General features: G+C 69.0%; 228 protein-coding genes and 7 pseudogenes (2 of these 235 cut by a window edge). 125 read left to right on the plus strand and 110 right to left on the minus strand.

The annotated features are described in order from the left end of the window. Positions 1–1,713, plus strand: partial view of a sensor histidine kinase gene (locus ABD830_RS14170; protein WP_344987221.1) — the 3' portion only. It extends 72 nt beyond the left edge of the window; only the last 1,713 of its 1,785 coding nucleotides appear in the window; the start codon falls outside the window, past its left edge; it ends in the stop codon at positions 1,711–1,713. 55 nt (positions 1,714–1,768) lie between these two features. Here ABD830_RS14170 and ABD830_RS14175 read toward each other — a convergent pair whose 3' ends face one another. Both ABD830_RS14175 and ABD830_RS14180 read right to left on the minus strand, forming a co-directional pair. Then, a complete protein-coding gene (locus ABD830_RS14175; RefSeq protein WP_344987223.1) occupies positions 1,769–2,674 on the minus strand; it encodes a sensor histidine kinase in 906 nt (301 codons plus the stop codon). Between the two features lie 141 nt (positions 2,675–2,815). Next, entirely contained in the window at positions 2,816–6,859 is a 4,044-nt protein-coding gene (locus ABD830_RS14180) for a HAMP domain-containing protein (RefSeq protein ID WP_344987224.1), read from the minus strand. Positions 6,860–7,140: 281 nt separating this feature from the next. Here ABD830_RS14180 and ABD830_RS14185 point away from each other — a divergent pair, with 281 nt between their 5' ends. Further along, positions 7,141–10,029: a helix-turn-helix transcriptional regulator gene (locus tag ABD830_RS14185; protein WP_344987225.1), complete on the plus strand. Its 2,889-nt coding sequence runs from the start codon at positions 7,141–7,143 to the stop codon at positions 10,027–10,029. 50 nt (positions 10,030–10,079) lie between these two features. Here ABD830_RS14185 and ABD830_RS14190 read toward each other — a convergent pair whose 3' ends face one another. The 5 genes from ABD830_RS14190 to ABD830_RS14210 form a co-directional block, all read right to left on the minus strand. Then, a complete protein-coding gene (locus ABD830_RS14190; protein WP_344987226.1) occupies positions 10,080–10,997 on the minus strand; it encodes a phosphotransferase in 918 nt (305 codons plus the stop codon). 144 nt (positions 10,998–11,141) lie between these two features. Beyond that, a complete protein-coding gene (locus ABD830_RS14195; RefSeq protein ID WP_344987227.1) occupies positions 11,142–11,726 on the minus strand; it encodes a dihydrofolate reductase family protein in 585 nt (194 codons plus the stop codon). A 413-nt stretch (positions 11,727–12,139) separates the two neighbouring features. After that, complete coding sequence (locus ABD830_RS14200; RefSeq protein WP_344987228.1) at positions 12,140–12,532, minus strand: type II toxin-antitoxin system VapC family toxin; 393 nt, start codon at positions 12,530–12,532, stop codon at positions 12,140–12,142. Continuing rightward, the gene (locus ABD830_RS14205) at positions 12,532–12,765 is read right to left on the minus strand and encodes a hypothetical protein (protein ID WP_344987229.1); all 234 of its coding nucleotides are present in this window, start codon (positions 12,763–12,765) and stop codon (positions 12,532–12,534) included. Before ABD830_RS14205 ends, ABD830_RS14200 begins: the two co-directional genes overlap by 1 nt. Positions 12,766–12,858: 93 nt before the next feature. Then, positions 12,859–13,341: a hypothetical protein gene (locus ABD830_RS14210; RefSeq protein WP_344987230.1), complete on the minus strand. Its 483-nt coding sequence runs from the start codon at positions 13,339–13,341 to the stop codon at positions 12,859–12,861. A 931-nt stretch (positions 13,342–14,272) separates the two neighbouring features. Here ABD830_RS14210 and ABD830_RS14215 point away from each other — a divergent pair. Both ABD830_RS14215 and ABD830_RS14220 read left to right on the plus strand, forming a co-directional pair. Next, a complete protein-coding gene (locus ABD830_RS14215) occupies positions 14,273–14,593 on the plus strand; it encodes a hypothetical protein (protein ID WP_344987232.1) in 321 nt (106 codons plus the stop codon). Next, positions 14,593–15,234 carry a nucleotidyl transferase AbiEii/AbiGii toxin family protein gene (locus ABD830_RS14220; RefSeq protein WP_344987233.1) on the plus strand — a complete coding sequence of 214 codons (642 nt, stop codon included), beginning with the start codon at positions 14,593–14,595 and terminating at the stop codon, positions 15,232–15,234. Before ABD830_RS14215 ends, ABD830_RS14220 begins: the two co-directional genes overlap by 1 nt. A 344-nt stretch (positions 15,235–15,578) precedes the next feature. Here the strand turns inward: ABD830_RS14220 and ABD830_RS14225 are convergent, their stop codons facing one another. Continuing rightward, the gene (locus ABD830_RS14225) at positions 15,579–16,589 is read right to left on the minus strand and encodes a LacI family DNA-binding transcriptional regulator (RefSeq protein WP_344987235.1); all 1,011 of its coding nucleotides are present in this window, start codon (positions 16,587–16,589) and stop codon (positions 15,579–15,581) included. Between the two features lie 182 nt (positions 16,590–16,771). Here ABD830_RS14225 and ABD830_RS14230 point away from each other — a divergent pair, with 182 nt between their 5' ends. The 10 genes from ABD830_RS14230 (at position 16,772) to ABD830_RS14275 (ending at position 26,651) form a co-directional block, all read left to right on the plus strand. Continuing rightward, on the plus strand, positions 16,772–18,058 hold the full coding sequence (locus ABD830_RS14230) for an extracellular solute-binding protein (RefSeq protein ID WP_344987236.1): 1,287 nt from the start codon (positions 16,772–16,774) through the stop codon (positions 18,056–18,058). After that, complete coding sequence (locus tag ABD830_RS14235) at positions 18,055–19,014, plus strand: carbohydrate ABC transporter permease (protein ID WP_344987238.1); 960 nt, start codon at positions 18,055–18,057, stop codon at positions 19,012–19,014. Before ABD830_RS14230 ends, ABD830_RS14235 begins: the two co-directional genes overlap by 4 nt. After that, positions 19,011–19,853 (plus strand): carbohydrate ABC transporter permease, encoded by an 843-nt coding sequence (locus ABD830_RS14240; protein WP_344987239.1) that lies wholly within the window; start codon positions 19,011–19,013, stop codon positions 19,851–19,853. The genes ABD830_RS14235 and ABD830_RS14240 overlap by 4 nt, the downstream gene beginning before the upstream one ends. Positions 19,854–19,973: 120 nt before the next feature. After that, on the plus strand, positions 19,974–20,807 hold the full coding sequence (efeU, locus tag ABD830_RS14245; protein WP_344987240.1) for an iron uptake transporter permease EfeU: 834 nt from the start codon (positions 19,974–19,976) through the stop codon (positions 20,805–20,807). An 11-nt stretch (positions 20,808–20,818) separates the two neighbouring features. Continuing rightward, entirely contained in the window at positions 20,819–21,955 is a 1,137-nt protein-coding gene (gene efeO / locus ABD830_RS14250; protein WP_344987241.1) for an iron uptake system protein EfeO, read from the plus strand. Positions 21,956–21,967: 12 nt separating this feature from the next. Further along, positions 21,968–23,233, plus strand: coding sequence for an iron uptake transporter deferrochelatase/peroxidase subunit (gene efeB, locus ABD830_RS14255; protein ID WP_344987242.1), 1,266 nt, complete (start codon positions 21,968–21,970; stop codon positions 23,231–23,233). Between the two features lie 549 nt (positions 23,234–23,782). Continuing rightward, the gene (locus tag ABD830_RS14260) at positions 23,783–24,430 is read left to right on the plus strand and encodes a hypothetical protein (RefSeq protein WP_344987244.1); all 648 of its coding nucleotides are present in this window, start codon (positions 23,783–23,785) and stop codon (positions 24,428–24,430) included. 160 nt (positions 24,431–24,590) lie between these two features. Continuing rightward, complete coding sequence (locus ABD830_RS14265; RefSeq protein WP_344987246.1) at positions 24,591–25,256, plus strand: DUF4097 family beta strand repeat-containing protein; 666 nt, start codon at positions 24,591–24,593, stop codon at positions 25,254–25,256. Positions 25,257–25,563: 307 nt separating this feature from the next. After that, positions 25,564–26,034, plus strand: a complete 471-nt coding sequence (locus tag ABD830_RS14270; protein ID WP_344987248.1) for a signal peptidase II — start codon at positions 25,564–25,566, stop codon at positions 26,032–26,034. Positions 26,035–26,402: 368 nt separating this feature from the next. Further along, positions 26,403–26,651 (plus strand): hypothetical protein, encoded by a 249-nt coding sequence (locus tag ABD830_RS14275; protein WP_344987250.1) that lies wholly within the window; start codon positions 26,403–26,405, stop codon positions 26,649–26,651. A gap of 144 nt (positions 26,652–26,795) precedes the next feature. Here the strand turns inward: ABD830_RS14275 and ABD830_RS54175 are convergent. The 3 genes and pseudogenes from ABD830_RS54175 to ABD830_RS14285 form a co-directional block, all read right to left on the minus strand. Next, a pseudogene (locus tag ABD830_RS54175) lies at positions 26,796–26,861 on the minus strand (pentapeptide repeat-containing protein); the annotation flags it as partial. 98 nt (positions 26,862–26,959) lie between these two features. Next, positions 26,960–27,508, minus strand: coding sequence for a hypothetical protein (locus ABD830_RS14280; RefSeq protein ID WP_344987252.1), 549 nt, complete (start codon positions 27,506–27,508; stop codon positions 26,960–26,962). Between the two features lie 15 nt (positions 27,509–27,523). Then, positions 27,524–28,048, minus strand: a complete 525-nt coding sequence (locus ABD830_RS14285) for an SUKH-4 family immunity protein (protein ID WP_344987253.1) — start codon at positions 28,046–28,048, stop codon at positions 27,524–27,526. Between the two features lie 165 nt (positions 28,049–28,213). Here ABD830_RS14285 and ABD830_RS14290 point away from each other — a divergent pair, with 165 nt between their 5' ends. Further along, a complete protein-coding gene (locus ABD830_RS14290; protein ID WP_344987255.1) occupies positions 28,214–29,902 on the plus strand; it encodes an aminotransferase class V-fold PLP-dependent enzyme in 1,689 nt (562 codons plus the stop codon). 121 nt (positions 29,903–30,023) lie between these two features. Here the strand turns inward: ABD830_RS14290 and ABD830_RS14295 are convergent, their stop codons facing one another. From ABD830_RS14295 to ABD830_RS14305, 3 genes are all read right to left on the minus strand, one after another. Continuing rightward, positions 30,024–30,887: a hypothetical protein gene (locus tag ABD830_RS14295; protein ID WP_344987256.1), complete on the minus strand. Its 864-nt coding sequence runs from the start codon at positions 30,885–30,887 to the stop codon at positions 30,024–30,026. Next, positions 30,884–31,435 (minus strand): RNA polymerase sigma factor, encoded by a 552-nt coding sequence (locus ABD830_RS14300; protein ID WP_344987258.1) that lies wholly within the window; start codon positions 31,433–31,435, stop codon positions 30,884–30,886. Before ABD830_RS14300 ends, ABD830_RS14295 begins: the two co-directional genes overlap by 4 nt. A 204-nt stretch (positions 31,436–31,639) precedes the next feature. Next, a complete protein-coding gene (locus ABD830_RS14305) occupies positions 31,640–32,134 on the minus strand; it encodes a MarR family winged helix-turn-helix transcriptional regulator (protein ID WP_344987259.1) in 495 nt (164 codons plus the stop codon). Positions 32,135–32,219: 85 nt separating this feature from the next. Here ABD830_RS14305 and ABD830_RS14310 point away from each other — a divergent pair, with 85 nt between their 5' ends. Beyond that, on the plus strand, positions 32,220–32,810 hold the full coding sequence (locus ABD830_RS14310) for an NADPH-dependent FMN reductase (protein ID WP_344987260.1): 591 nt from the start codon (positions 32,220–32,222) through the stop codon (positions 32,808–32,810). A 390-nt stretch (positions 32,811–33,200) separates the two neighbouring features. Here the strand turns inward: ABD830_RS14310 and ABD830_RS14315 are convergent, their stop codons facing one another. From ABD830_RS14315 to ABD830_RS14325, 3 genes are read right to left on the minus strand one after another with little or no spacing between them, the layout of a single operon-like run. Then, complete coding sequence (locus ABD830_RS14315; protein WP_344987261.1) at positions 33,201–33,719, minus strand: DoxX family protein; 519 nt, start codon at positions 33,717–33,719, stop codon at positions 33,201–33,203. A 34-nt stretch (positions 33,720–33,753) separates the two neighbouring features. Beyond that, positions 33,754–34,989 (minus strand): FAD-dependent monooxygenase, encoded by a 1,236-nt coding sequence (locus ABD830_RS14320; RefSeq protein ID WP_344987262.1) that lies wholly within the window; start codon positions 34,987–34,989, stop codon positions 33,754–33,756. An 18-nt stretch (positions 34,990–35,007) separates the two neighbouring features. Continuing rightward, positions 35,008–35,145, minus strand: coding sequence for a hypothetical protein (locus ABD830_RS14325; protein WP_344987263.1), 138 nt, complete (start codon positions 35,143–35,145; stop codon positions 35,008–35,010). A gap of 65 nt (positions 35,146–35,210) precedes the next feature. On the opposite strand from ABD830_RS14325, the gene ABD830_RS14330 reads away from it, so the two are divergent. The 4 genes from ABD830_RS14330 to ABD830_RS14345 all read left to right on the plus strand — a co-directional run bounded on the left by ABD830_RS14330 (position 35,211) and on the right by ABD830_RS14345 (position 37,346). Then, entirely contained in the window at positions 35,211–35,828 is a 618-nt protein-coding gene (locus ABD830_RS14330; RefSeq protein ID WP_344987264.1) for a TetR/AcrR family transcriptional regulator, read from the plus strand. Between the two features lie 114 nt (positions 35,829–35,942). Beyond that, positions 35,943–36,116, plus strand: a complete 174-nt coding sequence (locus ABD830_RS14335) for a hypothetical protein (RefSeq protein ID WP_344987265.1) — start codon at positions 35,943–35,945, stop codon at positions 36,114–36,116. Between the two features lie 58 nt (positions 36,117–36,174). Further along, entirely contained in the window at positions 36,175–36,300 is a 126-nt protein-coding gene (locus ABD830_RS14340) for a hypothetical protein (protein WP_344987267.1), read from the plus strand. Between the two features lie 80 nt (positions 36,301–36,380). Further along, a complete protein-coding gene (locus ABD830_RS14345; protein WP_344987268.1) occupies positions 36,381–37,346 on the plus strand; it encodes a serine hydrolase domain-containing protein in 966 nt (321 codons plus the stop codon). Positions 37,347–37,435: 89 nt separating this feature from the next. Here ABD830_RS14345 and ABD830_RS14350 read toward each other — a convergent pair whose 3' ends face one another. After that, a complete protein-coding gene (locus ABD830_RS14350; protein ID WP_344987270.1) occupies positions 37,436–38,227 on the minus strand; it encodes an NAD-dependent epimerase/dehydratase family protein in 792 nt (263 codons plus the stop codon). A 270-nt stretch (positions 38,228–38,497) separates the two neighbouring features. Further along, on the minus strand, positions 38,498–39,157 hold the full coding sequence (locus ABD830_RS14355; RefSeq protein WP_344987271.1) for a TetR/AcrR family transcriptional regulator C-terminal domain-containing protein: 660 nt from the start codon (positions 39,155–39,157) through the stop codon (positions 38,498–38,500). 82 nt (positions 39,158–39,239) lie between these two features. Here ABD830_RS14355 and ABD830_RS14360 point away from each other — a divergent pair, with 82 nt between their 5' ends. The 7 genes from ABD830_RS14360 (at position 39,240) to ABD830_RS14390 (ending at position 46,021) form a co-directional block, all read left to right on the plus strand. Beyond that, positions 39,240–40,049, plus strand: coding sequence for an alpha/beta fold hydrolase (locus ABD830_RS14360; RefSeq protein ID WP_344987272.1), 810 nt, complete (start codon positions 39,240–39,242; stop codon positions 40,047–40,049). A gap of 81 nt (positions 40,050–40,130) precedes the next feature. Next, entirely contained in the window at positions 40,131–41,099 is a 969-nt protein-coding gene (locus ABD830_RS14365; protein ID WP_344987274.1) for an STM4015 family protein, read from the plus strand. Then, on the plus strand, positions 41,099–42,043 hold the full coding sequence (locus ABD830_RS14370; RefSeq protein WP_344987275.1) for an STM4015 family protein: 945 nt from the start codon (positions 41,099–41,101) through the stop codon (positions 42,041–42,043). The genes ABD830_RS14365 and ABD830_RS14370 overlap by 1 nt, the downstream gene beginning before the upstream one ends. Next, on the plus strand, positions 42,036–43,085 hold the full coding sequence (locus ABD830_RS14375; protein ID WP_344987276.1) for an STM4014 family protein: 1,050 nt from the start codon (positions 42,036–42,038) through the stop codon (positions 43,083–43,085). Before ABD830_RS14370 ends, ABD830_RS14375 begins: the two co-directional genes overlap by 8 nt. A gap of 11 nt (positions 43,086–43,096) precedes the next feature. After that, positions 43,097–43,888 carry an STM4013/SEN3800 family hydrolase gene (locus ABD830_RS14380; RefSeq protein WP_344987679.1) on the plus strand — a complete coding sequence of 264 codons (792 nt, stop codon included), beginning with the start codon at positions 43,097–43,099 and terminating at the stop codon, positions 43,886–43,888. Further along, positions 43,875–45,170, plus strand: a complete 1,296-nt coding sequence (locus tag ABD830_RS14385) for an STM4012 family radical SAM protein (RefSeq protein ID WP_344987278.1) — start codon at positions 43,875–43,877, stop codon at positions 45,168–45,170. The genes ABD830_RS14380 and ABD830_RS14385 overlap by 14 nt, the downstream gene beginning before the upstream one ends. Continuing rightward, entirely contained in the window at positions 45,164–46,021 is an 858-nt protein-coding gene (locus tag ABD830_RS14390) for an STM4011 family radical SAM protein (RefSeq protein ID WP_344987281.1), read from the plus strand. Before ABD830_RS14385 ends, ABD830_RS14390 begins: the two co-directional genes overlap by 7 nt. Here the strand turns inward: ABD830_RS14390 and ABD830_RS14395 are convergent. The 3 genes from ABD830_RS14395 to ABD830_RS14405 form a co-directional block, all read right to left on the minus strand. Beyond that, positions 45,997–47,121, minus strand: coding sequence for a DUF6745 domain-containing protein (locus ABD830_RS14395; RefSeq protein ID WP_344987283.1), 1,125 nt, complete (start codon positions 47,119–47,121; stop codon positions 45,997–45,999). The two genes, ABD830_RS14390 and ABD830_RS14395, sit on opposite strands and share 25 nt — an antisense overlap. Further along, positions 47,121–47,417, minus strand: a complete 297-nt coding sequence (locus ABD830_RS14400) for a hypothetical protein (protein ID WP_344987285.1) — start codon at positions 47,415–47,417, stop codon at positions 47,121–47,123. Before ABD830_RS14400 ends, ABD830_RS14395 begins: the two co-directional genes overlap by 1 nt. 110 nt (positions 47,418–47,527) lie before the next feature. Continuing rightward, positions 47,528–48,088 carry a CGNR zinc finger domain-containing protein gene (locus ABD830_RS14405; RefSeq protein WP_344987287.1) on the minus strand — a complete coding sequence of 187 codons (561 nt, stop codon included), beginning with the start codon at positions 48,086–48,088 and terminating at the stop codon, positions 47,528–47,530. Positions 48,089–48,116: 28 nt separating this feature from the next. Between ABD830_RS14405 and ABD830_RS14410 the strand changes: the two genes are divergently transcribed. Beyond that, complete coding sequence (locus tag ABD830_RS14410; RefSeq protein ID WP_344987288.1) at positions 48,117–48,998, plus strand: arginase family protein; 882 nt, start codon at positions 48,117–48,119, stop codon at positions 48,996–48,998. Here ABD830_RS14410 and ABD830_RS14415 read toward each other — a convergent pair. Beyond that, a complete protein-coding gene (locus ABD830_RS14415) occupies positions 48,995–50,548 on the minus strand; it encodes a DUF4434 domain-containing protein (RefSeq protein WP_344987290.1) in 1,554 nt (517 codons plus the stop codon). The two genes, ABD830_RS14410 and ABD830_RS14415, sit on opposite strands and share 4 nt — an antisense overlap. A gap of 145 nt (positions 50,549–50,693) precedes the next feature. Between ABD830_RS14415 and ABD830_RS14420 the strand changes: the two genes are divergently transcribed. After that, positions 50,694–51,476: an SDR family NAD(P)-dependent oxidoreductase gene (locus ABD830_RS14420; protein ID WP_344987292.1), complete on the plus strand. Its 783-nt coding sequence runs from the start codon at positions 50,694–50,696 to the stop codon at positions 51,474–51,476. Between the two features lie 66 nt (positions 51,477–51,542). Next, the gene (locus ABD830_RS14425) at positions 51,543–53,102 is read left to right on the plus strand and encodes an alpha/beta fold hydrolase (RefSeq protein WP_344987293.1); all 1,560 of its coding nucleotides are present in this window, start codon (positions 51,543–51,545) and stop codon (positions 53,100–53,102) included. Here the strand turns inward: ABD830_RS14425 and ABD830_RS14430 are convergent. Beyond that, positions 53,080–53,472 (minus strand): VOC family protein, encoded by a 393-nt coding sequence (locus ABD830_RS14430; protein WP_344987294.1) that lies wholly within the window; start codon positions 53,470–53,472, stop codon positions 53,080–53,082. The genes ABD830_RS14425 and ABD830_RS14430 overlap by 23 nt on opposite strands. Positions 53,473–53,537: 65 nt before the next feature. Between ABD830_RS14430 and ABD830_RS14435 the strand changes: the two genes are divergently transcribed. The 7 genes from ABD830_RS14435 (at position 53,538) to ABD830_RS14465 (ending at position 60,047) form a co-directional block, all read left to right on the plus strand. Then, complete coding sequence (locus ABD830_RS14435; RefSeq protein WP_344987296.1) at positions 53,538–53,966, plus strand: MarR family winged helix-turn-helix transcriptional regulator; 429 nt, start codon at positions 53,538–53,540, stop codon at positions 53,964–53,966. 111 nt (positions 53,967–54,077) lie between these two features. Continuing rightward, positions 54,078–55,169, plus strand: coding sequence for an ABC transporter ATP-binding protein (locus ABD830_RS14440; RefSeq protein WP_344987297.1), 1,092 nt, complete (start codon positions 54,078–54,080; stop codon positions 55,167–55,169). Further along, a complete protein-coding gene (locus ABD830_RS14445) occupies positions 55,162–56,256 on the plus strand; it encodes an ABC transporter ATP-binding protein (RefSeq protein WP_344987298.1) in 1,095 nt (364 codons plus the stop codon). Before ABD830_RS14440 ends, ABD830_RS14445 begins: the two co-directional genes overlap by 8 nt. Then, on the plus strand, positions 56,253–57,146 hold the full coding sequence (locus tag ABD830_RS14450) for a carbohydrate ABC transporter permease (protein ID WP_344987300.1): 894 nt from the start codon (positions 56,253–56,255) through the stop codon (positions 57,144–57,146). The genes ABD830_RS14445 and ABD830_RS14450 overlap by 4 nt, the downstream gene beginning before the upstream one ends. Before the next feature lie 4 nt (positions 57,147–57,150). Continuing rightward, positions 57,151–57,981, plus strand: coding sequence for a carbohydrate ABC transporter permease (locus ABD830_RS14455; protein ID WP_344987302.1), 831 nt, complete (start codon positions 57,151–57,153; stop codon positions 57,979–57,981). A gap of 2 nt (positions 57,982–57,983) precedes the next feature. Further along, a complete protein-coding gene (locus ABD830_RS14460; RefSeq protein WP_344987304.1) occupies positions 57,984–58,259 on the plus strand; it encodes a DUF2160 domain-containing protein in 276 nt (91 codons plus the stop codon). 18 nt (positions 58,260–58,277) lie between these two features. Beyond that, complete coding sequence (locus ABD830_RS14465; protein ID WP_344987306.1) at positions 58,278–60,047, plus strand: ABC transporter substrate-binding protein; 1,770 nt, start codon at positions 58,278–58,280, stop codon at positions 60,045–60,047. 51 nt (positions 60,048–60,098) lie between these two features. On the opposite strand, the gene ABD830_RS14470 is transcribed toward ABD830_RS14465, so the two are convergent. From ABD830_RS14470 to ABD830_RS14495, 6 genes are all read right to left on the minus strand, one after another. After that, entirely contained in the window at positions 60,099–61,124 is a 1,026-nt protein-coding gene (locus ABD830_RS14470; protein WP_344987308.1) for a dienelactone hydrolase family protein, read from the minus strand. Beyond that, entirely contained in the window at positions 61,114–62,394 is a 1,281-nt protein-coding gene (locus ABD830_RS14475) for a Gfo/Idh/MocA family protein (protein ID WP_344987309.1), read from the minus strand. Before ABD830_RS14475 ends, ABD830_RS14470 begins: the two co-directional genes overlap by 11 nt. Before the next feature lie 10 nt (positions 62,395–62,404). Beyond that, positions 62,405–63,688 (minus strand): ABC transporter substrate-binding protein, encoded by a 1,284-nt coding sequence (locus ABD830_RS14480; protein ID WP_344987310.1) that lies wholly within the window; start codon positions 63,686–63,688, stop codon positions 62,405–62,407. Between the two features lie 42 nt (positions 63,689–63,730). After that, the gene (locus ABD830_RS14485) at positions 63,731–64,597 is read right to left on the minus strand and encodes a carbohydrate ABC transporter permease (protein ID WP_344987312.1); all 867 of its coding nucleotides are present in this window, start codon (positions 64,595–64,597) and stop codon (positions 63,731–63,733) included. Further along, positions 64,581–65,540 (minus strand): carbohydrate ABC transporter permease, encoded by a 960-nt coding sequence (locus tag ABD830_RS14490; RefSeq protein ID WP_344987313.1) that lies wholly within the window; start codon positions 65,538–65,540, stop codon positions 64,581–64,583. Before ABD830_RS14490 ends, ABD830_RS14485 begins: the two co-directional genes overlap by 17 nt. Before the next feature lie 214 nt (positions 65,541–65,754). Beyond that, complete coding sequence (locus ABD830_RS14495) at positions 65,755–66,708, minus strand: LacI family DNA-binding transcriptional regulator (protein WP_344987314.1); 954 nt, start codon at positions 66,706–66,708, stop codon at positions 65,755–65,757. A gap of 180 nt (positions 66,709–66,888) precedes the next feature. Here ABD830_RS14495 and ABD830_RS14500 point away from each other — a divergent pair, with 180 nt between their 5' ends. Genes ABD830_RS14500 through ABD830_RS14515 form a run of 4 tightly spaced genes read left to right on the plus strand, consistent with a single transcriptional unit; the run spans position 66,889 to position 71,664 of the window. Then, positions 66,889–67,794 (plus strand): NAD-dependent epimerase/dehydratase family protein, encoded by a 906-nt coding sequence (locus ABD830_RS14500; RefSeq protein WP_344987315.1) that lies wholly within the window; start codon positions 66,889–66,891, stop codon positions 67,792–67,794. Further along, entirely contained in the window at positions 67,791–68,663 is an 873-nt protein-coding gene (locus ABD830_RS14505) for a 5-dehydro-4-deoxyglucarate dehydratase (protein ID WP_344987316.1), read from the plus strand. The genes ABD830_RS14500 and ABD830_RS14505 overlap by 4 nt, the downstream gene beginning before the upstream one ends. Continuing rightward, entirely contained in the window at positions 68,660–69,715 is a 1,056-nt protein-coding gene (locus ABD830_RS14510) for a mandelate racemase/muconate lactonizing enzyme family protein (RefSeq protein ID WP_344987317.1), read from the plus strand. Before ABD830_RS14505 ends, ABD830_RS14510 begins: the two co-directional genes overlap by 4 nt. Next, a complete protein-coding gene (locus ABD830_RS14515) occupies positions 69,712–71,664 on the plus strand; it encodes a DUF6807 family protein (protein ID WP_344987318.1) in 1,953 nt (650 codons plus the stop codon). Before ABD830_RS14510 ends, ABD830_RS14515 begins: the two co-directional genes overlap by 4 nt. 43 nt (positions 71,665–71,707) lie before the next feature. Here ABD830_RS14515 and ABD830_RS14520 read toward each other — a convergent pair whose 3' ends face one another. Next, positions 71,708–72,769, minus strand: a complete 1,062-nt coding sequence (locus ABD830_RS14520) for a 3-deoxy-7-phosphoheptulonate synthase (protein WP_344987319.1) — start codon at positions 72,767–72,769, stop codon at positions 71,708–71,710. Between the two features lie 321 nt (positions 72,770–73,090). On the opposite strand from ABD830_RS14520, the gene ABD830_RS14525 reads away from it, so the two are divergent. Continuing rightward, positions 73,091–74,086, plus strand: a complete 996-nt coding sequence (locus ABD830_RS14525) for an acyltransferase family protein (protein WP_344987321.1) — start codon at positions 73,091–73,093, stop codon at positions 74,084–74,086. Positions 74,087–74,099: 13 nt separating this feature from the next. Then, on the plus strand, positions 74,100–75,323 hold the full coding sequence (locus tag ABD830_RS14530) for an acyl-CoA dehydrogenase family protein (RefSeq protein WP_344987322.1): 1,224 nt from the start codon (positions 74,100–74,102) through the stop codon (positions 75,321–75,323). Here ABD830_RS14530 and ABD830_RS14535 read toward each other — a convergent pair. Then, a complete protein-coding gene (locus ABD830_RS14535) occupies positions 75,272–76,117 on the minus strand; it encodes a TetR/AcrR family transcriptional regulator (RefSeq protein WP_344987323.1) in 846 nt (281 codons plus the stop codon). The two genes, ABD830_RS14530 and ABD830_RS14535, sit on opposite strands and share 52 nt — an antisense overlap. An 87-nt stretch (positions 76,118–76,204) precedes the next feature. Here ABD830_RS14535 and ABD830_RS14540 point away from each other — a divergent pair, with 87 nt between their 5' ends. Next, positions 76,205–77,095 (plus strand): SDR family oxidoreductase, encoded by an 891-nt coding sequence (locus ABD830_RS14540; RefSeq protein ID WP_344987324.1) that lies wholly within the window; start codon positions 76,205–76,207, stop codon positions 77,093–77,095. Here ABD830_RS14540 and ABD830_RS14545 read toward each other — a convergent pair. Together ABD830_RS14545 and ABD830_RS14550 are read right to left on the minus strand one after the other, a co-directional pair. Then, positions 77,092–77,757 (minus strand): alpha/beta fold hydrolase, encoded by a 666-nt coding sequence (locus ABD830_RS14545; RefSeq protein ID WP_344987325.1) that lies wholly within the window; start codon positions 77,755–77,757, stop codon positions 77,092–77,094. The two genes, ABD830_RS14540 and ABD830_RS14545, sit on opposite strands and share 4 nt — an antisense overlap. A gap of 121 nt (positions 77,758–77,878) precedes the next feature. After that, positions 77,879–78,835 (minus strand): LysR family transcriptional regulator, encoded by a 957-nt coding sequence (locus tag ABD830_RS14550; protein WP_425567070.1) that lies wholly within the window; start codon positions 78,833–78,835, stop codon positions 77,879–77,881. Between the two features lie 108 nt (positions 78,836–78,943). Here ABD830_RS14550 and ABD830_RS14555 point away from each other — a divergent pair, with 108 nt between their 5' ends. Then, positions 78,944–79,864 carry a zinc-binding dehydrogenase gene (locus ABD830_RS14555; RefSeq protein WP_344987328.1) on the plus strand — a complete coding sequence of 307 codons (921 nt, stop codon included), beginning with the start codon at positions 78,944–78,946 and terminating at the stop codon, positions 79,862–79,864. A 46-nt stretch (positions 79,865–79,910) separates the two neighbouring features. Next, on the plus strand, positions 79,911–80,348 hold the full coding sequence (locus ABD830_RS14560; protein ID WP_344987329.1) for a nuclear transport factor 2 family protein: 438 nt from the start codon (positions 79,911–79,913) through the stop codon (positions 80,346–80,348). 53 nt (positions 80,349–80,401) lie between these two features. Here the strand turns inward: ABD830_RS14560 and ABD830_RS14565 are convergent, their stop codons facing one another. The 9 genes from ABD830_RS14565 to ABD830_RS14605 form a co-directional block, all read right to left on the minus strand. Then, positions 80,402–81,859: a sialidase family protein gene (locus ABD830_RS14565; RefSeq protein ID WP_344987330.1), complete on the minus strand. Its 1,458-nt coding sequence runs from the start codon at positions 81,857–81,859 to the stop codon at positions 80,402–80,404. Positions 81,860–82,048: 189 nt separating this feature from the next. Continuing rightward, positions 82,049–83,164, minus strand: a complete 1,116-nt coding sequence (egtE, locus tag ABD830_RS14570) for an ergothioneine biosynthesis PLP-dependent enzyme EgtE (protein WP_344987331.1) — start codon at positions 83,162–83,164, stop codon at positions 82,049–82,051. Further along, complete coding sequence (gene egtD, locus ABD830_RS14575; protein WP_344987332.1) at positions 83,161–84,141, minus strand: L-histidine N(alpha)-methyltransferase; 981 nt, start codon at positions 84,139–84,141, stop codon at positions 83,161–83,163. The genes egtE and egtD overlap by 4 nt, the downstream gene beginning before the upstream one ends. Positions 84,142–84,155: 14 nt before the next feature. Further along, positions 84,156–84,875: an ergothioneine biosynthesis protein EgtC gene (gene egtC, locus ABD830_RS14580; RefSeq protein ID WP_344987333.1), complete on the minus strand. Its 720-nt coding sequence runs from the start codon at positions 84,873–84,875 to the stop codon at positions 84,156–84,158. A gap of 1 nt (position 84,876) precedes the next feature. Further along, positions 84,877–86,169 carry an ergothioneine biosynthesis protein EgtB gene (gene egtB / locus ABD830_RS14585; protein WP_344987334.1) on the minus strand — a complete coding sequence of 431 codons (1,293 nt, stop codon included), beginning with the start codon at positions 86,167–86,169 and terminating at the stop codon, positions 84,877–84,879. After that, on the minus strand, positions 86,166–87,395 hold the full coding sequence (egtA, locus tag ABD830_RS14590) for an ergothioneine biosynthesis glutamate--cysteine ligase EgtA (protein WP_344987335.1): 1,230 nt from the start codon (positions 87,393–87,395) through the stop codon (positions 86,166–86,168). Before egtA ends, egtB begins: the two co-directional genes overlap by 4 nt. Before the next feature lie 104 nt (positions 87,396–87,499). Continuing rightward, on the minus strand, positions 87,500–87,739 hold the full coding sequence (locus tag ABD830_RS14595; RefSeq protein ID WP_344987336.1) for an anti-sigma factor family protein: 240 nt from the start codon (positions 87,737–87,739) through the stop codon (positions 87,500–87,502). Between the two features lie 79 nt (positions 87,740–87,818). Next, entirely contained in the window at positions 87,819–88,469 is a 651-nt protein-coding gene (locus ABD830_RS14600; protein ID WP_344987337.1) for an RNA polymerase sigma factor, read from the minus strand. A 118-nt stretch (positions 88,470–88,587) separates the two neighbouring features. Next, positions 88,588–89,430, minus strand: a complete 843-nt coding sequence (locus ABD830_RS14605) for an alpha/beta fold hydrolase (protein ID WP_344987338.1) — start codon at positions 89,428–89,430, stop codon at positions 88,588–88,590. Between the two features lie 95 nt (positions 89,431–89,525). On the opposite strand from ABD830_RS14605, the gene ABD830_RS14610 reads away from it, so the two are divergent. Next, positions 89,526–91,349 (plus strand): sensor histidine kinase, encoded by a 1,824-nt coding sequence (locus tag ABD830_RS14610; protein WP_344987339.1) that lies wholly within the window; start codon positions 89,526–89,528, stop codon positions 91,347–91,349. On the opposite strand, the gene ABD830_RS14615 is transcribed toward ABD830_RS14610, so the two are convergent. Beyond that, positions 91,275–91,880, minus strand: coding sequence for a response regulator transcription factor (locus ABD830_RS14615; protein ID WP_344987340.1), 606 nt, complete (start codon positions 91,878–91,880; stop codon positions 91,275–91,277). The two genes, ABD830_RS14610 and ABD830_RS14615, sit on opposite strands and share 75 nt — an antisense overlap. Positions 91,881–92,033: 153 nt before the next feature. Between ABD830_RS14615 and ABD830_RS14620 the strand changes: the two are divergent. Further along, positions 92,034–92,984, plus strand: a pseudogene (locus ABD830_RS14620) (MFS transporter); the annotation flags it as partial. Positions 92,985–93,007: 23 nt separating this feature from the next. After that, positions 93,008–93,370 carry a nuclear transport factor 2 family protein gene (locus ABD830_RS14625; protein ID WP_344987341.1) on the plus strand — a complete coding sequence of 121 codons (363 nt, stop codon included), beginning with the start codon at positions 93,008–93,010 and terminating at the stop codon, positions 93,368–93,370. 165 nt (positions 93,371–93,535) lie between these two features. On the opposite strand, the gene ABD830_RS14630 is transcribed toward ABD830_RS14625, so the two are convergent. Beyond that, entirely contained in the window at positions 93,536–94,921 is a 1,386-nt protein-coding gene (locus ABD830_RS14630) for an RNA-guided endonuclease InsQ/TnpB family protein (RefSeq protein WP_344987342.1), read from the minus strand. Positions 94,922–94,950: 29 nt separating this feature from the next. Here ABD830_RS14630 and ABD830_RS14635 point away from each other — a divergent pair, with 29 nt between their 5' ends. Beyond that, on the plus strand, positions 94,951–95,424 hold the full coding sequence (locus ABD830_RS14635; protein ID WP_344987343.1) for a MarR family transcriptional regulator: 474 nt from the start codon (positions 94,951–94,953) through the stop codon (positions 95,422–95,424). Positions 95,425–95,447: 23 nt separating this feature from the next. On the opposite strand, the gene ABD830_RS14640 is transcribed toward ABD830_RS14635, so the two are convergent. Then, entirely contained in the window at positions 95,448–96,509 is a 1,062-nt protein-coding gene (locus tag ABD830_RS14640; RefSeq protein ID WP_344987344.1) for a Glu/Leu/Phe/Val dehydrogenase dimerization domain-containing protein, read from the minus strand. A gap of 293 nt (positions 96,510–96,802) precedes the next feature. Further along, a complete protein-coding gene (locus tag ABD830_RS14645) occupies positions 96,803–97,552 on the minus strand; it encodes a hypothetical protein (protein ID WP_344987345.1) in 750 nt (249 codons plus the stop codon). A gap of 193 nt (positions 97,553–97,745) precedes the next feature. Here ABD830_RS14645 and ABD830_RS14650 point away from each other — a divergent pair, with 193 nt between their 5' ends. Then, the gene (locus ABD830_RS14650; protein ID WP_344987346.1) at positions 97,746–98,033 is read left to right on the plus strand and encodes an alpha/beta hydrolase; all 288 of its coding nucleotides are present in this window, start codon (positions 97,746–97,748) and stop codon (positions 98,031–98,033) included. A 14-nt stretch (positions 98,034–98,047) separates the two neighbouring features. Here the strand turns inward: ABD830_RS14650 and ABD830_RS14655 are convergent, their stop codons facing one another. Beyond that, complete coding sequence (locus ABD830_RS14655; RefSeq protein ID WP_344987347.1) at positions 98,048–98,371, minus strand: hypothetical protein; 324 nt, start codon at positions 98,369–98,371, stop codon at positions 98,048–98,050. A gap of 209 nt (positions 98,372–98,580) precedes the next feature. After that, positions 98,581–99,525, minus strand: a complete 945-nt coding sequence (locus ABD830_RS14660; protein WP_344987348.1) for a DMT family transporter — start codon at positions 99,523–99,525, stop codon at positions 98,581–98,583. A 150-nt stretch (positions 99,526–99,675) separates the two neighbouring features. Here ABD830_RS14660 and ABD830_RS14665 point away from each other — a divergent pair, with 150 nt between their 5' ends. After that, positions 99,676–100,176, plus strand: a complete 501-nt coding sequence (locus ABD830_RS14665) for a SigE family RNA polymerase sigma factor (RefSeq protein ID WP_344987349.1) — start codon at positions 99,676–99,678, stop codon at positions 100,174–100,176. Then, positions 100,173–101,288 carry a hypothetical protein gene (locus tag ABD830_RS14670; RefSeq protein ID WP_344987350.1) on the plus strand — a complete coding sequence of 372 codons (1,116 nt, stop codon included), beginning with the start codon at positions 100,173–100,175 and terminating at the stop codon, positions 101,286–101,288. The genes ABD830_RS14665 and ABD830_RS14670 overlap by 4 nt, the downstream gene beginning before the upstream one ends. A gap of 16 nt (positions 101,289–101,304) precedes the next feature. Here the strand turns inward: ABD830_RS14670 and ABD830_RS14675 are convergent, their stop codons facing one another. After that, positions 101,305–102,201: a LysR family transcriptional regulator gene (locus ABD830_RS14675; protein WP_344987351.1), complete on the minus strand. Its 897-nt coding sequence runs from the start codon at positions 102,199–102,201 to the stop codon at positions 101,305–101,307. A gap of 191 nt (positions 102,202–102,392) precedes the next feature. Between ABD830_RS14675 and ABD830_RS14680 the strand changes: the two genes are divergently transcribed. The 4 genes from ABD830_RS14680 (at position 102,393) to ABD830_RS14695 (ending at position 106,617) form a co-directional block, all read left to right on the plus strand. After that, entirely contained in the window at positions 102,393–103,757 is a 1,365-nt protein-coding gene (locus ABD830_RS14680; RefSeq protein WP_344987352.1) for an erythromycin esterase family protein, read from the plus strand. Between the two features lie 28 nt (positions 103,758–103,785). Then, positions 103,786–104,442, plus strand: a complete 657-nt coding sequence (locus tag ABD830_RS14685) for a TetR family transcriptional regulator (protein WP_344987353.1) — start codon at positions 103,786–103,788, stop codon at positions 104,440–104,442. A 100-nt stretch (positions 104,443–104,542) separates the two neighbouring features. After that, positions 104,543–105,844: an MFS transporter gene (locus ABD830_RS14690; RefSeq protein ID WP_344987354.1), complete on the plus strand. Its 1,302-nt coding sequence runs from the start codon at positions 104,543–104,545 to the stop codon at positions 105,842–105,844. Next, on the plus strand, positions 105,841–106,617 hold the full coding sequence (locus ABD830_RS14695; RefSeq protein WP_344987355.1) for an N-acyl homoserine lactonase family protein: 777 nt from the start codon (positions 105,841–105,843) through the stop codon (positions 106,615–106,617). Before ABD830_RS14690 ends, ABD830_RS14695 begins: the two co-directional genes overlap by 4 nt. Positions 106,618–106,644: 27 nt before the next feature. Here the strand turns inward: ABD830_RS14695 and ABD830_RS14700 are convergent, their stop codons facing one another. The 6 genes from ABD830_RS14700 to ABD830_RS14725 form a co-directional block, all read right to left on the minus strand. Further along, on the minus strand, positions 106,645–107,079 hold the full coding sequence (locus tag ABD830_RS14700) for a GNAT family N-acetyltransferase (protein WP_344987356.1): 435 nt from the start codon (positions 107,077–107,079) through the stop codon (positions 106,645–106,647). Continuing rightward, positions 107,076–107,729 (minus strand): DUF998 domain-containing protein, encoded by a 654-nt coding sequence (locus ABD830_RS14705; RefSeq protein WP_344987357.1) that lies wholly within the window; start codon positions 107,727–107,729, stop codon positions 107,076–107,078. The genes ABD830_RS14700 and ABD830_RS14705 overlap by 4 nt, the downstream gene beginning before the upstream one ends. 129 nt (positions 107,730–107,858) lie before the next feature. Further along, positions 107,859–108,920: a hypothetical protein gene (locus ABD830_RS14710; RefSeq protein WP_344987358.1), complete on the minus strand. Its 1,062-nt coding sequence runs from the start codon at positions 108,918–108,920 to the stop codon at positions 107,859–107,861. 52 nt (positions 108,921–108,972) lie between these two features. After that, positions 108,973–109,512 carry a DUF4262 domain-containing protein gene (locus ABD830_RS14715; RefSeq protein ID WP_344987359.1) on the minus strand — a complete coding sequence of 180 codons (540 nt, stop codon included), beginning with the start codon at positions 109,510–109,512 and terminating at the stop codon, positions 108,973–108,975. A 258-nt stretch (positions 109,513–109,770) separates the two neighbouring features. Then, positions 109,771–110,994, minus strand: a complete 1,224-nt coding sequence (locus ABD830_RS14720; protein ID WP_344987360.1) for an NAD(P)/FAD-dependent oxidoreductase — start codon at positions 110,992–110,994, stop codon at positions 109,771–109,773. A 94-nt stretch (positions 110,995–111,088) separates the two neighbouring features. Further along, positions 111,089–112,033 (minus strand): RNA polymerase sigma-70 factor, encoded by a 945-nt coding sequence (locus ABD830_RS14725; RefSeq protein WP_344987361.1) that lies wholly within the window; start codon positions 112,031–112,033, stop codon positions 111,089–111,091. 385 nt (positions 112,034–112,418) lie between these two features. On the opposite strand from ABD830_RS14725, the gene ABD830_RS14730 reads away from it, so the two are divergent. After that, the gene (locus ABD830_RS14730) at positions 112,419–116,084 is read left to right on the plus strand and encodes a BTAD domain-containing putative transcriptional regulator (RefSeq protein ID WP_344987680.1); all 3,666 of its coding nucleotides are present in this window, start codon (positions 112,419–112,421) and stop codon (positions 116,082–116,084) included. Here the strand turns inward: ABD830_RS14730 and ABD830_RS54180 are convergent. Next, positions 116,035–116,571, minus strand: a complete 537-nt coding sequence (locus ABD830_RS54180) for a helix-turn-helix domain-containing protein (RefSeq protein ID WP_378521064.1) — start codon at positions 116,569–116,571, stop codon at positions 116,035–116,037. The genes ABD830_RS14730 and ABD830_RS54180 overlap by 50 nt on opposite strands. On the opposite strand from ABD830_RS54180, the gene ABD830_RS14735 reads away from it, so the two are divergent. Then, a complete protein-coding gene (locus ABD830_RS14735) occupies positions 116,546–116,791 on the plus strand; it encodes a hypothetical protein (RefSeq protein ID WP_344987362.1) in 246 nt (81 codons plus the stop codon). The genes ABD830_RS54180 and ABD830_RS14735 overlap by 26 nt on opposite strands. A 57-nt stretch (positions 116,792–116,848) precedes the next feature. Continuing rightward, positions 116,849–117,217: a helix-hairpin-helix domain-containing protein gene (locus tag ABD830_RS14740; RefSeq protein WP_344987363.1), complete on the plus strand. Its 369-nt coding sequence runs from the start codon at positions 116,849–116,851 to the stop codon at positions 117,215–117,217. Here the strand turns inward: ABD830_RS14740 and ABD830_RS14745 are convergent. From ABD830_RS14745 to ABD830_RS14755, 3 genes are all read right to left on the minus strand, one after another. Continuing rightward, entirely contained in the window at positions 117,207–117,587 is a 381-nt protein-coding gene (locus ABD830_RS14745) for a hypothetical protein (protein WP_344987364.1), read from the minus strand. The genes ABD830_RS14740 and ABD830_RS14745 overlap by 11 nt on opposite strands. 164 nt (positions 117,588–117,751) lie before the next feature. Beyond that, positions 117,752–118,126 (minus strand): hypothetical protein, encoded by a 375-nt coding sequence (locus ABD830_RS14750; protein ID WP_344987365.1) that lies wholly within the window; start codon positions 118,124–118,126, stop codon positions 117,752–117,754. Next, positions 118,123–118,578, minus strand: coding sequence for a hypothetical protein (locus tag ABD830_RS14755; protein WP_344987688.1), 456 nt, complete (start codon positions 118,576–118,578; stop codon positions 118,123–118,125). Before ABD830_RS14755 ends, ABD830_RS14750 begins: the two co-directional genes overlap by 4 nt. Between ABD830_RS14755 and ABD830_RS14760 the strand changes: the two genes are divergently transcribed. Together ABD830_RS14760 and ABD830_RS14765 are read left to right on the plus strand one after the other, a co-directional pair. Further along, positions 118,525–118,770 carry a roadblock/LC7 domain-containing protein gene (locus tag ABD830_RS14760; RefSeq protein ID WP_344987366.1) on the plus strand — a complete coding sequence of 82 codons (246 nt, stop codon included), beginning with the start codon at positions 118,525–118,527 and terminating at the stop codon, positions 118,768–118,770. The genes ABD830_RS14755 and ABD830_RS14760 overlap by 54 nt on opposite strands. Before the next feature lie 14 nt (positions 118,771–118,784). Next, positions 118,785–119,156 (plus strand): hypothetical protein, encoded by a 372-nt coding sequence (locus ABD830_RS14765; protein WP_344987367.1) that lies wholly within the window; start codon positions 118,785–118,787, stop codon positions 119,154–119,156. A 37-nt stretch (positions 119,157–119,193) separates the two neighbouring features. On the opposite strand, the gene ABD830_RS14770 is transcribed toward ABD830_RS14765, so the two are convergent. The 3 genes from ABD830_RS14770 to ABD830_RS14780 all read right to left on the minus strand — a co-directional run bounded on the left by ABD830_RS14770 (position 119,194) and on the right by ABD830_RS14780 (position 123,005). Beyond that, on the minus strand, positions 119,194–120,738 hold the full coding sequence (locus ABD830_RS14770; RefSeq protein WP_344987368.1) for an alpha/beta fold hydrolase: 1,545 nt from the start codon (positions 120,736–120,738) through the stop codon (positions 119,194–119,196). Positions 120,739–120,836: 98 nt separating this feature from the next. Then, a complete protein-coding gene (locus ABD830_RS14775; RefSeq protein ID WP_344987369.1) occupies positions 120,837–121,709 on the minus strand; it encodes a LysR family transcriptional regulator in 873 nt (290 codons plus the stop codon). Between the two features lie 555 nt (positions 121,710–122,264). After that, positions 122,265–123,005 carry an RCC1 domain-containing protein gene (locus ABD830_RS14780; RefSeq protein ID WP_344987370.1) on the minus strand — a complete coding sequence of 247 codons (741 nt, stop codon included), beginning with the start codon at positions 123,003–123,005 and terminating at the stop codon, positions 122,265–122,267. Here ABD830_RS14780 and ABD830_RS14785 point away from each other — a divergent pair. Continuing rightward, entirely contained in the window at positions 123,004–123,165 is a 162-nt protein-coding gene (locus ABD830_RS14785; RefSeq protein ID WP_344987371.1) for a hypothetical protein, read from the plus strand. The two genes, ABD830_RS14780 and ABD830_RS14785, sit on opposite strands and share 2 nt — an antisense overlap. Before the next feature lie 252 nt (positions 123,166–123,417). Here ABD830_RS14785 and ABD830_RS14790 read toward each other — a convergent pair whose 3' ends face one another. Beyond that, on the minus strand, positions 123,418–124,353 hold the full coding sequence (locus ABD830_RS14790; protein ID WP_344987372.1) for a LysR family transcriptional regulator: 936 nt from the start codon (positions 124,351–124,353) through the stop codon (positions 123,418–123,420). A gap of 127 nt (positions 124,354–124,480) precedes the next feature. Here ABD830_RS14790 and ABD830_RS14795 point away from each other — a divergent pair, with 127 nt between their 5' ends. Further along, positions 124,481–125,782 (plus strand): MFS transporter, encoded by a 1,302-nt coding sequence (locus ABD830_RS14795; protein ID WP_344987373.1) that lies wholly within the window; start codon positions 124,481–124,483, stop codon positions 125,780–125,782. Positions 125,783–125,939: 157 nt separating this feature from the next. Then, on the plus strand, positions 125,940–126,878 hold the full coding sequence (locus tag ABD830_RS14800; RefSeq protein ID WP_344987374.1) for a pyridoxamine 5'-phosphate oxidase family protein: 939 nt from the start codon (positions 125,940–125,942) through the stop codon (positions 126,876–126,878). A 401-nt stretch (positions 126,879–127,279) separates the two neighbouring features. On the opposite strand, the gene pta is transcribed toward ABD830_RS14800, so the two are convergent. Then, positions 127,280–129,361: a phosphate acetyltransferase gene (gene pta, locus ABD830_RS14805; protein ID WP_344987375.1), complete on the minus strand. Its 2,082-nt coding sequence runs from the start codon at positions 129,359–129,361 to the stop codon at positions 127,280–127,282. Positions 129,362–129,540: 179 nt separating this feature from the next. Here pta and ABD830_RS14810 point away from each other — a divergent pair, with 179 nt between their 5' ends. Beyond that, complete coding sequence (locus ABD830_RS14810; protein ID WP_344987376.1) at positions 129,541–130,704, plus strand: acetate/propionate family kinase; 1,164 nt, start codon at positions 129,541–129,543, stop codon at positions 130,702–130,704. 372 nt (positions 130,705–131,076) lie between these two features. Here ABD830_RS14810 and ABD830_RS14815 read toward each other — a convergent pair whose 3' ends face one another. After that, positions 131,077–131,319, minus strand: a complete 243-nt coding sequence (locus tag ABD830_RS14815; RefSeq protein WP_344987377.1) for a hypothetical protein — start codon at positions 131,317–131,319, stop codon at positions 131,077–131,079. Positions 131,320–131,395: 76 nt separating this feature from the next. Here ABD830_RS14815 and ABD830_RS14820 point away from each other — a divergent pair, with 76 nt between their 5' ends. Both ABD830_RS14820 and ABD830_RS54185 read left to right on the plus strand, forming a co-directional pair. Continuing rightward, positions 131,396–132,622, plus strand: a complete 1,227-nt coding sequence (locus ABD830_RS14820) for a hypothetical protein (RefSeq protein WP_344987378.1) — start codon at positions 131,396–131,398, stop codon at positions 132,620–132,622. Between the two features lie 165 nt (positions 132,623–132,787). Continuing rightward, complete coding sequence (locus tag ABD830_RS54185) at positions 132,788–133,075, plus strand: hypothetical protein (RefSeq protein WP_378521022.1); 288 nt, start codon at positions 132,788–132,790, stop codon at positions 133,073–133,075. A gap of 13 nt (positions 133,076–133,088) precedes the next feature. Here the strand turns inward: ABD830_RS54185 and ABD830_RS14830 are convergent, their stop codons facing one another. The 3 genes from ABD830_RS14830 to ABD830_RS14840 all read right to left on the minus strand — a co-directional run bounded on the left by ABD830_RS14830 (position 133,089) and on the right by ABD830_RS14840 (position 135,519). Continuing rightward, complete coding sequence (locus ABD830_RS14830; protein WP_344987379.1) at positions 133,089–134,084, minus strand: sigma-70 family RNA polymerase sigma factor; 996 nt, start codon at positions 134,082–134,084, stop codon at positions 133,089–133,091. A gap of 31 nt (positions 134,085–134,115) precedes the next feature. After that, positions 134,116–134,457: an EthD family reductase gene (locus ABD830_RS14835; RefSeq protein ID WP_344987380.1), complete on the minus strand. Its 342-nt coding sequence runs from the start codon at positions 134,455–134,457 to the stop codon at positions 134,116–134,118. 69 nt (positions 134,458–134,526) lie between these two features. After that, a complete protein-coding gene (locus ABD830_RS14840; protein WP_344987381.1) occupies positions 134,527–135,519 on the minus strand; it encodes a zinc-binding dehydrogenase in 993 nt (330 codons plus the stop codon). A gap of 428 nt (positions 135,520–135,947) precedes the next feature. Here ABD830_RS14840 and ABD830_RS14845 point away from each other — a divergent pair, with 428 nt between their 5' ends. Together ABD830_RS14845 and ABD830_RS14850 are read left to right on the plus strand one after the other, a co-directional pair. Next, a complete protein-coding gene (locus ABD830_RS14845) occupies positions 135,948–136,382 on the plus strand; it encodes a hypothetical protein (protein WP_344987382.1) in 435 nt (144 codons plus the stop codon). After that, positions 136,382–136,741, plus strand: a complete 360-nt coding sequence (locus ABD830_RS14850) for a cupin domain-containing protein (RefSeq protein WP_344987383.1) — start codon at positions 136,382–136,384, stop codon at positions 136,739–136,741. The genes ABD830_RS14845 and ABD830_RS14850 overlap by 1 nt, the downstream gene beginning before the upstream one ends. A 431-nt stretch (positions 136,742–137,172) precedes the next feature. On the opposite strand, the gene ABD830_RS14855 is transcribed toward ABD830_RS14850, so the two are convergent. Genes ABD830_RS14855 through ABD830_RS14865 form a run of 3 tightly spaced genes read right to left on the minus strand, consistent with a single transcriptional unit; the run spans position 137,173 to position 140,900 of the window. Continuing rightward, complete coding sequence (locus ABD830_RS14855; RefSeq protein ID WP_344987384.1) at positions 137,173–139,635, minus strand: cation-translocating P-type ATPase; 2,463 nt, start codon at positions 139,633–139,635, stop codon at positions 137,173–137,175. A gap of 28 nt (positions 139,636–139,663) precedes the next feature. After that, entirely contained in the window at positions 139,664–140,266 is a 603-nt protein-coding gene (locus ABD830_RS14860) for a Chromate resistance protein ChrB (RefSeq protein ID WP_344987385.1), read from the minus strand. Between the two features lie 49 nt (positions 140,267–140,315). After that, complete coding sequence (locus tag ABD830_RS14865) at positions 140,316–140,900, minus strand: dihydrofolate reductase family protein (RefSeq protein WP_344987386.1); 585 nt, start codon at positions 140,898–140,900, stop codon at positions 140,316–140,318. Positions 140,901–141,050: 150 nt separating this feature from the next. On the opposite strand from ABD830_RS14865, the gene ABD830_RS14870 reads away from it, so the two are divergent. Next, the gene (locus tag ABD830_RS14870; RefSeq protein ID WP_344987387.1) at positions 141,051–142,091 is read left to right on the plus strand and encodes a sigma-70 family RNA polymerase sigma factor; all 1,041 of its coding nucleotides are present in this window, start codon (positions 141,051–141,053) and stop codon (positions 142,089–142,091) included. 159 nt (positions 142,092–142,250) lie between these two features. Here the strand turns inward: ABD830_RS14870 and ABD830_RS14875 are convergent, their stop codons facing one another. Beyond that, on the minus strand, positions 142,251–142,544 hold the full coding sequence (locus tag ABD830_RS14875) for an ASCH domain-containing protein (protein ID WP_344987388.1): 294 nt from the start codon (positions 142,542–142,544) through the stop codon (positions 142,251–142,253). A 556-nt stretch (positions 142,545–143,100) separates the two neighbouring features. Beyond that, a complete protein-coding gene (locus ABD830_RS14880) occupies positions 143,101–143,790 on the minus strand; it encodes a DUF899 domain-containing protein (protein WP_344987389.1) in 690 nt (229 codons plus the stop codon). Between the two features lie 379 nt (positions 143,791–144,169). Here ABD830_RS14880 and ABD830_RS14885 point away from each other — a divergent pair, with 379 nt between their 5' ends. From ABD830_RS14885 to ABD830_RS54190, 3 genes are all read left to right on the plus strand, one after another. After that, a complete protein-coding gene (locus ABD830_RS14885) occupies positions 144,170–144,322 on the plus strand; it encodes a hypothetical protein (protein ID WP_344987390.1) in 153 nt (50 codons plus the stop codon). A gap of 62 nt (positions 144,323–144,384) precedes the next feature. Then, positions 144,385–146,352, plus strand: a complete 1,968-nt coding sequence (locus ABD830_RS14890; RefSeq protein WP_344987391.1) for an ABC1 kinase family protein — start codon at positions 144,385–144,387, stop codon at positions 146,350–146,352. Between the two features lie 352 nt (positions 146,353–146,704). Further along, positions 146,705–147,247 carry a hypothetical protein gene (locus ABD830_RS54190; protein ID WP_378521023.1) on the plus strand — a complete coding sequence of 181 codons (543 nt, stop codon included), beginning with the start codon at positions 146,705–146,707 and terminating at the stop codon, positions 147,245–147,247. A gap of 7 nt (positions 147,248–147,254) precedes the next feature. Here ABD830_RS54190 and ABD830_RS14895 read toward each other — a convergent pair. The 5 genes and pseudogenes from ABD830_RS14895 to ABD830_RS14915 all read right to left on the minus strand — a co-directional run. Continuing rightward, a pseudogene (locus ABD830_RS14895) lies at positions 147,255–147,659 on the minus strand (Tn3 family transposase); the annotation flags it as partial. A gap of 63 nt (positions 147,660–147,722) precedes the next feature. Further along, the gene (locus ABD830_RS14900; protein WP_344987392.1) at positions 147,723–148,013 is read right to left on the minus strand and encodes a PNPOx family protein; all 291 of its coding nucleotides are present in this window, start codon (positions 148,011–148,013) and stop codon (positions 147,723–147,725) included. Further along, the gene (locus tag ABD830_RS14905; RefSeq protein ID WP_344987393.1) at positions 148,010–149,416 is read right to left on the minus strand and encodes a DHA2 family efflux MFS transporter permease subunit; all 1,407 of its coding nucleotides are present in this window, start codon (positions 149,414–149,416) and stop codon (positions 148,010–148,012) included. Before ABD830_RS14905 ends, ABD830_RS14900 begins: the two co-directional genes overlap by 4 nt. A 12-nt stretch (positions 149,417–149,428) precedes the next feature. Continuing rightward, on the minus strand, positions 149,429–151,441 hold the full coding sequence (mca, locus tag ABD830_RS14910; RefSeq protein WP_344987394.1) for a mycothiol conjugate amidase Mca: 2,013 nt from the start codon (positions 151,439–151,441) through the stop codon (positions 149,429–149,431). Continuing rightward, positions 151,438–152,292 (minus strand): alpha/beta hydrolase fold domain-containing protein, encoded by an 855-nt coding sequence (locus tag ABD830_RS14915; RefSeq protein WP_344987395.1) that lies wholly within the window; start codon positions 152,290–152,292, stop codon positions 151,438–151,440. Before ABD830_RS14915 ends, mca begins: the two co-directional genes overlap by 4 nt. A gap of 240 nt (positions 152,293–152,532) precedes the next feature. On the opposite strand from ABD830_RS14915, the gene ABD830_RS14920 reads away from it, so the two are divergent. Continuing rightward, positions 152,533–153,171 (plus strand): TetR/AcrR family transcriptional regulator, encoded by a 639-nt coding sequence (locus ABD830_RS14920; RefSeq protein WP_344987396.1) that lies wholly within the window; start codon positions 152,533–152,535, stop codon positions 153,169–153,171. A gap of 170 nt (positions 153,172–153,341) precedes the next feature. Here the strand turns inward: ABD830_RS14920 and ABD830_RS14925 are convergent, their stop codons facing one another. After that, positions 153,342–153,971: a Tn3 family transposase gene (locus tag ABD830_RS14925; protein WP_344987397.1), complete on the minus strand. Its 630-nt coding sequence runs from the start codon at positions 153,969–153,971 to the stop codon at positions 153,342–153,344. Between the two features lie 46 nt (positions 153,972–154,017). On the opposite strand from ABD830_RS14925, the gene ABD830_RS14930 reads away from it, so the two are divergent. Further along, a complete protein-coding gene (locus ABD830_RS14930; protein WP_344987398.1) occupies positions 154,018–154,647 on the plus strand; it encodes a hypothetical protein in 630 nt (209 codons plus the stop codon). A gap of 143 nt (positions 154,648–154,790) precedes the next feature. Further along, complete coding sequence (locus ABD830_RS14935) at positions 154,791–155,108, plus strand: hypothetical protein (RefSeq protein WP_344987399.1); 318 nt, start codon at positions 154,791–154,793, stop codon at positions 155,106–155,108. A 71-nt stretch (positions 155,109–155,179) separates the two neighbouring features. Here ABD830_RS14935 and ABD830_RS14940 read toward each other — a convergent pair whose 3' ends face one another. The 3 genes from ABD830_RS14940 to ABD830_RS14950 are packed head-to-tail and all read right to left on the minus strand — an operon-like array spanning position 155,180 to position 158,112. Further along, positions 155,180–155,770, minus strand: coding sequence for an NADPH-dependent FMN reductase (locus tag ABD830_RS14940; RefSeq protein ID WP_344987400.1), 591 nt, complete (start codon positions 155,768–155,770; stop codon positions 155,180–155,182). Between the two features lie 33 nt (positions 155,771–155,803). Continuing rightward, on the minus strand, positions 155,804–157,168 hold the full coding sequence (locus tag ABD830_RS14945) for a DHA2 family efflux MFS transporter permease subunit (protein ID WP_344987401.1): 1,365 nt from the start codon (positions 157,166–157,168) through the stop codon (positions 155,804–155,806). Then, the gene (locus ABD830_RS14950) at positions 157,165–158,112 is read right to left on the minus strand and encodes a zinc-binding dehydrogenase (RefSeq protein ID WP_344987402.1); all 948 of its coding nucleotides are present in this window, start codon (positions 158,110–158,112) and stop codon (positions 157,165–157,167) included. Before ABD830_RS14950 ends, ABD830_RS14945 begins: the two co-directional genes overlap by 4 nt. Before the next feature lie 89 nt (positions 158,113–158,201). On the opposite strand from ABD830_RS14950, the gene ABD830_RS14955 reads away from it, so the two are divergent. From ABD830_RS14955 to ABD830_RS14960, 3 genes and pseudogenes are all read left to right on the plus strand, one after another. Then, positions 158,202–158,900: a TetR/AcrR family transcriptional regulator gene (locus ABD830_RS14955; RefSeq protein ID WP_344987403.1), complete on the plus strand. Its 699-nt coding sequence runs from the start codon at positions 158,202–158,204 to the stop codon at positions 158,898–158,900. Between the two features lie 326 nt (positions 158,901–159,226). Continuing rightward, positions 159,227–159,316, plus strand: a pseudogene (locus ABD830_RS54195) (RICIN domain-containing protein); the annotation flags it as partial. A gap of 1,065 nt (positions 159,317–160,381) precedes the next feature. Beyond that, positions 160,382–163,027 carry an RICIN domain-containing protein gene (locus tag ABD830_RS14960; protein WP_344987404.1) on the plus strand — a complete coding sequence of 882 codons (2,646 nt, stop codon included), beginning with the start codon at positions 160,382–160,384 and terminating at the stop codon, positions 163,025–163,027. Between the two features lie 252 nt (positions 163,028–163,279). On the opposite strand, the gene ABD830_RS14965 is transcribed toward ABD830_RS14960, so the two are convergent. After that, positions 163,280–163,672 carry a hypothetical protein gene (locus tag ABD830_RS14965; protein WP_344987406.1) on the minus strand — a complete coding sequence of 131 codons (393 nt, stop codon included), beginning with the start codon at positions 163,670–163,672 and terminating at the stop codon, positions 163,280–163,282. A gap of 587 nt (positions 163,673–164,259) precedes the next feature. On the opposite strand from ABD830_RS14965, the gene ABD830_RS14970 reads away from it, so the two are divergent. Then, positions 164,260–164,691, plus strand: coding sequence for a hypothetical protein (locus tag ABD830_RS14970; protein WP_344987407.1), 432 nt, complete (start codon positions 164,260–164,262; stop codon positions 164,689–164,691). A 1,039-nt stretch (positions 164,692–165,730) separates the two neighbouring features. Here ABD830_RS14970 and ABD830_RS14975 read toward each other — a convergent pair. After that, positions 165,731–166,459, minus strand: coding sequence for a group II intron maturase-specific domain-containing protein (locus ABD830_RS14975; RefSeq protein ID WP_344987408.1), 729 nt, complete (start codon positions 166,457–166,459; stop codon positions 165,731–165,733). Between ABD830_RS14975 and ABD830_RS14980 the strand changes: the two genes are divergently transcribed. Continuing rightward, complete coding sequence (locus ABD830_RS14980; RefSeq protein WP_344987409.1) at positions 166,452–167,198, plus strand: hypothetical protein; 747 nt, start codon at positions 166,452–166,454, stop codon at positions 167,196–167,198. The two genes, ABD830_RS14975 and ABD830_RS14980, sit on opposite strands and share 8 nt — an antisense overlap. A gap of 272 nt (positions 167,199–167,470) precedes the next feature. On the opposite strand, the gene ABD830_RS14985 is transcribed toward ABD830_RS14980, so the two are convergent. After that, a complete protein-coding gene (locus tag ABD830_RS14985) occupies positions 167,471–167,848 on the minus strand; it encodes a hypothetical protein (RefSeq protein ID WP_344987410.1) in 378 nt (125 codons plus the stop codon). 198 nt (positions 167,849–168,046) lie between these two features. Here ABD830_RS14985 and ABD830_RS14990 point away from each other — a divergent pair, with 198 nt between their 5' ends. From ABD830_RS14990 to ABD830_RS15020, 8 genes are all read left to right on the plus strand, one after another. After that, positions 168,047–168,961 carry an ArsR/SmtB family transcription factor gene (locus ABD830_RS14990; protein WP_344987411.1) on the plus strand — a complete coding sequence of 305 codons (915 nt, stop codon included), beginning with the start codon at positions 168,047–168,049 and terminating at the stop codon, positions 168,959–168,961. A gap of 348 nt (positions 168,962–169,309) precedes the next feature. Further along, entirely contained in the window at positions 169,310–169,795 is a 486-nt protein-coding gene (locus ABD830_RS54200; RefSeq protein WP_378521025.1) for a TetR/AcrR family transcriptional regulator, read from the plus strand. Positions 169,796–170,230: 435 nt separating this feature from the next. Further along, positions 170,231–170,587, plus strand: coding sequence for a hypothetical protein (locus ABD830_RS14995; RefSeq protein ID WP_344987681.1), 357 nt, complete (start codon positions 170,231–170,233; stop codon positions 170,585–170,587). After that, complete coding sequence (locus ABD830_RS15000) at positions 170,580–171,494, plus strand: ABC transporter ATP-binding protein (protein WP_344987412.1); 915 nt, start codon at positions 170,580–170,582, stop codon at positions 171,492–171,494. Before ABD830_RS14995 ends, ABD830_RS15000 begins: the two co-directional genes overlap by 8 nt. Continuing rightward, positions 171,491–173,074, plus strand: coding sequence for an ABC transporter permease (locus ABD830_RS15005; RefSeq protein WP_344987413.1), 1,584 nt, complete (start codon positions 171,491–171,493; stop codon positions 173,072–173,074). The genes ABD830_RS15000 and ABD830_RS15005 overlap by 4 nt, the downstream gene beginning before the upstream one ends. 17 nt (positions 173,075–173,091) lie before the next feature. Beyond that, positions 173,092–173,442, plus strand: coding sequence for an LLM class flavin-dependent oxidoreductase (locus tag ABD830_RS15010; protein ID WP_344987414.1), 351 nt, complete (start codon positions 173,092–173,094; stop codon positions 173,440–173,442). Beyond that, positions 173,436–174,317: an RNA polymerase sigma-70 factor gene (locus ABD830_RS15015; protein WP_344987415.1), complete on the plus strand. Its 882-nt coding sequence runs from the start codon at positions 173,436–173,438 to the stop codon at positions 174,315–174,317. Before ABD830_RS15010 ends, ABD830_RS15015 begins: the two co-directional genes overlap by 7 nt. A 24-nt stretch (positions 174,318–174,341) precedes the next feature. Beyond that, entirely contained in the window at positions 174,342–174,557 is a 216-nt protein-coding gene (locus tag ABD830_RS15020) for a hypothetical protein (protein WP_344987416.1), read from the plus strand. On the opposite strand, the gene ABD830_RS15025 is transcribed toward ABD830_RS15020, so the two are convergent. Further along, positions 174,552–175,439, minus strand: a complete 888-nt coding sequence (locus tag ABD830_RS15025) for an IS5 family transposase (RefSeq protein WP_378521066.1) — start codon at positions 175,437–175,439, stop codon at positions 174,552–174,554. The genes ABD830_RS15020 and ABD830_RS15025 overlap by 6 nt on opposite strands. Before the next feature lie 155 nt (positions 175,440–175,594). Between ABD830_RS15025 and ABD830_RS15030 the strand changes: the two genes are divergently transcribed. Further along, positions 175,595–175,771: a hypothetical protein gene (locus tag ABD830_RS15030; protein WP_344987417.1), complete on the plus strand. Its 177-nt coding sequence runs from the start codon at positions 175,595–175,597 to the stop codon at positions 175,769–175,771. A 443-nt stretch (positions 175,772–176,214) separates the two neighbouring features. On the opposite strand, the gene ABD830_RS15035 is transcribed toward ABD830_RS15030, so the two are convergent. Beyond that, positions 176,215–176,589, minus strand: coding sequence for a hypothetical protein (locus ABD830_RS15035; RefSeq protein WP_344987418.1), 375 nt, complete (start codon positions 176,587–176,589; stop codon positions 176,215–176,217). 330 nt (positions 176,590–176,919) lie between these two features. On the opposite strand from ABD830_RS15035, the gene ABD830_RS15040 reads away from it, so the two are divergent. Next, positions 176,920–177,843 (plus strand): LysR family transcriptional regulator, encoded by a 924-nt coding sequence (locus tag ABD830_RS15040; protein WP_344987419.1) that lies wholly within the window; start codon positions 176,920–176,922, stop codon positions 177,841–177,843. Positions 177,844–177,922: 79 nt separating this feature from the next. Then, positions 177,923–178,969, plus strand: a complete 1,047-nt coding sequence (locus tag ABD830_RS15045; protein ID WP_344987420.1) for a threonine aldolase family protein — start codon at positions 177,923–177,925, stop codon at positions 178,967–178,969. Here ABD830_RS15045 and ABD830_RS15050 read toward each other — a convergent pair. After that, complete coding sequence (locus ABD830_RS15050) at positions 178,897–179,397, minus strand: GbsR/MarR family transcriptional regulator (protein WP_344987421.1); 501 nt, start codon at positions 179,395–179,397, stop codon at positions 178,897–178,899. The two genes, ABD830_RS15045 and ABD830_RS15050, sit on opposite strands and share 73 nt — an antisense overlap. A 45-nt stretch (positions 179,398–179,442) precedes the next feature. Between ABD830_RS15050 and ABD830_RS15055 the strand changes: the two genes are divergently transcribed. After that, on the plus strand, positions 179,443–180,621 hold the full coding sequence (locus tag ABD830_RS15055; protein WP_344987422.1) for a cytochrome P450: 1,179 nt from the start codon (positions 179,443–179,445) through the stop codon (positions 180,619–180,621). A 55-nt stretch (positions 180,622–180,676) separates the two neighbouring features. On the opposite strand, the gene ABD830_RS15060 is transcribed toward ABD830_RS15055, so the two are convergent. After that, a complete protein-coding gene (locus ABD830_RS15060) occupies positions 180,677–181,417 on the minus strand; it encodes a hypothetical protein (protein ID WP_344987423.1) in 741 nt (246 codons plus the stop codon). A gap of 136 nt (positions 181,418–181,553) precedes the next feature. Between ABD830_RS15060 and ABD830_RS15065 the strand changes: the two genes are divergently transcribed. Next, positions 181,554–181,955 (plus strand): MarR family transcriptional regulator, encoded by a 402-nt coding sequence (locus ABD830_RS15065; protein ID WP_344987424.1) that lies wholly within the window; start codon positions 181,554–181,556, stop codon positions 181,953–181,955. A 296-nt stretch (positions 181,956–182,251) separates the two neighbouring features. On the opposite strand, the gene ABD830_RS15070 is transcribed toward ABD830_RS15065, so the two are convergent. Further along, positions 182,252–182,578: a hypothetical protein gene (locus ABD830_RS15070; protein WP_344987425.1), complete on the minus strand. Its 327-nt coding sequence runs from the start codon at positions 182,576–182,578 to the stop codon at positions 182,252–182,254. A gap of 39 nt (positions 182,579–182,617) precedes the next feature. Here ABD830_RS15070 and ABD830_RS15075 point away from each other — a divergent pair, with 39 nt between their 5' ends. Beyond that, positions 182,618–182,986 carry a fumarylacetoacetate hydrolase family protein gene (locus tag ABD830_RS15075; RefSeq protein ID WP_344987426.1) on the plus strand — a complete coding sequence of 123 codons (369 nt, stop codon included), beginning with the start codon at positions 182,618–182,620 and terminating at the stop codon, positions 182,984–182,986. After that, complete coding sequence (locus ABD830_RS15080; protein ID WP_344987682.1) at positions 182,917–183,321, plus strand: fumarylacetoacetate hydrolase family protein; 405 nt, start codon at positions 182,917–182,919, stop codon at positions 183,319–183,321. Before ABD830_RS15075 ends, ABD830_RS15080 begins: the two co-directional genes overlap by 70 nt. 331 nt (positions 183,322–183,652) lie before the next feature. Here the strand turns inward: ABD830_RS15080 and ABD830_RS15085 are convergent, their stop codons facing one another. Together ABD830_RS15085 and ABD830_RS15090 are read right to left on the minus strand one after the other, a co-directional pair. Further along, entirely contained in the window at positions 183,653–184,036 is a 384-nt protein-coding gene (locus ABD830_RS15085) for a DoxX family protein (RefSeq protein WP_344987427.1), read from the minus strand. A gap of 54 nt (positions 184,037–184,090) precedes the next feature. Continuing rightward, a complete protein-coding gene (locus ABD830_RS15090) occupies positions 184,091–184,222 on the minus strand; it encodes a hypothetical protein (RefSeq protein ID WP_344987428.1) in 132 nt (43 codons plus the stop codon). Positions 184,223–184,232: 10 nt separating this feature from the next. Here ABD830_RS15090 and ABD830_RS15095 point away from each other — a divergent pair, with 10 nt between their 5' ends. Together ABD830_RS15095 and ABD830_RS15100 are read left to right on the plus strand one after the other, a co-directional pair. Beyond that, positions 184,233–184,562, plus strand: coding sequence for a hypothetical protein (locus ABD830_RS15095; protein ID WP_344987429.1), 330 nt, complete (start codon positions 184,233–184,235; stop codon positions 184,560–184,562). 659 nt (positions 184,563–185,221) lie between these two features. Beyond that, a complete protein-coding gene (locus ABD830_RS15100; RefSeq protein ID WP_344987689.1) occupies positions 185,222–185,356 on the plus strand; it encodes a hypothetical protein in 135 nt (44 codons plus the stop codon). Positions 185,357–185,383: 27 nt separating this feature from the next. On the opposite strand, the pseudogene ABD830_RS15105 reads toward ABD830_RS15100, so the two are convergent. Both ABD830_RS15105 and ABD830_RS15110 read right to left on the minus strand, forming a co-directional pair. Next, positions 185,384–185,644 (minus strand): annotated as a pseudogene (locus tag ABD830_RS15105) (carboxylesterase family protein); the annotation flags it as partial. Between the two features lie 186 nt (positions 185,645–185,830). Then, positions 185,831–186,934, minus strand: coding sequence for an NAD(P)/FAD-dependent oxidoreductase (locus ABD830_RS15110; RefSeq protein ID WP_344987430.1), 1,104 nt, complete (start codon positions 186,932–186,934; stop codon positions 185,831–185,833). A gap of 116 nt (positions 186,935–187,050) precedes the next feature. On the opposite strand from ABD830_RS15110, the gene ABD830_RS15115 reads away from it, so the two are divergent. Continuing rightward, positions 187,051–188,160, plus strand: a complete 1,110-nt coding sequence (locus tag ABD830_RS15115; RefSeq protein WP_344987431.1) for an IS630 family transposase — start codon at positions 187,051–187,053, stop codon at positions 188,158–188,160. Between the two features lie 44 nt (positions 188,161–188,204). Here ABD830_RS15115 and ABD830_RS15120 read toward each other — a convergent pair whose 3' ends face one another. From ABD830_RS15120 to ABD830_RS15135, 4 genes are all read right to left on the minus strand, one after another. Beyond that, positions 188,205–188,567, minus strand: a complete 363-nt coding sequence (locus ABD830_RS15120) for a DoxX family protein (protein ID WP_344987432.1) — start codon at positions 188,565–188,567, stop codon at positions 188,205–188,207. Continuing rightward, the gene (locus tag ABD830_RS15125) at positions 188,564–189,160 is read right to left on the minus strand and encodes a TetR/AcrR family transcriptional regulator (protein ID WP_344987433.1); all 597 of its coding nucleotides are present in this window, start codon (positions 189,158–189,160) and stop codon (positions 188,564–188,566) included. Before ABD830_RS15125 ends, ABD830_RS15120 begins: the two co-directional genes overlap by 4 nt. Positions 189,161–189,596: 436 nt before the next feature. Beyond that, entirely contained in the window at positions 189,597–190,631 is a 1,035-nt protein-coding gene (locus ABD830_RS15130; protein WP_344987434.1) for a hypothetical protein, read from the minus strand. Next, positions 190,628–192,199 (minus strand): carboxylesterase/lipase family protein, encoded by a 1,572-nt coding sequence (locus ABD830_RS15135; protein WP_344987435.1) that lies wholly within the window; start codon positions 192,197–192,199, stop codon positions 190,628–190,630. Before ABD830_RS15135 ends, ABD830_RS15130 begins: the two co-directional genes overlap by 4 nt. A gap of 57 nt (positions 192,200–192,256) precedes the next feature. Here ABD830_RS15135 and ABD830_RS15140 point away from each other — a divergent pair, with 57 nt between their 5' ends. The 9 genes from ABD830_RS15140 to ABD830_RS15180 all read left to right on the plus strand — a co-directional run bounded on the left by ABD830_RS15140 (position 192,257) and on the right by ABD830_RS15180 (position 200,153). Then, positions 192,257–192,913 carry a TetR/AcrR family transcriptional regulator gene (locus ABD830_RS15140; RefSeq protein WP_344987436.1) on the plus strand — a complete coding sequence of 219 codons (657 nt, stop codon included), beginning with the start codon at positions 192,257–192,259 and terminating at the stop codon, positions 192,911–192,913. 139 nt (positions 192,914–193,052) lie between these two features. After that, complete coding sequence (locus ABD830_RS15145; protein ID WP_344987437.1) at positions 193,053–193,280, plus strand: hypothetical protein; 228 nt, start codon at positions 193,053–193,055, stop codon at positions 193,278–193,280. A 177-nt stretch (positions 193,281–193,457) separates the two neighbouring features. Further along, on the plus strand, positions 193,458–194,498 hold the full coding sequence (locus ABD830_RS15150) for an ABC transporter substrate-binding protein (RefSeq protein WP_344987439.1): 1,041 nt from the start codon (positions 193,458–193,460) through the stop codon (positions 194,496–194,498). 33 nt (positions 194,499–194,531) lie between these two features. Continuing rightward, on the plus strand, positions 194,532–195,428 hold the full coding sequence (locus tag ABD830_RS15155; protein WP_344987441.1) for an ABC transporter permease: 897 nt from the start codon (positions 194,532–194,534) through the stop codon (positions 195,426–195,428). Beyond that, positions 195,425–196,210, plus strand: coding sequence for an ABC transporter permease (locus ABD830_RS15160; RefSeq protein WP_344987443.1), 786 nt, complete (start codon positions 195,425–195,427; stop codon positions 196,208–196,210). Before ABD830_RS15155 ends, ABD830_RS15160 begins: the two co-directional genes overlap by 4 nt. Continuing rightward, positions 196,210–197,355, plus strand: coding sequence for an ABC transporter ATP-binding protein (locus ABD830_RS15165; protein WP_344987445.1), 1,146 nt, complete (start codon positions 196,210–196,212; stop codon positions 197,353–197,355). The genes ABD830_RS15160 and ABD830_RS15165 overlap by 1 nt, the downstream gene beginning before the upstream one ends. An 83-nt stretch (positions 197,356–197,438) precedes the next feature. After that, complete coding sequence (locus tag ABD830_RS15170; RefSeq protein ID WP_344987446.1) at positions 197,439–198,401, plus strand: thiamine pyrophosphate-dependent dehydrogenase E1 component subunit alpha; 963 nt, start codon at positions 197,439–197,441, stop codon at positions 198,399–198,401. After that, a complete protein-coding gene (locus tag ABD830_RS15175; protein WP_344987447.1) occupies positions 198,394–199,380 on the plus strand; it encodes an alpha-ketoacid dehydrogenase subunit beta in 987 nt (328 codons plus the stop codon). Before ABD830_RS15170 ends, ABD830_RS15175 begins: the two co-directional genes overlap by 8 nt. Next, positions 199,377–200,153: an SDR family NAD(P)-dependent oxidoreductase gene (locus tag ABD830_RS15180; RefSeq protein WP_344987448.1), complete on the plus strand. Its 777-nt coding sequence runs from the start codon at positions 199,377–199,379 to the stop codon at positions 200,151–200,153. The genes ABD830_RS15175 and ABD830_RS15180 overlap by 4 nt, the downstream gene beginning before the upstream one ends. Positions 200,154–200,157: 4 nt before the next feature. On the opposite strand, the gene ABD830_RS15185 is transcribed toward ABD830_RS15180, so the two are convergent. After that, positions 200,158–201,006, minus strand: a complete 849-nt coding sequence (locus ABD830_RS15185; protein WP_344987449.1) for an IclR family transcriptional regulator — start codon at positions 201,004–201,006, stop codon at positions 200,158–200,160. A 239-nt stretch (positions 201,007–201,245) separates the two neighbouring features. On the opposite strand from ABD830_RS15185, the gene ABD830_RS15190 reads away from it, so the two are divergent. The 6 genes and pseudogenes from ABD830_RS15190 (at position 201,246) to ABD830_RS15215 (ending at position 206,654) form a co-directional block, all read left to right on the plus strand. Continuing rightward, the gene (locus ABD830_RS15190; RefSeq protein WP_344987450.1) at positions 201,246–202,355 is read left to right on the plus strand and encodes an aminotransferase class V-fold PLP-dependent enzyme; all 1,110 of its coding nucleotides are present in this window, start codon (positions 201,246–201,248) and stop codon (positions 202,353–202,355) included. Further along, on the plus strand, positions 202,352–203,458 hold the full coding sequence (locus ABD830_RS15195) for a M24 family metallopeptidase (protein ID WP_344987451.1): 1,107 nt from the start codon (positions 202,352–202,354) through the stop codon (positions 203,456–203,458). The genes ABD830_RS15190 and ABD830_RS15195 overlap by 4 nt, the downstream gene beginning before the upstream one ends. A 52-nt stretch (positions 203,459–203,510) precedes the next feature. After that, complete coding sequence (locus ABD830_RS15200) at positions 203,511–203,930, plus strand: RidA family protein (protein ID WP_344987452.1); 420 nt, start codon at positions 203,511–203,513, stop codon at positions 203,928–203,930. A gap of 686 nt (positions 203,931–204,616) precedes the next feature. Continuing rightward, complete coding sequence (locus tag ABD830_RS15205) at positions 204,617–204,907, plus strand: hypothetical protein (protein ID WP_344987453.1); 291 nt, start codon at positions 204,617–204,619, stop codon at positions 204,905–204,907. A 167-nt stretch (positions 204,908–205,074) separates the two neighbouring features. Next, positions 205,075–205,512 (plus strand): annotated as a pseudogene (locus ABD830_RS15210) (response regulator transcription factor); the annotation flags it as partial. Further along, positions 205,509–206,654, plus strand: a complete 1,146-nt coding sequence (locus ABD830_RS15215; RefSeq protein ID WP_344987454.1) for a HAMP domain-containing sensor histidine kinase — start codon at positions 205,509–205,511, stop codon at positions 206,652–206,654. The pseudogene ABD830_RS15210 and the gene ABD830_RS15215, both read left to right, overlap by 4 nt. Here the strand turns inward: ABD830_RS15215 and ABD830_RS15220 are convergent. Then, positions 206,646–206,984 (minus strand): hypothetical protein, encoded by a 339-nt coding sequence (locus ABD830_RS15220; protein ID WP_344987455.1) that lies wholly within the window; start codon positions 206,982–206,984, stop codon positions 206,646–206,648. The genes ABD830_RS15215 and ABD830_RS15220 overlap by 9 nt on opposite strands. Positions 206,985–207,022: 38 nt before the next feature. Here ABD830_RS15220 and ABD830_RS15225 point away from each other — a divergent pair, with 38 nt between their 5' ends. Beyond that, positions 207,023–207,217, plus strand: coding sequence for a hypothetical protein (locus ABD830_RS15225; RefSeq protein WP_344987456.1), 195 nt, complete (start codon positions 207,023–207,025; stop codon positions 207,215–207,217). Positions 207,218–207,495: 278 nt separating this feature from the next. On the opposite strand, the gene ABD830_RS15230 is transcribed toward ABD830_RS15225, so the two are convergent. Continuing rightward, positions 207,496–207,636, minus strand: coding sequence for a hypothetical protein (locus tag ABD830_RS15230; RefSeq protein WP_344987457.1), 141 nt, complete (start codon positions 207,634–207,636; stop codon positions 207,496–207,498). Positions 207,637–207,713: 77 nt separating this feature from the next. After that, positions 207,714–208,160: a VOC family protein gene (locus ABD830_RS15235; RefSeq protein ID WP_344987458.1), complete on the minus strand. Its 447-nt coding sequence runs from the start codon at positions 208,158–208,160 to the stop codon at positions 207,714–207,716. Positions 208,161–208,209: 49 nt separating this feature from the next. On the opposite strand from ABD830_RS15235, the gene ABD830_RS15240 reads away from it, so the two are divergent. The 3 genes from ABD830_RS15240 (at position 208,210) to ABD830_RS15250 (ending at position 210,304) form a co-directional block, all read left to right on the plus strand. Then, positions 208,210–208,413 carry a helix-turn-helix domain-containing protein gene (locus ABD830_RS15240; protein ID WP_344987459.1) on the plus strand — a complete coding sequence of 68 codons (204 nt, stop codon included), beginning with the start codon at positions 208,210–208,212 and terminating at the stop codon, positions 208,411–208,413. A 41-nt stretch (positions 208,414–208,454) separates the two neighbouring features. Next, positions 208,455–208,775, plus strand: a complete 321-nt coding sequence (locus ABD830_RS15245) for a hypothetical protein (RefSeq protein WP_344987460.1) — start codon at positions 208,455–208,457, stop codon at positions 208,773–208,775. Positions 208,776–208,975: 200 nt separating this feature from the next. Further along, positions 208,976–210,304 (plus strand): IS256 family transposase, encoded by a 1,329-nt coding sequence (locus ABD830_RS15250; RefSeq protein WP_425567082.1) that lies wholly within the window; start codon positions 208,976–208,978, stop codon positions 210,302–210,304. A gap of 72 nt (positions 210,305–210,376) precedes the next feature. On the opposite strand, the gene ABD830_RS15255 is transcribed toward ABD830_RS15250, so the two are convergent. Continuing rightward, positions 210,377–211,336 carry an Lrp/AsnC family transcriptional regulator gene (locus ABD830_RS15255; protein ID WP_344987461.1) on the minus strand — a complete coding sequence of 320 codons (960 nt, stop codon included), beginning with the start codon at positions 211,334–211,336 and terminating at the stop codon, positions 210,377–210,379. Between the two features lie 111 nt (positions 211,337–211,447). On the opposite strand from ABD830_RS15255, the gene ABD830_RS15260 reads away from it, so the two are divergent. From ABD830_RS15260 to ABD830_RS15270, 3 genes and pseudogenes are all read left to right on the plus strand, one after another. Further along, positions 211,448–212,956: an FAD-dependent monooxygenase gene (locus ABD830_RS15260; RefSeq protein WP_344987462.1), complete on the plus strand. Its 1,509-nt coding sequence runs from the start codon at positions 211,448–211,450 to the stop codon at positions 212,954–212,956. Next, a pseudogene (locus tag ABD830_RS15265) lies at positions 212,934–213,655 on the plus strand (SDR family NAD(P)-dependent oxidoreductase). The gene ABD830_RS15260 and the pseudogene ABD830_RS15265 overlap by 23 nt, the downstream one beginning before the upstream one ends. Positions 213,656–213,701: 46 nt before the next feature. Further along, positions 213,702–214,058 carry a DoxX family protein gene (locus ABD830_RS15270; protein WP_344987463.1) on the plus strand — a complete coding sequence of 119 codons (357 nt, stop codon included), beginning with the start codon at positions 213,702–213,704 and terminating at the stop codon, positions 214,056–214,058. 147 nt (positions 214,059–214,205) lie between these two features. Here the strand turns inward: ABD830_RS15270 and ABD830_RS15275 are convergent, their stop codons facing one another. Both ABD830_RS15275 and ABD830_RS15280 read right to left on the minus strand, forming a co-directional pair. Then, the gene (locus ABD830_RS15275) at positions 214,206–216,104 is read right to left on the minus strand and encodes a tetratricopeptide repeat protein (protein WP_344987464.1); all 1,899 of its coding nucleotides are present in this window, start codon (positions 216,102–216,104) and stop codon (positions 214,206–214,208) included. 17 nt (positions 216,105–216,121) lie between these two features. Next, positions 216,122–216,346 carry a hypothetical protein gene (locus ABD830_RS15280; RefSeq protein WP_344987465.1) on the minus strand — a complete coding sequence of 75 codons (225 nt, stop codon included), beginning with the start codon at positions 216,344–216,346 and terminating at the stop codon, positions 216,122–216,124. A gap of 766 nt (positions 216,347–217,112) precedes the next feature. Between ABD830_RS15280 and ABD830_RS15285 the strand changes: the two genes are divergently transcribed. Continuing rightward, positions 217,113–218,060, plus strand: coding sequence for a helix-turn-helix transcriptional regulator (locus ABD830_RS15285; protein WP_344987466.1), 948 nt, complete (start codon positions 217,113–217,115; stop codon positions 218,058–218,060). Between the two features lie 109 nt (positions 218,061–218,169). Here the strand turns inward: ABD830_RS15285 and ABD830_RS15290 are convergent, their stop codons facing one another. Further along, complete coding sequence (locus ABD830_RS15290) at positions 218,170–218,766, minus strand: TetR/AcrR family transcriptional regulator (protein WP_344987467.1); 597 nt, start codon at positions 218,764–218,766, stop codon at positions 218,170–218,172. Positions 218,767–218,857: 91 nt separating this feature from the next. Between ABD830_RS15290 and ABD830_RS15295 the strand changes: the two genes are divergently transcribed. Both ABD830_RS15295 and ABD830_RS15300 read left to right on the plus strand, forming a co-directional pair. Then, a complete protein-coding gene (locus ABD830_RS15295; protein WP_344987468.1) occupies positions 218,858–219,808 on the plus strand; it encodes an N-acyl homoserine lactonase family protein in 951 nt (316 codons plus the stop codon). 46 nt (positions 219,809–219,854) lie between these two features. After that, positions 219,855–220,688: a patatin-like phospholipase family protein gene (locus ABD830_RS15300; protein WP_344987469.1), complete on the plus strand. Its 834-nt coding sequence runs from the start codon at positions 219,855–219,857 to the stop codon at positions 220,686–220,688. 45 nt (positions 220,689–220,733) lie between these two features. Here the strand turns inward: ABD830_RS15300 and ABD830_RS15305 are convergent, their stop codons facing one another. The 3 genes from ABD830_RS15305 to ABD830_RS15315 form a co-directional block, all read right to left on the minus strand. Next, the gene (locus ABD830_RS15305) at positions 220,734–221,867 is read right to left on the minus strand and encodes an alpha/beta hydrolase family protein (RefSeq protein ID WP_344987471.1); all 1,134 of its coding nucleotides are present in this window, start codon (positions 221,865–221,867) and stop codon (positions 220,734–220,736) included. A gap of 2 nt (positions 221,868–221,869) precedes the next feature. Next, on the minus strand, positions 221,870–222,463 hold the full coding sequence (locus ABD830_RS15310; protein ID WP_344987472.1) for a TetR/AcrR family transcriptional regulator: 594 nt from the start codon (positions 222,461–222,463) through the stop codon (positions 221,870–221,872). Positions 222,464–223,013: 550 nt separating this feature from the next. Further along, positions 223,014–224,151, minus strand: partial view of an amidohydrolase family protein gene (locus tag ABD830_RS15315; protein ID WP_344987473.1) — the 3' portion only. It continues 446 nt past the right edge of the window; the window shows 1,138 of its 1,584 coding nt (coding positions 447–1,584); its start codon lies beyond the right edge, outside the window; the stop codon is at positions 223,014–223,016.

Consider the following 224,151-nt stretch of genomic DNA (forward strand, 5'->3'; position numbering starts at 1 on the left):
CCGGCAAGCACCATGGGGCCGGTTTACGTTCTCGGCGTTCTTGCGGTGTCGTTCCTGTGCGGTCCGGTGCTGGGCGTTCTGACCGCCGTCGCCAGCGGCGTCATCCTCGACTACTTCCTGCTTCCTCCCGCCGACGCCTTTTCGGTATGGGGCTGGATACCGTTGGTCATCTTTCTCACGGTGGCGCTGCTGGTCGGCTGGGGCGCGGCATTGATGCGCTCTCTGGCTGTCGAGACCGAGGAGCGGCGCAGCGACGCCGACCTGGACGCACAGATCGCCAGGCTGCTGCTGCGCACCGAGCACCTGCGATCGGCGCTGCCGGTGGCCGCTCAGCAACTGGGCCGCGCCCTGGGCCTGCCCTTTCTCTCCATCGAGACGGCGACGGTGGCAGGCGACGGGCAGCACGTGGCGCTGCCGCTGACGGTCAGCGGCAACCGGCTCGGCACGCTCACCGTGCCGAAGGACCTCCCGGAGCGCATGACGCGCCGGCTGGACGAACGCGTGGTGCCCTCGCTGGAGGCGTTGCTGCATGCGGCCCACGAGCGGGAGGCCATCAGCCAGGCGCTGGAGGCGAGCCGCGACGAGCTGCGCCGGTTCGCCGAGGAGCAGGCGGCGCTGCGGCGCGTCGCCACGCTGGTGGCGCATGGAGTCCGGCCCTCGGAGATCTTCGATGCCGTCACGGGCGAAGTCGGCCACATCGTCAACGCCGACTTCGCGCTCCTCGAACGCTACGACCCCGGCCCCACGGTCGTGCTGGTCAGCGTCTGGGCCAAGGACGGCTGCGCCCAGATGCCGACGGCGGGGTCGAACTGGCCGCTGGAGAAGCACAGTATCGCCAGCCTCGTGACCTGCGCGGGGCACCCGGAACGGATAGATATCGATGAGAACATCGCCGGCCAGCTCGCGGACTGGTCCCGCGCCATAGGGGTCGTATCCGCCGTCGGCATCCCGATCACTGTCGAGGGTCAGCCGTGGGGGGTGATGATCGCGCTCTTCCGCGCCTTGGAGGCCGCCGAGCAGTCGGTGGAGGAACGCATGCTCGACTTCACCGAGTTGGTCGCGACCGCTCTGGCCAACGCACAGGCGCGCAACGAGCTCGCCGCCTCACGGGCGCGCGTGGTCGCCGCCTCCGACGAGGCGCGCCGCCAGATCGAGTGCGACCTGCACGACGGAGCCGAGCAGCGCCTGATGGAGGTCGGCCTCGCCCTTCGCACCGTGGCGGACCTGGTCCCGGAGGACCTGGTCGAGCTGCGGGAACGGCTTGAACATATCGGCGAAGGCACGGCGCTCGTCATCCAGGAGCTGCGGACGCTCTCTCCCGGCATCCATCCGGCCGTCTTGTCCAAGAGCGGTCTCGGGCCCGCGCTGACGATGCTCGCTCGCCACTCGGTCGTCCCGGTCGAGCTGGTCCTGGCCGTCGAGTGCCGACTGCCGGAGCGCATAGAGGCAGTCATTTATGACATCGTTTTCGAGGCGCTGACCAACGTGGCCAAGCATGCCCGCGCCTCCATCGTCTGCGTGGAACTGGACATGAAGGACACGAAGGTCCGGGTGGCGGTCCGCGACGACGGCATCGGCGGGGCCGTTCTCACCGACGGCGCAGGGCTCGTCGCGCTCAACGACCGGGTCCTGGCACTCGGCGGCACCTTTGAGATCGACAGCCCTGCCCGACAGGGCACCTTGCTCACCGCAGTGATCCCGTCAGGCCGATGACCGCCCCGTGAATGGGGGCCGCGCGCCCTCTACGGGCCTACGGGCCTACAGGTCTTCAGCGCGATCCATCTGCACGCTCATATGAGCGGGACTGTCCGGACAGCGCCAGGTGATCGGCCAGCGGGAGCCGGAGCACGAAGCGGGCTCCGCCGCTGGCGGACCTGCCCGCCTCGATGGTGCCGTGATGGCCATGGGCGATCTCACGCGCGATCGCCAGGCCGAGTCCGGTGCCGTTACGGTCGCGCTCCCACGAGGCGTCAAGCCGGACGAACCGCTCGAAGATCCGTTTTCTGTCCACCTCGGCGATCCCGTCACCGTCATCGGAGACGATCAGTTCGGCGCTGTTCCCGTTGCGGCTGACCTCGACCTCCACCTCGCGCATCGCATGCCGTTGGGCGTTGTCCAGCAGGTTGATGAGGACTCGTACGAGCTCGTTGCGGATACCCATGACGATCACCCCGGGAGCGAGCTTCAGCTTGGTGCCCAGCCGGTCCACCCGGCGGGAGGACTCCGAGGTCACCAGCTCCGCCAGGTCGATCGCCTCCGTCCTCCTGGCGCCGTTGCACCTGCTCTCGCCCCCCGTCGCCTCGATCCGTGACAGCAGGAGCAGGTCGGTGACGACCGCCTCCAGCCGGTCGACATCGGCCAGTGCCTGCTCGATGAGGTCGTCCATGCATGTCTGGCTTGGGTGCAGCTGCGCCTCCTCCAGCCGGACGCGCAACGCGGCGATGGGATTGCGCAGCTCATGCGAGACTTCGGAGGAGAACCGGCGCTGTCGCTGGAGCGCCTGCTCCAGCCGTCCCATACAACGAGTGACAGAGCGGGTGAGCCGGGTGACCTCGTCCTCGCCGGGAAACGTCAGGAGCTCGTCGTGCATGGGCCATTTGTTGGCGTCGCCGTCCGCGGTTCCCGGGGTGCCGAGCGCATCGACGTACTGGCGCAGCTTCATAAGGCGATCCATTGCGGGGCATCCTCATTTCGCCCAAGCGTTGCTGGCGGAGCTGAGCAATAGGTCCAGCTCAATTCTTCGTCGACACCCCGGCCCTGCACATCACACATCCGTGCAGGTCAGCAAGAGGATCCGTGGTGGTTCGCCGCACGGCTACCGTTCGGTGCCGTCCGTATCCAGCAGGTCACGGGCGACACTGAGCAGCAGGTTCACATCGGCCGGTTTATGCACGTACTCGTTGGCGCCGGCGGCGATCGCCCTCTCCCGCTCCCCGGCGATGACCTTGGCGGTGAGCGCGATGATCGGGAGATCGGCGTGACGGGGATCGCTACGGATCGTCCGCATGGCCTCGTAGCCGTCCATGACAGGCATCATGATGTCCATCAGGACGAGCGACACCTGCGGGTGGCGGGCGAGTGCCTCGATGCCCTCCTCGCCGTTCGAGGCGTGCAGCACCGACATCCCCGCCCGTCCGAGGACGTGGGTGAGTGCCGTGACCAGGCGCACATCGTCGTCGACGATGAGGACCTCGGCGCCCGACAGTACGTCCGTCGCGGGGCCGCTCTGCCGCTCGTCCGTTCGGTCCGGCAGCGCCGTACGGTCGGGCGTGAGCTCCTCGGGGACGGGCTTCGTCTGCGTGGGTGCGAACGTCGCCGCCTCTGTCTGGTCCGGAGGCTGTTCGCCCAGATCGTCCCGGAGTGGGGGGACCACGGGCACGTACAACGTGAACTTGCTGCCGCGGCCGAGCCCGCTCTCGACCACGATCTTGCCGCCGAGCAGACCGGCGAGCTCGCGGCTGATGGACAGGCCGAGACCGGTGCCGCTGGTGTGCCCGCCGGGCCCGTGCACCTGCTCGAACGCCTCGAAGATGGTGGTGAGTTTCTCGGGCGGGATGCCGATGCCGGTGTCCTCGACGGTGAAGGCGATGACGTCCTCGGCCGAGCCCAGAGACTCGTCGTCGATGTCGGCGCCTCGTTCCAGGCGCAGTTTGACATGGCCTTCGGAGGTGAACTTGAACGCGTTGGAGAGCAGGTTACGCAGGATCTGCTGGAGCCGCTGCCCGTCGGAGTAGAGATCGTGAGGCGCGTCCTCGGATACCTCGATGTCGAAGTCGAGCCCGTGCTCCGTGGCGATGGGCCGGAACGTGGTGTTCACGTAGTCGAGCAGCCTGGCCAGCGGAAGGTACTTCGGCCGGATGTCCATCCGGCCGGCCTCGACCTTCGACAGGTCGAGGATGTCGTTGATCAGCTGCAGCAGATCGGATCCCGACCAGTAGATGTTGTGCGCGAACTGCTCCTCTTCCGCGGAGAGGCGGCCCTCGGCGTTGTCCGACAGCAGCCGGGCGTAGATGAGCAGTGAGCTCAGCGGGGAGCGCAGCTCGTGCGACATGTTCGCCAGGAATTCCGACTTGTACTGCGAGGCGGACGACAGCAGTGCCGCCTTCTCCGCGAGCTGCTCGTTGGAGCGTTGCAACTCGGCCTGCTGCCTCTGCAGTTCCTTGGAGCGGTCCTGGAGCTGGGTCGTCAGCCGCTGCGACTCGCTGAGCAGCGCCTCCGTACGCGAGTTGGCGATGATGGTGTTGATCGCGACGCCGATGGTGTCGACGAACTGGTCGAAGAAGGCCAGGTGCACGTCGGAGAAGCGGCTGAACGACGCCAGCTCGATGACGCCGAGCACCTTGTCCTCGAAGGGGATCGGGATGATGACGACGCTCGTCGGCGTGCCCTCCCCGAGGCCCGAGCGGATCGTGATGTAGTCGGGCGGGGCATCCGCCACCAGGATGCGCTTCTTCTCCCGGACGGCCTGCTGCACGAGGCCGTGACCTGGCATTCCGGTGGTGTCGACGGTTCGCCCCTGCGAGCCGTAACCGGCGATGTAGGCGAGCCCCCTCCCGGGTCCGCCCTCGCAGTCCGTGTCGGCCAGGAAGAACGCGCCGTACTGCGCGTTGACCAGCGGGGTGAGCTCGCGCAGCACCAGGTCGGCGACCTCGGTGAGGTCGCGGTGGCCCTGCATCAGCCCGGCCAGGCGGGTGAGGTTGGACTCGAGCCAGTCCTTGGCTCGGGTGGTCTCCCGCAAGTTGGAGACCATCTGGTTGATGTTGTCCTTCAGCTCGGAGACCTCGCCCCGGGTCTCAACGGTGATGAGGCGGTCCATGTCACCCTGCGTGACGGCTGAGGTCACCTCGGCGATGGCGCGGACCTGGGTGGTGAGGTTGAGAGCGAGTTCGTTGACGTTGTCGGTGAGGTCCTTCCACACCCCGGACACGCCGCGGACCTGCGCCTGACCGCCCAGGTTGCCCTCGGTGCCGACCTCGCGCGCCACGCGCGTCACCTCGGAGGAGAACGACGACAACGTGTCCACCATCGTGTTGATCGTCGACTTCAGCTCCAGGATCTCCCCGCGCGCGTCAACGTCGATCTTCTTGCCCAGATCCCCCTGGGCGACGGCCGTGGCGACCTGAGCGATATTACGGACCTGGGAAGTGAGGTTGTCCGCCATGAAGTTGACGTTGTCGGTGAGGTCCTTCCACACCCCCGACACACCACGGACACGCGCCCGCCCGCCAAGCCGCCCGTCCGTGCCGACCTCACGCGCCACCCGGGTCACCTCGTCGGCGAACGCCGACAGCTGATCGACCATCGTGTTCACGGTGTTCTTCAACTGCAGAATCTCACCCTGAGCATCGACGGTGATCTGCTTGGACAAGTCGCCGTTGGCCACGGACGTGGTCACCTCAGCGATGTTGCGCACCTGGGTGGTGAGGTTGAGGGCGAGTTCGTTGACGTTGTCGGTGAGGTCCTTCCACACCCCGGACACGCCGCGGACCTGCGCCTGACCGCCCAGGTTGCCCTCGGTGCCGACCTCGCGCGCCACGCGCGTCACCTCGGAGGAGAACGACGACAACGTGTCCACCATCGTGTTGATCGTCGACTTCAGCTCCAGGATCTCCCCGCGCGCGTCAACGTCGATCTTCTTGCCCAGATCCCCCTGGGCGACGGCCGTGGCGACCTGAGCGATATTACGGACCTGGGAAGTGAGGTTGTCCGCCATGAAGTTGACGTTGTCGGTGAGGTCCTTCCACACCCCGGACACACCACGGACATGCGCCCGCCCGCCAAGCCGTCCGTCCGTGCCGACCTCACGCGCCACCCGGGTCACCTCGTCGGCGAACGCCGACAGCTGATCGACCATCGTGTTCACGGTGTTCTTCAACTGCAGAATCTCACCCTGAGCATCGACGGTGATCTGCTTGGACAAGTCGCCGTTGGCCACGGACGTGGTCACCTCAGCGATGTTGCGCACCTGGGTGGTGAGATTCAGGGCCATGAAGTTGACGTTGTCGGTGAGGTCCTTCCACACCCCGGACACGCCGCGGACCTGCGCCTGACCGCCCAGCTGTCCTTCCGTGCCGACCTCGCGCGCCACGCGGGTGACCTCGTCGGCGAAGGCCGACAGCTGATCGACCATCGTGTTGACGGTGAGCTTCAGCTCCAGCAGCTCACCCGTTGCCTCCACGGTCACCGACCGCGTCAGATCGCCACGGGCCACGGCCGTCGTCACCAGGGCGATGTCGCGCACCTGGGCGGTGAGCCTGCCGGCCATCGTGTTGACGGCCTCCGTCACGTCCCGCCAGCTGCCGGACAGCCCGTTCACCTTGGCGCGCCCGCCGAGGCGTCCTTCCGCGCCGACCTCGCGGGCCACCCGGGTGACCTCGCCCGTGAACAGTGACAGCTCGTCGACCATCTGGTTGACCGTCTCCCCGAGTCGGCGCAGGCTGCCGCAGAGCGGCCGGCTGTCGTCGTGCAGGTCCACCCGCTGGGTCAGGTCTCCCCCCGCGACCGCCTCGAGAACGCGCGTCGCGTTGGCGGTCGGAACGACCAGCACGTCGACAAGAGAGTTGGCCGCACCGACGGTCGCCGCCCAGGCGCCCTGGCCGGGGCTGGCGGACAGTCGCTCGTCGAGCCGGCCGTGACGTACGACCTCGCGGCGTACCCGGCTCAGCTCGTCCGCGAAGTGCAGATTGCGGTCGGCGATCTGGTTGAAGACGGCGGCGAGCTCGGCAGGCATGCCATCGTGGTCCGTCGGCAACCTGACGCGGAAGTCCCCGTCGCGCAGGGCCTCCATCGCCGCCAGCAGCGGGCGCAACTCGACCGAATGAATCGCATGGGAAGAAACCGTGGCGCGTTGGACACTCATCGACGTGCCCTCCTTCGTCGATGCCCGTCTGTGAAGTTATCCACGCTATACCAATATTTACGCCTTTTGCCGCCCTTTCCTATTACATGGGATTTAGATGGCATTCTTTGGCCTCGATCATCTTATTCCGGTCGATGTCCGGACCTTACCTATCCCACATTCATGCAATGTTTCCCTCTACGTTTCATATAGCGATGGTCGGTCCCCGCAGTCACGCGGCGGACGAAACCCGGGAAATGTTGCGCGCGCCCCTGGGTCCGTTGTCTGATGTGCATATGGGGGTGAATCGGGAGGAAAACTACCCACATATCGCGGACGCGGACCCCGAGGCATCGTTGTCCAGGCCCGGCTGGCGTGGCCGGGACCGTGAATGGCGCCCCGTCGCCGCTCTCCTGCGGGCCATCGAGACCGGCCGGGGCGCCATGGTGCTGGTCGAGGGCGGGTCGGGGATGGGCAAGACCCAGCTGCTCCACAAGGCCACCGAGGCCGCCGCGCGGGCCGACATCGCGGTCGCCCACGGCGCGGCCGACGAACTCGGGCGCCTGGCACCCCTGGCACCGCTGGCGACGGCGTTCGACGAGCCGGCGCTCACGTCGCTGGGCCCCACATCACCACCGGGGGTGCCGTGCGCCGAGGCGGCCGATCTTCGACTGTCGCTGGTGGAGCGGCTACGCGCCCTTCTGGAGGAACGGGTCGGGCAGGGCCCGATGTTGATCACTCTGGACGACCTGCACTGGGCCGATCCGACCACCCACCTGCTGCTCCGGTCACTGCTGCCCGAACTCGCCTCGTATCCGTTGGGGTGGATCCTGGCCCGCACCAGCGGGATCGGCGACCCCGGCGTGGAGGGGCTGTACGAACTGCTGGAGCGGGAGGGCGCCGACCGGGTCGTCCTCGGGCCGCTGGACGACCTGGCGGTGGCCGAGATCGCCGCCGACGCCTTCGGCGCGCCGCCCGGGCCGGACATCCTGCGGATGGCGGCAGAAGCGAAGGGTAACCCGTTCCTGCTCGTCGAGCTGCTGAGAATGTGCAAGCTCGATGGCGCGGTCGAGATCGCTGCGGGCAGCGCCCGGCTGACCTCGACGGCGCGCCTTCAGGTGAGCGCGCGAAGCCCTCTGGTGAGCCTGTCGGCGTCGACTCGGCAACTGCTCCAGGTGGCCGGGATCCTGGGCCGCTCGTTCTCCGTGGACGATCTCGCCGAGATGCTCGGCGAGCCGGTCGACGGACTGCTGCCGGGGCTCGCCGAGGCGGTCCGCGCGGGAATCATCGTGCCCGCGGTGGACCGGCTGACGTTCCGGCACGATCTCCTGTGGCAGGCCGTAACGGACATGATCTCCGATCCCGTGCGCACGGCACTGCAGCGACAGGCCGGATGCATGCTGCTGCAACGCGGCGCGGTCGTGCCCGCCGCCGCGCACTTCATGCGCTGCGCCAGGGTCGGCGACACGCGGGCTCTCGACGGGCTGGACCGGGCGGCACGTGCGGTGCTGCCCTACTCGCCGCCGTCGGCGGTGGATCTCGCCGTCCGGGCACTCGAGCTCACCGACCCGGCAGCTTCCGATCTCCTCGTCCGTACGGGGACGGCGGTGGAGGCGCTGACGGCCGCGGGACGGCTCGCCGAAGCGATCGAATGCGCGCGGATGGCACTGCGGCGAGCGCCGCCCGGACCGTGGACCGATCGCATGCGCTGTGAACTGACGTCCATCCTGCTGCAGAGCGGCCGCGCGGCCGAGGCCGTGGCCGAGGCCGAGGACCTGCTCGCGCAGCCCGATCTCGACGACGAGCTGCGCGGCATCACCGAGCTCGCGGTATTCCACGGCCTGCTGGGACTGCACGACTTCGGGCGCGGACGGGTGCGGGCGAACGCCGTACTCGCCGACCGAGCAGGGCACAAGGACACCGCGCTGGTCGGGGCGCTGCTGCTCAGCGCGCACATCGCCTGGGAGGAGGCACGCGCGGCCGACGCGTTCCGGGACGTCCACGAGGCCATCCGCATCGCGAGCACCGGATCCGTCGCCGCCCGGCGTGCCCACCCACGACTGTTCCTGGTCTCCTGCCTCTTCGGGGTGGGACGGCATGTGGAGGCCGAAAGGGTCATCCGCGCTGCCGCCGCGGATTTCGACGCCTATGGGCCGACCAGTCACATCGCCAGCCCGGCGTTCTTCAGAGCCTGCCTGTCGCTGGCCACCGGCCGCCCCGACGATGCCGCCGCAGAGGCCCAGGCGGGGTTGGAGGCCGCCGATGAGGTGGGCGCGTACGCGTACGCCTTGCTCGGGTTGGCCGTCCTGGCCATCGTCGAGTTGCGCCGCGGCAACGTGGAGGCGGCAGCGCAGCACATAGAGCGCATCGAGGCCAAGCAGCGGGCGGCGCACGGCCCCATGTACGGGTCCATGTGGAGCGCCTGGGCCGGCGCGCTGGTCGGTGAGGCCCAGCGCGGCCCGGAGCGGGCGATGGAAGCGCTCGACAGCTGCTACGCGGACATCAGGAAGCGGCGTTGGATGCTCATGCTCGAACCGAACGCCGCGGCCTGGATGACCCGTACCGCCCTGGCCGCCGGGCGCCGCTCGGCCGCCGCGAACACCGTGGAGACGGCCCGGCAGATCGCGCACGACAACCCCGGATTCCCCGCTCTGGCCGCCGCGGCCGCCCACGCGCACGGCATCCTCCAAGGGGACGCCACCGCGCTGGCCCAGGCCACGGCACACTACGGCGACCCGTGGGGCGCCGCCTCCGCGGCGGAGGACCTGGGAGCCCTGCTGATCGTCGGCGCTGCGGACGGGGTCTCCAGCGGCGACAGAAAGGCCGCCGTCGCCAGGTTCGACGAGGCAGCCGACGGCTACCTGAAGATCGGCGCACTGCGGGACGCGGCCCGGGCACGTGCCCGGCTGCGAGACCTGGGCGTACGCCGCCGCCACTGGACCTACGCGGACCGGCCCGGCACCGGATGGGACAGCCTCACCGACACCGAACGCAATGTCGCGACCCTCGTCGCCCAGGGACTCACCAATCGTCAGGTGGCCACCCAGATGTTCCTGTCCCCCCACACGGTCTCGTTCCACCTGCGCCAGGTCTTCCGCAAACTCGGCATCACCTCTCGGGTGGAACTGGCCCGCAACGCCGCCGAACAATCGCCTCAGGAGCCGGCGGCGAACACCGGCCCCCACGACTGATCGCGCTGCCCCGTTTCCGTCATGCACCTGGAGCCGCCGGATTCAAGCGATTACCACGGATAACGCGTGATGTCCACGGTGAGGAGATCCGCGAGGAAGGCCGCTTGCCGCGGATCGTCCCAGTCGCCGACCTCGCCCCCGTTGACGGCCGTCCACACTCCCCACTCCAGCAGCATGTACGTGAGAGCGGTCGGCCACAGCTCCCGCTCTCGCACCGTCAACCGCACGTGCCCGAGGCAGGCATCGCGGAAGGCGGCCCATTCCACCTCGTCGAACAGCCGCCCCGGACGACCTGGCAGGTCGTTGTGGAACAGCAGCACGGCCAGGGCCAGGTCGAGCAGCCTCGGCGCCCGTTCCCCGTTGTCGGGGTCGACCAGTACGGGTCCGGCCTGGTCGTACACGAGGTTGACGGCCTTGAAGTCCATGGTCACGTCAGCCACCGGCAGGTCGGCGTCGCGGATGGCCGGCAGCGTGGTCGCCATGAACGACCGCAGCAGCGGCTCGAACCGACCGAGCACCTCCTCGCGCAGGTCCGGCCTGTAGACCTTGAGTACCTTGTCGAGGCCCGTCACGTCCTCCTCGACCGACTCCTGGTCGTGATCAGGCCACTCGAAGCCGGGCAGACCGATTGAGCCTTCGGCGTCACCGACTGCATGCAGGCGCCCCAGCAGGTCGCCGGCGGCGCGTATGTCCGCCGGCGAGCCGTCGTAGGTGCGCCCGTCGATCCACGGATAGGCGACCCAGTCGTACCCGCCGATCCGATGTGGCCCGGCCAGCGGCGTCACCACCGGCACCCCGGAGGCCGCAAGGTGTCGCACCCACCTGCCCATGGCCTCGGGCGAGTGGGTGCGCTTGACGGCGACGGCCGCTCCGCCGATCACACCGCGGAATACGGGTGCGTAGCGGTATATCGAGTCCTGCGGCTCGATCCCGAACCGCCGGAACACCTCGGAGCAGTCGTCCGTCACAAGCTCCGACCGTAGCCGCGGCATAGGCATCTATTCGACGCATTTTTGGAGCACCACACATAGGTGACGCCGGCGAGCCGCAGATGGGCGTACAGCGCTTCAGCGCCGAGAAGGCGGAAATCGGAGACAGGTGCCCAAGAACTGTCAGCAGCGGTCGTAACGGGCGATGATGACGCCCTTCGTGGTCGTGACACTGCTGGTGAGGCGGTACTGGGTCAACGGCGCCGGTCCCTCGAACATCCGTGTGCCCGAGCCCAGGGTGAGCGGGTGCACCACCAACGTGTAATGGTCGATCAGACCGGCCGCGTGCAGGCTGCGCACCAGTGCTGCGCTGCCGACGATGCCCAGGTCGTTGCCGTCCTGCGCCTTCAGGTCTGCGACCGTCCGCGTCGCGTCGCCACGCAGCAGCACCGAGTTCTGCCAGGCACTCACGTCGTCGAGCGAGGCTGAGGCGACGTACTTGGTGACGGCGTTCAAACGGGTGGTGTACGGGTTGCCGTCCTCGCGGTGCGCCCACGCGGTGATGAAGTCCTGCCAGGTGCGGCGGCCGAGCAGCATGTCGCCGGTACGGCTCATGCCCTTGGCCATCTCCTGAGCCAAGACCTCGTCCTGGTGCCAGGTCCCCCAGCCACCGTGCGTGAAGCCTCCGCGGGTGTCCTCATCAGGATGACCCAGGCCCTGCACGACGCCATCCAGGCTGATGTTCATGGTGACGGTGATCGAGCGCACCGGAATGTCTCCTCCGATTCTGCGGGCCGCCCCTGTGACGGCCCGATCACCCCCTACACGAGCGCAGGTCGCCCGAATCGACATCGTCGAACGGCAAATTCTTGCTTTCTGTCTCACCCGCTCCGGCACTGCGGAAAGGTACTCACGGATCGGCGGCAAAGACACGCTCAGAAGCGGTGCAGCTCACCCCGACTCAGACCCTCGACAGCGATGTGCGACTTGAGTACTGAGCGAGCCCAGGCACAACCGCGCGGCGGCGCTGCATGAGAATGCGCCCTGCGTCGTCCACTGTGACGGCGCCACAGGTGGGATTCGGAACGGCCGGGCTATTGGCGCCGCTTTGCTCGCGCGACGTCTCAGGTATCCGCGGCCAGGCACCCTGTCTCAGGGTATCCCAGCGGTGGAGAGATGTCTCAGACAGGCATGTTGATGGTCAGTCCGGCTGTCTGGGCAGCATCGGCCAGTCGTTTGTCGTACGTGACAAATGAAGTGAGCCGGGAGCGGATGCGGAGAGCAGTTGCCAGATGGATAGCGTCCAGGCCACGTACGGTCACGGGTTTCACAGTCTGGGCCAGGATGCGAATGCCGGCGTCCAGTTCCACCAGCTCGATCAGGTCGAGGACCAGGTGATGTCGGGCGACGGCTTCTGGGGCGTAGCGTGCCAGGGCCCGTGAAGACTCGATCTCCAGCAAAACCGAACTCGTCCATCCGGTCTCTGCCCGTTCGTCGAGCCAGTCGCGCAATGCCTGCGACTCGGCCTCGGCGTGGACGAGTTTCACGACGGCGGCCGAGTCGAGATAGATCATCAGCGTTCGTCCTCGCGGCTGTGGGCGATCTCCGCGGCGATGTCGATGCCGTCAGGTTCGCCGAGCGGCATACGCAGGACAGCGCGCCGCATAGCGGCAGCGCGCTCCTTGCGGAGGGCAGCTTCCAGCACGGCTTGGCGGATAGCCGCCGAGCGTGAGCTGCCGTCATGGGTGAGAATATCCAGGGCGTGCTCAGTCTCCGAGTCGCTGCGGATGGTGATGGTGTCAGCCATGCAGCCACTGTAAGACGCTCTGTCTTACGAGGCAAGCCCTGGCCCGCCTTCCCTCCGCGCCTGCGAAAACGAGAGCCGGCCGTAAGCACACGCTCACTCCCTCGCCGACGGTGCTCGTTTGCGCAATGCGGTCGCGATGACGAGCGCTGCCGCGGCGAGCAGGTGCCACTGAATCCGTGGGATCGCCGTCGCAAGGCGATCATTGATCGAGAAGATGAGAGCCATCAGGAACCCTTCGAAGGCGGCGAGGACCAGGAGCGCGCTGGCGACCAGTGCGGCAAGGCTCCGCATCCGATCCGTCAGCACGGTGCTCGCCGCTGCGACCAGGGCGATGAGCACGAGCAGCACCCCGTCCACCTCGGCCTTGCATGACCACCCCCAGGGTTGCTTCCACAGCAACTCCATGGACTGCGTGTAGGCGAACCATCCGGAGGAGACGGGCTCGCCGTTCACCAGAGACAGTCGGCCGATCGTCCACGCGGACGCCACCATGGCCAACCCCCAGAAGACAGCTACCGGTCGTGCTCGATAGAGAGGCGAACGTGCGGTCAGGAGCAGCGTGATGACGGCCACCACGTAACAAGCCATCGCCGACCAGGGCTCAGCGAAGGGAAGGAGCTGGCCTGCCCCCGGATGGCGGGCCTCGGGCGGAAACAAGATCGAGAACAGCCGGAGCGCGACGACGCTGCAGATCACCGTAACCCCGAGGGCTGTGGTCCGGCGCGAGGCGGTCAGCAGGAGGCCGGCCAGTACCGCGGGCAACAGGAGCTCGGCCCAAGACAGCAGTTGCCCCCATGGGCCGACCGACAGCAGGAAGGGGCCGGCACCGGTGACTCCATTGCAGACTCCGATGGTCAGCTCTGCTGCACTGATCTTGGACGTCTTCAGGATGACCGGCGCGGAGGCGGCCAGACCGCCGCGACGCGGAAGACGCTGATGTGGAGGCGCATCTCCGCCCGTGGTGCCTGCGCCACGGATCCTCCGTTTGCTTACTCAAGGGTAGGCCGACGCGGGCGACAGTAACGCATCAAGATCATGGTTCCGCAACAGCGACGACAGCAGCCCTGCCCCAACTCCTCTTCTCCTCGGACCCATCGTGACCAGGGCCGCCGGATGAAGACTCAATCAACGGTGGCGCCAGAACATCGGGGGGCCGAGCCAAGCGAGGCCCCCTCCGGGCGGGCTCCAGCAGGTCAAGCCGGTAATCGGGTCACGGGTGGGCGATGGCGCCGTAAGGCGCGGGGGTTGCGCCGTCAGGCGCCCGAATGAGAACGCCTGAGCCCCTTGGCGCGAAGCGCCCCCTGGCGAAGACCTTTGGCTCGGGGCGGGGGTCAGCAAGCCCACCACCCGGATGGGGCGTTGTCCCTTGGGTTCCTGATAGCGGCTGTGTCCTCCCCTGCTGGAGCTCATTGGCAATAGAGATCCATGGCCCTCCGTAGTCGTTGTTAGCGCATCCGTTAGCAAGATCGACCTGCGCATTAGGACTCGGATGGGTCACACTGGTGACATGGAGGCCAGGGGATACGGAGCAGTCCGCCCTTACATCGTGCCCGAGACGTTGGAGGAACTCGCCGGGCCCATCACGGGTGTCGTCTCACTTCCCCATCACCTCGACTGGGGGCCAAAGCGCACCTATGACCTGGACCAGGTTGCCGATGCGCGGCTGATGTACATGCGTGTGATCCGGGAGAGCGCCACGCCTGACGACCTACGGCGTTTCCTGAACTCCTCACTCCTGCGGCGCCTCTGGCCGGAGTTGATCCTGCCTCCGCGGGTTCGTGTCCTGTGGCTGGACCGGTTCCCCGAACTGCAGCGCCGAGCCGCTTAATGGACGAATTCCACCGTCGCCTGGCCAGCATTGCTCTGGCAGCATCCGCGGATCACGGCTTCGCCCTGGCAGGCGGCTACGCAGTACAGGCCTATGGTGTACTCCAACGGCCGAGCGAGGACATCGATCTGTTCACCTCCAGCCTCCGCGGTGACTTCGCCGAGGGGGTCAGGAAAATACGAGAGGCTTATACGGTTCAAGGCTTCACCGTCAAAGTAGATCTTGATGGTCCTCAGTTCGTACGACTCGGCGTTTCCGATCCTGCGATCGGCCGGACCAGCAAGGTCGAATTGGCAACCGACCTGCGGTCTCATCCGCCCGTCACCATGGAGATCGGTCCGGTTGTGCACCTCGATGACGTTGCGGGGGGCAAGGTTGAGGCGCTGTTCACCCGGGCGGAAGTCCGTGATTTCATCGACGTGGACGCGTTGATTACCAGCAATCGGTTCACCCGGGACCAGTTGCTTAACCTTGCCGCATCCCGTGACCTCGGCTTCGACCGCGCCATGTTCGCACAAATGCTGTCCGCTCTGGAGCTCTACCCGGACAGCGAGTTTCTCGCCTACGGGCTGAAAGAAGCCGAAGTGCGCAAGCTTCGCACCCGTTTCAATGAGTGGCGCACCGATCTGTCTCGAGACTAGCTCCTGTCATGCACTGCGATGCTGGCTGAGGCCGGAACTCGAAGGTCTCTGCCGGCGTCCGCCGGTTCAGGGGTATTAGCCGGCCCACAGGTGGGGGCCTCTGACGAGCGCAGCGAGCGGGGTTTTGGTGGGCGCCAGCAGGTTAGCCCGGTAAACGGGTCGCGGGTGCGCGACGGCGCCGTAAGGCGCGGGGGTTGCGCCGTCGGGCGCCCGAATGAGAACGCCTGAGCCCCTTGGCGCGAAGCGCCCCCTGGCGAAGACCTTTGGCTCGGGGCGGGGGTCCAGCAGGTTGACCACCCAGATGGGCGACGGGTGGGTGAGCCTTGGCCCACCTACCCGGCCCCTTACTCGTACCGGGCCGTGCTGTCCCGGACGATCAGCTCCGTGGCCAGTTCCACGCGTTTGGTCTCCGGCGCCTCTCCCCGGCCCATCGCCAGCACCGTACGCGTGGCCAGCGCCGCCATCTCCTGCAGTGGCTGGCGTACCGTCGTCAAGGGTGGCCAGGCCGACTTCGACAGGGGCAGGTCGTCGAAGCCCACCACGCTCAGATCCTCCGGCACGCGAAGCCCCCGCTGGCGGGCGGCCTCGAACACGCCGAACGCCATCAGGTCGCTGCCCGCGAAGATGGCCGTCGGGGGCTGCTCCAGCGAGAGGAGCGCGTGGCCCTCGTCGTGGCCGGACTCCACCAGGAACGTGCCGCGCCGGATCAGCTCGGGCGCGATCGGCACCCCCGCCGTCTCCAGGGCCGCCCGGTAGCCGTCCACCCTGGCCTGGCTGCAGAGCATGTCGGTCGGGCCGCTGATCATGCCGATCCGGCGGTGGCCGAGCTCCAGCAGGTGGCGGGTCGCGGCCAGGCCGCCGTTCCAGTTGGTGGCCCCCACCGAGACGACGCCCGGGGCGGGCTCGCCCTCCGGGTCCACCACCGCGAACGGCAGTGAGCGCGCGCTGAGCTGGGCCTGGATGCCCGTGGACAGGCGGGAGGCGACGATGACCACGCCGTCGGTCCTGCGGGCGGCCAGGCGTTCGAGCCAGTCGCGACCCGGGCCCGCATGGGTGTGCAGGACGGAGATGACCACGCTGGCCCCCGCCTCGTGGGCCGCGCCCTCCGCGCCGCGCACGATCTCCATGGCCCACGGCGACTCGATCTCGGCGAACACCAGGTCGACCAGGCCCGCCGGGGTGTCGTCCTGGCTGATGCGCCGCTGGTAACCGTGCTCCTGCAGGAGTCGTTCGACTCGATGGCGGGTCGCCGGAGCGACCTCTGGACGTCCGTTGATGACCTTGGACACCGTCGGGATGGAGACTCCGGCCTCCTCCGCGATCAGTGCGATCGTCACCCGCCGCTTCGCTGACACGTTCGGGAGTTTAGCCGAAAGTTTCGGTTTGGGATCGCTCCCACCCGAGGTGTTGACGCTTTCCACGCCACCTCCTTACGATCCAGGCAGCGAAATTATCGGGGTAGTTACGAAACTTTCTTCCGGCGAAGCTCACACCTGTGAACGAGCGCCGGGCCACTTCTGAGGAAGGGACCCCCCGAATGAAACGCAGTCTGGTGTTGATCGCGACCGCAGTGCTCTTAGCCGGCTGCAGCAGTGGCGGCGGCAAGGGCACCAGTACGGCTCCTCCGCAGGGCGGCTCGCCGGCCAAGGTCTCGCTCGAATGGTGGCACCTGTCGACCGCCGAGCCGCTCAAGACGCTCTGGGCACAGCGGGCCAAGGAGTACATGGCCAAGCACCCCAACGTCACCATCAAGGCCACGGTCCTGGAGAACGACGCGTACAAGGCCAAGCTCACCACGATCACGCAGTCGGGCAAGGCGCCCGACATCTTCGCGACCTGGGGTGGCGGCGTGCTCAAGCAGCAGATCGAGGCGGGGCTGGTCAAGGACATCTCCGCCGACGTCGCCGGCGTCCTGCCCACCTTCACGCCGGCGGCGCTGAGCGCGTACCAGTTCGACGGCAAGACGTACGGGCTGCCGACCGACATCGGCATGGTCGGCTTCTGGTACAACAAGAAACTCTTCACCACGGCGGGCATCACCCAGCCGCCCGCCACGTGGTCGGCGTATCTCGAGGACGTCAAGAAGCTCAAGGCGGCGGGCATCACGCCGATCGCGCTGGCCGGCAAGGAGAAGTGGCCGGGCCACTACTACTGGGCCTACCTCGCCATGCGCATCGCCGGCCTGGACGCGCTCAAGCAGGCGGCCACCGACCACGACTTCACCAAGCCCGACTTCATCGCCGCCGGGCAGCAGGTCAAGGCGCTGGCGGACCTGCAGCCGTTCCAGAAGGGCTTCCTCGGCGCGGCGTACTCCACCCCCGACGGCCAGTCCGCCACGGTCTCGAACGGCAAGGCCGCCATGGAGCTGATGGGCCAGTGGGCGCCCGCCGTGCAGAAGGACAACGGCAAGGGGCTCGGCGCCGACCTCGGCTTCTTCCCCTTCCCCGCGGTCGAGGGCGGCAAGGGCTCGATCAATGACGCGTTCGGCGGTGGCGGCGGCCTGGCCGTGGGCGCGGACGCCCCCGCGGAGGCCGTGGACTTCGTCAGGTTCATGACCGAGATGGGCAACCACTCCAAGGCCGTGGAGGCCGGCGGCGTGCTGCCGGTGCTCAAGGGTGAGGAGAGCGCGGTCAAGGACCCCAACCTCAAGCAGGTCGCGACCCTGCTCGCCTCGGCCGGCGGCTACCAGCTCTACCTGGACCAGGCCTACCCGCCCGCCGTCGGCCAGCAGGTCAACGACAGCGTGGCCGAGCTCATCGCCGGTACGAAGACGCCGGAGGAAGTGGGCAAGGCCATCACCGAAGTGGCCAAGAGCGAAGGATGACGACACTCATCACAGGGCCGGAGGCGGTTAAGCTTCCGGCCCCCGCCCCTGCTGCCAGGGGGCGCGGCCGCTGGGTGACCATCGCCCTGTTCCTGCTGCCCGCCCTGGTCCTCTTCCTGCTCCTTGTCGTCGCGCCCATCCTGGTGGCGTTCTACGCCAGCGCGTTCAGGTGGAACGGGTTCGGCGGCCTGCCGACCAACTTCATCGGCCTGGACAACTTCACCCGGCTGTTCAAGACCGAGATCTTCGCCCAGGACCTGTGGCACCTGCTGGTCCTCATGCTTTTCTCGATCGTCGTCCAGCTGCCGTTCTCGCTGGCCATCGCGATGCTGCTGAACCAGCGCATCCGCGGGCGGGCGCTCTACCGAGTGGTGTTCTTCGCGCCGTACGTGCTCTCTGAGGTCATCACCGGCGTGCTGTTCTCGCTGATCCTCTCGCCAGGGTCGGGCCTGGCGAACCACATCCTGTCGGTGTTCGGGATCGAGTCGGAGTGGCTGGCCGACCCCGCCACCGTGATGCCGTCCCTGTTCCTCGTCATGACGTGGAAATATTTCGGCTTCCACATGATGATCTATCTCGCCGGGCGGCAGAACATCCCGAACGAGCTCATCGAGGCGGCCCAGATCGACGGCGCCACGAGCTGGAAGACGTTCCGGCACATCACGCTGCCACTGCTCGGGCCGACGATCCGGATCAGCGTCTTCCTGTCCGTCATCTACACCATCCAGCTCTTCGACCTGGTCTGGATCCTCACCCAGGGCGGCCCTTCGCACTCCTCCGAGACGATGGCCGTCACCATGATGGACTGGGGCTTCAAGCGCTCCCAGGTCGGCTACGCCAGCGCCATCAGCGTCGTGATGTTCCTGCTCAGTCTCGTCTTCGCGCTCGTCTACCAGCGTCTCGTGATGCGCCGCGACCTGGCGGGCGCGACCACCTCGATGGGAGGCCGCCGATGATCCGCCGCAAGAAGCCCACGCCGCGGCGGAACACCCTGCCGCTGCACGTGGTCGCGTGGATCGTCGGCGCGTTCGTCATCGTCCCGGTGATCTACGCGGTGATCGGCGGGTTCAAGCCCACGAGCGAGCTCTCGCAGAACCCGCTCGGGCTGCCGAGAACGTGGATGACGGCCAACTACACCGACGTGCTCGGCTCGGGCTCGTTCTGGCTGCAAATGTGGAACAGCACGTTCATCGCGGTGCTGACGACCGTGCTGACCGTCGGGGTGTCGGCGCTGGCGGGGTTCGTCTTCGCCCGGTTCGCCTTCCGCGGCAGGGAGCTGTTCTTCACGTTGTTCACGGCCGGGCTGATGTTCCCGTTCGCGGTGGCCATCCTGCCGATCTTCGTGCTGCTGCGCTCGTTCGGCCTGCTGGGCAACCCGTTCGGCGTGATCCTCACGCAGGCGGCGTTCGGCCTGCCCTTGACGATCATCATTCTGCGCGGTTTCTTCCGCAGCATCCCGGGCGAGATCGAGGAGGCGGCCACCATCGACGGCTGCAGCCCGTTCGGGTTCTTCTGGCGGATCCTGCTGCCGATGGCCAGGCCCGCCGTCGCCACCGTCTCGGTCCTCGCGCTCGTGGGCAGCTGGAACCAGTTCATGCTGCCGCTCGTGGTCTTCAACGAGGAGTCGAGCTGGACACTGCCGCTGGGCATCCAGCAGTTCCAGGGCCAGTACGCCTCCGACACCGCCCGCATCCTGGCCTACCTCGTGCTGGCCATGCTGCCCGCGCTCGGGTTCTACGCCGTCGCGGAACGTCACCTGGTCGGCGGCCTCACCGCGGGCGCGACGAAGGGATGACCTCGCTCGAAACGTGATACCCCGCACACTGTCGCTTCCAGCTCTTGCGCTAGGTATGCTTCGCCTGCCCTAATTTAGGTAAGGCTTTCCTCAGCAAATCATCAGCTACCGGGAGTGACGGTGTTCGCCAGTTACCTCATCGGACTGCGCGAAGGTCTCGAGGCGACACTCGTCGTCTCGGTCCTGGTCGCATTCCTCGTCAAAAGCGACCGGAAGGACAAGCTCCCGCAGGTCTGGACGGGAGTGGGTGCGGCCGTCGCGCTGTCCGTGGGGTTCGGGGCGCTGCTGACGTTCACCGCGGCGAACCTCGGACACACCGGGCAGGAACTGTTCGACGCCATCACCTCGCTGCTCGCCGTCGTGTTCGTCACGTGGATGATCTTCTGGATGCGGCGGGCGGCCCGCGCGCTCTCCGGCGAGCTGCGCGGCAAGCTCTCCGAGGCGCTGGAGATGGGCTCGTTCGCGGTCGTCGTGATGGCGTTCCTCGCCGTCGCCCGTGAGGGGCTCGAGACGGCCATCCTCTTCTTCGCCTCCGTGCAGGGTGCCACCGCCTCGCCGGACCCGCTGATCGGCATCAGCCTGGGGCTGCTCACCTCCGTACTCCTCGGATGGGGCCTCTACCGCAGCGCCGTGAAGATCAACCTCACCAAGTTCTTCACCTGGACGGGGCTGCTGCTGATCCTGGTGGCCGCGGGCATCTTCAAGTACGGGGTGCACGACCTCCAGGAGGCGAACCTCCTGCCGGGCCTGAGCACGTACGCCTTCGACATCAGCTCCGTCCTGCCCCCCACGTCCTGGTACGGCGCGCTGCTGTCAGGCATGCTGAACATCACGCCGCAGCCCAGCGTCGCCGAGGTCATCGCCTGGGTCTGCTATCTCGTGCCCACACTCTTCTTCTTCCTGCGCGACTCGCGAGTGAAGACCACGCCGACGCCCGCCTCCTCCGCGGTCTGAACAGGAGCATCATGCGTACCGCAATCCGCCTGTCCTTCGGCGTGCTCGCCCTCACGACACTGGCCGCCTGCGGCTCCGGGGGCGGCGCCGCCACCCCCTCCGGATCCGCCGCCGCGCCCGGGAAGATCGCCGTGGCGGCGTCCGACACCGAGTGCAAGGTCGCCGCCTCCGAGGTGACCGCGGGCACCACGACGTTCTCGATCACGAACGGCGGCAGCAAGGTGACCGAGTTCTATGTGTACGCCCCCGGCGACCGGGTCATGGCCGAACTCGAGAACATCGTGCCCGGGCTGACCAGGGAGCTCATCGCCGAGCTGCCGGCGGGCGCGTACGAGACGGTGTGCAAGCCCGGCATGATCGGCAAGGGCATCCGCAACGCGCTCAAGGTGACCGGCGAGCACAAGGCACTCAACGAGGACGCCAAGCTCGCCGAGGCCGTCGCCGGCTACAAGCGGTACATCAAGGCGCAGAGCGACACGCTGCTGGTCAAGACGCAGGAGTTCGTGGACGCGGTCAAGGCGGAGAAGGTCGACAAGGCCAAGGAGCTGTACCCGGTCGCGCGTACGTACTGGGAGCGCATCGAGCCGGTGGCGGAGATCTTCGGCAACCTCGACCCGGCCATCGACGCCCGCGAGGCGGATCTGGCCGACGGCGAGGAGTGGACCGGCTTCCACAAGATCGAGAAGGATCTGTGGATCAAGAAGGACGTCAGCAAGGACGGCCCGATCGCCGACAAGCTGATCACCGACGTCAAGACCATCGTGGACAAGGCGAACGCCGCCCAGCTGACCCCCCTGAACCTGGCCAACGGCGCCAAGGAGCTGCTCGACGAGGTGGCCACCGGGAAGATCACCGGCGAGGAGGACATCTGGTCGCACACCGACCTGTGGGACTTCGACGCCAACCTCGAGGGCTCCAAGGCGGCCGTGCAGGCGCTCAGGCCGGTGCTGGAGGAGCGGGCTCCCGACCTGGTCAGGACGCTGGACCAGAAGTTCGCCGCGGCCGAGGCGGCACTCGACGCGCACCAGAAGGGCGACGGCTGGCAGTTGCACAATGAGCTGTCCAAGGCCGAGCTGAAGACCCTGTCGGACGCGATCAACGCGCTGGCCGAGCCGATCAGCAAGATCGCTCCGGCCATCACGAAGTAGGGGGTGGCGGCTATGAGCGATTCGCGTGGCGCGCGGATGAGCCGTAGGGGGCTGTTCGGGCTGGGTGCGGCGGGCGCCGCGGTGGTCGGGGCCGGGGTCGTGGCCTCGAACACGCTGCTCGACGAGGCACCGGTCGCGCACGCCGCCTCGATCTCCGACCCCTTCCCCTTCTACGGCGAGCACCAGGCGGGCGTCGTCACGCCCGCGCAGGACCGGCTGCACTTCGTGGCGTTCGACGTCATCACGAAGAATCGGGCCGAGCTGGTCGAGCTGCTGCAGGAGTGGACGGCCGCGGCGGCGCGGCTGACGCAGGGCAAGGAGGCGGGGTCGTTCGGGGCGGTGGGCGGCGCGCCCGAGGCGGCGCCGGACGACACGGGCGAGGCGCTCGGGCTGCCGGCCTCCGGGCTGACGCTGACGATCGGGTTCGGGGCGTCGCTGTTCGACGAGCGGTTCGGGCTGGCGGGCAAGCGTCCCGCGGCCCTCGCCGACCTGCCGAAGTTCCCGGGCGAACAACTCATTCCCGAAATTTCCGGCGGGGACATCTGCGTACAGGCCTGCGCCCACGACCCCCAGGTCGCCGTGCACGCCATCCGCAACCTGGCCAGGATCGGCTTCGGCAAGGTGTCCGTACGCTGGTCGCAGCTCGGTTTCGGCTGTACGTCGTCCACGTCCCGGGCCCAGGCGACCCCGCGCAACCTGATGGGCTTCAAGGACGGCACCAACAACCTCAAGCTCGAGGACGCCGAACTGCTCCGCGACCAGCTGTGGGCCTCCGCGCAGGACGGCAGCGCCTGGATGGCGGGCGGCACGTACATGGTGACCAGGAAGATCCGCATGGCGATCGAGACCTGGGACCGCACGTCGCTCGCCGAGCAGGAGCAGATCTTCGGCCGGAACAAGGGCGAGGGCGCGCCGCTGGGCAAGCAGGCGGAGTTCGACGCGGTGGACTTCGCGGCCAAGGGGGCGGACGGGCAGCCGCACATCAAGGCCGACGCCCACGTACGGTTGGCGCACCCGAGCAACAACAGCAACGCGCACCTGCTCCGCCGCGGCTACAACTTCGTGGACGGCTCGGACGGGCTCGGCCGCCTGGACGCGGGGCTCTTCTTCATCGCCTACCAGCGGGATCCGCGCAAGCAGTTCGTGCCCGTCCAGATGAAGCTGGCCAAGAACGACGCGCTCAACGAGTACATCAAGCACGTCTCGAGCGGCTTGTTCGCCTGCCCGCCCGGCGTCAGGGACGCGGGAGACTACTGGGGCCGCACGCTCTTCGAGTAGGTCGTGCCCCTGCCTTTCATGTGTGGGCCTGCTGGACCCCGCCCCGAGCCGAAGGTCTTCGCGATGGAGGCGCTTCGCGCTCGGGGCTCAGGCACCGCTGCCGGCCGAGCCAGAGCCCCGACCCCCTGAGAAGGGAAGATCACCGATTGCCACCGCGAGCGGATGTGGGTTCGGAGGTCCGCGTGGCGAAGGACGCGGCCTGGACCGCAAGGAAGCCTGCTGCTGCTGGTCAAGGCAGTCGCAGTGTGGCAGCGCCACCTCGCCGCGTAGGAAGCCCAGCGCGAGCGCCAAGCGCAGGAGGCCCTGGGCGAGCCGTGGCCCTCGATGGGCGCCGATAGGAACGATGACAGAAATTCCGGCTCGACCTCGAACCAATGATCGCGTAGCGGTATCAAACCAGATCACAGCGTCAGAAGGGACTCATGTGATCAGCTGGTTGAACGCCACCTTCGGAGCAGGCCACCATGTCACCGTAGATGCACCTTCCGACAGGCAACCGGGGCTGCGCATGACGCAGGGTGTCCTCACAGCCGTGCGCGTCTCCCAGGCATGGTGATCCGCAAACGCGCCCCACGCTCCACGCAGCGAATCGACGTGACCCGCCTCCCCGAAGACGTCGTGGCGCTCATCGACGCCCTCGAGCCTGGTGAGAACTTGATCCTCACACGTGACGGCGCGTCGATCGCGACGATCTCCAGCACCGTTGACGTGGTCCAAGGCGCCATCGTCGATCGCGACGCGCCGGATGAGGCCGACGATCAAGAACCGATCGACTACGAGAGCGTGACAGTCGTGGCCACCGCAATGGAGCTGTCGACCGCGGCTCGGGTTGCGCTGTCCACCCAGCTCGGGGCGGACTACGTAGTCCTCGACATGCATGCGGCTCCCGCGACGACCGATGTGCTGCTGGCGCCTCCAGGCAGCCCGCAGCTGATCGGAGCGCTCCGATCGATGTTCCCGAAAGCTCGCGTCATCGTCACCGAGATCGAGGACCCCGAACTCGGAGTCCAGTACTACGGCCCGGTCCGGCGACTGCTCGATGCCGGCGCTGACGCCTATCTACCTCCGGCAACCCTCCCGCACCTGGCCAGGCAGCTTGACTACACGCTGAGTCAAGGGCGAGAGATCGCCGGCGGGGCTGCGACACCACTGCAGATCGCACCGACCGTGGAGCCGGCAGATCCAGACGGCGAATGACCCCGCGCCTCTTCGCTGGACCGTCGGGTGGCGGATCACCGGAGCCATAGGAGTTCCGGGTCATGTCAGCGGCGGCGTCAGAGCGGTGACAGCCCGGTATCAGAGCGGTCGGCGATGGTGGAGGGCATACAGCGAAACAACGCAGCACAAGGAGCCCATCATGCAGAAGTTCGGCACCCTCGCCCCGATCTCCGCCGTCCTGGACATCCCCGCGGGCCGCGTCCAGTTCATCGCCGCCGACCGGGCCGACACCACGGTCGAGGTCCGACCCGCCAACGCCGCAAAGAGCCGCGATGTGAAGGCGGCCGAGCAGACCACGGTCGCATACGCCGACGGCGTCCTGCGGATCGAGACGGTCGCGGAGAAGAACCAGTACTTCGGCCCGTCCGGGTCCATCGAGGTGACGGTCCAGCTGCCCGCCGGCTCCCGCGTCGAGGCCAAGGCGGCCAGCGCCGAACTGCGGACCGTCGGCCGCCTCGGCGATGTCGTCTTCGACGGCGCGTACAGCCAGATCACGATCGACGAGGCCGCGAGCCTCCGCCTCACCGCGGTCGACGGCGACGTCGAGATCGGCCGCCTGGGCGGCCCCGCGCAGATCAGCACCGCACGAGGCGACATCCGGATCGCCGAGGCCACGGGCGGCAAGGTCGTGCTCAGCACCCAGTCCGGCGACATCTCGATCAACGCCGCCGCCGGGGTCTCGGCCGCCCTGGACGCCGGCACCAGCCACGGCCGCATCGCCAACGCCCTCAAGAACAACGGCACCGCCGAACTCGACATCCACGCCACCACCTCCAACGGCGACATCACTGCCCGCAGCCTGTGACTTGCAGCTTCAAAGGGAAGGCAAACCATACGGAAGAGAGGTGCAGTCTCCCGTCCCGGCTAGCTTGCGGGAACAGCCCCTCCCGCAAGCAGCCCCGAAGCCCCCATCAAGGGGTTACACGGGCGTCTGTCCCGGCTCGGCGGAACTGATGTTCGGTCTCATTCGACCCGAGGCATGTCTCACCGATCATGAAGCATTCGCATGGGTGCCTCAGAGGGCGCCCTAGTAGTCTCAGGGAAATATTTGTTGGACAGCGCGGAGGCCATGAATGATGCGGTTAGAGCGGGGTTCGAGTCGGCTGTACGGCATGATGCTCATGCTGGCCGCGGTGGTCCTTGTCGTGGATCAGCTCACCAAGCTCTGGGCGGTCTCCACACTGTCCGAGAGTGAGCGCGTCGCCGTGATTCCCCCTCTGATTCACTTCCGGCTGTTTTACAACGCCGGAGCCGCGTTCTCCGTAGGTACCGGCGCCACATGGGTGTTCGCCCTGGCGGCGACAGCCGCAGTGGTCGGCATTCTCTACACCGCGCGTCGGCTGGCCTCCCCTGGCTGGGCGCTCGTGCTGGGGGTGTTGCTTGGTGGGGCGGCGTCTCACCTAGGCGATCGGCTCTTCCGCGAGCCCGGCTTCGCCCGCGGGCACGTCGTGGACTTCATCGACTACGGCCCGTTCGTGGGTAACGTCGCCGACATCGCACTCACCTGCGGGTGTGTTGCGATGGTACTGCTCAGCCTGCGTGGTGTGCCGCTCGCCAGGGTGCCCGGGGAAGAGTCCGCCTAGCTTCTGGCCCAGGACCATCGGCAGGCGACAGCAAGCAATGCGAAAAACCTGCCTCATGATCGGTGAGACGCCTTCGGCTCCGCGTTGTCTCATCTATCAGAGGCACCGCAGCTCAGGGGCAGCCCGATACCTCAAGTTAAACGAGACAGGACAACTGATGGCAGCTCAGCGAATCTGATGAGCGGGCGCGACCACCTGATGTCTGGCTCACCGAAAGTGATGCCATCCAGCGGGGGCCTGCGGCCGGGGCGTCCAGGATCGAAAGATCCCGTGTCGGTCCACACCTCTCACCAAACTTTATGATCGTCTACTTGCACATCGTGACAAGGAGATGTGTCCCCACGCGGACCGATCACCCTGGAGACACCATGCCTTCCGTCGCCTTCACCACGGTAATCGCGACATCGGCACTGGTCGCAGGGGCCGCACTCACGGTTGCTGTTCCCGCCCTGGCCGCCATCGGTGGAGCGCACACGCCTGGAGCGCGTGCCGCCGCTATGGTCAACGCCGACGGAACCGTCGTACGCTCCACCGGCGTCACCTCCGTCCGCAAGATCGGCGTGGGTCAGTACCGCATCGAGCTCGGCCGATCCAGCGCGTCCCGCCCACTTCGGTGAGGACGCGCTTTCGTTCCAGAGGCCCATCCAGATCCCTCGACCTGGGGCCCAGGAGCGCGGGTCTTCCGCCTGCATCCGCTCTTCCCAGACGGAATCCGGCCAGCGCGTCTGCTCGCTCCACACCACCGCGGCAAGGTTCGCGCCGGTCAAGTCCGCGTCGGTCAAGATTGCGCTGGTCAGACTGGCACCGGCCAGGTCTGCGGCGCTCAGGTAAAGGGGCGCTTCGCGCTCGTGAGCTCAGACGCCACTCCCAGTCGGGCCAGAGCCCCGCCCCCTGTTCTATGGCGCAGTCATAGTCGGCGCCGGACTCATTCCGGCAGCGGGGCAAAAGTGAACCGGCAGGTAAACACATGAGGAGTGTCGGTTGCCACGGCGAACCTGGACGAGGCGTCCGGGACGGCTCGCATCGCAGCCCGGAACGCGTCGAACCCGGGGCCAGAGAGGCAACCAAATCCGAGAGTGTCCACCAGCCCCGGCTCCTCGCGCCGCCAGTAGTACACATCCGACTCGTCATGGTTGACATGGGGCGCGGTGTGATAAGGGACCGCTGTAAGCCATGGCTCGTTACTGATGAGGGCATCGACGTACAGCTTTCGGATCGCGGATGCGTATTCGCCTGTCAACCTTGGAAACCCGAGGATCAGATCGATCTGCCGCTGACCGATGTGGGCGAGGGCACAATCGCTGAACACAACGTTCTGTGCGTCGATCAACCCGAGTCCGGTGATCGCTCGCAACCAGACGATCTGCGCAACAGGGCTGGAGCTGGCTCTTCTCACCATGGCCAGCACGACGTCGAAGTTCTCCCCTTGGGCCATCAGCCGACGCCCCGCCACCACGACATCGTCGTCCGACATATCCATCCACTCCCGTCAGCTCAGGGCATTGGCATGGCACGCCGCGATGACATCGCGCCACTTGTCCTCGGATGTTGCGAGGGTGAGGGGGTCGAGCTTGCGGAAGTCGGCGATCAGACGCTGTTCCCAGGTTTCGCCGACGTGACCAGAGTCGATGTCGGTTTTCAACCGCCAGGCGAATTCGAGGAGCCGGTCGAGCTGGAAGGCGGCCAACAACACGTTGCCCTTGTCGTCCACGAAATAGCACTCGCCCGACACGCCGTCCAGACACAGCAGACCTGCGGTGCTCACGCCGATCACATAGAAATCCGCGGCCCGGGCCGCCGTCGTTTCGAATGGACTGTATCCGGAGGAGGCCAGGGTCACGAGCGGCGTGTCGAGTGCCTCAAACCAGAGGCACTGCTCGACATGTTCCGGAAACCCGATCTCTGTCAGGACTCGACGGGCTGTCGGATCGGTGATTGCCGTAGGTAGATCGACAGGCGATGTGACAGTGACGTCGTCGTCGGGGAAGGCCAGCACCAGCGATTCGTGTGTCATGGCCATGATCTTGCCAACCAAAGGGTCTGTACGGTCACTGGCTCTCTTTCTGGACACACCCACCTGCGGGCCACCTGAGGTGCCCACAAGGGTAAGGTCAAGTCGGGGTCGATCAAGGTAAAACGCCCCTGTTGCCTGAGCCGATGGGCGAGGGATCCTGAATGGGTGCCTATACAACGATCTGTCCCCGACCTGCCCACCTCGCCGCTGCTTGAGCGCATCCGCGAGGGCGTCATCGGCGACGACGAGGTGTTGCAGGGCCCGTACGGGCTGCGCCGCATCATCTACGCCGACTACACCGCCTCGGGCAGGTCGCTCGGCTTCATCGAGGACTTCATCCGCGATCACGTCCTGCCGCGCTACGCCAACACGCACACCGAGAGCTCCGGGACCGGGCTGCAGACCAGCCGATTACGGGAGGAGGCCCGTCGCGCCGTTCACGACGCCGTCGGCGGGGGCCCGGACGATGTGGTGATCTTCTGTGGTTCGGGCGCGACCTCGGCGATCAACAAGCTCGTCGGCATCCTGGAGCTGCGTGTACCCGGCCGGTACGCGCCGGTGGTCCCGGAGGAGGAACGGCCGGTGGTGTTCGTCGGTCCCTACGAGCACCACTCCAACGAGTTGCCCTGGCGCGAGTCCATCGCCGACACCGTCGCCATCGGTGAGGACCGCTACGGCCAGATCGACTGCGACGACCTGCGTGCCCAGCTGGCCCGCCACGCCGACCGGCCGCTGCTGATCGGCAGCTTCTCGGCCGCTTCGAATGTGACCGGCATCCTGTCCGACACCGAGCGCATCGCGGCGCTGCTCCACGAGCACGGCGCGCTGTCGTTCTGGGACTACGCGGCGGCCGGGCCGTACGTGCCGATCCGGATGGCCGCCGACGCGCCCGGGGCGAACGACCACAAGGATGCGATCTTCCTGTCGCCGCACAAGTTCATCGGCGGGCCGCAGACGCCCGGTGTCCTGGTGGTGCGGCGCGAACTGGTCCGCAACCGGGTGCCCACCGCGCCGGGCGGCGGCACCGTGCTGTTCGTGGACCCCACCGGGCACCGTTACCTCGACGATGCGATCGCCCGTGAGGAGGGTGGCACACCGGCCATCGTCGAGTCGATCCGCGCCGGGCTGGTCTTCCGGCTCAAGCAGGCCATCGGCACCGACCTCATCCAAGCCCGTGAGGAACGCTTCTGGCAGCGGGCCCTGCGGCGGTGGGAGAGCAATCCGAACATCGAGATCCTCGGCGACCGGCACTCTCGCCGGCTGTCGATCGTGTCGGTCCGCATCCGGTCCGGAGAGCTGTTCCTGCACCACAACTACGTGGTGGCGGTGCTGAACGACCTGTTCGGCATCCAGGCACGCGGCGGCTGCTCCTGCGCCGGCCCCTACGGTCACCGCCTGCTGGCCATCGACGCCGCGCGCTCGCGGGCCTTCGAGGAGGAGATCGGGCACGGCTGCCAGGGCATCAAACCGGGCTGGGTACGCATCAACTTCAACTACTTCATCTCCGACGCCGTCTGCGACTACCTCATCGAAGCCGTCGAACTGGTGGCCCTGCACGGCCACCGGCTGCTGCCCGATTACCGCTTCGACCCCCGCACCGGGCTGTGGCGGCACCACCGCGGCTCCGCCGAGCCGCCACTGCACCTGTCCGACCTGCGCTTCGACGACCCCGGCGCGCTGCCCGTCGCACATGTCCGCGCCGGCGAGGACGCGCTGCCCGGCTACCTGGAGGAGGCCCGGGCCATCCTGGCGGCCCGCTCCGACGAGATCGACCCGCGCCCGCCGGACCTGCCGGACGACTTCGAGCGGCTGCGCTGGTTTCCGCTGCCGGCCGGCTGCCTGGCCGCGATCTGACCCGTACACGCGCTGCTGGTCGAGGTCGCGCGGCGTCCTCGACGGCAATAGCGGGCAGACGGCTGCTTGCAGATGAGCAGCCGTTCTGTACTGACGGCTGCTCATCTGTCCTTCCTTCGGCCTAGAATCCGGGCGGCGGAGTCGCACCTGCCCCTGGCTCGACGTGCAGGGTGATCACGCCGTCGTTGTAGGTTTCGGCTGTCGCCACCTTCCAACTCGGATCGATGCGGGAGGCGGGCACGTCCCGCTCGACGCGGAAGCCCGCGTTCCCGCCCCGGAGCGGCCAGTCGAGCCCATAGGCCACCTTCAGGTCGTGCTCACGCACGACCCGCGCCGCCTCGGCCACCGAACGTCCCTGCAACTTCACCCCGGCCAGCGCCTCGCCTGGCCAGCTCGCGTCGGCAGGGTATGCGTACTTCTCGCCGGGCTTCGCCGGGCGACCCAGGTGGAACTGCGCGGAGCCTTTGATGTCGGCGGTAACGCTGAAGGCCGTCAGGCACCCTTCGACCCGCTTGCCGCAGTCGGACAGGGTGGACGACATACGAGCGTCGGGATCAGCCTTGTCGAACCCGACGACGGGCTCGCGCTGCTGCGGCGAGACAGGGATCAGTTTGACCGTGATGTTGTCCAGCCCGACCTTCCGGAAGGCCTTCTCCAGCTCGTCGGGATCGGGATCGCCGTCAGTGATGTAGAAGACGTACGAGTCACCGTCGCGGTCAATGGTGACGGCCTGGCTGGCGTACACCTGTTCGGACCCGTTGAAGAGGGAAGGCACGACGACGAAGGCTCCAGCGAGCGTGGCCACAGCGGCCAGGCCGAACAGGGCACGGCGGGGCGACGGCGTGCGCCGCCGCTGCAGGGCCGGCTCCTGCTCCAGCAGGACGATCTCCGCCAGTAGCGCGTCCGCCCCCGCGGTGGACGCCCGGCCGGCCAGGTCCTCATCCAGCACTCTGGCCCGGTTCTTGAACATCTGGTCGTTGTTCACCGTGACTCCCCTTCGACGAGTGGCCGCGCTTCGAGGCGGGTGACTGATGGCCGGGTCTTCTCCAGCGCCTTGGCGAAGCGCTTGCGCGCCCGGTACAGGCGGATGCGGGCGGCGTTGCGCGAACAGCCCAGCACCACGGCGATCTCTCCAGGATCGAGTTCCTCCCAGATGGCCAGGGCCAGCAGCTCGCGATCGTCGTCGGAGAGCAGGTCCATGGCCTCGCCCACTTCGTCAGGCCCGGTCTGAGGAGAGGGCAGAGCGTAGAGGACTTCGGCCTCGGCCGTGAGTTCGGCGTGCCGGGTTGCTCTGCGTCGCTCGCCACGACGGTGGTTGGCCAGGACCCGCCGGGCCACGCCGTACAACCAGAGTCTGCCGGCCTCGCCATGCGGAAGCTCGGCCAACCGCCGCCACATGATCAAGTAGGTCTCCGCCACGGCATCCACCGCGTCCTCGGGAGAGGAACACCGCCGCATGGCGTAACCAAGGATCTGTTCATACGTCTGCCGGTACATGGTTTCGAACCGGTGCCGGCTGTCTGCGTCATCCACGTGCCATCCTCATCGGACCTTGCGAACGCTTTCTGGCTTTCGATCTCTACGTGTCCGCGAGTGACGGCAGGATTTCAGGCCAGACGCAGAGGCTTGAGCGGATCGACAAGACCCCGGTCGCCTGCGCCGCCGCAGGGGCAGCGCATCTCACGTCGGCTGGTTCACGAACTGCTGAAAGGCCCGGCAGACAGACCTGACGGAGCCCTACTGGGCGGCGTCGGGTCTGTCTGTGGTCTCGCTGCAGCGCGGCTCGATACGGTCGATCATCTGCCCGCTCCAGGCCCGGAGATCCGCAGCCTGCTGGGGTGTGAGCGGGTCGAGGAAATAACGGCGGATGTTGCAGCCGTGCACGAGGATGGCGCTCTGCGCAGCGCGGCGACCTTTGTCGGTCAGCCCGATCCCCGCGCGGCGACCGTCGGCCCCGTACGGGGTCCGCTCCACGAAGCCGCGGTTCTCCATGCGCGTCAGCTGGTGCGACACGCGGCTCTTCTCCCAGTCGAGCGACTCGGAGAGCTCGCCGACGCGCATCTCGCGGCCGGGTGCCTGCCACAGGGTCACCAGCACGCTGAACTCGGCCTTCGAGATGCCGCAGTCGCGCTGCAGACCACGCTCGAGCTCCCGGGCGAGCAGGCGCTGCGCGCGCATCCAGCTGTCCCAGAGCTCCCACTCATCGGGTTCGAGCGCACGGGTCTCCGCCATGGCGGGAATCATACCGGGCGAGGGAGTTGTCGCGTCAACTCGACTGTGGTTAGAGTTGACGCGACAACTCCTTCGAAAGGACATCATGGCACTCCGCATCGGCATCATCCTCGGAAGCACCCGACCCGGCCGCCGGGGCGAGCAGATCGCCTCCTGGGTGCTCGACACGGCGCGCGCCCACGGCGGCGCCGACTACGAGCTGATCGATCTCGCCCACCACGGGCTCGACAACCTGGACGAGGGCGGCAATCCGACGCACCAGCAGTACGAGCACCCGCACACCCGCGACTGGTCCGCGCTGATCGACGGGTTCGACGGCTTCGTGTTCCTCACCCCGGAGTACAACCACTCCTTTCCCGGCGCGCTCAAGAACGCGCTGGACTACATCTACCGGGAGTGGAACGACAAGGCCGCCGGCATCGTCAGTTACGGCGGATGGGCCGCGGGCGTCCGGGCCGCCGAGGCGCTGCGGCTCGTGCTCGCCGAGCTCCAGGTGGCAACGGTCCGCGCACAGCCCGCCGTCCCGTTGATCCCCGCGTTCTCGACCGGCGCCTTCGTTCCGGCGGAGGGCCTCGACGTCGCGGTCTGCGGCATGCTCGACCAGGTCATCGCCTGGTCCGGCGCGCTGCGCGGCGTACGCGAGGCCAAGTCGGAGGCGCCCGCGATCGCCCGCTGATGCAGCGGCTTCACGCTCATCGCTCATGTTGTCACGCTCGACGTCCCGCGCCACGTCGTGGCGTTCCTCGCCCGCTTGCCGGCCATCCACCGACGCCAGATCGGCACACCGAGGAGGCTGCGGACCCTCACCCCACCCGAGGCCGCCTCCGGGGTCGTCGCGCCGGAGCCGGTGTTCGGCTGGGCGATGATGATCTCACCCGACGCCGAAATGCGCCCCGGATCAGGGCTCTCATCGAGTGCACTCGTAAGGGCTGCCGAGGAGAACGACTATCTGCCGTTCCCTCCGCGTGAGTCTTGCGAGCCGCTTGGGCCTGTGAGCCGCGACCGCGGGTGTACGCGGTCAACGGTTGGGTGAGATGGGTCCGCTGCACCTCGCGTCGCAGAACGCTCAGTGCTTCGGCGCCCCTCTTTCCGTCAGCCCTGACTTCTCATCAGCCCTGACGTCGGCTGATCTTGCGGCCCAGAGGGCCACGGCGATGTAAACCAGTTGCTCGGGCAGCCGGAGCCACAGCGGGGTGGCTTCTTCACCGGCGAAGGGGATGTCGGCGACGGCGGCGTAGATATTGGCCGGAAGCACCAGTACGAAGAAGATCGCGAGCGCGATCCCCGATAGGCGGCGTGTCGATGTCATGACCAGGCCGAGAGCGCCGAGCAGTTCCAGTACGCCGGTCGCATAGACCATCAGGCTGGGAAACGGGACGAAGGGCGGCATCATCGCGACGAGGTCTCCGTGGTTCGGCATCGCCGAGACGCCGGCCGGGACGAAGTGCGTGCTTGCCGTGATCATGAGCATGATCGCCATGGCGTGCGCCGCGCTGGCCGGCAGGGTGGAGAATCGCCGCACGCCGGCCGCCCCGAGCAGCCGGAAGATCAATAAACCGATCGGAATGATGACGAACGGGAACACTTGTCCTCCCTTGGGTGGTTGCACTATCCATTTGTCAGCGGGCGCCGACCCGGCCTCCTGATGCGGCGGGCGACGGCGGGTAGTCGTCGACGGTCATGGAGTTGTACAGGCGTCCGCTCTTGGTGGTGAGGCGGAGGAGGGCGCGGCTGGGCCCCGCGGGCAGGGCGGAGATCAGGCGGGCGCCCTGGGCCAGCCCCGAGACGCCGAGACGGGACGTGGGGATCAGGGTCTTCGCCGCGCTGAGCGCGACCGCGCGGCTGCCGCGCACGTGCTCGGCCATCGCGCGCTCGTAGGCGGGGAAGGCGCGCTCGTGGTCGCCGCCCGCCCGCGCCAGCTCCCCGGCCAGGACGTACGCGCCGACGACGGCCAGGGTGGTGCTGCCGCCGACGGCCGGGCCGGGGCAGTAGCCCGCGTCGCCGACGAGCGTCACCCTCCCCCGCGACCAGGTGTCCATGCGGAGCTGGGTGATCGAGTCGAAGTAGAACGCCGGGGTGCGCTCGAGCTCGGCCAGCCAGCGGTCCACGTCGGCGTGCAGGCCGTCGAACGCGCCGCGCAGCAGCTCCTTCTGCCGGGGCACGTCGCGGTGGTGGTAGTCCAGCTCGCGCTCGCTCCGGAACAGGAACAACGCCCGCGCGTCGCCGAGGTGCCGCGCGCCGTACACGCCGGCCGTGCGGCCGACGCCCACGTGGATGAGGAGCTCACGGTCGAGGCCGGAGGTGTTGGGCACGGTGAGCACCCCGAGGTAGGCCCCGGCGAAGGCGCTGAAGCGGGACTCCTCGCCGAAGACGAGGCGGCGCACGTTGGAGTGCAGCCCGTCCGCGCCGACGACGAGGTCGAAGCGGCGCGGCGCGGCGTTCTCGAACCGCACCTGGCCGTCGGGCGAGATCTCGGTGATCGAGTCGCCGAAGACGTACTCGACGTCGTCGCACGCGGCGTCGTAGCAGATCTCGCTCAGGTCGTCGCGCATGATCTCGACGTGCCGGTCGGAGGTGGCGCTGAAGATCTTGGAGAGGTCCACCCGGACGGGACGCCGCGCGCCCTCCCGGCAGAGGGTCATCCGTTTCGTGCCGGTGGCCCGCTCCTCGACGCGCGGGAGGACGCCCATCTTCTCCGAGATGTCCATCGCGGGCCGGAACAGGTCGACCGCGTGGCCGCCGGTCTTGCGCAGGGCCGGCGCGCGCTCGACGACGGTGACGGAGAAGCCGTGCCTGGTGAGCCAGTACGCCAGCACCGGACCGGCGACGCTGGCGCCGGAGATGAGAATCCGCATGGCAGCCCTCCTTGTCATTCAGTCCACCCGTACGGCGTGGATCGCGGTGCAGGCCAGGAGGGGGTGCCACCCCGGCACCCAGCTCTCTCCGTAGACCTTGACCAGGCCGCGCACCCCGATCGCCGGATGATCTCCGCTCAAGCCTTTCTTTGACATGCCGTAAGACTTAACTATCTCTTACAGGCTGTCAAGCTTACGGCTGGACGCGTACCATTCTTGGAATGGCCGACTCGCACGACACCACCGCGCCCACGACGGTCCGGCGCCGGTCCGACGCCCGGCGCAGCATCGACGCCATCCTCAACGCGGCCCGCATCGTGCTCGGCGAGCGGCCCGGCGCGAGCATGGAAGACATCGCCGCCACGGCCGGCGTCACTCGCCAGACCGTCTACGCGCACTTCCCTTCACGCGACGCCCTGGTCGCCGCGCTCGTCGAGGCCGCGGCCGCCGAATACGCCGCCCTGCTGGACGACGCAGACCTCGACACCGCCCCGCCCGCCGACGCGCTGGCCCGGTTCCTCAGCGCCGGCTGGCGGTTCCTCGGCCGCTATCCCCTCCTGCTGAACGCCACCGCGGCCCGGATCCCGCGGCCCCACAGCGACCCTCATGACACCGTGCCTCCGCGGCTCGAACGGCTCATCCACCGAGGCCAGCACACGGGCGACTTCGACCCGTCACTCCCCGCGGCCTGGCTCGCCGCCGCCATCCTCGGGCTCCAGCACACGGCCGCGGCGCAACTCGCAACTGGGCGCCTCACCACCCACGAGGCAGAGACGCTATGCCTGGAAAGCACACTGCGCCTCTGCGGCGGCGAGGCCGATCGCTCAGGACTGTCCTGAAGATCTTGGCCGGGGAGATGGCCGTCCGCGGCATATGCGGTGGTGGCGTGAGAGTCCAGGTGTTGCCGGTGTGGGTGAGGCCGGGTCCGCGACCCGGAGCCGTGGCGCTCGATCGTGCGCTTGGTCAGCCGGATCCCGCTCCGCTGGCAGCCGGCTTGGACCGCCGTCAGCGAGGGCGTGCCCGTCGGCTACCAGCAGCGGCTGGCACGCCTGGCCGGATCGCTGCCCGCCGGCCCGCGGGCCGACCGGGAGCGTCACGAGCCGATCAGCGAGCTGCGGGTACGGTGATCCGCCCCGGGCAGCGGGCCGGCGAGTTCGATGACCGGCTCCCGCCCGACTGGCCACGGTGGCCATCAAGCTCGCCCACGCCGCGAGCGAGGAGACCGGCTCCGGACGCATGACGCAGGAGGAATCGAGGCGGGCGCTGCACACCACGCTGCTGCTCGCCCCCGGCGGGACGGCCCGTTCTTGATCGCAACTGAGCGCCAGGCTCGCAGCGCTGCGCCGAATTCACGGCAATGGCGACGGCCGAGGCACTGGAAGGATGATCTCGTGTCCCAGCTGCACCAACGCATGACAGCCCTTGTCGCCGAAGCCGGCTACCGCAGCGACGAACCGATCGCGGTCGGGATGCGGCAACGCGACGCGCCGCCCGTCCTCCTGGCCCAGGGGATGACATCCGCCAGTGAGCCAGTGACCGCCACGACGCTCGCGTACGCGGCGTCGCTGTCGAAGCAGATGACCGCGGCCTGCGCGGCGCTGCTCGCCCGACGTGGCGCGCTGGACATGGAGTCGCCCCTGTCACACTGGCTGCCCCAGCTACCGGCGTGGGCCGGCACCGTCCGGCTCCGGCACCTCGTCCATCACACGGCGGCCCTGCCCGCCGACTCCACGATCGATGCCGTCCTCGCCGGCGACGCCGACCGGACCACCCCAGGCATCATCGAGGCACTCACCCGGTTCCCGGCCCTGGACCGCCGGCCGAGCACCGAACATCTCTATTCCAACGCCGGATACGTGTGCCTGGCCGCGGTGGTGGAACGAGCGGCGGAGATGCCGCTGCCCGACTTCGCCCGGCGCCACCTCTTCGTCCCGCTGGCGATGGCAGACACCCGCTACTGGCCCGGGCCCGACCCCACGCCGCCGGGCGCCGCGCCGCTTGCCCGTCTTCGTCCTGCCCCGCTGTCCCTGGGTGACGGAGGGGTATGGACGACTCTCAGCGATCTGCTGCGCTGGGGCCAGGCACTCAACGCCGATGAACTCGGCATCTCGGGGCTCATCCAGACCCCAGGACGCCTCGATGACGGAACGCCGATCGACTACGCCTGGGGCATCGGCGTCCGGTCACACGCCGGGTACCGCGTCTATCGGCACGGAGGAGGCTGGACAGGCCTGCGTGCCCTGCACGCACGAGTGCCCGACCTGGACCTGAGCGTGGCTCTCATCGCGATCGACGACCACACCGAACGCCGGGTCCCGCTCCTCGACAGCCTTCTCGATGAGATGACCAAACCGTAGTCGGCCGGCGGATCGTCATCGGTCATGCTTGTCCGAAACGCCGCCACCGTACGGCGCACAAGAGGCACCAAGCGGCGATCGAGCGCTGGTCAGAAAGCGTGCCGGAGGGTGTAGTCGGCGCCGGCGTAGTCACCGCCCTGAAGCTGGTCACCGGCGAAGTAACCTGCCGCTCCAGGGATCCGGTCCACATAGGCCTCGGCGTCATCGTGGGGACGGTAGCCGAGCCGGTCGTCCAGCTCCCAGAACCGGCGGGTATTGGCCGAGACCGCGTACGCGGCGGTGAAAGTGATGCCGGGCTGGGTCAACGCGGCCCAGACGAAACCGGCGCAGTCGTCCGGGCTCAGCCAGGTGGCCAGGTGCCGCGGCTCGCTCGGCTCCGGCTCCAGGCTGCCGATGCGCAGGCACACCACCTGCAGGCCGAACTTGTCCGCATACAGCCGGCCCAGGGCCTCCACGGCGACCTTGCTCACGCCGTACAGCCCGTCGGGACGGGGCGGCAGCTCGGCCGAGACCGGCTGCGCGGCCGGGTAGCAGCCGGTCAGCCGATTGCTGCTGGCCAGCACCACGCGCTTGACTCCCGTGCGCCGTGCGGCCTCCAGCACATGGTGGGCGCCCAGGACGTTGGCGTCCAGGAGGAGGGCGAGCGGCGCCTCGTCGGGCACGCCGGACAGGTGCACGACCGCGTCGGCGCCCTCGATGACGGACGCCACGTCCTCGATGCCGGCCAGCTCGACCTGGCGGACCTCCTCGTCGGGTCCTGCGGCGACCAGCGGTGCGCGATCGACCGAGATCAGCCGGCGCAGCCGACGCCGCAACGGCTCGCGCAGCGCGGATCCCACTCGCCCTGCCGCACCGGTAAGGACCACCGTCTCCACTGTCATGGGCCAGAGTGTGCCAGCGACCACCGACACTTCTGCTGTCGCAAGGTGCAATCAGGCAGGAGGTTCAGGTTCAAGGACCGCGAGGCGGTGGGCTCGTACCGGCCGAGGGCTTTACTCACCGGGCGGACGCCACCTCGGCTATGTGCGCGCGATCGCCCGCCGCCGGACGGACATCGCACCCGAGGAACCCATTTCCTCCGTCCCCGTCACCTATGTCAGGCAACCCCTGCACCGCGCCTGAACGACGTGGGCGGCAAGTTCGTCAAGCCATCAGGTGGCCTGCGCGGTGAGGGCGGCGATGGTCCCGTCGATGAGGACCCGTAGGCCGTGTTCGAAGGCGTCGTCGCCGGTCGTCCTGGCACCGTCGCGGATCGCCACCAGCAAAGGGGCGGAGGTGTCGCCGTCCAGCAGGCCGCTCAGTGCGGCGAGTGGGTCCGAAGGCTGCTCGGCCTGCCTGCCCGGCCGGGCCTGCTCCTGGAGGACGAATCCGGTGACGTACTGGGAGATGGCGGTGATGGTGCGCAGCGCCAGCACGGGGGTGAAGCCGCGGTCCACCATGGCGGTCAGCTCGTCGTTGAACGTCCTGACCGTCGCGGGGCTGAGCCAGGCGGCATCGGCGACGATGCGGGCGCCGTCGCGGTGCGCGAGCAGCGACTGCCGGAAAGCGCGGGCACGGCGGGCCAGCCAGTCCTGCCATGCCTCGCCGGGATGAGGCGGACCCAGGCCGGCGGCCACGATGATCGCGTCCGCCATGCCGTCCAGCAGCTCCTGTTTGCTGCGGATGTGCCAGTACAGCGCCGGTGACTGGACACCGAGATCGGCAGCCAGCCGGCGCACCGTCAGGCCTTCCAGCCCGACCTCGTCCAGGAGCCGCAGCGCTGTCTCGATCAACGTCTGCCTGGTCAGGCCAGGCCGGGTGGCTGCGCACATCGGTTGACACCTTAGCAGCGCTAAGCCATCCTTAGCACTGCTAAGGGCGGCTTAGCAGTGCTAAGGAGAAGGTGAGGACACCGTGCTCTCAGCCGACGGAACTGACATCCATGTCTACGACCAGGGGCGCGGGCCGGCCATCCTGATCGTCGGCCCCGGGCTGGACGACGGGACGCGGACCAAGAAGCTCGCCTCGATCCTCGCCAGGCGGTTCCGCGTCCTACGCCTCCACCGCCGTCAGTACCGGCCGGACCTCAAGACCGACGGCACACCGTGTTCGGTGGCCCAGGAGGTCGACGACATCCTGGCGATCGCCCGCCAGGTCGGCCGACCGTTGATCATTTACGGCCACTCCTCCGGCGGGGTGGTCGCCCTGGAAGCGCTGGCGGCGGCGCCCTCGGCCTTCACCGGCGCGGTGCTCTTCGAACCCGCCTCCGTGATCGGCACGGCATGGGCCGGCCAGGACGGCGAGGTCGTCACACAGGCACGGGCCGCGTGCGCCGCCGGCAGGCCGGGCAAGGCAATGGCGATCTTCTTCCGTCGGACCATCGGCCTGCCAGGCTGGCAGGCATGGGCGGCAGGCGCGCTCACCGCTCTCGTCCCGCGCTACCGCAGGCTGGCGTCGTGCCAGATCGACGACCTCGAGGCCATGGATCGGCTGGGCGTCCGCCTTGACGCCTACTCCCGGGTCACCACCCCCACCTTGCTGCTCAGCGGCGACCGCAGCACGCCGCAGCAGACGGCGCCGCTGGACGCCATCGAGCGCGTTCTCAGCCGTCCCGAACGCCGTCCCGAACGTGTGGTGATGCGCAAGCGGGACCACGGCGCCGACCTCAAAGCCCCGAAGACGGTCGCCCGCATCATAGAGACGTTCGCCGACACGCTCGTGTGAACAGCGGGGCTCTGGGTGACGGAAGTGTCGTCTGGGTCTGGTAGGACAGGACGCGTCAACCCCCCGACACGAGGATCATCCGTGACCGACGACGACTACCCGAGCCCCTGGGACCGCTACGAGGAGGGCTACGCCGGCCTGCCCACAGCCGAGGTCCCCTGGGACGAGAAGAACGGGCCGCAGCCCGAGGCCGGGTCCGTGGCGTGGCGGCTCAGCGCCCACAGCTGGGACGGCGGCCGCATCGCCGAGCACCTCGACTGGTTCTTCGAGCACGTCGACACCGCGAAGGTCACGGCCATCGTGATCGGCGAGTGGGAAAACTGCTACACCGAGAGCAGCGCGCCCATCGTCCGCCGGCTGGCCGACGAGGCCGGCCGGCTGCCCCAGCTGCGCTCGCTCTTCTTCGGCGCGATCGACTCGGAGGAGGCCGAGATCTCCTGGATCCAGCAGTCCGACATCACGCCGCTGCTGGAGGCGTACCCGAAGCTGGAGCGGCTGGAGGTGCGCGGCGGCTCCGGGCTGCGGCTCTCCCCCGTGCGGCACGAGTCGCTGAAGGTGCTGCGGTTCGAGACCGGAGGGCTGCCGGGAGAGGTGGTCCGCGGGGTCGCCGCGAGCGACCTGCCCGCGCTGGAGCATCTGGAGCTCTGGCTGGGCGTCCCCGAGTACGGCGGCGACAGCGGCGTCTCCGACGTCGGCCCCATCCTCCGGGGCGAGCGGCTGCCCGTGCTGCGTCACTTGGGGCTGCAGGACAGCGAGATCCAGGACGACCTCGCCGCCGCCGTGGCCACCGCGCCGATCGTGGCCAGGCTCGAGACGCTGAGCCTGTCGATGGGCGTGCTCACCGACGCCGGGGCGGAGGCGCTGCTCAGCGGCCAGCCGCTCACTCACCTGCGCGCGCTCGACCTGCACCACCACTACCTGTCCGAGGCGATGATGCGGCGGGTGACCGAGGCCCTGCCCGGGGTTCGGGTGGACGTGTCCGAGCAGGAGGAGGCCGAGGTCGACGAGGACGACGGCGAGACGTGGCGTTACGTGGCGGTGGATGAGTGATGCGGGAGTTCGACGAGCAGCCCAGCCAATATGAGCGCTACGATCAGCGCTACGCCGGCCTGCCGGTGGCCGAGGTGCCGTGGCAGGAGGACGGGGAGCCGCCCGCGGCCGGATCCGCGGCCTGGCGGCTCAACGCCAGCACCTTCGACGACGACCTTCCCGACCTCATCGCCGAGAGCTTCGACTGGTTCTTCGAGCACGTCGACACCGCGAAGGTCACGGCCATCGTGATCGGCGGGTGGGAGGACTCCTACGAAGACGACAGCAGTCACATCGTCCAGCGCCTGGCCGACGAGGCCGGCCGGCTGCCCGGGCTGCGCTCGCTCTTCCTGGGCGCGATGTCGCCGGAGGACTGCGAGATCTCCTGGATCCAGCAGTCGGACATCGCGCCGCTGCTGGAGGCGTACCCGAAGCTGGAGCGGCTGGAGGTGCGCGGCGGCTCCGGGCTGCGGCTCTCCCCCGTGCGGCACGAGTCGCTGAAGGTGCTGCGGTTCGAGACGGGAGGGCTGCCGGGAGAGGCGGTCCGCGGGGTCGGCGCGTGCGAGCTGCCCGCGCTGGAGCACCTCGACCTGTGGTTCGGGGTCGGCATGTACGGCGGTGACGCCACGGTCGGCGACGTCGCCGGGATCCTGGGCGGCGGGCGGTTGCCCCGGCTGCGCCATCTGGGCCTGCAGAACAGCGAGATCCAGGACGACCTCGCCGCCGCTGTGGCGGCCGCGCCCGTCGTTGCCAGGCTCGAGACGCTGAGCCTGGCGATGGGCGGCATCACCGACGCCGGGGTGGAGGCGCTGCTCAGCGGCCAGCCGCTCACCCACCTGCGACGCCTGGACCTCTCCTATCACGGCATCAGCGCCGCGATGAGAGCCCGTCTCACCGCGGCACTGCCCGGCGTCGACATCGACCTGTCCAGCCCGGACGAGACGTATGTGGCCGTAAGTGAGTGATGTGCGGTTCGCCGTGGTGGGAACACCTGGGGATCGGCGGGTGACGATGTTCCGCGACGCCGCGGTCGCCGCCGGGCTGGCCGAGCCGCACGTGATCTCGTGGCGGGACGTGCTGGCCGGGCGGGAGATCGGTGCGCCCGAGGGTGCGCTGCTGCGGGTGGACTCGCCGGGCGAGGACGGCGAGGCCGACGCGCTGCTGCGCGGGCCGGGCGATCCCGCGCGCGTCGGCGGCGGGGCGGCCTGGTACGCGGCGTTCAGGGCGGGGCTTTCGCGGGTGGCCGCCATCCCGGGGGCGCGGCTGCTCGGCGACGTCGAGGAGATCTCGGTGATGTTCGACAAGCGGCGCTGCCACGCCGTGCTGGCCGGGGCGGGGGTGCCGGTGCCGCCCGCGTTCGAGGCCACCTCGTACGACGGCCTGCGGGCGGAGATGGCGCGCCGGGGCTGGTCCCGGGTGTTCGTCAAGCCCGCGCACGGCTCGTCGGCGTCCGGCGTGATCGCCTTCCAGACGCACGGCGATCGGGTGCAGGCCGTCACGTCGGCGGCCTGGGTCGAGGGTGTGCTCTGCAACTCGCTGCGGGTCCGTACGTACACGTCCTCCGGCGAGGTACGGCGGATCGTGGACTTCCTCGCCCATGACGGGCTCCACGTCGAGCAGTGGTTTCCCAAGGCGTCCACCGGGGGGAGGCCGTTCGACCTGCGGGTGGTGACGGTGGCCGGGGTTCCGACCCACGCGGTGCTGCGGGCCGGCCGCAGCCCGATGACGAACCTGCACCTCGGCGGGTCGCGGGGCGATCTGGACGCGGTGCGGTCACGGGCGGACCTGTGGGAGCGGGTGCTGGAGGCCTGCTCGCAGGCGGCGGCCTGCTTCCCCGGGAGCCTCAGTACGGGCGTGGACGTCATGGTCGGGGCGGATTGGCGGTCGGTGGCGGTGGCCGAGGTGAACGCGTTCGGGGATCTGCTGCCCGGGTTGGGGGACCTTGCGGGGAACGGGCGGGACACGTATGCCGAGCAGGTCCGGGCGGTCCTGGCGGGGGCGCGGTGAGCACGTTCGACATGAACGAGATCGTGGGCAGCCACGACATCCTCCTCGTCACGCTCGACACGCTCCGCTACGACGTCGCGGTCGCGCTCGAAGAGGCGGGGTCGCTGCCGAACCTCCTGCCGCCCGGCGTGTCCTGGGAGCGGCGGCACAGCCCGGGCAGCTTCACGTACGCCGCCCATGCCGCCATGTTCGCCGGCTTCCTGCCCACTCCCGTGGCCCCCGGGCCGCATGCCCGGCTGTTCGCGGCCACGTTCCCCGGCAGTGAGACCACGGCGGAGCACACCTGGGTGTTCGACGCGCCCGACCTGCCCACCGGGCTCGCGCGCGCCGGCTACCACACGGTGTGCGTCGGTGGCGTGGGGTTCTTCAACAAGCTGACCCCGCTCGGGTCCGTGCTGCCGGGCCTGTTCGCCGAGAGCCACTGGGAGCCGGAGTTCGGCGTGACCAGCCCGTCGTCGCTGGAGCGTCAGATCGACCGCGCCGAAGAGGTGCTGCGCGACCGGCGCCAACCGGTCTTCCTGTTCGTCAACGTGTCGGCCCTGCACCAGCCGAACCATTTCTTCCTGCCGGGAGCCGCCGGCGACTCACTGGAGAGTCACGCGGCGGCGCTGCGGTACGTCGACCGGCACATCGGCCGCCTCTACTCACTGATGCGCCGCCGCCGGCCCTGCCTGGTGATCGTCTGCTCCGACCACGGCACGGCGTACGGCGAGGGCGGCCACGTCGGCCACCGGATCGGCCACGAGGTGGTCTGGACGGTTCCGTACACCGAGTTCGTTCTGGAGAGTCATGCGGCCCTATGAGGGTTACGTCTACGCCTATCCGCACAAGACCGCCTATCGGCCGCTCGATCCGCGACCGCGGCTGAAGGAGGTCTGGGCCGGAGAACGGCCGGGAGCGCTGTACGTGCACATCCCGTTCTGCGAGATGCGCTGCGGCTTCTGCAACCTCTTCACCCGCACCGGCGCCCCGGAGGAGCTGGTCACGGCCTACCTGGACGCCCTGGAGCGGCAGGCACTCCAGGTGCGGGACGCGCTGGAGGAGACCGGGTTCGCCACGGCCGGGTTCGCCACGGCCGGGTTCGCCACGGCCGCGTTCGGTGGCGGGACGCCGACGTACCTCGACGCACGCGAGCTGACCCGGCTGTTCGACCTGACGGAGCGGACGATGGGGGTGGATCTCGCCCGGATCCCGCTGTCGGTGGAGACCTCCCCCGCCACCGCCACGCCCGACCGCCTGTCCGTCCTGGCCGAGCGTGGCGCGTCCCGGGTCTCGATCGGCGTGCAGAGCTTCGTCGACGCCGAGGCCCGCTCCGCCGTACGCCCGCAGAAGCGCGCGGAGGTGGACGCGGCACTCGACGCGATCAGGGCCTCGGGGGTGCCGGTGCTCAACATCGACCTGATCTACGGCATTGACGGGCAGACGCCGCAGTCGTGGCTGTACTCGCTGGACACCGCGCTCGGGTGGCGGCCTGAGGAGCTGTACCTGTACCCGCTCTACGTCCGGCCGCTGACGGGCCTCGGCAAACAGGGGCGGGCGTGGGACGACCAGCGGCTCGAGCTGTACTGGGTGGGGCGCGAGCGCCTGCTGGCCGCCGGGTACGAGCAGGTTTCGATGCGGATGTTCCGGCTGCCGGGCACGGGTTCGTCCACGGAGTACTGCTGCCAGACCGACGGGATGGTCGGGCTGGGGTGCGGGGCGCGGTCGTACACGAGCGAGCTGCACTACTCGTTCGAGTACGCCGTCGGAGCCCGGCACGTGCGCTCGATCATCGACGACTACGTGCGGCGGGACGAGTTCGACGTGGCCAACGTGGGCTTCCCGCTGTCGCTCGAGGAGCGCAAGCGGCGGCACCTCATCCAGTCGCTGCTCCAGGGGGAAGGGCTCTCGCGGCGGCTCTACGCGGACCTGTTCGGCACCGACGTGTTGGCCGACTTCGCCCTGGACGAGTTCGGTGACTGGCTGCTGGCGGACCCGGCGACGATCCGGCTCACGGCGGAGGGGCTGGCCTATTCCGACGCGATCGGGCCCGCGCTGTTCTCACCGGAGGTCAAACGGCTCATGGAGGAGTACGCGGCATGCTGACCATCCTCTATCGCGGGCCCCTGGCGAGCTGCGACTACGACTGCGCGTACTGCCCGTTCGCCAAGCGGCGCGACACCCCCGAGCAGCTGCGGGCGGACCGGGAGGCGCTGTCGCGGTTCGCGGGCTGGGTGGGCGAGCAGCCGTTCGAGGTGTCGATCCTGTTCACGCCGTGGGGTGAGGGCCTGGTCAGGTCGTGGTACCGCCAGGCCCTCGTGGAGCTCTCCTGGCTGCCCAACGTCACCAAGGTCGCCATCCAGACGAACCTGAGCTGCCGCACCGACTGGCTCGCCGAAGCGTCGGACCGGGCCGCGCTGTGGGTGACGTACCACCCGACGCAGGTCGCCTACGACCGCTTCCTCGGCAAGATCCGCTCACTGCCGGTGCGCCACAGCGTCGGCATCGTCGGCGATCCCGCGCACCTGCCGGACGCGCGGCGGCTGAGGTCGGATCTGCCCGCGGAGACGTACCTATGGGTCAACGCCGAGGAGGGGCGCCTCTACACCGACGATGAGGCGGCCGAATGGTCGGCGATCGACCCGCTCTTCCACGTCAGCCGCCTCCCGCACCGGAGCGCCGGGGCGCCGTGCCGCACGGGCGACAGCGTGATCTCGGTGAACGGCGACGGCACGGTGCGCCGCTGCCACTTCGTCCCGGAGGTGCTGGGCAACCTGTACGACGGCTCCTACCGGGCGGCGCTGCGCCCCCGCAGCTGCCCCGCCACGGCCTGCGACTGCCACATCGGCTATGTCCACCTCGAACCGCTCGGTCTCTACGACGTCTTCGCCGGCGGCATCCTGGAACGCATCCCCGCGGCCTGGCCCTCAGCTCACGTCTCGCGCTCGGGGCGGTAGTCCTCTTCGGCGACTCCGAACGTCCACGCGACCCCCTCCCGCGCCCGCCGCACCCACGGCGGCACCCGCAGGAAGTAGGTCCGGCTGGTGCCGTCGGGCTCGGGCGTGGAGTTGACGACCTCCACCATGGCCAGCGGCTCGTCGTCAGGCAGCTCGACCCGCCACAGGACACCCGTCTCGTCGGAGTGCACCGGCTTGGCCCCCGACTCGGCCAGGTAGCGGTCGAGGCCGAAGTGCTCCAGCATGGCCCGGCGCAGCTCCGCGTTCGCCTCTTCGCGGATCCGCTCGACGGTGAGGTCGCTCATCGCGGCCCCGAAATCGGCGGGGACGGGCATGCCGTGCCAGGCGTGCAGGGTGAAGCCGTCGGAGTAGGACATGGCCGGGCCGTCGGCCCGGTGCAGCCGCCCCAGGTCATCGAGGTGCAGCTCGACGGGCCGCTCGGTGATGATCGCCAGCCGCTCGAACGGCCACCACCAGCCCGCGCGCTCGGCCGTCCGCTTGAGCCCGTCGAGCCCCTCGAACGCCGACAGCCAGGGGGCGTCGTGCTGCCCCAGCACCGCGTCGAGAGTCGCCTGCCGCAGCTCCTCGCCGCCGAGCTCGGCGATCTCCCGGCGGATGTCGTTGACCAGCCGGTTGACCTGCGGCCAGAGCCGCCCGCCGGTCTCGTCCCACAGCGCCGCCCAGCCGACGGGGCCGAGCTCGGCATAGGCCGCCGACCTGGCCCGCTCCCACGGCACCGTGCGGACCGCGTCTCGCACCGACCGCCCGGGATCCCCGAGCGCCTCCCACGACCTGAGCGCCGCGCCCACCGACCGGCGCAACGCGGCCGCGCCCTGGTCACGCGACTCCTGCGAGGCAGCCGCGCCCTGGTCATCCGGCTCCGGCGAGGCTCCGAGGCCCGCCTCCTCCAGTGCCCGCCGCACTGTGTCGCCGCCCGTCAGCCAGGCCGCCGCGACGGCTCCGGCCGCCGGCGAGGGCAGCACGAGGACATTGTCGGGCTCGGCCAGCCCCGTCTCGCGGTACGCCTGCCGGACGGCGGCCTCCGGGTCCTCGCCCGGCCCGGTGGCCATGGCCACCCGCTCCCACGTCAGGGTCGCCATCAGTCAGCCACCACCCGGTGGGAGCCCGGCACGTACTCGCGCTGCCGGATCACGCGGTACCAGCCCTTCGGCAGCGAGATCGCGGCGTGCTCCTCGTGCACGAGCCGCCCGCCTTCGGGCAGGTGCAGGAAGCCACCGGAGAGCGTGCCGGGGCCGGGGATCGCGTGGCAGTGGCCGGTGGCCTCGCCATGGGCCAGGATCAGCCGCCCGCGAGCGTCACGCGGCTCGGGCCGCAGCGTGCGCGGCGCGGACTCCTCCGGCACGGGCATGATCAGGATGTCGCCCTGTCGGTACATCGACCAACCTCCATCATCGGGGGGATGATCGGAAGCTATCGGCCGCGACCGACAATTCCCGGGGGCCGGTGGTTTCACCGCCGTGGCACGGCAAGCGCCGTCCGGAAGCGTCAGCGGTGGCGGGCTCGGGAGGCGGCGGCGTGGGCGCGGTTGGCGCAGCGGGTCGAGCAGAACTGGCGCCGGCCCGGACGGCTGCGATCCACGAACGCGTCCTTGCACGGGCCGGCCGCGCAGAGCCGCAGCCGTTCCCAGTCGCCTGAGGCGGCGATGTCCAGCAGCTCGACGACGGATCGCACGGCGAGCCGTTCGGCCAGGGTGACCCCTTCAGGCGCGGCGAGCCGTTGCCGCGGCATGCCGCCCACCCCTTCCACGACGACCCGTATCGGCAGCTCGCCGGCCCATCGCGCCAGAGCGCGGGTCCGGTCGGGCGGCTCGCAGGCCAGCACGGCGCGCAACCGTTCCCGCATGGCACGCACCGCCCGCAGGTCGTCATCGCCGGGGCCGGCGCCCTCCCCTAGCTCGTCATCACCGGGGCCGGCGCCCTCCCCCAGCTCGTGGCAGAACTGGCGCAAGGCCGCCACGTCCGGCAGGCGCTCGGGCTCCGCCAGGTACTCGTCCCACGTGTTGGCGAGATCGAGCGCCACGAGCCCCGTCTCGACGAACTGGCGCATCCGCCACCCCCCTGTTACCGTCACGACTATGAACACAATAACCCCTGACAGAGATCTGGTCATCCTCGACGCACCCTCCAATCTCGGCCTGCGCCCACCCGCCCCCGACACCGTCCCCGGCTGTTACAAAGCACCGTGGGCGCTGCGGAACGCCGGCCTCGTCCAGCGGCTCGGCGCGGCCGACGCGGGCGCGCTCGTCCCGCCCCGTTACGTGGCCACGTGGACGCCGGGAAGCGGGGTGCGCAACGGGCCCGCCATCGCCGCCTACGCCCGCAGGCTGGCCGACCGGGTGAGCGCGATCAGAGGGGAGGGCGGCTTCCCCGTCCTGCTCGGCGGCGACTGCTCGATCCTGCTCGGGCCCGCGCTCGCCCTGCGCAGGAGCGGCCGGTACGGGGTGGCGTACCTGGACGCGCACTCCGACTTCCGGCACCTCGGCAACTCCCCCCATGTCGGGGCGGCGGCCGGGGAGGACCTGGCCCTGGCCACCGGGCGCGGTGACGACTACCTGGCGGACATCGACGGGCTGCGGCCGTACGTCAGGGACGAGGACGTGATCGTTCTGGGCGTGCGGGACGAGGAGGATCTTGGCGACTTCGCCGACGCCGGCATCGCCTACGTCCCCGGCAGCGACATCTCCCTCGACGACGCGCGGAAGGTGCTCGTCCGTGACGAGCTCGACGGGTTCTGGATCCACGTGGACGCCGACGTGCTCGACCCGTCCGTCGTGTCCGCTGTCGACTCCCCCACGCCGGGCGGGCTCGGCGCCGCGCAATTCGCGGAGCTGCTCGGCGGGCTGGTAAGCCTGCCGGGGGCCGCCGGGCTGGAGGTGACGATCTTCGATCCCGACCTGGACGAGGACGGCAGCCAGGCCGCCCAGCTCGCCGACATCCTCGTGTCGGCGCTGAGCTAACGGATCACGTAGCCGGTGGAGCTGGACCGGCCGGCGTCGTTCGTGGCCGTGATCGAGGTCCAGGGGCCCGAGGGGACGTACGGGGCCCACGCCGACTCCAGCCGCCCCTTCCCGTACCGCTCCTGCTTGACCACCACCCCCTGCGGGTCGAAGCGGAGCGTGCCGCCGCGCAGGTTGTAGCCCTCGACGAGGATGCCGGGCCGCCCGTTCATCTCCTTGCGAGAAGCGCCGACGATGATCGGCTGCTGCCACCCGTTCACGATGTCGTCGGCCAGCGAGGGCGTGTCGTAGCGGGCCTGGCAGGTGAAGAAGGGATCCCAGCCGTAAGAGATGATTTTTCCGGCGAATGTCCCGGCCGCCATCACCTGCTGGTCGATCCGGCTCTTCGTGGTCCGCCCGCGCAACGGCAGCGGCTCGACCCTCCCGCACTCCCCGTCCACCGGCGTCGGCTCGAACCCCTCGACGTTCACCCACAGCTCCACCCCGGGCGGCACCCGCCGCGCCGCCGCCTCGATGTAGTCGCGGGTGGCCCCGTAGTACGCCTGCGTGTTGCTCACGTCCCCGACGACCGGCATGAGGCGCGGCGCCACCTTGGCCTCCGCCTCGTTGACCCCGTAGACGGGCACCTTGCCCGTCCCACGCCCGTCCTGCACGGCGACGGCCATGGGCGCTCCCGCCCGGGTCGCGGCGATGGCCGCGAACCCCGCCGCCACCTGCCCGGGCGGGAACCCGCGCCCCCTCCGGGCGTCGATGTACGGGCTGACCAGGATCTTCTTCCTGGGCAAGGCGGCGGCGACGGCCGCGTGCTGGGCCGCGTACAGCGCGATGATCGGATCCTGGGCCGCCCGCGTCCGCATGGCCAGCTCGAACGACTGGTAGACCCCGCCGAACGCGGAAGACCTCCCGAACCGCTCCCGGTAGTCGGCGAGCACCCGCGTGGTGAAGGCGGTCAGCGCGGCGGTGTGCGCGGAGTCGGGCTCCCACGGCTTGCCCGCGAGCTGCGGCGCGGCGGGCAGCCCCGGGAAGACCGTCATCCCGTACGCGGCCGCCTCGGCCATCAGGTTGCCGAGCCCGTCGCCGTCCGTGGAGACGAGCACGAGATCCTGTACGGGGTCCTGGCAGGACGCGGCCAGCGAGACCCGGTAGAAGATCCGGCCCCGGCTCTCGATCCGCCGGTCCAGCCCCGGGCACCGCAGCAGCCCTTTCCCGAACTCCTCGCTGGTCACGTAGGTGTAGACCCGGCGGACGCCGGGGACCTCGGCGCACGGCCGCCCGTCCACGAGGCAGTCGGCGAACTCGGGGTCCTCGCCGGCGCTGAACCTCGGGCCGAACGTGATCAGCGTGTCGCCGCCGATCGCGTGGATCGCCTCGACCATGCGCCGCGTCACGCATGGATCGGCCCGGGGCATGACCCAGTAGCCGGTGACGGCGTACGGGGCGACGACGCGGGTGTCACGCGACTGGCACGCCTGGACCTCGGGACTGTCGGGCACGACCAGGCTCGCCATGAAGGCGGCCGCCACGACCAGCCACAGGATGATCCGGTGCACCCACGCCCCTTCCACGCCACCACCAGCCTACGCAGGAGTCCGCGGGTCCACGAGACACGCGGGCCGAGCGCCACCCCCGACGCGAGCCTCCGCGCACCGACCACGGAGAATGGCGGGCAGGGGGTAGACGGGAGGCGTAGACATCGTGCGTATCGATCTCAGCGGCAGGACCGCGCTGGTCACCGGGTCGACTCAGGGCATCGGGGCGGCCATCGCCGAAGGGCTGGCGCTCGCGGGGGCCCACGTCGGGATCAACGGCCGCAGCGAGAGCTCCGTCGCGATGGCCGTCGAGCAGATAGAGGTCGGCGACCTGATCCCGGCGCCCGGCGACGTGACCACGGAAGAGGGCTGCGCGGCGGTGCTGCGCGCGCTGCCCCAGGTGGACATCCTCGTCAACAACCTGGGCATCTTCGGCGCCACGCCCGCGCTCGAGATCACCGACGACGAGTGGCGGCGCTACTTCGAGGTCAACGTGCTGGCCGCGGTCCGGCTCACGCGTGCCTACCTGCCCGGCATGATCGAGCGCGACTGGGGCCGGATCCAGTACATCGCCAGCGACTCCGCCGTGGCCATCCCCATCGAGATGATCCATTACGGCATGACGAAGACCGCGCTGCTGGCCGTGTCCAGGGGGTTCGCCAAGGAGGCGGCGGGCAGCGGGGTGACGGTCAACTCTGTGATCGCGGGGCCGACGCACACCGGGGGCGTGGAGAAGTTCGTGTACGACCTCATGGGCAAGGACCTGCCGTGGGAGGAGGCGCAGCGGGCGTTCATGATCCAGCACCGTTCGCAGTCGCTGTTGCAGCGCCTGATCGAGCCCGAGGAGATCGCGAACATGGTCGTCTACCTCAGCTCGCCCTTCGCCTCCGCGACCACGGGCGCCGCGGTGCGGGTCGACGGCGGGTATGTGGACTCCATCCTCCCCTGAAGGAGAGCCGGCGGCTCCCCCGATCGGGTGATGTGACCGGACCGGGCCGGAGCGAGCCTGAGGGGCATGATCTTACGGACTCTGCTCACGCTCGGCCTGCTGGCCGCGCCCGCACCCGCGGCCACACTCGCATCCGCGGCCGCCGAGCGGCCCGCCATCGCCTGGCAGGAATGCCCGGCCTACTCCGACGACGTGCTGCACTGGATGGGCCTCGACGACCAGCGGCTCCCCGAGTTCAGGAAGCTGTTCGGCAGGACGGAGTGCGGCACGCTCACCGTCCCCCAGAACTACGCCGACCCCGGTGGAAAGCAGATCACCATCGCCCTGACCAGGCTCAAGGCCGCCGACCAGGAACACCGCCTGGGCAGCCTGGCGGTCAACCCGGGAGGCCCGGGCGGCAGCGGCTACCTGATGCCGATCGAGCTCACCATGACCGAAGCGAAGCTGAACGCCCGCTACGACCTGATCGGCTTCGACCCCCGCGGAGTCGGTTACAGCACGAAGGTCAGGTGCGCCGGCGGCAAGCAGGGGCCGGAGCCGGCGGGGCCCGTCAGCGAGGAGCTGGCCAGGAAGGTCTACGACCAGGTGGTCAAGGACAACCAGGCCTGCGGCCAGTCGGACCCCGGCTTCATCGGCCAGCTCACGACCGCCAACGTGGCCCGCGACATAGACCGCGTCCGCGCCGCGCTCGGTGAATCGAAGATCAGCTTCCTCGGCGTCTCGTGGGGGACCTGGCTCGGCACGGTCCTGCGCAGCCTGTTCCCCACCAAGGTGCACCGCATGTGGCTGGACAGCGTGGCGCTGCCCGTGCCCAAGATGGACGTCTTCACGGAGGTCCGCGCGATGGCGACCGACCGCGACTTCCAGCGGATGGCCAAGTGGATCGCCGACCGGGACGACGTGTACGGGTTCGGCACGACGAAGGCCCAGGTGGTGTCGGCGCTGACCGAGCTGCGCAAGGCGTACGACGCCAAGCCCGTGACCTTCACGGACATCGACCTCACGGTGACCGGCCGGATGATCGCGGAGGCGGCGGGCCAGCCGAGCCCTGGCTGGCCGGAGGTCGCCCAGGTGCTGAAGGAGCTGGTGGGCGCCACCGGCCCCACCGCGCCTCCGACGATCAAGAGGCTCTTCGGTGACCGGCCGCCGCCCACGCCCGCCGGCGTGCCCGAGCGGCACAACCAGACGGCCAATGGCGCGTTCTTCTGCAACGAGGACCAGGGCGCGCGTACGTTCGACTCGGCCTGGAACGCCTACCGCGAGCGCCTCGCGCGCTACCCGGTGACCGGCGAGGCCACCGCGTTCTTCCCCGCGTGCGCCGGATGGCCGCTGCCCGTGCAGACCACGCGTCTGCGGTCCGGCGGCTCGCTGGTGCTGTCGGGGCACCTGCACGAGAGCCCGTCACCGTACGAGTGGACACTGGAGACGAGGAAGGCCGTCGGCGGGCACGTGGTGACCGTCGACGACGACGTGCACGGCTCCGCCCTCAGGGTGCCGGGCTGCCTGGCGAAGGTGGTCGGCTACTTCGAGACCGGACGGGTCACCGCCACCTGCCCCGGTGTGCCGGTGCCGACCTCGACCGAGCTGCCCGACCGTGCTGAGCTCAGTATGACTGCACCTCGATGAGGTTGCCCTCCGGGTCACGGAGGTGCGCGGTGCGCAGGGTCGGCGCCCAGTCCGGACGGTCCTGGGGCGGGGCGGCGACCGTGGCGCCGTGACGGGCGAGGCAGTCGGCCGCCTTGTCCACGTCGTCCACCTTCATGACCAGCATTGCCGTGACCTGAGCGGCCTGGGGCAGGTCCGCAGTGCCGACGGCCTCGGCGATCCTGTCCCGGGCGAACAGGGCCAGCCCGGTCTGCCCCTCGATGTCCCAGCTGGCGTAGCCGGGCAGGACCCGCACCGGCTCTACGCCGAGCAGTTCACGGAGCACGGCCTGGTAGAACGCGGAACAGGCGGGGAAGTCGCGCACCAGCAGGCGGGGGTAGAGGGCGTCCATCGGGATTCTCCTCGAGAATTAGTGGGTGACTACCAATGATTGGTGTCAACCTACACTTACCAGGCATGGACCTGCCACCCACCCTCCTCGCCACCACCACCTTCGTGCTGCACAAGGTCGGAGTCGGCAGCCGCCGCGCCATCGGGGCCCGGCTGGCGGACGAGACCGGGCTCAGCCTGTGGGAGTTCGCCGTGCTGGCCACGCTGGCCGACTTCGGGGCCGCCGCCCAGCGCGAGCTGGGCGGCCGGCTCGGGCTCGACCCGAGCGACATGGTGCGCCTGATGGACGACCTGATGGACGAGGGGCTGGCCGAGCGTGACCGCGACCCGGCCGACCGGCGGCGCTACCGGATCTCGCTGACGCCCGCGGGGCGCGACGCACTGGACCGCGCACTGGCCGTGATCGAGCGCGTGGAGCGGGAGACGCTGGCGCCGCTGACGGCGGACGAGCGGAAGCAGCTGCACGAGCTGGTGGCGAAGGTCTTCACAAACTAACAAAAGTTGTCATTAACCCAGCCGTCACATTGTTCACTTCTACCCCACATACCCTCTTTGCACACAGTTGCAGATCATGTTAGATGGAGGCGAGCAGAGAGGACCGGCACAGTGACGCTGATTCTCGATGGCGTCTTCGTACGGCGGCGCGGGGAGACCTGGCTTGACGACGTTCGCCTGGAATTATCCAATGGAATGACCACTCTGATCGGCCCGATGACCGCCGGAAAGACGACATTGATGCGCGTCGTCGCCGGATTGTTACCCCCGGATTCGGGCCGCGTCCTGGTCGACGGAAAAGACGTCACCGCCATTTCGGTGCGAAAACGCTCGGTCGCCTTCGTCTACCAGCAATTCATCAATTACCCATCACTGACCGTCTACGAGAACATCGCCTCTCCCCTCCGCCTCGACCCGAGGTTCCGCCGTGACGGGATCGACCGGCGGGTGCGCGAGGTGGCCGAGCTCATGGGCATCGCGGCGTTCCTCGACCGCAGGCCCGCCGAGCTGTCAGGCGGCCAGCAGCAGCGCACCGCCATCGCCCGGGCGCTGGCCCGTCCCGTGGACGTGCTGCTGCTCGACGAGCCCCTCGCCAACCTCGACTTCAAGCTCCGCGAGCAGTTACGCGCCGACCTGAAGAGCATGTTCGCGAGCTCCCCCGGCGTCGTCCTCTACTCCACCGCCGACCCGAACGAGGCGCTCACGTTCGCCGCGCCGACCGTGGTCCTGGGCGAGGGCCGGGTCCAGCACGTCGGCGACGTGGCCGAGATGTACGCCCACCCGCCCACGCTGGCCGTCGCGGCGACGCTCAGCGACCCGCCGCTCAACCTGCTGCCCGGCGTCGTACGCGACGGCAGGATCGACTGCCTCGGCACCTCCTTCCCCGCACCCCACGCGCACGCGTCCGGGCGCAACGTCGTGCTCGGCGTACGCCCCCACCAGGTGAGCCTCGAACGGGGCGGCCCCGGCGCGCTGGAGCTGCCCGCCGAGATCAGGCTGGCCGAGGTGACGGGCAGCGCGACGTTCCTGCACCTGCTCCTGCAAGGGCAGGTCCACCTGGTCGCCCACCTGCCGGGCGCCCAGCTCTTCACCCCGGGAGAGAGCACGGTCACGTACGTGAACCCGGCACACGTCCTGGTCTTCGACGAGGACGGCGGCCGCCTGCTCGCCACCAGCGCCGCGGAGGTCGACCTGCATGGCTGACATCCGGCTGGAAGGCGTGGGCCACAGCTACGACGGGGGCCGGACGTGGGCGCTCAAACCGATGACCTGGACCTGGCAGAGCTCCAGGGCGTACGCGCTGCTGGGCCCGAGCGGCTGCGGCAAGACCACACTCCTGAACATCATCTCCGGCCTGATCACCCCCACGGTGGGCCGGATCTTCTTCGACGACCGCGACGTCACCGACGTGCCCACCGCGGGCCGCAACATCGCGCAGGTCTTCCAGTTCCCGGTCCTGTACGAGGAGATGTCGGTATACGACAATCTGGCCTTCCCCCTCCGTAACCGGAAATATCCGGCGAAGGACGTCGACGAGCGCGTCCGCCAGGTCGCCCGGCTCCTGGGTCTGGAGGACGTGCTCCGCCGCAGGTCACGCCGCCTGGACCCGGGCCGCCAGCAGATCGTCAGCCTGGGCCGCGGCCTGGTGCGCTCCCAGGTGGCGGCGGTGCTGCTGGACGAGCCGCTCACCGTGGTCGACCCGGCGCTGAAGTGGACGCTGCGGAGCAAGCTCAAGGAGATCCACCGCGACACGGGCCACACGCTGATCTACGTCACGCACGACCAGACCGAGGCGCTGACGTTCGCCGACGAGGTCGTGGTGGTCAACGACGGGGCCATCGTGCAGGCGGGCGAGCCGGCCGAGCTGTTCCTGTCGCCGGCGCACGAGTTCGTGGGGCACTTCATCGGCTCCCCCGGTATGAACATGCTGCCCGCCGAGATCGCCGACGGCGTCGTGCGCGTCGGCGAGTCGGACGTGGGCCTGGCCGAGGGCGACCTGCCGCCCGGGCCGGTCCGGATCGGCGTGCGCCCCGAGTTCGTGCTGATCAACGGTGACCGCCGGTCGCCGGGCGTGGCGGCCAGAGTGACCGGGATCGACCGCATGGGGGCCTACGACCTGGTGCACACCCTGGTCGGCGAGCACACCGTGACCGCCAAGACCGAGGCGGGTTCGCCGTACACGCCGGAGTCGACGGAGTTCCTGCACTTCCCCGCGGATCGCACGTTCCTGTTCCGCGACCAGGTCAGGTGCGGCTCGCTCGCGCCGCTGAACGGAAGGGGCACCACGTGACCGAGGTCCAGGAGGAGCCGCGGGCGGACCTCAAGCGCAAGAGCAACCGGGCCTGGCTGCTGGTGCTGCCGGTGGTCGTGTCGGTGGCGTTCACCGCCGTGATCCCGCTCATGACCGTGGTCAACTTCTCCGTCCAGGACGTCTTCAGCCCGAGCGACCGCATCTTCGTCGGCCTGGAGTGGTTCCGGTCGATCTCGCGCGACCCCGAGGTGCGCTCGGCGTTCGTGCGCACCCTGCTCTTCTCGGCCCAGGTGCTGCTGCTGGAGATCCCCCTGGGGGTGGCGATCGCGGTGTGCATGCCGCGCCGCGGCGTGTGGGTGTCGGTGGCGCTGGTGCTGGTGGCGCTGCCGCTGCTCATCCCGTGGAACGTGGTGGGCACGATCTGGCAGATCTTCGCCCGCGGCGACATCGGCCTGGGCGGCTGGGCGATCAACAACGTCCTGGGCGTCAACTTCAACTACACGCTGGACTCCACGGACGCCTGGGTCACGGTGCTGCTCATGGACGTCTGGCACTGGACGCCGCTGGTGGTCCTGCTGGCGTACGCGGGGCTGCGCTCGATCCCCGAGCCGTACTTCCGGGCCGCGCAGATCGACGGCGCCTCCGCGTGGGCCACGTTCCGCCACATCCAGCTGCCCAGGCTGCGCGGGGTGCTGACGATCGCGATCCTGCTCAGGTTCATGGACAGCTTCATGATCTACACCGAGCCGTTCGTGGTGACGGGCGGCGGGCCGGGGAACGCGACGTCGTTCCTCAGCATCCTGCTGTCGAAGATCGCTGTCGGGCAGTTCGACCTGGGCCCGGCGGGCGCGTTCTCGCTGCTCTACTTCCTGATCGTGCAGATCCTCTGCTACGTCTTCTTCACCGTGCTGACCAGGTCGGGGAGGTGACCTGATGGCCGCTTTGAGCAGGGGCGCGGGGCGGCGGCTGCCCTGGGCCCGGACGGTCTTCTGGCTGTACGTGGCGACGCTGATGCTGCCGGTGCTGTGGATGTTCCTCATGTCGATCCGGCCGAACGAGGACATCCTCGGCAGCTTCTCCCTCATTCCGCAGCGCGTGACGTTCGACAACTACGCGACTTTCTTCTCCGACTCCTCCTGGTATTCGAGCTATCTGAACTCCATCGTCTACACCTCGATGAACGCCGTGATGTCGCTCGTCGTGGCGCTGCCGGCGGCGTACGCGTTCTCGCGGTTCCGTTTCGCCGGGGACAAGCACCTGTTCTTCTGGCTGCTGACCAACCGCATGGCGCCGCCGGCGGTGTTCCTGCTGCCGTTCTTCCAGATTTACCAGAGCGTCGGGCTCTTCGACACGCACCTCGGCGTCGCCATAGCGCACATGCTCTTCAACGTCCCGCTGGCCGTGTGGATACTCGAGGGATTCATGTCGGGAATCCCCCGGGAAATCGACGAGACGGCCGCGATCGACGGCTATTCGCTGCCGCGTTTCTTCATCCGCATATTCCTGCCGATGATCCGCTCCGCGATCGGCGTCACGCTCTTCTTCTGCTTCATGTTCAGCTGGGTCGAGCTGTTGATCGCCAGGACCATCACCTCGGTGAACGCCAAGCCGATCGCCGCCACCATGACCAGGACGGTGAGCGCGGCCGGGGTGGACTGGGGCCTGCTGGCCACAGCGGGAGTGCTCACCATCGTCCCGGGCGCGATCGTCATCTGGTTCGTCCGCAACTACATCGCCAAGGGCTTCACCATGGGGAGGGTCTAGGGATGCTCGAGTGGATGGTCTGGACCGTCCCCACGGCCCTCGTCTTCGCCGGAGTGGCCCTGCTGCTGGTCGTGATGGCGGTCTGGGCACGCGTCTCCCCTCCCGTGGCCAGGCGGGGTTTCCTGCGCATCGAGACCGATCGCGGCGACCGGCTCTACATCGGCCTGATCAGCGCCGCCGTCGTGCTGGCGGGCTGGATAGCTGTCACCGACCTGTCCATGTGGCTCGCGCTCGGCTGCGCGCTGCTGGTGGCGGTCGTGATCGGGATATGGGGCTAACAGATAAGGAGCCAACCGATGAGGCATCGGGCAGGCAGGTCCGCGGCGGTAGGTCTGGCCGCGCTCGTCCTGATAGTGGCCGGCTGCACGCAGGGCGAGAAGAAGCCCACGAGCGATTTCAAGGAGTCCGACGGCAAGGCCGCGGCGCAGCGGTGGGTGACGGAGGAGTTCACGCCGAGCACCCTGTCCAAGGACCAGCAGTTGGCGGAGATGGACTGGTTCATCAAGGCCGCGGCGCCCTACCGGGGCATGCAGATCAACGTGGTCTCCGAGACGATCACCACCCACGAGTACGAGTCCCAGACGCTGGCCAAGGCGTTCACCGAGATCACCGGGATCAAGATCAAGCATGATCTGATCCAGGAGGGTGACGTCATCGAGAAGCTCCAGACCCAGATCCAGGGCAACCAGAACATCTACGACGCGTACGTCAACGACTCCGACCTCATCGGCACCCACTCCCGCGGCAACTACGTCTTCCCGCTGTCCGACTACATGGCGGGCGAGGGCAAGAACGTCACCTCCCCCACGCTCGACCTGGACGACTTCATCGGCATCAGCTTCACCACCGGGCCCGACAAGAAGATCTACCAGCTCCCCGACCAGCAGTTCGCGAACCTGTACTGGTTCCGCTACGACTGGTTCACCGATCCGAAGATCAAGAAGCAGTTCAAGGACGCGTACGGGTACGACCTGGGCGTCCCGGTCAACTGGGCGGCGTACGAGGACATCGCCGACTTCTTCACCAACAAGGTCAACGGCAACGGGACCATGGACGGCAAGAAGGTCTACGGCCACATGGACTACGGCAGGAAGGACCCGTCGCTGGGCTGGCGCTTCACCGACGCCTGGCTGTCCATGGCGGGCAACGGCGACCCCGGCATCCCCAACGGCCTGCCGGTGGACGAATGGGGCATCAGGGTCGAGAACTGCCGCCCGGTCGGCTCGTCGGTCACCCGCGGCGGCGACGTCAACGGCCCCGCGTCGGTCTACGCGCTCCAGAAGTACGTGGACTGGCTCAAGAAGTACGCCCCGAGGGAGGCCGCGGGCATGAACTTCAGCGAGGCGGGCCCGGTGCCGGCACAGGGCAACATCGCCCAGCAGATCTTCTGGTACACCTCGTTCACGGCCGACATGACCAAGCCGGGGCTGCCGGTCGTCAACAGCGACGGCACGCCCAAGTGGCGCATCGCACCGAGCCCGCACGGCGCGTACTGGAAGCAGGGCAACAAGCTCGGCTACCAGGACGCCGGCTCGTGGACGCTGCTGCGGAACACGCCGCAGGACCGCAGGGCGGCGGCCTGGCTGTACGCGCAGTTCGTCACCTCGAAGTCGGTGTCGCTGAAGAAGTCGATCAAGGGCCTGACGTTCATCCGCGACTCCGACATCAGGAGCGACTACTTCTCGGACAACTCCAAGAAGTACGGCGGGCTCATCGAGTTCTACGCCTCGCCGGCCCGCAAGCAGTGGACCCCGACCGGGACCAACGTGCCCGACTATCCCAAGCTCGCCCAGCTCTGGTGGCAGAACGTGGCCACCGCGGTGACCGGCGAGACGACGGCCCAGCAGTCCATGGACAACCTGGCCAAGCAGCAGGACGAGATCCTGGCCCGGCTGGAGCGGCGCGGTTACGGCGGCAACTGCGCGCCGAAGCTGAACCCCGAGCGCCCCGCCCAGTACTGGTTCGACCAGCCGGGCGCGCCCGCGCCGAAGCTGGCCGACGAGCGCGGCAAGCCCGAGACGCTCGACTACGACAAACTGATCGCCACGTGGAAGTCGGGTAACTGACCTTCTAAAAGCGCCGCCGCCCGGGGCAGGACCGGGCGGCGGCCGTCTCTCCTAGTCCTTCAGTTGACGGGCCAGCCAGTCGAAGGCCCGCTCCTGCATGGGCACGCCGAAGCTGTGCGGCACGTCTGCCCACACCGCCTCGTAGGCGTCGGGAGCCTCCCGGTACCGCTCCCCGATCATGGCGCTCGCCCGGCGCATGCCCGGCTCGGGGAACAGGTGGTCGCGCAGGGCGTACTGCACCATGAGCGGCTCGGGCGCGCGGGCGGCCACCAGGTCGGGCCAGTCGCCGAGGCGCGGCAGCCCCGACGGCCAGAGCATCCACGTGTGCTTCTCGACGTACCCGTCGAGCATGTCGCGGAAGGACGAGACCATCGCGGCGACGACCACGGCCCGCATGTCCGGGTCGAACGCGCCCAGGAGCGCGGCCCGCAGGCCGCCTCCCGAGAGCCCGACGCACCCGACGGGGCCCACGTCGGGCCTCGACCGGAGGTAGGCCGCCGCTGCCAGGTCCTCGCCCGCCGCCACGCCCGCGAAGGACGTGCCGAGCGCGGCGCAGTGCTTGGCGACCACGTGCTCGTGCTCCTTGGCCGCCGCGTCGTAAGGGCCCGGCTCGTCCACGCCGAGGGGGAAGCGGCGGCTGCCCCAGGTGAGCACGTCGGGGACCAGCACCGCGAAGCCGCGCCGGGCCAGCTCGTTCGCGTACGCGCGGCCGCCGTAGATCTGGTCGCGGACCCACTGGATCTCGGGGGAAGGGCCGGAGGGACCGTCGGCGATCTTCTCCTTGCCGAACCACTTCATCCCGCCGTGGCAGTGCAGCGCCACCACCCCCGGCAGCGGTCCGGCCGCGTCCCGAGGGCGCAGCAGGTACGCGTGGGTACGCGGCCCGAACCCCACCGACCAGGAGAGCTCCTCCCCGTCGAGGTCGCCGTCCGTCCAGGAGCGCTCGACCCGCACCTCCTGGGCGGCCAGGTCGAGCACCCCTATGGCGGCACGCGCGGCCTGGCGCAGCTCGGGCCCCGGCAGAGACGGGTAGACCCCGAGCTGAGCGGCGGTGATGCCGGCCAGCTCAGCGAACACGCGTGCCTTCGTCCACGAGGTGCACGGGCTCGCCGGTGGCGGCCGAGACGTTGGCCGAGTGGCCCGTCAGCACGCTGCGGATCCCGTCGCGGTAGCCGGCCTGCCGCTTCAGCGGGTCGTCGCCGGGCCCGCGGAAGACATCGTTCAGCAGCAGGCGGTCGCCGCCGCCGTGCCCGCCGGCCCCGGTCTCGATCGGGACCTCCTCCGGCTCGCTCCAGTGGCGGTGCAGGGTGAGCTTCTCCCACGCGTCGGCCTTGTGCTGCTTGGAGGCGGCGCTCGGGTCGACGGCCGCGTGCGGCGGGGTCCACGCCCGCTCGACCACCTCCAGCTCCAGCCGCCCGGCCGTGCCGTTGAACGCCACCCGGTAGCCCTCGAAGGGGGCGTAGGCGTTGAGCGCGTAGGTGAGCACGGCGCCGTTGGTGTAGCGGACCATCACCGACATGGTGTCGTCGATGGTGATCCCGTCGCCGAAGACGTCCTGGTCGCGGATGTAGCCGTCCTCGTGCTCGGCGTCCAGGTAGAGCCGCTTGAGCCGGGGGTCCTTGGAGATGTCCAGGATGAACGGGTCCGTACCGAGGCCCGGGGCGCCCTGGCCGCGCGTGGGACGGTCGGTCACGCCGCGCTCGCGGGCGTTCTCCGAGCCGTAGAAGCGCAGGTCGGCCTGGGCGAAGACGGTCTGCGGGGCGGCGGCGAGCCACCAGTTGACCAGGTCGAAGTGGTGGGTGGACTTGTGGACGAGCAGCCCGCCCGAGTTGACCCGCTCGCGGTGCCAGCGGCGGAAGTAGTCGGCGCCGTGGATGGTGTCGAGCGTCCACTCGAAGTGCACGGACGTCACCCGGCCGATCGCGCCCTCCTGCAGCAGGCGGCGCACGGCCGAGTTGCGCGGTGAGTACCGGTAGTTGAAGGTGACGATCAGCTTGCCGGTGCTGCGCTCGGCCGCCTCCGCGATGGCCGCGCAGCCCTCGGCGTCGACGGTGAGCGGCTTCTCCACGATGACGTCCCGTCCCGCGTCGAGCGCCGCGCACACGTACCGGGCGTGGGTGGCGTCGACGGTGGTGACGATGACCGCGTCGGCGAGCTCGAGCACTTTGTCGAACTCATCTGGCGTGAAGCGCGGCACCTCGTCACCGATCCGCTCGACGTAGTAGTCCATGCGGGTCCGGTTCGTGTCGCACAGGGCGACGATGGTGCCGGCGTCGCGCCACTCCCCGAGCAGCGCGTCGACGTACATCTGCGCGCGGTGCCCGAGCCCGACGAACGCGTACTTCATCTCTCTCCTTTTAACCTGCGATCGAGGCGTTGGCCTCGGTGATGAACTTCTGCGCGGCGACGTCGGGGGTCATCCTGCCGAACAGGACCTCCTCCGAGTACCGCGTGAGGATGTCCTCCATGGCGCTGGCGCCCTTCGGCGGAGCGGCCGGCGGGTCGGCCAGCTCACCCTTGACCTTGTCGAGGAAGTCCAGCGTCTTCTTGTCCGTGGGAGGCAGCTTGTCCTTGACCGCCGCCAGCACCTTCGAGCTGGCCGGCAGGCCGCGGTCGCTGAGGATGATCCCGCCCACCTCGGGGTCGTTGATCATGAAGTCGATGAACTTGGCGGCCTCGGCCGCGTGCTCGGACTTCGACGAGGCGGTGTAGAACATCGCCGGCTGCAGGAACATGCCGCCGGTGGTGGCTCCAGGAAGCTTCGGCATCCGCAGCAGGTCCACGTCCTTGCCCGACTTCTTGGCGATGCCGCCGAGCTGGTTGCTCCACCACATGCCCATCCCGCCGGTGCCGGTGGCCAGCAGCGACTGGTCCACGCTCTGGGCGCCGATCTCGGCGGTCTTGGCGGCGTCAGGCGAGCCCTTGGTCTTGATCAGGTTCTGGGCGGTGGCCCACCAGGCCTTGATCGTCTCGGGGGAGACGCCGATCTTGTTGCCGTTGTAGAAGGGCTCGCCCTTCTGCGCGGCGAAGATCTGCAGGTAGGCCGGGTTGAAGCTCTGCTGCGTGCCGTAGATCTTGCCGCCGCTCTTCTCGGTGATCTTCGAGGCCAGGGTGACGTAGTCGTCCCAGGTCCACTTGGTGTCGTCCGGGAGCTTCTGCCCCGCGGCCTCCACCTCGGCCGGGCTGACGACCAGGGAGAAGGCGTTGACACCGGTGGGGATGGCGTACTGCTTGCCGTCGATGGCCCCGGTGGTCAGCACCTTGGCGTCGATGTCGGCGGTGTTGACCTTGCTGGCCAGGTCGGCCAGCGTGCCGCGGTCGGCGTACTCGCGCAGGCCGCGGATCTCGAGGGTGATGATGTCGGGCGCGTCGTTGGCCGCGACCTTGGTGGACAGCGACTCGTAGTAGGCGGCGAAGTCGGAGAACTCGCCCTCGACGTCGATGTTCGGGTTCTTCTCCTCGAACTTCTTGATCGCCGCTTCGGTCATCTGCTGCCGTGCCGCGCTGCCCCAATAGGAGAAGCGCAGCTTGATCTTGCCATCAGCGCTTTCGCCGCCGCTGCCGCTGCCGCAGGCCGCGGTGACCGCCAGCACGGCAGTGGCCAGCAGGGCCGCCGACCACATCTTCTTGCCAGAGCTCACGGCTCTACCTCCTATGGGTCTTCTTGTCGGGGGGTGGAGGAACTACTTCAGTCCCGTGGTGGCCACACCACGGATCAGGTATTTCTGACCGGCCAGGAAAAAGCCGAAGATAGGACCGAGCGCGATGATCGACATGGCGAACATGGGTCCCCATTGCGAGTCGCTGCTGGCGTCCAGGAAGGTGCGAAGCGCGACCGGGACAGTGAAGTTGTCCGGGTTGTTGAGGTAAAGGAGCTGGCTGAGGAAGTCGTTCCACGTCCAGATGAACGTGAAGATCGCGGTGGTGGCCAGCGCGGGCAGGCAGAGCGGCATGACCACTCTGATGAAGATGCGCCAATACCCCGCCCCGTCGATCTCGGCCGCTTCGTCCAGCTCCCTGGGCAGCGTACGGATGAACTGCACCATAAGGAAGACGAAGAACGCGTCTGTCGCCAGCACCTTAGGCATCACCAGTGGCCAGATGGTGTTGATCAGGTCAAGCTTCGAGAACATGATGTACTGCGGCACGATCACCACGTGGTGCGGCAGCATGATCGTGCCCAGCATGATGGCGAACCAGAGCTTCTTCAGCGGGAAGTTCAGCCGGGCGAAGGCGTAGGCCGCCAGCGAGCAGGCCACCAGGTTGGCCACCACCGAGATCGCCGTGACCACCGCGGAGTTCCACAGGTAGTAGCCGAAGGGGTGCTTCAGCGCGTTCCAGCCCTCGCTGTAGTTCTTGAGGGTGACCTGGCTGGGCCACAGTCCCGGCTCACGGAAGATCAGCTCTTCCGGCTTGAGCGAGCTGGAGATCATCCAGAGCAGCGGATAGAGCATGACCAGGCCGAAGCCGATCAGCAGGATGTGCTTGACCACCGGCCCGCCCCTGAGGGGGCGGAACAGCACCGGGACCGGCCTACTTGGTGTCGCCATAGAAGACCCAATACTTAGACGCGAGGAAGTTCACTCCGGTCAGGGCGGCGATGATGAGCAGCAGGACCCACGCCATCGCCGCCGCGTAGCCCATGTCGTAGCTCTTGAACCCCTTCAGGTAGAGGTAAAGCGTGTAGAAGAGGGTGGAGTCGGCCGGGCCGCCCTTGCCGTTGCTCACGATGAACGCCTGCGTGAACGACTGGAACGACTTGATGACCTCGAGCACGAGGTTGAAGAAGATGATCGGCGTCAGCAGCGGCAGCGTGATCGAGCGGAACTGTCGGAGTGTTCCGGCGCCGTCCACGGCCGCCGCCTCGTAGTAGCTGGCGGGGATCTGGCGCAACCCGGCGAGGAAGATGATCATCGGGGCGCCGAACGTCCACACGTGCAGGAGTATCAGCGTCCCGAGCGCGGTGTCCGGGTCGCCGACCCAGCCTGGACCCTGGATCCCGAAGATCGACAGCACCGCGTTGACCAGACCGTCGGCGCCGAAGACCTTGCGCCAGAGGATCGCGATCGCGACGCTGCCACCCAGCAGCGAGGGCAGGTAGAAGATCGAGCGGTAGAACGACAGCCCGCGCAGCCCCCGGTCGAGCACCAGGGCCAACCCCAGAGCGAAGGCCAACTGGAGCGGGACCGACACGACCACGTAGACCGTGGTGACCTTCAGCGAGGCGAGGAATCTCTCGTCCTGGGTGAACATCTTGACGTAGTTGTCGAGCCCGACCCACTTGGCCTCCTTGAGGAGGCTGTAGTCGGTGAAGGACAGATAGAGCGAGGCGACGATCGGGCCGATCGTGATGACGAGCAGGCCGACGAACCAGGGCGCCAGGAACAGGTAGGCGGCCCGGGCCTCGCGGCGGGCACGTAGCGAGGTGCGGCGTCCGCCTTGCGGGGGCTGGATGGCCGTCTCACGGGTCTTCACCGCCACCGAGTCAGCCATGACGGAACTCATTCGTCATTCACGGACCTTCCGGCGAGATCTGAATGGATAGCGCTTTCCTATAGCTGGCAGGAAAGTTACGTCAACCCTTTGCAGGCGTTACATAGACGTTACCGATATATCGTTACGGCGTTTGCCCAGCTAGAGCGCCTGCCTGCTGAAGAAGTCAGATGAATCCGATGCGTGCTTAATACAACCGGTTGCAGCAGGCGGGCTATCGTGGTGGCGCGGTGGAGTCCCTGATGACCAGGTGTGTCTCCAGCGAGGTGGTGGCCGTGACCTCCTGGATCAGGAGGTCCACCGCGAGCCTGCCCGCCGCGGCGGTCGGCATGGCGACCGTGGTGAGCTTGGGGCGGTTCAGCCGTCCAGAGACGATGTCGTCGATCCCCACCACGCTGACGTCCTCCGGCACGCCCAGCCCGAGCTCACCGAGGCCCTCGATGAGCCCGATCGCCACCAGGTCGTTGTAGGCGAGCACGCCGGTGGCCCCGGAGTCCCGCACCTGAGCCGCGGCGGCGAACCCGCCCCGCTCAGTGGGCGCGTTGGGGCCGATGACGACCAGCTCGACGCCGAGCACCTGTTCGGCGGCCGTACGGATCTCCGAGCTCGTCCACGAGCCGGCCGGCCCCGACACCAGCGCCACACGGCGGTGCCCGAGCCCGGCCAGGTGCTCGACGGCCAGCCTGGCGCCGTTGCCGACGTCCATCAGCACCGTGGCGGCGCCGCGCAACCGCCGGTTGATCACCACGAACGGCACCCGCTCGGCCAGCCGTTCGAGCACCTTGTTGGACGCCCTGGGGCTGCAGAGCACCAGGCCGTCCACCTGTTTGGAGAACGCCTGCACCAGCTCCTCCTCGGCGGCCGGCTCCTCGTCGGTGTCGGCCACGAACAGGTGGTAGTCGCGCTGCCTGGCCGCCGCGTGAGCCGCCTTGATCAACGGAGGGAAGAACGGGTTGGCGATGTCGGCCACGATCAGGCCGAGGTTGTGGGTGCGGCCGGTCGTGAGCGCCCTGGCCGCCCGGTTGGGGCGGTATCCCAGCTCCTCGGCCACCGTCAGCACCCTGGTGCGGGTGGCCGCGTTCACCATGTGCGGCGCGGAGAACGTCCGCGACACGGTCGATACATGCACCCCGGAGGCCCGGGCCACATCACGAATCGTCACTGTCACAGTCGCTCACCCTAACGCAACCGCTTGCAGAATCCCTGAGTACCATGAAAGCGCTTGCCGAGCGATTGCAGCGGGAAAACCCTGCTCCAGCCGGGGCTACGAAATCACCACTTGACGCCTCGGCCTCGGTGACACAAAGGTTTAGTGCAACTGTTTGCAGTCTTGAAGGAGCCCCCCACGGTGAGCAGAGTCCTCGTCACCGGAAGCGCAGGACGTCTCGGCCGCAGCGTGGTCAGCACGCTGGCGGCGGCCGGACACGAGGTCATCGGCGTGGACCGGGCGCCCGGCACGCCGTCCGAGGCCGCGGCCGTCCTACCGGCCGACCTCACGGACACGGGCGAGGCGTTCGAGGCGATCGCCAGGTTCCGGCCCGAGTCCGTGATCCACCTGGCCGCCATCGCGACGCCGTTCAGCTACCCGGAATCCGTGATCTACAAGGTCAACACGCAGCTCGCGTTCAACGTCTGCGAGGCGTCCGTGGCGCTGGGCGTGCGCGGCGTGGTGGTAGCCAGCAGCCCGACGGTCATCGGGTACGGCGCCCCGGGCGGCTGGGCCCCCACCTACCTGCCGATCGACGAAGAGCACCCGGTACGCCCGTGGAACGCGTACAACCTGTCCAAGGTCGTCGCCGAGCAGACCATGAAGGCGTTCGCGCTCGCCGGGACCACGCAGATGGCCGCGGTGCGGCCGTGCTTCGTCATCCCGCCCGAGGAGTGGGCCGGCGCGCCCACGCAGTCGGGGCACACCGTGAAGGAACGGCTGGACCGGCCCGAGCTGGGCGGTGTCTCGCTGTTCAACTACATCGACTCTCGCGACGCCGCCGAGCTGATCGCCGTGCTGGCCGAGGCGCTGCCCGAGCTGCCGAACGGCGAGGTGTTCTTCGCCGGCGCCGCGGACGCGCTGGCCAGGAAGCCGCTCGCCGACCTGCTGCCCCAGGTCGTGCCCGGCACCGAGCCGTTCGCGGCCGGGCTCACCGGCACCTCCCCCGCTTTCTCGACGACCAAGGCACAGCGCCTGCTCGGCTGGCAGCCCAAGCGGAGCTGGCGCCATGAGCTCAAGGAAACCGAGTTTAAGGAAAGCGAATGAATCTGAGCGGTGTGCTGTTCTTCCCCGTGACCCCCTTCGACGCCGACGGCGGGCTCGCCGAGGAGGTGCTGGCCGAGCACATCCGGCAGGGCATGGAGCACGGTCCCGGCGGCGTGTTCGTGGCGTGCGGCACCGGCGAGTTCTCCGCGCTGTCGGAGGCCGAGCACGCGCGGGCGGTGCGGGTGGCGGCCGAGGTCGTGGGCGGGCGGGTGCCGGTGTTCGCGGGCGCGGGCGGCCCGCTCGGCACGGCGCTCACCCAGGCGCGGGCCGCGCGCGAGGCGGGCGCCGACGGGCTGCTGCTCATGCCGCCGTACCTGGCGCAGGGTCCCGGGCACGGCTTCGCCGCCTACGTGGCGGCGGTGGCCGCGGAGCTGCCGGTGATCGTCTACCAGCGGGGCTCGGTGGTGCTGGAGCCGGAGGCCGTGGTCGAGCTGGCCGGGCTCCCCGGGGTGATCGGGCTCAAGGACGGCGTGGGCGACATCGACCGGATGCAGCGGATCGTTCTGGCGGTGCGGGAGACGTACCCGGACTTCCTGTTCTTCAACGGGCTGCCGACGGCCGAGCTGACCATGCCCGCCTACCGGGGCATCGGCGTGGAGCTGTACTCCAGCGCGGTCTTCGCGTTCGCGCCGGAGATCGCGCTGGCCTATCTGAACGGTGACGAGCGGCTGCTCACCGGGTTCTACGCCCCGCTCGTACGGCTGCGCGGCAAGGTACCCGGCTACCCGGTCGCCCTGGTCAAGGCCGGGGTACGGCTGCGCGGCCTGGACGTGGGCGCCGTCCGCCCGCCGCTGGTCGAGCCGACCGAGGAGCACCTGGCGGAGCTGGAGCAGCTGATCAAGACGGGGCTGGAGCTGGCGGCGTCATGACGATCGCCGACCTGCGTACCTCGCTGCGAACGGTCCCGCTGCCGCGACCCTGGGGCGCCGACGTGCCCGCCAACCACGTGGTCGTGTGCGAGGTCACGCTGAAGGACGGGCGGAGCGGGACGGGGTTCTCGTGGACGCCGCAGATCGGGGCGCACGCCGTACAGGCCCTGCTCGACCACGACCTGCGTGAGGCGCTGATCGGGCTGCCCGCGCACCCCGAGGTGGTGTGGGACCGGCTCTGGCGGCACCTGCGCGAGGCGGGGCCCGGCGGGATCACCACGATCGCGCTGGCCGGGATCGACCTGGCGCTGTGGGACCTGCGCTGCGGCGAGCGCGGGCTGGCCGACGTGCTGGGGCGGCGGCGCGACGAGGTGCCCGTCTACGGCAGCGGCGTCAACCTGCACTACTCGCTGGGGGAGCTGGTGGCGCAGGTCCGGCGCTGGGTGGCGGCCGGGTACCGGGGCGTCAAGATCAAGGTGGGCCGGCCCGACCTGGCGGAGGACGTGGCCCGGGTGGCCGCCGTCCGCGAGGTGATCGGGCCCGACCGGCTGCTGATGATCGACGCGAACCAGCGGTGGGACCTGCATCGGGCCAGGCGGGCCATTTCCGCGCTGCGGGAGTTCGGGCTGCACTGGATCGAGGAGCCGCTGCCCGCCGACGACGTGGCCGCGCACGTGGAGCTGCGGCGCTCCATCGACGTTCCGGTGGCGGTGGGCGAGAACGTCTACACCACGTACGGGTTCCGCGACCTGCTGGCCGCGGGCGCGTGCGACGTCGTCCAGCCGAACGTGGTGCGGGTCGGCGGGATCACGCCGTTCCTGCGGATCGTGGAGCTGGCCAGGACGTACGATGTACCGGTCTATCCGCACCTGCTGAGCGACGTGTCCGGCCAGCTCGCGCTGGCCCTGCCGCTGCCGGTCATGGCGGAGGACGTGGAGGACGCGTCGTTCGCGGCGCTCGGGCTGCTGGAGGAGCCGTACCCGGTGAACGTGTCCGACGGGGTGCTGCGGGCGAGCGAGCACGCGGGGCTGGGACTGAGGTGGTCCCGATGAACGGCCCAATGAACGGCCCAGTGAACGGCCCCGTGAAGGTCGTACTCGCCGGCGCGCACGGGCACGGGCGGCACCATCTCGGCAACCTGCGCAGGCTGACCCATCTGGGGCAGATCGAGCTGGCCGGGATCTGCGACGTGCGGCCCGCCGAGGTGGACTTCGCCTCGCCGCTGCAGTCGCCCGACCTGGGCGAGCTCCTCGCGAAGACCGGCGCGGACATCACGGTCATCTGCACGCCGATCCACACGCACGCCGACCTCGCGGTCACCGCCCTGCGTGCCGGGTCGAACGTGCTGCTGGAGAAGCCGCCCGCCGCCAGCCCCTCCGAGCACGCGCGGATCGCCGCGGCGGTGGCGGAGACGGGGCTCGCCTGCCAGGTGGGCTTCCAGTCCCTGGGCTCGGCGGCGATCCCGGCGCTCCGCTCGCTGATCGCCGACGGCGCCATCGGGCGCGTGCGCGGCATCGGCGGCGCGGGCGCCTGGGAGCGGCCCTCGTCGTACTTCACCAGGTCCACCTGGGCGGGCAAGCGCCGGCTCGACGGCGTGGACGTGGTGGACGGCGCGCTGACGAACCCGTTCGCGCACGCCGTCGCGACCGCCCTGGCCCTGGTGGACGGCCCGATCGCGGAGATCGAGACCGAGCTCTACCACGCGAATCCGATCGAGTCGGACGACACGTCCTGCCTGCGGATCCGGCTCGACGACGGTCTCGTGATCACGATCGCGGTGACGCTCTGCGCGACCGGCAGGAGCGAGCCGTACCTGATCGTGCACGGCGACGCGGGCCGCGCCACGCTCGTCTACACGCAGGACCAGCTCAAGGTCGAGCTCCCGGACGGCTCGGTCACGACGACCGTGTACGAGCGTACGGACCTGCTGGAGAACCTCATCGACCACCTCCGCACGGGCGCGGACCTGCTGGTGCCGCTCGCCGCCACGGAGTCGTTCACGCAGGTGCTGGACGCGGTCCGGCTGGCCCCCGAGCCGTCGCCGATCCCGGAGCGGCACCAGGTCGTCGAGCGGGATCCCGAGTCCGGCGAGGTCACGCAGCGGTTCCTGCCGGGCGTCGCCGAGCTGACCGCGCGCAGCGCCGAGGAGCTGGCGCTGTACTCGGAGCTGGACGTGCCGTGGACGACGGTGGAGCTGCGCGTCGCCGACACGGCGGTGGCCTCCTACGAATGGCGGCCCGACCTGCCGGTCACCGACTCGCCCCGGCCCTACCTGCACCCGGTGCGCACGCTCGGCGGCGTGGAGGTCACCCAGCTGCGTCCCGAGGACCACGTGCACCACCTCGGGGTCGGAGTCGCGATCTCCGACCTGGGCGGCGCGAACTTCTGGGGCGGGCGCACCTACGTCAAGGACCAGGGTCCGACCTGGCTGGACGATCACGGCGTGCAGCGGCACCTGGCGTTCCCGCGGCTGGACGACGACGGCTTCGCCGAGCAGCTGGAGTGGGTGGGCCCCGGCGGGCGGCTGATGGCGCGCGAGGAGCGTACGGTGCTCGCCCGGCCCATCGACGGGGCGTGGGCGCTGGAGTTCTCCTTCACGCTGACGAACCTCGCCGGCGCGCCCATAGAGATCCACAGCTCGGCGACCAAGGGCCGGGAGGGCGCGGGCTACGGCGGGTTCTTCTGGCGCGCGCCGGGAACCTCCACCGGCCGGGTCACCCTCCCCGGGGACGAGCACGCGGTGCACGGCAGCCGTTCCCCGTGGGTGGCCATGGCGGGCACCGCGCCCGAGGGCCGCGACTGGACGCTGGTCTTCGCCCAGACGGCCGACGATCCGTGGTTCGTACGGGTGGAGCACTATCCGGGAGTGGGCCAGGCCCTGGCGTGGGACCGGCCGCTGGTGCTGGAGAGCACGCTGACGAGGCGGGTCGTCACCGCCGTGATCGACGGGCGGCTGGACCCGGCCTCGGCCTCCGCCGTCGCCCGCGACCTGCTGCGATGACGGGGTGGTGGCGGCTCGAGCCGAGCCGCCACCACCGCGTGGCTCAGCTCTTGGACGCCCTGCGGGAGCGCGCGGCGGCCGCGAGGACGTCGAGCAGGCGCTCCGTCTCGTCCCAGCCGACGCAGGAGTCGGTGATGCTCTGCCCGTACGTCAGGCCCTCGCGGGGGCCGGGCTCCTGCCGGCCGGGGACGATGAAGCTCTCCACCATCAGACCGGCGATCCCTTCCTCGCCCTCCGCGATGCGGGCGGCGAGCTCCCTGACCACGGCCGCCTGACGTACGTGGTCCTTGCCGCTGTTGCCGTGGCTGGCGTCCACGATCAGACGCTCCGGCCGCTGGGCCTTCCGCAGCAGCGCGAGGGCGTCGCCCACGGAGTCCACGTCGTAATTGGGGCCGCCACGGCCGCCGCGGAGAATGATGTGGCAGTCCGGATTGCCCTTCGTGCTCACCACCGCGGCCCGCCCCTCGTCGTCGATGCCGAAGAAGACCTGCGGGTGGGCGGCGGCGTGCACGCCGTCGATGGCCACCTGCACGTCGCCGTCCGTGGCGTTCTTGAAGCCGACGGGCATGGACAGGCCGGAGGTGAGCTGCCGGTGTACCTGGCTCTCGGGTGTACGCGCGCCGATCGCCCCCCACGTGACGGCGTCGGCGATGTACTGCGGGCTGGTGGGCTCCAGGAACTCGCAGCCGACGGGCAGTCCCGTGCCGAGCACGTCGAGGAGCACGGTGCGGGCGAGGTGCAGACCTCGTCGCACGTCATGGCCGCCGTCGATGTCCGGGTCGTTGATCAGCCCTTTCCAGCCGATGGTCGTCCGCGGCTTCTCGAAGTAGACGCGCATGACCACGCACAGGGCATCCTCCATGCCGCGGGTGGCCGCGGCCAGACGGCGGGCGTAGTCAAGTGCCGCCTCCGGGTCGTGTACGGAGCACGGTCCGATGACGAGCAGCAGCCGATCGTCGTCACCGGCGAGAATGTCGCGGACGGCACGACGGCTCGCCGCGACGAACTCCTCTTTCTCCTCCCCCAACGGGAGTTCCGCGCGAAGCTCCGCGGGTGCGGACAGGGCTTCGAACGAGGTGATGCGTAGATCCCTGGTCACAGTCATGAGGTGGGCCTGCTCTCTAGCGCTCGGGCGGCGATACGGCCCACGCCCGAAGGTCCGGAGCCGACCGCCTAAATGACGAAAAGGCAGGAGACGAGTCTCTCTGCCTTTGGCTCCGGATGAACAGTTGATCAGCGCATGTGATCCTGGGCCCCACCCGGAGCCTGCACATAGCGCGAAAATCGACTGATCAGCGGCATGTTGTGAACCGTACCAGCCGAGACGACCACGACTCAAGTCGGCCGCCAGGACATCGACCCTTCCGCAACCCCTCACTCCCCGTTTGCCGGCGGTTACTGGGGCGGTGGCTAAGGTTCGTGACCTGTGAAAAGCGCAGCCGTCACCGCGGAGCCCGTCACCGTCAGGGACCCGTTCTTCGACAACGCCAAATACCTGGCGATCCTGCTGGTCGTGTGCGGTCACCTCATCGAGGACCAGCGGGACGCGGCCGTCCCGCACGCGCTCTACTTCTACGTCTACGTCTTCCACATGCCGCTGTTCATCGTGCTGAGCGGCTACCTGTCGCGCCGGTTCACGTTCTCGGCGGGGAAGGCGCGCAAGCTCATCTCGACGCTGGCGGTGCCGTACCTGATCTTCGAGTTCGCGTACTCGCTGCCCCGGCTGATCCTGTACGGGAAGTTCGAGCTGAGCCTGCTGGACCCGTACTACCTGACCTGGTTCCTGCTCTCGCTGTTCCTGTGGCGGCTGTCGACGCCGGTGTGGCAGCAGCTCAGGTGGCCGCTGGCGATCGCGGTCGCGCTGTCGCTGCTGACCGGGACGAGCGCGCTGCCCGACGAGCTGGCCATGAACCGGACGTTCGGCCTGCTGCCCTTCTACGTGCTGGGGCTGATGCTCAAGCCGGAGCACTTCGCGTGGCTGCGCAGACCGTCCATGCGGCTGACCGGGGCGTGCGTGCTCGGCCTGGGGCTGGCGGCGGCGCTGCTCGTGCACGACCGGGTGCCGACGGAGTGGATCAGGTGGCGCCTGCCCAACTCGGCGCTGCACGTGGACGACCTGACCGGCACGGCCGTCCGGCTGGGGCTGCTGGTGGCCGGGGCGGTGCTGGTGGCGGCGTTCCTCGCGGTGACGCCGGCGCGGCGCACGTGGTTCAGCGGGCCGGGCGCGGCCACCATGTACGCGTACCTGCTCCACGGTTTCGTGGTCAAGGTCGCCGAGCGGTTCGAGCTCGGCGTCCCGCTGTCGATCCTGCTCGGCGTGGCCGCCGCCACGCTGCTCTGCACCCCGCCGGTTCGCCGGATCTTCCACTGGGCGGTCGAGCCGCGCATGTCCTGGGCCTTCACCCCGCTCCGCCGACCATGACACGGTGTCGGGTATGGCCATCGACTTCACCCTCGCTCCCGAGCACGAGGAGATCCGCCGGCGGGTCCGCACCTTCATCCAGGACACCGTCATCCCCGCCGTGGAGGAGGTGAAGGAGGCCGGCCGGGACGCGTACCTCCGGACCATCTTCCAGCTCCGGGCCCAGGCCAAGGCGGAAGGGCTGTGGCTGCCCCACATGCCGAAGGAGTGGGGCGGCATGGGGCTGGGCCACGTGGAGCTGGCCATGGTGCAGTCCGAGGCGGCCAAGACCCGCATCGGCCCGTGGGTCCTGAACTGCATGGCGCCCGACGAGGGCAACACGCACACGCTCCTGCACTGGGCGACGGACGAGCAGAAGGAGAAGTACCTCCGCCCTCTCCTGGAGGGAACGCAGATGTCCTGCTTCGCCATGACCGAGCCGGAGGTGGCGGGCTCCGATCCGACCCTGATCCGGACCTCGGCCGTGCGCGACGGCGACGAATGGCTCGTCAACGGCCACAAATGGTTCATCTCCAATGCACGCCGGGCCAACTTCGCCATCCTCATCGCCCGTACGGAGGATGACGTGCCGGAGGGCTCGCGCGGCGCCAACACCGCCTTCCTCGTGGACCTGCCCCAGCCGGGCTGGAACGACGTACGCGAGGTGGAGACGATGCACGGCTCCACGGGCCACAGCGAGATCGTCATCGAGGACCTGCGCCTGCCCGACAGCCAGATCCTCGGCGGGCGCGGCAACGGCCACCGCCTCGGCCAGTATCGCCTCGGGCCGGCCCGGCTCGCCCACTGCATGCGGTGGATCTCCGAGGCGGAGACGGCCCTGGACATGATGGTCGACCGGGCGCTCAACCGCTACAGCCACGGCTCACTGCTGGCCGAGAAGCAGGGCATCCAGTGGATGATCGCCGACTCGGCCATGGAGCTGTACCAGTGCAAGCTGATGGTCCTCCACGCCGCCTCCAAGATCGACAAGGGCGAGGACTTCCGCACGGAGGTGTCGATGGCCAAGCACTTCGTCGCGGGCAGCCTCAACCGGATCGTGGACCGCGCGATCCAGGTGCACGGGGCGCTCGGCTACTCGACGGACACGCCGCTCGCGCACATGTTCCAGCACGCCCGCTGGGCGCGCTTCGCCGACGGCGCCGACGAGATCCACCAGATGCGCATCGCCGAACGCACGATAGCCGCCTACCAGGCGACCGGCTCGACCAGCTCGGCCACCGGCGGCCTCCCCCTGTGAACTCGGCTGCGGCGGGGGGCGGCCGGTACCTCGCTGCTCCGCTCCCACGCCAGGCCAGAGGCGGCTACGGCGGACTGGGACCAAGAACCACGGGAGCCTCTGCCCGACGACATATTTACACCATAGAGGGGCCTCGCCCCGTAAAGGAGGGCCGATCGAGATCCGACTGGTCCCTCAACTGGGCGGCGAACATCGGCTCCAGGGCGTTCAGCATGAGCGTCCTGGCTCGCTCCGTTCCGCCGGCGATCCTGCCCGCCATCGCCAGTGACACGCAGCCGTGCAGGAATGCCCAGATCGTGTCGACCGCACCGGGAGGATCGGCCAGCTCGGCCCCCCCGCGTCTGCGCGATGTCCTGCAACGCGCCGCGGAAGACGCGGAAGGCGTTCCTGGCCTCCAGCGGCGTCTCAGCCGTGCCGAACGGCACCCCGTCCATGCCGTTCATCGCCTGGTAGAGCTCCGGCGAGGCGAACGCGAACGCCCAGTACGCCTCGGCCATCGCGACCAGCCGCCCCTCAGGGGCGCCCTCCGCCGCCAGGCTCAGCCGCTCGGACAGCTCGGCGAAGCCGAGCGTCATCAGCTCGACGAGCAGATCCTCCTTGCTGGAGAAGTGCTGGTAGAGGATCGGCGCGCTGTATTCGAGCTTGCCGGCGATGCGGCGGATCGTGACCGCGTTCCAGCCCTCTTCGGAGGCGATGACCCGGGCCGCCTCCAGCAGCCGGACGCGCATCTCCTGCCGCTCCCGCTCGCGCCGCTTCTTGCTGGCGCTCGGCTCGGGCTGGGCCTTCGTCGTCACGATGCGTCCTCTCTCTTGACGCCGACATCCTATCGCCGGTCTAATTCCTAACATTGATAGATTTATGAACGACGTTAGGAGCGCATCGTGATCGTCGTGTTCGGCGGGACAGGCAGGGTCGGGCGTCAGATCGTGGAGGCACTCCGCCAGGAGGGAAAGGCGGTGCGCGTCGTCACCCGCGATCCCACCTCGGCGCACACGGTCCAGGGCGTCGAGGTTGTCGAAGGCGACGTCCACGACCGGCGCACGCTGGTCCGGGCCGCGGTCGGGGCGCGGGCGATCGTCTGCACCGTCCAGGGCGGCGACGGCAAAGGGAAGAACGGCCCCAAGGGCATCGAGGGCGCGGGGATCCCGAGCCTCATCGGCGTCGCGCGTGACACCGGGATCGAGAACTTCGTCTACGTCTCCTCCGCCAGCGCCCGCGCCGACAGCCCCGTGGAGTTCTTCCGGCTCAAGTTCGAGGTCGAGCGGGCACTGCGCACCAGCGGCCTGCCGTACTCGATCCTCCGGCCCACCCACCTGATGGACACCTGGGTGGAGCTGCTCGCCGAGTCGATCGGCAAGAAGGGCAAGGCCACCATATTCGGCTCAGGCGCCGGCCCCGTCTCATGGGTGGCCGGCAGGGACGTCGCCCGGGTCGCGGCCGCGCTCGCCGTCCGCCCCGGCGAGGGCTGGTCCGCCGACCTCGGCGGCCCAGAGCCGCTGACGCTCAGGCAGGTCAACGCGCTCATCGCGGCCTCGCTGGGCCTGCCGATCAAGGGCGAGAACAGGATGCCGGTCGGGATGCTCCGGGCGATGAGCCCCCTGACCAGGCCGTTCAACGAGGTACTCGCGCGGCGGATGCAGATGGGGGCGCTGCTGGACACCCAGCCGCAGATCGTCGACTCCGGCGCGGTCTGGGCCCGGTTCGGCGAGCCGCTGTCCCTGCCGGCCTGGCTGGAGATCAACCGCTCGAGCACCGGGGCGGCCGCGGCTTAGGCGACGTCGAGCAGGATCTCCAGCAGCTCCTGAGGAGCGTCGCGCATGAGGTTGTGCGCGCTGTCCACAGCGTGTGTGGTCCATGCAGGATCCTGACGCAGCCGCTCGTAGACGGGGGTGAACGGCGACTCGCCGTCCCATCCGGCCGCGTACACGTAGTCTCTGCGGCGGATGTGCGCGAGGTCGCCGGTGAGCCGGAGTGGCTGGAGCACCGACGCGAGCGGGTGGGCCGTGGCCCGCGGGTCGAAGAACGGCATCGGCCGGGTCGCGTAACCGCTCTCCTCCACGTCCACGTACCACCGCCGCTCCTGCTCGGAGACCAGGCTCCAGCAGGAGTCGCCGTGCCCGGGCACCACGGCGTCCAGGTACACCAGGCCGCGCACCCGCTCGGGCGCGCGGTCGGCGGCTCCGGTGATCACCATCCCGCCGTAGCTGTGGCCGATCAGAACGGCGTCCGTGATGTTCCCGGCCGCCAGCACTCCGATCACGTCCTGGATGTGCGTGTCGAGGTTCACGCCGCCGTGGAGCAGGTGGCCGCGCTCGCCGACCCCGGTCAGCGTCAGCGGGTACGCACGGTGCCCGTGGCTTCGCAGCCGCTCGGCGAGCTCGTCGAAGCACCAGCCGCCATGACACATACCGGGGATCAGGACAAATGTCGTCACCATCCGGATGCTAGCAGGGATCGAACCGATCGGTACCATCTGTGCTGATCCAGGACCGACTGCTGGCGCTTGACGTGTTCGGCGAGTGCTCAGTAGCTGCCGGCCAAGGGGGCAGGTTTCCCTAGGAGACCGTGAGTTTCGCGTGGTCGGTGTCGGGGAGCCAGTCGCGCTCGGGTGTGTAGTCCAGCCAGCGGCGGGTGCGGCCCGTTTCGGTGAAGCAGCGGAGCAGGGTGTCGAGGAACGGGTGGCGGTGCGATTCGCGCCAGGCCAGTGACCAGGCGTACAGCGGGGTCGGCTCGACGAGGGGGATCGAGCGCAGGCCCGAGTGGTCGGACAGCGGCGCGTCGGCAGGGAACAGCGTGAAGCACGAGGTGTCGGCGCGGATGTGCTGGACGAGGTGGTCCAAGCCCAGGTTGGGACCGTCCTGCCGCCGCGTGATCTGGAACTGGGTGGCGAAGCGGCGCAGGAAGTCCAGGCGGGTCAGCTCGGCCGGGCACCACAGGGTGCTGTCGCGTAGGTCGGCCGGGCGCAGTTCGTGGGCGCGGGCCAGCGGGTGGGACGTGCTGACTACCGCGTCGACGGGTTCCAGCCGCACCAGCCGCTGAGTGAGGCCCGCGTCGCGGCCGCCCGGCAGCGGGTGCACCCGGCCGAAGCCCAGGTCGGTGTCGCCGCGCAGCAGCGCCGCCGCGACCGATGGCCAGTCGCGTCCCGGGCCTGGTTCCAACCGCACCGTACCGAGCGCCTGCACCGCTTGGGCGACGGTGCGCATCGGCGCGTACAGGTGGCCCCACGTGTCGATCCGTACGGCCGGCCCGGTGCCCGTCACCGCCGTGACCGCGCGTTCCCCCGCCGCCAGCGCCTCACGCGCGGCCGGCAGGAACCGCTCGCCCGCCTCGGTCAGCCGGGTGCCGCCCTCGCGTTCGAACAGCCGGACCGCCAGCACCGTCTCCAGTCGCGCGATGCGCTTGGACAGTGCCTGCTGGCTGGTGTTCAGGTGTTCGGCGGCGCGCCCGAAGTGCAGCGTCTCGGCGGTCACGGCGAACGCTCGGACCAGGGCCAGGTCGAGATCCACGCCCATGACCATATGCGACAACCGTGCGTTGTCGGCTGAGCGGTCGCGTTGTTGGCCCGGCCACCGCCTCACCCGGTGAAGTGGTCGCAGACGCCACCGAGGGAGGTAACAACAATGAAGGCACTCATCCCAACCGGGGATCCCGCCGAACCGGTCGTGCTCGCCGATGTCCCCGAGCCGACGCCGCGCCCGGACGAGGTGCTGGTGAAGGTCGAAGCGTTCTCGATCAACCGGGGCGAGACGTTCAAGCTGGAGAATCCCGCGCCCGGTGACCGGCCCGGCAAGGACATCGCGGGGCTGGTGGTGCAGCCGGCCGCCGATGGCAGCGGGCCGGCCGGCATCACGCGGGTCGTCGGCCACCCCATGACGGGCGGCTGGGCGGAGTACGTCGCGGTGCCGACCGACGCGCTCGCGGAGCTGCCGGACACCGTCTCCGCGGCGCAGGGCGCGGCGCTGCCGCTGGCCGGGCTCACCGCGCTGCGGCTGCTGCGCACCGCCGGGGCCCTGCTGGGGCGGCGCGTACTGTTGACCGGCGCGTCGGGAGGTGTGGGGCACTATGTGACCGAGCTGGCCGCCGCGGCCGGGGCCGAGATCACCGCCGTGACCCGGGACGCCGAACGCGGGGCGCGGCTCAGCGAACTCGGCGCGGCCGAGATCGTCCATGACGTGGCCGACGCGCGCGGACCCTACGACATCGTGCTGGAGTCGACCGGCGGCCAGGCCCTGCCCCTCGCGCTGGCGCGGCTGGCCAGGCGCGGCACGCTCATCTGGTTCGGGCAGGCCGGCCGGACCCCGGCGACGCTCGACTTCTTCGACTTCTTCGCCGGGCCCGAGTCGGCCGTCATCCGCCACTTCCACTACCTCGACGCCGACACCGGCCTCGGCGACGACCTCGCGACGCTCGTCCGGCTGACCTCCCACGGCCGCCTGCACCCCGAGATCGGTCGTGTCGCCGACTGGGCCGACACCGCGACCACCCTCACCGACCTGCGCGACCGCCGCATCCGAGGCAAGGCCGTCCTCACCCTCTCCTGAACCGCCGCATCCCGGAACGACCGGAAACCACCGAAGGAGTACGACCATGACCACCACCACCGACCCGCGGACCGTCGTCATCCGCTACATCGAGGCCGTCCGCGACGGCGACGCCGAGATCATCCACGACAGCTTCGCCGAGGACGCGACCTGGCACTACCCGGGCGACCTGCCCATCTCCAATGTGTGGCAGGGCCGCGACGCGATCATCAACGACTTCCTGGGCGGCATGGGACCGGTTCTGGTCCCCGGAACACTGGAGATCGAGCTGGTCAGCACGATCGCCGAGGGCGACCGCGTGGTCGCCGAATGGACGTCCAAGGCCAGGACCGTCTACGGCGGCACCTACGACAACCGCTGCATCGGCATCTACACCGTCCGCGACAGCCGCATCGCCTCTGTCATCGAGTACGCCGACACCCGGCACGTGGCCGCCGCCCTCTTCCCGGCCCACCACACCCCCCGGCCCACCGGTACCGAGTGAGCCGCCCGGCGGGGTCCGGTCGGACCGGACCCCGCCGGGCGGCGCACAAGGGCTCAGCCGGAGAAGAGCGCGCTGTGAACGTCCACAGGGTTGGCGGCATCGCCGGTGGCCACGCCGTACACGGCCGTGAAGGCGTTCCCGCCGACCGAGACCAGGCCGGTGTAGTCCCCGACCAGGCGTCCCACGCTCGTCGCCGGCACCTTACGCGCGTCGAACGGCCCCTCGATGTGCTGCTCGCTCCACGCCCCGGACCGCGTGCAGTCGGTCGCGCAGGTGACGGCCCACACATCGGTGGGCAGCGTGGCGGGATCCGGGGTGTTGTTACGGAAGTCGTAGTAGGTGACCGCCACGGTGCCCGTCCGGGACGCGGCGACGACCGGTACGGCGGCGGAACCGGTGGGCGTCTTGTCCACGCGGACCGGGCTGGACCACGTCTTCCCGCCGTTCGTCGACCGCGAGTAGGCCACGTGGAAGGTGCCGTCGGAGTCCTGGCTCTGCCAGACCGCGTTCACCACCTGCGTGCCGGGCTGGGCGGCCAGCAGCGGCAAGGAGGCGTTGCGGAGCGGGTCACCCGAGTTGTCCGGGTCCGGGATGCGAGGGCCCACCGCGAGCGGGGCCGGAACGTTCAGCGTCGGCGCCGACCAGGTCCGGCCGCCGTCGGTCGAGCGGATGACCTGGGTGGCACCGTCGGTGTCCGTCTCGTGGTGCATGCCGATCAGCAGCGTCCCGTCCGCGAGCGGCACCAGCTGGGTGCCGATGACGCCGCTGTTGGCGGGTACGTCGTACACCTTGCTCGTGGTCCAGGTGCGCCCGTCGTCGGTCGACTTCGCCAGGTAGATCGGCTGTACCCAGCTTTCCTCCGTGCTGTCGATGCGGTCCCAGACCGCGTAGACCACGCCCGGGTGATAGGGATCAGCGGTCACCGACGGGCGATCGTTGAAGAAGCGCGGATTGTCGTCCCGTTGCAGGGTGACCGGCGCGTCCCAGTGCCGGCCGCCGTCAGCGGACCGGGACACCAGAATGGCGGTCACCTCGCCGGTGCGGGACAGCGAGAACGACGCGGCCACCGCCGCACCCGACGGTGTGACCGTGACCCAGTTGTCGGTCGTGACGTCGTAGTCTCCGCCGTTGGCGGCCGTGCCGCCGTTGCACCGGGAGAAGGCGGGCAGGTTCTCGGACCGCCGCCAGGTCTTGCCGTAGTCGTCCGACACGGCGGTGACCGCGCCGTTGCTGCCGTACCGGTTCCAGCGGTCCTGCTGGAACACCGTGACGAGGTGCCACGGACGGTTCGGGTCCCGCGCCAGCATGGGCAGGACCTCGGCGTTGGGGTTCAGGGTGTAGCCGTCGGCCGGGGGAAGCCCGCAGCCTGCGGGCAGCGGGCTGGTGCCCGAGACCGGCCGCACGATGGCAGGTCCGGAACGTGAGGCATCATCCGCGGCGGCGGGCTGCGCGACGGCGCAGGCCAACAGGATGGCCGCTGCGGGTAACAATGCCCTGGAGCGTCGGATCACGAGCCTTCCTCATCTTTGTTGATGGGGTGTCCATTGGGAGCGTTGCCGCCCCGTCGGGGAATCTGGCGTGCCCGGGGAGCCAGCAAACGATCAAGGGCAGATTACTGCGACATGATCAGTTTCGTCCGCGATTGTCCGAAGGACAGTCCAGGTCGCTGTCTCAGGCTGGTCCGGCTCGACGACCAGGGCTCAGCGGGCGAGGACGCGGGCCAGGGCGTGCAGGGTCTCCAGGGGCGTGCCGGGTGGCGGGGAGACGCGGAGCACGGGTTCGCGCAGGTCCAGCGGCGCCCGGGCGGTCGGCACGACGCTGACCAGCAGGGCTGACTCGGCCGCCCGGACGGCGGCGGCCTCGGCCGTGTCACCGGGCGGGGGCCTGAGCGTGACGAGTGCGGACGGCTCGTCGAGCGGCTCGGCCACGCGCCACCCGCCGGCCCCGTCGAGCACGCCGCGTGCCGTGCGGCCGAGGTCGGCCAGGTGCGCGTGGACGGCGGGCGGGCCGAGCGCGTGGTGTTCGAGCACGGCCACGCCGAGCCCCGCCCGTGCCGCGACCGCTGACTCCGCACTCTCGTACCGCACCGCGCCGGGAACCGGGTCACCGGCCTGCGATGTCCAGAGGTGGCCGCGCAGGCTCGGGGTCGCGGCGTCCATGGCCGGTGTGAGGCCGGGGACGATCAGGAAGCCGACGCCGCGCGGGCCGGCGAGCCACTTGCGGGAGGTGCCCACGTACGCGGTCGCGCCCGCCCCGCGTACGTCCACGTGCCCGAGCGACTGGCAGACGTCGAGCACGAGCAGCACCCCGGCCGCACGGCACCGCGCCCCGATCTCCCCCACCGGCTGCACGACGCCGCGATGGGAGGCGACGTGCGAGACGATCACCAGGTCGAGTCCCGCGCCCAGCTCCGAGGGGTCCAGGCGGCCGTCGTCGTCCACCGGCAGTTCGACCGGTTTCCAGCCGCGCTGGGCGGCCAGGCGGTGCAGCAGCATCAGCGTGCTGCCGTACTCGGTGCGCGGGTAACCGACGCGGCTGCCCGGCTCCAGCCGCCACCCGCCCAGGAGAGCCGCCATCGCCGCCGTGCCGCTCTCCAGGAACGCCACATCCTCCGGAGCGGCTCCCACCAGCGCGGCCAGGGCCGCCTTCGCCGGGGTGAGGTCCGGTACGGCCGCGTAGCCGCCGCGTTCGCGTTCCAGCCGCAGGTGCGCCACGACGGCGTCGAGCACCCGATCGCTGGGCACGTTGCACCCGGCCGCGTCGAGATGCCCGGGCGGCATCACGCTGCGCGCGGCCCGCCAGGTTCCGGCGATCACGCCTGCGCCAGGACCAGGGTGAAGTCGCCTGCCAGGTCGGTGTAGCCACGGCGGACCTGGAACCCCGCCGCCACCAGCTCCTGCCGCAGCCCCTCCGGCCGGAACTTGGCGCTGATCTCGGTACGCATCTCCTCCCCTTCTGCGAAGTCCACCGCCATCCCGAGGTCCTCGATCCGCACCCGCATGTCACGGGCGGCCCGCAGCCGCATCTCGATCCAGTCGTGCCGTTCGTCGTACAGGGCCACGTGCTCGAACGCCTCCGGCTCGAAGTCCGCCCGCAGCTCCCTGTTGATCACCCGCAGCACGTTGCGGTTGAAGGCGGCCGTCACCCCCGCCGCGTCGTCATAGGCGGCCACCAGCCGCCCGGTGTCCTTCACCAGGTCGGCCCCGAGCAGGAACGTGTCCCCGCGCCGGAGCGTGGCCCGCACCTCCTTCAAGAACACCCTGCGGGCGGCGGGGTCCAGGTTCCCTATCGTGCCGCCGAGGAAGGCCACCATCCGCCGCCCGGTACGCGGCAGCAACCCCAGATGCCGCTCGAAGTCGGCGCACACCGCCTGCACCTCCAGCCCGGCGAAACGCCCGGCCAGCCGCCGCGCCGCCGCCTCCAGGGTGACGGCGTCCACGTCCACCGGCGTGTACGTGCGCAAGGTGCCCGCCGCGGCGAGCGCCTCCAGCAGCAGCTCCGTCTTCTCGCTGGTGCCCGACCCCAGCTCCACCAGCGTGTCCGCGCGGGAGGCCGCCGCCAGGTCGGCGGCCCGCGCCCGCAGGATCGCCAGCTCCCGCCGGGTCGGGTAGTACTCGGGCAGGCGCGTGATGCGGGAGAACAGGTCGCTGCCCGCGGCGTCGTAGAACCACTTGGGCGGCAGCCACTTGGGCGACGCGGTCAGGCCGGTCCTGACGTCGCGTTCGAGTGCCTGCCGCAGATAGTCGCGGTCAAGATGGCTGATCACATGCACGATGGACTGGCTGACGGCCATGAGGCCTCCTTGGATCACAACGGCTGCAGGCTCACGCGGTCGCGGGTGACGGTCAACAGGCTGCGTTCGGGGACGGCCTGCCAGCCCGGCAGGTCGTCGAGCGGCTCACTGGCCACGAGCACGCCGTCGTCGTGCTGCCGGTAGAAGAGCGTGTCGCCCCAGACGGTCGCGGCGACCGACGCGCCGTCGCAGGCGAGCAGGTTGAGGCGGGCGGCGGGGTCCTTCTCCCCGGCGTGGACGACGACCTCGGCCAGCGCCGCGCCCAGGCCGAGCCCGGTGCGGCGGCGCAGGAACACGGCGGCCGCGACCCAGGCGGCGTCGCAGGCGCTCTCCGCGCTGTCGGCCAGGTCGTCGGCGAGGTCGCGGAGCGCGTCCCTGCTGACGCGCCCGTTGTGGCTGAGCAGCCACCCGCCGTCGGTGAACGGCGCGGTGGCGCTCTCCTCGATCGGCATGCCCGTGGTGGCCGAGCGCACGGCCGCGAGCAGACAGGTCGAGCGGGCGACCTGCGCGAGCGCGGGCAGGTTGGCGTCGGCCCAGATGGGCACGGTACGGCGGTAGCGCACGGGCTCGGCCCGCGCGGCGTCGTACCAGCCCATGCCGTAGCCGTCGGCGTTGATCAGGCCCTGGCGCTGGCGCCGTGGCGCGTACGACTGTTGGAGCAGGCCGTGCTCGGGCTCGTGGATGAGCCAGGTGAGCGGGCGGGGAGCGCCGAGCCAGGCCGCGTGCCTGCACACCTCAGACCAGCTCCGAGCGCGCGCACCGGAACCCGGTGAAGATCTGGCGGCGGATCGGATAGTCCCAGTTCCTGAACGTCGTGCGCACCGCCGCCGGGTCGGCCGCCCAGGAGCCGCCGCGCAGCACCCGGTATTCCTGGCCGAAGAACACCTCGCTGTACTCCTTGTACGGGAAACTGCGGAAGCCCGGGTAGGGCTGGAACCAGGAGTCGGTCCACTCCCAGACGTCTCCCACCATCTGCTCGGCCCCGTACGCGCTGGCCCCGGCCGGATAGGCGCCGAGCGGCGCGGGGTGGGCGGCGCGGTGGCCGAGGTTCGCCCGGTCGGGGCCCGGGTCGTCCTCGCCCCATGGGTACCGGCGTGCCCGCCGGGCCTCCGGGTCCCATCCGCAGGCCTTCTCCCACTCGGCCTCGGTGGGCAGCCGCTTGCCGGCCCAGCGGGCGTAGGCGTCGGCCTCGTACCAGCTCACATGCTGGACCGGCTCGTCCATCGGGACGGGCTCGGTGCGGCCGAAGCGGGTGCGCCACCAGGTGTCGCCGTCCCTGACCCAGAACAGCGGGGCGGAGACGCCGCTGCGCTGCCGCCACTGCCATCCCTCCGCGCTCCACCAGCGCGGGTCGTCGTAGCCGCCGTCCTCGACGAACGCCAGGTAGGCGCGGTTGCCGACGGGGAGCCGGTCGATCCGGTAGGCGGGGAGCTCGACCTGGTGGGCGGGGCGCTCGTTGTCGTAGGCCCAGGGCAGCGTGTCGGTGCCCATGAGGAAGGGGCCGGCGGGCACGTACACCTCCTCGGGGCCGCCGCTCCGGCCGGGCGGCAGCTCGCCCTCGCGCACCAGGCCGGGCTGGCCGGACAGCTGCAGGGTGGCCAGCATGGTCTCGTCGTGCTGGTGCTCGTGCTGGATCACCAGGCCGAACACGAAACCGTCGCGGTGCAGCGGCGTGGGGCCGTCGAGGTCGATCGCGTCGAGGACGTCGAGCACGCGCCCGCGTACGCCCTCGATGTAGCGGCGAGCCTCGGCCGGGCCCAGGAGCGGCAGGGTGGGACGGTCTTTGCGCGGGTGCTTGAACGCGTCGTAGATGTCGTCGATCTCGGGGCGGAGCGGGTCGATGCCGCCGGCCTCGCGCAGCACCCAGAGCTCCTCGTAGTTGCCCACGTGCGCGAGGTCCCACACCAGCGGCGACATCAGCGGCGAGTGCTGGCGTACCAGCAGGTCGTCGTCCGCCGCCGTGTAGGCGAGCGACCGGTCGCGCACCGCCAGGAGCTCGGCCGCGATGCGTTCCTTGAAGTCGTTCATTGCCGTCCTTCCCCGTCGAGCCAGGCCGGGACGCGCCGTCCCGGCACCGCATCCATCAGGTCGGCCGCCGGCGAGCGGCCCGTGGTCACATGCCGGTCGGCGAACGCCGCAACCTCGCCGACCAGGCCGGGGGACGCGCCGAGGCGGGGCAGCGCCTCCAGTGCGGCGCGGAAGCACGCCTCGGCGGCCCGGCTCAGTCGCGGGTCGGCCAGCCCGCACCGCGCCGCCGTCTCCCACCACGTCCGGTACGGCTCCACGGCGGCGAGCGCGGCGTCGGCGGCCCGGTGGTCGGTGACGAGGGCGTGGGTCACGGCCGCGCACACCGGCCACGCCGCCGGGTGCTGGGCGTCGAGATAGCGGATCTCCAGCCAGCCACGGGCGCGCACCGGAGGGAAGACCGTCGTGGCGTGGTACGCCAGGTCGTCGGCGGTGGGCCGGCGCTCGCCGCCGCCGTTCAGCCAGTCGCGGAACGTCGAGCCGTCGCGGACCGGCCGGCAGCGCTCCTCGCCCTCGCGGATCAGCATGAGCCGGGCGTCCAGCAGGTACTCGGCCCAGTCGGCGACGGGGTCCGCCGAGGCGGGCACGGGTGAGGTGCGGGTGCGGTCGAGGTGCTCCCACACGGCCTGGCGGCCCGACATCCAGCCGCACGGACGGCCACCGCTCAGCGGTGAATTGGCGAAGGCCGCCGTCAGCACGGGGCCGAGCGCGTGCGCCCGCTCCCAGCGCGCCGCCGGCCGCTCTCCGAGGTCCAGGTTGACCTGGACGGACGCGGTCGAGCACATCATCAGCGGCCCGTACGGCTCGCCGAGGAACTCGGCCATGGCCTCATAGCGCGGCAGGCGCAGCTGACGGCGGGGCGACCGCACCGGGTCGAGGCCCAGCCCGGCCAGGACCAGCCCCTCCTCACGCAGGGCGGCGCGTACGGCCGCCACGTCGGCGGCCAGGCAGGCGATCGCGTCCGGCAGCGGGGCCGCCGGGCCGGACAGCTCGAGCTGGCCGCCCGGCTCGAAGGTCACCCGGCTGCCGCCTGGCAGGGCGGGGAGCGCCCGCTCCACCCTGGCCAGCGGGACGTACGCGGCCTCGGTCGCACGGTCGAAGACCAGGAACTCCAGCTCGACGCCCACCCGGTCCGCGACGTCCAGGCCCGGCTGGAAGCAGCGGCGCGCGAACTCCGCCACCTCGGAGGCATCCCGCAGCGGCGTGCCCTCGGACGTCAGGCCGATCATCGTCTACCCTTCGCGTGGCGCACGGGTATACAGACCCGCGAAACTCGCCAGCGTTACAGGTAATTTCTCGGCAAAAGCGTCGGGCCGGGCTCACCGGCCGCCGGTCATAACCTCCGCCGCTCGCGGAAGGCCGACAGGAGCCGCGCGCGCACGTCGGCGGGCAGCTTCTCCGGCGGCGGGTCGCCGAGGGCGCCGATGGTCACCCGGAACTGCTCGAAGTAGCGCTCGCACCCCTCGCAGCAGGCCAGGTGCGCTCGCACGCCGTCGCGTGCCGGCCGGTCGAGGGCGTCCTCGAGGTAGGCGGTGAGGTGCTCCGCCAGTTCGTCGCAGGTGAACCGCTTCACGACGTCGACCGCCCTTTTCTCTGGATATGAACCGCTTCACTAATTGTGCCGCCACCTTAGCCGGAAGGAGCCTGCGAGCTTATTCCGGCTGCTTCACCGACTCGAAGTAGTCGGCGAGCCAGCCCCGCACGGCCGTGCGGGCGCGATGCAGCAGCACCCGCTGGTTGGCCGCCGAGATCTCCAGGATCTCGCACACCTCCTCCGAAGTGCATCCCTCCACGTCACGCAGGGTGATCACGGTGCGCTGCCGAGGCGGCAGCCTGGCCAGCCCCTCGGCGATCAGCCCACGAACCTCCGAGGCGAGCGCCTCGCTCTCGGGCGTCGGCCACGCCTCGGCGAACGCCTTCCATGGCACCCCGTCGAGATCTCTGCCCGCCGCCCTGTCCTGCTCGAAGGAGCTCCACGGCAGCGTGCGGCTCTCGCGGACGCCCCGCTTCTTCGCGGTGTTGACCAGGATGCGATAGATCCACGTCTTGACCGACGAGCGGCTCTCGAAGGCGTCGATCCCGCCGATCACCGCCAGCCACGTGTCCTGGACGACCTCCTCCGCGGAGTGGTCGGTGGACACGTAGGACCTGGCCACCCGCAGCATGCCCCCGGACCAGGTGTCGAGCAGCGCCGCGAACATCGCCTCGTCCCCGGCGCGCAGGGCCGTGACGACGACGTCGTCAGGGGGCAGCTCACCGCCCGCGACAGACCCCACGATCGCCCCCTCCGGTCGAACGCTCATGGCCTCGGAACCGAGCCTCGGCCCCCATGCCTGGGACTAACCCGCTCCACGCTAATCATTCCCACTGACGTTCTTCCGTCCCGGCGGTGTCCTAGCGCTGAAGACACCGCCGGGAAAATCAGGGAGCGCCGAGAACTTCGATCAGCTGCTTGGCGAAATCGTCAGGAGCGTCCGTGAAACCGCTGTGCGCACCCGGGAACTCGACCAGCTCGGTCCCGAGCCGCTCGGCCAGCACGGCGGCGGGCCGGTACGGCAGATGCCCCCTGGTCTCACGCCCGGCCGCGAGGACCAGCCGGTCGGAGACCTGGCCGAGAGCGGCCAGGTCAGGCACGTAGGAGGTGAACTGCCGCAACTCGTGCTCCATCATGATCGGAGCGTTGTCCATCAGCCTCGTGATCATCTCGGCGGCGCGAGGCGGCAACGAGGCAGGGTCCGGCATGGCCTTCATGGTGCCGCCGATGCCCGCCACGAACCGGGCGGACGCGGCCGCGAGCCCTTGCGTGCGGAAGAGCTCGTACACCTCCTCGACGAAGGCCAGCTGCGCGGCGGCGTCGGGCAGCAGGGCGAAGCACGGCGGCTCGTGGGCGACCAGGCGACGCACCCGGGAAGGATGCCGGGCGAGCAGGTCAAGACCGACGATGGCGCCGCTGCTGCCACCGAAGAGGTAGGCGGGCCGGTCGGGGCTCACCACGTCGAGCAACCGGCGGGCGTCGTCGCTCTGCACGTCCACCCGCTGGTCCACGGGGACCGGGCTGTCCAGGCGGCTGCGCGAGTACCCGCGCGGGTCGAGGGTGACGAGGGTGAAGTGCTCGGCGAGCGGGCCGGCCACCACGTCGAAGACGGCCGCGTCACCGCCACCGCCCGGCAGCATGAGGAGCACCGGGCCGCCGCCGCTGACCTCGTAATAGAGGCGGGCACCGGATACGGACAGCATGGTCATGATCATCCTTTCGTCGTTCACCGGATGTGTTCCTAGGTACTCTAGCTTAATTCCTAGGCATCCTAGGAAAGCCGGGTGGGCTAGTCTCGCGGTCGTGGAGTGGCTCGGGAGCACGCGTGGCCGCCGAAGCTGAAGATCTCCCGCCCAGGGTGGCGCGCTGGATGATGTGGGCGGCGCTCGCCCTCCTCATCCTCGTCCGGCTGGTGTCCGGGGTCTCCGAGGGTGTCCCGTGGACGCACCTGCTGATCACGGCGGCCCCGTACCCGGCGATCGTCGTGATCCTGGCGCGACCCCACCACGGCGCGCGGGCCCGCTTCGGGCTGCTGGCCGCCGTGGCCGTGCTCTACGCGCTGCCGTTCCTCCTCGTCGGGACGGAGTGGTCCTGGCTGCCGTGGCCGCTCGCCGTGGCGGTGCTCTGCCTGCTGCCCGGCCGGGCCGCCTGGCCGCTGTTCGGCCTGATCGTGCTCGCCGCGGGGGCGGGGGTCTGGCTCTCCGGCGACGGGCCGTTACGGGCTCTGCAGCCGGCGACGGCCACGGCCACCGACGGGCTGATCCTGTTCAGCCTGTACGCCCTGAGCGACACGATCAGCAGGCTGCACGCCACCCGGGAGGGGTTGGCCAGGCTGGCGGCGGCACGCGAGCGCTCACGCCTCGGCGGCGAGCTCCGCGAGACCGTGGGCCGCCGGCTCCGGGTCATCGCGGACCGCCTGGAGCAGGGCGACGTCCGTGACGCGGTGGAGATCGCCAGACGCACGCTGGCCGACATCCGGGCCACGGCCGGCGAGTACCGCACGGCCGAGTCCGAGAAGGCGCGGCCGGTCGAGTCGCCGAGGCTCCCCGCCCTTGTCCTGCTCGCCGTCCTCGTCATCCAGTCGGTCAAGGTGCTGGCGTCGGGCATGCACAACTACGGCGATCCGCTGCTGCTGATCCTCGGCGTCCCGCTGGTGTCCGCCATGATCACCCTGCAGATGGCCCAGCTGAGGCGGCCCACCCGCGCCAAACTGGCCCTGATCGCCCTGACGATCGTGCCTGTCGCCCTGCCCGCGAGCTACCTCGCCCCATCGCTGTGCACGTTCATGTCCTTGTGGGGGTTCTGCACCGGCGCTGTGCTGGCTGGGGTGCGGCCGCCGCGCTCGTGGGCTCTGGCCCTGCTGCTGTTCGCGGGATACTGCTCGCTCTTCTTCTACCCGCCGCCGGTGCCGTCCGTCCCGGGGATTCTCGCCGACACGGTCTCCCACGTCATCCTGGCCTGGCTGGTCTACAGCCTGACCCGCCTGGCCGGCCTGGTGGTGCTGCTCAAGCGGGCCCAGCACGACCTCGCACGGGCCGCGGCCGCCGCCGAACGCGTACGCATCGCGCGCGACCTGCATGACGTGCTCGGCTTCACCCTGTCGGCCGTGGCGCTCAGGGGCGAGCTCGCCATGCAGGAGCCCGAGCGCGCGGAGACCGAGCAGGCCTCCCTCGCCACCCTCGTCCGGCAGGCGCTGGCCGAGTTCCGCTCGATCACCGGCGGCCGGGTCCGGCTGCGGCCGCGCGACGAGATCGCCGCGGCCCGCCAGATGCTGGAGACCGCGGGGATCCGGGCCGACATCACCGTCGACGAGGGCCCGCTCCCCGACGCCCTCGCCGCGGTCGTGCGCGAGAGCGTCACCAACGTGCTGCGCCACAGCACGGCACGCTTCTGCGCCATCACCGTCACGGTGTCCGGCGACGCCGTACGGCTGCGCGTCGTCAACGACGGCGTCGCCACGCCGGGTCGGCTCGACGGCGGGTCGGGCCTGGCGGGGCTGGCCGAGCGCGCGGGAGGGCGGCTGAGCGCCGGTCACCTGCCAGACGGCAGGTTCGAGGTCGTCGCGGAGTTCCGGTCAGATCCAGCCTGCCTCGGAGGCGATGCGGATGGCGTCGATCCTGTTCCGCGCGCCCAGCTTGGTGACGGCTGAGGTCAGGTAGTTGCGCACCGTCCCGTAGGTGAGGAAAAGCCGCTCGGCGATCTCCAGCGGCTGGGCGCCGGTCGCCGACAGCCGGAGCACCTCGGTCTCCCGCTGGGTGAGCGGGCTCTCCGGCGCCCGCAGGGCGGTCATGGCCAGGGCCGGATCCACCACCTTCCCTCCGGCGGCGACCGTACGGATGGCTGCGACGAGCTCGTCGGGCCTGATGTCCTTGGGGACGAACCCGGCAACCTGCGCATTCAACGCACGGCGCAGCTCGCCCGGCCTGCTCAAGGCGGTCAGGATCAGCACCCGGCACTCAGGCAGCCGCTCGCCCAGCTCGGCGGCGGCTGCGATGCCGTCCATCCCGGGCAGGTCGATGTCGATCACGGCGACGTCGGGCCGGTGGAGCTCCGCCGCGGCCACGATCTCCAGGCCGCTCGCGACCTGGGCCACCACGTCGATGCCGTCGTCGAGGCGGAGCAGCCCCACCAGCGCCTCGCGCAGCAGAACCATGTCCTCCGCGATGAGAACTCGGACCACGCCACCCCTTCATGTGCGAAATGCAGACCGGGTCGGTGACTACGGCACTGTGCCGGGTCTGACCTGCTACGCGAGCATTCTTGCCCATCCGGCATTCAAGGAGGAAGGAGGGTGCCGTGCGGATGACCTCCTCAACCCCGGCGCTGCTCGCGCAAGCGGGCCCTGCTGCTCGGACTCGGCCTGATGATCGTCGGCGGTCTCGTCGGAGCGCTCGCGCCGGGCTTCGCCGCGCTGACGGTGGCCCGGGTGGTGGCCGGGCTGGGCGCAGCCGTCTTCGGCCCGGCCGCGTCCACAGCGGGATCCATGATCGTCCCGGCGGAGCACCGGCCCCGCGCCCTGGCCACGGTGTTCGCGGGGATGACCGCGGCCACCGTGCTCGGCGTGCCGCTGTCGGCGTCAGTGGGCGATGCGATCGGCTGGCGCTGGACGTTCGCGGGTGTGGCGGTGCTCACCGCGTGCTCGGCGGGTCTGATCGCGCTGTTCCTGCCGTCCCTCGAGCCGGGGCCCGCGCCCACCGCACGGGTCTTCGCCGAGGTGCTGCGCGCCCCCGGAACGCTGCCCATGGTGACGACCACGCTGCTGGTGCTGGCGGCCCAGTTCATCGTGTACGGCGTGGCGGGCGCGTACCTCCAGGCCCGCTTCGCCGCTCCGCAGTCCGTGATCTCGCTGGTCCTGCTGGCCTTCGGCGTCGTGGGCATCATCGGCAACGCGGCCGCCGCCAGGATCTACGGGCGGCTCGGCGGCGCGCGGACGATCGCCGTCCCGCTGGCCGGCCTGGCGATCGGGTTCGTGGCACTGACCGCGGCTCCCCCATCGATCCCCGTCGCAGTGGCAGTGTTCGCGTTCTGGGCGTTCTTCAACGGGCTCTTCATGGCGCCGCAGCAGGCCCGGCTGGTCGAACTGCTGCCCGAGCAGCGCGGCATGCTGCTGGCCGCGAACGCCTCCGCGCTCTACCTCGGTATGAGCCTGGGCAGCCTGCTCGGCAGCCGCCTGCTGCCCTCGCTCGGCGCCGGGCCGCTGCCGGCCCTGGCCCTGCTCCCCCTCGCCCTCGCGACGGCCGCGCACGTCGCCTCCACCCGTACTCCGGCACTCGTCCGTAACTGAACCCGCAACCGAAAGGAAGAATGATGTCCACGTTGATCCGTGACTACGTCGAGCTCGTCTGGAACCAGGGCCGCACCGACCTGGCCGGCCGGTTCCTCACCGAGGACCTCGTCCAGCACAACCCGAACCTGCCCGACGGCCGCAAGCCCCTGGTGGACTTCATCGACGGTTTCCGCCGGCAACTGCCGCAGGCACGTTTCGAGATCCGCCGGCTCGCCGCCCAGGACGACCTGGTCTTCGTCCACAGCCTGTTCACCGCCGAGCCCGGGCACCGCGGCGTCGCCGTGGTGGACGTGTTCCGGCTGGCCGGCGGGCTCATCGCCGAGCACTGGGACCTGCGCGAGGACGTCCCCGAGACCACAGTGAGCGGCCACGCCATCGTCTGACGGCGGCGGGCTTCGTCCGCGGCTAGGGCGTCCAGCGCATGGCGAGGAGGAGGGTGTCGTCGCTGTGCAGCACCCTGCGGTGCATCACGCGGACGAGCGTCCCCGTCCTGCTGATGCGCAACGTTGACTTGCTCCCCGGCCTAAGTCCGAGGATTCCCGTGCCGCTCATGCGGCAGTTCGCGGCGCGTCACCCGCGCCGAGAACTGTGGTACGGGGTGCTTGACGCTTCACCGACCCGGTCGGGTCTCCACGCCCTGACACGACCAGCCCGGCCGCCTGTCTTCTGGCTTTGATGTTCTTGGCAGCGTTCACGTCGGCATGCTCGACATACCCGCAGGAAGTGCATCGGAAGGCCGCTTGGCTCTCGCGAGACTTGCGATCCACCCGCCCACAGGCCGAGTTCGAGCATGTTTGTGACGTGTACGCGGGATCGACAATGCGAATGTCGGTCCCGGTGTAGCGAGCCTTGGACCGCAACGCGGTCTCCAGCCCGTACCAGCCCTTATCCAAAATCGATCGGTTCAGTCCGGCCTTCGCCGCGCGCCCGTTGGCCAGGTACGCGCCCGGCGTGCCAGGGACGGGTTTCGGCGCGACCGACGCGGTCATCGCCCGGACGTTCAGCCTCTCCAGCGTGACCATCGCGTAGTCACGGGTGAGCCGATGCGCGGCCTGGGCATTGAAGTCCGCACGCCGCCACCGCACCCGCCGCATCAGATCCCCCATCGCCCGGACCACCTGCTTACGCCGGTTCGACCCCTTCTTCGAACGGGCGAGCCGCCGCTGCAGCCGCACATACCGCCTCGCCTCACCCGCCGTGAGGAACCCCGTATCGCCGAGATCACCGGGATCGTCGCCGGTAGCATCCGGCGGCGGCACCATGGACGACACACCGTTCACGCCGGCGTGACGGCGATCGAAGAACTCCCCGTCACTGGTGACCGCGCCGGTGACCACCCCCCGGTCCACCCCGGCATGCCGGCCAGGACGAGCATGTTCGCTCACCTCGGCAAGACCATCGTCCACCAGGAAGCTGATGAACCAGTGCGCGCCGTCGCGGGCCACGGTCGCCGACTTCACCTTCCCGCCCAAGGGGCGAGACAGGCGGAACTTCACCCACCCGAACTTCGGCAGGAACACCCGCCCCCACCTGCGGCTGACCCGCTCGACGGGAATCTGCTGGGCGGTAGGGAACCGAAACGACGGCCTCCACCTCGCCCGCACCTTCCACCGCACCTTCCACGTGCCGTGCTTGCGGCACGCCTCGTCCAGATCCTTCAGCGTCTGCTGGATGACCTGCGCGGGCGCCTCGGCCAACCAGGCACAGTCCGGGTCGTTCTTGGCCTCGGCGAGCTGGCGGCACTGCTCCGCGTAGCCGATGAACGCACCCCGGCGCCGATAGGCGCGGCGCTGCTCCAGCCCGGTGTTCCACACGCTGCGGCAGATCCCGCCCAGCCGTTCAGCGAACAGCCGCTGACCGAAGTCGAACTCCAACCGGTACCTCCGGCCCGCCAGCACGCGCAAAACACCTCCCCCAACAACCTCGAACGCCACACCAGTTCGAACATACTATCGCCTCGCCTATGAGTCAGGGGGCGGAATACCGGCGCGGCAGACATGTGGTCTCCGCGACGCATCTCCGTCTGGTCTTCGTCACCACATTCCGCAGAAACGTCTTCGATGAAGAGATGCTGTGCCAGCAGGAGACCATCAAGCTGGGCAGGCTGGCCGCCGCCCTGGGCGCGGTCCCCTCGTCCGCCAGCCGCCTCTGCGACCGCCTGGAGGCGGCCGGGCTGGTCAGGCGCTCGCACTGCGAGGAGGACAAGCGCGAGCTGACGCTCTCGCTCACGCCCTCGGGCCGCTCCCTGGTCGAGGAGCTGCAGCAGCGCAGGCGCGCGGACCTCGCGCGCGTGCTGAGCGAGATGCCGCCGGCCGGGCGCATCGCGCTGCTGCGCGGCCTGCAGGCCTTCGCCGGGGCCGCCGACAGCATCATGGAACGCCAGGCCGAGGAGCCCGAGGACGACTGGACGCGCATCGCCGCGCGCCTCCTCGCCTGAACGACCTGTATCACCCGGCACACTCATCGGGCAGGCTCGGGGGCCAGCGGCGGACCCTCAGGGAGGCCGGCGGGGTCGCACCAGCCGGCCAGGAACTCGTCCGCCGCGGCGCAGGAACCGGCGTACGGGCCGCCGGGATGCTCCAGCGCCGCGGCCGTCAGCCGGCTGATCCCCTCATCGACCAGGAGCCGCATCGACGCGGCGTCGGCCGCCCGCCCGGCCAGATCGGCGAGGTATCCGATGGTGGCGCCGGCGCCGCAGACGAAGTCCGCCAGCGGCACGACGCCCCGTTCCCGCAGCGTATGGAGCCCGGCCGGGGTGTAGGGGACGTTGGCCGCCGGAGCGACCACGCGGGCATGCACCGTGGCGGCGCGTCCGGCGTTCAGCGTCCCGGTTCTGGCGCCCGGCACCAGAACGTCCGCGACCGCCTCGTACAGGGACTCGGCCGGGAGCACGGGCAGCCCGAGCCGGGTGACGCAGGCGTCCCCGTGCTCGGCGCGCAGCTCCAGCAGCGTGGCCACGTCCAGCCCCGCCTCGTCCACCACGCAGCCGTGCACGGTGGACAGGGCGACGACGCGCGCCTGCCTGCGCGCCGCCTCCCGCACCACGGCGCTGCCCACCTTGCCGAACCCCTCGACGGCCAGCGTCCGCCCGGCCAGGCCGCCCAGCGCGGCGTCGGCGGCGGCGACCACGCCCAGACCGGTCACCACCGTGTCCACCAGCTCGCCGTCGGCTTCCTGATGCATGACCGAGTCCGTCCGGTAGTCGGGCAGCGTGGCGAAGTCCTGCGTCCTGGTGCCCAGGTCGGAGGAGGTGAGGAAGACGCCGCTCGTGACCAGCGGGGTGATCTCCCGGCAGTACCGTGCCACCGTCTCGGCCCGTTCCTCCGCCGTGGCCCGTAGCACGGCCTTGGCCCCGCCGATCCGCTCTCCGAGCACGGCGAACTTGTAGGTCATCGCCCGCGCCAGCAGCTCGGCCTCACGGCGGGTGACATCCGGGGCGAGGCGGGTTCCTCCCGCGCTCAACGGGCAGTCCAGATCGAAGGCGACGTACCCGTCGACGGAGGTCAGTTCCACGATCTTCATATGCTCTTCTTTACCCCTGGACGGCATCGAGGTCGATGAGGAATCGTGCTCCGGCGATCCGGCGACCGATCTCGCGCGCGAGGGTGGGCCGTCCTGCGGAGCGTCTCCGTCATCGGCATCGGCTAGGCCTGGGAACGCGGCCTGCCCGGCGGGCAGCCGACATGGGGGCTCGCGGGCCGGCCGGCGCCCGAGCGCGTTCCCGCACCCCGCTGATCAGGGTGCGTACGTGCCGCGACGCCATCACCGGCCCGATGCCGTCGCTCGCCGGTACATATCGGTGCCGGGACGGAAACTCATCGGACGGCTCGTGCTCCGGCGGTGTGGAGGTAGCCGGCCCCGGCGGCGAGCAGCGACGCTCCCCAGGCCAGGAAGACCAGGTAGGTCGCGGAGAATCCCCAGCTGCCGTCGAGGATCTCGGCGCCGCCGCCCGGCGCACACGTACGGGTGACGCCGAACGCCAGGCACGTCGTCATCATCGTTCCGTACTGGCCGACCAGCAGCCCGACCACCACCACCGGGACCACGGCGACGGCCCGGGGCACTGGCCGGCCTCCCGCCCACGGCACCCAGCCCGGCACCGTCTGCCCCCACCGGCTGATCAGCCCCAGCGTGAGCGCGGCCCCCGCGACGGGCCCGGCGACGAGCAGCCCCCAGAAGACCGCCGACCCGCCCAGATCCGCCAGGCCGGCACCGGACGCCACTCCCAACGGCACGCCCAGCCCCCACAACAGGTGCGGAACCGAGAAGCCCAGCACCGGCACGCCCGCCGCCACCCAGGTCACGGCCCGCACCCAGAGCGCGGGCCGGACCGTCCCGTCGGCCCGGCGCTCGGGCATGCGCGGGCGGCCGCGCTCGCCGTAGCGGAGAGCGGCCAGGGCGAGCAGCAGCCCGAGCGCGCACATCAGGACCTGCCGGACGAGCGCGGGGTCGTCCAGCTTGCCGAACGCCAGCCGCATGACCAGGTTGCCGGGCGCCACCAGCGCAAGGGCGGCCGCTCCTGTCCAACCGGCGGCCAGCAGCACCAGCCGTGCACGTGATCTCATGCCGGCCCACCGTAATGCCGGGCCTCTTCTGCGGGTTCGCTCCCGGAGGGGAGAAGCCTCCCCCGTGCCGGGGAGCTGTGGCGACGGAAGGGAGACCGGTGGACCAGTATCGATATGGGCACCGCTATCGGTTCGCGAGCGATAGCAATATCGGACGCCCCATGATCGGCTCTGGTCTCTTGGACGGCATGTTTTGGCGACCACGGCGTTCCTGCCGCTGGCGGGACACGCGAGCACGGAGTTCTGGGACATGACGACCGGCTGCCTGGGCCGGCCGATCCCGCCGACCAACCCGCAGCGCCCCCTGGACGTCGGCGGCGTCCCGCCGGTGCTGGTGGTCGGCAACACCCACGGCCCCGCCACTCTCCTGCGCTGGGCCCGCAGCCTGGCATCCCACATCCGAGGCCCCTGTGCGACCGGCCGTATCGACGACTATCTGGTCTCCGGCGCCCTTCCCCCGGCCGGAACCGTCTGTCGATAGCCAGGAGGCCTAGGTCACTGCTTGACGAGCTTCGTGCATTTCTCGGCGTCGGCCTCGGCCTCCTTGTCGTTCTGGCCCAGACCCTTGACCTCGTCCACCTTCTTGATTTTGCCGTCCATATAGGACTGCAGGTCGTCCTTGTCGCCGTACTTCATCGCCAGGTCGGCCATGCATTCCATGACGTTGGCGGGGAGCCCCTTGAAGTCCTCGTCAGCGCTCAGCTTGGTGACCAGACCGGCCTTGTCGACGCCGCCGCCTCCGCAGGCCGAGGCGGTCAGGGTCAGGCCGACCGCTGCGACGCCGACGACAACGAAACGGACAAACAGCGAGTAATTCATATTATCTTCCCTTTCAGGGGATCACATTGAACAATGCCCGGCATTCGAATGCCGGGCAGCCCGAGAAAAAGGGACGTTACTACGCCGTTCTTCCGTTCCTCTTCCGTTCATTGAGGCAAGCGGTGAATGCTGCGCTCTGGCCAACGCGGCCACCGCATGATCTTCAGTTCCATCACACTCGAATGATCACAACGGTGGCCGCCCGTCTTTCACCCCGACCCCGAGTCCGCGTCGTCCGTCTGGTTCGTCGCCGGTGCGCGGATGCCGGCCACGCACGCACCCGCCAGGATGAGCGCGCAACCGGCCAGCTGCGGCACGGTAGGCCTCTCTCCCAGCACCAACGCGCCCAGCGCCACAGATCCGACCGGCGTGAGCAGGAGCAGGATCGCCCCCAGGTAGCTGGGCAGCCGCGGCGACCAGACCGCCACCAGCAGCCATCCCAGCACCTGCCCGAACAGGGCCACCCCGGCCAGCCATCCCACCGTGGCCCACCCGGGAGCCCATTCGACCCCCTGCCACGCCACCCCCGCCGCCAGCGAGACGATCGCCGCCCAGACGGTCACCTCCAGATAGGACTGGACCGCCCGCCCCTCATGCCCGCTGCGCCGCAGCAGGAAGAGGAAGCCCGAGTAGCACACGGCGGCCAGCACCGCGTGAATCGTGCCCCACAGCGGATCGCTGCCTTGGGAGCCGCCGAACAACCCACCCGTCAGCACCACCCCCGCCACGACCACGGGCAGGATCAGCACGAACCGGCGGGTCACCTTCTCCCGGTCGATCATCAGCGCCAGCCGCGGCACGAGGATGACCTGCACGTTGACCAGCACTGTCGACAGGCCCGCGCCGACCTCGGCGATCGCCTGGGTCCACAGGAGCATGTCCCCGGCGAACAACGCCCCGGCCACCGCCGCCACGACGTGCTGCCCGCGCGCGGGAACGCCCTCACGGCGGCGCTCCGCGAGCGCCATCGGCACCAGGAACGGCAGCGCCAGCACGCACCGATAGAACGACGCCGTCCCGGGGGTGGTCCGAGCCAGGTCGATCAGCACCGACGACGCCGACACGCACAGCGCCCCGATGGCCACGGCCACCGCCGGATACCCGTCCAACCATCCCGTCGAGGACTGCAGAGTCTCCGTCAGACGAGAAGCCACGTCCGCTCACTCCCACTTCGAGATCATGGGTGAGGTGGACGGCTACCCCGCGAGCGGGACGGTACGCGTCACCATGCCCTGGCGCCGCGGTTCAACAGTTAGGGCCCCTCGCCCGGTCTATAGAGAGACGGACGAGGAAAGGTTTGGACATTGGAGGAAGACTCCCGCTTCGAGAGCTTCGTCGCGGATCGAGTCGATGCCTTGCTGCGCTACGGCTACGTGCTCAGCGGCAACGCGCATGATGCGGCCGACCTCACCCAGGAAGCGCTGATCCGATTGCATCGTGCCTGGCCACGCGTACAGCGGAAGGAGAATCCCGAAGCGTACACCCGTACGATCATGGCCAGGCTGCACATGAGCGCCTGGCGGCGGCGTCGGCGGGAGCACCTGATCTGGGACCTGCCGGACGGCGACCACTACGACCCGCTGCCCTCCGACGTGGAGCAACGGCTGTGGCGGGCGCTCGACGGGCTGCCGCGCAAGCAGCGCGCCGTGCTCGTCCTGCGGTACTACGAGGACCTGCCGGACGAGGAGATCGCCAAGGTGCTCGGCATCTCACGCGGAACCGTACGCAGCCACGCCTCTCTGGGCCTGAGCAGGCTCCGCTCGACTCTTCCTGAATTCGCGGCCGCCGAGGAGGGCCAGTCATGACCGACGACCTGGAGACGTACCTGCGCAGCACCCTCGGACACGCCTCCGATCACGCCCCGCACGCGCCCGCCGGGATCCACGGCCGGATCGTCGCCCGATCGCGGCGACGCCGGTTGCGCCTGCACGCCGTGGTCGCGGGCGTGGCCGCGGCAGCGATCGTCGTGCCGCTCACCATGATCCAGACCGGCGGTGACGTGAGCACCGGCACGATCGACCGCGAACGGCGTTACGAGCGGAACCTGGAGAAGCAGCCCCCGATCGGCGAGCGGCTGGTCACCGCCAACGCCTCCGAAGGCAGGCCGATCGAGCTCTGGTTCACCCGGGCGGCAGGCGGGGACGTTCGCTTCTGCGTGCACACGCTGAGCCGCGCGGGCGGAGGGAGCTCCTTCTGCGGCGATGACCCGGTGACCGGGCCCGCCTCTCTGGAGGGTTCCACGGCGTCCTGGCCGCCGCCGGATTCGGTGCTGTACTACGGCACCTCCGGCGACGAAGTGAGCGCGGTCGCGGCCGTGATCGGGCGGGGCGTCAAGCTGGATGGGAGGATCCAGCGTCCGGCCGGCGCTCCCCGGTCCATCTGGACGGTGACGGTCCCGTCCACGACCGAGGTGTCCGCCTTCGAGTTCACCGACGCCCGGGGCAAGGTGCTGACCTCGGTGAAGAACAAGCGCTTCACCGTGCCGGAGGCGACGGCCAAGCCCGTCGGCAAGGAGCTGAGGCTGGGCGGCCTGAGCGCCAATGTGTACGAGACTCCCGACAAGACGCTGGTCTGGAAGCTGGACGGCAAACCGGTCGGCATGCACCTCGTCCGGGAGAAGGATCTGATGACGGACCTGGGAGGCGACAAGTACCCGGTCGAGCTGAGAGAGCGGGACCACCGGTGGTTCGGCATCGCCAGTGCCGGGACCGCCGAAGTCCAGCTGGTCTTCGCCGACGGACGCACCGTCTCCGCCGCCGCACGCCGTGACCCCTGGGGCATCGGCTTCCGCCTGTTCGCCGGCACCCACGATCGGGACGGCGACATGTACCAGGAGGGATTCCAGATCGTCGGCTACGACGTCGCGGGAAAGGAGATCTGGCGCGAGCCGCACCCGTCTCAGAACACCGGCGGCTGACGGGCTCCCATCCTCTTCAGAAGCGGTTGTGCAGCGTGCCGAGGTCGGCGACGACCCGGGCGAAGGCCCGGATGAGGTCGTTCTCCATCTCCGTACGCCACACCAGGCCGAAGGCCAGCGGCGACAGGTCGGTGATGGGAAGCCAGCTGATGTCGGGACGGGCGAAGTAGCGCGGCATGTGCCCGGCCATGAGGTTGACGGTCTCCCCGACGCTGACGAGGTGGAAGAGCTCGTCGTTGTTCGTCACCAGCGGGCCCCGTTCGATCGTGTGGCCGCGCGAGGTGTGGAAGGGGACGAAGCTCTCCTCCCAGTAACGCGGAAAGGATCTGGGGAGCCCGGAGTGCCGGAAGTAGGAGATGTCCTCCAATGAGACCGACGGTCGTTCGGCCAGTTCGTGGTCGGCGGCGACGGCCAGCAGCCGAGGGTCCCGGAACACGGTCGGGCCGACCGTGAGATCGGGCTCCTCGACGGGCAGCCAGGTGAGCAGGATGTCGACCTCGCCGCGCCGCAGCCTGCCGAAGGGGTCGACGAAGGGGTTGTGGCGGAGCTGCAGGTCGCAGTGCGGGTGGTGGGTGCGGAAGGCCGCCCAGTAGGGACGCAGGTCGTGGCCGTTGGCCGGGATCAGGCCGATCCGGAGCTGGGCGGTCTTGCCCTGGGCGGCGATTTTCGCCCGTTGCACGCTGTCGTGCAGCCCTGCGTACAGGGGCCAGAGGTCATTGCGCAACTGTTCGCCGATCGGCGTCAGGCGTACCGTGCGGCTGGTCCGCTCGAACAGCAGGGCGCCGATCTGGCGTTCCTGCTTCTTGATGGCCTGAGTGACCCGGGCGGGGGTCAGGCGCAGCCGCTCGGCGGTGCGGCCGAAGTGCAGCTCGTCGGCCAGCGTCAGGAAGATCTCGATCTCGCGGAGCTCCATGACCCTCCCTCACGTTGCGAGCCTGCTGCCCACGCCGATCCTAGGTGCCGGACAGACCCGGATCATCGTGGCGCACGAGCATACGCCTGACACCCCGCGGGGGCGTTGTCAGCGGCCTGTCGCCAGGCCGTCAGCGCCTCCCGCGACTCTTTCCTCATCCACAACGTCACTCGTGCAGAGGAACATCGATCGTGAACCCCAAGATCTACGGCGGCGCTCTGGCGCTCGGCCTGGCCTTGACCGCCGCGACCACCTCCACCGCGGTCGCCGACACCGGCGACGCGGCAGTCGTGGCCGCGCTCAACAGCGCGGCCAAGCCTCTCGCCTCCACCTCGCCCGCGGCCGGCCTCCGCGACCTGGACGCGTTCGGCGCGATGGTCGCAGGGGCGCAGGTGGTCGGCGTGGGCGAGGCCACGCACAGCACCGCGGAGTTCTACACCCTCAACCACCGGCTGTTCCGCTCCCTGGTGACCGAGAAGGGCTTCACCACGTTCGCCCGGGAGCTCAGCTGGAGCACCGGTGTGCGGCTGAACGACTACGTCCTCAACGGCAAGGGCGACCCGCGCGAGATCATGCACGACGAGGTCAAGGGCCCGTACGACCTGTTCGACAACCGCGAGTTCCTCGACCTGCTCACGTGGATGCGCTCCTACAACGCCGCCCACGGCAAGAAGGTCCAGTTCATGGGCGCCGACCTGCTCTACCCGGGCGACGTCCTGTTCGACAAGGTCCTCGCCTACGTCAAGGAGCACCACGCCGATCTGCTGCCGGAGTTCACCAAGCTGTACGAGGGGCTGCGGCCCACCACCCCGAACGCCGGGGAGTACATGGGCATCGCGCTGTCCCAGCCGCTGGACAAGCGCCAGGACAACGCCCGGCGTGCCACCGAGGCCCTGAAACTGCTCCAGAAGCAGACCGCCGGGGACACCGGGGAGTACCGGTGGGCCGTGCAGCACGCCAGGGCCCTGTCGCAGACCTTCACCGACTTCGCCTTCGACCAGGCCACCGCCGAGGGACGCAAGCAGGCGCAGGTCTACCGCGACACCGCGCTGGCCGACAACCTCGTCTGGTGGAACCGGACGACCGGCCACAAGATCCAGATGTCCGGCCTGAACGCGCACATCAGCTACACGCCGATCGACACCATGTTCGTGCCCGCTCCCATGGGCGGCGTCCTGCGTGAACGCCTCGGCCGCCGCTTCGTCACCGTCGGCACCAGCTTCGACCAGGGCGGCTACAACTTCCTGATCGACAAGGGTGAGTGCCCGGCCGGGGCCGGCCCGGCCGAGCGGCCCCTGACCTGCAAGGGCTCCGTGCCGGCCGCCGGCGACGACTACAACGAGTACGTCCTGGACCAGGTCCGCTACAGCGACTTAATCCTCGACACCCGCACCGCGCCCGCGGCGGCCCGGACCTGGCTCGCGCAGAGCCGCCCCACCCGCCTGATCGGCGGCGGCTTCTGGTCACCCGAGCAGGCGACGAAGGTCGCCATCGGCAAGTCCTTCGACGTGCTGATCCACCTGCACAAGGTGAAGGCCGCCACGCTCCTGCCGTAGGCGTCAAGACGGTCATTAGGATGGGCGGATGACCTCACAACCCGCAGCCCCCGAGCGCCAGCGGGACGCCGACCGCACCAAGGCGGAGATCCTCGAGGTCGCCCAGCAGGAGTTCGCGCGCCACGGCTACGCGGGGGCGCGGGTCGACGAGATCGCCGCCCGGATGCGCACCACCAAGCGCATGATCTACTACTACTTCGGCAGCAAGGAACGCCTCTACATCGCGGTCCTCGAGAAGGCCTACGCCGAGGTCCGCGAGATGGAGCGGACGATCGAGGTGGAGCACCTCGCGCCGGTCGAGGCCATCCGCACCCTGGCCGAGCTCACCTTCGACCACCACGACCTGCACCGCGACTTCATCAAGCTGGTCGCCATCGAGAACATCCACCAGGCCGAGCACATCCGCAAGTCCGAGGCCCTCGCCGGCCTCGGCACGCCGGTGCTCGACCTCATCTCGCTCATCCTGGACGCGGGGCAGGACTCCGGCGACTTCGTGACCGAGGCCGACGCGATCGACGTGCACATGCTGATCAGCTCGTTCTGCTTCTTCCGGGTGGCCAACCAGCACACGTTCGGCGCGCTGTTCGGGCGCGACATGGCCGCGCCCGAGCACCGCGACCGGCTCCGCCGGATGGTGGGGGACGCGGTCGTGGCCTACCTGCGCGGCGCGGGCGCCGCTCGCTGATCTTCCAAGGGTAAGTGCAGCCGCCGGAAACACTCTTGTAATGTACGAACCAGTGAGTTAGTTTCCTCGCACTGCGCTTTTCCCTCGTGAGGAGCATATCGTGACGGTGCAGGGCAAACCTCGCAAAGCGGCCGTGGCCGCCTGGATCGGCAGCGCGCTGGAGTACTACGACTTCTTCATCTACGGCACCGCCGCCGCCCTGGTCTTCAGCAAGATCTTCTTCCCGTCCAGCTCGCCCGCCACGGGAACGCTCCTGGCCCTGGCCACCTTCGGCGTCGGCTACCTGGCCAGGCCGGTCGGCGCCTTCGTCCTCGGCCACGTGGGCGACAAGTTCGGCCGCAAGAAGGTCCTCGTCGCCACGCTGGTGATGATGGGCGCCTCGACGTTCCTGGTGGGCTGCCTGCCCACGTACCACGACATGGGCCTCCTCGCGCCCGTCCTGCTGGTCGTGCTGCGGCTGATGCAGGGCTTCTCGGTGTCCGGCGAGCAGGCGGGCGCCAACTCCATGACCCTGGAGCACGCCCCCGCGAACCGCCGGGCCTACTACACCAGCTTCACCCTCAACGGCACCCAGGCCGGGCAGATCATCGCCACCGCCATCTTCCTGCCGATCGCCGCGCTGCCCGAGGAGCAGCTGCTGAGCTGGGGCTGGCGGGTGCCGTTCTGGCTGAGCATCGTGGTGGCCGCGGTCGGGCTGGTCATCCGGCGCACGCTGGAGGAGACGCCCGCCTTCGAGCAGGAGGTCGCCACCAACACCGTGGCGCGGATGCCGCTGGCGGTGCTCTTCCGCGAGCAGTGGCGCGACGTGCTGCGGGTGGTCGTGGCGGCCGTCATCGCCTCAGTGAGCACGATCTTCACCGTCCACGCCCTGTCGTACGCCGTCAACACCATGGGGTTGGAACGCGGCCCGATGCTCTGGGTGGGCGTGCTGGCCAACGTCGCCGCACTGATCTCGATCCCGCTCTGGGGCTCGCTGTCGGACCGGATCGGCCGCAAGCCCGTCTTCGTCGGCGGCTCGCTCGGCTGCGCGGTGCTGATGTTCGCCTACCTCTGGTCGATCTCCATCGGCAACTACGCGCTGATCTTCATCGTGGGGATCCTGATGTTCGGCGTCGTGCACAGCGCCACCAGCGGCGTCTGGCCGTCCTTCTACGGCGAGATGTTCACCACCCGGGTCCGGCTGTCGGGCATGGCGATCGGCACCCAGATCGGCTTCGCCATCGCCGGCTTCGCGCCGACCGTGGCCACGGCGCTGGCGGGCACCGGCCCGGAGAGCTGGCTCGGCGTCTCGCTCATCACAGCCGCGCTGTGCCTGGTCAACGTGGCGGCCGTGGCGACGGCCCGGGAGACCTACCGGGTCCCGACCGAGGAACTCGGTCTTGATCGCAGGCTGGCGGTTTGAACGACTTCCGCGTCTACGCCATCCGCTACGCCGAGCGCGACGCCAGGCGCGGCGAGCACTTCCACGGCTACGAATCGCGCGGCGAGCGGCCCCATCCGACCTCGTACTATGTCTGGCTCGCGGTCAACGACGAACACACCGTCGTGATCGACACCGGCATCGGCCCTCAGCGTGCCGCCCTCGTGAAAGGGCTGGACTACCGCCGCTCGCCCGTGGACGCCGTGGCCGCGCTCGGGGTGCCCGCCGACGCGGTCGGGCACGTGGTGCTGACCCACCTGCACTACGACCACACCGGCACGGCCCACGAGTTCGGCTCCGCCCGGTACGTCGTGCAGCAGGCGGAGCTCGACTACTGGAGCGGCCCGTGGGCCGAGCGCATCACGCGGGAGCGCTGGCTGCTGAACGACGACGACCTCGCCCATCTGGTCCGGGCACGCAAGGAGGGCCGCGCGTCGGTCGTCGACGGCGACGCCTTCGTCGTACCGGGACTGAGCGTCCACCTGGTGGGCGGCCACACCGCCGGCATGCAGGTGGTCCGCGTCCGGACCGCGCGCGGCCACGTGGTGCTGGCCTCGGACGCGAGCCACTTCTACGAGAATATCGAGGACGACCGCCCGTTCCCGATCCTGCACAGCATGCCCGGCATGTACGGCGCCTTCGACCGGATCAGGGAGCTGGCCGACGGCCCGGAGCTCGTGGTCGCCGGCCACGATCCGCTGGTCCTGGAGCGGTTCCCGCTGCTGGAGCCCGACGTGGCGGTGATCGGCCCATGACGTGTCACCGGCCGGGGAAGACATGCGCTACGGATTCACGTAATGGTGCAGCAGAGCGGGCTCGCCGGCTGCGTTGATCCACTTGGCGCGGCTGCTGCCGACCCTGCGCCAGCCGGATCGCTCGTAGAGCGCGATGGCCGCCTTGCCCTCGGAGGAGACCTCCAGCTTCAGCGGCCCGCGCACAGCGGCGCGAACGGAGTCGAGCAGGTGAGCGGCCAGACTGCGCCCGCGTGCTGCCGGAGTCACGAACAGGCGGACGATCTCCGCGTCCCGGGTGATGCCCACGTGGCCGAGCACGGCGCCTGCCTCGGTCGCTATCCAGGCTGACGTCAGATCGGCGGGGGTCAGCCAGCCTCGAGGATCGTCCGGCCAGTCCACGGGATAGCGGTCGGCGGCATGGACCTGGGCGAGCGCCTCGACGCAGGCGTCCATGTCCTCGGGGGTTCTGAGGCGGACCTTCATGCGGGCAAGCGTAAGACTCTGAGCCGCGTCGAGAGGATCTGGGTGTTCAGTACGAGGATCCAGACGGCGTACGTCAAGAACAGGAAGCGTGGTGGCCAACCCTCCGGCGGTACGACGAAGGACACCAGCCAGTGCAGCACCAGCCCGGACAGCGGGAGCCAGGCCGTCCACCGCAGGACGGATGCCGCCCCGGTGACCGTGCGGGCCAGATCGCGGGTGATGAGCAGTGCCGCGAACGGCAGGAGGACAAGTGCGGCGAGCCCGGAGACGGCGTGCACGGTGCCGCGCGTCGTCAGGTGGGACAGCGGCGTGTCCACCGGATCGGCCACGAACACCCCAACCCCGATCGTGCCGATCACGCACGCGGCGAGGATGACGAGCCCGATCCGGCCTGACCAGCCTCTCACCAGCGGCCGGACCGCGACAAGGAGGCAGCCGTAGCTCAACGCCGCCATGAGGAACGCCAGCACCATCACCCAGCCGTGATGCCCGATCGCGTACTCGCTCACGGGCTTGTGGGTCGGGTCGACCTCCGGCTTGATGAAAATCGCCGCCAGCAGCAGTATCTGGTACGCGAGGATGGCCGCACTCGACAGTCTGGCTGTCACCACGGAGGACCGCGGCACGGTGGCGGAGGGGGTGACGGTCATTGTCTGCTCTCAGGTTCGAGGATTTCCACGGATCTTCGCCTGAGACGTCGGACCGGCCGCGCGCCAACGGACACCCCTCGTATGCCTGATTCCGCACCGCTGCGGGCGCGCGCCAGGGACGCCCGCCCGTCAGCCTGGCTCGGTCGGGGTGAAGGCAGGGTAGCGGGGCAGCTCGACGACCTCCCACTCCGCGGTGCTCTCCAGGCATGCCCGTACGGCCTCCCGCACCGCGGGGAACTCGTCCCCGCCCCGGTCGAGCTCGTCCAGCAGGCGACTCCACCGGTAGCGCAGGAGCTGGCGCCGGCTCGGCACCGGCGTCCGGGTGGAATGCATGGGCTCATCCCGCTCACGGGCCCGCGGCACGAGGACCCAGGTCATGAAAATCGTCCAGACGGCCACGGCCTGCCGAACCCCCGCCTCCCAGAGCTCGTCATCGGCCAGCTCGGGATGGACGACGAGCACCTCCTTGCGGTAGACGTCCTCGATCTCCGCTTCCACCCGGGGCGGGAGCCGGAACGCGCACCAGCACGTCGCGAACGGCATGCGTACGTAGGCCGCTTCAAGAAAGGCCGAGTGGTACCCGGCGCTCTCGAAGTCGAGCACCCGCAGCCCGTCCGCGGTCAGCAGGTTGTTGTCCGGGCAGATGTCACCCGGCGAGAACACCGGATACCGCTCGACGATCGCCTTCAGAGTCGTCAGCTCGCCGCCCAGCCCCGCGGGCACGACAGGCAACACCTCTCGGAGATCGCCCACTTCGGGGAAGGGACGCCGCCCTGCACCGTCTCCGGAGTAGGCCGCCCGCGAGCGTTCCCACTCATGCCGCCGCCCTGCGCCCGCCACGGCGATCCGCCCGTACGTACGCGCCCACGTGAGCAGCCCTTCCCGCGCCGCGTCCGCCGACTCCCCCAGCAGCACATCGGCCAGACTCGGACCGGCGCCGAGGTCGGACATCACGATGAGCGGGAAGGACGGGTCCACGGCCAGCAACCGGGGCCCGAGCCCACCACCGAGCGGCAACCCGGCCACTTCGGCCCCGAAGCCCGAAGCGTCCAGATACGCCTTGACCACCACCGTGCCACCGTCGCCGGTTTCACACCGCAGGACGTGGCTGCGCGAGCTTCCGCCCAGATCGACCGGCCGGCTGACCCGCTCACCCAAGACCGCCGAGGCCGCGGCCAAGATCTTCTCCACGCTCACGACCTTAAAGGTCCTGCGGCTCTGACGCGCCGACGCACCTGGTCGATCACAGGTCTTGGGTCCATACGCCGGGCGGGTGTTCGTCGGGGCTCGACCACAGGTGCGGCTGGTGCTCGCTGTAGCGATCGTCGCCGTCCGATTGCCACGGGAAGGTGCCGTCCGGGGCAGGCCAGACGACCTGCAGGAACGGGAAAGGTGGCCGCCGGTAGAACCCGATCGCCGTACCGAAGAAGGCTTCGTACCACCGATGGTCGACTGCCTTGAGCGCGACGGGGTACCCTTCGATGATGTCGCGCCACTCCTGATCGTCCTCCAGCACCAGGCCGGCGACCACCTTCTCGCCGAGGGCGTTGAGGCAGGCCTGCATGTCGTGGACGTCCAGGCCGAACATGGCCAGCTCCGGGGCGCGATGGTGGTGCCACAGCCCGATGGTGAAGGCCCAACCGGGTCCGAGCTCGTCTTGGGGGATCATCACGACCTGCCAGCCGTACTCCTGAACCTTCTCGATCGTCAGCTGAGTACGGCGGTCCAGATCACCAGGGTCGTCGCAGAGGACACAGTGGCATGCGGTGAGGTCGGCAGGCATGGGCGCGAGCGTACGGCATCCAGGCACCTGGACGCGGAGTATCAGGCGCCGGCAACGGCTGAACGGCGAGGAGCTGAGCCGGTGGCGGTCTGGGCGAGGAGCGCGCCGGCCATGCGCGTCCACACGGTCTCGATCGGCGTCAGGCCGGCGGTGATGCCCCGCATACTTCATTCCACACCACCTGCACCGTAACTACCGTCCAGCGGGTTTGGCACTGGCATGGCCGGCATATCTGCTGCAAAGGGATAACGCTGGCCTCTATGCCGCCTCCTTGACGGCCGTGCCCGCCGCGGCGCCCTCCCGCGTGACGCGGCGGCGGCGGGTCGGCAGCCCGAGCATCGGGTTGGCGACGCTCCAGGCGGCGCCCTTGCAGATCAGCTCCTTGTAGACGGCGGCGAACCGTCCGGTCAGGACCGCCTGCACGGCGCGGTCGTCGGCGGTGACGTACTGGATCAAGCCCTCATTGCGGCCCAGCGAGATGCACTGGTTGAAGTAGCGGATCGACGTGTTCGGGAGCTTCCCGCCGGTCAGGCGCGCCGCGATCGCGTCGGCGGCCTGCCACGCGGTCGGCACTCCCGAGGCGCACGACATCCGCAGCGGCTTGTCGCCTGGGCCCATCACCATGGCCGCGTCGCCGACGGCGTACACGTCCGGGTGCGAGACCGAGCGCATGGTCCCGTCGACCACGATCTGGCCGGTGCCGGTGACCTCCAGGGTGGTCGCCTGCGCGATCGGGTGGACCGCGAAGCCGGCGGTCCACACGGTGACCGCGGCCGGGATGGCCTTGCCGTCGGCGGTGGTGACGCGGTCGGCTTCGACGCCGGTGACGGCGGCGTGCTCGTGCACGGTGATCCCGAGCTTGCCGAACACCTTCCGCAGGTGCTCGCGGCCCTTGGGCGAGAGCCAGTCGCCGAGGCCGCCCGCGGCGGCGAGAGCGATGTGGAGGTCCGGGCGGGCCTCGGCGATCTCGGTCGCGGCCTCCACGCCGGTGAGGCCGCCGCCGACGACCAGCACGCTCTGCCCGGCGTCGAGGCGGGCCAGGCGCTCGCGCAGCCGGAGTGCTCCTGGGCGGCCGGCGATCTCATAGGCGTGCTCGGCGGCGCCGGGGACGTCCTGGGCGTTCCAGCCGCTGCCGAGGGCGTAGACGAGCGTGTCGTAGGCGAGTTCTTCCACACCGGACCCGGGCGCGATCGAACCGGCGCCGTTCGCGTTGATGACGGAGACGGTTTTGCGGTCGACGTCGACGCCGGTGACCTTGGCGAGCCTCAGTTCGATGCCGGTGCCCGCGAACATCTCGCTGAACGGCCGGGGCTTGAGGTCCTGGCCGGTCGCCAACTGGTGCATGCGGACGCGTTCGACGAAGTCGGGTTCGGCGTTGACGAGGGTGATGGTGACGTCCTCGCGGCGGAGCCGCTTGGCGAGGCGGCCGGCGGCGATGGCTCCGGTGTATCCGGCTCCGAGGACGATGATGCGGTGCTGCATTTCCTTGCCCCTGTCGTTGCGCGGGTTTGCCACTTGAACCGGGCAGCCCACCGTTTCCTGACAGGAACGCGATGTGAAGCACCTCACATAGCGATCAGAACGCGTTGAACAGGGGCTCCCCGTGGTCGGCGGCCGCCCAGCGCGCGGTCGCGCGGTCGAGCTTGTCGGGGTTGACCTGGCTGTGGAATGTGGCGATGCCCTCGGCGGTGACCTCCAGGCACATGACGCCGATGACCCGGCCGTTCACGACGGCCACGACGGCGGGTTCGCCGTTGGCGATCCAGGCGTAGAGCTCGGGCGGGCCGCCGAACATGGTGCGCTTGGCCTCGCCGGGTTTGAGCAGCCCCCGCAGGAACTTCGCGACCGCGACAGCGCCCTCGAACGCCTTGGCGCGGGCCGGGACCTTTCCGCCGCCGTCGCCGATGGCGATGGCGTCCTTGGTGAGCAGGCGTACGAGCGGCTCGGTCTGGCCGCTGGTGGCGGCCGCCAGGAACTCCTCGACGATCCGCCGGGCGGCGGCCTCGTCGATCTCGGTGCGGACCTTGCCGTCCGCGACGTGCTTCTTGGCGCGGTGGAAGATCTGCTGGCTGGCGGCCTCGCTGATGTCGAGGATCTCGGCGATCTCCCGGTGCGGGTAGTCGAAGGCCTCCCGCAGCACGTACACCGCCCGCTCGTTGGGGGCGAGGCGCTCCATGAGGGTGAGGACCGCGTACGAGACCGATTCGCGCTGCTCGGCGGTGTCGGCCGGGCCGAGCATCGGGTCCCCGGCGAGCAGCGGCTCGGGAAGCCATCGGCCCACGTAGGTCTCGCGGCGCGCCCGCGCGGAGGTGAGCTCGTTGAGGCAGAGGTTGGTGAGGACCTTCGTCAGCCAGGCCTCGGGGACCTCGATGCGGTCGACGTCGGTGGACTGCCAGCGCAGGAACGTCTCCTGCACGGCGTCCTCGGCCTCCGCGGCGGAGCCGAGGAGGCGGTAGGCGATGGCCTCCAGGCGCGGCCTGGACGCCTCGAACCGGTCGACGTCGTTCGCGGTCAACGGCATGGCCCGATGCTAGCCCGAGCGGCGGCGACGGCGTCCACGGCGTAGTGCCACCGGTCGCTCTGGTCGGCTGGAGACAGCCTATAACGGATATTTTTTCTCCATCCTGGCGCCCACCAAGGCGATACGGCGCTCTGCCTGTCAAGAAACCTCGTTGACGTGAAGAAATGGAGAAGAATAATTTCTTCATGGACCGGAGCTTGCGGGGAGCAGCGGAGGCGGAAAGCTGAAGGAGTCGGCGGAGGAGGAGCTGGCGCGGCTGCGGCGGGAGAACGCCGAGCTGGTCGAGCAGCACGCCAAGGAGAAAGCCGCCTGGGAGAAGGCACGTGCGGAGCCGGATGACGGATCCGGCATCGGTGCGGGCGAACCGGCCACGTTCGGCGAGACGCTGCGCGTCTACCGGCGCCGCGCGGGACTGACCCAGCAGCAGCTCAGTCGGCGGGCCGGAGTGAGCGTGCGTGCGGTGCGGGACATCGAGCAGGGGCGCGTGCGGCATCCCCGGTCGGAGTCGGCGCGGCGGCTGGCGGCCGCGGTCGGCCTGGCCTGGGGCGAGGCGGCGACCCGCGCCGAAGAGGCACCCGCCGTTCCCGGCGGACTGTCGGTGGATGACGGCTCTGCGGCTGACGGACGATTGAGCGTCGAGGTGCTGGGGCCGCTGGCGATACGCCACGGCTCCCGTACGGTGACCGGGCCGCTCATGCAGCGCAGCCTGCTCGGGCTGCTGGCTCTCCAGCCCGGCCAGCTGGTGGGGGTCGACGAGATCATCGACACGCTCTGGGGTGAAGACCCGCCACCGACCTGCCGCAACCTGGTCCGTTCCTATGTCGCGCGGCTGCGCGCGCTGCTGCGGCCGGCCCGAGCCGGGGTCGCGCCCGCCCAGGTGCTGGTCAGCGCCGGCGGGAGCGGAGGGTACGTGTTCACCGTCGGCCACGGCGAGCTGGACCTGCTGCGCTTCGACGCCCTGACGGCCCAGGCGCACCAGGTGCGGGACACCGACCCCCGAGCGGCTCTGGACCTGCTGGCCCAAGCGCTTGGGTGCTGGCGCGGCGCGGTGCTGGCCGACCTGCCCCGGATGCGGCAGCACCCGGCCGCGACGGCGGTCACCCAGCGGCGGGTTGCGGCGGCCCTGGAGTTCGCCGACCTGGCCCTCGGGCTGGGTGCGCACCGGCAGGCCGCCGAACGGTTACGCGCGCTGGTGGCGGTGGAGCCGCTGCACGAGGGGCTGCACGCACGGTTGATGCTGGCATTGGCCGGTTCCGGCGAGCAGGCGGCGGCGCTGGAGCTGTTCACCCGGTTCCGCGGCCTGCTGGTGCGGGAGCTCGGGGTGGAGCCCGGCGCGGAGCTGCGGGACGCGCAGGCGCGGGTGCTTCAGGGCGACCTCCCCCGTATCCGGCCGCCAGACCGTACGACCGCCTCAGGCACGACCGCCGCGAGCATGGCCACCGCGGACACGGCCGCCTCAGGCTCCGGCGTGGCCGCCCCAGGCATGACCGCCGCGAGCGTGAACGGTCGGTGGCGGCCGGCGCAGCTCCCGGCGGACGTGCTCGGATTCACCGGCCGCGCCGAGCTTCTGGAGCGACTGGACGCGCTCCTGGAGGCGGGTGAAAGCGACGATGCGGGGACGACCCTGGTGCTGACCGCGATCGCGGGAGCCGCCGGGGTGGGCAAGACCGCGCTGGCGACCCACTGGGCCCACCGCGTGGCAGCGCTGTTCCCCGACGGCCAGTTGTACATCAACCTCCAGGGATACGCGCAGAGCCCGCCGCTCTCTTCGCTGCAGGCGCTGGGTGGGCTGCTGCGGGCGTTCGGGGTCGCACCCGAGCAGATCCCCACCGAGACCGAGCAGGCCGCCGCACTGTACCGGTCGCTGCTGGCGGGCAAGCGGGTGCTGGTGGTGCTGGACAACACCCGTGATGCCGAGCAGGTCCGCCCGCTGCTGCCCGGCAGCCCCGGGTGCGTGGTGGTGATCACGAGCCGGGATCGGCTCACCGGGCTGGTCGCCACCCACGGCGCCCACTGCGTGACTCTGGATCTGTTCACCCCGGAGGAGGCGGTGGCGCTCCTCGGCCGGCTGCTGGGTGCCGAGCGAGTGGCCGCCGAGCCGGCAGCGGCTCACGAGCTGGCCAGGCTGTGCGGCTTCTTGCCGCTGGCACTGCGGATCGCCGCGGCCAACCTCACCAGCCGCCCCGAGAAGTCGATCGCGGCGTACCTGGCGGAGCTGGAGGCCGGGGACCGGCTGGGCGGGCTGGCCGTGGCCGGCGACCCGCAGGCCGCGGTGCGGATCGCCTTCGACCACTCCTACGACCGCCTGCCCCCGGCCAGCCGGCGGTTGTTCCGGCTGCTGGGGCTGGTGCCGGGGCCGCAGGTGAGCGTGCCGGGGGCCGCGGCGCTGGCGGGGGTCGCGGTGGAGGTCGCGGGCCGACTGCTCGACGAACTGGCGGACGCCCATCTGGTCGAACCCCGCGGCCATGGCCGGTACGGCCTGCACGACCTACTGGGGCTGTACGCGTGCCGGCGCGCTCAGCAGCACGACGGCCAGGCGCAATGCGAAGCAGCCCTGGAGCGGCTGCTGAACTGGTACCTGCACAGCATCGACGCCGCCGCCGAGCTGCTGTACCCCGAGGAGGTGCGCCTGCCGCCCCTCCCGTCAGCGGCCGCTACCTCCTCGCCGACGGCGTTCATCGACCATTCCCAGGCGGCGGCGTGGCTGGAGGTCGAGCTGGCCAACCTGGTGGCCGCCACCCGGTACGCCGCCGACCACGGCCCCCACCCGGCCGCCTGGCGGCTGGCCGACGCACTGCGTGGCTACTTCTGGCAGCGGCGTCCCATGGTGGAGTGGCTGCTGGTCGCGCAGGCCGGGCTGGACGCCGCCACCGTCGCCGGAGATGTACGCGCCCAGGCCCTCGGCCACCTCAGCCTCGGCCAGGCCAACCGGGCTGCCAGCCGCTCCCAGCCGGCCCGCCGGCACATCACCACCGCGCTCACCCTGGCCCGCCAGGCCGGCTGGACCGACGGCCAGGCCGCCGCCCTGTTCTGCCAGGCGAACGTGGCCATGATGGCGGGCGACCTCCATCAGTCCGCCGACAATCTGGCCCAGGCGGTGAAGTTGTACCGCCAGAGCGGCTGGCTGGGCGGGGAGGCCGAGTGCCTGTTCGACCTCGGCCTGACGGAGCGGATCCTGGGCCGGCTGCACGAGGCCGCCCAGCACCATACCCGGGCGCTCGCACTGTACCGGCGGCTCGATTCACACATCGGGGTGACGAGCACGCTGGGCGCCCTGGGCGAGATCGACCACGACCTGGGCCGGCTGGAGACCGCCCGCCGGCGCCTCACCGGCGCCATGCGGCTCTACCAGGAACTCGGCCTCCGGTTCGGCCACGGCTACTTCCTGCGCTGCCTTGCCGCGCTGGACCGCGACGCCGGCCGCACGAAGGAGGCGCTGGCCCAGGCGCAGGACGCGCTGCGGCTGGCCGGCGAGATCCGCGACCGATTCAGCGAGGCCAGGGTCCGGATCGTGCTGGCCGGCATCCACCTGCGGCTCGGCAGCGCCCAGGACGCCGGTGACCACTACCGGCAGGCACTCGAGCTGGCGCAGCAGATCCCCAGCCCCGTGTTCGAGGCCGACGCGCAGCTGGGGCTGGCCGACGTCTTCCTCACCCTCGACCAGCCCCACCAGGCCCTCCAGCGCGCCCACCGCGCGCTGGCCACCGCCGCCGTGGCAGACATGCGCATCCTGGAGGGCCACGCCCACACCACGCTGGCCGCCGCTTACGACCGGCTCGGCCGCCATCACCAAGCGCTCACGCACGCCCGACAGGCCCTGAAGCTGCACCGCCAGACCGGCCACCGCCTCGGGGTCGCCCGCGCCCTGCAGGTGCTGGGCTGTGTGCTCCGCGACGCCGGCGCTCCCGAGAGAGCCGAACGCTGCTGGCAGGAAGCCCTGGAGCTGTTCACCGACATCGGCAGCCCGGGGGCGGACGAGGTCCGCCCCCTGCTCGCTGACCTCACGGGCGTCGACCACTCGCACCCACGGGCCGCGCTGTCCCAGCACTGACATCATCCACCTGTGGAGCGAGGTCCGGCAGCTCCACCGGCTGACGGGTACCTGCTTCCACGCGCTCGACTTCCAGGACGGCCAGCACCAGGATGCGCGTCCCAGCAGTCGATCCGTCCCTCGCGCGAGGGCAGAACTCCATGCACCGGCCGGCAGAACGCGTCGAGCCGGACGGGTGCTGCCGCCGTACGATCGTCGGGCGCGGCGGCGCGTCCCCGGCGGTTACGGGTCCGCGAGGTTCTGGACGGGTGGGGATTCTGCTCGCGGCCGCGATCAGTTGCGTACGTTCCGCGGCGTCCAGGTTCAGCGCCTTCGCCAGCGCGGACAGGGAGTTGGTTCGTGGGCGATGGGATGCTCCGTGTTCCAGGCGGCGGATGGTACGGACGTTCAACTGGGCCCGCTGGGCCAGCTCGTCCTGGGTCAGCAGGGCTTGTTCGCGCCAGGTTCGTAGCAGCGTTCCCATGAGCGGTTCTTCGTCGGCCTTCATGGGTGCGGTTCCCTTCGTGGATGAGGTCGGCGACGACGTCCGGCTAGGGCAGAAAGGGGTGATGGCCTGCGGCTCTGTGCCGCCTGTCGCAGGTTACTGCGGGGCGCTGGCCGGATCGGTGCAGGATTCGTGCATTGCCCGGCAGACGCGCAAACAGCGTCTGAGCTGCACCGGAGATGGAGTTCTGCCGCTCGCCGCAGCGGCAGAAGCGGCAGCTTGAGATCCCCTGTCCGATTCGTACAAGCCTCGGCTGGGCTGCCTGGATACGTTGTCCCGTATGGACACAAGCGTTATGAAGACGAACGGCCGGAAGCCCAGTGACCTCACTGAGCTGGTCAACGTCGGCCGGTCCGTGTCCGGATACTTCGGGCGCATCGGCATCACCGAGATCGCGCAGCTGGTGGGCCGGGACCCGCTCGACCTGTACGAGCGCATGTCCGCCGCCTTCGGCGAACGGCTCGACCCCTGTCTGCTCGACACCGTCATGTCCGCCGTGGACCAGGCGGAAGGGCGGCCCGCCCGCCCGTGGTGGCACTACACCCCTCAGCGCAAACAGCTGCTGGACCAGCGGGGTGGGGTTTCCCCGCAACGAGAACCCGCGTACGGCTCAGACGGCCGTACGCGGGGGCGTCGGGTTAGCGGTTGATGCGGTAGTACACGGTGCACACGAAACGCGTCCCACCCGCCGGGGAGCCCGCACAGGCCGAGTAGCTCTCCGGCGGATGGACCACGACCGACGAGGTGTCGAGCTTCGTGCCTCTGTTCGGCTGCAGCACGTTCTGCGCTCGCGTGATGCCCTGGTACAGGTCGAGTCTGGCTATCTCCCCCGCCCTCAGGTTCAGCCCCTGCGCGTGGACGGCACCTGTCTGGTTGTTGCGCCAGAGCTTGGCCGTGACACCGCCCCTGCTGTTCTGTGCCAGCAAGGTGTAGGTCGCGGCGCTGGCGCTGGGCGCCGTGACCGTGAGAAGGACCGCCGCTGTGGCGACGCTCGTGAGCCCTGCCATCAGAGATTTCATGAAATTCTCTCCTAAAATGGAATTACGTCAGGCATGACATTCGCGACAGGCCATTCAAAATGGCCTCGGCCCGGAAGGGCATGCAGCAGTCTTCACAGGACCGGTCAAGAATGAAAGGCCATCAGCAGGGCATAAGCCGGACATTGCCCGGGCGCGGGCCTTCGTCATGGCCTTGCCTCCCGGACGGTACGGAGCAGCATCAGCGCCGCGGCGTATGCCACGCCGTACCATGCGGGGAACCAGCCGCCTCCGATCGCGGCGACGGCAAGGCTGATCGCCGACACCGCGGCGAGCAGCAGTGCGGCGGCGGTTCGCTCCCTCGCTACGTGGGCTGCCACCCCGGCCGCCCCGAGGACGCCCGAGGCGGCGAGGAGATCCGCCACCAGCCACGCGTCGAGCAGTCCCGCCCGCGCCAGCAGGTCGAGCAGCGGCGGCGGGAGCCACGGCGTCCAGATCCAGCCAGGCCCGCCGGCCAGATTGGCGGCCGAGGGGGCCGCCAGCAGCAGCAGAGCCCACCCGCGCCGGTGACCACCGCTCAAGGCCTTACCCCGGGTCGATCGGTGACCCCGATGTCCAGACGGACAGCAAGCGTCATGATCGTTCCCTTCTTGATCGTGTAGGAGGGGGCCAGGTTCGTGATCTTCCGGCCCCCTTCCACGCGGACGCCTGGCTCCGGTGCGGTGTGGTCGGCACCGGCGATCGCGCGCTCGCCCAGGTAGGCGTAGGTGGAGCGGTCGAGCAGGAGTTCATGGCTCACCCAGCCGTCTTCGACCCGGGCCACCGCCACCGCCGGACGCCCGTCGACGTCGACCGCGTCGGGGTTCACCGTCACCCCAGGGATCTTGGCCATGGCCCGGTAGACGGCCGCCTCCTGCGCCGGAGGCACCTGCAGGTCGCCTGCGACCTCGGAGGAGACCGCGGCGAGCAGGCCGCGGCGTTGTCCGCGGCGCTCCTCGCGATGAGCAGGCGGATGCTGACCATGACCGGCCAAGGCGCGTTCGAGGAGACCCTCATCTCGGGCACCGCCGGCTTCGTGGCGTTCTATGCCGCCGGCCCCACGATCGTCCTCACAGTCCTGGCCGGCCCCGGCGCGAACGTCGGGCTGCTGCGGCTGGAGGGCAGGAAGACGGCTGCCGCAGTGGCCGCCGTCGCAGCACGTCAACACCGAACCAGCCCCTGGTAGAAAGCGAGGGAGCGATGGCCAGCATGGACGTCTCTCTCAAGGAGATGATGACGATCGACGGCGCGGTCGGAGCGGCGATCGTCGATCACGGCAGCGGCATGGCGCTGGGCACGCTCGGCGGCTCCAAGGACCTGGACCTCCAGGTCGCCGCCGCCGGCAACACCGAGGTGGTCAAGGCAAAGCTCCGCACGATGGACTCGCTCGGCCTCAAGGACAGCATCGAGGACATCCTCATCACGCTGGGCGGCCAGTACCACATCATCCGGCCGATCACGGGGCGTGGGGGCAAGGGGCTCTTCCTCTACCTGGCCCTCGACCGTGCGCGCGGCAACCTGGCGATGGCCCGGCACCAACTCCGGACCATCGAGGAGAAGCTGGAGGTCTGAGCGGGCGGCCCGCACCCGTTCGGGTGCGGGCCACCTGTCAGCTCGGGATGCCGCCGCCCGCGCAGCCTCTGCCGATCCGGCCCGTCTCGAAGTACCGCACCACGTCGGCGGCGCACTCGGGCACCCGGGTGGTCGACACGTGCACGTCGTCGGCGACCGTGTAGACGGTGCCGCCGATCGCGCGCCGCGTCTGCAGGGTCCAGTCGTAGACGGACATGAACTCGTACAGGTGCCCCGCCAGCACCAGTGACCCGCTGCCCCGCTTCAACGTGGCCTGCTGCACCGGCAGCGGCCAGCCGGCACACATGACGCCCACTCCCCAGGACCGCCCGGTCGCCGGATGGCGCTTCACGAGCTGCTGGTAGTCACGCCAGGCGGCGTCGAGACCGGCCCGGCTGCCGTCCTCGTTGCACGCGACGGCCAAGTTCATGGTCATGTTCAGCATTTCGGGCGCGCCGGGCACGGGTGTCCCCATCATCGGAGCGCCGAGCAGCTCCTTGACGGTGGGCGGGGCAGTGGTGCCCGTCGCCGTCCGCAGTTCGGCCAGCGCCCTGCCCGCGCGTACCCACTCGGTCGAGTTGCGCTTGGCCAGGTCGGCTACGGCCGCGCCGTCGATGGGCCGCCGCACGTCGGTGTAGATCTTGGGGCTCTTGTCGTACGCGCGGACCAGCTTCGCCACCTCGTCGAGCACCCGCGGGGCGGTGGCACCGAGGCCGTACGTCTCATCGCGGCGGGCCAGCCAGGCGGCCATGCGCCCGAAATTACGCTCGGCCGCCTCCGCGCTGTCCTTCATGTGCTTGTCGAGACGGGTCCACGGCGGCGCCGTGCTGTCGAGGAAGGCCCGTCCGGTGTGCTCGGGGAACAGGCTGCGGTACACCATGCCCAGATAGGTGCCCCAGGAGAAGCCGAGCAGGTTGAGCGTGCGCTCACCCAGGGCGGTCCGCACCAGGTCCAGGTCCTTGGCCACGCTCTCGGTGGTGAGCTGTCCGAGGAAGGCGGGGTCGGTGCCTCCGCACTTCTGGTTGGCGGCGACCTGGGTGTCGTAGATCTTCCTGGCCGCCTCCTCGGTCAGCGTGCCCGGCTCCTCCGGACCTCCTGGCGTGATGGGGCAGGCGACCTTGGTGCTGTAGCCCACCCCGCGCGGGTCGAAGCCGATGATGTCGTAGCGCTCGTTGAGCTTGGCCATCTCCTCGTTCCTGAGCGCGGCCCGCAGGATCGGGTCCAGGTATCCGCTGTTGCCCGGCCCTCCGGGCAGGACGGCGGTGGCGCCGAACCGGTGGGCCTCGTCCGTGGCGGCCAGCCGCGTCACCGCGATGTCGATCTTCCGCCCGCCGGGGTCGCGGTGGTTCAGCGGGACGCTGACCGTCCCGCACTCCAGGCGCTTCATCAGGGTACGGAAGGCCGGAACCCGCTCCTCCGTCACACCCAGACTCCGGATCACCTCATCGGAGTAGGCCGGGCAGGACTTCCACTCCACGGACGAAACGCCGGAGCTCGGGCCGGGGTTCGCGGTGGCGCCCGCAGCGGAAGGATGCGCCGCCAGCACCAGCGCCAGTGCCGTCAGCCATGTTCGGTACGTCATGCGGACCAGCTGTAGTGCAGCGGCGGTTTCCTCCCCGTTTCCATGAGGCGGCTCGAGGGCGAGACCTTGGGCATCGGCCGTGACGCCGACTCTCGACGTCAGAAGACCCGGGCCAGGACGTTCAGCAGGTGGCGCACAGCGGGCTGCGGCGGGCCGGGCGGCACCGCCAGCGAGGTGGTCAACGCGGGTTCCGCGAGCGGCCGGATGGCGACCCGGGGCACCTCGGGCAGACCGGCCACCTCGTAGAAGACCGTCCACGACGGAGCGCCGGCGCCGATGCCGGCCAGGGTCTCGTGGAACGTCGTGAACGGCGGCCCGGCCGGCGGGGCGATCCCGGCCGCCCGGCACGCGTCGGTGACCAGGTCGTGAAAGGGCGGGTTGTCCTCGCGCGGAGACAGCCGGAGTGGCGCGTCCCCCAGGTCTTCGAGCCGGAGCGTGGCCTGACGCGCCAGCGGGTGCGCGGCGGGCAACGCCACGTACAGCCGGTCCCGCCAGATCGGCAGGAGCTCCAGGCCGGGCGCGTCGGTGAGTACGCGGACCAGCGCCGCGTCGAGTTCGCCCGAGCGTACGGCGGACAACCGCGCCGGCAGGGAGAGACGGCGCGGCCGGACCTGGAGGCGCGGCGCCAACGCGGCCAGCTCCTTGAGCAGGCGGTAGATCCGGTCGCCCGGCCCCTGCACGACACCGAGACGCAGGACCCCCTCGGTGCCCGCGCGGATGTCGGCGGCGACCTGCCGGGTGCGGTCCGCGGCGGCGAGCACGGTACGCGCCTCCGGCAGCAGCCGCTCCCCCGCACCGGTCAGCCGCACACGCCGGGTCGAACGGTCGAACAGCGACACGCCCAGCTCGCGTTCGAGCCGGAGGACCTGCTGGCTCACCGCAGACTGCACGATGCTGAGCCGCTCGGCCGCGCGCCCGAACCCACCCTCGTCGGCGACCGCCACGAAGTACGCCAGCTGCCGCAGCTCCACCCGCGCCCCTCGATTCATCTGGGTTCGTGATGACTGCCGGTTGCATCCGCTTCTGGTTCGCGGCTGCTTCCCCGGCTCGAATGGATCCCGTTCTCGAGAGGAGCTGACGGTGACTTCCACCATGACGCCGGCCCTGGTCGTCTCCGCCGAGTCCGCGAAGATGTTCTACGTGCTTGGTGGGGAGCCGGAGTTCCTTCTCGGCGAGAAGGTGACGACCGTCGCCGAGGGCGGGGCGGCTCGGGCGTATCCAGCATGGCCTGAAGCCCGCAGGAGGGCTGCTGCCGGAGCAGGAGCGCTACGACGTGCACTTCGTCGAGGCCGCCGTCTGGCAGTCGCCGCGGGGCTCGCGATGACCGCCGGGTGGCGAGGCCGCGCGCGAGTCGATCCGCCCGCTGTCGCCCGCCGTGCGGCTGGGCGGGCGACAGCGGGCCGGCTCCGTCGGCCGTCGGCCGTCGGCGTCACGGCCCCCCGCCGTGGCGCCGACGCCGGTCGCGGTCGAGCTGTAGCCCGTCTCCGCGATCCTCCGGCCGGCCGACAAGACTCAGCCGGAGAGCGTCACAGCACCGCCATGCAGACGTATCCGCACGAGATGCTGCTCACCCCGCACTGCGCCTCATCGGGGATGTCGAGTTGCCCGTAGACGTTGTACGCCCACACGATGATCTTGCCACTGGCGGTCAGCGCCATGCTGGCCACGATCCCCGCGGAGATCGCGACAACATCGGACTGCGCCTCGTAGGGAACCTCCAGTTGTCCGTACTGGTTGTCGCCCCATGCGAGCACGGCGCCGTTCTTGAGGGCCAGGCTGAAACCGGCGCCCGCGGAGATGTCGGTGACACCGGACTGCGCTTCGGCGGGCACGGTCAGGTTCGCAGGAAGGTTGGGCCCCCAAGTGATGACGCGGCCGTCCTCCCGCAGCGCAAGGGCATGTCCCTGCGCGGAAATCGCGACAATACCCTCCTTCGCCTCGTCAGGAACGGCGACATATCCATTCCATTGGAGGACGCCGCCGTCCTTGAGAAAGAGGCCGTAGGAGTTTCCACCGTTCGCGCCGGCGATTGCGGTGACCCCGGATTTCGCCGCTTCGGGGAGGGCCAACTGGGTGTCGTGGGTACCGCCCCAGACGATGACGCCACCGTCCCTGAGCGCAAAGGCATATCGGCCGGCCGTCGCGATCGCCGTGACGTCTCTGGTCGCCACAACAGGTACGCGAGACAACCTCTGCTGGTTGGGGTCCTGAAGGTTCAGGTTTCCCCAGATGCTCACCCGCCCGTCCTTGAGCATCAGGTTGTACATGTTCGCGCATGCCCCGGCCGAGACGGCGGTCACTCCCGACAACCCGGCCGCCGGCACCGCCGGGGCGCTGGCCGGACCCCACTGGATGATCCTGCCCTCGCCCGGAGCGCACGCCTGCGGCTCGGAGCCGTCGGCTGTGATCGACTTCGTCCCTGCGTAGGCTTGCGCAGTGGACATTTGCGCAATCGTCCCGCCCAGCACGGCGGCCGGCACACCGACCCCAACCGTACGCATGAGCTGACGCCTACTGATCACAACGCCTCCATCAGGTGGTCCGACCCCTTACCGGGTTGCTCGACGCCTGCGGATGCTACGAGACCGATCTTCCGTTCTTCTTCCGCTCCGATTCCGTACCGATATGCGGCGAAAACGCCCTACTTCTGCTCATCACAGGGCCCGACGCCTGGGGCGTTCAGTAGCGAAGCACCCAGCCCGGAACCCAGGTCCCGGCGGCGTCGCAGCCGGGCGCTGTGGTGGCGAGGTGGGTGCGGAGGGTGGCCAGCGCCGGGTGGGGGTTGTCGCGGTGCCACAGAAGTGAGTGCGGGTAGACGGGCGTGGGGTCGGTCACCGGGATGCGGCGCAGGCCGTGGTCGGCGGGCCAGACCAGGCGGGTCTGCTCACCCATGAAAGTGGCCAGGGCCGGGGTGTCGGCGATGGTGTCGAGGAGCGCGTCGGAGCCGAAGTTGGGGCCGGTCGCCTCGATGGTGAGGCCGAACTCGGCGACGAGATCGTCGTAGTAGGCGGCCCATTCGGTGCCGGGGACGATGCCGGGCATCCAGATCCGGTGCCCGGCGAGCTGAGCGACGGTCACCGACCGGGCGCCGGCCAGCGCGTGGGCGGGACCGGTGAGGAGCTGGAGCGCCTCGTCGAGCACCCGTACGGACGCGATGTCCTCGGGAAGGGGCCGCCCGGGCACGGCGACGGCGCGGAAGGACGCGTCGATCGCACCGGACCGGATGGCGGCGACGGCCGTCTCGACGTCGAACAGCATCACCACGTCGAGCTCGATCTCGGGGTGCGCGCGGTGGAAGCCGCGCATCAGGCCCGAGGCCGCGCTGCGCGAGGCGATCATGTCGACGCGCAGCGGACGGCTGCCGGTGCGCACGGACGCGACCGCGCGCTCGGCGACGCGCAGCAGCTCGCGGGCGTGGGGCAGGAACGCCTGCCCGTCGATGGTGAGCTCGGCGCCGCGGGCGGTGCGGGTGAACAGCCGCACGCCGAGGTTGCGCTCCAGCGCGGCGATGCGCTTGGAGACGGCCTGCTGGGTGACCGCCAGCTCGGCGGCGGCCTCCTGGAACTGCCCCGCGTCGGCGGCGACGACGAAGGTCCGTATGGTGTCGAGGTCCATGCCGACACCCTACGGACACAACCGCTCGTTGTGGTCGACAGCCCCGCAGTTGTTTGATCCCCTGGTCCAGCGCGCGCTTTGATGCATGCGATCACGGATCGGTTGTGCGAGCGAGGGGACGTCGGGCATGAGAAGCGGGCACCGGTTGGGGCGGCAGTTCGGGTGGCTCTGGGGAGCGTACGGGACCAGCGCGCTCGGCACATGGCTCGCCTTCGGCGCCTTCCCGCTGATCGCCATCCAGGTGTTGCACGCCGGACCGGCGCAGGTCGCCGCGCTCTCCTGCGTGGGGGCCGTGGTGGGAGCGGCCGTGGCGGTGCCGCTGGGTCCGTGGGTGGAGTTCCGGCGCAAGCGGCCGGTGCTGATCGCGATGGACCTGGCGCGGTTCGCGGCGCTGCTGACGATCCCCACCGCGTACGCGCTCGGCGTGCTCACCTTCCTTCAGCTCCTGCTGGTCTCGGTCGTCGTCGCGGCGGCCGACATCGCCTTCCGCGCCGCCTCCGGCGCGTACCTGAAGACGTTGCTGCCGGCCGAGGACCTGCTCGTCGCCAACGCCCGATTCGAGTCCACGGCCTGGACGACCACGGTCATCGGACCGCCGCTGGGCGGCGCGGCGACCGGGCTCCTCGGCCCGGTGGCGACAGTGGTGGCCGACGCGGTCAGCTACCTGCTCTCGGCCGTGGGCATCCGCGCGATGGGCGGGCACGAGCCGCAGCCCCAGCGCCGGCAGGCCGCGCGCATGCGGGCCTCGGACCTGCTCGACGGCTGGCGGTACATCATCGCCGACGCGACGCTGCGTCGGCTGCTGCTCAACACCGCCTGGTTCAACGGCCTGGTGATGGCCACCGGGCCGCTGTTGTCCGTCCTGATGCTCGGCCAACTCGGCTTCGCACCGTGGCAGTACGGCCTCGCCTTCGCCGCGCCCTCGATCGGCGGACTGCTCGGTTCGCGGCTGGCCCGACCGCTCGTCACCCGGTTCGGGCAGCACCAGGTCCTGGTCGCGGCCGGGGCACTGCGCGCGATCTGGTCCGTCGGCCTGGCCTTCGTGGGGCCCGGCGCCGGCGGGCTGCTGCTGGTGATGGGCGTCGAACTCGGGCTCATCTTCTGCTGCGGAGTCTTCAACCCCGTCTGCGCCACTTACCGCATCGAACGCACCGCGACCGACCGGGCCGCCCGCATGCTGTCCGCCTGGGCGGTGACGACCAAGGCCTCGGCCGCGCTCCTGACGGCCGTCTGGGGTGTGCTGGGCGGCCTGCTCGACCCGCGTACGGCCATCGGCCTGGCCGGCGTGCTCCTGCTGGCGACCCCGCTGCTGCTCCCCCGCCGCCCGGCCGCCCCTCTCCCCGAACCGGAGCCGGAGCCGGCACCGAGCCACGCCAGGGAGCTGGCCGTTGCGCTGAACGAGACCGACCGGACAGCCGAATCAGCCTGACTTCAGTACGCTGCGCGCGCTGTCGCGACCTGCGTGGCCCGCTCTGGCCGGGGCCGCGTCCGCCGTGCGGCGGGCCACGTTTTCACCTTCCTTGCCGAACGAACGAGATGATCACACGCATGCGCTTACACCCCCGCCTCCCCTCAGGAGCCGCCCTGTGACCACGACACCGATCGACCCTGAGGTCGGCGCCGTCATCGATGCCTACCGGACCTGCGAGTTCGCCACTCTCGGGGCTGACGGCACCCCACTGACCTGGCCCACTGCGGCCTGGCGCCGGACAGACGGCACGCTGCTCGTCACCACCAGCCTGGCCTTCGCGCAGAAGGCGCTGAACGTTCGCCGGGACGGACGTGTCGCACTGCTCTTCTCCGACCCCACCGGCAGCGGCCGCGCCGACGCGCCCCAGGTCTTCGTCAGCGGAACCGCGACCTGCCCCGACGAGATCCGGACCGGGCCGGACGAGGCGGCCGATTACTGGCGTACGCTCTTCGAACGGCAGCCGCACAGCCGGAACTACGTCCGGGCCCCCGGCCGGTGGTTCATGGACTGGTACTACCTGCGGCTCTTCATCACCGTGACACCCACCCGGGTCGAGGTACGGCCACCGCTCGCCGAGTTGACCACCACCGAACAGCCCGCGCCCACGACACCGCCCGCCACGGACCTGCCCGGCGCCGACCTGATCGCCCGCTTCCCGAGCGCGGTCCTCGGCGCCCGGGAAGCCTCCGGGGCACCGCTGCTGGTACGCACGCGGCCAAGGGCCACCACCGACGGCTTCACCATCACGGCGAACACCGCCGACGGCATCGTGCCGGGCAAGGCCAGCCTGCTCGTGCACCGGCACGACGAGCGGCTCAACGCCATGCACAACGCACTGATCCGCGGCGAACTCCGCGCCGACGGCGACCAATGGACGTTGGTCCCACAGAAAGTGGTCGAGCCGGTCGGATCCGGCCGCGTCAGCGACGCGTTCCGCACCCTGCGCACGGTCCGCCGATCCACGGCCCGCTACCTGGAGCGGCGCGGCCTGGCCCGCCCCCGGGTCCAGTGGGAGCAGTTCCAGCTGCTCGCCACATCCACAGACGACGCATAACACCGGCTGGGCAGGACGGCAGGGTCGCCGGTCCTGCCGTCCGCAGCCTGCGCCGAGATCGCGCCGAAGTCGTCCACCGACGTGCCGAGGCCTCATTTCAGAGATCGCCTCGGAGATCGCCGACGATCAAGTAGGCTCACCCGAAATCGGGGCTTGATCGGTCAAATTCGCCGTGTCCGCTGGCTGCCCACCTCGCCCGCTTGTCTCCTGTCGGTCTCCGCCATGGAGTTCTGCCTCATTCCGGTCGTCTCGACGGCCGGCTCCGCCGCGCATCCTTGGGCGGTCGTCCGCGACGGGCCTCACCGGGCCCTGTTTCCGGGCTTCCCCATCCTCAGTCCCCGCGCACAGAAAGGTCATGTCGCCCGATTGACATCGGCGGAGCTTCTGTCGTGCTCGGCGTGTCAGTGGCGGCGTATCGCCGTTTCCACCTCGTCCTCAAGGCCGGCGTCTGGTTCGTCGTCGCGTACCTGCGCGGCGGTGATGGCCACAGTGGTGACGATGTCGGCGACGGTGGCGCCGCGCGAGAGGTCGTTGACCGGCTTGCGCAGTCCTTGCAGTACCGGTCCCACCGCCACGGCGCCGGCGCTGCGCTGGACGGCCTTGTAGAGGTTGTTGCCGGTGTTGAGGTCGGGCACCACGAAGACGGTTGCCCGCCCGGCCACCTGGCTGTCGGGCATCTTGGCCCGCGCCACCGAGGGGTCGACCGCGGCGTCGTACTGGATCGGACCTTCCACCGGCAGGTCGGGACGGCGCTCGCGGACCAGCGCGGTGGCGGCGCGAACCTTGTCGACATCGGCGCCGGCACCCGAGGCGCCCGTCGAGTACGACAGCATGGCGATCTTGGGATCGACGCCGAACAGGGTGGCGGTACGGGCGGAGGAGATCGCGATGTCCGCGAGCTGCTCGGCACTCGGATCGGGATTGACCGCGCAGTCGCCGTACACCAGGACCCGATCGGCCAGACACATGAAGAACACGCTGGACACCAACCCCAAGCGCAGGGTCTCGAACGCCGGCCTGATCGTGTGTGCGGTGGTGTGCGCTGCCCCTGAGACCATGCCGTCGGCCATGCCGGTGTGCACCATCAGCGTGCCGAAGTACGACACATCCGTGACAGCGTCGCGGGCCAGCTCGACGGTCATCCCCCGGTGCGCCCGGACTCTGGCGTACTCGCGGGCGAACTGCTCGCGCAGCTCCGCGTCGAACGGGCTCAGCACCCTGGCCTCGTCCAGATCCAGGCCGAGCTGGGCGGCCTGTGCCCTGATCCGCTCCTCGTCGCCGAGCAAGGTGAGCTCGGCCACGCCACGGCGCAACAGGACGTCGGCCGCACGCAGGATGCGCGGCTCCTCGCCTTCGGGCAGCACGATGTGCCGACGCCGGGCACGCGCCCGGTCCAGCAACTCGTACTCGAACATCAGCGGCGTGACGACGTCGGTCTTGGCGATGGCCAGCCGATCGAGCAGCAACCGGCCGTCGACGTGCTCGGCGAACAGCCGCAGTGCCGTGTCGGTCTTCCCGCCGGCTTCCGGCGTGAACTGGCCCTCCACCGCCGACAGACGGGTCGCGGTGTCGAAGGTGTCGTGGTCGGTGGCGATGACCGGGAGTGGAATGTCCATGCTGCGCAGCAGCCGGTCCACCGGGGCGGGCAGATCCGTGCCGCCCGTCATGATCACTGCGGACAGGGTGGGGAAGCCCGGCGCCACATGTGCCGCGATCAGCCCGGGCAGCAGTGCGGCGGCCCGATCGGACGGGATGATCACTGCTGCGCCCTCGGTGTAGCGATCCAGGATGCCGGGCAGCGACATCGCGCCCACCATCAGCGCGTTCGCCTCCCGGCCGAGCCCGTTACGCTCACCGAGGAAGAAGCTCCCGTCGCAGGCGTCCAGCAGGTCGGCAACGGTGGGTGCGCGCAGGGAGCGGGCTTCGGGCAGCACGAACACCGGCGTGGGGTGGTCGATCGCGATATGCTCGGCAGCCGCCCTGGTGACGACGACCGCGAGCTCCCGGGCGTGGTGGTGCGCCAGTTGCCGGGACGACAGCTCGACCGCGGCGGCGATCTCCGCAGCCGTCCTGCCTTTCCCGCTCACCACGTTCAGCACAGGTGTTCCCAGATCCGCGGCCAGCCGGGCGTTGAACTCGAACTCGGTCGGCGCGCCCACGTCGGTGTAGTCGGTGCCGATCACCACCATCGCGTCGCACCGCCCCGCGAGCGCACGGTAGCGGGCCACGATGTCGCCGGCGGCACGCTCGGCGTCGGCGTGCACCTCGTCGTAGGTGACGCCGGCGTACGTCTCGTAGGGCAGGCTGAGCTGGAACCTGCTCCGGATCGTGTTGATCAGGTTGTCCTCACGGCCTGCCCTGACAACTGGACGGAACACGCCCACGGTCTCCACTTGCCGGGACAGCAGTTCGACCATTCCGAGTGCGATCGTGCCCTTGTTGCTCCCTGCTTCGCCCGCCGCTACGTATACCGCACGTGTCATGTTCACCATTCTCGACGGACGCGATCCCGCTCAGGAACCTTGGGCCGGGGGACCACGTACGCACCGTCCTGCTGGACGACCGCCGCCCACCTGCGCCAGCAGATCACCGACGCCCGGCTCGAGGCCCGCGCCCAAACCCGCGAACACGGCGAGGACCCCGTGGAAATAGGCTCGTGGACATGGCCGGCCACATTCTCGTCCTGAACACGGGATCCTCGTCGATCAAGTACGAACTCGTCGACGTCACCACCCACGAACGCCCGGCCCGCGGGCTGGTCGAACGTATCGGCGAGGAGACCGGCCGGCTCACACACCGGACCGGCGACCAGCCGCCGTACGTGCGGGACCGGCCCTTCCCCGGCCACGGCGAAGGGCTGGACGCGATGATGGACGCCTTCGCCGCGGCGGGACCAGACCTGGACCCCATCGCGGTCGGGCACCGCGTTGTGCACGGCGGCACCCGTTTCACCGAAGCTGTGCTCATTGACGACGAGGTCATCACCGCCATCGACGGGCTGGCGCCGCTCGCTCCTCTGCACAATCCGGTCAACCTGACCGGGATCAAGATCGCGCGCAAAGCATTCCCCGATGTGCCGCAGGTGGCCGTGTTCGACACGGCGTTCCACCGGACGCTGCCGCCGGAGGCCTACACCTACGCCGTGCCGCGCGAGTGGGGCGTGCGGCGCTTCGGATTCCACGGCACCTCCTGCGCATACGTCTCGCGCCGCGCCGCCGTCTTCCTCGGCCTCGACCTCGCCGAGCTCAACCTGATCGTGCTGCACCTGGGCAACGGCGCCAGCGCCACCGCGATCTCCGGCGGCCGCAGCGTCGACACCTCCATGGGCATGACACCGCTGGAAGGGCTCGTCATGGGTACCCGTTCCGGCGACGTCGATCCCGCCCTCGCCGGTTACCTCGCCCGTATGGACGGCATCGACGCCCAGCAGATGGAGCACGCACTCACCCATCACAGCGGGCTGCTCGCCCTGACCGGAAGCCGCGACATGCGCGAGGTACGCGCCCGCGACGACAACGAGGCCCGGCTGGCCCTGGAGATCTACACCCGGCGCATCCGCAAGTACGTCGGCGCGTACTACGCGCTGCTCGGCCGGGTGGACGCAATCGTGTTCACCGGTGGTGTAGGCGAGCACGACACCGCGACCCGCGCCGCCGCCCTGGCCGGACTCGAACGGCTCGGCATCACTGTGGACCCGGCGCTCAACCAGGCCGCAGCGACCGGCGAGCGCGCCGTCTCCCCTCCCGGCGCCGAGGTGTCCGTGCTGGTCATCCCCACCGACGAGGAATGGGAGATCGCCCGGCAGGCCCAGACACTCATCGCATGACAGGCGGCACGCGGATCCTCCACCAGCCGCCTGCCATCAGCCCACTCGTCGGCATCCGGCCCCCCAGGGCTTAGGGGGCCATCGATCCGGCCGGCTGAAATTCCGTCGATTATGGGCCTCCGGATAAGGAAATGCAGTCGCCAGCCGTTAATAGGCCGGATATAGCGGCCCTGACTTGGAATTGCAGTGGCCTGTCCTAAACCCCTCCCACGGTGATCGACCAAAGATGTCACCACTCGGGTAGATAGTCCAATCACCCCCTCATAGGCGAGCATGAGGCGGCTGATTCGGGGGCTTTTCGATGAAGGGGATTTCCGCGTGCGCAATGACGCCTCGCTACCGAGCTACCAACGTCTTTTCGGGCCTCTCGACCTACGGGCCGGCGACGAGGCCCGTTCCGTCCACTCCCCCGCCGCCTACCTGACCGACCTGCTCACCTTCCTCCAGGAGACCTTCCACGACGTCTCCCTGCTGCGCCGCCGGCCCGGCATCGGAAAGGTGAAACTCGACGCGGACAACACCTTCACCGCCCTGCCGTATCTCGACATCGTCAACGAGGTGCTCGAGGCGCTGGTGGGCGAGCGGCCATACGAGCGGATGAAGACGTTCACGCACCCGCGGAACCTGCCGTTCTCGCTGGAGGCCGCCACATTCCGCCCCCGCCGGCTCGATCGCCCCCGCCGGGGCGGGCATGGACGACCGGCTCGCCAAGCAGGGCACCGAACAGGTCTTCCGCGCCTTGGAGGCGGAACTGCGGGGCGAAGATTCCGAGCTGTACCCGACCCGCTGGATCGACGTCGCGGCCTACGACCCGGCCGCCCAGCTCTGGATCGTCAAGGGCCTGGATCTGCTGCTGCGCAACGCCGCGACGGCCGGGCCCGATTTCGACGGCGTGCGGGCCTCGTCACTGCTCGTGGACCGGGCCCCGGAGCGCCGCTTCGACCCCACCATCTCCGGCGAGCGGTTCACGTACGAGATCCTCACGCTGAGCGGCTGGCTGGAGACCGCCCTGCCCGCGGGCCTGACCGTGCCCGCCGCGCCGGCGCTGACGCGGCTGGGCGGGATCTACCGGCCCCCGGCGGCCAAGCCGTTCGACCCGGACGCCCTGACCGCGGCGCTGCTGCCCGCGCTGACCGAGCGGCTGACCGAGCAACGCACGTGGTGGGCGGACTCGGCGGAGGCGGACGACCCGATGTGGCTGGCGGACACCGCCCGCGCTGTCCAGGCGTTCGTTCGCGACAGCACCGGCCTGTTCACCGGGGCCTGCGCCGACGGCCCGCTCAACGAGGGGTTCGCCTACGACCAGGACGTCGCGGGCGCCTCCGCCCGGCCGGACGACGACACCAGCCGTCTGACCTTCCTGCGTCAGCAGGTGCATCTGCTGGGCCGGGCCGAGCTGGTGTCCGCCGGGTACGACCACACCCGCATGGACGAGGCCGAGGCACTCGACGACCTGCTGCGGGACTGGCTGACCGACGACATCTCGCTGAACGACCTGGTGGGCGACCTCCTCGGTCACTCTCCCGCACACCGGAACGGCCCAGCAGGCTGGATCTACCTCCCCGAACGCCCACCCGGCGCCGGATGGGGGCCGCGCGAGGCGTGGCGCCCATACGTCTACCGGCTCATGATGCACGAACTGGTGCACCGTCTGGCCCACGCCCGCTACATCGAGGCGGTGGATATGGTGGCCGATCCGCAGATCCTCGCCGAGGGCGTCGTCGACCTGCTCACATGCGAGTTCCTGGAGCTGTCGCGGAGCCACCCCGAGTTGGGCGCCCTGGTGCCCGAGGACGGCTCGGTCGGGTACGGGGCTTCGGGACAGGCTGCGGCCCAGATCAGCGACCTGGTCGGGCCGGACAACGTGAAGGCGGCGTTCTTCCTCGGCCGCGTCGAGTTCCTGGGGATCTCACTGTAGGAAAGCTGGGTTACAGCGCACAGGAAATCCGCCGATGAGCCCGCAGCTCCCCCAGTACATCCCTCCCGAACCAGGTCCAGCCTGGTCACCGGGGCGACGACGTCGTCGAGGGCCGCAACAGCCTGGAAGCCCCGGCGACCAGGCCGAGGCCCTCGAACGGCTCGGATGTACCGGGGCGCTGCTCGGCTCTTTGAGGCCGCGGTCAGCCGACCAGAGCGGAACGGACCCGCCGACCGGTCGAGGTCCGACGACCTCTACGCCGACCTCGCCCGAGACTCGCTCGACCGCCTGCCACTGGATCGCGCGGTACTCGCCGCGTTCGCCGAACTCGTACGGGCCGCCGGCCCCCGGCCCGTCGCCGAGGCCGGCTGCGGTCCCGGGCGGTTACACACGGTCGAGGAGTTGCGCCGCACACCACCGGAAGGCATCGTGCACATGGCCGGCTCCGGCTGAACCCGTTGGCGGGTCAGTACGCGAGCACGTCTGGGAAGCCGAACGCCGCGACCAGCGCGGGATCGTGGAACTTGATCACGCGGGAGACGCCGGTGGCGGTGGCGGCCAGCACCACGGCGCCATCGGCTCGGAGCGCACCGTCCACGTCCCGGTGGTACACGACGGCGGCGGGTTGGCCGTTCGCGGTGGTCGCGATCATCCGCCAGTCGCCCGGTGTGCCCAGCACGTACGCGTCGAGCATGTGGATGCACATCGCCCGGCCCGACTGCCAGTCACGGAATGGCGTCGCCTCCAGCGTGGCGTCCGCCCGCAGCACCTGTTCCAGCAGGCCGACGTCGGAGCGCTCGAAGGCCGCGATGTAGCCGTCGAGCAGCGCGCGTGCCCGTTGGTCGGTCGGTTCGAGTAGTTCCGCGGGCTCGGGCTCCAGTTCGTCGAGCCGGGCGCGGGCGCGCTGCAGACCGCTCTTGACCGCCGCAGTGGTGGTGTTGAGGATCTCCGCGGTCTCGGCCGCCGAGAAGGCCAGCACTTCGCGCAGGATGAGGATCGCACGCTGGCGGGCGGGCAGGTGCTGCAGGCTCGCGATGAGCGCCAGCCGCAGCGACTCGCGTCCGACGATCACCGCGGCCGGATCGTCGGCGGGCGGGGCGATCCATGCGTCCGGCAGCGGTTCCAGCCACGAGACCTCGCCCGGAGCAACGGGACTCGGCGGGCGATCGGGTCCGTCGTACGGGCCTGTCAGGCCCGAGGGCAGCACCCGGATCGGGCGCGGCTCCAACGCCGTCAGGCAGACGTTGGTGGCGATCTTGTAGAGCCAGGACCGAATCGACGCCCGGCCCTCGAATCCGGAGTAGGACCGCCACGCCCGCAGATACGTCTCCTGCACCAGGTCCTCGGCATCGTGCGCCGAGCCGACCATGCGGTAGCAGTGCGCCAACAGCTCCCGGCGGAACCGCTCAGTCTCGGCGGTGAACCGGTCATGATCGAGTGCCGCCCGCAGATGCGATGTCACGTCACGAGCCCAGTGCTGCGACACGAAGCGATCAGACCTCGTCGAGTTGCAGGATCAGGCCGTGAAAGGTCGCGTAGCGGGCCAGGTTCGCCACGGCATCCTCGGCGGCGCGCCGGCCGATCTCGGACCCGAGCGCGGCTTCCAGCGCAGCCATGTCGTCCCAGTCCAGCATCACGACCATGTAGCACGGCTCGCCGATCACGGCTGCCGGCTCATGACTGCGCGTGTAACGACGCAGGCCCGGATACTGTTTCGCCAACGGGATGTGGACATCGTTGTAGTGACGTTCGAACGCGTCGACGTCGGAGGGGGTGTCGTACATCACGACGAATCGCGCCATCTGCTTGGCGGCCGGGTCCACGGTTGCGGTCATCTGTTTCGACTCCTGTCATGGGAACCTCCGGTGTGCGGCGTCACCGGCTCGGTGTACCAGGGGGGTTTCTCAGGGCAGCAGGGCCAGTTTGCCGATGGTGGCTCTGCTTTCCAGTTCTGTGAGCGTTTTCGGGCCGTCGGCCAGTTCGTACGCGGTGGGCTGGCCGGGGGTGAGCACGCCGACGGCGAGGAGCGCGGACAGCTCGCCCATGACCTCGCCGAAGATCTGCGGCGCGGCCTGGGCCAGCACGCCGATGTTGAGGCCGATGACGTGGACCTGGTGCTTGTACACCAGGTCCCAGTTGGTGATCGCGGCTTCGCCGCCTGCGAGGCCGTAGACGACGACACGGCCGGTGACCCGCTTGGCGGCGGCCAGGCTGGCGTCGAAGGTGGCGCCGCCTGCCGACTCCAGCACAAGGTCGGCGCCGGCGCCGCCGGTCAGCCGCAGCACCTCGGCGGCGAGGTCGCCGCCGCGGGAGCCCAGGATGTGGTCGGCTCCCAGTGCCAGCACTGTCTCGTGCTTGGCCGGCGAGGCGGTGGCGATGACCGTCGCGCCATAGTGTTTGGCCATGGTGACCGCGGCCTGGCCGGTCGCACCCGCCGCGGCGTGGATCAGCACGGTCTGCCCTGCGGTGATGTTGCCCAGAGGCTTGAGTGCGGCCAGCGCGGTGGGCCAGTTCACGACCAGGCCGAGCGCCTGCTGCTCCGTCCAGCCGGGGGGCACTGGCATCGCCGCGGCCGCGGACAGCACCATGTACTCGGCGAAAGCGCCGTTTCCGACGCCGACGACGCGGGTCCCCGGTTGCGGGCCGGTCACCGCCTCGCCCATCGCGACGACCTCACCGGCGGCCTCGAAACCGGCCAGGTACGGTGGCCGCGGGCCGTCTCCGAATGTGCCGTGGGCCTTCGAGATGTCGGCGAAGTTGACGCCCGCGGCGGTGACGCGGATGAGGACCTCGCCCTGGCCGGGGGTCGGCACCGGCGCGTCGACGATCAGGCGCATGTCCTGCGGGCCGTTGAGGGAAGTCTGCTGCAGCGCGCGCATGGTCGCGGGAATGCTCACTGGCGATCAGCCATTCTTTCTCGGCGTACATGAGAGAGACCGGCCCGGCGCGCGGGCCGGTCTCTCTCATGTAGACCCCGGCCGCCACAAAAAGGAATCGGCCGCTCCCGAACGGCACGGGTCAGTTTCCGCCGAGGGTGAGTCGGCTGTTCATGTTGACTTTACTTGGCCGTAGGGGAGCACGTGTGACCAGAACAGCGAGGTCAGGCCGCGCCGGTCCTCCGGCGTGAGCACGTCCTCCCTTCTTCGGCGCCATCACCGTGGACGTTGAGGCCGACCTCGCCGAACTCAACCGGTCTGCTCCGGCAGGCAGATCAGGTGTGCTGCCCAGAGTTTGCGCCGTTCGCCCTGGACGGCTGGACGTCCGCGGTGGCGCGATTCCCTGCAGGGAATCGCGCCACCGGCGGCCGGGCTGCACACTGCTGCGCATGAGTAACCCACTCGATGTGAAGCAATGGGCCGACCGTTATGTCGCCCAGTGGAACGAGCCCGATCCGGAGAGGCGGCGCGCGCTCATCGGCGAACTGTGGGCGGCCGACGGGATCCAGGTGCTGGTCGACCCGCCCCAGGAGATCCGCGACGCCGCGACCGAGCTCGCGTTCCCGGTGCCACCGCTGGAGGCCCGCGGCCATGACGCCTTGAACGCCAGGGTGACCCGTGCCTACGAGATGTTCGTCGCCTCGGGCGAGCACGTCTTCGAGGCTGCCGAGGAGGCGTTCCTCCTGCTGCCCAACGTGCTCGGCATCCGCTGGTCGATGGTATCGACCAGCACGGGCGAGACCGTCGGCGGCGGCCTGGACATCCTGGCCCTGGACGGCGATGGCCGACTCCGCACCGACCACCAGTTCATCGGCGGGATGTGATGCACTACACCAAGATTGCCCGTACAGCGGACGGCGGATCGGCGTTCGAGGACGGCGAGATCATGCTTGAACACCGTCATGTCGCCGATGGGGTGCCGGCCATGGCGGTCGGCGGGATGGAGTCGAGTGGCGGCGTGCAGTTCCTGCGCAGCGCCGCGTTCGACAGCACCGCGCATCCGGCGCCACGTGAGCAGTGGGTGGTGATGCTGCGTGGGATGATCGAGGTGACGGTCAGCGACGGCAGCCGGCGTCGCTTCGGCCCCGGCGACCTGGTGCTTGCCGCAGATACCACGGGAATGGGGCACGTCACGACGGGCGTCGGCGACCCGCCGTTCGAGGCACTGTTCATCCCGATCTGACCGGCAAGTTCGGCCTTCGGCCCGGGGCCGAAGGCCGAACGCCTGGATGAGATCATCGGTGTCGGGGCAACCTCCGTCCACGAGTTGATCATCGGCTCCACAGGCGAGGGCAACCCGTGGCCGGTCACCACTTTCGACGCGATCGTCGTCGTCGCAGGCCGCACCGACACCTTCCTCGGTGCCCGCTGCCGCAGGCTCGTCAGACGCCCGAGGCACGAAAGAGGGGGCGAGCGGTGGCGGGGGATTCTGGTTTCGTGGCGGCGGATGAGACGGGCGGTCCAGTCGGCCCGGCCGGGGAACCGGCGGGCAGCGCGGTCGTGAGGGTCCGCTGAGCGGCCTGACGGAGCTCCGCGGCCGCAAGATCCCCTACGAGCTGAGCTTGTCGCATCGCACCGCGTGGGGGCCTGGCCCTGTCTGCCATGCTCACCTTTCTACAGCCTGGTACCCAGCCGCATCGCGATCCGGGCCACGGCGGTGATCAGCACGCCTGCCCCGACCGCGATGCTGGTGGCGACCAGTTGATGGCCGTCGATCGGGGCCAGATGGAACGCCACCGACAGCGGTGTGATCACCACTAGCACTCCGACGGCCAACGCGGCGGCCGCCCAGATCGGAAAAGCGGGATTGCGCTGCCAGGACAGGCTCGGCTGGGCGCGCAGGGACCAGGCGATGAGAGCATGCCCGGCCAGCCAGGCGATCACCGCGGCGGTCCTCGCCTGCCCGAGCGTCCCATGAGCGGCGACGTACAAGTAGGTGAGCAGCACCGCTGTGGTGAGGGCGAGCCCCGTCGCGACGATCGCGCTTCCGGCGCCGCCCGCGAGGAAGCCCGAGCGGGCCGGACGTGGTGGCCGGTGCATGGCGCCGGGAGCGGCGGGTTCGGCGACGAAGGCGACCGACGCGCCCAGGTCCATGAACAGCTCGAGAAGCACGATGGTCGACGGGGTGAAGACCACCGGGTGGCCCAGTGCCAGCGCGACCAGCATGATCGTGACGAGGGCGAGTTTGGCGCCGAGGTAGAAGGCGACCGCTCGGCGCAGCTGGGAACCGATGTTGCGGCCCTTGGCGACCGCAGCTGCCACGGTGGGGTAGGCGTCGTCGGTGAGCACCAGGTCGGCCGCCTGGCGGGCCAGATCGGAGCCACGCCGACCCATGGCGATGCCGACGTCGGCGGCTGCCAGGGCAGGCGCGTCATTCACCCCGTCGCCGGTGACCGCCACCACGTCGCCCCGGGCTTGCAGCAGCCGGACCACGCGGAGCTTGTCCTCGGGTGTGGCACGGGCGATCACCGTACCGTTCGTCAGGTCGGCTGTGACGTGCTGGTCGTCGAGACATCCCAGGGCGGCGCCCCCGGTGAGAACGGGAGCGGTCGGCAGTCCGGCCCGGACGGCGATGGCTGCGACGGTGGCAGGATGATCGCCGCTGACGACGATGGTGGCGACCCCGGCATCGGCGAGCTGGGCGACGGCGGCATCGGCGCCGGTCCTGAGAGGGTCGTCGAAGGCAGCCAGCCCGACGAATTCCAGGTCTCGCTCTGCGTCGTCCCGGTCTGTGGGGGGCTCGTGCAGGGAACGGCGAGCGAAGGCGAGCACGCGAAGCCCATCACGGCTGAGCTGCTCGACGACGGCCGGCCGGCCCTCGGCGTTCCGGCAGCGGGTGATGACCTCCTCTGGCGCTCCCACCACGACCAGTTCGGTGCCGCGCAGCCGGGCCGCGGTCTTTCTGACGGGATCGAAGGGATAGCTGGCGGTCACCGGCTCGTCGACGCGGATACCTCGCTCGGCTGCGACGGCGGCCAGTTCGGCCTCCAAGGGATCACGTCCGTGAGGCGGCTGTGCGGCCATGGCCACTCGCAGCACGTCGTCCTCTTCGCCGACTATCTTCGCCAGGCGCAGGCGGTTCTCCGTGAGGGTGCCGGTCTTGTCCGTCACCACGGTGGTGACCACGCCGAGCGTCTCGCCCGCCCGGAGCCTGCGAAGCAGCGCACCGCGTTTGGCGAGTTGCCGACCGCCCACCGCGAGCAGCACGGTGATGAGGATCGGCAGTTCCTCGGGGATGGTGGCGAAGGCGAGCGTCAGCCCGGCCAGCAGCATCTGCCGCCATTCCTGCCCGGTGATCAGTCCCACCAGCGGCACCAGGACGCTGGCCGCCAACGCGATGACGAGCACCACCTTGGCCAGCCGGGACAGGGCCTGCTGAAGTGGTGTGGCGGGTTCACGCTCGTCGGTGACGAGCCGGCCGAGCCGTCCGAGCTCGGTGCGCGGGCCGGTCTCGACCACCAGGGCGGTGCCCTCGCCGCGGGTGACCGGCGTGCCTGCGTACACCATGCTGGAGCGCTCCGCCAGATCGGCATCGGAGGTCACCGGCAGTGGCGCCTTGCCCACCGGCACCGTCTCGCCGGTCAGACTCGACTCATCGACCCGTAGCTCCTCCGCCTCCAGCACCCGGGCGTCCGACGGGACCAAATCACCGGCTTCGATCACGATCACGTCGCCAGGGACCAGATCGGCCGCCGGAACCTCGTGCACCGTCCCGCTCCGGCGTACCCGCGCCGCCGGCGCGGACATGCGCTTGAGCGCGGAGATCGCCCGCGCGGAGCGCTGCTCAGTGATCGTCTCGGTCAACGCGACCGCCACGATGATGGCCGCGATCGCTAACGCGTCCACCAGCTCGCCGAAGATCGCCGAGAGCACGGCTACCGCGATCAACAGCAGCTGCAGCGGCTCCCGCAGCGACTCGGCAAGCTCCTCCAGGAACCCCTCCCGCCGTTCGGGCTTGGCCAGATTGGGCCCGATTTCGGCTCGGCGCTGCGTGGCTTGCTCTTCGCTCAGCCCTTGCTCGTTGCTGCCGAGCTCCTGTACGGCCCGTGCCGCTTCGACGGCGTGCCAGCTGGTCACGATGCCCTCTCTGCCCCGACGTGCGCGATCATTCGCCCTCCACAGCGTGCAGGCGCCGGGCTTCGGTGTTCCGCGACGTCTGTGAGGAGGTGTCCGCGCTCAGCGCGGCATCCTCGAACATCGCCAGCGCGTCTGCGGCTCTGGCAAGTTCGGCGCGCGCCCGGTCGCCTGCCGCAGCACCGAAGTAGTCGCGTGCCTCGATCTTGGCCAGCCAGGTGCGGAACCGGGCCAGGTCGGCTTCCGACTCCTCCACCTCCACGTAGGTCGCACGTCCGCGGGCGGTCTCCGTCTCCAGCTCGTCGAAGAAGGAGGGCAGGCGTTCGAGCAGGTCCTCGTACTCGGCATCCCGTGCTTCCTGGAACTCGGCGACCAACTCGTCCCGTTCTGCCGGATCGGTCAGCTCCAGGTGCAGCATGCGTCCGCTGCCGCCCTCACGCCGCACCCGGTCGAGCAGCCGGGCGATCTCTCTCTTGATCTGCTTTCGGTCAGGCAGCAGGCACACGGATTGCTGCAGGTAGACCGCGCCCAGCCCGCGCAGTCGCCGCCAGACGTGCATGCGCAGGGAAGGCGTGCCGCCCGCGGTGCTGACCGACACCAGCAACCATCGCTCGCTTGAAGCTATCTCCGCCACAAGGCAATGTTACATCCATAACATTTACGCGATACGGGAACTTCAGCTCTTAGGCGTCTCGAACGGACTGGTAGGTGAGGAGGGCGAGTCCGTCACCGACGGTGCGGGTGTCGACAAGGTGCATGGGTTTGACGCCGCTGGTCTCGCCGAACAGCCGTTCGCCTGCCCCGACCACGATCGGGTAGGTCATCAGCCGCAACTCGTCGACGAGGTCGTGCTCTACCAGCGTGTGCACGAGGCGGCCGCTGCCGTAGACGACGATGTCACCGTCCACCTGTTGCCTCAGCTTCGAGACCTCCCCCACTACATCGCCCTTCAGGACCGTCGAGTTGGTCCACGTGGGGTCATCGAGGGGGGAGGAGGAGACGACGTACTTGGGCAGGTTTCGCAATCTGTCCGCCCACTGACCGCTCCTGGACGCCCAGCCACGTGCCACGAACCATGCGTAGGTGCGGCGCCCCAGTAGCAGGGCTTCGGCTCCCAACGCCTCCTCGAACTCGACTTTTGTCCACTCCTCACGGTCCTGGCCCCCGATGAAAGTGAACCAATTGCCACGCCCGAGGCTGTCCTCATCCGTCGGGTCCTGGATGACTCCGTCGAGTGAGACGTTCTCGCTGACGACGATCTTTCCCATGTCAGTTCTCCTTGTCGGCGTTGCCGGCTGTCACTGATCCAGACGATGCGACGCCGGGAAAGGGGGCGCTCGTCAACCGCCCCTTTCGCTCCTCGGCCGGCGTCTATACAGGGAGGAAGTGACAAGGCGCGCAAGAGAGGAGTGGAGTGGGTGGGAGCCGACCTGATCAGCAGGGCGCAGGCTGGGGACGGCGAGGCGTTCCGGGCGCTGACCGAGCCGCACCGCCGCGAGCTACAGGTGCACTGCTACCGGATGCTCGGATCGTTCCAGGATGCAGAGGACGTCCTCCAAGAGGCCTTGTTGGCCGCCTGGCGGGGTCTGGGTGGGTTCGACGGTCGTGCCTCGCTGCGTACCTGGCTCTACCGGATCGTCACCAACCGTTGCCTTGACGCGCTTCGCTCGGCCAGCCGGCGCCCGGCCAAGGTGTGGGACATCCCCGGGGTCGAACCGCCCGAGCCGACCCGGCTCGGGGAAGTCGTCTGGCTCGAGCCGTATCCTGACGCGCTCCTCGAAGGTGCGATCCAGGTGCCGCTCGGCCCGGAGGCCCGCTACGAACAGACCGAGTCCATCTCCCTGGCCTTCGTGACCGCGCTTCAGGTCCTGCCGCCTCGTCAGCTCGCTGTCCTCGTCTTGCGTGACGTCCTTGGATTCCGCGCAGACGAGGTGGCCGACATGCTGGGCGTCACTGTCGAATCGGTTAAGAGCGCCCTTAAGCGTGCGCGCGCCGGCCTGCAGCGCCGGCTGACGGTCGCCGACCGGGAACCTCCTCCGGCCGCCGGCTCGCCGGCCGAGGATGCGCTGGTGGCGAAGTTCGTCAGCGCGTACGAGTCCGCCGACATCGCCGCCTTGGTGGCCCTGCTGACCGACGACGTCTTCATGTCCATGCCGCCGCTGCCCCTCGAATACGAAGGCCGAGACGTTGTGGCGCGGTTCTGCGCCGACCTGTTCGGCTCGGGCCGCAGGTTCGACCTGGTGCCGACGCGGGCCAACGGTCAGCCGGCGTTCGGTGCCTACCTGCGTGCTCCTACCGGCATCCGGCACGGGACCGGCCTGTACGTCCTCGCCCTCCGAGGCGACCGTATCTGCGCCATGACCCGCTTCGAAAACAGCGTGCTCCCATCGTTCGGGCTACCGCGATCGCTGCCCTTGCCTCCGGAAACGGGTATGAAGCTGCGCAGATCTCCGATGTGATCCAGGAACCAGACCCTTGCATCTTTCGAATCAGCCCCCTGGCCAGGAGCTTTCGCAGACCGGTAGTGCGGGACACGCAGGACGTGGCCTGACCTGGCCGTGTCCTCACGCGGACAGAGAAGTGGCCGGAGGACGGCTGGCAACCATGCGGTGTACGGGTCAGGGGACGGTCTTCTCCACGCCGATGGCGAGAACACCGAGGCGTTCCTTCTCCGGCGGGTAGATGCTTCGGATGACCGCGAGCAGTTCCTGAGGATTCTTGCCGAGGTCGCCCCCGATCGCGATCGGGTCCTCGTTCTCCAGCATCTCCTCGAAGGAGGCGTACAGCGACACCCTGACGACCCGCGTCGCGGCCAGGGCCGCCTGGAACTCTCCTGCCTGGCTGGTTCCCGGATATTTCGCGACAAGGACACCGCCCAGGTCGGTCGCCCGTGCATGTACCGACGTGACCATCCGGGGTGGCCCCCCAGAGCGCGCAGTCCATGAACAACGGCCTCGTCGAGGGCGCCAAGATGCGCCAGCGAGATGCCCAGGTCCAGGTGGGCGATCGCTTCGCGGCTGAGCGAGCGCCGGCCAGCCGGCGTTGCCTCGTGGGCCAGGACTGCGCGTTCAGCATGATGGCGTGCCTGCTCGTAGTCGCCGAGCCAGAGGTAGGACGAGGCGGTGCAGGCGGTCATCGCGTAGGTGGCCGACGGCCTGGTGTCGGTGCCGTCCGGACGGGCGGGTGTGTGACCCGGCATGGCAGCCACCGAGCTCGCGATAGCAGATGCAGGACTCGATCTGGCGGAAAGGAGGACCCGTACCGGCTGTCGGTGATCACGGCCCGCGCGTCCGGCGGAAACGCCTTCGGGCAGCGGGAGATCCAGGCGCTCTGGCGCCACGGACCCCGGCGGGTGAGCGCCTACCGGTCGATCGGCTGGTTCTACGCGGCGAGGCACTCACCTACCTGGCCGGACTCCACAGCGCGGGCATCATCCCCTGGCCCGGTTGATGAGCCAAACGAAATTCCCTAAGCGGTATCCGGGCCGTAGAGCGCGGCGATGTCCTTGGCTGTGGCCCAGCGGCTGTAGGTGGGCGACTGCGGCCAGCCGGCGGGCGAGTCCTGCCACTCCTCCTGCCGCCCGTACGGCAGCAGGTCGATCAGCGCGAAGGTGTGGCTGAGCTGCTCGGTGCCCCGGCCATTGGTGTGCCAGGTGCGATACACGGTGTCGTCATCGCGCAGGAACACGTTGACGGCGAAGCCTCCGCCGGGCGGTGCGCCGACGTCGGCGCCGAACGGGCTGTTCGCGGTGGAATACCAGGCCATCTTGTTCCCCACCCGCCGCTTGTAGGCGAGTGCCTCGTCGATCGGGCCCTGGGTGACGAGGACGAACCGGGCATCGTAGTTGTCCAGGAACTCCGGCCGGGTGAACTGCGAGGTGAACCCCGTGCACCCCGGGCACTGCCACTCCTTGCCCGGGAACCACATGTGGTTGTAGACGATCAGCTGCCTCCGGCCTTCGAAGACGTCCGCCAGCCGAATGGGTCCGTCCTCGCCTTCAAGGGTGTAGTCCGGCATCCTCACCATCGGCAGGCGGCGGCGCTGGGCCGCGATGGCGTCGAGTTCCCGGGTCGCGGCCTTCTCCCGGGCACGCAGCGCTTCGAGCTGACGCTGCCAGGTGTCGGCGTCGACGACGGGCGGTAGTGCATTTGTGCTCATGGTTCCTCACCGATCATGTGCGCGCGGCTTGCAGTGTGCAGGGGTAGACCTGGCCCGGTCGTCGAATTCATCGGTGGCCGGGCGATCCGATCGGGAAAGCCACGGAAGGAGGGCACACACAGCCTCCCCACGGAACGCGTTCGCCGTCCATCGAGCGCATATCAGCCGCCAGGGCGGGCCGGCGCATGATCCAACCGAAAAAGCCCTAGCTCACCGCGGGCAATATGCCCTGAATCTGCCACCGTGAGGACGCCGCCGACCCGACCCTTGCACTCCACAGGTATTGACAATTACTCCTCGCAGCGAGGAATGTCCTCAGACGGAGGATTGGCGTTGAGACCCTTATAGGCGCCATGGTGCTGATGCCGGTGCTACGGCAGTGGTCGGTGTTCAACAAGACGGGGCTGGGCGCGCCGAGGGTAAGAAGGCCTGCGAGGAGCTGGCCGCGTTCCTGGCCAAGACCGAGGCGACAGCCGCCAGGTTCGTCGAGCGCCGGGAGGAGCGCCGGGCACGCGCCGCGGCGGCACACTGACCCTTCCGGCGGGCCGCGACCGGCTAGGAGGGGAACGTGTCGCCGTGGAATGATCCTCACCTATGGATCTCCCCGTCCAGCTGGTTCTCGGCGTCTTCACGCTCCTGACGATCATGGCGCTGGCCACGGCCGCGCAGCGCCTGCTGAACGTCAGGTTCGGCAGGCTGCGCACGTTCCTGGCCGCGCTGGCCGCCTTCGGGCTGGCGCGGCCGGTGCTGGAGCCGATCCTGGGCTCGCTCGGCGGCGTCGACGCGCAGCAGCCGCCCGCCGCGGCGGCCCTGGGGCTCCTGCTGCTCATCGTCATGTGCGTGGTGCTCATCCCCATGGTGATCCTCGTGCTGGCCGAGGCGCTGGTGCCGCCCGGCTCGGTGCCGGGGCCGCTGGAGCTGATCAGGTCCGTCCGCGGCCGCGTCTCCCGATCCAGGCGCTACTCGCAGATCACCAGGATCGCGATCAGGCACGGCCTCGGCCCGTACCTGCGCGGCCGGGGCGAGCGGCTGGAAGACCGTTCGGGCAAGGTACGGCTGGCCAGGTCGCTGCGCGAGGCACTCGACGACGGCGGGGTCACGTTCGTCAAGCTCGGCCAGATCCTGTCCACCAGGCGCGACCTGCTGCCCGCCGAGTTCGTCGAGGAGTTGGGAGGGCTGCAGGACCAGGTCGCCCCGGCGCCCTGGGAGCAGATCGAGCCGGTGCTCAGGGCCGAGCTGGGCGGGCCTGTGGAGGAGGTGTTCGCCGAGTTCGGCAGGACGCCGCTGGCCGCCGCCTCCATCGGGCAGGTCCACACCGCCCGCCTGCACACCGGCGAGAGCGTCGTGGTCAAGGTGCGGCGGCCGGGGATCCAGTCCGTCGTCGCGAAGGACCTCGACATCGTCAGGCGGCTGGCGGCCACACTGGAGTCGCGCACCCGCTGGGGCCGCTCGCTCGGCCTGGGCGACCTGGCCGAGGGGTTCGCGACCGCCATCCGCGAAGAGCTCGACTTCCGCGTGGAGGCGGCCAACATGGCGGCCGTCGCGGCCTCCGACGGCGGCGGCGTCACCTATCCCGCCCCGATCAGCGCCATGTGCACCGAACGCGTGCTCGTCATGCGCCGCCTGTCGGGCAGACCGGTCACCACGGCCACACCCGAGCAGGGGCCGCGGCTGGCCCGCGACCTGCTCGACTGCCTGCTCAGGCAGATCCTCGTCGAGGGCGTCTTCCACGCCGACCCGCATCCCGGCAACCTCATGCTGCTCGAGGACGGCACCCTGGGGCTGCTCGACTTCGGCTCCGTCGGCCGGCTCGACGGCTCGGTGCGCTCGGCGCTGCAGCGCTTCCTGCTCGCCATGAACCGGCAGGACCCCCTCGGCGTCACCGACGCGCTGCTGGAGGTGGTGCCCAGGCCGGAGGACATCGACGAGGCCGCGTTAGAGCGGGCGCTCGGCCAGTTCATGGCCAGGCATCTGGCGCCCGGCATGGACAGCGTGCGGATGTTCACCGACCTGTTCAAGATCGTCTCGGCATACGGGCTGTCGATCCCGCCGGAGGTCGCCGCCGTGTTCCGCGCGCTGGCCACACTGGAGGGCACGCTCGTACGCCTCTCCCCCGGCTTCGACCTGATCGGCGAGGCGCGCGCGTTCGCGGGCCGTTACCTCGCCGAGCGGGTCGGCCCTGAGACGGTCAGGGAGACCGTCACCCAGGAGCTGGCCGCGCTGCTGCCGATGCTGCGCCGCCTGCCGCGCCGCGTCGAGCGCATCGCGAGCGCCGCGGAGCACGGCAGGTTCACCATGAACGTCCGGCTGCTCGCCGACGACCGCGACCGCGGCTACGTGACGGGCCTGCTCCACCAGGTGCTCCTGACGGTGCTCGGCGCCACGGCCGGGCTGATGGCGGTCATCCTCCTCGGGACGGACGGCGGCCCGCAGGTGCTGTCGAACACCTCGTTGTTCCAGCTCATCGGCTACAACCTGCTGGGGATCTCCGCCATCCTGGTGCTGCGCGTCCTGGCCGTGATCTTCCGCCGCCCGCGCGCCTCGGACGATCACCACTCGTAGCCGAACGGCTCGCGAGGCCGGTAGGGCGCCTCCAGCACGGCCGTTTCGCCAGCGCTGAGCCGGAGCTTCACCTCGGCCAGCGAGTCGCCTAGAGCTAGTGTCATCCGCCTGAAATTCGCCAGGTAAGTCCGTATGGTGCTGGCTATGGCGCATTCAGGTCCGGCTGCGGTGGAGATCCACTTATCCGAGGGTGAGCGGGCTCGGTTGATCGGTGTGTCGGCGGAGTCGTCGAGGGTGGCGGTCCGGGCGAAGATCGTGCTGGCGTGTGCGGGGCCGGGGATCAGCACCGCGCAGGTGGCTGGCCCGCGCCAGCCGCAGCGACAAAGGCCTGCGGCGGTTCCCGGACGAGCTGGTGGCCTTCATCGAAGGGCTGGCGTTGTGCAAGCCCAAGCCCAGCGTGGCGACGATCCACCGGCAGGCCGAAAGCATCGCCAGAGCACGCGGCTGGCCCGTTCCCGGCTACTGGACAGTCCACAGCATCATCACTGAGTTGGACCCGGCACTGGTCACCCTCGGACTGGAGGGGACCCGCCGCTATCGGGAAGCCTATGAGCTGGTGTACCGGCGGGAGGCCACCAAGCCGAACGAGATTTGGCAGGCCGACCACACCGAGCTGGACATCTGGGTGCTGGATGAGCGGGGCAAGCCGGCCCGGCCATGGCTGACCGCCGTCGAAGACGACCACTCCCGCGCCATCGCCGGGTACGCCGTCAACCTGGAGGCCCCTTCCGCCCTGACCACCGCGCTGGCCTTCCGGCACGCGATCTGGCGCAAAGCCGAACCTGGCTGGCACGTGTGCGGCATCCCAATCGGCGCGAGGGTCGATGCGCCACAGCTTCTGGTCGGGCGGGCAGGTCGGCCAGCTGCGGGGCGTAGGAGAACCCGGCCAAGGTGAGCAGCCCATAGACGATGTCGCTGTAGCTGGAGGTGTCGGTGACGATCGTCTCGGGGCGTTTGCCGCCGTCGCGGTCATACAGCACGTCCAGGACGTACAACGAGTCGCGCGGGGTGCCGGCCACGACCATGCCGCCCAGGCCGGACGCCTGGTCGTTCAACATGTTCAGCCAGGCGCCGCGGCCCCGGCCGAAGTACTTGGGGTTGGGCCGAGCGTGGATGGTGGCCGTGGGGACGACGAAGCGCATCCCATCGACCGAGGCGACCAGCCCACCACCCCACGCCCGCGCCAGACCGATGCAGTCCTGGGCGTCGATGAGGGTGGCGTTGGCGGCCTTGTAGGTGGCAAACCGCAGGTAGGTCTGATCGACATGGGACAGCCGGTCGCGCCTCAGCGCCTTCGCGCCGCCGATGACGGGGGTGCGCGAGCGGTCCGACGTTGAGTTCGGTCATGCGTTCCTTCCTAATGAGCGATGTCACACTGTGCGGGTGGCGCGTGGTCCGTCGAGTCCCCAGGTGACGATCTTGACGGGGATAATGCGGATGATCTCGCGAGACAGGGATGGCAGGGGCGGCTCCTGGTCGGTCAGTGCGACCGCGGTGCCGCGGATCTCGATGCTCCTAAGCCTCCAGGGGGCGAGCGTTGCCAGGTCGTCGACGACGAAGTTGGTCGGGTTGTTCTGCACCTGCCCGTCGGGTGAGACGGTGGCCAGCCGTCCGATGGGCTGTGTGGCCAGGTAGTCGAGCTCGGATCGGGTGAGGATCACGGGCGGGGGTCCTTCCGGTTGCGGGGGTAGAGGAGGGCGGGGATCAGGGTGGCGGCGGACAGGGCCAGGACCCACCAGAAGGTGTTGCCGTAGGCGGCTGCGGGGGTCGGGCTGGTGGTGAGGTGGTGTTGGAGGGCGATGGTGAGGGTGGCGGTGCCAAGCGCGCCGCCCACCCGGTTGATGGTGTTGATGGTGGCGGCGGCCTGGGGCACTTGGTGTTTGTCGACGCTGCTGTAGACGGCGGCCATGCTGGGTGCCATCACGATGCCGAGGCCGGCGCCCCGTACCAGTAGGGACAGCAGCAGGAGCGGCAGTGCCGGGGCGGCGGCGACCTGGGTGAAGGCAAGCGTGCCTGCCAGGGTGGTGAGGATGCCGGTGAGCACGAGGGGTCGGGGTGGCATGCGGTCGGTGAGTTTTCCGGCGAGGTAGGTGGCAGCGGCGGTGCCGAGGGCTTGGGGTGCGAGCAGGAGTCCGGCTTGGAGGGGGTCGGCGTGCTGAACCTGCTGGTAGTACAGGGGTAGCAGGAGCATGGAGCTGTAGAGTGCGGCGCCTTGGAGGAAGGAGTTGCTGGTGGCGACGGTGAAGCCGCGCCGGGCGAACAGCCGCACGTTGATCAGCGGTGGGTTGGCCGAGCGCAGCGCGTGCGTGAGGTAGCCGGTCACCAGGATTGCTCCGCACGCCAGCGGGAGGGTGACGGCGGCGGTGTCGGCCTGGCCGACTTGGGCCAGGCCGTACACCAGTGCGGCCAGGCCGGGCGAGAGCAGGGCCAGCCCGAACAGGTCCAGCCGCACGCCTGAGCGGGTCCTGGTGTCGTCGGGCAGGCCCTTGGCGGCCAGCAGCAGGGTCAGCGCGCCGACGGGCACGTTGATCAGGAACATCCAGCGCCAGTCGAGGGCGTGCAGGATCGCGCCGCCCACGATCGGCCCGAGCACGGGCGCGAAGCTGATGGGCAGGATGGTCAGGGACAGGACCCGGCCCAGCCGCGCAGGTCCCGCGGCCTGGACCATCATCGACTGGCCGAGGGGTTGGATGAAGGCGCCGCCGACCCCTTGCAGGACGCGGAAGGCGATGAGGCTGCCGATCGACCAGGCGAGCCCGCACAGGGCGGAGGCGGCGACGAAGAGCCCGACCGAGGCCATCCACACGGTTCTGGCGCCGAACCGGTCGGCGGCCCAGCCCGACAGGGGCATGACGACGGCCACGGCCAGCAGGTAGGCAGTGGAGATCCATTGGACGGCCGGCAGCGGGTCGCCCAGGTCGCGGGCTACCGCGTCGACGCCGACGCTGACGATCGTGGTGTCGAGCACGACCAGGATCGGGCCCAGCACCAGGACGAAGGCGGTCCGGAGGAGCGCAGCGTCGAGTTTCTGCGGAGTCTGCGGTGGGGTGGTTGTGAGGAGCAAGGGGGTCTGCTTTCAGTAGGTGGTGAGGGTCAGGTCGGTGTCGGGCTCGTCGGGTGCCTGGCGGGCCTGGGCGGCCATGGCGTCGAACACTTCCTGGGTGGGCTTGGCGAACACGTACTGGCTGCCCTGGACGCCGATCTCCTGATTGCCTTCGACGTAGTCGCGCAGCGCGGACTCATAGGCGGCGAAGGCGACCTCGTGATCGCCTGCGGCCGCGGCGAGCTCTCCGGCCAGGACGTACGCGCCGATCAGCGCCTGGGACGTACCGCGCCCCGAGGTCGGCGCGGCGCAGTAGGCGGCGTCGCCGACCAGCGCGATGCGGCCCTTGGACCAGGAATCCATGCGGATCTGGGTCATCGCGTCGAAGTAGAGGTCATCGACGGTATCGAGCTGCTCCAGCAGGGCGGGGGCCTGCCAGCCCAGGTGCGCGGCGCGTTCTTTGAGTACGCGCTTGTGCGCGGCCAGGTCGCGACGGTCGTGAGAAAGCGGATCGGTCTTGAACAGCAGTCCCGCCCGCGCCTGACGGTTGTGCTTGATGCTGAACACGCTCAGCGCGGCGGTTTCGCCGTCGCCGGTGGCCATGCCCGAGTGGTCGAGGCCGAGCCGGTTGTCAACGGTCCAGTAGCCGTAGTAGCAGCCCAGGTAGTGGGTGAAGTCCTCCTCGGGGCCGAAGGCCAGCCGCCGGACCGCCGAGTGCGCGCCGTCGGCGCCGATGACCAGGTGGAAGCGTTGCGGCGGCGCGTGCTCGAAAGTGACGTACACGCCGTCGTCGTCTTCCTTGAGGGAGGTGATGGAGTCGCCGAACCGGTAGGCCACACCTTCTTGTACGGCTGCGCCGTACAAGATCTCGATCAGTTCGTCGATGAGCACCTCCAGCTCCCCGGCGTACAGGATCGAGGGCATCACGGCGTACGGCACGCCGTCGGCGTCCACGATGGTGCAGTCTCCGATGCCGGTGTCGCGCTCCTTGACCTGCTCCAGCACTCCCATGCGCTCCAGTACGGTCAGCGCCTGGTCGCGGAAGTCGACCGCCTGGCCGCCCTGTCGCAGCGCGGGGGCGCGCTCGACCACGGTCGGCGCGTACCCGTGCCGTTTGAGCCAGTACGCCACGGTCGAGCCCGCCACCCCGCCACCGGAGACCAGCACGGTGGGCCGCTTGGGGGGGATCCCGGCGAACAGGTCGTCCTCGGGAAGATCAACCGGCACGTTCGAGCGGGCCAGGTGGTAGTCCTCAGTCGGCCAGACGTCACGTTCGACGTCACGATCGTGCAGCATGAAGCCTCCGTTCGGGTCGATCTGCGTGGCATGCGCCAGCAGGGCCCGGTCACGGACGGGGAAGTAGTCCTCGCACGGGATGCGGGTGGTGAACTCCGGCGCCGTGACGTCGGCGGGGAATTCGGCGAGCACCCCCTCCATGCCGGAGAGGATGCCGCGCGCGGTCATGCCGTCGTGCAGCGCCTGGAACCAGGCCTTGGACAGGGCTCCGTGGTAGTACAGCTTGAGCGGCTGCCACGGGGTTCCCGGGAAGCTGGCAGGGTCGCCTGCCGCCTCGAACGCCGCGACGGTCACCTCATGGGTTCTGATGTGGTCCGGATGTGGATAGCCGCCGGTCTCGTCGTAGGTGATCATCACGTGTGGCCGGAACTCGCGGATCAGCGCCACCAGTCGCTCGGTCGCCTCCTGCAGCGGGGTGACGGCGAAGCAGCCCTCGGGCAGCGGCTCACCCGGGCCGGGCAGCCCGGAGTCGACGAAGCCCAGGAAGTGCTGATCGATGCCGAGGATGTCGCGGGCGGCGGCCATCTCGGTGCGGCGGATACCGGCCAGGCCGGCCCGCACCTCGGGCCGGTCCATGGCGGGGTTGAGCACGGTGCCGCGCTCGCCGCCCGTGCAGGTGACCACCAGCACCTCCACGCCCTCGGCGGCATACTTGGCCAGCGTCGCGGCGCCCTTGCTGGACTCGTCGTCGGGGTGGGCGTGCACACTCATCAGACGCAACGGTTCTTCTCGGGTAACGCGCAGGTTCACGCGGATCTCCTTGTCACAAAGTCCGCCAGCTGGCGGAGGAACGTGGTCGTGGTGGTCAGCGGGGCGCCGGTCAGCATCGCCAGGTGAAAGACGTGCGGCATCCCTTCGTAGACGTCGAGGGTGACCTCGACCCCGGCGTCCTGGGCGGCCGCGGCGAACCGGCGCGCGTCATCGGCCAGTACCTCCACCGACCCGGCGGCCAGCAGCAGGGGCGGCAGGCCGTCGAGTTGGCCGTGCAGCGGGGACTGCGGCGCGGCGTCGGCGGGGGCGCCCGCCAGGTACTGGGCGCATACCTGCTCCAGTACCGTGCGGTTGATCAGGTCCCGCCCGTCGTTGGCGGTCAGGGACGGGCTGGACAGGGTCAGATCGGTCACCGGTGACACCGCCACCGCACGGGGCCGCCGTTCGGCTTCGAGGGCCAGCAGCGCGGACAGGACCAGGGTGCCGCCCGCCGACTCGCCGAACAGCGCCACCTCCGCAGCCCCCTGAGCGAGCAGCCCGTCATGGGCGGCCAGCACGTCCTGCAGCGCGGCAGGAAAGGGGTGAGCCGGAGCGAGCCGGTAATCCAACGCGAACACCGGCCGGCCTGTCGCCTTGGACAAGTGATAGGCCAGCAACCGTTCCGATTGCGGCTCGGTGTGCGCGAAACCACCACCGTGCACGTACAGCAGCGCCCCGGCCTCCATGGCGGAGCACCCGGAGGCGTTCACCCACTGCCCCGCCGGAATGCCCGCGCCGGGAAGCGCGGGCGTGGTGTCGGCGTCGGTGGGCAGGTCGGGAACGCCATCGGTCAGCAGCGCGAACTGGTCTCTGACGGCGGCGATCTCTTCGGGTGTGGCACGGACGAACAACGAACGTCCTCCTTCGGTCGGCTGTTGCGGTGTGCAGGGTCAGCGGCCCCTCTTGCCGTGGTGGGGCACTCTCGGCGGCACGGGCCGAGGCTTGACCTTGGGCGTGGGGAAGCGGGTGGTGCGTTGCGTGATGCGCAGGTTCATGCGCGCTCCTCTCGGTTGCGACGCTCATAAATTTAGGTCAGACCTAAAAACATGTCAAGCATGATTTTAGGTTGAACCTATGAAAGGATGGCGGGTATGACCACAGGACTCCGTGAGCTGAAGAAGCAGCAGACCCGTCAGTCGATCTCCAACACCGCGACCCGGCTGTTCATCGAGCACGGCTTCGAGTCGGTGACCATCGCCCAGATCGCCACCGCCGCCCAGGTCGCCAAGATGACCGTCACCAACTACTTCCCGCGCAAGGAAGACCTCGCCCTCGACTACCACGAGACCTTCACCGCGAGCCTGGCCACCACCGTCGCCGACCGGCCCGTGGGAGAATCGGCGCTGGCCGCTCTGCGCCGGGAGTTTCTGGCCGCCGCCGCGCGCCACGACCCGGTGATCGGCTTTTCCGGGCCCGACTTCGCCCGGATGATCGCCGACAGCCCCACCCTCACCGCCCGACTCCGCGAACTCCACGACCTCCGCGAAGACGCCCTCACCCACGTCCTGGCCACCGAAACGGCCACCGACCCCGGCGACCTCACCCCCCGAGCCGCGGCCGCCCTGCTCACCGCCGCCCACCGCACCCTGTTCCGGCAGATCACGGACCTCACCCTGAGCGGCAAGGACAACCAGGAGATCGCCACCATCGTGACCAGCACCGCTCACCAGGTCTTCGACCTCCTGGAACCAGCCCTGACCGACTACGCGGTACGCACGCAACCCTCATGAGACCAGGCTCGGAGAACCGGTCCCTGCCCCTAGTAACGAAACACCATACGAAGGTTCGGAGTGCGGGCTCCCGGTACGGCAGGCGCTCACCGGCCGCCGGGCCCGCTTCTGCTCGACGGCCTGCCGCGTCGCCGCCCATTGTGCCGCCAAGGCGGCGACCTGATGGAGATCTACAGCATGTCCTCGTCCCAGTCCGGATCATCGGGGTTGCGCAGCTGCCGGACACCGGAGGGTCCAAGGTCGGGCTGGGTGAAGGAGTAGGTGCCGATCACGTTGAGGTTCTGTCGGACGAACGGGGACAGCCGTGCGACGTCTTCCTCCGCCAGCGGATAGCGCTCAGCCTTGAGCTGGTCGAGAGCCTTGTCCATGTAGCAGGTGTTCCACAGCGTGACGCAGTTGAGCACCAGGCCGAGCGCGCCCAGCTGGTCTTCCATGCCCTTGTAGTAGCGCTGGTAGATCTCGCCCTTCTTGCCGCGGAAGATCTTCCCAGCCAGGGCGTGCCGGGACTCCTGTAGGTTGCGGACGCCTTTGATGTCGCGCCGGTAGGGCTCTTCGACGGCGTAGGTGAGGATATGCAGGGTCTTGAAGATCCGCCCGTAGTGGCCGATCGCCTCGCCCAGCGGGGTGGGGTTGCCGTCCCACTGGATCATGCGCAGCACGTCGTAGGCGCGGATCTCGCCGGTGTAGATGGACACCACGATGCGCAGGATGTCGCTCCAGTGCCGCTTGATCCTCTCCAGGTCGATCTTGCCGCGCTGGAACGAGTCCCGGCAGGCATTGAGTCGGACTCTCGCCGACATAGGCGCAAGGATCGACCGACTGACCCGGCAGTTCGAGGAGTCGGACTTGAATCCTGTCCTGGCTCAGAAACTCAACAGTCGCTTCCTGGAGCTGGAGGCCGAGCGCGTCGCCAAACTCAACCGACTCGCCGAGCTCGAAGCCAACCCGCCGGAACAGGAGCACGCCGAGGATCTGCTAGACCGGCTCCCGATCCTGACCGGCAAGCTCGCGAACGCCCCCGAAGAGCTCCAGCGCGAACTGTTCGAAGTCTTCAATCTGGAGATCCGCTACGACGCCCGCACCAACGTCGCCACCATCCGCGTCACGCTGGACGGAGACACCATGGACCATCTCGTCACAGTGAGCGAAAGACTGGTGACAGAATTTTCACCCTCGAGGAGCCCCGCGAGTCACGGAGCAACATCGCAAGCGGGTATGACAACCGCGACGATCGCTGACCACACACGACAGGAGATCGACCGGACAAGCCCGACAAAGCACACGCCACAACACACAAACAGGCACTCTTTGTCCTCGAATGAGGAGAGTGCCCGCAGCGCAGATCTGCTACGTGCCCCCTGCACGAACCAGACCACATCTGCGCTGCCCCTACCAGCAACGATGCGGCCAAGAAAGCTCGCGGTCGCCGAGCGAATCAGTCTTGATCTCGCCCTGCAGGGAGGGCAAGCCCCTTGAAGGAACCTACGAGCCACCAATCCAGAAACCCTCTCGGAGATGCGAGCACTGCTGACACCCAAGAGAGTTGCCTGCCTTACAGCGCTGAACGCCAGGCGAACACGTCGGCAGTCGAGGTCTTCGTGGCCCGCACCGTAACAACGGTGATGGCGCTGATCGCCCTGCTCGCCTTCGCCTTCAGCTTCGGCAACGTCTGGCACCTCGCACGCATGCTCAATGTCCCCGCCTGGATAGCACCCTTGGTCGGACCCGCGGTCGGCAGAGCAGCCGTAGACGCGGTGGCGCCGCTCCTGCTCATCGGTTGGGCCGAAGTCGGGCCTGGGCTCCTGCGTCAGATCCACGCCACAAAGTCCATCTCGACATTGCGCGCGCAGTCGCCTTCACCCGTCGCACTGACGTTCGTACCGAAGCCCGGCTCCCCCACCGCGGCATTGCCCGAATCCCCCGGATGCCCGCTCTGAACCTGCAGGGCGTTCGTGTGGGCGGCAAGGGTCATTTGGTCGTGTGAGGAGGATCGGAGGGGGCGCGGTTCCTACGCGGCCCCCGACGTGCCTTTCGCCTGCCAGGTGTCACGCAGTGTCTTCAAGGCACCGCCCCAGGCGAGGAGCTCGTCCAGCATGGCAGTGACCGCATCGGCGTGGTGGGCCGCCGGGGTCAGGACCTGAAAGTTCTCGAAGTCCGTGGCCAGGGACAACGCGATCTGGGTGCGTACGTCGGCGACGTGCAGTTCACCCATGATCAGGCGCAGGTGCTCCACAGCTCGGACACCTCCCGCACTGCCATAGCTGACGAAGGCGGCGGCTTTGTTGTTCCACTCCGCGTACAGGAAGTCGATGGCGTTCTTCAGTACGCCTGAAGTCGAGTGGTTGTACTCGGGGGTGACGAACACGTACGCGTCGAAGGATGCGATCTTGTCGGCCCAGGCCCTGGTGTGCGCGTTGGCGTAGTGGCCCATCGCCGGCGGCAGAGCCTCGTCCAGATGTGGCAGGTGGAAGTCCTTGAGGTCGACGATCTCGAACGAGGCGTCGTCCCGTCCTGTTGCCAGGTCGTGAACCCAGCGGGCCACGGCCTCGCCGTTGCGCCCCGGGCGGGTGCTGCCGATGATGATGCCTACTTTGATCATGAATACGTCCTTGGTGGGTTCGACAAGTGCCGATCATTTGCGGCCGGGCAGGCTTGCGGCCATGACCAGGCCGGTCGCGGTGAGGATGAACATCCAGGTGAGGGCTGGGGCGAAGCCGCCGGCCTGGAGGATGACGGCCATCAGCGCGGTGCCGGTGGCGGCGCCGATCCGTTGCACGATGGTGCTGGCGCTGGTGGCGTGCGGAATGGCGGCCGGGCGCAGGGTGCGGTAGACGGCGACGCTGACGGGCAGGCTGGCGACGCCGAATCCGACTCCGCGCAGGAGCAACGCCACGCTGAGCAGGAGGGTTCCGGTGTCAGGGGTGGCGAAGACGAACGGAAGAGTGCCCATGGTGGCCGCGGCCATCCCGGCGAGGGCCAGCGGACGCGGTGGCAGCCGGTCGGTGTACCGTCCGGCCAGCAGGGATGCCAGTGCGATACCGAGGGTTTGCGGAGCGAGCGCGAGCCCGGCGTCGAGCGCGGACAGGTTGTGCTGTCGCTGGTAGTACAGCGGCAGCAGGAACATCGGCCCCCAGCTCGTGACGCCGAGGACGAACATCATGACCGTCCCCGACCGGAAGGCGCGATCGGCGAAGAGCCGCAGGTCGAGCAGGCTCGCCTCGGTTCGGCGGAGCGAGCGCGTGATGAACGCGGTCAGGAGCCCGGCTCCTGCCACCGCCGTCAGGATCGCGGTCCCGATCCCGGCCTGCGTCTCCAGCCCGGTCAGCGCGTGCAGCAGGGCGACCACTCCGGACGGCAGCAGGAGCAGCCCGACAAGGTCGAGACGACGTTCGTCGCGTTCCTCGTCCCTGGGGAACCACCGCCACGTCATGGCCAGCGACACCAGGATGAGCGGCACGTTGACGAAAAAGACCCAGCGCCAGCCCCAGCCGTCGATCAGCACGCCGCCGAGCACGGGCCCGGAGATCGGGGCGAGCTGCCCGACGAAACCGACCTTGCCCATCACCCGGCCCAGGCGTTCGGGTCCCGCGGCCCGGGCCAGGACGAGCTGCGTCACAGGCAGGATCATGCCGCCACCCAGCCCTTGCAACGTCCGGAAGGCGATGAGCGAGCCCGCCGACCACGCGGCGCCGCACAGGAGCGACCCGAGCAGGAACAGCCCCAGGGCCGTCAGCCACACGGCGCGGGCGCCGAAGCGGCCAACCGACCAGCCCACCAGCGGAATGACGGCGGTCATCGCCAGCACGTAGGAGGTGGTGACCCACTGGATCGCCGTCACCGGCGCGGCCAGCTCTCTGCCCAGCTCGTCCAGCGCCACCGCGACGATCGTGGTGTCCAGCAGCGCTGCCATCGCGCCCACCAGGACCGTCGCGGTCAGCGGCAGGAGAGCGCGGGCGGCCGTGGCAGGGGGGGCCGGGCTTGCGTTCGGCGTCCTCATGGGATCAGCAGGGTCTTGCCGATCGTGGCACGGGCTTCGATCGCCCGGTGCGCCTCGGCGGCCTCGGACAGCGGGTAGGTCTGGCCGACGACCGGGCGCAGCCGACCGGCCGCGGCGTGCGCGAGCGCCTCCTCGGCCAGCGCCCGGGTCTCCCCCGGGGCCGGAACGCCGTCGGGGACGACCGTCACATGAGCGGCCGGCTCGGTCCAGGAGCCGGAGGCCATGCCGTACAGGCTGGCCCGGCCGCCGGGCCGCACGGCGCGCATGCCCTGCGCGCCCACGACGCCGCCGACTCCGTCGAAGACGAGATCGACGCCCCCGCTGCTCATCTCGGCGACCTCGCGTTCCCACCCCGGCTTGGAGTAGTCCACGTAGACGAGCGCACCCAGCGAGGTGACCAGTGCCTCCTTGCCCGGACCGCGGGCGGCGCCGACCACCTTCGCTCCCGAGGCGGCGGCCAGCTGGACCAGCAGACTGCCGACACCACCGGCGGCCGCCTCCACCAGCACCCACTCTCCCGGACGCACCTTGGCCTGCCGGTGCAGGAGCACCGCTGTCCGCCCATCGGCCAGCAGCGCCACCGCATCCCGCAGCGTCACCTCCGCCGGGACGGGGACGAGGTCCTCCGCCCGGGCCACGGCCAGCTCCGCATAGCCGCCGGTGCCGCCCGTGGTGGTCACCGCGGCCTGTCCGACCAGCGCGGCATCCACCCCCGGGCCGACAGCCGAGACGCGCCCGCCCACCCCGTTGCCGGGGATGCGCGGAAGCGCCGGCCGCTGGTGGGCCGCGGGGCCGCGACCGGCCCGCACCTGTGTCTCGACGTACGTGATCCCGGCATAGTCCACCGCCACGAGCACCTGCCCCGGCCCCGGCACGGGGTCTTCGACCTCCCGGATGCGCAGCACCTCCGGCCCGCCGAAGCGGTCCATGACCACAGCTTGCATGACTGCCTCCTCAATAGGAGCGAAACGCTCCGATTGAAAGGACCTTACAACCGGAGTGATTCGCTCCGCAAGTTCGGTATGCTGGCGGCATGACCGAATCCAAGCGCCGCGGTCCCCGGCAGGCGGAAGCCGAGCGCAACGACCGAGCCCTCCTGCGGGCGGCGCGCCAGGTGCTGGCGGCCGACGGGGGACACGCTTCGGTCGCGGCCATCGCAGCGGCCGCCGGGGTCGGCATCGGCAGCCTCTACCGCCGCTACCGCACGAAGGAGGAGCTCTTCCAGCGACTGGCCGAACTGTCCCTCGACAACTGGAACGAAGCCGCCGAACGAGGTCTCGCCGAGGACGATCCTTGGGAAGGACTGGCCTCTTTCATCGTCACCTGCGTCGAGTTCGGCCAAGGTTCGCTCGCCCCGATCGCCGGCACCATCGAAGTCACCAAGGAGATGCAGGCCAAGTCCGACCGCTCGGACGAACTACTCGCCGCGCTCGTCGCGCGCGCCCACCAGGCCCGCGTCCTCAGGCCGGACGTCACTGCCGTCGACATCTCGCTGCTGATCGAGCAGTTCGGCAGATCGCCCGCCCTGGACCAGTTGCGCAAGCAGGGGCGCGAGGACCTCATCGAAGCCGCCGCCGACGCTCACAAGCGCGTTCTCACCATCGCCGTGGACGGCCTGCGCGCCTGCCACCCGCGTCCGCTACCCGGCGACCCGCCCACTGACCGGCTCTTCACCGAACGCTGGGCACACGAAACCGGCCAATCTCGCCGCGCGTCATCGACGAGCGCCTGATCGTTTCCCAGGTCTCGATCCAGCGACCCACCCATGATCACCGATTCCCGGCCGGCGTCGACCGCCTCCCCCCTACCTGGCATCGTCGACCAACCCGTGACGAGAGCCTGACCAAGCGCCTGCACTTCATCACCGAAGTGGACAGGGTGCGTGTTCATGGCTGTGATGAGCCTCGATTCCACCGGTCAGGGCCGCAAGAGGTGGACAATGCGGTTGACACTCCCCATCGAGCAGGGCCCAGGCCAAAGCGTGCAACGCTGGACCGCCTTGCTGACCAAGATGCCCGATTATCGGATCAACGGTGACGGGGCGCTAGCGCGGACGTCGAAGCCGGCTCCACTGCCGACGGCACCCGGATCATCCAATGGCCCGAGAACGGCGGCCCCAACCAGGAATGGCAGCTCACCACCGTGTGACAGCGAGACCGCGTCGGCGCGGGCCCGGAGCCCAGCATGCAAGCAACGGCCCGTGCCGATCGCAAGCGTCTTCGGTTCTCCGTGTTTATCGGCGTAGCCTCGTCGCCTGCCGGCCTGAGGCCGGGGACGGGGACCGGGTGCCAGTAAGGCACCCAGCTGTCTCACATTGCTCATGAAAGTTTCATCGGCAAAGTGAGCCACCACTGCTGAGATAGGCGGTTTCCTCTCTCAACCTGCCCGGAACTCGGCTGATCCAGCAGAGATCCGGTGCGCCGCGGGCACCGCATGGCGGATTGCGCCGGGCCGCCGGCAACCGGCGCGGAGCCGGAGACATCGGCCCTGACCTGGCAGATCGGACCAAGAGCTGCCAGGTGGCCCCGTACGCATGACCGGCGGCGTCCCACCGCGACCCGCGGGAAGTCCACTATGGGCGAAAGATCGCCCGGCGTCGCGGCGCTGGGGGTGGACGAAGAGGTGCGCCTTCCGGCGCTCCATCGACTATTGCGAGACACCCATGTTAATGCGACATTACTCCTAAACATCAGTCGGCATACGTCATACGTTACATACCGTAACGGCACGTCTGCCACGGATTCTTAGGGCGTGTTATGAGGAGACCTCGCGCCCCGGCGGCGTGACCCTCGTCAGCGCGGGGCCGGAGCGGACGGCCAGGACTCCTTCAGCACCGGCAGACTCGTCCTTCGCGTACTGCAGAGCCCATGAGCCGCCTGTGACGAATGCTCGGTGCGCAAGACGGCCGGCGCCGCTCATCCGGCGGTAAGGACATTCGGCGTTCCCGACGACGAGCCCGCCGAGGCCCACGCGCTACGGCATTGCCGCGCATGGCGTGAGGGCGGCCGGCCCCTCGGCCCGGAAAGGTGCGCGGCCTCCGATCGATGTCCGCAACGGCAAGACAAGGCGCCACGCCCGCGCAAAGGCACACACCCCGATGAGCTCTGCTGAGGCGGGGTGATTTCGCGGCGAAACTCTTCTCGGAACCAGCGAAAGGAACAGAGTGTGATACCAGCCCTACCCGCCACTGGGAAGGCGTTAGCGGCGCTTGCGGTGTTCGTTGCCGCGGTGTTGCTGCCGACGTTCACAGGTAATGCCTCGGCCTCGGCGGCGGCCCAGGCAACCTACTATGTCGCCCCCGACGGCAACGACGCCAACCCGGGAACGATCACGTCACCGTTCCGAACCCTGCAGCGCGCGAGGGACGTCGTTCGCACGGTGAACGCCGACATGACAGGCGACATCTACGTGTATCTCCGCGGGGGCAACTATCCGGTCGGCAGCACGATCGACTTCACGCCGGCCGACTCCGGAACGAACGGATTCCGGGTCGTGTACGCGGCATACCAGAACGAGACGCCAATCCTCAGCGGCGGTGTTCAGGTAACCGGATGGACGCAGCACAGCGGTGACATCTGGAAAGCCTCGCTGAATCGCAGCAACAAGCTCCGTGCGCTCTATGTAAACGACAAGCGAGCGTACATGGCTTCGAAGACGATAAACTCGCAGGGGTGCTACGGAAATTACACCGTCACGGCCGGACAGGCGTCCTGGGCGTGGGAATCGGGATCGCAGTGCGCGGGAGCGAAGTACAGTCTGGGCGATTTCCCCGCTATCGCCGCCAACCAAGACGACATCGAAATAGAGACGGCGACGACCTGGACCACGGCCATCGTGGGAGTCCGGCAGGTCACCTCTGACGGCACGAACCGTATAGCTCAGTTCCAGCAGCCGGGAGCGGCCATCGCCCAAGGCGCCTTCAACGGGAATGCCCAGGTCGGCGGCACCCACAAGGTCATGAACGCCTACGAGTTCCTGGACACGCCGGGCGAGTTCTACTTCGACAAGACGAGCCGGACGTTGTACTACTACAAGGCAGCCTCCGAAGACATGGCGACGGCGACGGTTTTCGCGCCGAACAATGTGTCCACCCTTCTCAGGGTCGCCGGCGCCTCCACCAGTTCTCGCGTCCGGAACATCACATTCTCCGGCCTCACGGTCCAGCACTCCGACTGGAACCTGTTCAACGTGGATGGCTCGGCGTTCAAACAAGCCCAGCAGGGCAATCTCGGCGCACTCGCATATGCCAAGCAGAACTTCCACGTCTATTACTACCGCAATGTCGACATAGCGCCCGGCATCATTCAGATCGACAACGCCGACGGCCTCGTCCTGCAGAACAACCGGATACAGCACACCGGCGTCGACGGAATCACCATGGCCAACGACGTGGTGAACTCGCAGTTGATCGGAAACTACACCAACGACATCGCCGGATCCGCTATCGTCGTCGGCCATCCCCAGCATGTCTACATCGGGGACCACACCGCGACGAATCACGAGAAGTATCCCGCTCAGGTCGAAGGAGCGCCCAAGAACATCGAGATAAAGAACAACTACATCTACGACAGCGCTGTTCTGTTCAACGGGCACAGCCCCATCTCGGCGTACTTCGCCGACAGCTTGACCATCCAGCACAATCGCGTCGAGAAAGCCCCGTGGTCCGGCATAACGCTCGGCTGGGGGTGGTGGAACTTCGACGGATCGTCAGGCTCGATCCAGCCCAACCGGCCGGCCACCACGGCGAAGAACAACAACATCAGCTACAACCACATCATCGACACGGTGCAGCGCCTGGGCGATACGGCTCCCATCTACACGCTGGGCAGCCAGCCGGGAACCACGATCAACAACAACTATCTGCAGGGCGTCCCGGCCGGTCACAAGTACGGACTCCACCCGGACGAAGGCTCAGCGTTCATAACCTTCCGCGACAACGTCCTGAGCGTGGACAAGAATGTCACGTGGCTCATCAACTCCGACGACTTCGGGCGTAAGCATGATCTGAGCATCACGCAGACCTACGGCCCGATCAACAAAGTTTCCAACAAGAACCTGCCGAACAGCACGGTCCAGGACATCCTCGTATCCTCCGACTACGTCTGGCCGTCGCAGGCCTATGGCATAGCCGTGAACTCCGGACTCGAGGACGCGTACAGGAACATCATCCCTCAGAGCAATCTTTCTCTGCCGGATTACGTCCTGCCCGCCAGCACCTTCGTCGGCGCCGGCGTGACATCGATCCCCATCCGCAGCACCGGCGATGCGAGCAAGACGGTCTGGCTGGCCCCCTCGGGCACGACCTCCTTCGTCGTCGGCAACACGATGACCCGGGCAAGCGGAACCGCGACCTCCATTGCCGTTCCGCCGGCGACCGGTGAGTATCGGCTCTACGTCGTGGACGCCCAGGGGAATCGGTCGGCTGAGTCGAAATCGCTCGTCAGGCAAGGAAACGGCGGGAGCAGCCAGCAGAACGTCACGATCGTGGGCGGCCAGTCGGGTCGATGCGCGGACGTCAGCGGCGGCACTGCGACCAACGGCGCCCAGGCGCAGCTGTGGGACTGCAACGGACAGACCAACCAGCGGTGGACGTACACGTCGGGCAAGCAGCTGCAGGTGTTCGGCAACAAGTGCCTGGACGCCTACAACCGGGGCACCTCGAACGGCACCCAAGTGGTGATCTGGGACTGCAACGGACAGACCAACCAGCAGTGGAACCTCAATTCCAACGGCACCATCACCGGTGTGCAGTCCGGATTGTGCCTGGACGCCAACGGCGGCGGCACCGCCAACGGAACGAAGATCATTCTGTGGTCGTGCAACGGCGGCAGCAACCAGCAGTGGAGCCTGCGCAGCTGATGTGAGGTCCTACCGGGCCGCGGACGGTCAACCGCCCGCGGCCCACCCTGCCGACGGTCGGGATTCCATCCGAAGGCGCTGCGGTGTCAATCCCCTGAAAATGAAAGCGCGCGGAGGCGATCCTCTGCCAGAGGGCCGGCGCGGGGTCCGCTAAGGTCCCGGGGCGGGTCCTCATCGCATGCCGGCTGCCGGGATGGACATCTCTCCGGATCTCGTACGGCGACTCTTGGCCGCTCAGCATCCTGACCTCGCTCACCTGCCCATCGAGGTGATGCGGTCAGTCGGACTCTGGCCGACCTGGACGCGCGGATCGAGCGACTGACCCGGCAGTTCGAGGAGTCCGACCTCAACCCCGTGCTGGCACAGAAGCTGAACAGCCGCTTCATCGAGTTGCAGTCCGACCGCCGCGCCAAAGCCGACCGCCTCGCTGAACTCGAGGCCAGTCCGCCCGAACATGAGCACGCCGAGGACTTGCTCGATCGGCTGCCGATCCTGACCGGGAACCTGGCCAATGCCCCCGAGAAACTCCAACGGGAACTGTTCGAGGTCTTCAACCACGATGACGGCCAGCAGTAGCCTGCGGTCCTCGCACACCTGTCGATAAGCCTTGAAGCTGACCGGGCGGTGCTGCTGGCTACGCAGCAACTGCTCGGCGTGCTACCGGCCACCGGCGGCGGCAGTCATCCTGAAGATCGTAAGAGAGATTCCTGCAGGCGGTCTCTGTGAGGGGCGTTGTGCGAGGCACGGTTGCGCTTCGGGGCGGATCGCAGTGAGGAGGCTGCCGATGAACCGGCCGTCGTTCAGGTCCTGACGTCACATCGTGCTCTGGCATGCAAGTGCCGGGCCTCCGAGCAGTTGCGGGTGCTCGGAGGCCGTGAGGCTCGTCAGGCGCCTCGACATCAAGGCTCTGATGAGGTCGCTGAAAGCGGCCCACAACAGCGAGCGACAACGAGAACGGGCGGGACTCCGTGAGGTTGGAGACCCGCCCGTAACTGCGATGTTTGCCCTGGTCAGCGGCCGGAACCGCTGGTCAAGATCGAGTGCCCCCTGCACGAACCCCACCACATCTGCGCTGCCCCTACCAGCAACGATGCGGCTAAGGAAGCTCGCGGTGGCCGAGCGAATCAGTCTTCCATGACTGATCGACCGGCCGCCGAATCCCCAATTCAGGCGTTGCGGGTCCACGACATCCATAACAACCTTGATCTCGCCCTGTAGGGAGGGCAAACCTCTTGAAGGAACTCACGAACCACCAATCCAGAAACCCTCTCGGAACCACGAGCGCTGCTGTCGCCCAAGAGGATTGCCCGCCTCTCAACGTTGAAGGTCAAGCGACCGCGCCGGCGGTCGAGGTCTTCGCGGCCCGCACCGTGACCGCGGTGATGGCGCTGATCGCCCTGCTGACCTTCGCCTTCAGCTTCGGCAACATCTGGCACCTCGCACTCATGCTCAATGTCCCAGCATGGATCGCACCCCTGGTGAGGAGCCAGAGCGGCGCAGAGACACCCGCCGATCTGATCACACAAGTGCTGAATCCCACGCGGCGCTACTGGAACGGGCCCGGCGGATCGACGACGCACACCGCGCGGAACACGGCCGGCCCATCTCCGCCGACAACCTTCGCCGCCAGTTGGCCATCAGCAGCGCCAAAGCCCGCGACCTGACCACGACGTTGCGACGAGACTCGAATTGCCTCATGTAAACGTCTGCCTGGAGCAGGCGGATGGCTCTTAGCCAGCGGTTCTGCCGCCATTGCGGTTGCCAACAAGCTCATGGTGCACGCGCGCCATTCGCGGGGAGCGGCTAGCGCCCGCGGAGCGGGCGAACGGGTACGCCGCGTGGAGCTTGCTTGAGCCGTGGTGCGGGGAAAGCCCGCTCGCCCGGTTCTGAGGGGCGGCGGCACGGCAACGTGACGCCGCTACCCGACACTGGCTGAGCGCGAAAGCCGGGGTCGCGCTGTGCTGGCCTTGCCGTGCCTTCTACTGTTTGCATGGAACCCTTCCACAGTGCGTGGAAGTCAGCGGGAGGCTTCGATGCAGATCGCTACACTGCCGTTCATTGACGAGCACGCGATGGTCATTGCTGCGGGGGGCGACGCCGTCTGGCGCAGTCTGGTTGAAACACTGGACCGATCCTCCTCCCGTCCCGGTGTGGCCAGCTACGCGAGACTCGTTCGGGCCGCCGACTACACGGCGTCCGGGCCACGCCCCCTTGCCGAGGGCTCAACGCTTCCCGGGTTTCGGGTAGTCGCTGCGGTCCCGGGACGCGAGTTGGTCCTTCAGGGACGCCATCACTTCTCGTCTTACGCCCTGATCTTTCGCATCGAACCAGTCAGTCCGGGTCGGTCGCGGATGCACGCCGAGAGCCGAGCCGCCTTCCCCGGCCTGGCCGGCGGCCTCTACCGACGGCTCGTCATCGAGACGGGCGGCCACGCAGTTGCCATACGGCGCCTACTTGCAGCCGTCCGCCATAGAGCCGAGTAGCGCACACACGACCTCGAGCCCTCCCTTGAGACGGGCTACAAGCAACTCATTTCGTTGTAGAGTCGGGAACTGGCGCGGTGGCGGCTGATGGCGGTAGGGCTCGGGGCCTGTCTTCCGCCGGTTTCCCAGTCGGCTGTGCTTTCCCCAATGACCGTGGCCAGGCCGTTCCATTTCCAGCTCGCGCCCGTCGAACCGTGCATGCGGTTCTCCCGCACACGGCTCACCGACGTCGTTCACCGCCGGCATTCGGTCTTTCCCGCCAGGGCTTACCGGCCCTGGGTGCGACGACGATTCCATACAAGCTGATCAGTCCCAGATCGACCGGTTGGGAGCGGGTCAGCACCCACCAACCGAACGCCATGCTGCGGCGGTGACGCCGTCGTATGAAGTGCGCCAGCCGCATCTGGGCGTATCGCCTGATCTTGCTGAGGCACTGGGCTGAGTGTCCGTAGCGGAAATACCCGGCCCAACCGCGCAGGAACCGCCGCAGCACGCTGTGGACGCAATGCGAAGGGTCCCCCTCTGGCGGTGTTGTACGGCTCCCACTCCAGATCGGCGGCTGCCGGTTCAACCGACTGCGGTAGCCGTCGGGTGTCGCTCTCCATCTGCTTTCTCCACACGCGTTGGACTGTCTCGTGCCGTGGGGTGGAGCGGTAAGCGGTGGCCGAGCGTCAGCGCGGCAAGATGCCGACGTACTGCGGGATCCCAGCGGGATGTTGAGGTAGGCGAGCACAACACCGGCGTCCATCGTTGACCCTTGAGCGGGCAGGGCGTTGTTCGCCCTATAGACGGCGAGGAGAGCCGGGAGCGCGAGGCAGCGGAGTCCGCCAGACCTGGCCCGACGCGCCTGCCTGATACAGCAGCCCGCGCATCCACACCTCGCATCATCATCCGGCCGCCCTCTTCCGAGGGCCGACGGGATTTCCTTGGGGACGAATCGCTTGCCCATCGTGACCGGTAGCGGCGGTCTGGGCCTTCCACTGCGCCCGTTCGGCGTCACCCATGAGGCGGAGCAGTTCCTTGGGATGCTCGGCCTCGACCCTGATGCCGCCAGGAAACGCGCGTTCGGCGCGTTGGACGCCCACCTGTGGAGACTGGTCTATAAGTGGGCCAAGATCTCCCACCCGAACAAGCCGAAGCGCTGGATCATCGCCCGGTACTTCGGCATGTTCAACACCGCCAGGCGCGACAAATGGGTGTTCGGGAGTCAGGAAACTGGCTTCTACCTGCGCAAGTTCGCCTGGACGAAAGTCGTCCGGCACCGGATGGTCGCAGGTCGGACCTCTCCCGATGACCCGACTCTGATCGACTACCGAGCGGCGCCGCCGTGCCAGGGCCCCAGTGGACGCCGCAACGTGGCGGCTTCTTCGCCAACAGGGCGGCCCGATGTCCGCTCTGCCGGGGCCTACTGCTGCACGCTGACCATGAGCCACAGAGCCCGATCGAGTGGCAGCAGTGGCTCACGGCCACGCGCACAGCGATCCGCAAACAGGCGATCGCTACCGCCGTGGAGCTCGGAAACCCGGACGAACACGCCGCAACACGTCTCATACATGCCCACTGCTGGCGCCGACTCGGCGACGACACCAACCCGGCACTTCCGCACGGCCTCGAACCTTCAGGGCTTGCTCGAGCCGGTTGCCTGGAAAGCGGGCACGGCCGGTTCTGAGGGGGCCGGGGCGCGGTAACGCGCTCCGGCTACCCGACGAACGCTGGTTCGCAGAGCTGACGGCCAAGCAGCTGCGACACGGAGTTCACAAGACCCTGCAGGCGTTGGAGAAGGACATCCGGGTCTGGATCGCCTCGTGGAACGAGGATCCCAGGCCCTTCACTTGGACCAAGACTCCGAAGAAATCCTCGATGCCCTTGCCTCATATTGTCGACGAATTTCCGACTCAGGGCACTAGATCACCATCTTGAGTGACGTGGAACATCCAGGGCCCGGAATGATTGCGAAAGGTCAGCAGCCCTTGGAGATGCCGGTCAGGGTTCCGGCGAGGCCGATATCGAACTTCTTCCTGCCTTCGGTGCCACCATTGGTCCGCAGGCACTTGGTGTAGTCGCCGAATGCGCTCTTGATGTGAAGCTTCGCACTCACTCGGTGCGAACAATGGTTGTTGAAGTAGACGGTCACGCTGGTTGCGCCATCGCCCCACGAGTAGTTGGTCGTCTTGCCCTTCGGACGGGAGCAGTCGATGCTGGCCCGGTGCACGTCCTGCATGGACACATCCGTGGAGCCGGCCTGAGTGGACACCTCGGTGGAAGCTGTGGCCTGGGCAGTGCCGGTGGGGATCGCAAGCAGCGCACCGGCCGTCGCCATGACGAGAAGGTTCTTCATCGTTTCTCCCTGGTGAAATGAGGCGGGCACACCGTGTGCGCGCCACAGGTCTGTGGGGGGGCGAGGTTTCGGACCCTCGTGCGGTACCGATTGAAGTGATCGCTATGGTGGGCCGTACAGGTGATTCGAAGAGATTCGAAAGTTGGGCGAAACCTGGCGGGGGTGTCGATGATCCGGGTACGGCTGGGTGCTCAGGCTTTGGAATCGGCAAGGTTCACGGTGTCGCTCGGGGTGGAGACCGCGGTCGCGGTCCAATACCGGTGGCTCGCCCCGCCGTACCCGTGGGGAGAGGAGCCGTGGGGGAGAGCGGCCCGCGACTCTCATGTGTGGGGACGTCTTCCCGCGCTGTCAGGGCTCGGACGGTACGGCGAGCGCCCGCACCTCCCCCAACCCCCCAGCGAGCCGACTTCGGTGCCTGCAGTTCCGGAGATCCGGGAGGAGCTGCAGATCCTTGACGGCGCGCTGAGCTGGTCGCCGCATTCCTGCCTCGGAGACACCCAGATGTGGAAGGGAACCTACCGGCGGCGGCTGGCCTCCGAAACAGAGACGTTCTACCAGATGTGCCTGGCACCCCATTGGCGCGAGATCGAAGACCGCGCCCAGGCCGACATCGACCGTCGCGCCGGCGTCATGGCCAGGGAAGGGCTGGGCCGTACACTTACCTCACTCCACCCGACGGTCACCTACCGGGACCAAACGCTGCACATCCCCGGCCAAGCCGATCTGGACATCAACTGCGACCAGCCCATCACTCTCGTCCCGGCGACCCTGGCCCAGCGGTGCTACCTGGTCGAGCGCCCGTACAGCAGGCCCGGCCTGCGTCTCGTATACCCGGCGCTCAGACGCGACTCGGTTTCGGACGAGGCGGACGACGGGCTCGGCGAGGTGCTGGGCCTCACGCGGCTCCGGCTGCTGCGCGCCCTGGACCGGCCCCGCACCACCACCGATCTGGCCGCGGAACTTCACCTGACCCCGTCGACCGTCTCCTACCATCTCGCTCGGCTGCTGCACGCAGGTCTGGTGACCCGGGTCCGCCACGGACACCAAGTCTGCTACCAGCGGTCTCCCCGAGCCAACCTGCTGGCCCACGACATCGCACGCCGCTTTGCCTGAACATCGCCTCAGATTGCGCCCGCTGTGACAAGAGGTACTGTCGGTGGACGGCACAATCCGGATTGTCGCGGTATCGATGTCGCTTCTCTCTACCGCAGGAAGTAGCGCTCGGCGGACGCCTCATCGTTAGCCGGTAAGCCGGGGTATCGGTCGAGGACCTGCACCTATTCGCTGGTGACAAGGGTACCGTCGGCCTTGAGCCGTACGCGGCCCGCATGGCGGATCTCAGTCTGGTGCCGCAGGAGCAAGCTATCACCCGCCAGCTCCTCCGAGACACCGCTTGGTCTCTTGACCGGCGATCTACGGGTGGCTGTGCGCCATCGCAACCATGGCGCGGGTACAGGCCATGTGCACCCATCCCATGGGGCCGATGGCGTCCAAGACGGCCCCGTCGGCGAGCGTGGTAGCACGCGCGTACTGCCCCCTCGGCCGATACCCCGAGGGGAGATCGGCGCCACTCTCGTCGAAGTCTTCTTGGACCGTTGGGAGGGTGATGAGACGCTTCAAATCCTCCTGAGGGTGGGAAGCACCAATCAGGCCGTGGCTGAGCGCATGCGCTCCATCTTCACCGCTCAGTTGATCCCCGTCGCAAGTGCGCTCACCAGCAACTCGCTGGAAGCCGCAAAGCGTGCGAGTCTGGCCTCGAGCCAGATCCTAGGCGTGGCGTTGTGCCGGTTCGTGCTGGCGTTTCCGCCGATGATGAAGATGAGCTCGTCGCCTGGGTGGGGCCGACCATCCAGCGTTATCTGGTCGGCACACTCGAGCCTGGTGGATGACGCAAGTGGTCCGCGCGGACAGGTGCGGCTCCGTGACTCCCGAGACGAGATCGCGTGAACCGCTCCCGCTTTGAGGGCAAGCGGCGACGAGCTTACGAACAACAAGATCCACCGCTACATCACGGCTTCACCTCCTGCTCTGCTGGGCACACGAAAGGCCCGCAGTGACATGCATCACTAACGATGCGATCGACACGCTTCCAATATGTTTGTATTGTTGGCGATACAAGCTCACAGTCAAGGCCTGTGGCCCGGTGGGAACAGGGCTGTGGGAGCGCGGGTCTGACGACGCGCGCTCACATCCCAAATGCCGCGCTGATCCAGTTCGCCGAGCAGGGTTTCGCCGGTGCGTCGATGCGCATGATCGCCGATCAGGCGTGTGACACCTACGCGCTGGAATTCCTCCGGAACGAGGCTGATGAGGGGATCGCCGGGCGTCGCATCGCCGATCCCGATTTCATCTCCGAGGCCTACCGGACGGCGCCGCCGGGTGATGGCCGACCTGGCCCGCACGCTCACGGATGGCACGCCTGCGGCTGCGGCGCTGTTCGACGAGATGGTCGCGGTGGCCGAGCGCCACCTCGGCACGCAGGAAGGAGAGGGTTCCGCCGACCAGACTGCCGTTCCGGTGCGCACGCTGACCGCAATGAAGCTCGGCATCACGATGTTGCACGGTCAGCTATCTCGGGTACTCGACCTCGACGACGCGACCGGCGCCGGCTGGCATGAGATCAGCAGGGCTGTCCTGGCCATCGTCTCCCCCGCCATCGCAGGGGCCGAGGGCACCGCTTTGGCGCGACACGGTCTTGACGAATACGAAATCATCGAAGGGAAGAAAGACCATGACTGACGCGATCCGCGTCGAAGGTCTGCGCAAGTCGTTCGGGCATGCCCCTGCCCTGGACGGCTTGCACCTCACCGTTCAGACCGGCGAGGTGCACGGGTTCCTCGGCCCGAACGGGGCGGGCAAGTCCACCACCATCAAGGTGCTGCTGGGTCTACTGCGCGCGGACTCCGGCACCGTCCGTCTGCTCGATGCGGATCCGTGGGCGGATTCGGTCTCCCTGCACCGCCGGCTGGCATACGTGCCCGGCGACGTCACGCTGTGGCCGAACCTCTCCGGCGGAGAGGTGATCGACCTGCTCGGCCGGATCCGCGGCGGACTGGACGCGCGGCGCCGCAACGAGCTCATCGAGCGTTTCGAGTTGGACCCGCGGAAGAAGGCCCGCACCTATTCCACCGGCAACCGGCGCAAGGTCGCCCTCGTGGCCGCCCTGGCCGCGAACGTCGAACTGCTGATCCTCGATGAGCCCACCGCCGGATTGGACCCCTTGATGGAGGCGGCGTTCCGGGAAAGCCTGCTGGAACAGCGCGCGGCCGGCCGTACCGTACTGCTGTCCAGCCACATCCTCTCCGAGGTCGAGGCCGCCTGTGATCGGGTGAGCATCATCCGGCGCGGCAGAACCGAGCAGTCAGGGACGCTGGCCGAACTGCGCCACCTGACCCGTACCACTGTCACCGCGACGGTGGCTCAGCCTCCCCCAGACCTGGCCCGGCTGGAGGGCGTGCACGATCTCCACATCGACGGGAGCACGGTGCGGTGCAGCGTGGACAGCGACGGGCTCACCAATCTGATGGCGCGGTTGTCCGCGCTCGGCCTCCGGGACCTGGTCGCCCAGCCGCCGACGCTGGAGGAGCTGTTCCTGCGGCACTATCGCCACGACGAGTCCGTCGCGGCGGCAGGAGTGGCGCGATGAGCGGGATCGGCACGACGAGCCGGCTCATCCTGCGCCGCGACCGGGTGCTCCTGCCCGTCTGGATCGTGGTGCTCGCCGGGTTCGTCACCAGTACGGCCTCGACGTTCGCAAAGTCCTACCCCACCGAGGCCGCCCGTGAGAGCTTCGCCTCGGGGATCCGCGGCAACCCGGCCATGACCGCGTTCTACGGCGCGCTGCTCGACGACAGCGTCGGCGGCCTCACCGCCTGGCGCGTCGGCGTCGCCGGTGCGCTGTTGTTCGGCATTTTCAGCATCGTCATCATGATCCGGCACACCCGCCGCGAGGAGGAGAGCGGGCGTACCGAACTACTCAACTCCGGCGCGATCGGGCGAAACGCGCAACTGACCGCGGTGCTGCTCGTCTGCTTCGGCGCGCACTTGCTCATCGCGATCCTGATCGTCGCCGGTCTGGCCGGGCAGGGACTTCCGATCGCCGGGTCCGTCGCGTTGGCCGCCTCGCTGGCCGTCACCGGGTGCGCCGTCGCGGCGGCCGCCGCGACGGCGGCGCAGCTCACCACGAGCGCCCGCACCGCGACGGGCATCGCCGCCGCGTTCTTCGCCCTCGCCATGGTGCTGCGGATGGCCGGCGACGCCGCCGGCGCGGATGGCGATCCGTCGTGGCTGCTTTGGCTGACCCCGCTGGGGTGGTCGGAACGCCTGCGGCCGTTCGCCGGTGAGCAGTGGGGGGTCCTCCTGCTGGGCGTGGCGCTCATCGCGGCACTGGTGGCCGTGGCCTACCTCCTGTCCAGCCGTCGCGACATCGGCTCGGGCCTGCTACCCGCCCGGCCCGGCCCCACGACTGCGAACTCCGGGCTGCGCGGCCCGGTGGCGCTGGCCTGGCGGCTGCACCGGGGCACCCTGCTGGCGACCGTGCTCGGATTCGCGCTCATCGGGTTGCTGATGGGCAGCGTGGCCGACAGCGTCGGCGGCGTCGTCGGGACCAGCCCCGACTTTGTCACCATGCTGGACCGGCTGCACGCCGCGAACGCCGGCGACGCGATGATGCGGCTGCTCGTCTACGCCCTGGCCGAGATGATCGCGATCTACGCGATCCTCATCGTGCTACGGCTCCGCAACGAGGAAAGCGACGGCACGGCTGCCCCGTTGCTGGTCGCCGGCGTCAGCCGCCTGCGCTGGGCCGCCAGCCACCTTCTCTTCGCCGCGGTGGCACCGGGTGTCGTGCTGTTCGCCCTCGGCCTCACCGCAGGCCTCAGCTACGGCCTGGCCACTGGCGATGCCGTTGTGATCTTCGACATGCTGGGAGCGACGCTGGCGAAGCTGCCCGCTCTCTGGGTGCTGGCCGGCCTGGCCACCGCCCTGTTCGGATTGCTGCCCAAGGCCGCCATTGCCATCAGCTGGGCCGTGCTCGGGCTGACCCTGCTCATCGAGTTGGGCTGGGAGCTCGGCGCGATCGGGCACGGCGTCTTCGCTGTCTCGCCATTCGCCCACGTCTACCCGGGAGACCCCGTGTCGCCCGGTTCGCTGCTCGCGCTCACACTCATCGCCGTCCTGCTGGCCACCGCGGGCATGGCCGGACTCCGCCGCCGCGATTTCGCCTAAAGAAACCTGGAAAAACTGTGCCACGACAATTTTGCTTCGGAGCGAACCTCTACATCCCCGGCGACAGGGCCGTCTGGGTCGCCAAGTGCCGGGACGCCGAGCGATCCAGATACGACGTGATCAGTATCGCCGATCATGTCGGCCTCCCTCCCTGCTTTCCCGCGCTCGTCCTGGCCGCGGAGAATACCGAACGCATCCATCTCAACACACTGGTACTCAACGCCGCGTTCTACAACCCGGCACTGCTCGCCCGCGAAGCCGCGGGAACCGACCAATTCACCGATGGCCGCCTCGAAATCGGGCTCGGCGCCGCCGGGAGGCGGATCGCAGGTCAGGCGGGCGGCCGGGGAGGCTTGTACGCGTGGTAGTGGACGCGGTCGAGGAGTTCGAACGGCACCGGGCACGGCTGTTCGGGCTGGCCTACCGCTTGCTCGGCTCGGCCGAGGAGGCCGAGGACGTGCTTCAGGACACGTTCCTGCGCTGGCATCGGGCGCAGGACTGGACCGTCGAATCGGCGTCGGCCTGGCTGACGAAGGTCGCCACCAATCTGTGCCTGAACCGGCTGACGTCCGCGCGGTCCCGCCGGGAGAGCTATGTCGGCACATGGCTGCCCGAACCGGTGCCCACCGCTGACGGCGCTCTGGGGCCACTCGATACCGCCCAGCGCCGTGACTTGGTCTCTCTGGCCTTCCTCGTGCTGCTGGATCGGCTCAACCCGGTCGAACGGGCGGTGTTCGTGCTGCGCGAGGCGTTCGACTACAGCCACCGGGAGGTTGCCGAGGTCGTCGGGCTCTCCGAGGCGAACGCGCGCCAGCTCTACCACCGCGCCCGCCGGAGGCTGCCGGCGAACGCCGGCTCCCCGCCCGGCGACCGGACGCGCCGCCGCGACCTGGTGGAACGCTTCCTCGCCGCCGCCGAGGACGGTGACCTGGCCGGGCTCGAACGCCTGCTGGCCGAGGACGCGACCGTGTGGGTGGACGGCGGCGGACGGGTCGGCGTGGCCAGGCGCCCCATCGCCGGCCTGGCCCGGGTGCTGCGCTACCTAGGCGGCGTCCTGAACATGACGGCCGGACAGGTGCGACTGAGGCTGTCGGAGGTGAACGGCGATCCCGCGATTCTCGCGCTGGCCGGAACCGACCTGATCGGCGTGCTGGCCCCGGACGTCGAAGGCGAGCACGTCACGGGCCTGCGCATCATCGCCAACCCGGACAAGCTCACTTTCTTGGCCCGGTTGTCACATTAGGCGCGGCCATCCGGTTCCTAACGGGTGACCACGCGCCGCCGGGCGCTGCGCCGGCTCCGCGCCGGTCTGGCCTTTCTCACCGTGACCCAGTTCGGCGTCGGCTGCTGGGCCCTGCTGTGGCCCCGCTCGTTCTTCGACGTCCCTTTCGTGGGCATGCGGATGCCGTACAACGCCCATCTGATGATGGACTACGGCGCGATGAGCCTGGCCACCACGATGATGCTAGGTCGTGTTTCATAAGGCATTGAGCCACTGGTTGATCGCAGCGATGATGACGACGGCTTCGTAGCGTACGGCGAGCTTGTCGTAACGGGTCGCCATGCCGCGGTTGCCTTTGAGCAGGTTGATGCCGCACTCCACAGCGTGACGCAGCCGGTAGAACGCGGGGTCGAAGGCGGGCGGGCGACCTCCCTTCGATCCCTTGGCTCGCCGGTGAGCGTCCTGGTCGGCCTTGCTCGGAATGCACGCCTTGATCCCACGCCGGCGCAGATGAGTCCGGTTGGCCTTGCTGGTGTAGGCCTTGTCGGCCAGGACCCGGTCCGGGCGGGTCCTGGGACGGCCACCGCCGAGGCGGGCCACCCGGATCTTGCCGAGCACCGGTATGAACTGCGGGCTGTCGCCCCGCTGCCCGGCGGTCACCACCGCAGCCAGCAGCTTGCGGCCCTGCTCGCAAGCCAGATGGGTCTTGGTGGTCAGCCCGCCGCGCGAGCGCCCCAGGCCATGATCGGCCGGCTCGCTGTGCACCCCGCCGGGTGGTTCCTTTTGCAGGTGACCGTCCCGGCGTGCTCCGGCCGCGTGCTGGTGAGCCCGGGTGATGGTGGAGTCCACGCTCACCGTCCAATCGATCTTCCCGGCGGCGTCCGCACACGCCTGCAAGGCCGCCAGGATCCGCGCCCAGATCCCCTCCCGCTGCCAGCGCCGGAACAAGCCATACACGGTGAACCAGTGGCCGTAGCAGGCAGGAACGTCCCGCCACGGCGCCCCGGTCCGGATCCGCCACCGGATCCCGTCGATCAACTGACGCTTGCTCCACTTCGGCGGACGCCCCTTGCCCGATGCGGCAGGCAGATGCGGCTCCAGCGCCGCCCACTGCGCATCAGTGAGGTCGTGCCGCCTCGTCACCACTACGCTGGTCACGAGGTCTCCGGTATTTCGTTCTTCTTGGTCGTTGAACCACCTACCGGAGACCTCTTCGTTCAACGATCACCGACACGCCTCACACACGTGATCTTTCGAAACACGGCCTAGGCGCGGCCTGTCTCGTACCGCGCCGGGTCATGGCTCGTACGGCGCTGGCCGCCTACCTGACGTTCGCCGTGCTCCACCTGATGATCCACATCCGGCTCCTGCGCCACCTCACGCAGGCGGAGGGCGCCGCCCTGCTGGCCGGGCTATCCGCGATGATCATGATCGCGCTGGCGTTGCTGTTCCTGACGGCACGGCTGGAACCCTGACTCGCGTCCTGCTCTCACCTGCCGGCAGCGCCCTCGACATACACGCCTACATGGGCGAACTGGTCGTACAAGGATCCCTGCGAGGATCTCGCTGAGCACGATCACATCGTGGCCACCGTGGCACGGATCTCGTGAAAGGCAAGGGCGACTCGCACCTGTTCGGCTGTGACCTGGTGCCGGGCGAAGTCCGCAGCCGGAAGCTCGGGCCACGGCGGGGTTGATCAGCGTGTCCGGCAACGGCTCGCCCGAGCTGGTGCAGACCGCCGGATCGCACAGCATCGCACGCTCGTGCGGGTCGTCGATGACGTCGTCAACGTCACCCACAGTGCCAACCTCTAAGATGACGCTGTCGGGATCGGCCAGCACGCTCGCCGCCCACGCGGCCGCGTCCCACCGTTCCCCGGCGCCTTCGGCTGCCGCGGGCGGCACGTCGTGGGCGATGCTCATCTGAAGTGGGACTCGTGGGCAGCCGGCACGCGTCGCAAGTGGCGGGCGTTGAAAGGATCCGATCGAGGAGATCTCGGCGCAGGCCGCCGATCCAGCGTTCGGCAAACGCGTTGGCCTGCGGAGCCCGGTGGACTCTTGAGAATGCGGATGCCTGCGGCCGTGAAGACTTCGTCGAACATCGCGGCGAACTTGGTATCCCGATCGCGGATGAGGAACCTGAACCCCTCCGCCCTGTCCCCGGGCTCGATCATCAGGTTTCTGGCCTGCTGTGCAACCCACGGCCCGGTCGGATGCTCGGTGACGCCGAGGACGTGCACCCGGCGGGTGGTGATCTCTATGACGACCAGGCAATACAGGCGCTGGAACAGCACGGTGTCGCAGTGGAAGAAGTCGCACGCCAAGATCCCCTCAGCTTGAGCACGCAGGACTCACTCCAGGTTGGTCCCGCGCCTCGTGGCGCTGGGTCGATGCCGGTCTTCTTCAAGATGAGCCACACTGCGGAGGCCCCGGCCCGACAGCCCGGAGCGGCGAGCTCCCCGGCGATCCGCCGGTAACCCTGCTGCGGGTGGAGCCAGGAGTTGATCGCAGCGCGCTTGCGGTTCCAGGCCGCCGACGTCTCGACGGGCACCGCCCACGCTTGAAGGCTTGACGGCTCTTCAGCGCTCTATGGCGCACTGCGACGGATAAGCTCTGATGAGGACTTGCCGCTGGATCGGAAAGGCCAGCTTATGCTTGAGGTTCGACGGCTCAGGCTTCTGCACGAGCTCGCGCACTACGGCACGGTGTCCGCGACCGCAGAGGCGCTTCGGCTCACAGGGCCCGCGGTGTCCCAGCAACTTGCGGCGCTGGAACGAGAGGCGGGAACGGCGCTGCTGGAGAAGCGGGGACGCACCCTGGTGCTCACCGCCGCCGGTCAACTGCTGGTCTCCCACGCAGACATCATCCTGGCCGACGTGGCCGCCGCGGAATCGGCACTGGCGTCGCTGCGGGCGAACGGCTCCGGTACGGTACGCCTCGCCGCGTTCCCTTCCGCGGCGCGCAACCTGGTCGCCCCCATTTGGACAGCCGTGCCAGGAGTCACGCTGCGCCTGGTGGAGCAGGAACCGGACTCCGCCACGGCAACGCTCATGCACCGGGAGGTCGACATCGCGGTGGTGCACAGCTACACGCTGTTGCCACGGGAAATGCCGGTCAACTGCGAAGAACACGCCATCGCCGATGATCCGGTCCTGCTTGCCCTCTCTCCCGAGACCGCGCGCGAGCGAGGGCTCGCCCAGGGACAGAAGGCGAGCTTGGCGAGGTTCGCCGACTCCCCTTGGCTAGTGCCCTCAAAGGAGTACAGCTGCCATGAGATGATCCAGCGCGCCTGCGGGGCGGTGAGCTTCGTGCCGGACGTCGTCGCCGAAGCCACTGACTTCGCCGTGATCGTCGCGCTGGTCGCGGCAGGAGCCGGTGTGGCGCTGGTCCCGCGGATGGCCCTGCCCCAAGCCCACGCGCCGGTCAGTCTGCATCCCCTCACGAAACCGGTAGTGCGGAAGATCTACGCCCTCACCCGCACAGGCGTTGCCCGGCGACCGGACGTACGGGCCGTCCTCGGAGCGCTGAGCGCCGGCGTCGACAACTAAGAACGAGAAGCTGCCCTTTTCGTTTAGCAAACTAAAAGCAACTAGTGCTTATCCATTGTCAGACGCCATCCTGGTTGGCATGACCCTCATCGATCTGCGAAGTGACACCTGCAGCCAGCCGACCCGGGCCATGCGCGAGGCGATGGCGTGGGCCGACGTCGGCGACGACGTCTACGGCGACGACCCCACCGTCAAAGAACTGGAGACCGAGTCGGCCGCTCTGCTCGGCAAGCAGGACGCGGTGTACATGCCGAGCGGCACCATGACCAACCAAGTCGGCATCCGCGCCCACACCGAACCCGGCGACGCGGTGCTGTTCGACCAGAACGCACACGTGTACCTGCTCGAAGGCGGCGCGCCCGCCGCATACTCGGGCACACTGCCCAGGTTGCTCCCGGGGATCCGCGGCATCTTCACCGCCGCCGACGTCGCCGCCGCGGTTGGGCGGCCGCATCCGTTCTTCCCTTCCACGGTGCCCGCCCCGGTAAAGCTGCTGTGCATCGAGAACACCCACAACCTCGGCGGCGGAACGGTGTGGCCGCTCGAACAACTACTCGCCGCGACGGCCGCCGGACGCCAACTGGGACTGAACCTGCACCTCGACGGAGCCCGGCTCTGGCACGCCAGTGCCGCGACCGGGATCGACGTGGCTGAGTACGCGGCGCCCTTCGACACGGTCAGCGTCTGTTTCTCCAAGGCTCTGGGCGCCCCTGTCGGGTCATGCCTGGCTGGCCCAGCGGAACTCGTGGCCCGCGCCCGGCGGTTCAAACAGCAGATCGGCGGCGGCTTCCGCCAAGCCGGGATCGTGGCCGCCGGCGCGCTGTACGCGCTGCGTCAACATCGCTCCCAGCTGCCAGAGGTCCACGCCAACGCCAAGCGGTTCGCCGTAACGGTGTCGCAGATGGACGGAATCGACCTTGACCCAGCCCATGTCGAGACCAACATCGTCCTCTTCCGACTGACCCGCGGCAGCTCAGCGGCATTCGTCGACCAGGCCCACCGGCTTGGCCTGCACGTGCTGCCTTCAGGCGCCGACGGCATCCGCGCGGTGTTCTACCTCGACATCTCGGCCGACGACGCCGACCGCGCCGCAACCGTCGTCGGGAAGACCCTCGCCGCCCTGTGACACCCCGCACCACGGCGCGAACCTGTCGGACCCGCCATGCCCGGCGCCTTCCTGCAGCTGCTGCGGCCGGTATCCGGCCACGACGCAGAAGCCCAGGCCCACACAGCGCATGAGAAGCCGCCACATCCCATCCGCCGACACCGGGCCATGGCCGCCGTGAACCACGCCATCTGATCGACCCGGTAGCGGTCACGCCGCTCTCCCGGATCGCGCTTACGGGACACCATCCCGATCCGCATCAGGTATTTCACCGCACCCGAGATTGCCGACGGTCCTACCTGGAGTCGATCGGCCAGTTCGGCGGCGGTGAGACTGCCGTCGTCGGAGACGAGAAGTGCGGCGAAGACCCTGGCCGCCATCCGGGGATAGCCGGATTCGGGCATGAGCATCGCGAACCGCTCGAGAAAGCCGCTGGCGTCGAGTGTCATCCGCGCAAGTTTACATAGTTCACGAAGTACGTGAAGGAGTACCACATGGAGCTGCTGCCGGTCGCCCGGAAGCATCCCTTCGACCCGCCCGCCGCGCTCAGACAGATGGCCGCAGATGGCCCGCTGCACCCGCTGGCCTTCCCTGATGGCCACGTCGGCTGGGTGGTGACCCGCATGTCGACGGCTCGAGCCGTGCTGAGCGATGCGCGCTTCAGCGCCCGCCAGGAACTGCGACACATGCCGTATCCCCATCCGCTCGGTCAGGAGTCGCCCGCACCCGCCATACCCGGCTGGTTCCTCCGGATGGATCCGCCGCTACACACCCACTACCGGCGGCTGCTGACCGGCCAGTTCACCGTGCGCCGGATCAACCGGCTGATCCCGCGAGTCGAGCAGATAACCGGGGACCACCTGGACGCGATGGAACGCGCCGGCTCTCCCGCAGACCTGGTCCAGGATTTCGCTCTGCCGATCCCATCCCTGGTGATCTGCGAGTTGCTCGGTGTGCCCTACCGAGAGAGGGAGGAGTTCCAGCACACCACGTCCATGGCGCTGCGGCTCGACGCGGACAAGCAGGACGTCATCGCCGCGCTCACCGACCTGCACGACTTCTTCGTACGGCTCGTCGCCACCAAACGCGACGAGCCTGGCGACGACCTCCTCAGCGGCCTCATCGCGGGCGGCGAGCTGACCGACGAGGAGCTACAGGCGATCGGCATGCTGTTGCTGATGGCGGGACACGAGACGACGGCGAACATGCTCGCGCTCGGTTCCTGGACCCTGTTGCGCCATCCCGAGCAACTGGCGGCCCTGCGTGCAGACCCCGGCCTGATCGACGACGCCGTCGAGGAGTTGCTGCGGTATCTGTCCATCATCCAGTTCGGCGCGCAGCGTGCCGCACTGGAAGACGTCTGGCTGGACGGCACGCTGATCCAGGCAGGGCAGACAGTGGTCATCTCAATCCCTGCGGCTAACCGCGACGGCACGAAATTCACGGATCCCGACACGCTCGATTTTGCCAGGGACGCCGCCGGGCACCTCGCCTTCGGGCACGGCGTCCACCAGTGCTTGGGCCAGCAGCTGGCCAGGATCGAGATGAGGGTCGCCTACTCGGCGCTGTTCCGTAGGTTCCCGGGCCTGCGACTGGCCGTTCCCGATGAGGAGATCCCCCTGCGCACGGACATGGCGATCTACGGAGTGCACCGCCTGCCGGTCGCCTTCTAAGGATCCCAAACGGTGACGGAACCAGAGCCCATCACGCGTAGGCCGGTAATTCCTTCTACCCCCTTGATGTGATGGCGGCGATGAAGGCGGTCCAGTCGGGGTCAGAGCGGCCGAGCCTGGCCGCGGCCTCCGCGATGGTTGCAGCCGCCTGGTCGGCCAGCCATGCGGCGCTGCGGAGCATGGTGGCGGCGGCTGCTGGATCGGCGCGTACGCCATGTGGAGACAAGTCTTGGCCGCGCATGGCATGGACGGCAGCATGCAGCAGCTGGGCGGCGAGGCCATAGGCAGTGCCGGCCGCGGTGGTGTGGGAGAGCGCCGTGAATCTGGGGCGGGCCGCGTCTGCGAGCTCCGGTGTCAGAAGAGCCGCCGTCAACCGCGGCCAGGCTGCGGCCATCTTCTCGACCAGCCATCGTGAGAGCTGTCCATATTCCGCAGCGGCCGCCTGGAGCCGTCCCTCGATGGCGGTGAGTTCCGCGGGTGCGGGTTCGTCCTCCATGAACAGGATGCCGGTCGTCGCCACAACCACCGGGTCGTTGAGGTCCGTGCAACCGACCGCGCCGTAGGCACTGTCCACAGGAACGGGGTGATGCTCGCCATCCGGCGCCTCCAGCCAGCGATCGGCCAGTACCTTCAGCGCGTTCGAGTCGCGACGCAAGGTCGCTGCTTCCTCCAGTTTCAGCAGAGAGTGGTAGCGCTCGTGCTCGCGATGCGCTCGGGCCACCTCCAGCATCCCTTGTAGCAGCAGCGGCTCCGGAGAGCTGCGGTTCTCCTGCGTCGCGTCCGGATGGGCGTCCATGTGGTTCCTCTCGTCGGAATCGGAGATGGTGCTCTCTCCCAGAATTTGTTCGTGTATTAACAGTTCGTCTACATCCTAATCTGGCTTCATGAGCACAAGTCAGGAGCCCGAGTGGTCGTCCTTTTATTTGATGCGCTTGATCCTGCAGGAGCACGGCTTGCGCTGGCAGGGCCAGCTGCCAGGCCTGACACGGCCGCAGTACGCGGTGCTGCGAGTGATCGATGCCAAGCCCGGGATCGAGCAGATGGCGGTGGCCCGCGCCGCCGCCATGGACAAGGCCACACTCGCCCCCTTGCTGCTCCGACTGGAGAGACGCGGGTTGATCACGCGTGAGGTCGACATCGACGACCGCCGACGGCGACTCGTCCGGCTCACCGCCGCGGGCAGGCACACTCTCAGGGCGGCATCTTCCTGCGCGAACGCCCTCAACAGCAAGATGCTGGATCGGCTCACTTCCGCCGAGCAGCGACAGTTGCACACGCTGCTCGGCAAACTCGCCGACCGGCCCGTGTCCGAATCCGCATCGCATCTCTGCTGACTCCGAACTGACAGGTTCACCATCACCGACGCCAGTGGCCTGCTCATTACGGTCGCCGCGATGGCGGCGAACTAGCAGGACCCGCAACGGCGCCAAGCCCGCCCTGTTGTCGGCGTACCTGACCACGCCGGCCACATCTCCGCCTCGGCCTTGTCCGCCGCGCCGTCCAATGCCTGATCGAACTCGGTGCCGTCCCCAGCAGCCACGAACACCTCCGCTCCCGAGTGACCCGCGCATTTCGGTGAGTGGGCACGGGTGAGCGAGCATGATCTCGTTGGCTGGGGGCGGCGGCGTGGTCAGCCGCGATGGACAAGGCCCGGGAGCGCGAGATCGATCATCCGGTCGAACTCCGTACGCAGGGAGAACGCCTCGTCGGCGCGGACCCATCGGCACAGCACGCCAATGTAGAGGTCCATCAGCAGCTGGGCCGCCTGGCGGACGCCGACGGTCGCCGCGAGCGTGCCGCTCTCCCTTCCCCGTTCCATGCAAGAGACCAGGACGTGCGAGGAGGACGGCGCGAAGACACCGTCAGTCGCGTCGCCTCCAGAGCTCAGCCACATACGCAGGATGATCCCGGTGAGCTCGCGATCACGAGTGTTGATGTCGGCCAGCTCGGCGGCCATGCCCTTCAGGCACGTCTCGAGCGACTCGTCGTGCAGGTGATGACGCTCGGCGAACTCGTCCAGCGCCCGCCGCCGTCGTGCGGCCCACTCACCGAGGAACTCCTCTTTGCGCCCGCAGTAGTTGAAGACCGTGGTCCGGGCGGTGTCGGCGTGCTCTGCGAGCCGCCGGTGTGGGACCAGGTGCCCGCCTTCTACTTCGGCAACGCCGGTGCCGTCGTCGGGCCGTACGATCCGGTGCTCATCCCGCCGGGCTCCGCCTGGCTCGACTATGAGCTCGAAGTGGCCGCCATCGTCGGTATGGGGGGCACCGGCCTGTCACCGAATGCGCCGGACGGCACATTGCCGGCTACACCTTCTTCGGCGACTGGACAGCACGCGACCTGCAGATCCGCGAATCCGAGATGCTGATCGGCCAGGGCAAGGGCAAGGACGGAGCCATAACGCTGGGACCGTGGCTGGTGACGGCCGACGAGATGGAGCCGTACCGGTGCGACGACGGCCTCGCCATCGAAGTCAGCGCGTACGTCAACGATGCCCGGCTCAGCCACGGCACTCTGCGCGGCATGCGGTGGTCGTTCGACGAACTGCTGTCCTACGCCTCGCGCGGCGCCCAGCTGTTTCCGGCGATGTCATCGGGTCGGGCACGATCCCGTACGGCTGCCTGGTCGAACGGTTCTCCGCGACAGGCCCGAGCGGATCGCCCGGTCCCGCGACCAGTCCAGGCGGCTTCCCCGGCTGGCTGAGGCCAGGCGAGGACGAGATCTTGGTGTGGCCCGCGGACATGCCGGGGGTCGAATGGGACTTCCGCGCGGAGCTACGCGACGTTCGGCTGTTCCCGTACGAGTGACGGGCGGGTGCTCTACGTCGGCACCTTCTCCAAGATCACACAGGCACTGGGCCTGTACCGGGGCGCGGACGATCGGCTCGGCGAGGCCAACGTGCTGACGAACACGAATCTGGGTATCGCTGAACAGGTCGAGGAGTACGACCAAGCTCTGTTCGGAAGCATTTGTCGCTCAGCGCCCGCTCGACTGCGGGAAGGGATCCCTGGTCCTGGCGCAAGTACATGGCCGCTTACCCGGCCTGGACAGCCGAGGTGCTGGCGACAGCTGCAGCCCAGGCGATGTAGCCGAGGTTGACCACGATTCGTGCTGTCACGCCAGCGGGGCGATCCAGCCATCGCCTTTGGGCTCGTGTGGTGTGAACGAGCGCGTCGACGTGCGACACCAGGTAGCCCGTGATCAGTACGGCGGCAACCCAAGCTGCCATAGCTCTGGTGGTTGGGAGAAGAATGAAGGCGCCAACAACGACCTCGATTGCGCCGCTCACGGCCACCACCGCTCCCGGAAGCGGCACCCAGGCAGGCACCAACGTGCGGAAGTAGGTGGGAAACACCCAGTGCATGATGCCGGTCACGATCAGAAGAAGAGCGAGTGCCAACGCCGCGATGCCATCCATGAGGCGATGGTTGCGCCCCGGCCTGCCAAGAGTCTTGAACGAATCGACTGTCCGTCACTTGTCGCCCGCCCGGCGTTGACCGTCTTCGCCGAGGATCGTCCCGCCACCGTAACCGCCCATGCCCATCCCGTCTGGAAGGTCGTGCTGAGCACACGGGGCCATGTCGAGGTCCACCACTTTGGGCATGCGCCGGTGCGTGCTCCCGGTGTGGTCATTCCCCCCCCAATTGCTGCACGCCTGCATCACGACAGGCAGCTATGTCGCGGCCTTCGTCGAAGTGTCTCGCGTTGCTGCGCACCGGATGTCAGGCCCATGGCCGCTGGAGGCGCCGGTGGTTCACCGCCTGCTGGCCGTTGCTGCTGAGGAGATACCGGAGGAACTGGTCGGCCTCCTTGGCAAGCCGAGCGCACTCGATCCGCGGCTCACGCACGTGCTTGATCGCCTGGCCACCACCGAGCGGCTGGACGACCTGGCCGCCGAGGTCGGATTGTCACCATCGCGGCTGCGCGCCCTCACCCCATGCTGAGATCAGTACACCGCTCACCCGGCTTCGCCAATGGTCCCGACTCCGCACCGCCATCCTGGGCTTACGGGACAACCCTCCATCCGTGGCCGCCCACGCGGCAGGCTTCGCTGATCAAGCTCATCTGACCCGGATCGCGCGCCGCCTCCTGGGCCGCACTCCGGCCTCGCTCAGGCGCGCACTGACATAGGATGACGTACCTTGCAGCACCCCTTCCACAGGCCTTCGTCCTTTGCCCTCCAACCACCTGATCGTCGGATGAAGTTCGCCGCCGTGGGGTTGCCAACCTGGTTGTCTTCCGGTCAGCGGAGTGCAGAGAAGGCGGTCGCCGACCAGAGTGCTCTGGCATCATGGTCATCGGCGACTCGAGCGTGCCGAACATCAGCGGCATATCCAGGCCGTGGCAGGCGCCCAGTTGGGTGGATGCCCAGGTCAGCTCGTAGGCGTAGGCCCGTCCAGTGCGTGTCGGCGAGCAGGACGCTCGGCATCCTGAACAGCCAGTCAGATATGCTGCGGCCGTACGGTTGCTCGCTGGAGGCCCGCGGCATCGCCGTGCGGTAGACCGCGTTGGCGTCCGCGGGGGCGAGCATACGCAGCGCCGGGTCGAGCAGGTCGTCGACCTGGCCGCCCATTGACAGGACACCAGTGACCCTCACCGCTCGGTGCGGCCGGTGATCTTCTCGGTGGCGACCGCGCTCACCGCCGCGATCAGTTCCTCAGGTTCCGCCTGGTACGGCGAGGCGCCGCCGAGTCGCTTCCCGATCGCCTCGGTGACGCGGCCGGCCAGGCCGGGGTGAGGAAACGTCGGGCACGCTCCCGGAGAACGCCCGCCGGAACAGGCCGGTGGCCGAGGGCATGGTCATCAGGCAGGCGATAGCGCCCGCTCCGGCCGGCACGCCGAAGACCGTGAGGCTGCCCGGGTCGCCGGCGAACGCCGCGACGTTTTCCCGCACCCAGCGCAGTGCCGAGACCTGGTCGAGCAGGCCCCGGTTCGGAGGGGGTCTCGAGGCGGCCGTAGCCCTCCATGCCGACGCGGTGGTTGAACGTGACCAGCACCAAACCCTCGGCCGCCAGTCGCCGACCATCGAATTTCCCCCGCCCGCTGCTGGCCGCTATCGACTACAGGCCCGAACCCGCAGGGAGAACACCAGCCGAGCTTGTCCAGTACGCAGCCGGCATTGGCGCCTTAACATGAGACGAGGTCAGTCGAGCGTGTTATTGATCTGTGGGCCCTAAATTCCCGGCTTCGGGTTAGGGATCGGTTCATCTAATTAGATGAACGTGCGCGCCCCAGGGTGGCGCATGACAAAGATGGTACTGCGGACGATGGCCTCCTTGTAGGCGGCAGCGGCACGGCCGGTGAGCACGGCTCCGATGGGGGTATCGTCGGGGCGTACGAACTGGATGAGCCCGTCCTTCCTGCCCAGGCTGACGCACTGGTTGAAATAGCGGAACTGCACCGGCTTCGGCGTCCGCCCGCGCAGGCGGTCGGCAATGACGCGGGCGGCGTGCTGCGCGGAGGGCATCCCCGTTGCGCACGCCATCCGCAGTTCCTGGCCGTTGGGGCGGCGTACGGCGGCGGCGTCGCCGACCCCGTAGATCTCTGGATGCGACACCGACCTGAGCGTCTCGTCCACGATCATGCGGCCGTGGTCGTCGACCGCGATGCCGGCGTCGCCCGCGAGCGCGGGCACGCTGAACCCGGTGGTCCATACAACGGTGTCCGCGGCCACGTGGCTACCGTCGTGCAGGACAACCCCGTCCTCGCGTACCTTGGCGACCTTGACCCGGTCGACGACCTCGATGCCCAGGCGGTTGACGACCTTCCAGAGGTAGCGCCTGCCACGCCTGGACAGCGCGGTGCCCAGCGCGCCCGAGGTGACCAGCCGTACCTTCAGTCCTGGCCGAGCCTCGGCCAGCTCGGTCGCCGCTTCGATTCCGGTAAGCCCGGCACCCACCACGACCACCGACTGGCTGTCGCGCAGGCGATCCCTGAGCCTGGCCGCGTCCTCGTAGGTCGAGACCGTGAACGCGTGCTCCGCAGCTCCCGGCGTCGATCCCGGGTCGGTCCTGCTGCCCAGCGCGTAGACCAGAATCTCGTACGGCACTGCGGGGGAACCGGCCAGCGTGACCACCCTGGCCTCCGTGTCGATGGCGGTCACGGTGTCGACGACGAGCGAGACACCGGTGCCGCGCAGGAGATCGCTGAGCGGGAGCGGGTTAAGGCTTTCACCGGCGGAGAGCTGGTGCATGCGCACGCGCTCGACGAAAGCGTCCCGGGCGTTGATCAGTGTCACGTGGGCGTTGGTGAGCTTGGCTGTGCGCTTGGCGGCGATGAGACCGGAGTAACCGGCGCCGATAACCACGATGTTCATGACCTATGAACCGGATCCCGACCCCGTTCGTGACAGGCGCTGGATGTGATCTGCATCGCTCGAGCCGGGATGCGGCCTAGTGTCCTGAGTCAGTAATTCGTCTATGGTTCTTCGCTATGGGACGTCCGGGACCGAAGGTCGAGCCGCTGCATCTGACCGATGGCGAGCGGGCTGAGCTTGAGCGGTGGGTACGGCGACGCAAAGGCGCCCAGGACATGGCGTTGCGGGCCCGGCTGATCCTGGCGTGTGATGCGATCGGCGAGGACGACTTGCCCGTGTCCACCAAGGTGGTGGCGGAGGAGGTCGGGGTATCGCGCGAGACGGTCTCGAAGTGGCGTCGGCGCTTCCTGGCTGACCGGCTGGCGGGCTTGGCCGACGAGCCGCGTCCTGGCCGGCCTCGGACGGTGAGCGATGAGCAGGTGGCGGAGCTGATCGCGCGCACCTTGGAGACCAAGCCCGCCAACGCCACGCACTGGTCGACGCGGTCCATGGCCAAGCAGGTGGGCCTGTCGCAGTCGACGGTGTCGCGCGTCTGGCGAGCCTTTGGCCTGCAGCCGCATCGCTCGGAGACGTTCAAGCTGTCAGCCGATCCGTTTTTCGTGGAGAAGGTGCATGACGTGGTCGGTCTGTATCTGGATCCGCCGGAGCGGGCGCTGGTCTTGTGCGTGGATGAGAAGTCGCAGATCCAGGCGCTGGATCGCTCGCAGCCAGTGCTGCCGATGATGCCGGGCGTGCCCGAGCGGGCCACCCATGACTATGTCCGGGCCGGCACCACCACGTTGTTCGCGGCTCTGGACGTGATCTCGGGCAAGGTTATCGGCGCTCTGCATCGCAGGCATCGCGCGGTGGAGTTCAAGAAATTCCTGATCAAGGTGGACAAGGAGGTCCCGGCCGAGCTTGATGTCCACCTGATCTGCGACAACTACGCCACTCACAAGACGCCCGCGATCAAACGCTGGTTGCTGGCGCACCCGCGCTTCCACCTGCACTTCACCCCGACCGGCTCATCCTGGCTGAACCTGGGGGAACGCTGGTTCGCCGAACTGACGACCAAGCAGCTACGACGCGGCGTCCACAAGACGGTCCAAGCGCTGGAGAAAGACATCCGCACCTGCATCGCCTCCTGGAATGACGACCCCAAGCCTTTCGTCTGGACCAAGACCGCCGAAGAGATCCTCGCCGCCCTCGCCTCATATTGTCGGCGAATTACTGACTCAGGACACTAGAAGATCACTGAAGATCTTGTTCTTGGTGGTCTGTGGCCTACTACTCACACGACGTACGAGACGGTCAGGACGGCGACCGCGAGGGAGAGCATTCCCAGGCAGTTCAGCCAGAACTCCTTCCGGAGAAACCGTGCCCGGATGTGGGCGTAGACGGCGCACAGGAAGTAGGCGACAACCCCCACGTTCGCCGCGAGACCGATCCCGTCGTACTCCAGTCCGGCGACAAGGCCTGCCGCGGCGAGCAGCTTGATCACGATGAGTGTCCACCACCATTCGCGGGGCAGGCCTACCCCGTCGAGGCAGTCCCGGATGAAGGCCGGTGGACGGATCGACAGCAGTGCGTCAACAAGCAGGGCGAGGGCAAGCAGTGCCGTGGGCCACCAAAGACTCGGGACGTCGAACATCATTCCTCCGGTCTGTTCACAATGAGGCTGACGACGTCGCGAAACTGCTCGCGCCCGACGTCATCGGGAAGCGTCCCGTTCGACATCGTCATCAGGATGCCGAGGTAGGCGAAGTAGATCGATCGGGCCGCCCTGCCCGCGCGGTCCTCGTCGTGCCCCGCTCGGGAGAGCACCTGCTGGATCTCGCCGATCAGGGTCAGCCTGAGGTTCTGGAAGATCGCAGAGTCGTGTCGGCCACGTACAATCGTCGCCGCGTATTCGCGTGACAGCTCGCGGTCGAGCACGAAGTAGTCAAAGAACGGCTCGGCCAGCGCGATGACGTCGTCGACCGCGTCGGCCAACGGCTGTTCAGATCGGGCTCGGTCGCGTTCTCGGTGCATGGCATCGATCCAGCCGTCGAAGATCGCCACGAGCAGCCCATGCTTGTCGCCCACCGCCATCACGCTGCCCGCGCTGAGTCCGGCCTCGGCGGCGATCTGCCGGACAGTCGTCGCGTCGAAGCCCCGCTCGCGAAACAGTCGCTCCGCGGCCGCGAGCACCTTCCCCCGCGAGAGCTGACGTCGTTCCGCACGAGACTGAACGGGTTCAGTGAACATGTTCGGAACCTAGCGCGGACTTGGCCTGCTCGCAACCGCTCGATGAGTGGATGCAGATAACAGGCAGTTGAGGTGGTCAGCTGTTCGACGCGCTGCCAGACAGCCGGAAAGTCGATCGACCAGTGTCACAAGCCCGGCTCACGAGTCAGGCTGATCCGGGCGTGCTTGGGCCGGATGATGTTGGCCAGGTCGACGATGTCGGCGCCACAGCGGCGGCGCGAGGCGACCACCACCCCCAACGGCCCCGCCCCACCCACCGTCTGGACACCGGCAATGAGCCCATCGCGATCGCCTCCACGCCGCACGGTAGAAGACGACCCCGCCCACCGCGACCCAACCCTTAAAATCCCAGCTCAACCAGTCCCTGAGAAGGAACCGCACCCATCGCCAATGACGCATTGGATGCACCTGTGACCGTTGTGCAGTACTTCCGGGGTCAACGCCGTTCTTGACGCAGACCGCTGCATAGGATCAGCAGATAACCTCCCACCGCCCATGCGAGCAGTACGGTGATCGGCTGGGTCAGGCCGGCGCCGTCGAAGTACAGCAGGCTGCGTCCGGCTGCCATGAACGCATTCGGCGGGAGTAACGGACCAATGGCACTCATCCATTGGGGTAGGAACCAGACGGGGACGCTGGCGCTGCTCGTCGCGTTGCCCAAGGTCATGGTCGTCAAAGCGACGATTGCCACTCCAGGCGGGCCCAGCGCGCAAACCAAGCCAAGCCCGGCGCCGATGATGGCGAGGAGGTAGAGCATCGACAGCCCGGCCATCTGCCAGGGGCTGTGCGGCAGGACGTTCAGCCCGGGGCCGAGCATGGTGAATGCCGCGAGCCCTGCGACGATGGCCGCTACCGGGACGAGCAGCGCTCGCGCAGTCCTGGAAAGTGCCTTGGCTATGACGGCGACTGCGATGATGCCGACGATGCCCGGTATGAGCAGTGATCCGAGCAGTGTTGCCACGGCGATTCCTTGCGGATCGCTTTCAGGCAGCGGCGCGACATCATGGACTCGCAGGCGAAGCCCGGCTATGGTGGCCGCCTGCTGGGCCAGCGCGGTGATGCTCTGACTGACCTTGAGACCTTCGCCGCCGGCGATGACGGCGGTGAGCGCGGTGGAATCCACGCACATGGCAGCGACCACCTCTCGGTTCCGCACCGCCTGCTCGGCCGCGCCGACGCTGCTGTAGAGGCGTATTCGAAAGGCGCCTTGCTTCCATGTGGTCAGCTGTCGGCCCAAGCCGGTGACAGTGTGGGATGGGCCGGCGATGCCGAGCGGCATGGCGTGCGGCTTCATGTCGCTGACGGATGCGCCCGTGAAGAACCCGAAGATCAGAGCTGCCATCGCGGGCAGCACAACGATGACAGCTGACAGTCGCCACATTGGCGAGATGACGGGTCTGGGTGCCGGATCGGGATCGTCGGGGAGCGAACCCAGCTCGCCGGTTTCGGCAGGCGGCCTCGAGGTGTTCACGAGCCGTCTTTGCTGGTTTCGGTGCGCTCGGACGAGCGTTGACGGGATGAAAGCAACATCCGGCGTTCGCTGTAGGCGGGGTCGTTCGCTGCGGTGACGAGAGTATCGAAGCGCATGGTGCAGCGGCGAAGCTCGCTGTACGCCTCCCATACCGGGACGCCCGGGGTGTTCGGATTTCCGGTGCGGACAAAGGCTGCCACGGCCCGCCGGAAAGTGTGGCCGATCGGTTCGACACCCGCAGGGTCGACGTCGCGGAACATAGGAGAGGCCGACCAGGCTGGAAGATTGCCGAACAGCAGCGGAATGTCCACGGTGTGGCAGGCGCCGAGGGTCGGAGATCTCCAGTCCACCTGGTAGACGAAGCCAGGATGACCGTGGCGGGCGCGCGCCTCGGCGACCTGAAGGGCTGGGAGCCGGACCAGCCGATCGGTAGTGATGTCGGCCAGGACTTGAGACGCGGATGCGCCGGGCCGCCGGGCTGCGTAGTGGTCATAGACGGCCTGTGGGGCCGCGTCGGGCGCCAGGCGTTCCACGATCTGCAGGATGGTGTCGCGCGTGATGGCCGCGGACGCGGGGTCGATGGCCAGGAACGGGTTCATCTCCTCGGCGGTAGCACCGATCAGGACGTCGATGCCAGGGGCAGCACCGGTGGCGACGGCGGGCAGTACAGGCCCGGGCAGCCCTGGGGCGCCGGCGATCGGATGCATCGGCGGGGCCGGGGCGCCGATGCGTCGCCGGCCGCTGTCAGCGACGAGTCGCTGGTATGCGGTGATCAGCTCTTCGGCCGGAAGGTCACGCATGCGGTGGGCTGTCGCGACGCTCAGGCCGAGAAGACGCAGATATTCCTCTCCCGTCTGTTCGGCTTCCTGCGGTGACGGCATCTCAATGCCGAGGGGACCGCTCTGGGCGAAGACCCGATGGAAAAGGCCTGTTGCCGAGGGGGAACTCAGGAGCGCCACAGAGGTCACCGCGCCTCCGGACTGTCCGGCCACGGTGACGCGGTCGGGGTCGCCGCCGAAGTCGGCGATGTTCTCCTGCACCCAGCGCAGCGCCGAGATCGCGTCCAGAAAGCCCATGTTGCCCTCGGCGATGCCTGGGACACGCAGGAAACCCAGGGGACCGAGCCGGTAGTTCGGTGTGACGACGACGATGTCTTCGGCGGCGGCCAGGTTGCGGCCGTGGTAGCCCGGCCAGGCGCTGGCGCCGCTGAGCCAGCCGGAGCCATGGATCCATACCAGCACGGCTCGGGGCTTGCCGGTGACACCAGGAGTCCAGACGTTCAGGGTGAGGCAGTTGTCCTCGGCTTGCGCCAGCGCTGGCGAGCCGGTGAGCAGTTGCATCGCATCCGCGGGTCTGGCCGGGTTGGCGGGTGGCTGCGGAGCGGCAGGGCCGAAGGCGGTCGCCGGACGGACGCCATGCCATCGGGCAGGCGGCTGCGGAGCGGCGAAACGCAGGTCGCCGACCGGGGCGGCGGCGAAAGGCACGCCGAGGAAGCATGCGACGCGCCCGTCCCAGTTTCCCTGAACAGCGCCCTGCTTGGTGGTGACCACGGGGTTGGGGTCGTTCATGACCATCCTTGAGATGAGAAGGAATGTTCGTTCTCATCACTTCAGCACACCTTGGGCATGGTTGACAAGAACGAACGCTCCTTCCATTCTCGGAGGGTGCCTGTCTCACACAGTCCAGCCGCCGACACGCGCCGTCAGCACGTCCTGGCGGCCGCGCGCCGCTGCTTCCTGGACAACGGCTTCCACGCGACCTCCATGCAGGACATCTTGCGGGAAGCGCAGATGTCGCCCGGCAACCTCTATCGCTATTTCCCCGGCAAGGACGCCATCGTCCTGGCGATCGTGGAAGCCACCCTGGCCGAGGTCACCGCCGCGTTCGAACAAACGCTGCTTGACAAGCCGCCCCCGCTGCTGGAGGCCCTCACCGAGATCCTGCGCGCGATCGAACGACTGGACGACGACGAGGGCACACCGCGACTCGCGATCCAGATCTGGGGGGAGTCCCTACGAAACCCGGCGATGGCCGCGCTCTTCGCCGATGCCATCGCACCCGTCAGACATTGGTTCACCCAACTCGTCGAAGCCCATCAGGACCGTGGCCTCACCTCCGGCCAGGTGCCACCGGAATACCTGGCCAATGTCCTGCTTGGCACCATCCATGGCTTCATCGTCCAAAGAGCACTGCTCAAGCTCGATGCCGCCAGCTATGCCGAGGGGCTGCGAGGCATGCTCGCTGCCCCAGCCGGTCCAAGCGGTGCAAGCAAATCGTCTTGACGGTTCCCCCACCAACCGTAGACAGTCACCTTCCCCTCGCGATCAGCGCAAACCCGCTGGGCCAGGTGCTCGCGCAGGGCGGCACCCCGGGGAAGCCGATCTGGCCTGGGTCCAGTCGCGCACGGAGCGTGCCGCGAGGGTGACCCAGGCCTTCCAGGTCGGGATCCTGCGGGACCTCTCTCCCAAGGATCTGAGCAACGACACGGCACAGCACGTGCCGCCGATCTCCACGGCGTTCCGGGCGCTGCCGCCGCTGCGCCGTCTCTTGGGCCTCTTCATCGGCATGGGCGTCCGCCCCGAGCACATCGCCGCGTGGTCACGTCGGCGAGCTTCGGCACGGGAATCGCCAGGAACTGCGATGCCGTAGTCCGGGTTCAGGAAAGTGATTCATTTCCAGATAGTCGAAATCGGACTGTCACGCAGTGGTGATGAGAGGTGGCCGGAACCACAGTGAGTCCACCCACCTCGCCGGCCTCGCCACTCCCGTGACATGCGAGCCGAAGCGGCGGTGGTCTCCTCGTACGCCCCCCGATGGAGCACTGTCATGATCAAACTCGTCCCATGCGCCACAGCCGTATCGGCGGCCGTGGCGCTGCTCACCGGATGCGGCAGCGAAACCGGCCCGGCCGGCGCCGACAGATCCGTCGTGTTCGTCGGAACCGGTGGAACGTACCAGGCCGCGCAGCGCGAGGCGTTCGTCAAGCCGTTCACCGCGTCCTCCGGCATCAAGGTCGTCGAGGATCAGCCCGTGACTTACGCCAAACTCAAGACCATGGTGGACAGCGGGCGTGTCACCTGGGACGTCGCAGAAGCGGACCCGTACTACGCCATCGCGAACTGCGGAAGGTATCTCGAGAAAATCGACCGAACCGTGGTCGACGTCTCCTCGATCGACAAGCGGTTGGTCTCGGACTGCGGGATCCCCGACATGAAGACGGCTTTCCTGCTTGTCTACAACACCGAGAAGTACGGTGCCCAGCCTCCCCAGTCCTGGCGCGACTTCTTCGACACCGCCAGGTTTCCCGGCAAGCGCGGGATGATGAACGACGCCAAGGAGGGCGGCCTCGAGATCGCGCTCGTGGCCGACGGCGTGCCGACTGATCAGCTCTACCCCATCGACTACACCCGGGCCTTCCGCAAGCTCGACACCATCAAGAAGGACCTGAAGTTCTTCACCACCGGCGCGGAACAGCAGCAGGCGATGGAGACGGGGCAGGTCGACATGGTGCTCGCCTGGCCAGGACGGGCGAGCCAGGCCGCGCGCAACGGCGCCAAGATCGCTCCGGTGTGGAATCAGCCGATGTTCTTCTGGGACGTCCTGGTGGTGCCCAAGGGGACGCCGCACAAGGCGGAGGCGATGAAGTTCATCGCACACGCGATCACTCCCGCGGCCCAGACCACACTCACCCAGCACATCGCCTACGCCCCGATCCACCCCGGCGCGAAGTTGCCCTCGGATGAGGTGATCCGGCAGTACCTCCCGCTCGGACAGGACAAGGGCACCGGATTCCTGCGTGACATGTCTTGGTGGGCACAGAACCTGGACCCCGCCACGCAGAAGTGGACGGCCTGGGTTTCGGGCTGACCAGAAGTCGCGACTCGTAGGCAGGAGGGCGTCATGCTCGTTTCATCCACTCCCGCTGCGCCCACCCCACCGGTGGAAAGATCCCGCTGGCGGACGGGCGGGCGCCACGGCGTGCTGCTCGCCGTGCCCGCCGTAGGCCTGCTCGGCGCCGTCTTCCTGGTCCCGGTGGCGGGTCTTGTCTGGACGAGCTTCGCCGATCCGGCGCTCGGGCTCGCCAACTACCGGGAACTGTTCACCGACGGGGTCAGCGTGGTCGTCGTGCTGCGCACCTTGCGCATGGCGACGATCGTCACCCTGGTCACGCTGGTGCTGGCGTACCCGTACGCCTACCTCATGACGGTGGTCGGCCCGCGTGCCCGTTCGGTCATGGTGGCCCTGGTGCTGCTGCCGTTCTGGACCAGCCTGCTGGCGCGGACGTTCGCCTGGATCGTCCTCCTCCAGGACAACGGGCCGGTCAACGACCTGCTCACCGCGGTCGGGCTCGGCCCGCTGGAGCTCGCCGGGACGGAGGCCGGCGTCACGATCGGGATGACGCAGGTTCTGCTTCCGTTCATGACCCTTCCCCTGTACGGGACGCTGCGGACGATCGACCGGCGGCTCATCGACGCGGCGCTCGTCCTCGGCGCACGGCCCCTGACCGCGTTCCGCCGCGTGTACCTGCCGCTCTCCATGCCCGGTGTGGTTGCGGGCGCGGTGATGGTGTACATCCTCGCGCTGGGTTTCTACGTCACGCCGGCGATGCTCGGCTCGCCGGGCGAGTCGATGGTCTCCCAGCTGATGACCGTCCGCATCACCCAACTACTGGACTTCGGCGGTGGCGGCGCGCTCGCCACGGTGCTGTTCCTGCTCACGCTTCTCCTGCTGGCCGTGGTCTCGCGCTTCGGGTCCGTGGGCGCCGCCCTCGGCATGGCACCGAGGGGTGACCGTTGACGGGCGGCGGCCGACGCGCGGGTCTGGCCCTGCGGCTGGTCAGTGTGCTGGTCGGGGGATTCCTCGTGGCTCCGGTCTTCGTCGTGGTGCCGCTCGGGTTCACCGACAAGGACAGCTTCGAGTTCCCGCCGTCCGGCTGGTCGCTCCGTTACCACGTTCGCTTCTTCACCGACCCCGCGTGGGTGGAGCCCTTGCTGACCTCCCTCGCGGTCGCCGTGATGGTCACGCTGACGGCGACGGCCACCGGCACCCTGGCGGCGTTCGCGATCACGCGCCTTTGCCGTGGCCGCGCGGCCCTCCAGGGACTGCTGCTCGCGCCCATGATCGTGCCGAACGTGGTCGTCGCGCTGGCGATCTACGCGGCCTTCCTGAGCTGGGGGCTCGTGGGCACCGTGGAGGGCCTCGTGCTGGCGCACGCGGTGCTCGCGCTGCCGTTCGTCGTGATCACCGTCGGGGCGAGCCTGCGGACCCTCGACGTCCGGCTGGAGCGGGCGGCCGCGAGTTTGGGGGCCTCGCCGTTCGCCACCTTCCGGCGGATCACGTTGCCGTTGATCGCACCCGGCGTCATGTCGGGGGCCGTGTTCGCGTTCGTCACCTCGTTCGACGAAGCGGTCATCTCGCTGTACCTGCAGTCGCCGCACCTGCGCACGCTGCCGGTGCAGATGTTCACGAGCGTCTCCTCGGACGTCGATCCCACCATCGCGGCGGGGTCGACAGTGATCCTCGTCGTGACGACCGCGCTCATCCTCCTTCCCGACTTCGTGAAACGGAGAACTTCCTGATGGCCGAGATGCGAGGGGCCGCCGTCCGGCTCGTCGGCGTTTCCAAACGGTACGCGGACCATCAGCCGCCCGCGGTCGACGACGTCCACCTGGAGATAGGCGCAGGCGAGTTCATGACACTGCTCGGGCCCAGCGGCTCGGGCAAGTCGACCACGCTCAACATGATCGCCGGGTTCGAGCGGCTCACCGCCGGAGACATCATCATCGACGGGGTCAGGGTGGCTTCCCTGCCGCCGTACAAGCGTGATCTCGGCATGGTCTTCCAGCACTACGCGCTCTTCCCGCACATGACGGTGGCGCAGAACGTCGCCTTCCCGCTGGAGCAGCGGAATGTGGGGCGGCCCGAGGCGCGGCGCAGGGTGGCCGACGTGCTCGAACTCGTCGGACTGGAGCACCTGGGCGACAGGCTGCCCGGGCAGATCTCGGGCGGTCAGGCGCAGCGGGTGGCCCTGGCCCGCGCGGTCGTCTTCGAGCCGCATGTGCTCCTCATGGACGAGCCGCTGGGCGCGTTGGACAAGAAGATGCGTGAGCAGCTCCAGGGCGAGATCGCCCGCATGCACCGCGAGCTGGGCATCACCTTCGTGTTCGTCACCCACGACCAGGAGGAGGCGCTCGCTCTGTCCGACCGGATTGCGGTCTTCGACCGCGGCCGGATCGCGCAGGTGGACACCCCGAGGGAGCTGTACGCACGCCCGTCCTCGTTGTTCGTCGCCGATTTCCTCGGAGAGTCCAACGTGTTCACCGGGACGATCAGTCAACGGCACGGGAGAATGTCGCTCGTCGGCGAGGGCTACGAGCTGCGGACGGACGACGACGGCGCAAGGCTCGTGGGGACCGCCGGCGCCGTCGTGGTGCGGCCCGAGCGGACCCGTCTGTCGGTGGACGACGTGCCGGTCGAGCACGGCGTGAACGCGATGACCGCCACGGTCACCGGCATCGTCTACCAGGGCGCCTCACGGAAGGTGGCGTTCCGGACCGAAGCCGGGACGAGCGGAAGCGCCCGGGAGCCGGCCGGCGGCGAGTCCGCGGCCAGGCCCGGTGACCTGGTCACCGTGTGGTGGCGGGTGGCGGACGGCGTGGTCGTCCCCGCACACGGCGCGCCGGCCGCGGAGCCGTCCGGCGTCGCCCTCGCCGAGCCCAGGTGAGCCGCAGCGGTCCGTGCCCCTTGTTCCGGCGGTGCCGGTTGTGATCCACAGCGCCGCTACGACTCCTACGAAAGGCGGACGAGTTGTCCCATTCCCTTACCGCAACCGCACTGGCGGATCTGGCCGGCCTGTGGCGGATCCGGTGCTTCGAAGAGACCGTCACCCGATTGCGGGTCGAGGAGCAGATCGTCGGATCGGTTCATCTGTGCATCGGGCAGGAGGCCATACCGGTCGGCGCCTGCGCCGCGCTCGACCTGACCCGTGACGCCGTGTTCGCCACCTACCGCGGCCACGGCTGGGCGCTGGCCTGCGGTGCTGATCCGGCGGCGCTGTTCGCGGAGCTGCTGGGCCGGGAGACGGGCACCAACGGCGGGCGGGCCGGCTCGGCGTACCTGTCGGATCCCGACCACGGCTTCTACGGCGAGAACTCGATCGTGGGAGCGGGCGCCCCCATCGCCGTCGGCGCCGCGCTCGCCGCCAGGTACGACGGCTCCGGACGTGTCGCGCTCACCGTGTTCGGCGACGGAGCGATGAACCAGGGCGCCGTCCACGAGGCCATGAACATGGCCAGCGCCTTTGACCTGCCGGTCGTCTTCCTCGTGGAGAACAACCGGTACTCCGAGCTCACGCCCATCGCCGCGATGGTCAGGAACGCCGACCTGGTCGCGCGGTCCGCCGCGTACGGCATGCCGGGAGCCCGGGTGGACGGCAACGACGTCGACGCCGTCCGGCGGGCGGTCGCGGAGGCCGTGGACACCTGCCGGTCCGGCCGGGGGCCGGTCCTCATCGAGGCGCACACTCAGCGCCTGGTCGGCCACTACATCGGCGACGCCCAGGTGTACCGGCCGCGCGACGAGGTGGAACTCGCCCGGACGGCCGAGCCGATCGTCGTCCTGACGGCCGCCCTGCGCGCGGCAGGTGTCAGCGATGCGGAGCTCACCGGGATCGAGACCCGGGTCCGCGCCGAGATCGAGACCGCGGCGGCCATGGCCCTCGCCGCGCCGCCGGCCGACCCCAATGCTGTGAAGGAGCACGTCTATGGATGAGATCACCTATGCCCAGGCCGTCAACGCCGCGCTGCGTCGCGCCCTCGCGGAGGACCCGAGCACCGTGCTGTTCGGCGAGGACGTCGCCCTCCCCGGTGGGGTCCATGGCGTAACCCGCCGCCTGCATAGGGAGTTCGGCGAGCGCGTGTTCGACACGCCCATCTCCGAGTCGGCCATCCTCGGCGGGGCTGTGGGCGCCGCCATGATGGGGCTCCGGCCCATCGTGGAGATCATGTGGGCGGACTTCGCGTTCGTCGCCTTCGACCAGTTGATCAACCAGGCGGCCAACGTCCGATACGTCTCCCGAGGCCGGTTGACGGCGCCGATGACCGTACGCACCCAGCAGGGCGCGACACCCGGCTCCTGCGCCCAGCACTCGCAGAACGTGGAAGCCCTGTTCGCGCACATCCCCGGCCTGCGGGTATGCCTGCCCGCCACCCCGCAGGACGCCTATGACCTGCTGCTGACCGCGATCGGGTGCGACGACCCGGTCGTCGTCATCGAGAGCCGGGCGCTCTACCACTCGCTCAAGGGCACCGTCGACCAGGACGGGCCGCGGGCGCCCATCGGCGGCGCGCGCATCCACCGTACGGGCTCCGACATCTCCGTGGTGACCTGGGGGCCGATGCTGCACACCGTCCTGGAGGCCGCCCGGGTTCTGGAGGGTTCCGACATCAGCGTCGAGGTGATCGACGCCCGTTGGCTCAACCCCTTCGACACGGACACCGTCGCGGAGAGCGTCTCGCGTACCGGCCGCCTGGCCGTGGTCCACGAGGCGAACCTGACCGGCGGCTTCGGCGCGGAGATCATCGCGCGTGTGGTCGAGCGCGGCGTGCCGCTGTCGACGCCGCCGCTCCGGGTCGCCACCGATGACCTGCGGATCCCCGCCGCGCCTGGGCTGCAGCAGGCCGCGATCCCCGGCCGTGACGTGGTGGCCCGGCAGCTGCTGTCGATGCTCGCGCCCGGGGTCGCCGCATGACCGGCGGCGCGCGGGTGGCCGTCGTCACCGGCGGCGCCAACGGCATCGGACTGGCGTGCGTGCGACGGCTCTCCGATGACGGTTTCACCGTCGTAGTGGCCGACACGGACGCCGAGGCCGGGGCCCGGGTGACGGCGGAGATCCCGCGCGCCGAGTTCGTCGCCAGTGACGTGCGGGTACGCCAGGACGTCGATCGAGTCGTCGGCACAGCCCTGGAGATCGGCCGGGGGCGGCTCCACGCTCTGGTGAACAACGCCGGCCAGACCGCCCGGGTGCGGTTCGCCGACAGCGACGAGACGACATGGCGGCGACTCCACGACGTGAACCTGCACAGCGTCTTCTCCTTCACGCACGCCTGCCTGGCCGGGCTCACGGCCGGGCGTGGCGCGGTGGTGAGCGTGGCCTCCGTGGCCGGTCTGGTCGGGGCCGAGGATCTGTCGGCCTACAGTTCGGCCAAGGCCGGGATCATCGCGTTGACCAGGTCGCTCGCCCTGGAACACGGCGACGTGATCCGCTTCAACGCCGTGTGCCCCGGACAGATCGCCACCCGGATGATGGCGAGAGTCCAGGCCGACGACGAACTGCGCGCGGCCGTCACGGCACAGATCCCCGCAGGGCGGCTCGGCCGGCCGGAAGAGGTCGCCGGCGTGGTCGCCTGGCTGCTGAGTGATGGGGCCGGCTACGTCAACGGCGTGGCCATCGCGGTGGACGGCGGGGAGAGCGCCGGTTTCCGCCGGCCGAAGCCGGCCGCGGCCGTACGCCGGCGCGGGTAGCCGGTCAGCCGCGGCCGGGCACGGCGAGGTGATGACCGCGCAGGAGGTTTGTCGCGATGGCGGCGACCTCCTGTACCGCGGCGATCAGGTCACGCTGGGTGGCTCTGAACCGCGTGACGGGCACCGACACCGTGTACGAGCCCGCCGGAGCACCATCATGATCGAAGTAGGCGGCGGAGGCGCAGCAGATGCCTTCGCTGAACTCCTCCAGGTCGAGCGCGAAGCCCTGCCGCCGAATGTTGCTGAGCTCCACGGTCAGGCTGTCGACGTCGCCGTGGGTGTGCGCGGTCAGCCGCCGGAGCTCGACCCCGCGGAACATGATCTCGATCTGCTCGCGCGGCAGGTGCGCCAGCACCGCCTTGCAGGAGGCGCGGGCGTGCAGGTCGTCGGTGTAGCCGACGTCGAGGCCGCGCACACCGAGCGCCTGCTCACCGGCGATGAACTGCAACAGGGTGATGACGCCGTGATGCCAGCCGCTGACGTAGGAGGTCTCCCGCGTCCGGGCGTGCAGCCTGGCCAAGACAGCGAACAGCTCGGGAAGGGGCTCGAACCTGGCACCGAGCTGCCTGCCGAGGGCGGCGCCGTGCGGGCCGACGTCGACTCGCCCACCGGGCAGTCGCACGATGTAGCCGGCCGCCTTGAGCGTGCGCAGGATGTGGTAGCAGCGGCCGAGGCTGAGGTCGAGCTGCCGGCTGAGGCTCTTGGCCGTGGCCTGGCCGCCCATGCGGGCGACGGCCTGCAACACGTCGAGACCGCGCAGCAATGTCTGAAGGCTGCCGTCCTCGGCGTAGTCGGCGTCCTCGCTGATCTCGGCGTTCTCGGTGGCGGGCGGCGGTGGGGCTGTGTCGGTCATGCTGGGCTCTCAGGCTGGTGGCTCGGAGGCCGTAGGAGGCCTCTGTCGACAGGGTCCTCGTGGTCGGCGCCCATGACCGTACGCTATGCCGCGAGCCGGCAAATCACGGGACCGTCGAAGCAAGTTTTCGACTATAGCGAAAAAAGGCAAGCGTTCCTTGAGCCGATGCCCTCGGCGAGGGTCATGCTGCCAACCGCCGAACAGGCGTCATACCCACACATCCGCTGAGGAAGGATCACATGCTCAGCTCCGAGCAGTTCCGGTCACACTTCCCCGCGTTGCAGCGCCACGTCTGGCTCGACACGCCGGCGAGCCCGCCCGCCGCGCTCGGCGTCGTGCACGCGCTGCAGGCGGCCCTGGACTCGTGGCTCTACGGGGAGTTCGACTGGCGGGAATGGGACCGCGCCCCCGCCGCCAGCAAGAGATCTGTGGCCCGGTTGCTGGGCATCGCCGAGGAACGGATCGCCGTAATGGGCTCGACCGCCGAGGCCGCCGCGACCGTCGCCAGGTCGTTGCCGCCGGGACGGATCGTGGTGTCCGCCCAGGAGTTCCGGAGCAACCTCTTCCCCTGGTGCCAACTGGAGGCCGCCGGACACGAGGTGGTGCTGGTGCCGCCCAGGGACGGCCACACCCGTACCGAGGACCTCGTGGCCGCGCTTGACACGCGCACCGTCCTGCTCGCCGTCAGCGACGTGTTGTCGATCGACGGCCACCGCGCCGACCTGCCGGCGCTGCGCCAGGCCACCGACGGCGTGGGCGCCCGCCTGTTCGTCGACGCGACCCAGTCGCTCGGCGCGCTCCACCTCGACATGGAGCGGGTGCGTCCCGACTACCTCGCCGTGCACGGCTACAAGTGGATGCTGTGCCCGCGCGGGGCCGCCTGGCTGGTGACAGCGCCCGAGCACATCGACGAACTGGTTCCCCTGCTGCCGAGCTGGAGGTCCACCGAGCCGCCCTACGGGTTCTTCGGCGGGCCGTACGTCCGCGCTGACAGCGCGGCACGCTGCGACACCTCGCCCGCCTGGCTCTCCTGGGTCGGCGCGCTGCCCGCGCTGAACCTCCTGCTCGACCTCGACGCCGAGCAGGTCGAGCGCCATTGCCTACGGTTGGCCGCCGACTTCCGGGCCCACGTGGCCGAGACGAAGGTCGGCACCCCCCTCCCCAGCTCCCAGAGCCACATCGCGGTGGTACGCGTCACCGATCCGGACGCGGTCCGGGCCCGCCTGGCGCGAGACGGCGTCCGCGCGACCCTGCTCGGCGATCGGCTGCGGGTGGGCTTCCACTACTTCAATAACAGCTCCGATGTCGAACGAGTCGCGAACGCGCTGGGAGGTGCGAAGACCGCATGACGACGGCCTTTGCCCCCGGGACCATCGACGACACCGCAGTCGTGGCGAGCGCCGCCAGGCGCGCCCAACTGCAGGAGCACCTCCGTCGGCTGGATGTCCAGGGGGCCCTTGTGTGCTCCCGCAGGCGGTCGGCCGTCACCTGGCTGACCGGCTACGCGCCGGGCTTCATCTCCAACAGCGCTGCCCTGTGGCTGCCCGTGGCCGGCCCGCCCACCCTGGGCGTGGAGTTCCCCTTCGAGATTGAGCGCGCGCGCCGGTACGGCCTGCACACCATGCCGATGTCATCCCCGCTCGATCTGGTGCCCGAGGGGATCGATCGGATCGGCCTGCTGGCCGGCGACCTCGTCGTCGACGAGCGGACCCCCGCCCTCCTGGGCGGGCTGGCGAGGAGGCTGATCCGGCATGTCGACCTAGCGGCGTGGGCCCTGGAGACCCGCGAGCGCAAGACTGAGCCGGAGCTGCGGCTGCTCACCCACGCCGCCCGCATCGGCGAACTGGCACTGCGCGCCGCGGGAGACACGGCGGTCGTGGGCGAACGGGACTACGAGATCGCCGCGCGAGTCGAGGCGGCGGCCCGCGCCGCGGGAGCGCTGCGTTGCCTGTGCCTGGTCGGCATCGGGGACGGCGCGGTCATCACCGAGGCGTCTGGTGTCACGGTCGGCCCGGGCCAGCAGGTCGGCCTGGAGGTCAGCCTGTACGCCTCCGGCGCGTTCACACACGTCAACACCACCCTCCCGCCCACCACCCCGCGCCCCGTGGACCTCCGGGCGATCGACGCGGCGCGTGCGGCACGCGCGGCGCTGATCGACGCGCTGCGTCCAGGCCGTGCCGTCACGGCGGTGGTCGCGGCGGGCGACGCCGTCCTCGACGAGCACGGGCTGCTCGAGTTCAAGGAGTACGACTTCGGCCACGGGCTGGGCTGCGACACCCCCGAGCACCCGCGCCTGCTCCACGAGACGGACCGCACCATCACCGCGGGCGCCGTCGTCGCCGTCCACGTGGCGATCCGTCGCGCCGGCGGCGAGTCAGCGATGATCGGCGGCCCGGTCGTCATCACCGAGGACGGAGCACGCGAGCTCGTCCCCGACGCGGTGTGGGCATGAACCACATCTCAGTCCCGAGCACGTACCGCACTTGATCAATGAGGTGAGCGAGATGCCCAAGCGCTGGAACCCGGTCGGCGTGCCGACACCCATCGGCAGCTACAGTCACGTGGCCACAGTGCCGGAGAACACCACGCTGGTGTTCGTCTCGGGACAGGTGGGGAACCTGCGAGACGGCTCACTCGCGGGCCCGGATGCGCAGTCGCAGACCCGGCAGGTGTTCGCCAATCTGCGGTCCGTACTCGACGAGTTCTGGGCGACGCCGGACGATGTGGTGAAGCTGCTGACCTTCATATCGGGCACCGAGCATCTGCCTGGCTTCTTCGCCGCCCGGAACGAGGTTTTCGCCGAGTGGTATCCCGACGGCGACGTCCCGGCGCACTCCCTGGCCGTCGTCGCCGCACTCGCCGCCCCGGAGCTCACCGTGGAGATCGAGGCCGTCATCGCAGTACGTGGCGACGCCCGAGCATGAGCGCCGGACGTGCCGCCCTGCTGACCGGGGCCGCCGACGGCATCGGGCAGGCGGTCATGGACTCGCTGCGCAGCGCGGAACGCAGACCTGGAACCGTTCGGCAGGCTGCTCCGGCAGTACCGGGTCGAGACCTTCCGCGAACCGCTCGGCGGTTGGCTGTTGCGGGAGGACGAGACCTGGACCCATTGGACGATGACGTCGCAGAGGGCTCGCACCGGGCGGCCGGCGGGCCGGTCGTCGGGGCTTGCCGGACCTACCGACTGTTCATTGGCGGCAGGCCCGCAGCACTCATCGGGGAGCTCTTCGCAGTGGTCTGCTTCGTACGCGACCGTTGACCACCCTCGTCAGCCCCATGCTCATTTCACCGGCGCCGCACGGCTCCGCCAAAGGAAAGACATTGACATGAAGAGAACACACATCAGCAAGGGTGCTTGGTGATCGCCCGGATTCGTGAGCGCAACGAGATTGTGTTCTTCACCTTCCTCTCGCAGGTGCACGTGGGACTTGCCGGCTCCTGGTGGCTGCTGGTCATTGTCCGGGGTGTGGCCGGCCGTACTGACCGTCCTGATAGGGCAGCTGGTCGGGCGCCGTGGAACAGGATCTGCCACTCACGCAGCCATTGGTCGCGACCGGGGCGGCGTTCGTACTGATCCAGTTGTGCCCGCGGCTTCATACGCGAGGACTCCTTGCTGACGGTGCTCGACGAGCCGACGTCCGCGATGGACGTGGAGGCGGAACACGCCCTCTTCGCGCGGTACGCCGCCCTGGCACGGTCAAGCGCAGAGGCCAGTATCGGTGGGATCACGCCGCTGGTTTCACACCCGTTCTCAACAGTGCGAATGGCGGATCTGATCATCATGCTCGACGGATCGCATCTCGTGGAGCAGGGCTCTCATGAGGAGCTCATGGCCAAGGACGGGCACTACGCGGAGCTCTACAAGATCCAGGCTGCTGCCTATCACAAGGGCCTGGTCTGATTCATCCCCCTGACGGAAAGGCCGCAATGGCGGACTATCGACTGGACACACTGGACGGCACGCGGATCTTGATGACCGGACACTCCGGCTTTCTCGGTTCCTGGCTTGCCGGCATGGCCGCGAGACTTGGCGCAACGGTCGTCGGCTTGGAATGGGGCTGGCTGGTGCGGGTGCTCATGCTGACCGCCGCGGGCGACGTGCGGGCCCGGGTGGCCGGGCTGTCGCTGGGGGCCGACGACTACCTGCCCAAGCCGTTCGCGTTCGAGGAGCTGGTGGCCCGGGTGCACGCGCTCGGGCGGCGGGCCAGACGGGCCGACCCGCCGATGCTGGAGCGGGCGGGGGTGCGGCTGGACTGGGCGCACCGGCAGGTGTTCAGGGAGGGCAGGTACGTGCCGCTCGCCCGCAAGGAGTTCGGCCTGCTGGCCGAGCTGCTGCGCGCCCAGGGCGCGGTGGTCTCGGCCGAGACGCTGCTGGAGAAGGTGTGGGACGAGCACATCGACCCGTTCACGAACACGGTGCGCACGACGATGATGAAACTGCGCAAGAAGCTAGGCGAGCCCCAGGTCATCGAGACCGTGCCGGGACCGGGATATCGCATCCCATGAGCATGCGCCTGCGGTTCGCGCTGGCCTGCGCGGGCGTCTTCTTCGTGATCGGCACTCTCGCCGTGACCGCTGTCTTCTTCGTCGCCCGGACGACCCTGCAGTACCGGGCGTCGGTGTTCACCCCCCAGAACGCCTTCTGGTCGACTGAACCCGAGGACTACGAGCTCGCCCGGAGCTTCGGGCTCGCGGTGCACGCCACCTACCGGACCGACGTCCTCGACAACCTGCGTAACGCCGGTGTGCTGGCCGTGCTCGGCGGCACGGGGCTGGCGTTCGGGGCCGGCTGGCGGACGGCCGGCATGGTGCTCATCCCGCTCAGGAACGTCACCGACACCGCCCGCCGCATCGTCCAGAATCACGACCTGAGCGAGCGCATCGGGTACAAGGGCTCGCGCGACGAGATCAAGGAGCTGACCGACAGCTACGACGTGATGCTCGACCGCCTCGCGCGCTCGTTCGACGGGCAGCGCAGGTTCGTCGCGAACGCCTCGCACGAGCTGCGCACCCCGCTCACCATCAACAGGACGCTCGTGGACGTCGCCGTGCGCCGGCCGGACGCGACCGAGGACGTCAAGCGGCTCGGCGAGTCGCTGCTGCTGGTCAACGCCCGCCACGAGCGACTCATCGACGGCCTGCTGGCGCTGACCGAGGGCGAGCGGGCGGTGCTGGACCGGCGGCCGTTCGACCTGACGGACGTGGCCGAGCACGTGCTGGACCAGGCGGCGGCCGAGGCGGCCGAGCGGGAGGTGACCATGCACCGGCTGCTCGACCCCGCTCCGACGGCGGGCGAGGCGGTGCTGGTGGAGCGGCTGGTGCAGAACCTCGTGGAGAACGCCATCAGGCACAACCACCCGAAGGGCGAGGTGTGGGTGACGACCCGGCGGCGGGCCGACCGGGTCGAGCTGGTCGTGGCCAACACGGGGCTGCAGGTGCCGCCGTACGAGATCGAAACGATCTTCGAGCCGTTCCGGCGGCTGCACGGCGACCGGCTCCGCTCGGACCGGGGCAGCGGGCTGGGCCTGTCGATCGTACGGGTGATCACGGAGGCGCACGGCGGCACGGTCACGGCCACGCCCAGGGACGAGGGCGGGCTGACGATCACCGTCGAGCTGCCCGTCCACGCCGAGGGCGGCTCAGTCTAGACCCTGGATCTCCCAGAGCGCCGTCTCCGGAATGCCGGCCTTGACGAGCAGCTCCCACGTGCCCATCCGGTCGGCCGGGTCGGCGAGCATGGCGCGCAGCAGCGGCCGCAGCTGCGCGTGGTCGGCCCCGTCCTCGGCCCACATCGCCCCGAGCGCCCGGTGCATGGCGGGCGAGCGCACGGCGACCGTCCGCACCAGCTCCTCCAGGATCGCCAGGCGGTCCCGGTACGGCAGGAAGCGGCCCTCCCCCAGGGCCCGCACCAGCAGGTCGAGCAGCCGCCGGTGGCGGGGCGAGTGGCCGGTGGCGACCGCGACGACGACGTCGCCCATGCCGCCGGTCTCCGCCGCCTCCGAGCACGACGTCCTCCTTGCCGTCCTCGACCACGCGGTGCGCCGCCAGCGCGGTGACCAGCCCGGTCCAGCCCTCCTGCCCGAGCTGCCCCTTCCACAGGTGGCTAAGCGAGGACCACTGCTCCAAGTGGTCGGGGCCGGGCAGGATCGACGAGACGCGGACCGGCTCCTCCGACGCGCAGACGATCAGCAGGGTCAGGTTCGCCGAGTAGGCGGCCAGCCGGCGGGTCAGCGTGTGGCGTACCGGCCTGAACCCGGCAGGCGCCGGGCGATGGTGCCATCCCGGTCACCGCGGCCACCGCTTCTTTTAGCTCCCGGCGCGGCACGATCGCATCGATCGCCTCCCACAACTGCTCCAGCCCCAGTTCCTCGCCATACTCGGTGATCTCCAGCAGTGTCGCCACCGCGGCGGCCAGGATGGCCGAGGGCCGGACCGGCTTGGGGTGCTGGCGGGCTCGCTCCTTGTCGGTGGCGCTCTCGGCCTTCTGTCTCAGTCATCCTGGCGAAAGATGATCGCGGTGCCCAGGGCAGCGGAGGCGGGCACGAACATCTCTCCGGGACCAGTTCGGGTGACCGGGATGTCGTTGGCGCGCAGGAACCGCTGGGTGATGGCGATGCCGCGTACCGACACCGTGTAGGCGACGAATGCCGGCAGTGCCGCCGGACGCTCACCGGGCAGCAGCGCGCCGCGCCTGCGCGCGGTACTAGCTAGTGGGCTGTCCCGCGCCTGGCCGAAGTTCTACCGTAGCGTTGCTCCAGCTCGGGCAACGCCGAGTCGGCGACGCACAGCACGCATTCGGCCAGACCGGTTGCACCATTGGGATGGTCGGTGTGCCGCTGGTCCTGGGGCGCTTCGACGGGGGTGTTCTCGGGAAACCCGATCCTGCCTTCTGGCACGCACCCTGCAGGCAGATCGGGATCGGAGATCTCAAGGTAGCGAGCGGGCTTCATCTTGGTCCCTGCGCTGGTCTCCACGGGCCGCTGGATGGCGTGCACGCCGCCGTGGCCGACGCCGGTGGCTGCCAGCAGCGCGGCGACGCTGTCAATGTCCAGCGCGTTGGCGATCATGATGTGGAGCCCCTGGAAACGCTGGAGAAAGGACGTGATGTTTGCGGCGGTGGCGGCCACCAGCCCCGGCAGCTTGTCGTCGGGCACCTGCAGCGGGATCGGACGGGCTCTGCCGGACACGCGGCCGATCTCGTGGATGGACGGCCACCAACTCGACGAAGTTGCCGGGAAAGTACACGTGGGTGTTGGACACCCCGAACGGCTCGGCAAGGCCTCCCTCAACGCCACCACCGTCGAGCAGATCGCCGAAGCCGCCGAGATATCCCCCGCCACCTTCTTCCGCTACTTCCCGACGAAGGAGCATCTCGTCTCCCTCGATCGTTTCCCACCCCCTCATTGAGGCCCTGGCCTCAAGCCCCCAGCTGCACCGATCACGCCGTCTTGGCGTCCACCAACGTCGCGCGGCGCATCCTCGCCATCCAGACCAGCTGCAAGGCCGCGATGACAACAGCCGTCGACCAACTCGGCACCACCAGCCAGTTGGAAGAACTCGGCGGCGTACGCCGCTCCTGGGAGCACCGGTGCGGTCCGACCCTGCCGGCTCGCGAGGAGTTCTACGTCGCCGACCATCAGCCGACCAGCTCGATGACACCGCCTGAGCCAGCAGAAGCTCCTGCCTACGGCCCTGTCGTTCGCTGCCTGGTTTTGTCGGTGACTCACCAGCAAAATCACCTGCCTGTCGCGGCGGGGGTATCACTCTAAGTGTGGAAACGATCACTATGGGTAAATGAGCCAAGGTAGATCATCTTAACGCTTCGGGGGGAGCGTCCATCATGACGAACACGCGGGGATCATCGGCTCTGAGTACCACTTTCACACCAGACCACGAGCAGGCGGGAGGCTTGGCACGGGCTGCTCATCATGGCGGGGAAAAATCCCCCCTTCTTGAAGGTCAGGTGCCGCTGCGGGAGTTGCTCGGCGATCAGGTGCTGGACCTGCTGCTGGAGCGATCGAAAGACGGCAAGGGCGGGCTGCGCCTGACCGGCGAGGGCTCGATGCTGGGCGAGCTGGTCAAAGCGGTGCTGGAACGCGCGCTGGAGGCCGAGCTGTCGAGCCATCTGGGCTATGGCAAGCACGATCCGGTCGGCCACGGGACGGGCAACTCACGTAACGGCAAGATCGGCAAAACCGTGCAGACCGGGGTCGGCCCGGTCCGGCTGGCCGTGCCACGCGATCGGGCCGGCACCTTCGAGCCGGTGCTGGTGCCCAAACGCGCCGGCCGCATCTCCGGCGGCCTGGACGACATGATCATCAGCCTGTACGCGCACGGCATGAGCGTGCGCGACATCCAGCACCACCTGCGCCAGATTTATGAGGTCGAACTGTCGCACGAGGCTATCTCCAACATCACCGACGCCGTGCTGGAAGAAGTCCGCGCCTGGCAGGCACGGCCACTGGAGGCGATCTACCCGGTGGTGTTCCTGGACGCCATCGTGGTCAAAGTGCGCGACAACCACAGCGTGCAGGCCAAACCCGCCTACCTGGCCATCGGCATCGACGCCGACGGCGAAAAGCACGTCCTGGGCATCTGGCTGGCCAAGACCCCGCTCGACCATGCCACCGCCGGCGAGTCGTCCCGATTCTGGAACGCGGTGATGACCGATCTGCGCAACCGCGGCGTGCGCGACATCCTCATCGCCTGCACCGACGGCCTGGCCGGCTTCGAAGACGCCATCCACGCGGCGTTCCCGTACACCACCGTGCAAACCTGCGTCGTTCACATGATCAGGAATGCGCTACGGCCGGTGGCCCGCCGCGACCGCGCGGGGGTGGCCGCCGAACTGAAGAAGATCTACACCGCGCCAAGCGCCGAGGCCGCCTTCGACGCCCTGGCCGACTTCACCGCCTCCGATTGGGGCACGAAATACCCGCAAGCGGCCCGCGTGTTCGAGGCCGCCTGGGACCGGTTCACCCCGTTTTTCGCCTTCTCCCCCGCGGTGCGCAAGCTGCTCTACACCACCAACGGCATCGAGTCCCTGAACTACCAACTGCGCAAGGTCACCAAGGCCCGCGGGCACTTCCCCGGCGACGACGCCGTGGTCAAGCTGCTGTGGCTGGCCATCATCAACATCGAGGACAAACGCGCCCGCGAACGCGCCTCCCACAAGGAGAAAACCGGCAAGATCAAGAACTCGCCCAGCACCGCCCGCCTCATCGAGGGGCAACGCACCATCGGCTGGAGAGAAGCACTCATCGAACTCGATCTCGCCTACCCAGGACGGATCAGGTAAAGAGGGTTCTCCATCACCCAGAAAGGATCTTTACACACTTGAAGTGACAAGCTCGTCGCGGCGGGAGATCTGCTATCGGTTGCTCTTGATGTTGCGTAGGACGGGTCCGGTTTCCAGGTGACGGATGCCGGGGAGCGGGGCGATCTTGCAGGTGAGATAGTCGTACAGGGCTGGCGCGTTGGAGCATGCGACGCTGGCGTAGATGTTGGTCGGGCCGGTGGTGGCTGCGGCGTAGGCGACCTCGGAGTGCCCGGCGAGGGCATTGCCGACAATATCGAGCGCTGCGGGTTCGACAGACAGCCACAGCACGGTCCATGCGGCGATGGCGGGGAACAGTCGGTGGTCGACGTCGATGTCGAAATACAAGGTGCCGCTTTGGGTCAGCTCGGTCAATCGCCGACGTACGGCGTCGCGTGACCAGCGGGTGATGGCGACCAGTTCAGCGAGCCCGGTACGGCCGTCGTCGGCCAAGGCTTGCAGGAGCAGCCGATCCAAGTCATCAAGTGCCCTTGGTCGGCTGATGTGCATGGTGTCGTCTGGCTGAAGTGATCGGATCTGGTCAGGGGTGAGGCCGCTGTGGTCGGCGATCATGCGGTGCAGGCCGCGGGAGAAGGTGCGTAGTAGGTAGTGCGCGGTAACACCTTCGACGCGGGGGGTGCGGGGAAGTAGGTCGAGCAGCAGGGATTCGCTGGTGCCGGTGTGGCTGGTCACCATGCACACGATTTCGGTGCCACCGGAGGTCAGGCGGACCCAGGCGGTGTCGTCGCGTCGGGCCAAGGCGTCGGCTATCGAGGTCGCCGCGATCGGCGCACAGCGTACGCGAAGGAACCACGGGGCGCTGGCGTGCAGGTACGGGTCAGTCAGTCCCCGAACGTGCAGGGTTCCGCTGGAGCGTAGGCGCGTGTAGCGGCGCGCGACGGTCTGGTCCGACACGCCAAGGACGGCGGCGATCCGGCTGAACGGTGCCCGGGGGTTGATCTGCAGCGTGTGGGCGAGTTGACGGTCAAGGTCGTCGAAAGAGTCGGATCTCACTCTGAGGACGGTAAGTCATGTCGAAACCAGCGGTGCTGATCGGGGCTGAGCGGAATCTGCCGCACCCCTTCGGAAGAGTGGAGGTGTCGTCGAGATCAAGGGAGGACCCGTATGACGACGGTGGACGTGATCGTGGTGGGTGCGGGCCCGACGGGGCTGATGACCGCAGCCGAGCTGACGCTGGCCGGGGCACGCCCGATGGTGCTGGACACGTTGCCCGAACGCAATCCGATGTCACGGGCGGGGGTGATCCATTCGCGCACGGCCGAACTGTTCGACCATCGCGGGCTCCTTGAACCGCTGCTGGCGACCGGTGATTTCCCCAGGACGGAGATCGGTCACTTCGCCGGTCTTCCGGTTGACTACCGTGTGTGGCCGACACGCCACCCCGCTTACAACGTTCCGCAGGGCAAGATCGAGGAATTCCTCGAAGCCCGCCTGGTCGGCGGTGGTGTCCCCGTTCTGCGCAGGCAGCAGGTGGTCAACATGACGGCCGATGCCGACGGGGTCACGGTGACGGCTCACGGCCGCGATGGCGTGGTGCGGCACCGCGGGCACTACCTGGTGGCTGCTGACGGCGGGCGCAGCACGATCCGCAAGATCCTCGGCCTGGATTTCCCCGGGCGCCGAGGCACCTCGACCTCAGTGACCGCCGAAACTGTTCTGGCTGGTCCCGGGAGTACCCGGCAGGGACTGATGCGGGGTCGGTCTGGGCACTGGGCCATCCAGTTCCCGTTGGAAGAGCGCGTGCGTCGGCTGGTTGTCAGCGGCCCGGGACCAGCGGTGCCCAAGGACGCCGAGGTGACCGCGGACGAACTGCGTGCCGCGCTGTATGCGGTCTACGGTGATGAGGTCGAGCTTGTCGGAATACGCCGGGCCGCCCGCATCGACGACTCCGCCCGACAGATCACCGCCTATCGCGTGGGACGGGTGTTCTTCGTCGGCGACGCCGCGCACATCCACCTGCCCCTTGCCGGGCAAGGCGTGAACACCGGCCTTGGTGACGCCTTCAATCTCGGGTGGAAGCTGGCCGGCGCGGTGCACGGCTGGGCACCGGACGGGCTGCTGGACACCTATCACACCGAACGGCACCCGGTCGGCGCTCGCGTGCTGGCCAACACCCAGACACAAGGTCTGCTGATGGACTGGGCGGGCACGGACAACCCGGATCTGCCGGCGGCGCGGGGATTGCTCGCCGAACTTCTGCGGGTGCCCGAGGCCATGCGGTGGATGGCGGGGATGATGACCGGGCTGGGCATCCGCTACGACATCGCCGGGGCGGCAGAGGACCCCTTGGTGGGCATGCGCATGCCCGAGTTCGATGTGACCGTGGACGGGGAACGCCACAGGGCGCATTCGCTGCTCTACAGCGGACGCGGGTTGCTGCTCGACTTCACTCGTTCTGAACAGTTTTCGCCACACGCGAGGCTATGGGCCGACCGGATCGACCATATCCATGCCGTCCCTCACGAGGACATCCCGACGAGAGGAATGTTGGTCCGGCCGGACGGCTACGTGTGCTGGACCAGCGGACTCCAGGACCTGGGCAACGCCCTTCGCTCCTGGTTCGGTGCCCCGAACGACGACTTAGTCGCTCGTGACTATCCAGCATTTCAGTGAAGGAGAAGGTTTCTTGCCATGGACCACCCCAGACCGGATCGCCGTCGTCACCGGAAGCGGGCGAAGCATCGGCCGGGCCATCGCCCTGCGCCTGGCCGCTGATGGGGCGAGGGTCGTCATCAATTACAAAAGCAACGCCAAGGCCGCCGGACAGGTTGTATCCGAAATCGAGGCACCGGTGGGCAGGCCATAGTGGTGGAAGCAGACGTGGCCGATCCCGCGCAGCTACGGGCGCTTTTCGAGGCGGCGGAACGCGAGTACGGCGGTCTGGACGTGTTCGTGCACAACGCCTACGGGTACTCGCACGGACCGATCGCCGAGGCAGCGGACGACGACTACACGAACACATTCGCGGCCAATTCCCACACCACGTTCGTCGCGTTCCGGGAGGCGGCGACGCGCGTGCGCGACAACGGCAGGATCGTATACATCTCCTCCGCGGCCACCCGCTGGAAAGACCCGTTCACCGCTCTCTATTCGGCAAGCAAGGCGGCAGGTGAGCAACTGGTACGGGCCTTCGCCCGCGAGGTGGCCCCGCGTGGAATAACCGTCAACAGCGTGTTGCCCGGACCGGTCAACACCGACGCGGTTCAACCTGTGCTGGACATGCTGGCGGACGTTGCGGCATGGAAACCATCACCCCACCTACCCACGCTATGGCGGTGGTCCAACGGCATTTGTCTTGCGTGTCCGACCTGACAACCCGCTCTGAACCCTGTTAGTCCACTCCTCAAGTGAGGATCCCATGTCTGTTGCCTATATCGCAGTAACCCTTTTGACCGCGATCGCAAACTGCTATGCCGCCTACCTGGATTTCTCCGGCAACGAGCAGGTCATCGCCGTCATGAAGATAAAGCGCGTGCCATTGTCATGGATGTTCCCGCTGGGCGCCCTCAAGGCCGCAGGCGCGCTCGGACTGCTGGTCGGCCCCGCCGTGCCATTGATCGGAACGGCCGCTGCGGTCGGGCTTGTCCTGTTCTTCATCTGCGCCCTGGTCGCCCACCTGAGGGTGCGCTACTACAAGCTCGCAAACTGGGCCGCATTCTTTCTTCTAGCCGTGGCCGCGCTGACGGTGAACCTGGCTCACCACAGCCCCTGGTGACCCGCAGGAGCGCCGGCGTCGCCACGGTGCGGTCCGAGCAAACACGGGGAGTGGCATCCTGCTTCTTTCAGCGTTCGTTGAAGTCATGCATCCACTGGAGACAGCCGTGAAGCCGCCCGCGCGGCGTCGCAACACCGGCGATCGCCGTCAAGACGCTTCTCGGACGTGAGCACCGGTTTCAGGAACGTCCGCGAGCGTGCGTGCGCAGTCATCGCGGCGGCGGGTGACAGCGGCCGTGTCGGCATTCTCGTAGAGCAGCGCACGGTCGTAGTCGTCGATCGCCTCCTGCCACCGCCCCATGAATTGGTGTATCAGCCCCCGATTGAAGTAGGCGGTAGCGTCAGGCCTGATCGACAGCGCGCGGGTGAGGTCCTTGATCGCCTGCTCGGCATGCCCCAGGTCGAACCAGGTGGAGGCACGGTTGATCAGGGCTTCGGTCATCGCAGGGCGGGCGGCGAGCGCCGCGGTGAACGCGGCCAGCGCGGCCCGGTGGTCGCGATCCCGCAGCTCAAGCAGTCCGAGCGTGCACAGCAGTCCGGGGTGGCCGGGGCTCAATGCGAGACCTCGTCGCACGTCCTGCCCGGCCTCGAGGAACCGGCCACGCGCATAGTGCAGGTTGGCACGGTTGAGTAAGGCGTCCACATAGGCGGGATCGAGCTCCAGCGCCTTGCCGTATTCTGCGACGGCCTCCTCGTCGCGACTCATCGACGCGTACGACAGAGCGGCATTGAAGTGGATCTGCGGGTACGCCGGTCCGGCGACGACGGCCAGTTCGTAGTCGCGTACGGCCTGGACATGGTCCCCGGCGGCCCGCCAGCTGTTGCCGCGTTCGAAGTAGCTCTCGGGAGACAGCGGTTCGTGCTCCAGGGCCTCGGAGAACGCCTCGGCCGCGAGAGCGTACCTGCGGGCACGGTAGTGCAGGCGCCCGACGTTCTGAAAGTACAGCGCGGCTTCACTGGAGTAGAGGTCCGGGCAGTCGCGCTTCAGGTCGCGCAGCCCCGCGCGCAGCAACCGCATGGACTTGTCCGGCCGTCCAGCACGCAGTTCGAGCAGCGCGCGCAGGTTCGTGTCGACGAAAATGGTGTTCGCGACCGGGTCCAGGCATTCGGGGACGTCGCGCAGGTGCCGCAGGCACTCCTCCAGTTGCCGTGCCCCGATCTCGTAGTCGCGCTCCTGCGGACTGTGCAGGCGAGCGTGCATCAGTGCCCTGACGTTCGCGCAGTTGAGCAGCGTGACCGGATTGGTGTTGCGCTGCTGGAGTTCGACGCAGAGCGCCTCGGCTTCCCGCAGCCGTCCCAGCATCATCAGCGAGGTGATGACCACCCGGTGCATGCGGCCTTCGACCAGGCCGTCCCGCGGCGAGTGCAGCAGGGCTGCGCGTGCCAGCCGCATGGCGATCTCGTAGAAGCCGACGACCGAGTAATAGCGGGCGGCCTCCGACAGCGCCTCGACGATGCGGCCGGGCTCCGCCGAGCTGCGTTCGAAGTGGTACGGAACCAGAGTGAGCTCCAGCGACCTGCGCCCCAGCCGCAGCAACTCGACCGCACGCTCGGCGTGGGCGTCGGGGCTGACGACGTCCGGGCCTGGGCTCGGCCCGTGCCCTTGCAGCACGATGCGGGCCTGGTCCGGGCGGATGCGCCGGATGAGGATGTCGAGGAACTCCCGCTGGAGCGGATCTGCGTGATCCACATTGATGAACACGACACGCTCCCCGTCCCGCCAACACAGCCGCAGGAACTCCACCATCGCGTGGGCCAGCCACGTTGTTCGGGTGCGGTGGTGGAGTCCCTCGTCGCGGCCGTCGGCGGTGAAAGGGATCTCGCCCGGTTCGCCGATGATCGGGGCGAGGTCGGGGGCCGCTTCGAGGACGATCGCGTGGCTGTCCGGGGCCAGGGTGACGATGGATCTGGCGAACTGCCTGATGAGGTCGGGGCACTCGCGCCGGATGCGCGGGAGCAGCAGGTTCATCAGCGCGTTGCAGCCCACGTACGGATAGATCCTGTGGGCGTGGCAGTCGACGTGCAGGGCGTCGGAAGCGAACGGCACGATCGTCCTCCTACGGCTCAGCTTGCGACGATGCAGGCGACGGAGTCGGCGGTGGCGGTGGCAGTGCTGCTGGCCGTGACCATCGCCAGGGCGGCGCGGATATCCGACTGTGCGCTGTCGGCGGTGGACACCTCCTGAGGAGTGGCGGCGTACGCTGGACTCGACGCGACGGCGCCGAGCGTGGCGGTGGCGAGAACGCCGAGAGTGCCGGCTGCGAGGCGGTGACGGACGTCTTCGAGCATGATGAAGTTCCTTCCTGGATTGAGCGGTGGTTCCGGCTTCAGATGAGGCGCCAAAGCCGCAGCCGCGGCTCGCTGCTGATCGCCTTCTGCGCGAGGTTCCTGAGCGTGGTGCGAGCCTGCGGCTCACTGTCGGCCATGAGAAATCCGAAGACCATCAGTTGGTCCTGAGCGGTCCTGACACAAAGGTGCTGGATTCCGTCATCATCGGTCGCATGCCGCCACATGAGGTCGGTGAATTGGTGGGGAGGCAGGGCGCAGGCCGCGCGGAGCGGCCCGACCCAGACAACTGCCATCATCATCGGACGCGGCCGGGCTCCTTCAGGGGCCGTCCCAGCCGAACCCGTTCACCGCGACGGCAGCCGTTCGCCGTCCGGTACTCGCTGTGCGCACATGCATGGTCATGCCCCCTTGCCGGTCATGAGGAGGAAGGGGCGGTGGGAGCGTCACGCCGCTCGCCACTGCCTGCCTTCGCAGGATGCGGCCACCGCACCGCGCTGTCACCGTGATCGGCCTGGCGTGATCCTGCCTGGCGTATTCGCGCCAGACATGCGGAGATCTTGCAACCTTCCGGAAAATGACCAAGAGGTGGCACAATTCAACACAGGGAGGATTAACGTGATGATCACGAGACTTCGCCACGTTCGGCTCCCGCCGACGTTGCACGGCTCATCAGCGGCTTCCACGACGCCAACGGGGACGTCATGATCTGGCCCCGTGAAGCCTACGCAACCTTGCGGCCGGTAACATGATGCTCGATGCACTGGGCTTGTCTACCGTTGACGAGGCCGTCTACCGAGCCATGCTGGACCATCCCCACCTCGACCTCGCCGGTCTGGCCGCCCGGGTAGGTGTCGGCACCGACGCCGTGCGCGTTGCCCTGAACCACCTCGTCGATCTCACGCTGGTGCGCGGCAGCGCCGACGGATTCCATGTCGTACGCCCCCAGGCGGCTCTGCAGGCACTCGTGGCCAAGGCCGAGGCCGAGATTCTGGCCAGACAGCAGCGCATCGAGGCCACCAGGGCCGCGGTTGCCGCCCTCGCCACCCGGTACGAGGACCACGATGAGCCGGAGACGATCCGCAGGCTCAACGGCTTGGACACGGTACGCGAGCGCCTCGCCGAACTGTCCCAAAACGCCCAAGCCGAATGCCTGTCCCTCACACCGTCCGGACCCCAGAGGCCCGAGACCATAGCCACGGAAAAGAAGCTCAACCTGCCGGCATTACGGCGCGGGGTGGTCATCCGCAACATCTACCTGGACAGTTACCGCAATGATCCCGCCACTCTGGCCCACGCCCGGTGGATGGCAGAGCACGGCGGTCAGAGCCGGACCACCGCGACCCTGCCGCTGAGGCTCGTCATCGTCGATCGCCGGATCGCCCTGGTTCCCATCGACCCCGATCGTTCCAACGCCGGGGCGCTGGAATTGGACAGCCCTGGCGTAATCATCGGTCTGATCGCGCTGTTCGAGCAGCTCTGGGTCGCGGGCACGCCGCTCGGCGAGGCGTCGCCCAGGAACGAGCACGGGCTCAACCAGCAGGAACGCGAGCTGCTGCGGCTGCTGGCCAACGGCCACACCGACGAGTCCGCAGGCCGCCAGCTGGCCATCTCCACGCGCAGCGTACAACGCATCATGACCGCCCTCACTGAGCGACTGGGCGCGACGAGCCGTTTCCAGGCCGGCGTCGAGGCACAACGGCGCGGGTGGCTGTGACCAGCTGCTACGGCACTCGGTTACATCGAGTGCTGTGCGCCTGGGATGACAGCGAGTTTCCTTCAGACCATCGAGGACACGGCAGCGGACATTACCTCTTCATGGGGCCTTAGGACGCGCGGATGGCGGCGACAACCGATCTGGTCAGCCGGGTGAGGTAGTCCCCGTCCACTGGACCGCTCGCGATCACCAGCCGGAACGTGAGCGGTGAGATCATCAGGTCGATCCCCAGCTGGAGGTCCAGCCCTGCGGGCACGTCGCCCCGCTCGATCGCGCGGCCGAGTACCTCCTCGGCGGCCGCGCGCCTGGGCCGGGAAACGACCTCACGGAGTGCGTCGCCCAGCGTCGGGCACCGGCCGGCCTCGGCGACCAGGTCCAGGGCGATCTTGTTGATCTGCGGGTCGCGCATCTGCGCCAGCGTGGTATCGAGAAAGGCGCGGACGTCCCCGTCAAGTGTCCCGGTGTCGGGCACATGGGGGATGTGCTGCCTGGCGAGGTCGCCCACCAGGTCGACCAGCATCGCCTCTTTCGAGGGCCAGCGGCGGTACAGGGCGGCCTTGCCGACCCCGGCGCGCCGGGCCACGGCCTCCATCGACATCCGCGCGTATCCCTTTTCCAGCAGTTCGTCGAACATCGCCCGCTCGATGGCCGCTGTGACGCCGGCCTGCGGAACTGCGGCTCCTGCGGGTTTCCTCTTGGGGGGCATGAGGTCCTTCCAGCGCGACGGAACAGTTGCGTTCCAGCGTAGCGAGACCTACGTTAGGACGGAACGCATCCGTTCCAACGAAGGAGCAGCAATGAAGGTCTTCCCCCTCCGCACAGGACGGACAAAGGTGCCGTTCGGGCAGTTCTACGGCGGCCTGGACGGCTACAGCATGACCGACTTCGTCACCGACAAGGAGCATTACATCTGGGTCCCCATCCACAGCTACCTGATCGAGCACCCACAGGCCGGGCCGATCCTGGTGGACACGGGCATCAGCCCGGAGCAGACCGCACACGTCGACTACTACCGTGGCTCGATCATGGAGCACGTCACGGACGTAGACGAATACGACCTGCCCGCCGACGAGACCATGACCGCGCAACTGGCGCGGCACGGCTACCGGCCGTCCGACGTGTCAACCGTGATCATTACGCACCTGCACGAGGACCACGTGGGCTCGCTCGGCCTGTTCCCCGACGCCGCCGTCCATCTCGGCAGGGCCGAGTACGACGCGCGCCACTCCAAGGTCTTCGGCCTCGTCCCGCTGGGCTTCGAACCCTCGATCGCTCCAGTGCGGCACTGGCGCCCGGTCGACTTCACCGGGGCGCAGATCGGCGGGTTCGACTCCTCGGCCGACCTGCTGGGCGACGGCCTGGTGACCCTGCTGCCCACGCCCGGGCACAGCCCCGGCAGCACCAGTGTCCTGGTCCACGCAGGCCGGTACCGTCTGCTGCTCACCGGCGACGCGCTCTACACGATTCACCACCTCGCCGTGGACCAGGTCCGCGCGATCCAGACCGGTGCGGAATCGCTGTACGTCGACTCCGTCCGCCGGATGCAATGGCTGCGCCGGCTGGTGCCCGACGTGGTCGTCCTCACCGCGCACGACCACACCCAGTACGGCAGGCGAGTGGCTGCCGAACTGGCCGAAGGAGAACTGTCGGAGGAGGCGCTGGCCTGGTGCCGGTCGTACGAGCGCACCACCTTCGACGAGCTGTACAACCTCAACCCCGCCCGCCTGCCCCACCACGACGCGGCCTGACCACCCCGCTCTCCGAGGCGCCGAGCCGCACGAGGAAGATGTGATCATGAAGGAGAGAGCTGTGGTGCTCGGCTCCGGCGGGCTTGCCTTCGCCGGCTGGCAGGCCGGCGTCCTGTACGGCCTGGCGTCCGCGGGAGTCGATCTCAGCGTGGCCGACCTCATTGTGGGCACGTCGGTGGGCTCGGTCGTCGGCGCCGCGCTCGCCTCGGAGTCGATCGCGCTCGAGGGCCTGTACGAGCGCCAGCTCGCCGGGACGGACGGAGAACTCCCAGCGCGCCTGAGCCCGTCCGGAATCTTGGCCTACGTCTGGGCGATGCTGCGCTCCCGCACTCCTGAGGAGTACGCCCGCCGGCTCGGCAGGCTCCGGCCCGCACGTGTCGACACCGGGGAGCGCGCCGCCGTGATCGCGGACCGCTTGTTGTCCCCCCAATGGCCCGTACGTCCGTTCAAGGTCGCCGCCGTGGACGCCGCCATCGGAGAGCTGTGGGCCATCGACCGCGACAGCGGCGTCCCGCTGGTCGAGGCGGTGGACGCGAGCTGCGCGATCCCAGGTGTCTGGCCGCAGGTGACCATCAACGGGCGGCGGTGGATCGACGGCGGTGTGTACTCGCCGACGAACGCCCACCTCGCGGCCGGCTACCGGCGGGTCGTTATCATCGCGCCGGTCTCGCGTGGCGGCGGCCCGCTGCGCTCCGCCCGGGCCCACGCCGACCTGCTGACACGGCAGGGCGCTCGCGTGGAGGTCATCGACCCTGACAAGGCGACCAGGGCCGCCGTCGGCGGCAACCCGCTCGACCCCGCCCGCCGGGCATCCGCCGCCCGCGCCGGGCTCGCCCAGGCGCGGGCGCACGTCGAGCGCGTCGCCGCCGTCTGGCTCTAGAAGTGTGACTGGATCGGCCGCGCCGCCGCACCAGAGAGACCGCCGCTAAGCGATCAGGACCTCGTCGAGCCAGTCGTACATGACGCCCTGTTTGAGGATGAAGTTGTCTGCCGCGCGCAAGAACGTCGTGCCATCCTCCGGGGTGAGGACGCGGTGCACGTTGGCCGGGTGCGGTGCGGTCGCCACCGCACGGTCGCACTCCGCGCGTACCGCATCACTGTCGCCTGGGTCGCTCATGCACAGCAGTGGGCAGCGCAGTTTCTCCGGCTCGGCGGTGAGTTTGGGGTAGCCCTTGCGATCCTCGCCTCCGTAGAAGACCGCGACCTGCTCGACCGCGGAGAAGGCCAGTGTGTGCTGGGAGACGTCCTTGGAGTCGTACTCCGGGCGGCTGAAGAATCCCATGACGCCGTCCGTGTCGGGGACGAACGGATCCGCCACGCACGCCGCGATCCGCTCCTCGTAGGTGGCCGCGCGTACCGCCACCCAGCCTCCGGGGCCGCCGCCGTAGAAGGCGATGCGCGAGGCGTCCACGTCGCCGCGCTCGTACAACCAGTCGACACAGGCGCCGACCCCGACCTCGGTGTCCGGGCGGAAATGGATCCCGTGGTGGGGGTTCAGCCCGATCCCTGGGAGGTCGACCAGAAGGATGTTGTAGTCGCGTTCGAGTCCGCCCGGCGCCACCCAGAAGTAGAGCTCTTCCGCGATGACGTCTCCGCCCACGAGGGTGGGGCGGGGCGTTCCGCTGGCGTCCGGGCGCAAGAAGTAGCCGGGAAGGGTCTTGCCCTCGTACGGGATCTCGATCGCCTCGATGGGCCGGGGGCTCAGCGCTGCGAACTTCCTGAACAGGGAGCGGAAGTGCTCCACCGCCGGCACGTAGCGGGGGTCGGTGGGGCGCAGAGCGTAGTGCGCGTTGTAGTGGTAGGTCATCGCCCGCAAATACGCGTTCTTGGCGGTCACCCGATGGTCCCGCGCCCGCGCCGTCTCGGCGACTGATTCGGCCTGCCGCCCCTGCTCGCTCCAGGCGCGCCACCAGCTCTCCGTGTCCTTCTCGTCGACCTTGGATGCCGCGATCAGGCATTCGCCGATCGCTGCTCCGCCGAACGTCGCGCGGTTGAATGTGTGGAGCAGGACTCCGTCGGCGAAGACGTCGTCGAAGTACAGTTTCTTCCGGTTGGGCATGCTCATTCCTTCCTCGTTCGGAGAGGGGACGCGGCTCCGCGGAGGATCGTGTCGGCGAAGCGAAGGGCGAGTTCCGGCGTGAACTCCGCGTCGGGGCGCATCAGGCCGAGCCAGCTCGGAATCGCGCAGAGCAGATCGACGAGCACCTCGACGTCGAGATCCTCGCGTAGTTCTCCCCGAGCGATGCCCTCGCGAGCGACAGCAGCCACCACTTCCTGGTGGGGACCCGCCAGCACCTGCCAGCCGATCTGCAGGAGCTCCGGCTCGCTGAGCGCGACAGCGGCCAGAACGCGTGCGACCGGCCGCTTCTCCCAGCCCGCCCACAGCTCTCGCATCAGCTCCGCAAGATCGCTCCGCATGGCGCCTGTCGTAGGCGGACGGAGGGCTTCGGCCGACTTCGCCAGTGCCGCGGCGACCAGCCCGCTCTTCCGCTTGAAGCGACGGTAGATGGTGGCGGTGCCGACCCCGGCTCGCTGAGCGATCAGCTCCAGGCTCGCGGCCTCGTAGCCCACCTCCGAGACGACCTGCAAGGTCGCATCGATGATCGCCTGGTCTGCGGTCTCCGATCGGGGACGGCCCGGCCTGCGCGTTTCCATGGTTCCTCTCAGGCGACAGTTTTGATAGTGAGTGACTCCGTATTTATATTAGGTCAAGCTTTCCGTTCCCGAAAGTCCTCGTACGCGGTCGCCCGGAGATTGTCCCCCTGATCCGCCGGCCCAGATCGCTGCCTGGCCCCGGAACGTGGGAGGGCAGCTGGAGGTGGCGCGGCAGGACGCTCCACGCCAGCGAACAATCCAGGGTCGAGACTCCTTGTCCCGCCGGCCAGCCACGGCAACTGGTCACGTCCACGGACGTGGTGTATGAATCGATCTTCGCGTGATCCTGTTTCTGCAGGTTAAGCGGTAAGTGTGGCCCCACCGGGACCTGGCTGAAAGTCCCGCTCGGCAAGCTCGCCACCCTCCTGCCAGATGGAAAGTGATCCATCGATCGGTGTAGCCGGAGCCGGCCCTGTCAACCAACGCGGTGCTCTGGTTTACGCGTACTCTGGCTACTGCGAGACGCGTCAGTGGAGGTACTGGGTGTCACTCCACGGTGCCCACCGGGATCGTCCAGGACGACGCCGGGGCGGAGGTCACATGCTCGGGCTCAGCTGTACGCGAACAGGTCCTGCCTGAAGCCCCTCGCCTTGAACAGATGGTCACGCGAAGCTTCGAGCTCCCGCCGCAGCCGGCCGAGATCCACGTCGAGCAGGCGCCCCCGCCACTTGCGGACCTTGCCGGCGACGATCACGGTCTCGACGTTGGTACGGTCCATCAGCGACACGACCGCTCCCGGCACGCTGTTGAGCGGGGCCACGTTGAGCGCGGTCGCGTCGAGAAGGAGGATGTCGGCCTGCTTGCCCGGCGTGAGCGAGCCGGTCCTGCCGTCGAGCCCCAGGTGCCTGGCGCCGTTGATGGTCGCGTAACGCAGCACGTCGCGGACGGTGAGGAGTTCGGGCGTGCCCTCGGCCGGCTTCGGCCAGTTGTTGGGCGGCACGGGGTCGCCCTGGTCCAGGACCAGCTGGTTGACGAGCATGCGCTGCATGGTCATTGCCGAGCGCATCAGCGTGAACGCGTCCGCGGCCATCGTCGTCTCGACGTCAGAGCTCAGCGAAGGCTCCATGCCGAGCTCCTGCATCTTGAGGATCGGCGGGGTGCCGTGCCGCATGACCATCTCGATGGGGAAGGCGATCGAAACCTGCGCACCGGAGTCCCTGAACACCTTCCAGGTCTCGTCGGACATGCCGGTCATGTGGATGAAGAGGTTGTCCGGCCCCAGCTTGACCCCTCCGGTGCCCTGGGCGATGGCGTCGAGTGTCGGCCGCATCCCCCACGCGCCGACCGAGTGCGCGGCGATCCTCAGGCCCAGTTCGCGGGCGATCCGCCAGGATCGGGTGTACACCTCCTGGCCGAGGTGGACCTCGCCGCCCATGATCATGGTCACCAGCTGGTCGTCCGAGGAGAACCACTGGTCCCTGATGCGGCGGGCGTCCTCCGGGTACTCGGCTCCGGCACGGCCGTCGCCCTCGAAATAGCCGAACGCGGTCCGCCGCCCCGTGTCCATCAGCGCCTTGACCGCCGCGTCGGAGTGTTCCGGGGAATGGTGGATCTGCGACACGTCGAGCGCCAAGGTGACGCCCGCGTCAAGCTGCGAGAGTCCCGCGAACAGTTCGTTGATGTACACGTCCTGCGGCCGGTAGGCCCGCGCGAACCCGTACAGGACGTGATCGGCGTAGTTCGGGTTC

Origin of the sequence: Nonomuraea helvata (assembly GCF_039535785.1) — a bacterium.
Taxonomy (GTDB): Bacteria; Actinomycetota; Actinomycetes; order Streptosporangiales; family Streptosporangiaceae; genus Nonomuraea; species Nonomuraea helvata.

What these genes read in the sequence shown, in the direction of transcription:
- ABD830_RS14175 (WP_344987223.1), bottom strand. Translation starts at nt 2,674, where the DNA reads ATGGATCGCCTTATGAAGCTGCGCCAGTACGTCGATGCGCTCGGCACC.
- ABD830_RS14180 (WP_344987224.1), bottom strand. Translation starts at nt 6,859, where the DNA reads ATGAGTGTCCAACGCGCCACGGTTTCTTCCCATGCGATTCATTCGGTC.
- ABD830_RS14200 (WP_344987228.1), bottom strand. Translation starts at nt 12,532, where the DNA reads ATGATCTATCTCGACTCGGCCGCCGTCGTGAAACTCGTCCACGCCGAG.
- ABD830_RS14205 (WP_344987229.1), bottom strand. Translation starts at nt 12,765, where the DNA reads ATGGCTGACACCATCACCATCCGCAGCGACTCGGAGACTGAGCACGCC.
- ABD830_RS14215 (WP_344987232.1), top strand. Translation starts at nt 14,273, where the DNA reads ATGGAGGCCAGGGGATACGGAGCAGTCCGCCCTTACATCGTGCCCGAG.
- ABD830_RS14220 (WP_344987233.1), top strand. Translation starts at nt 14,593, where the DNA reads ATGGACGAATTCCACCGTCGCCTGGCCAGCATTGCTCTGGCAGCATCC.
- ABD830_RS14230 (WP_344987236.1), top strand. Translation starts at nt 16,772, where the DNA reads ATGAAACGCAGTCTGGTGTTGATCGCGACCGCAGTGCTCTTAGCCGGC.
- ABD830_RS14235 (WP_344987238.1), top strand. Translation starts at nt 18,055, where the DNA reads ATGACGACACTCATCACAGGGCCGGAGGCGGTTAAGCTTCCGGCCCCC.
- ABD830_RS14240 (WP_344987239.1), top strand. Translation starts at nt 19,011, where the DNA reads ATGATCCGCCGCAAGAAGCCCACGCCGCGGCGGAACACCCTGCCGCTG.
- efeO (WP_344987241.1), top strand. Translation starts at nt 20,819, where the DNA reads ATGCGTACCGCAATCCGCCTGTCCTTCGGCGTGCTCGCCCTCACGACA.
- efeB (WP_344987242.1), top strand. Translation starts at nt 21,968, where the DNA reads ATGAGCGATTCGCGTGGCGCGCGGATGAGCCGTAGGGGGCTGTTCGGG.
- ABD830_RS14260 (WP_344987244.1), top strand. Translation starts at nt 23,783, where the DNA reads ATGGTGATCCGCAAACGCGCCCCACGCTCCACGCAGCGAATCGACGTG.
- ABD830_RS14265 (WP_344987246.1), top strand. Translation starts at nt 24,591, where the DNA reads ATGCAGAAGTTCGGCACCCTCGCCCCGATCTCCGCCGTCCTGGACATC.
- ABD830_RS14270 (WP_344987248.1), top strand. Translation starts at nt 25,564, where the DNA reads ATGATGCTCATGCTGGCCGCGGTGGTCCTTGTCGTGGATCAGCTCACC.
- ABD830_RS14275 (WP_344987250.1), top strand. Translation starts at nt 26,403, where the DNA reads ATGCCTTCCGTCGCCTTCACCACGGTAATCGCGACATCGGCACTGGTC.
- ABD830_RS14280 (WP_344987252.1), bottom strand. Translation starts at nt 27,508, where the DNA reads ATGTCGGACGACGATGTCGTGGTGGCGGGGCGTCGGCTGATGGCCCAA.
- ABD830_RS14285 (WP_344987253.1), bottom strand. Translation starts at nt 28,048, where the DNA reads ATGACACACGAATCGCTGGTGCTGGCCTTCCCCGACGACGACGTCACT.
- ABD830_RS14305 (WP_344987259.1), bottom strand. Translation starts at nt 32,134, where the DNA reads ATGGCGGAGACCCGTGCGCTCGAACCCGATGAGTGGGAGCTCTGGGAC.
- ABD830_RS14310 (WP_344987260.1), top strand. Translation starts at nt 32,220, where the DNA reads ATGGCACTCCGCATCGGCATCATCCTCGGAAGCACCCGACCCGGCCGC.
- ABD830_RS14320 (WP_344987262.1), bottom strand. Translation starts at nt 34,989, where the DNA reads ATGCGGATTCTCATCTCCGGCGCCAGCGTCGCCGGTCCGGTGCTGGCG.
- ABD830_RS14325 (WP_344987263.1), bottom strand. Translation starts at nt 35,145, where the DNA reads ATGTCAAAGAAAGGCTTGAGCGGAGATCATCCGGCGATCGGGGTGCGC.
- ABD830_RS14330 (WP_344987264.1), top strand. Translation starts at nt 35,211, where the DNA reads ATGGCCGACTCGCACGACACCACCGCGCCCACGACGGTCCGGCGCCGG.
- ABD830_RS14350 (WP_344987270.1), bottom strand. Translation starts at nt 38,227, where the DNA reads ATGACAGTGGAGACGGTGGTCCTTACCGGTGCGGCAGGGCGAGTGGGA.
- ABD830_RS14355 (WP_344987271.1), bottom strand. Translation starts at nt 39,157, where the DNA reads ATGTGCGCAGCCACCCGGCCTGGCCTGACCAGGCAGACGTTGATCGAG.
- ABD830_RS14370 (WP_344987275.1), top strand. Translation starts at nt 41,099, where the DNA reads ATGCGGGAGTTCGACGAGCAGCCCAGCCAATATGAGCGCTACGATCAG.
- ABD830_RS14380 (WP_344987679.1), top strand. Translation starts at nt 43,097, where the DNA reads ATGAACGAGATCGTGGGCAGCCACGACATCCTCCTCGTCACGCTCGAC.
- ABD830_RS14385 (WP_344987278.1), top strand. Translation starts at nt 43,875, where the DNA reads ATGCGGCCCTATGAGGGTTACGTCTACGCCTATCCGCACAAGACCGCC.
- ABD830_RS14390 (WP_344987281.1), top strand. Translation starts at nt 45,164, where the DNA reads ATGCTGACCATCCTCTATCGCGGGCCCCTGGCGAGCTGCGACTACGAC.
- ABD830_RS14395 (WP_344987283.1), bottom strand. Translation starts at nt 47,121, where the DNA reads ATGGCGACCCTGACGTGGGAGCGGGTGGCCATGGCCACCGGGCCGGGC.
- ABD830_RS14400 (WP_344987285.1), bottom strand. Translation starts at nt 47,417, where the DNA reads ATGTACCGACAGGGCGACATCCTGATCATGCCCGTGCCGGAGGAGTCC.
- ABD830_RS14405 (WP_344987287.1), bottom strand. Translation starts at nt 48,088, where the DNA reads ATGCGCCAGTTCGTCGAGACGGGGCTCGTGGCGCTCGATCTCGCCAAC.
- ABD830_RS14410 (WP_344987288.1), top strand. Translation starts at nt 48,117, where the DNA reads ATGAACACAATAACCCCTGACAGAGATCTGGTCATCCTCGACGCACCC.
- ABD830_RS14425 (WP_344987293.1), top strand. Translation starts at nt 51,543, where the DNA reads ATGATCTTACGGACTCTGCTCACGCTCGGCCTGCTGGCCGCGCCCGCA.
- ABD830_RS14430 (WP_344987294.1), bottom strand. Translation starts at nt 53,472, where the DNA reads ATGGACGCCCTCTACCCCCGCCTGCTGGTGCGCGACTTCCCCGCCTGT.
- ABD830_RS14435 (WP_344987296.1), top strand. Translation starts at nt 53,538, where the DNA reads ATGGACCTGCCACCCACCCTCCTCGCCACCACCACCTTCGTGCTGCAC.
- ABD830_RS14445 (WP_344987298.1), top strand. Translation starts at nt 55,162, where the DNA reads ATGGCTGACATCCGGCTGGAAGGCGTGGGCCACAGCTACGACGGGGGC.
- ABD830_RS14455 (WP_344987302.1), top strand. Translation starts at nt 57,151, where the DNA reads ATGGCCGCTTTGAGCAGGGGCGCGGGGCGGCGGCTGCCCTGGGCCCGG.
- ABD830_RS14460 (WP_344987304.1), top strand. Translation starts at nt 57,984, where the DNA reads ATGCTCGAGTGGATGGTCTGGACCGTCCCCACGGCCCTCGTCTTCGCC.
- ABD830_RS14465 (WP_344987306.1), top strand. Translation starts at nt 58,278, where the DNA reads ATGAGGCATCGGGCAGGCAGGTCCGCGGCGGTAGGTCTGGCCGCGCTC.
- ABD830_RS14475 (WP_344987309.1), bottom strand. Translation starts at nt 62,394, where the DNA reads ATGAAGTACGCGTTCGTCGGGCTCGGGCACCGCGCGCAGATGTACGTC.
- ABD830_RS14485 (WP_344987312.1), bottom strand. Translation starts at nt 64,597, where the DNA reads ATGGCGACACCAAGTAGGCCGGTCCCGGTGCTGTTCCGCCCCCTCAGG.
- ABD830_RS14490 (WP_344987313.1), bottom strand. Translation starts at nt 65,540, where the DNA reads ATGGCTGACTCGGTGGCGGTGAAGACCCGTGAGACGGCCATCCAGCCC.
- ABD830_RS14505 (WP_344987316.1), top strand. Translation starts at nt 67,791, where the DNA reads ATGAATCTGAGCGGTGTGCTGTTCTTCCCCGTGACCCCCTTCGACGCC.
- ABD830_RS14510 (WP_344987317.1), top strand. Translation starts at nt 68,660, where the DNA reads ATGACGATCGCCGACCTGCGTACCTCGCTGCGAACGGTCCCGCTGCCG.
- ABD830_RS14515 (WP_344987318.1), top strand. Translation starts at nt 69,712, where the DNA reads ATGAACGGCCCAATGAACGGCCCAGTGAACGGCCCCGTGAAGGTCGTA.
- ABD830_RS14520 (WP_344987319.1), bottom strand. Translation starts at nt 72,769, where the DNA reads ATGACTGTGACCAGGGATCTACGCATCACCTCGTTCGAAGCCCTGTCC.
- ABD830_RS14530 (WP_344987322.1), top strand. Translation starts at nt 74,100, where the DNA reads ATGGCCATCGACTTCACCCTCGCTCCCGAGCACGAGGAGATCCGCCGG.
- ABD830_RS14550 (WP_425567070.1), bottom strand. Translation starts at nt 78,835, where the DNA reads ATGGGCGTGGATCTCGACCTGGCCCTGGTCCGAGCGTTCGCCGTGACC.
- ABD830_RS14555 (WP_344987328.1), top strand. Translation starts at nt 78,944, where the DNA reads ATGAAGGCACTCATCCCAACCGGGGATCCCGCCGAACCGGTCGTGCTC.
- ABD830_RS14560 (WP_344987329.1), top strand. Translation starts at nt 79,911, where the DNA reads ATGACCACCACCACCGACCCGCGGACCGTCGTCATCCGCTACATCGAG.
- egtD (WP_344987332.1), bottom strand. Translation starts at nt 84,141, where the DNA reads ATGGCCGTCAGCCAGTCCATCGTGCATGTGATCAGCCATCTTGACCGC.
- egtB (WP_344987334.1), bottom strand. Translation starts at nt 86,169, where the DNA reads ATGAACGACTTCAAGGAACGCATCGCGGCCGAGCTCCTGGCGGTGCGC.
- egtA (WP_344987335.1), bottom strand. Translation starts at nt 87,395, where the DNA reads ATGATCGGCCTGACGTCCGAGGGCACGCCGCTGCGGGATGCCTCCGAG.
- ABD830_RS14600 (WP_344987337.1), bottom strand. Translation starts at nt 88,469, where the DNA reads ATGAGCGTTCGACCGGAGGGGGCGATCGTGGGGTCTGTCGCGGGCGGT.
- ABD830_RS14625 (WP_344987341.1), top strand. Translation starts at nt 93,008, where the DNA reads ATGTCCACGTTGATCCGTGACTACGTCGAGCTCGTCTGGAACCAGGGC.
- ABD830_RS14635 (WP_344987343.1), top strand. Translation starts at nt 94,951, where the DNA reads ATGAGTCAGGGGGCGGAATACCGGCGCGGCAGACATGTGGTCTCCGCG.
- ABD830_RS14640 (WP_344987344.1), bottom strand. Translation starts at nt 96,509, where the DNA reads ATGAAGATCGTGGAACTGACCTCCGTCGACGGGTACGTCGCCTTCGAT.
- ABD830_RS14645 (WP_344987345.1), bottom strand. Translation starts at nt 97,552, where the DNA reads ATGAGATCACGTGCACGGCTGGTGCTGCTGGCCGCCGGTTGGACAGGA.
- ABD830_RS14655 (WP_344987347.1), bottom strand. Translation starts at nt 98,371, where the DNA reads ATGAATTACTCGCTGTTTGTCCGTTTCGTTGTCGTCGGCGTCGCAGCG.
- ABD830_RS14670 (WP_344987350.1), top strand. Translation starts at nt 100,173, where the DNA reads ATGACCGACGACCTGGAGACGTACCTGCGCAGCACCCTCGGACACGCC.
- ABD830_RS14675 (WP_344987351.1), bottom strand. Translation starts at nt 102,201, where the DNA reads ATGGAGCTCCGCGAGATCGAGATCTTCCTGACGCTGGCCGACGAGCTG.
- ABD830_RS14685 (WP_344987353.1), top strand. Translation starts at nt 103,786, where the DNA reads ATGACCTCACAACCCGCAGCCCCCGAGCGCCAGCGGGACGCCGACCGC.
- ABD830_RS14700 (WP_344987356.1), bottom strand. Translation starts at nt 107,079, where the DNA reads ATGAAGGTCCGCCTCAGAACCCCCGAGGACATGGACGCCTGCGTCGAG.
- ABD830_RS14705 (WP_344987357.1), bottom strand. Translation starts at nt 107,729, where the DNA reads ATGACCGTCACCCCCTCCGCCACCGTGCCGCGGTCCTCCGTGGTGACA.
- ABD830_RS14715 (WP_344987359.1), bottom strand. Translation starts at nt 109,512, where the DNA reads ATGCCTGCCGACCTCACCGCATGCCACTGTGTCCTCTGCGACGACCCT.
- ABD830_RS14720 (WP_344987360.1), bottom strand. Translation starts at nt 110,994, where the DNA reads ATGCAGCACCGCATCATCGTCCTCGGAGCCGGATACACCGGAGCCATC.
- ABD830_RS14725 (WP_344987361.1), bottom strand. Translation starts at nt 112,033, where the DNA reads ATGCCGTTGACCGCGAACGACGTCGACCGGTTCGAGGCGTCCAGGCCG.
- ABD830_RS14735 (WP_344987362.1), top strand. Translation starts at nt 116,546, where the DNA reads ATGAGCGGTTCTTCGTCGGCCTTCATGGGTGCGGTTCCCTTCGTGGAT.
- ABD830_RS54180 (WP_378521064.1), bottom strand. Translation starts at nt 116,571, where the DNA reads ATGAAGGCCGACGAAGAACCGCTCATGGGAACGCTGCTACGAACCTGG.
- ABD830_RS14740 (WP_344987363.1), top strand. Translation starts at nt 116,849, where the DNA reads ATGGACACAAGCGTTATGAAGACGAACGGCCGGAAGCCCAGTGACCTC.
- ABD830_RS14745 (WP_344987364.1), bottom strand. Translation starts at nt 117,587, where the DNA reads ATGAAATCTCTGATGGCAGGGCTCACGAGCGTCGCCACAGCGGCGGTC.
- ABD830_RS14765 (WP_344987367.1), top strand. Translation starts at nt 118,785, where the DNA reads ATGGCCAGCATGGACGTCTCTCTCAAGGAGATGATGACGATCGACGGC.
- ABD830_RS14770 (WP_344987368.1), bottom strand. Translation starts at nt 120,738, where the DNA reads ATGACGTACCGAACATGGCTGACGGCACTGGCGCTGGTGCTGGCGGCG.
- ABD830_RS14785 (WP_344987371.1), top strand. Translation starts at nt 123,004, where the DNA reads ATGTTCGCGCATGCCCCGGCCGAGACGGCGGTCACTCCCGACAACCCG.
- ABD830_RS14780 (WP_344987370.1), bottom strand. Translation starts at nt 123,005, where the DNA reads ATGTACAACCTGATGCTCAAGGACGGGCGGGTGAGCATCTGGGGAAAC.
- ABD830_RS14790 (WP_344987372.1), bottom strand. Translation starts at nt 124,353, where the DNA reads ATGGACCTCGACACCATACGGACCTTCGTCGTCGCCGCCGACGCGGGG.
- ABD830_RS14795 (WP_344987373.1), top strand. Translation starts at nt 124,481, where the DNA reads ATGAGAAGCGGGCACCGGTTGGGGCGGCAGTTCGGGTGGCTCTGGGGA.
- pta (WP_344987375.1), bottom strand. Translation starts at nt 129,361, where the DNA reads ATGACACGTGCGGTATACGTAGCGGCGGGCGAAGCAGGGAGCAACAAG.
- ABD830_RS14810 (WP_344987376.1), top strand. Translation starts at nt 129,541, where the DNA reads ATGGCCGGCCACATTCTCGTCCTGAACACGGGATCCTCGTCGATCAAG.
- ABD830_RS14820 (WP_344987378.1), top strand. Translation starts at nt 131,396, where the DNA reads ATGGACGACCGGCTCGCCAAGCAGGGCACCGAACAGGTCTTCCGCGCC.
- ABD830_RS54185 (WP_378521022.1), top strand. Translation starts at nt 132,788, where the DNA reads ATGTACCGGGGCGCTGCTCGGCTCTTTGAGGCCGCGGTCAGCCGACCA.
- ABD830_RS14835 (WP_344987380.1), bottom strand. Translation starts at nt 134,457, where the DNA reads ATGACCGCAACCGTGGACCCGGCCGCCAAGCAGATGGCGCGATTCGTC.
- ABD830_RS14845 (WP_344987382.1), top strand. Translation starts at nt 135,948, where the DNA reads ATGAGTAACCCACTCGATGTGAAGCAATGGGCCGACCGTTATGTCGCC.
- ABD830_RS14850 (WP_344987383.1), top strand. Translation starts at nt 136,382, where the DNA reads ATGCACTACACCAAGATTGCCCGTACAGCGGACGGCGGATCGGCGTTC.
- ABD830_RS14865 (WP_344987386.1), bottom strand. Translation starts at nt 140,900, where the DNA reads ATGGGAAAGATCGTCGTCAGCGAGAACGTCTCACTCGACGGAGTCATC.
- ABD830_RS14875 (WP_344987388.1), bottom strand. Translation starts at nt 142,544, where the DNA reads ATGGTCACGTCGGTACATGCACGGGCGACCGACCTGGGCGGTGTCCTT.
- ABD830_RS14880 (WP_344987389.1), bottom strand. Translation starts at nt 143,790, where the DNA reads ATGAGCACAAATGCACTACCGCCCGTCGTCGACGCCGACACCTGGCAG.
- ABD830_RS14890 (WP_344987391.1), top strand. Translation starts at nt 144,385, where the DNA reads ATGGATCTCCCCGTCCAGCTGGTTCTCGGCGTCTTCACGCTCCTGACG.
- ABD830_RS14920 (WP_344987396.1), top strand. Translation starts at nt 152,533, where the DNA reads ATGACCACAGGACTCCGTGAGCTGAAGAAGCAGCAGACCCGTCAGTCG.
- ABD830_RS14925 (WP_344987397.1), bottom strand. Translation starts at nt 153,971, where the DNA reads ATGTCGGCGAGAGTCCGACTCAATGCCTGCCGGGACTCGTTCCAGCGC.
- ABD830_RS14940 (WP_344987400.1), bottom strand. Translation starts at nt 155,770, where the DNA reads ATGATCAAAGTAGGCATCATCATCGGCAGCACCCGCCCGGGGCGCAAC.
- ABD830_RS14945 (WP_344987401.1), bottom strand. Translation starts at nt 157,168, where the DNA reads ATGAGGACGCCGAACGCAAGCCCGGCCCCCCCTGCCACGGCCGCCCGC.
- ABD830_RS14950 (WP_344987402.1), bottom strand. Translation starts at nt 158,112, where the DNA reads ATGCAAGCTGTGGTCATGGACCGCTTCGGCGGGCCGGAGGTGCTGCGC.
- ABD830_RS14955 (WP_344987403.1), top strand. Translation starts at nt 158,202, where the DNA reads ATGACCGAATCCAAGCGCCGCGGTCCCCGGCAGGCGGAAGCCGAGCGC.
- ABD830_RS14975 (WP_344987408.1), bottom strand. Translation starts at nt 166,459, where the DNA reads ATGGGCAAGCGATTCGTCCCCAAGGAAATCCCGTCGGCCCTCGGAAGA.
- ABD830_RS14985 (WP_344987410.1), bottom strand. Translation starts at nt 167,848, where the DNA reads ATGAAGAACCTTCTCGTCATGGCGACGGCCGGTGCGCTGCTTGCGATC.
- ABD830_RS14995 (WP_344987681.1), top strand. Translation starts at nt 170,231, where the DNA reads ATGGCCGACCTGGCCCGCACGCTCACGGATGGCACGCCTGCGGCTGCG.
- ABD830_RS15000 (WP_344987412.1), top strand. Translation starts at nt 170,580, where the DNA reads ATGACTGACGCGATCCGCGTCGAAGGTCTGCGCAAGTCGTTCGGGCAT.
- ABD830_RS15005 (WP_344987413.1), top strand. Translation starts at nt 171,491, where the DNA reads ATGAGCGGGATCGGCACGACGAGCCGGCTCATCCTGCGCCGCGACCGG.
- ABD830_RS15030 (WP_344987417.1), top strand. Translation starts at nt 175,595, where the DNA reads ATGGCTCGTACGGCGCTGGCCGCCTACCTGACGTTCGCCGTGCTCCAC.
- ABD830_RS15045 (WP_344987420.1), top strand. Translation starts at nt 177,923, where the DNA reads ATGACCCTCATCGATCTGCGAAGTGACACCTGCAGCCAGCCGACCCGG.
- ABD830_RS15050 (WP_344987421.1), bottom strand. Translation starts at nt 179,397, where the DNA reads ATGACACTCGACGCCAGCGGCTTTCTCGAGCGGTTCGCGATGCTCATG.
- ABD830_RS15055 (WP_344987422.1), top strand. Translation starts at nt 179,443, where the DNA reads ATGGAGCTGCTGCCGGTCGCCCGGAAGCATCCCTTCGACCCGCCCGCC.
- ABD830_RS15060 (WP_344987423.1), bottom strand. Translation starts at nt 181,417, where the DNA reads ATGGACGCCCATCCGGACGCGACGCAGGAGAACCGCAGCTCTCCGGAG.
- ABD830_RS15070 (WP_344987425.1), bottom strand. Translation starts at nt 182,578, where the DNA reads ATGGCCGCCGAGCTGGCCGACATCAACACTCGTGATCGCGAGCTCACC.
- ABD830_RS15075 (WP_344987426.1), top strand. Translation starts at nt 182,618, where the DNA reads ATGACGCTCGGCGAACTCGTCCAGCGCCCGCCGCCGTCGTGCGGCCCA.
- ABD830_RS15085 (WP_344987427.1), bottom strand. Translation starts at nt 184,036, where the DNA reads ATGGATGGCATCGCGGCGTTGGCACTCGCTCTTCTTCTGATCGTGACC.
- ABD830_RS15090 (WP_344987428.1), bottom strand. Translation starts at nt 184,222, where the DNA reads ATGCCCAAAGTGGTGGACCTCGACATGGCCCCGTGTGCTCAGCACGAC.
- ABD830_RS15110 (WP_344987430.1), bottom strand. Translation starts at nt 186,934, where the DNA reads ATGAACATCGTGGTTATCGGCGCCGGTTACTCCGGTCTCATCGCCGCC.
- ABD830_RS15115 (WP_344987431.1), top strand. Translation starts at nt 187,051, where the DNA reads ATGGGACGTCCGGGACCGAAGGTCGAGCCGCTGCATCTGACCGATGGC.
- ABD830_RS15120 (WP_344987432.1), bottom strand. Translation starts at nt 188,567, where the DNA reads ATGATGTTCGACGTCCCGAGTCTTTGGTGGCCCACGGCACTGCTTGCC.
- ABD830_RS15125 (WP_344987433.1), bottom strand. Translation starts at nt 189,160, where the DNA reads ATGTTCACTGAACCCGTTCAGTCTCGTGCGGAACGACGTCAGCTCTCG.
- ABD830_RS15135 (WP_344987435.1), bottom strand. Translation starts at nt 192,199, where the DNA reads ATGAACGACCCCAACCCCGTGGTCACCACCAAGCAGGGCGCTGTTCAG.
- ABD830_RS15140 (WP_344987436.1), top strand. Translation starts at nt 192,257, where the DNA reads ATGGTTGACAAGAACGAACGCTCCTTCCATTCTCGGAGGGTGCCTGTC.
- ABD830_RS15150 (WP_344987439.1), top strand. Translation starts at nt 193,458, where the DNA reads ATGATCAAACTCGTCCCATGCGCCACAGCCGTATCGGCGGCCGTGGCG.
- ABD830_RS15155 (WP_344987441.1), top strand. Translation starts at nt 194,532, where the DNA reads ATGCTCGTTTCATCCACTCCCGCTGCGCCCACCCCACCGGTGGAAAGA.
- ABD830_RS15165 (WP_344987445.1), top strand. Translation starts at nt 196,210, where the DNA reads ATGGCCGAGATGCGAGGGGCCGCCGTCCGGCTCGTCGGCGTTTCCAAA.
- ABD830_RS15175 (WP_344987447.1), top strand. Translation starts at nt 198,394, where the DNA reads ATGGATGAGATCACCTATGCCCAGGCCGTCAACGCCGCGCTGCGTCGC.
- ABD830_RS15180 (WP_344987448.1), top strand. Translation starts at nt 199,377, where the DNA reads ATGACCGGCGGCGCGCGGGTGGCCGTCGTCACCGGCGGCGCCAACGGC.
- ABD830_RS15185 (WP_344987449.1), bottom strand. Translation starts at nt 201,006, where the DNA reads ATGACCGACACAGCCCCACCGCCGCCCGCCACCGAGAACGCCGAGATC.
- ABD830_RS15190 (WP_344987450.1), top strand. Translation starts at nt 201,246, where the DNA reads ATGCTCAGCTCCGAGCAGTTCCGGTCACACTTCCCCGCGTTGCAGCGC.
- ABD830_RS15195 (WP_344987451.1), top strand. Translation starts at nt 202,352, where the DNA reads ATGACGACGGCCTTTGCCCCCGGGACCATCGACGACACCGCAGTCGTG.
- ABD830_RS15200 (WP_344987452.1), top strand. Translation starts at nt 203,511, where the DNA reads ATGCCCAAGCGCTGGAACCCGGTCGGCGTGCCGACACCCATCGGCAGC.
- ABD830_RS15215 (WP_344987454.1), top strand. Translation starts at nt 205,509, where the DNA reads ATGAGCATGCGCCTGCGGTTCGCGCTGGCCTGCGCGGGCGTCTTCTTC.
- ABD830_RS15220 (WP_344987455.1), bottom strand. Translation starts at nt 206,984, where the DNA reads ATGGGCGACGTCGTCGTCGCGGTCGCCACCGGCCACTCGCCCCGCCAC.
- ABD830_RS15240 (WP_344987459.1), top strand. Translation starts at nt 208,210, where the DNA reads ATGGACGGCCACCAACTCGACGAAGTTGCCGGGAAAGTACACGTGGGT.
- ABD830_RS15260 (WP_344987462.1), top strand. Translation starts at nt 211,448, where the DNA reads ATGACGACGGTGGACGTGATCGTGGTGGGTGCGGGCCCGACGGGGCTG.
- ABD830_RS15270 (WP_344987463.1), top strand. Translation starts at nt 213,702, where the DNA reads ATGTCTGTTGCCTATATCGCAGTAACCCTTTTGACCGCGATCGCAAAC.
- ABD830_RS15280 (WP_344987465.1), bottom strand. Translation starts at nt 216,346, where the DNA reads ATGCTCGAAGACGTCCGTCACCGCCTCGCAGCCGGCACTCTCGGCGTT.
- ABD830_RS15290 (WP_344987467.1), bottom strand. Translation starts at nt 218,766, where the DNA reads ATGCCCCCCAAGAGGAAACCCGCAGGAGCCGCAGTTCCGCAGGCCGGC.
- ABD830_RS15295 (WP_344987468.1), top strand. Translation starts at nt 218,858, where the DNA reads ATGAAGGTCTTCCCCCTCCGCACAGGACGGACAAAGGTGCCGTTCGGG.
- ABD830_RS15300 (WP_344987469.1), top strand. Translation starts at nt 219,855, where the DNA reads ATGAAGGAGAGAGCTGTGGTGCTCGGCTCCGGCGGGCTTGCCTTCGCC.
- ABD830_RS15305 (WP_344987471.1), bottom strand. Translation starts at nt 221,867, where the DNA reads ATGCCCAACCGGAAGAAACTGTACTTCGACGACGTCTTCGCCGACGGA.
- ABD830_RS15310 (WP_344987472.1), bottom strand. Translation starts at nt 222,463, where the DNA reads ATGGAAACGCGCAGGCCGGGCCGTCCCCGATCGGAGACCGCAGACCAG.